Here is a 227,479-nt window from a genome sequence, read left to right as displayed (position 1 = left end):
TGCATCGCATCGATGATCTCGGCCGAGGCATAGCCCCAGCCGATGCGTTCGGCGGCGAGGCCGAAGATCTTGCTGAAGGTGCGCGTCACCAGCACGTTGGACTTGGTCTTGGCGAGTTCGAGCCCGTGATCATCGTCGGCGGCGTCGATATATTCGGCATAGGCCTGATCGATCACCAGCAGCACCCATTTGGGCAGGCCAGCATGGAGCCGTGCGATTTCCTCGCGGGCGATGAAGGTGCCGGTGGGGTTGTTGGGGTTGGCGACGAACACGACGCGCGTCTTGTCGGTGACCGCGGCGAGGATCGCGTCGACATCGGTCGCATAATCGCGATCGGGGGCGATCACCGGCAACGCGCCGACGCGCCGCGTCGCGATCTCGTACACCGCGAAACCGTACCGCACGAAGATCACTTCATCGCCCGGCCCGGCAAAGGCACCGGCGGCGAGATGGAGCACTTCGTCCGAGCCGGTGCCGTAGATGACGCGCGCGGGATCGAGGTCGCACGACGCGGCGATCGCCTCGCGCAGCTCAGCGGCGCCGGCATCGGGATAGCGCTCGAGGCTGCCATGCGCGGCGTCGAACGCGGCGCGCGCCTGCGGGGCGGTGCCGAGCGGGTTCTCGTTCGACGAAAGCTTGGCGACGACGCGGCCGTCGTCGGTCTTGGATCGGCCCGGGACATAAGGGGCGATGTCCATGATCCATGGCTTGGGGATAGGTGCGGTCATGCAAAAGGCGATGGCCGAGGCGCAGGCGAATGGCAAGCTGGCCCTCGCGCCGGCTTGATCCCCTGGCCCCCCGGCCCTACCGCGCTGCGCATGGAATCGGCCCTCGATCAGCGCTTTGGCCTCAACCGCCGCGTCACCCTGCCGGGGCCGCTCAAGCTCGACGGCGGGGTGCTGCTGTCGCCGCTCGATATCGGCTATGAGACCTATGGCACGCTCGCCGCCGATGGCGGCAACGCGATCCTGGTGTGCCATGCGCTGACCGGCGACCAGCATGTCGCCGCCAGCCACCCGATCACCGGCAAGCCCGGCTGGTGGACGCGGATGATCGGGCCGGGCAAGCCGATCGACCCGGCGCGGCATTTCGTGATCTGCGCCAATGTGCTGGGCAGCTGCATGGGATCGTCGGGGCCAGCAACGATCAACCCCGCTACGGACAAGCCGTGGGGGATGAGCTTCCCGGTCATCACGATCCGCGACATGGTCCGCGCGCAGGCGATGCTGCTCGACCATCTGGGGGTCGCGCGGCTGCAGGCGGTGGTCGGCGGATCGATGGGGGGGATGCAGGTGCTGTCGTGGGCGGCGACCTATCCCGAGCGCGTCGAGGCGGCGGTGGTGCTTGCCTCGACCGCGCGGCATTCGGCGCAGAACATCGCGTTCCACGAAGTCGGGCGGCAGGCGATCATGGCCGATCCGGCGTGGCGCGGCGGCGATTATTATGGCGCCACGCCGCCCGCCGCGGGCCTCGCGGTCGCGCGGATGGCGGCGCACATCACCTATCTGTCCGAAGCTGGCCTCACCGAGAAGTTCGGCCGGCGGCTGCAGGCGCGCGAGGCGAAATCGTTCGGCTTCGACGCCGATTTCCAGGTCGAGAGCTATCTGCGCCACCAGGGCCTCACCTTCAGCGACCGGTTCGACGCCAACGCCTATCTCTACATCACCCGCGCGCTCGATTATTTCGACCTGGCCGAGGAGCATGGCGGGGTGCTCGCCAACGCGTTTCGCGACAGCAAGGCGCGGTTCTGCGTGGTGAGCTTCGACACCGACTGGCTGTATCCGACGCGCGACAGCCGCGCGATCGTCCACGCGCTGAACGCCGCGGGGGCGCGCGCGAGCTTCGTCGAACTGTCCTCGCCGTTCGGGCATGACGCGTTCCTGCTCGAGAGCCCCGAGTTGAACCGGGTGATCGATGGCTTCTTGCGGGCGGGGGACCGGCGTTGACTGATTTGCCGTTCGTTTCGAGCGAAGTCGAGAAACCGACACCAGCGCCGACCCATGTTTCTCGACTTCGCTCGAAACGAACGGGTAGGAGCGGCGTGACATGACTGACCTTCGCTCCGATCTCGCGGTCATCGCGCGCAATGTCGCGCCGGGGACGCGCGTGCTCGATGTCGGCTGCGGCGACGGGGCGTTGATGGCGGCGCTGCGCGATAGCGCGGGCGTCGATGCGCGCGGGCTCGAGCTCGATCCGACCAATGTCGCCGCCGCGATGGAGCGCGGATTGTCGGTGGTCCAGGGCGACGCCGATATCGACCTGGCCGACTATCCCGACAACAGCTTCGACTATGCAATCCTCAGCCAGACGCTGCAGACGACGCGGCATCCCGATCGCGTGCTCGAGCATCTGCTGCGGATCGGCGGGCGGGCGTTCGTGTCGTTCCCCAATTTCGCGCATTGGCGGGTGCGCGCGTCGTTGCTGTGGGGCGGGCGGATGCCGGTGACGCAGCTGCTGCCGGTCGCCTGGTATGCGACGCCCAACATCCACCACGTCACGATCGACGATTTCCGGTCGTTCGTGCGCGAACGCGACATCGCGGTCGAGGGCAGCTGGTTCCTGTCGAAGGGCCGCCCGACGAGCGCGAGCGCCGCGAACTTCCGCGCCGAGCATGCAGTGTTCTTGCTGCGGCGGTGACGACTCCCCTCCCCGGAAGGGAGGGGTTGAGGGTGGGTCGAGTGTTCGCGATACGGTGCCTGGGGCTATTGCCGAGGCCGTAGCTTCAGGTCCCTACCCACCCCCGGCCCCTCCCTTTCAGGGAGGGGGGCAGGGTCAGAACGGTACGTCGTCGTCGAGGTCGTCGGGGAAGCCGCCGAAGTCGTTGTTCGACTTGGCCGGCGGGCTCGAGCGACCGCCGCTACCACCGCCGCGCGACGACTGGCCGGCGAACTCGTCACCACCGCCGCCGCCCCAATCGCCACCGTCGCGGCTGCCACCGCCCGCACCGCCACCGCCGCCGGCACCACCGCCCTGCGGTCCGTCGAGCATCGTCAGCACGCTGTTGAAGCCCTGCAGCACGATCTCGGTCGAATATTTATCCTGGCCCTGCGCGTCCTGCCATTTGCGCGTCTGCAACGCGCCTTCGATATACACCTTCGATCCCTTGCGCAGGAAACGCTCGGCGACGTTGGCGAGCCCTTCGTTGAAGATCGCGACCGAATGCCATTCGGTCTTCTCCTTGCGCTCGCCGGTATTCTTGTCCTTCCAGCTCTCCGACGTTGCGATGCGCAGGTTCACGACCTTGCCGCCGTTCGAGAAGGATTTGGATTCGGGATCGCGGCCCAGATTGCCGACGATGATTACCTTGTTGACGCTGCCGGCCATGATTCGCTCCGAAAGGTGGGGGCGCCCGATAGGCGGGCGCGCATCGCAGCGCTATAGCAAAGCGATGGCGCAAGTCACCAATCTCAACCGCTTCCGCAAGGCACGCGACAAAGCCGCGCGCGCCGCCGAAGCCGACGCCAATCGCGCGCGGTTCGGGCGTACCAAAGCGCAAAAGGCCGCCGAAACCGCCGACGCGGCGCGCCTGGCCACCGCGCTCGACGGGGCCAGGCGCGACGAATGAACGGCGCTCTAGGGAGCTTTAGTCCTCGGCGGCGATCCGCACGCGCATGCCGTCGAGCGCCTGGGTGAATTGCAGCTGGCACGACAGCCGCGACTGCGCGTCGCGCTCGAGCGAGCTATCGAGCAGGTCGTTCTCGTCGGGGCCGATCGGGGGGAGTTTGTCGACAAATTCCGGGTCGACATGGACGTGGCAGGTGGCGCACGAACAGCAACCGCCGCACAATGCCAGCAGCTCGTCGAAGCCGTTGTCGCGAATGACCTCCATCACCGAAAGGCCCACCTCGCCCATGACTTCGCGCTCTTCTCCACTCCGGGTCACGACGATCAGCTTGGGCATCGGGGTCTCCTGTACGATTCGCACCGTCCATGCCGCGCCGACGTGCGCTCCGCAAGGTGACCTTGGGTGGGCCTGAGCGGCGAGCGGCTGCGCGCCGACCTCGATTCGCTGGCGGCGATCGAGCCCGCGTTCGGCGCGGCGATCGCGCGCGCGGGCTACCCTGAGCCGCGCATCCGCGAGCGCGGGCACGAGACGCTGCTGCGCACGATCGTCGGCCAGCAGGTGAGCACCAAGGCGGCCGATTCGGTGTGGAAGAAGATCGAGGCGACGCTGGGGGGCGATGCCGGCGACACCGCCGCCTGGGCCGCGGCGAGCGACGAGATGCTGCGCGGCGCGGGGCTCTCGCGCCAGAAGATGGGCTATTCGCGCAGCCTGTGCGCGCTGGTGGCGAGCGGCGAGCTCGATTTGGCGAACCTGCCGGCGGACGACGAGGCGGCGATCGCGCAGCTGGTGAAGGTGAAGGGGATCGGGCGCTGGTCGGCCGAAATCTACCTGCTGTTCGCCGAGGGGCGACCCGACATCTGGCCCGCGGGCGACCTGGCGGTGCAGATCGAGGTCGGGCGGATATTGGGGATGGAAGCGCGGCCGAGCGAGCCGGTGACGCGCGAGGTTGCCGAGGCGTGGCGCCCGTATCGCGGAGCGGCGGCGATCTTCGCGTGGCACCATTATGGCAGCGACATGGTGGTGATTTGACTTAACTCCCCTCCCTGCAAGGGAGGGGCTGGGGGTGGGTGTGGTCCGGGGGATACTATCGTCCCCGAGAGATTAGGCGGGCCGTAGTCGAGCACTCGACCCACCCCCGACCCCTCCCTTTCAGGGAGGGGAGAATTGCGGCCCAACCCTCTCCCGCAGGCGGGGAGGACTTTTAGGAAGAAGTCGCCACCTTTGCCCGCCAACCCACCCCGGCCGCCGCCTTGCGCTGCCTGGCCGCATAGCTGTCGAGCGCGATCTGTAGGCCGAACCACATGTAGAAGAACGACTGGAACGCCAGGCTGAGGAACAGCGAGCCGACCAGGTAGATCACATGCGCCGCCTGCAGCGCCGCCGCGAGCTGCCAGATCCAGCGGTCCTCTGGCGGTGCCTTGGCGTAGCGCCAGCGCAGCATCTCCATCCGCACCAGCCCGATGAGGTTCAGCAGCGCCCACAGGATGAAGCCCGGCCAGCCGAGTTCGCCGAGCACCTCGAAATAGCTCGAATGCCAGGCGCGTCCGGCATCGACGGTCTTGAGCACTTCGACCGGCGCGGCGGCACCGGCTTCGGTCGGAACGCGGGTGTCGACCATCAGCCGGTTCTGGCGATACGCGCCGAAGCCGCCGCCGCTGGGATTGTCCTTCACGAACTCCCAGGTCCAGGCCCACACCATCACGCGGGTGTTGGCCGACTGGTCTTCCTCATAGCCCTGGATCGTGTCCATCCGCTTGGTGAAGCTGTCGGGCAGCAACGGCACCGCCGCCGCGCCCGCCGCCGCGAGCAGCCCGAGATACAGGATGCGCCGCTTGCTGTCGCGCAGCAGCAGCACCGCGAGCACCGCGATGCAGACCAGCCCGGTGCGCGCCTCGGTGCCGATCGGGATCAGCAGGCAGGCGAAGATCAGCGCCCAGCCAAAGGCCTTCACCTTCCAATCCTGGGGGAAGATCGTCTGATATTTCATCGTCCACAGGATCAGCGGGATCATCGCGATCGCGACGGCGCTGATCGTGCTGCCTTCGTACAGCCCGGCATTGTTGGTGACGCCAAGGTTGAGCACGCCATAGCCGCCGCCCGACCCCAGGGTCTTGATCCCGCCGGTGATGATGATCGATCCGGCGCCCAGGATCATGAAGATCAGCAGCGCCTCCATCCGCAATTTGGTGCGCAAGGTCAGCGGCAGGAAGATCGCGAAGACCAGCGTCTTCCACACCCAGTCCCATTTCTCGGCGGCATCGAGCGGGAAGTCCGAATCCTTGAGCGTCCACCCTGCCCAGCCGAGCAGCAGGGTCATCAGCAACTGGCGCACGCTGAAGCGCGTGCCGTCCTTGGGATCGACCGCGATCCAGGCGAGCAGTGCCGCGGCGAAGAAGATCAGCGAGATCGGGACGCTCGACAGCAAATGATAGGACAGCCGCTGCGGCGAGACGAGGTCGATATAGACATAGCCGAGCACGATGATGAACGGCCGCTTCAGCCCGAAGCCGAGCAACAGCGCGAGAAACCCGACAAAGGCGAGATCGCGCATCGCTCAGGCGATCGGAAGGGGGGCGGCGCGGCGCATCGCGGCGACGCTAGCGCGGCAGGCGTTGAGGGGGCGTTAAGCCTGTTGGCGCGACCTCACAGCCAGCGCACGCGCTTGAAGCGGACATAGAGCGCGGTGCAGATCACCGCGATCACCCCGAGCACGACGAAGTAGCCGTGGCGTGTCTTGAGCTCGGGCATATATTCGAAGTTCATGCCGTAGATGCCCGCGATCGCGGTCGGCACCGCCAGGATCGCCGCCCAGGCGGCGAGCTGGCGGGTGATCGCACCGGTGCGCTGCTGTTCGAGCAGGTTGCTGAATTCGAATACCGAGTTCAGCACTTCGCGCAGCCCGTCGACCATCGTCGCGACGCGTCGGATATGATCGAGCACGTCGCTGAAATAGGGCCGCGTCTCGGCATCGATGCACGGCAGGTCGAGCCGCACCAGCTTGCCCGCGACTTCGCTCATCGGCCCGAGCACGCGCTGGAAGCGGATCAGTTCGCGGCGCAGCGCGAAGATGCGGTTGATCTCGTGGCGCTCGAGGAAATGATCGACGGTGCGCTGTTCCATCGCCAGCACCTCGTCCTCGACCGATTCGACCACCGGCAGATAGCCGTCGACGATGAAGTCGAGCACCGCGTGCAGCACATAGTCGACGCCGTGCATCAACAGCGTCGGCGCCGCCTCGAGCTGGTCGCGCAGCGCGCTGTGCGCGCGCGCCGATCCGTGGCGGACGGTGATGATGTGGCTGTGCCCGACGAAGATCGCGGTCTCGCCATAAGCGATATCGCCGTCGATCAGGCTGGCGGTGCGCGCGACGACGAACAGCTGGTCCTCATAGATATCGACCTTGGGCAGCTGATCGGCCTTGATCGCATCCTCGACCGCGAGCGGATGCAGGCCGTAGCGATCCTGCAGGATGCGCAGCTCGTCATCGGTCGGGTCGGCAATGCCGATCCAGACGAATTCCGATTTCTCACGCGGGCTGTCGATCTTTTCTTCGATCGAGACCTCGCGGATGCGCTTGCCGTCGCGATAGAGATAGGCAGCAACGACGGTCATGGCGGGGTATCCCGGTTGGCGGACGGTGCGCTTTAATTGAATGGTGCGTCTGCCGCGATCCAAACCAAGCACCACGTGCCGCGCGCGTTAGCTGGGACCGGCGCCCGTACAGGTGCCCTGTCAGCGTTACATCGGTTGTGCCCGGGGGTCGTAGTTGCGATCGAGTCGGCTCCGCAAGCGCGACTGGACCCGGTTATTGATGCGGTTGTTGATACGGCCTATCGCCTGAATCCCGCCAATTTCTTGGTCGCGCGTTTGCCGACGCCCGGCCTCGCCGACCGCCGAACCCGCCACGGTACCCCGTGGCTGTCTCTGCGACAGAGATACGCTTGGTTGATACGGCGCGCTTGCCGCCTGCTCGGACATTTGCTCCTCAGCAACCGGAACGCGCTGGGCCACCGCCGGTCCCGGCAATACGATCCCGATTACGGCGGTCAACGCAACCCGTGCCTTGGAGTGGCTCATCGTGGTTTCAGCCTAACTTGATCGATCTGGCCCGATACGCCCCCGATAGCATCGGAAGGACGCGCCACCAGCATCAGCAATTGCGTCGAGCAATCGGTGGGCACCTGATAGTCACCGCCAAACCTGCCCTGGCGGTCCGCGGAGTTGGGAATTGTGACGCGGCCCAGTTCTCGTCCGCCGACACACGACAACTGCCAATATGGCAGGCTGTCGACCGCCAAGTCGATCCCGCTCGAAACGCCCTCCAATCGATATGCCCCGGGCGGCAAGAACTGCAGCTGCTGCAATAGCGGCCCGCCGACGCTGGTCGGCGCGCTGAACTGGAACGTGCCGAAACCATCCCCATCGCCGCGCTGCAGCGAGGTCACCACACCCCCTTCGTTCAACGTGACCCAGTCGAATGCTGTCGGCGACGAAAGCATCGCCGTGAAGCCCGGATCACGCGACGCCTGCCGATCGGTACCCGGCCGAAACGAAGTATAATAGGCCCAGGCAGCGGCGATGTCATTGGCGGCAAGCAGCCGCGCCAGCACGGTGGCCTGGTCCTGTTCGGATACCGGCACGCCTATACGCTGCGATCTCTCGAACAACTGCGCAGCCGCCCCCGGCGATCCGTTCTCCGCCACATAGTCGGCAAAGGCCGGGCTCCAACCAGGCTTGTCCACCAACCTTCGAAGCAACGCTTCACGCACCGTGGGATCATCAATGGCAGCGGCAAGAACCGGAAAAAGCAGCTCGGTAGCCGATCGCGACGCGCGTAGCGCTATGTCATAATGTCGCAACGCGCCCGCAACGTCGCCACGAGCGACCGCATCCTCGATTGCCCACAATTGGGTCATCAAATCGCGGCGGGAAAGCCGCTCAGCATAGGCAAACAGGCGGCGAGCACCCCGAGTGTCGCCCCGCACCTGTGCATTGATACCGAGCGCAGATACCGCCTGAACCGCTGTAGCGTCCTGCCGTAGCGCGGTACGCGCCAGCCTGTCGGCGCGGCTCCGATCGGCGGGCGTTGCTTCGCCGGCCGACAACGAAGAGGCAAGCAACGCGGCCCAGCGCCCATCGACGGGCGCCAGCCGATGCGCCTGCACAGGGTCCCGTTCCCGCACCGCCGCACCGATCGAGCCGGTCACCACGGCCAGACCCACCAATGCTGCGATGATGGCGCCCAGGCCGCGGATCGCCCACTCCATGGTCGATCGCCGCGCCATTGCGTCAATCCGCCTTGGACGCCTGGTCGTCCCGCCCATATCCATATCCATATTCGTAGCCGTAGCCGAAATGCGCCTTCTTGGCTTCGAACTTGGTCAGCACCCCGCCCAGAACGCGTGCATTGGCACTGGCCAATCGAGCAAGCGCCGTACGCACCATGCTTGAACGAATACCGTGCGATTCGACCGCATAGATCACGCCATCGACGCGGCTGGCGATGAGTGGCGCGTCGGCCAGCCCCATTACCGGTGGGCTGTCGATCACCACATGATCATATTCCTCGAGCAACCGATCGATCAGGAGCGAAAGTCGATTACCGGTCAACAGTTCCGCGGCATTGGGCGGGATTGGCCCGGCTGACATGGCAGTGAAGCCCAAGTCACTCATCTCGAACGTCAAGGGTGCGATATCCTCCTGTCCTGACAGGAAGTTGCTCAGCCCATGGTCGTGGCTCACGCCGCCCAAGTGATGCACCGAAGGCGAACGCATGTCGCCGTCGACCAGGATAACGCGACGCTTGGCCCGTGCCAGCGTGGTAGCGAGTGCTAGTGCGGTCGTCGACTTTCCTTCTGCAGGGCGCGTAGATGTGACCGAGAAAGAACGCGGGACGCCATGATCGGTGGTGAACGCAAGATTGGTCTGCACCGCCAAATAGGCATCGATGAGTTCCGACTTGCGATCGAGAAGCGCCTCTTTCGGCGTGCCGCTGGCGAGCTTGGGAACCGACCCGAGCAACGGCAAACCGAGCCGTCGCTCGACTTCGCCCGGATCGGCAATCGCCTCGTCGATCTGTTCGAGCCCGAAGGCCGCGAGCGCGCCGAGACCAAGCCCAGTCAACAATGCCACCGCTAGGTTGACCAGCAGCCGCGGACTGGACGGCCGTTGTGGGACGTCGGCAGGATCAACGACCGAGATATTGTTCACGCCAACCCCGCCAGCTACCCCGATTTCCTTAAATCGCTGCAACAAACCATCGTACAAGGCACGGTTGGTATCTACTTCTTGCTGATAGATATTATATTGAATGCTCCGGCGACGCAGGTCGAGATAGCTGCTCTTTAGTTGCTCTACCTTTGTCTGCAGCGCTTGTTCGCGCTCGCGTGCCTCGCGATAATCCGCCTCCAGTGACCCCGAGACCCGCCCTTCCTCTCGCACGATGGAACGGTCGAGTTGATCGATTTGTGACTGGACCGCCTGCGCTGCGGGATAACCCGGTTCAAACTGAACCATGAGGCGCTGATACTCAGCCGCAAGCTCGGCCCGTCGCTGGCGCAAATTGTTGATCGCGGGATTGCGCAACGCCTCGGTGGACGCACCGGCGCGGCCGGCCTGCTGGTAGCGCGCCTCGACCTGGATCCGGTCCGCCGTTGCCTGGCTCAACGCACTGTTCAGCGCTGCCAAATCGTCGGCCACGATAGATCGTTCGCTGGTCGTACGCCCGTCGCCGGTCGCCTGCGCTGGCAAATTGATAATCCTCTCTGCGGTGGCGTAATCGACCAACTGGCGCTGCGACGAGTCCAGCCGTTCCTTCAGCTGCCCGAGCTGGCGCTGCAGCAAGTCGCGACCGTAGGAAGTTGCCTGGACCTTCCGCTCCAAATTGGTTTGAATGAAATTATCGGCCCACGCATTCGTCACACGCGTCGACAGGATGGCATCGGGGCTGGTGAACCGGATATCGACCAAGCGCGACAGCCGAGTGGGAACGATCCCAAGATGTTCCACGAGTACCTCGCCCGCCTTGCGCTGGCGGGTCGCACGTCCGCTGACGGGATAGCGCCCGTTGACGAGCTGGAACGCGGGATCGCGATCGGACACGCCGAACATCTCGAAAAAGGACTTGTCGTCGACGAGCTTCAGTTGCGCCGCAACTCGCTCCGACAGCAACCGGGACTGCAAAAGACCATATTGAGTCTGGTAGAATTCCTGGTCCGCAACCCCGGCCTCACGATCGACACCCTGGAAATCCGTGATCTTGCTCGCTTCGCGCGAAATTTCGATCGTGGTCTGCGCGGTGTATTTCGGCGTCATCAGCAAGGTGGCGATAAGCCCCACCAATACAGAGGCTGCGACAAACCCGATGATGACATAGCGCCAGCGCAACGCGACACGCAGATATTGGCGAATGAGCGGCAGGCGCTCGGTGGTGATTACCGGCGTCGACACCGGCTGGCCCTCGCGCGGGTTGGACGTACCCAAGTTCATGTCGTTCATGGACCTTAATTCACGACGGCGATGAGCGGCGCCGCAAGCAGCGGAGAAACCGATACGAAGTCGCGGAACAGACGACGCTGTGGCGAATCGCCTACGATTATTACGTCATTCGCGAAAATCGGAGGGTCGTCATACACGCCCATCCGGATCGCCGCGATATTGTACAGGCCGGCCATGTGGCGGCCATCGACGGTGCGCAGGATCACCACATCATCCTGTCGAGCAAATTCCGCCAGTCCCTTTGCCGACGCAACGGCCCGCATCAGGGTCATTTGGTTGGTAACCGGGTAAAGACCTGGCTCCACCACCTGACCGTCCACGGTCACCACCTGGCTGACGGAACTCTTGATGTTGACCGTGACTTCCGGGTTGCGAATGTAGCGTCCCCGCAACGAAGCCTCTATCGCACTCGCCAGCTCCTCTGCCGTCTTCCCCCGCGCCTCGATCGTGCCGGCCAGCGGCATTGAAATGCGCCCGCTTGCATCGACCTGCATCTCGCGACCAAGGTCTGGTACATTGAAGACATCCACCAGGATGGTGTCGAGCGGCCCGATCAAGGACGGCCGGTCGGCGGCGGTCAGATCGGCACGACCCGGCGCCGGCAGAACAGCGCTTCCATCGATGACACTCAACCGCTCGGTCGACTGTATCGGGTTTCTGCTGGCACACCCAGACATCAGGGCAGCGCATGACAGGGCAAGGAAAACTCTACGCATTCGCTCGCAAATTCTTCCAAATTTCAGGGGAACGTCGCGGGCTATAGATGGCTGTCGTCCCGCCGTAAAGCCGTGCGCCGGCCACCGGCCAGCCAAACCGCCGCAAGAGTCACCCAGGCCATGATGATCGGCGTACGCGCGGGATAGTCGAAGGCGCTAGCGACGATCACCAACAGCAGCATCGCCCCGCCCAAACGTGCACGTGCGTAGCCTTCGCCCGCTCCGGCCCGCCAGGCGCGGACACTTGCCCACGCCCACCAGCCGAGCCCCCCCGCCAGCAGCAGGAGGCCGGGTAAACCCGCATCGAGAACAATCTCCAGCAAATCGTTATGGGCGTGATTAAAGTAGGTCGGCTTGAGCAGCCCAAAGGGCTCGGCGATCCGAAATATCGGATCGAAACTGCCTAAGCCTGACCCGAACGGAAAATACTCGCGGATCATCGCCAAAATGGTAGGCAGCGCGCGACCGCGCATGTCCTGCTGAATATCAATGGCAAAGCTGCGTTGGATACCGACCGCCCGATCGGCAGCGAAACTGATCAGCACCAATGCGATGAACAGGAGCGCGATGCAGGCGATAAGTAGGGGCAGAACCCAGCGCGGGGCATGCTGCAATTCGCGACGTACGCCGTTCCACGCCAACAATGTCGCCATCGCCAAAGCTAGAGCCCCTAACGCTATTCCCGCGCGCGAGCCGGTGCCGAGAATGGAGAGCGCAAACACCAACACCAAGCCAAGGCCGGCAACCCCACGCCACCGCGTTCGACGTCCATTTTGGAATACCCATGCCGGGACCAAGAGGCAGCCAAGCGCGAGCAGCAGGGCGAAGTGGTTGCGATTGGCAAAGGTACCGCTCATTACGCCGGGCGTTTCGTTGACGAACAGGTTGTTGACACCCGCGCCCGAGAACTGGAGCAGACCGAATAGCAATGACGCAACGACGAACGTCAGCAGGACCGCCGGCAGCCTGAGACGCTCTTCCGGTCGCAGCGCATTTACCAGAAGCAGCGTCAAAATAGGGACGATCAATGAAGCGGCCGCGTTCATTGTCGCGCCCGGAACAATCGACCAAGGACGCCAGGGCTGGACCTGTCCGCTAAGCTGCGCCGCCTGGGTAAAAAGCTCGCGACCCGGAAGCGCTTGCCACAGAGCGGGCGGCAACGGGACCAACTGGATCAATGCCAGTGCCAACGCCCCTACCAGCAGCAGCAATACCGGATGCGTGATCCCGACTTGCGGGCGTTTGCCAAACAGGATCATCACGATAAGGCAGACAAAAGCCGCCGTACGCACGAAAATTTGTCCTGCTGCGTCAGCACGCGATGCGCCGCCCGCGATCCAAAGCACGGCCAGAAATCCGGTCAGCAGAGCAAAGGGCAAGCTTGGCCGGAAGCGGACTAATGATGCGGCGGTGACAGACATCCGGCAGCCATTAGGAGATTTTTCGGGGGTGGGAAACCATCATGACGGCGCCATAGAGCTTCGAGGCCGCCCTGAAGCGGTGACTGGAGCAATTTAGCAGGGCATCGTAAGGAACGGTTGCGTATCTCCCAGCGGTTGCGCCAGCTGGTTTTGCAACACCGCATTCTGCGTTGCCACCCAATCAACGATCCCGCTCGATGGTGTAAATTCGCGGACCAGTTCGCACAGCAAGGTGCGTGCCCCCCCTACATCGCCGTTCTCGATCAGTCGCTCGAGCGCGTCCAATCGCGGCCGCAGATGCGCCCAAGGCAAATGGTGTTCAGAGGCCATCATGATGCGCGGGTGGGTCGTAGCACTCGGATTGTCGCCTATCAGCAACTCTTCATAGAGCTTCTCGCCTGGGCGCATGCCTACCGTAACGATTTCGATGTCGCCGTCAGGCGTGTCCGCCGATCGCACGGTCAGCCCGGATAACTCGATCATATTGCGCGCCAGATCGGCGATCCGCACCGGCTCCCCCATGTCGAGGACGAACACTTCGCCTCCCTGGGCCATCGCGCTGGCCTGCACCACCAGCTGCGCCGCTTCGGGAATGGTCATAAAATAGCGAGTGATATCGCGGTGGGTAATCGTCACCGGACCGCCCTGGCGGATTTGCTCGCGGAACAACGGAACCACCGATCCACTCGAGCCCAAAACATTGCCGAAACGGACCATCGAGAAGCGCGTTCTGGTCTGCTCCGCGGCCAGGCCCTGTAGAACCAGCTCGGCCAACCGCTTGGTTGCACCCATCGTATTGGTTGGGCGCACCGCTTTGTCCGTGCTGACAAGGACAAAATCCCTGACGCCCTGCTGCAACGACAATTCCGCGACTCGTAACGTGCCAATCACATTGTTGCGTAGCCCTTCCAACGGATTATGCTCGACAAGCGGAACATGCTTATAGGCCGCTGCATGGAAGACGATGTCCGGGTCCCAGGCGCTCAGGATTTTCGCCACGCGCTGGCCGTCGGTGACCGACCCGAGCAGCGGCACCACTTCGACATGCGATACCTCGATGAGGTTGCGATGCACCGCGTAAAGCGCGAACTCGCTTGATTCCAGCAGCAATATCCGCGCTGGCTCCATCGTTAGGATCTGACGGCACAACTCGCTGCCGATCGATCCGCCTGCCCCGGTTACCAGCACCGTGCGACCCGTGATCTTCTTGCGCACGGCATCCATTTCGGGTGAAACCGGATCGCGGCTGAGCAGGTCCTCGATCGTCAGTTCGCGCAGATCGCTGGCTTGGATCCGACCGTGCGCCAGGTCCATCAGGCCAGGGAGGGTGCGCACGCTTATCGGCAAGCCACGCAGCGCATGGATGATTTCGTTGCGACGCTGGCGGGGAGCCGAGGGGAGCGCCAACAACACGTCGGTGATCCCTCGACTCTGGATCAAATCGCGCAAGCTAGCGGGTGGATACACCTTAAGGCCGTTGACCCGCGTGCCATAGAGCGAACGATCGTCGTCGAGAAAACCGATTATATGGGATTCCCGACTGGTGCTCATCGCGGCGGCAAGCTGGCGGCCCGAGGAACCGGCACCATAGATCAGCATGCGCCCTTCCGGTCGCATTTCAATCATTCGCTGCATCTGCCCGCCCAGCACGTAACCCACAGCAAGCCGCACCGAACCAACCGCGAGAAAAAGCAGGATGGGCTGAATGATGCCGATCGTGCGCGGAATGTTATCAAACGCATACGCCGCTATGATCGTGACATAACACAGCCCATATACCACGCATGCCAAAGCCAAAGCTGGAAAGATTTCGCTGCCGGCGCGTCGGAATGCCATACGGTAAAGACCGACAACCTGGAATGCAGGCAAAGCAAGTCCGACCGATAGAGCAACGGCAAGGCTCGGCCGCCCGACCAGAGAAATAAAATATCCCAGCCGAAGATAATAGGCGATCCACACTGTTAAAGCACAGAGCGCGCCATCAATCGTCGCCGCCATAACTTGCTTGGAAACCCGTGGCAGTGCTAACAGCGGGCGCGCGACCTTACCGACGGGCATACAGAATCTCGATCAATACCGGCAATTGTGCCGGGTTGTTATTCACCAGGCGCTTCAATCCCCGCGACCAGGGCCTCGGCCACCCTTAATCGCGGTTGATTGCCCCGCGGCTAGCACGTACAGCACCGTCCGTCCACGCGCCGATCGCCACCACGGATCGCACGCTGTTCGATTAGGAATGTAGATGTTCGACAACAAAGTGTTATTGATCACCGGCGGAACGGGCTCGTTCGGATCGACCGTACTTGATCGGTTCATCGGCGAGCCTTTTCGCGAAATCCGTATCTTCTCACGCGACGAGAAGAAGCAGGAGGAGCAGCGGCTCCGTTATCGCGACCCGCGACTACGCTATTATATCGGCGACGTGCGCGATCTGCGCTCGATCTCCAGCGCCGTGCAGGGGGTGGACTACATCTTCCACGCCGCCGCCTTGAAGCAGGTACCATCGTGCGAATTCCATCCGATGGAGGCGGTGAAAACCAACGTCATCGGTACCGATAACCTGCTGGATGCAGCGATCGCGGCGGGGGTTGCGCGCGTCGTTTGCCTGTCGACCGACAAAGCGGTCTATCCGATCAACGCCATGGGCATCTCCAAGGCGCTGATGGAAAAGGTGATGGTGGCGAAATCGCGGTTAGCGTTGGGTACCCGAACGGTCATCACGGGCACCCGTTACGGCAACGTTCTGGCGTCGCGCGGCAGTGTCATTCCGCTTTTTATCGACCAGGTTCGCAAAGGCTTGCCGCTCACCATCACCGATCCGGCGATGACGCGCTTCGTGATGACGCTCGGCGAGGCGGTCGACCTGGTGCTTTATGCGTTCGAGCACGGCGAGAATGGTGATCTGTTCGTACAGAAAGCACCTGCAGCGACGATCGATGTGCTGGCCCGTTCGGTGCTCGAGGTGCTCGGCGCCGAAGACCACCCGATGAAGGTGATCGGCACGCGCCACGGCGAGAAGCTCTACGAAGCGCTGCTCAGCCGAGAGGAGATGGCCATTGCCGAGGATCGCGGCGACTATTTTCGCGTGCCGCCCGACAACCGCGACCTGAACTACGCGCAATTCGTCGAAGAAGGCGAGAAGGAGATCAGCGAAGCGCAGGACTTCAATTCGCACAACACCGCCCGGCTCGACCAGGCGGAGATGTGTGCGATATTGCGCGAGCTGGACTATATGCAGGCGGTTCTAGCGAGCCAGGATGGTGCAGCGAAATGATCGCAGGTCGAACGCCACGTCGCGTCGTGATAACCGGTGCGGACGGCTTCATCGGCCGCAACCTTGCGCTTCGGTTGGCTGAACTCGGTGACGTGGTGTTGCCGCTGACGCGTTCGAGTACGTCGGTAGCGTGGCATGCTGCGGTGGCAGAGGCAGACGCGGTGGTGCACCTGGCGGGCGCGAACCGTCCTGCTGATCCAGCCGACTTCGATGCCGTCAACGCCGGCACCGCCACCCTGCTGGTGACGGCTCTGGAAGCAGCCAATTGTGCGGTTCCGGTGCTGTACGCATCCTCGACCCGCGCCAGCGGCGATGACCATTATGGCCGCAGCAAACGGGCTGGGGAAAACGCGCTGCTCGATTATGGCAAACGCAGCGGCAACCCGGTATATGTTTTGCGCCTACCCAATGTGTTCGGGAAGTGGGCACGGCCGAACTATAATTCGGCGGTCGCGACTTTTTGCTACAATATTGCACGCGACCTGCCCATCACGGTCAACGATCCCGCCGCGCCATTGCGCTTGGTCTACATCGATGACGTCGTGACTACGCTGATTGCGGTGTTGGATGACAGACCTGCCGCGGGGTTCACCGAGGTCGCGCCGATTTACACCACTACCGTCGGCGCCGTTGCGGAGACGATCCGTGGCTTCCGAGCCGATCGAGCAGACAATTTCATTGACGCGGTGGGTGCCGGGCTTACTCGCGCGCTCTATGCCACCTATGTTGCCGCACTGCAACCGGCAGACTTTAGCTACGAGATCGCGAGCCACCGAGATCCGCGCGGCGCCTTTTCGGAAATGCTCAAGACGCGCAGCGCAGGACAGTTTTCTTATTTCACCGCACTGCCCGGCGTAACGCGCGGGGGCCATTACCACCATAGCAAGACCGAGAAGTTTCTGATCGTTCACGGAAAGGCACGCTTCGGCTTTCGCCACGTGCTGACCGGCGAAACGCATGAGATACTCGTCGAGGGCGAGACACCCACGATCGTGGAAACCGTGCCCGGCTGGGCGCATGACGTGACCAACATAGGCGATGGCGTCATGATCTCGTTGCTATGGGCAAACGAAATTTTTGACCGTACCCGCCCCGACACCATCGCCGCGAAGGTCTGACATGAATCGCTTGAAGGTAATGACGGTGCTCGGCACTCGGCCGGAGATCATCCGTCTATCGCGCGTGATGGCGCGGCTCGATGCATATACGGATCATTGTATCGTCCACACCGGGCAAAACTGGGACTATGAGCTTAACGAGCTGTTCTTCAGCGATCTCGGCGTTCGCAAACCGGACCATTTCTTGGGCGTCGACACGTCGAGCTTAGGCGAGGTGCTGGGCGGCATCCTGATCGGGACCGAACGGGTCATCCGGGCAGAACGGCCCGACGCCTTGCTGGTGCTGGGCGACACCAACAGCGCCATCGCGGCGATCATGGCCCGTCGGATGAAGGTGCCGATCTTCCACATGGAGGCGGGCAACCGCAGCTTCGACCGCAACGTGCCCGAGGAGACCAATCGCAGGCTGGTCGACCATATTAGCGATTTCAACCTAGTATATACCGAACACGCCCGGCGCCATCTGCTCTCGGAGGGGATGCAGCACCGCCGCGTGTATCTTACCGGATCGCCGATGCGCGAGGTGCTGGAACATTATCGATCACGGATCGATGCGTCGGATGTGCTTGCGCGGCTCGAGTTGGCCCGCGGAGGCTATTTCATCGTCTCGATGCACCGTGAGGAGAATGTCGACAGCAAACCACGGCTCTCTGCGCTTGTTACCACGCTCAACGACTTGGCAGCGCGGTACGATCTCCCGGTAATCGTCTCGACCCACCCACGTACCAAAAAGCGACTGGATGCGCTGACGAACGTGGAATTGGATGCACGGGTCCAGTATATGAAGCCGTTCGGGTTCCACGACTATAACCACCTTCAAATGCATGCGCTCTGCGCAATTTCCGATAGCGGTACGATCGCCGAGGAAAGTTCACTACTCGATTTCCCGGCGATTACCCCGCGGGATGCAATCGAGCGTCCCGAGGCGATGGATACGGGCAATATCATCGTAACGGGCATGGACCCCGACGCGATCCTGTCTGGCGTCGAGGCAGCCGTGGCGTTGCATGCCGAACGCATCGCAGCAGGCATCCCCGGCGTGGTTCCCGCCGACTATCAGATCGCCAATGTCAGCGAACGCGTCGTGAAGCTGATCCTGGGGACTGCGCGACTATCGAACGGATGGGACGGCATTCGATCGCACGATTATGTATAGGATCTTCCCCGGGCCGGACTGACGCCGGGCCGGCGACATATCGAGATGATCGAATGAAGATTAACCTGCTTGCGCGATGGCGGGCCGACGGGATCAACCTGGCCGCATTGACGTGTCTTCAGGCATCGAATGCGGTCATTCCGCTTGTGATCGTACCGTTCGCGATCGCACGCCTTGGCGCCGTTGCTTATGCCGATGTCGCGATCGCCGAAGCGGTATCGATGATTGCGGTTGCGGTGGTTCTTTACAGTTTCGAAGTCGACGGCGTGTCGCGGATAACGGGCCTGTCCCTGCATCGTGACCGGGAAGCGCTATCGGAAATCCTAAGTTCGATATTGTTCGCTAGGCTGATCATGTTCACGGGCGCGGCGATCGCGCTGCTACTGATAACGGCTGCGTTTACTTCGCTTCCGCTTGCGTTGGTGGCATGTTGGCTCCTTGTCCCGCTTGGGCACGTGTTTCATTCCTACTGGTTCTACCAAGGCGTGGAATTCAATATCCCCCCCGCCATTTTAACCCTGACAGCGCGGCTGACGAGCCTCGCTGCCGTCGTGATTTTCGTCCATTCGGCAGCCGACCGCCTTCTGGTCCCGCTCGCGGTCGGCGCACCATTCGCCGTCGCCGGGCTCGCTTCGACGATCTATAAAAGCCATATGCTTGGGGTGAAAATACGCTGGACAGGCGCGCGCAACGTACTGGCATATCTGGCGCACGGTCGTCGCATCTTTGTTGGAACCGCGGCGGTGATGCTATACCGGGAAATCAACGTCTTGCTCATGGGAGTGATCGGTGTCCCGGCTGCTGCGATCAGCAGCTACTCCTTGGTCGAAAAGAGCATCAAAATGATCCAAGCTGTCACCAGGCCACTCAACCAGATAGCCTTTCCAAAGGTACTACTGGCGCTCAAGCCTTATGATCGGCCAGACCGCGGCACACTTAAAATCGTCTTGCGATATACCGCCCCGCAGGTTGCGGTCGTCGCCATGGTAATCGTTGGACTGTGGGTGGGTTTCGATCGCCTCGCCGAATTGTCACCGTCGATTGCCCAGTTTCGAACGCTGCCGGACGTGACGACACTATTCATTATTGCTATCCCCGCCCCGCTATTTGGCTTGGCCAATTTCGTGTTGGGTTCAGCCGGGCTCAATTTTTTGAACGCCCAACGCTATTTCCTGGGTGCAATCTTGACCACCGGCGCCGTCAGCGTAACGGCTTGCCTCATCCTATCTCACTTTTTTGGAGCAGTAGGTGCCAGTATCGCTTTCGTAGGCGCCGAACTGACCCTGCTGCTCATGGTCCTTCACCGATATCGCGGCCACCCGGCCACCACCGTTTGCGGAGCCGAGTCGTGATTGATTGGCCCGAAAGAATAGTTTGCATCATCCTTAGCGTGGCAATTCTGTCCAACGCTTTGTTGGTTCGCAGGATGGTCAATGCATGGGCCTTTCCAGCGGTAATATTTTCGCTGGCATGGTTTTTGTACACCATCATTCCATTGGTGTGCTTCCCCAATGCTCATGTTTACCCGCTGGCGATGCTGTACATATTTGGAGCATCGCTAGCGGTTTCCATTGGTAGCATCTCCAATTGGCAATCGGCATTCAACCAGCGCCAAGGATTACGTGAGATAGACGGGAGCTATTCAAGCGGCAAGCTTTATCTATACTTCTATTTGGCTTATGCAGTTACGGTTGCCTGCCTGCTGCTAAACTCGATATCACAGGGCATTTCTATCGACCAGTTGGTAAACAACATCAACGACAGTGCGGCAGAATATGCCGGCCGTAGATATTCGTATGATATTGCCCCTAATGTCTATCAACAGTTGGGGAACGTTCTTGCTTATTCATGCGCCGGCTTGGGAGGTGTTTTGCTTCCGTCGCAGAATAAACGCTATATGAAGTTCGTTATCGTCTTCGTGTCTCTATCACCTGCGGTATTCGTCATGCTGTCGCAAAGCGCGAGAGGGATGCTATTTTTGTGCGCAGCAATTTTTTATGCCGGGGTGCTCGTGGCGGGATTGCTTCGCGGCAATACATATTTGTTGTCCAAGAAAGCGATCCCTACGCTTGTTGTCCTAGCGATCTTGGTAATTCCGCTGGTGACCATCTCCTTTGTCGCTCGCGGTGTGTCTTCTGGAGCCGGGCAAAGTTTTATCGATGCGGTTGCGCCGTTGTGGGCCTCATATACCTCTGGCCACCTTTTTGCGTTTTCTGATTGGTTTGGCAATTATATCGGCAGCGCGTCGATACAGCCTTATGATGATCCCGGGATGACAAACGGCTTCTACACTTTCATGTCCGTGTTCAAATTGTTCGGTGACGATCGCCCGGTCCCTATCGGCGTATACGGCGAGTATCTTACTATACCGCCCTATATTGGAACGAACATCTATACCGCATTCCGTGGAATGATACATGATTTTGGGATAGCTGGCTCCTTGGTTATGCTATCCATTCTCAGTTATCTTTCGCACATTGCGTTCCGAACGATGCTGCGATCGGCAAGTCCGGCGCTTTCGGTTTCCGCTTTCCTATTTACCGTATCCTTCATCTATCAAAGCTTTATTATCAGCGCGATCATGTGGAATACGTTGATGATAGGACTGGCATTTGTCGGCGTTGTCCTTGCCCTTTCACGGTCCAATCCGGCTCCCGACTATGCCGGCAACATGGTCGGCACGACGTCATCCAACTAGGCTAGCGTAATGAAATACGTATTCATCTGCACGAACTATAATAACTCTCACTATACCGAGGGGGCGGTAAACACGCTCATCGATGGGGAGAACCCGCCTGCGCTGATCGTGGTGGTAGACAACGATTCCAAAAAGGATCAACAGGATGAGCTCCGACGGCTTGTCGGCGGCAAGGCAGGCGTTCATCTGCTGTTTTCCGAGACAAATGTCGGCTATTTTGCCGGGCTGAATCTTGGACTGCATCGGGCGCTAGAGCTTGTTGCCGACGCCGATGCCTATATCGTCGGCAACAACGATCTCGAGTTCCCCGCCGATTTCGGAACGCAGCTTAGTCTTCGAAAGCAAACCATCGTCGCGCGATTGGTGGTTGCTCCCAATATCGTAACAGTCACAGGGCTGCAGCAAAACCCTCACGCGATCCGACCGATCAGCCGTTTCCGGGGCCTCATCCTGGATGGATACGCCGCCTCTTTCAACCTTGCGCGGCTATTGACGTGGGTTGCTAAAGTCACGCAAAACAAGACACGCCGAAAAGACGTTGACCAGTATCAAGCCGAAGGCTTCATTTTCATGGGTCTCGGCGCATGCTACATCCTCTCGAGAAGGTTTATCGACCAAATTGGCGAACTTCCGGCCGAGGTATTTCTGATGCACGAGGAGTTTTTTCTCAGCCGCAAGATCGCTGAGAAGGGAGAGGTGGTTTATTACGTTCCCCAAATCACGGTTATCCATCACGACCATGGATCGGTCGGCACCGTATCGTCGCGACTGATATGGCAATATTGGCGGGCTTCACACAAAGCTTACAGACGCTATGTCCCGCGGTTTGGGCGCCATCCAGTGGCAGACGTCCTAGACACGCTGCAAAAGCGTTAGAACGAGCGGGGCATGGTGCTTGACGCAAATAGCTTCACGATGGCTGCAGGCCGGTGGTGCCGCCTGCCTGCGATCGTTGACCGTGTGGACCGCGTGAAAGGTGCCGCATGTGGCGGAACCAGTATTGCCTGAGCCATCGCGCCGACTAGAGCTACCTCGGCGAGTCGTTCTCGGCGCCGCGTTGGGCTCGCCGGTGGCACTTGCCGTCTTCGCGGGAGCAAACGCCGCGCGGAGCGATTCGGCGGCTGGCACGATCAGCGTGTTCGATTTCATTCCCCGCGACTTACAGGCCGATATCCGCGCACGACGGATTGACGATACGCACGAGAAGGCGGCGACACTCGCCGGTCATATACAATGGGCGATCGACGCGGCGGCTGCCCAGCGTCTGCGCCTGACCGTACCGCCCGGACTTTACAACATCGCCCCTCGAGAATTCTTTGCGTCCGAGGCCGGGGCTTGCAAGCGGTGCTTTGCGATACGCAGCCATATGCAGATCGACGCAGAAGATGGGGCAACGTTCCGTATCGTCGATGACATAAGCACCGATGCTGCCGTAGTTTTCATGTGCATGTTCGGGTCCAACGAGCAGCTTGTCAGCCTGTCGTGGCGCAATCTTACGATGGACATGAACGGCCAGCGCAACCCGATAAGCCCGAGCCGCGGCAGCGGGGAATATAGCCTGCTTAATCAGGCACATATTTTCATCAGCGGAACGCCCGATGGGAATGCAGCACGAGTAGACAATGCTTATGTCGAAAAGTGCCGGTTTCTCAACGCACCAGGTGCCTCTTGCCTTGTATTGGCGCAGTCGAATACGCGAAACGTCAAACTAGGCCGAGGATGGCTGATATCCGAATGCGAATTTATCGATGGGGGACTCGATTCTCCCGATCATAGCGCGGTCTACGCATGGGCCACCGATGTAATCTGTAAAAGGTGCATATTCAGAAACACCTTGGCAAAGACACAAGTGGGCGGGCAGGTGGCGTTTGAGGTCCACGGGTCTCGACAATTATTTTCGGGCAATCGTGTCTACAACTATTATCAAGGTGTATGGGTCGATGGTAACTTTTCCGAGCCCGTTTCGCAAGATATAACAATCATTGAAAATGTATTTGAGGAAATACTTGCGTTTGGAATAATGTTTTATGGCATAGAGTGCCAAATGCGCCGAGTGCATATTGTATCAAACACCTTTTCTTTCAACGACAACATCTATGCGGGCTTAGACTTAAAGACGGCGATTGGTTGCCTGTCACCTGTTGGACAGCAACAGGTAGTAATCCGCGCAAACACCGTGTCGTCGGCTAGCGTCAGGACTGCGACCTCAGGCGTAACCTTGCAGTCCTCGTTGGTCAAAGGTGAGATGCACGACGATTTCGTCATTGATCAAAATAACTTTTATGGAACAACGTTCGGCGTCTACCTTATAACCAATGCTATTTGTGCTATTGGGACGGTGGTAATAGACGCCAATCGATCGTTCAATCTTTCCAAGGCCGGTGATTTTCGGTTACCTCAGGGTGTCGCGGTCGACTTTCAATCGGCCCCTTCACCAATCCGAAAGCTGAGTCTAACCCGGAACAGGTGTGTCGATACACGTGGCGCCGCCGCCGAATGTGCGTTCGGCATTCGTGTGCAAGGTAGGATAGACGAACTTGTCGTACGCGATAATTTCGCCGCCGGGATGTCCGTCGCGGATTATGCCGAGGGTAGTGTTACGATACGCTCGAGAGTGGGAACGTATGGATAGGCATTCGCTAGCGGACCGAACGGGTGTCCGGCGCGCGGGTAGCGCAAGCGTCGATTTGACCGCGCGCCACGCGATGGCAGAAGACACGTTCCTCGGCGCGCGCGGGAGTCAGCGAGGGACTTGGTGAAAGCCATTCGTCGCGCTGATGCCAACAGGCTGGAATGCGGGCCGGTTATATCCAGCAGCCTAGAAGGGCACGACATCTCCCGACCGCCGGCGACATATCGCGGACAATTTTGGCTACACGATAAGGTTAATACTGATCATCGCCGGGCGAAGATAATTTTTGACCGTAGACGGGCTGCCACGGCGATCGTCGGCATATTTAGTGCGTGCGCCAATCCGCTGTCGGCTGCTATTGGTCACCCTTTCCACCGTGCCAATCATCGTTCCGATCCATGCTTCCAACGCACTTTTGCAAGAGTTTGGGAAAAGCAGAGAGGCTAAAGGGTTGTCGCTTCTCGCAGCGGGACCTACTGGTGCGCGAAAATGCGCATCCTCTACCTCACCCAATGGTTCGAGCCGGAACCTGCGTTCAAGGGCATCGATTTTGCCAAGGCGCTTGCGGCAAAGGGACATGACGTCGAAGTCGCCACCGCGTTCCCCAACTATCCCGGCGGCAAGCTGTATCCGGGCTATCGGCTAAGGCCATACCGCCGCGATACGATGGGCGGATTGGCCATTCATCGGCTTTTCGTATGGCCGTCACATGATCGCTCATCCTTCGGCCGGGCGCTCAATTATATCAGCTTTTGGCTGAGTAGCTTGGTTTTCGGCCTAGTCCGTGGGTGGCGGTACGATGCGGTCTATGTCTATCATCCTCCGGTCACTCCTGCGTTGGCGGCGGCATTGTTTTGCGGGCTTTGGCGGCGCCCGTTCGTGGTCGAGATTCAAGATCTCTGGCCCGACAGCATCACATCGTCGGGAATGGCACCTGATCGCCTGGTAAACATCCTGGGCGCGCTGTGCCGGTTCACCTATCGCCGTGCGGCATTCGTCGTCGCCCAATCCGGTGGCATGAAGGCGCGTCTCGAGACTCGCGGCGTACCCGCCGCAAAGATGCGCTGCATTCGAAACTGGTCCACCTACACCCCTGCCCGACACCCAGCCGATCTGCCTGCGGAGGCTGTACGAACAGCATTCGCGGGTCGAATCAATGTCGTTTATGGCGGAAATCTGGGCCAGGCGCAGGGACTAGGCACGTTGATCGACGCGGTCGCCGCGGCTGTTCGCGACCATCCCAATTTGCCGCTGCATCTGCATGTGTTTGGGGGCGGCATCGAACGCGAGACGCTCATTGCGCGCATCCTCGCCCTGGGAATGGGGGCGCGGATAACCATGCATGACCCGGTATCCCGGCAGATGATGGACCGCGTTTTCGATCTTGCCGATATTCTGGTCCTGCACCTTAAGGCAGATCCGCTTTACGAAGTGACCATCCCTTCGAAGACACAGCACTATCTATCGTGCGGCAAGCCGATTGTGGCGGGCATATCGGGTGAGGCAGCCGAACTATTGCAGGCATCGGGCGCCGCAATCGTAACCGCGCCCGAGGATATCGCCGCGATGACCGCCGCCATTGTCTCGCTTGCCCAACTTGCTCCGAACGAACGCGACGTCCTAGGCAAAAACGGTCAACGCTATTACGACACGAATCTCTCCTTTACCCCTGCAATCGATCAGACGGTCGCCATTCTCGATCACGTCGCCAGCACTCGTCCGAGGTAATCATGCAAACCACCCCTTCCCGCTGGCCATGTTTTTCCGAGGAGGAGGCAAGCGCCGTCGCCGAGGTCATCCGGTCGAACAAAGTAAATTATTGGACGGGCGACACAGGCCGCCGATTTGAGACCGCCTTCGCCGATTGGGCTGGCTCTGCCCGAGCTATCGCGCTCGCGAACGGCACGCTGGCGCTTGATGTGGCGCTCAAGGTGCTTGGCATCGGCCCCGGCGACGAAGTGGTGGTCACGCCGCGCACCTTCATCGCTTCGGTTTCAAGCGTCGTCAGCGCTGGAGCGACACCGGTGTTCGCCGATGTTGACCGCGATAGCGGCAATATCAGCCCGGCAACGATCACTCCGGTGATAACCGCGCGCACCAAAGCGATCATACCGGTCCATCTTGCCGGTTGGCCGTGCGACATGGATGAAATCATGGCGCTGGCGAAGCAGCATGGCTTGGCAGTCGTCGAAGATTGCGCGCAGGCGCACGGTGCCAGGGTCGGCGATCGCGGCGTCGGCAGCATCGGTCATGTCGGTGCCTGGTCGTTCTGCCAGGACAAGATCATGACCACCGGCGGTGAAGGTGGGATGGTGACGACCAACGACGAGACCTTGTGGTCGCGCATGTGGTCATACAAGGATCATGGCAAGGATTGGGATGCGGTCTACAATCGCGCGCACGCGCCCGGATTTCGGTGGGTCCACGACAGTTTCGGCACGAACTGGCGGATGCTTGAGGTACAGTCAGCGATTGGGCTGATCCAGCTTGGACGAATGGCTGACTGGACCGCGCGTCGGACCGCAATTGCCCAGAGGCTGGGCGACGCGCTTGGCCCCTTCGCCAGCGCAGTACGTGTGCCTCGGCCGCGCGCGCAGGACACCCATGCCTATTATCGCCTTTATGCCTATGCTCGCCCTGAAGGTCTGCGCGACGGGTGGGACCGCGACCGGCTGGTTGCCGAATTGTCGGCGGACGGGGTAGCAGTGCTGCACGGGACCTGTCCCGAAGTCTATCGCGAGCGCGCTTTCGACGGCACGGCGTTCCGCCCTAAAGAACGCCTACCAGTCGCGCGCGAACTAGGCGAGACCAGCCTTATGTTCCTCACCCATCCGACGATGACCGACGGCGAAGTCGACTCCGCTTGCGCTGCGATGGCGAGGGTGTTCGCGGCTGCGACGCATTGAGGACAAGTTACGTCGACGACCCGGTGAACGGCGGCATGGTTGCCTCACCCGCAGACGAAATGCCTTCGCGCCGCACCACTTTGAGCATCGTTTGCCATAGAATACGAAGGTCAAGCAGGAAGCTGCGATGATCAACATACCACAAGTCTAGCGCGAACTTCTCGTCCCAGCTCAGCGCATTGCGGCCGTTGATCTGCGCCCAACCGGTTAAACCCGGGCGCACTTCGTGCCGCCGCGCCTGTTCCGGTGAGTAGAGCGGAAGGTAGCGCATCAGCAGGGGGCGCGGGCCCACCAAGCTCATATCGCCGCGCAAGATGTTCAGCAGCTCGGGCAGCTCGTCCAGGCTCGACGCGCGCAGCCAGCGACCAAATGGCGTCAGTCGCTGCGCGTCGGAGAGCGGCTGCCCATCGTCATCAACCGCTTCGATCATCGTCCGGAATTTCATCATGATGAAAGGCCGGCCGTTAAGTCCCGGGCGCTCCTGCCGGAACAGCACCGGGCTTCCCAGCTTCACACGCACCAGCAATGCCACGGCCAGCAGCGGCACCGAGAGCAATATAAGGGCGAATCCCGCCACCAAGCAGTCCAATATTCGCTTCACGGGCACCCTTTTATGCTGTCACTCATGCGCGGCGTTAATCGCTCAGGCAATGGGTGACAAATGCTTTGCTGCGCCGGTTTTGGGCGTCGGCTGAAGCACTCACCAGTGGCTACGGAGCTCCAAGCGGCGCGCCTCGAGCGACTTTCCTGCCGGCTATTCGCTGCGCTATGTTACCCAGCCCGGTTGCACGATCCGAGCGGTCCAAGGCTCCGGCGGGCGCCACGAGCAGGATGTCCTATGCCCGCTGGTCGCTGCGCGTTGCGACGCTTCGAGTGCTATCGCCGGGAGACCATTGGTCGCGCCGGATTGCCGATAACGGTATCTCCGGCTGCGACGTCCTTCGTGACGACCGCACCCATTCCAATGAACGCACCGCGTCCGATCCGCAGTGGCTTTTGGGGCGTGCCCTGCCTCAGGATCGCACCCGCTCCAATATAGGCATGATCTTCGATATGGACGTTGCCATTGCAACGCACGCTGGGTGCGAAGGTAACAAAATCGCCAATCACGCAATCGTGCGCAACATAGGAGTAGAAGTTTGCGTGGAAGTACCGGCCGATACGGATCTTCGAGGTTAGATGTGCGAACGATGCCAATATCGAACCTTCGCCAATTTCGACATCATCAAGCATCACGAAATTGGGTGCTTTGACATCCGCAACACCAAATCCAGCGTCAGCACACCGCAAGGCAATTTTTTCCCGAACTTTAGAGTCCGCAATCGCAATTGTTACCAACTTCTCATCATATGGTAAGGCCGCGAAAGAATCGAACGAAAAGATATGGTCACCATCAGCCATACCATCATCGATAAAAGTAATATTGGTTTGATCATCCCCATATTGAGCACGAACAAGAGGCAACACCTCTTTTCCAAATCCGCTCGCTCCGTAAACACCGATACAACGCATAATTCTACTTTCCCCGCCAACTGGCATACGCAGAAAATATTGCAACAAAGCAGTACCAGCCATCATGCTTGAAAGCGAAGCTACCCCTGTTGCAGCTGGGCGCATCTCACCTCAAGGGACTGTGGCATAGCGCATCAAGAAAGTGGATGCGGGGTCATATCTATCGACTACCGCTGATTGTGTCCGTCAAAGGCGCCAATTGGATATTCACCCCGGACAAAATCGAAATGCGTTGCCCCTGCGTCCACCGGGGCAACGGGCAAGCCGCAACGGCCCTCGCCCAGGACGCTTGTAGATGCCCGAGCCAAGAGCTAGCGAGACCATCATGGTCATCTCCCCCGTCCAACTTGTTCGTCCGCAGCGCTTCGGCGACACCCGCGGCTGGTTCACCGAGGTGTATTCCGAGCGGGCTTTTACCGCGCGGGGCATAGCTTGCCGGTTCGTGCAGGACAATCATTCGCTCTCCGTCCACCCCTTCACCCTGCGCGGGCTCCATTTTCAAACGCCACCGCATGGGCAGGACAAATTGGTGCGTTGCATTCGCGGGCGCATCTTCGACGTGGCGGTCGATGTCCGCAAGAGCTCGCCTACTTACGGCGATTGGGTCGGCGCCGAACTCAGCGCGGAGAATGGCCACCAGCTGTTCATCCCTATCGGCTTCGCGCACGGGTTCGTAACGCTCGAGCCAGATTGCGAAGTGACGTATAAATGCTCTGACACCTATGCGCCAAACGCCGACGGCGGCGTTCGCTGGGACAGCGCGGGTATCGATTGGCTGATGCCTGCCGGCACCATGCCCGAACTGAGTAGCAAGGATACCCTTCTTCCCCGCCTTGCTGATTTTGACAGCCCGTTCGTTTACGACGGCTGCCCGCTTGCCCCCCTAGCCTGAAGGACCGATCGCATGCGTATCTTCGTCACCGGCGGGGCCGGCTTCATCGGTTCGGCGCTTATCCGGCATTTGATCGAAAACACCGATCACGAGGTGCTGAATTTCGACAAGCTGACCTATGCGGGGACGCTGTCCACGGTCGAGCGTATCGCGCAGTCTAATCGCTACCGGTTCGTGAAAGGCGATATCTGCGACGCCGAAACGCTACGCCACGCGCTCACGGAATTTCGCCCGCAAATCATCACGCATCTCGCGGCAGAAAGCCATGTCGATCGTTCGATTGACGGCCCGGGTGCCTTCATCCAAACCAATGTTGTGGGCACCTATACGATGCTCGCCGAAGCGCGCAGCTACTGGCAGGGCCTCGAAAGGGAAGACGGGCAGGCCTTCCGTTTCCACCATATCTCGACAGACGAGGTGTATGGTTCGCTGGGCGACACCGGCCTGTTCACCGAAGACACACCCTATGATCCCCGCTCTCCCTATTCGGCATCCAAGGCTGGTAGCGACCATCTCGTTTCGGCGTGGGGGCATACCTTCGGTCTGCCGGTCCTGATCACGAACTGTTCGAACAATTACGGCCCCTATCATTTCCCCGAGAAGCTTGTCCCGTTGATGATCGCCAAGGCACTGGATGGGGAGCCTTTGCCGGTGTACGGCGCTGGCGACCAAGTCCGCGACTGGCTGTTTGTCGAGGATCATGTACGCGCGCTGCAAGCCGTGTTCGAGCGCGGCCAGCCCGGCAGAACCTATAATGTGGGCGGCAATAACGAGAAGCAAAACATCGAAGTAGTCGACACGATTTGTGCGATCCTCGACCGCCTGCAACCGCGGGCAGACGGCAACTCGTACGCAAGCCAAATCACATCCGTCGCCGACCGTCCCGGGCACGACAAGCGTTATGCGATCGACGCTAGCCGCATACGCGATGAGCTCGACTGGACGCCTGCAGAAACCTTCGAGACGGGAATCGAGAAGACCGTGCGCTGGTATTTGGACAATGAAGCGTGGTGGCGCCCGCTGGTGGCCGCCAAGGCGTCAGAGCGGCGTGGGGTAGTCGCATGAGAGCGATTCTCATCACCGGCGGTAATGGCCAGCTTGGCAACGAGCTACGACGCTGCTCCTGGCCCGAAGGCTATGAGATCGTCGCGATCGACCTGACCGACCTTGACCTGACAGACACGGGCGCCATCTTCGCCAAAATAGCCGAACGCGATTGGGCCGGCGTCATCAACGCGGCTGCATATACTGCAGTGGACAAGGCGGAGGAGGATGTAGTTACCGCTTGGGCCGTCAATGCCATGGCCCCCGCAGCCTTTGGCGAAGCCTGTGCCAAGGCCAACATCCCGCTGGTGCATGTATCGACCGATTATGTGTTCGATGGCGACAAGACCGGCGCATGGGAGGTCGGCGACCCTACCACCCCCCTCGGCGTTTACGGCGCGTCAAAGCTTGGTGGCGAATTGGCAGTACGCACAAGCGGCGCTCGCCACGTCATCGTACGGACGGCTTGGGTCGTTTCGGCACATGGTCATAACTTCGTAAAGACGATGCTGCGCGTCGGTGCCGATCGCGACACGCTGCGCGTTGTTGACGACCAACGAGGCGCACCGACCTGCGCCGCTGATCTCGCGCAGGCACTTATGACTATTACCGTCCAACTTGTCGGAGACGTCGCAGCCCCCACGGGAACCTATCATTTCAGCAACGCCGGCGAGACAAGCTGGGCAGGGTTCGCAACCGAGATCTTCCGCCAGTCCACTATGCGCGATGGGCCGACGGCGAACGTCATGCCGATCGCCACTTCGGACTACCCTACCTCCGCCACCCGTCCCGCCAATTCCGTGCTCAGCCACGCAACGATACGATCCGACTACGGCATTCAGCCGCGTCCTTGGCAGGACGCCTTAAGCGACATCCTCGACGAACTTATCGGAGCAAAAAAGTGAAGGGCATCATCTTAGCCGGCGGATCCGGCACTCGGCTCCATCCAGCCACCCTCGCAGTGAACAAACAATTGCTGCCGGTCTATGACAAACCAATGATCTACTACCCGCTGTCGGTGCTGATGCTGGCGGGCATTCGCGAGGTGTTGATCATCTCAAGCCCCGAATATCTTGGCAACTATCAGCGGCTGTTCGCAGATGGCGCGGCCCTAGGCATGGAAATTTGCTACGCCGAGCAGCCTAAGCCCGAGGGCTTGGCCCAAGCCTTTACGATCGGCGCAGATTTTATCGGCGACGATAACGTGGCGCTGGTACTGGGCGACAACATCTTCTTCGGGGCACATTTGACCGAGCTCCTCGCGAGTGCGGTCCAACGCACCAGCGGCGCCACGGTGTTTAGCTACCGCGTCGAGGACCCCGAACGCTATGGCGTCGTGGAACTTGCCGAAGACGGCCGCGCGTTGAACCTTGAGGAGAAGCCCGCGGTGCCGAAGTCGCACCACGCGGTTACCGGCCTCTACTTCTATGACAATCGGGTTGTCGAATACGCCCGCAACCTTAAACCTTCCCCACGAGGGGAACTCGAGATTACCGATCTTAACCGCCTCTATATGGAGGCTGGGGACCTTTACGTGGAACAGATGGGCCGTGGCTATGCCTGGCTCGACACCGGCACCCACGATAGCCTTTTGGAAGCTTCGGAGTTCGTTCGCACGCTTCAGCATCGACAAGGCATCCAGATTGCATGCCTTGAAGAGATTGCGTTTGAGAAGGGGCTTATCTCCGCCGAGCAGGCATGCGCGGCCGGCGAGCGCTTCAAGAAAACCGCATATGGACGTGCGATCCTAAAAGCAGTGAAGGGCCATTAGCCGCCAGTGGTCCACGACTGATGTGACCCGACCTTTCATCCAACAGAATCAACCGTCGAGTGGTTTGGTTCCGGAGGAGATCGCGGGAAGCAACTGGCTGGGTTAACCCCGCACGTTGCCTCTAGCGTTCGGCGGCAAGTGTTCCGCTTGTCGCTCAACCGTGCGGGCCGTGCAGACACTCGGGTTGTGGCTACCGTCCTAAGCTGCCACGCATATGGACTCGGCCGGTACGACACGACACCGCCGTGCGACGGCCGACGCCCCGGAGTTTCCCAGCGCCAATCTGTCAGATCAGCGTGTTGGGCATTGCTTGCCGGTAGCCGCGCCGAACGATTATTTTCGCCTTCGTCTGGGCGCCTCGCTACCCCGCTCAACCCCGCGCAAATAGACGATGCTCGCCGCTCCTAAACCGAAATAGGCCTTTCAAAGATTGAAAACGGGGGGAATACCTTCGACCGTTTTAATGACCGTAATGCTTGATACCCCGGCGACGAAGTTTTTCCCTTTTGCGCCGCTTCTGAACAACGAATGCCATTCCCCCACCGACCAGTAGCATGATCGACAGCAGGCCATAGGCAATCACTTCACGTGAAACATCGAGCACAGCACGCCTTTCTCCATATTGTAACAATCAGGTGATCTCGGTTCCCACCATCGTCAAGCCTTAACGTTGAGATATGGCGCTTCGTCGCGCCATCGCCTGCTCCGACCACTGACCGGCCAATAAAGCACAGCTTGACACAGGTTAGGGGGCGCCGATGGTACCAGTTTTCTACCCGAATGACGCCGAGAGCGAAGGCTCATGATGTGCGGGCCACACGGATTTCTAGCCCTATGGTCAAGGCTAGGCACGCCACACGCAAGCAGCGTGGGCACCCATTGTCCGGGGTACCGTTTCACGGCCCCCTGTTGTCTGTTGCCTGTTGCCTGTTGCCGCTCAATGCAAAACGCTGTTGGATGCGTTATAAGCTGCGGTACAGATCGGGCGCGCCGCCGATCATGGCGGCAGTGATGCTTCACTTAGGCTGGATCCGCACCTCGACTTTCACCGCTTCGCCGACCCATTCCACGAACCACGTGCGTATCGGGCACCAGTCTCGAACGCTCGTCCCAACGACGAGACAACACCAAATGCCGATGTAAAGCGCTACTGGCGAGCAGCAACGCCCGCTCTTGGTGACTTTACAAGATCCGGAAGGGATGGTGCCGCCTACAGGACTCGAACCTGTGACCCCCGCATTACGAATGCGATGCTCTACCAACTGAGCTAAGGCGGCGCGATGGCCAAGGCCGTCGTGTTGGCGGCGCTTAGCAGTCGCGGTTATGGCTGACAAGCGTTGCCAAAGCGTTGCCGCCGATCGCGCAGCGATCGCGCAGGCGGCTTTACGCATCGTTTACCACGCATGCTGCACAAGCAGCGCAACCGGCATTGCGAACGGGCCGCGTGGGGATACGACGACATGGACATGGCGCATAGCGGAGCGGGCCGGATCGAGGGCGATGGCGTCACCGAATCAGCAACCGATGGCGGCAGCGACCGGCCACCTGAGATCGGCACCGATGAGCGGCGGATGCATGTACGCGCCTATAATCACTGGGTCTCGCTGCTCGACGGGCGCGCCTATCCGTCGATCGAGGATCTCGATCCCGCGAACATCGCCGATTTCGGCCCCAACAGCGTGCTGCTCGATTTCTCGATGGGGATCGAGGATCCGGCGATCCAGTATCTGGGCCGCGCGCTGCGCGACGAGACGCTCGTCGATTCGTCGATCACGCATATCAGCCAGGTGCCCAGCCGATCGCTGCTGTCGCGGCTGACCGACCATTATCTGCAGATCATCGCCAACCGCGCGCCGATCGGCTTCGAGGCCGAGTTCGTCGGCCAGCGCGGGCACAACACGCTGTATCGCGGCATCCTGATGCCCTTCTCGTCCGACGACGACACGATCGACTTTATCTATGGCGTGATCAACTGGAAGGAACTGGTCGACGCCGAGACGCAGGAGCGGTTGAACGCCGAGCTCGACGCCGCGCGCCGCGAGACGCCGCGCGCGCCCGCCGCCGCGCCCGTCTGGGCCGACGGGCCGAGCGGCGGGTTCGAGCCGGCGGCGCAGGAGCCGCCGGCCAAGCATGACGACCCCGATCTCGACGGCGATCTAGACGCCGACGCCGAGCTCAGCGACTATCTGGCGCATGCGCGCGCCTGCGCCGAGGAATTGCGGGTATCGAGCAATCGATCGCGCGCGGCGCTGTATCGCACGCTCAACCACGCCTATGCCTTTGCCGCGGCCGCCGACAAGGACCCCGAGGGCTATGCCGGCCTGCTCGAGGATTGGGGACTGAAGCCGCAGGCGCGGGCGCCGATGACGCCGGTGATCAAGCTCGTGCTCGGCATCGAATATGACAAGACGCGGCTGACCGAATTCGCCTGCGTGCTGATGCATGCGCGGCGCAACGATGTCGCACCCGCCGACTTCGCTGCGTTCCTGGCGGGAGCGGCGGGGGGCATCAAGGGACTGGTCGCCGCCGAACGCGCGGCGCGGCGGCCGGCGGCCAAGCCCGACACGCTCGACAAGGCAGCCGCCACGCTGCGGACGCGTGCGCCGATCGCGCAGGTGGCGATCGCGGCGGGCGACGACGAGTTCGTGCTGCTGCTGGCGCGCGCGGGCAGCGACGGGATGCTCGACGTCGTCGCGCGGATCGACGATTCGGCTGGGCTTACGCAAAAGGCGATCCGCAGCACCGGCGGCTGATTTCCGGCCCTGCCGAGCAGGTCGGGGCTGCCACAACGCTTGAGTGCCGCGGAAACGGGGCGCATACGCAGGCCCATGTTGAAGCAAGCAAGCAAATCGCTGACCAAGGCGATCGACGCGCGACTGTTCGAACACGCGCTCCCAGGAGAACTCGAAGGCTTCGGCGCTGCCGACCGCGCCGATGCGGTGCGCTTCGTCGTCGAGACCGCGAGCCAGCGACCGCCCGGCACGCCGACGATCGCGATCGAGACCTTCAACCGCGGCGAGCTTCGCCGGATGCGGCTGGCGATCGTCAACGACGACATGCCCTTCCTGGTCGATTCGATCGCCGCGACGATCGCCGCGCACGACATCCCGATCGAGCGGATCATCCACCCCGTGCTGCCGGTCGTCCGCACCGAGGACGGCACGCTCGACAAGATCGACGCGGCGGGCGCGCGCGAATCGATGATCTATATCGAGACCGACCGGATCGACGCCAAGCCACGCCGCGAACTGATGGCCGAGCTCGAGCGCAACCTGCGCCATGTCCGCCAGGCGGTGAACGACTGGCCCGCGCTGCAGGCGGCGATCGCCGCCGATGCCGACCAGACCGCCGATGACGAAGGCGCGGCGCTGCTGCGCTGGTTCCTGTCGGGCAAGATGACGCTGCTCGGGAACGAGACCTGGTATCGCGACGGCCGCGCGACCACGCCGCTGGGGATTGCGTCGCAGCAGTTCGACGTGCCGCTGCTGGCGCAGGCCTCGCGGCTGTTGGCGATCGAATGGTTCGAGCGCGGCGGCGCGGCGCCCTTGTTGCTGAAGTCGAACTGCATCGCGACGGTGCATCGCCGCGTCCCGCTCGACCTGGTGCTGCTGCCGGTGCGGGAAGGTGACAAGATAGTCGGCCTGTCGATCCATGCCGGGCTCTGGACCAGCGCCGCGCTGCATGCGAGCGCCAACGAGGTGCCGCGGCTGCGCACGAACCTGCGCAGCCTGGTCGACCGGTTCGGCTTCGATCCGCGCGGGCATACCGGCAAGGCGATGGAGCACGCGCTGACCGCGCTGCCGCACGACCTGACCACCGCCTTCCCGGTCGAGGCGCTCGAGCAGCTCACCCTCACCTCGATGTCGGTCGCCGATCGCCCGCGCCCCAAGCTGGTGCTGGTCAAGAGCGCGCTCGGGCGGCATCTGTTCGCCTTCGTCTGGTTGCCGCGCGACGAATTGTCGACCGCGCGGCGCACCGCGATCGGGACGATGCTGACCGATGCCGCGAACGCCAGCCTGCTCAACTGGACGATCAGCGTCGACGATGGCGAGATCGCACTGATCCGCTACACGCTCGATCTGCGCGGCGAGGGGCGGATGCCCGACGTCGCGGCGCTCGACGAACGGCTGGTGCGGATGATGCGCGGCTGGAACGCCGCGGTCGAATCGGCGCTGACCGAGGTGGCGCCGAGCCGCGCAACGCGGCTAGCCCTGCGCTACGCCGCCACCTTCCCCGCAAACTACCGCACCACCACGACCGCCGAGCAGGCGGCGCAGGACGTGTTGCGGCTGGCTGAGCTTGGCGATCACGACGCGCGGCAGGTGCGGATCATCGGCGACGACGATCTCGACGACAATATCTTCCGCATCAAGATCTACCGCACCGGCGGCGCGCTGCCGCTGTCCGATGCGGTGCCGGTGCTCGAGAATTTCGGCTTCCGCGTGATCGAGGAGGTGCCGACCGATCTGATCGACGACAGCTCGCCGGTGATCCACGACTTCCTGGTCCAGATCCCGCGCGCGCCCGATGCCGAGCGCAATCTCGATGCCCCAGTGGTCGAGGCGGCGATCCGCGCGGTGCTCGAAAACCGCGCCGAGAACGACTGTTTCAACCGGCTGATCGTCGAGAGCGGCATGGCGCCGCAATCGGTGGTGCTGCTGCGCGCCTGGTTCCGCTATCTGCGCCAGACCGGGCTGCCTTATGGCCTGGCGACCGTCGTCGACGCGCTGCACCGCGCGCCCAAGGTGACGCGCGCGTTGATCGCGCGCTTTGCCGCCGCGCATGATCCGGCGGCGCGCAAGGGTGCCGAGGCCGCAATGGAAAAGGCGACCGCGGCGATCGACGCCGGGCTCGATCAGGTATCGGCGATCGACGACGATCGCATCCTGCGCACCTATCGCGGCGTGGTGATGGCAACGCTTCGTACCAACGCCTGGTCGCCCGCCGCCAATGAGGCGCTGGCGTTCAAGCTCGACAGCGCGCTGGTGCCCGGCCTGCCGCAACCGCTGCCGTGGCGCGAAATCTTTGTCTACAGCCCGCGTGTCGAGGGTATCCATCTGCGCGCCGGGCCGGTCGCGCGCGGCGGGCTTCGCTGGTCCGATCGGCGCGACGATTTCCGCACCGAAGTGCTGGGGCTGATGAAGGCACAGCGCGTGAAGAACGCGGTGATCGTGCCGACCGGGGCCAAGGGCGGATTCTATCCCAAGCAGCTGCCGTCGCCCGCGAACCGCGATGCCTGGCTGGCCGAGGGCACCGAAAGCTATCGCATCTTCATCCGTTCGCTGCTGTCGATCACCGACAATATCGTCGAGGGCGCGGTAGTGCATCCAGAGGGTGTCGTCATCCATGACGGCGAAGACCCCTATTTCGTCGTCGCCGCCGACAAGGGCACCGCGACCTTCAGCGACGTCGCCAACGCGCTGGCGCAGGAGCGCGGCTTCTGGCTGGGCGATGCCTTCGCCAGCGGCGGGTCGAAGGGCTATGACCACAAGGCGATGGGCATCACTGCAAAGGGCGCGTGGGTTTCGGTGCAGCGGCATTTCGCCGAAATGGGCGTCGATGTGCAGGCCGATCCGGTCACCGTCGTCGGCTGTGGCGACATGTCGGGCGACGTGTTCGGCAACGGCATGTTGCTGTCGAAGACGATCCGATTGCAGGCGGCGTTCGATCATCGCCACATCTTCCTCGATCCTGCCCCCGATGCGGCGGCATCGTGGGACGAGCGCGCGCGGCTGTTCGCGCTGCCACGGTCGAGCTGGGCCGATTATGATCCGGCGCTGATCTCAAAGGGCGGCGGCGTGTTCGCGCGGTCGGAAAAGAGCATCAAGCTGTCGAAGCAGGTGCGCGAGATGCTGGGGATCGAGGATGAGGCGCTCGATCCGACGACGCTGATCCAGGCGATCCTCAAGGCACCAGCCGACCTGATCTGGTTCGGCGGCATCGGCACCTATGTGAAGGCGGCGCATGAGAGCCACACCGATGTCGGCGATCCCGCCAATGATCGCACCCGCGTCAATGCCGAACATCTGCGCGCGCGGGCGATCGGCGAAGGCGCCAATCTGGGCGTCACCCAGGCGGCGCGGATCGCGTTTTCGGCCAAGGGCGGGCGGATCAACACCGACTTCATCGACAATTCGGCGGGCGTCGATTGTTCGGACAACGAGGTCAACATCAAGATCGCGCTCAACCGCGAAGTGACCGAGGGCCGGCTTAAGCTCGCCAAGCGCGACGATCTGCTGGTGTCGATGACCGACGAGGTCGCGCATCTGGTGCTCGAGGACAACCGGCTGCAGACGCTGGCGCTGTCGTTCATGGAAGCCGATGGCCCGGTGACGGTACCGAGCTATTTGCGGCTGATCGAAATCCTCGAGGCATCGGGCAAGCTCGACCGCGCGGTCGAGGGGCTGGGCAGCAACGAAGATCTGCTGCGGGTGGCGCAGGAAGGGCGCGGGCTGACGCGGCCCGAGCTCGCGGTGCTGCTCGCCACCGCCAAGCTGGCGCTGCAGGAAGCGATCGAGCAATCCGCGCTCGCGACCGATGCAGCGACCGAGCCCGATCTGATCGCCGCCTTCCCGTCGCAGATGCGCCGCAAGTTCGCGACCGCGATCCGCGAGCATCGGCTGCGCGGCGAGATCGTCGCGACCAAATTGGCCAACCGAATCGTCAACCGGCTGGGCGTGCTCCACCCCTTCGAGCTCGCCGAGGAAGAGGGGGCGGCGATGGCCGACATCGCCGCGACCTTCGTCGCCGCCGAACAGCTGTTCGGGCTGCCTGGGCTATGGGCCGAGATCGAGACCGCCGCGATGCCCGAGGCGGCGCGGCTCGCGCTGCTCGAGGAGGTCGCGGTGGCGGTGCGATCGCAGATGGCCGATCTGCTGCGCACCGCGCCGAGCGGCACCAGCCCCGCCGACCTGGTCGCACGGCTGAAGCCCGGCATCGCCGACCTCGACAAGAAGACGCGCGAGTTGCTGCTCGACGAGGCGAGTGCGCAGAGCAGCCGGATCGCCGGCCGGCTCGAGGGCGTCGGCGCGCCCAAGCCGCTGGTGCGCAAGGTGGTGCGGATCTTCGAGATGGACGGCGCGGTCGGTCTGGCCGACCTGAGCGCACGCCTCGGGATCGAGGAAGCGGTGCTGACGCGCGCCTTCACCCATTTGGGGCGCGCGCTGGGGCTCGATTGGGCGCAGGCTAATGCGGCGCGCGTCAGCTCGGGCGATCCGTGGGAGCGGTTGCTGATCGCGGGGCTTGCGCGCGATTTCCAGCAATTGCGGCTCGATTTCATCGGCCGATCGGGCGGCGCCGATCCGCAGGCGGCGGTCGATCGCTGGCTGCGCGCGAACAAGCCACGGGTCGAGCAATTCGCCGCGCTGGTGCAGCGCGCGCGGCGTGCGCCGGCACCGAGCGCGGCGATGCTGGCGCAGATCGCGGGTCAGGCCAGGGTGCTGCTGGGGCGGTGATCTTCTAAAGCCCTCTCCCCTTTGGGGAGAGGGTTGGGAGAGGGGCAGTGAGGAAGCGCTCCAACTGCCCCTCTCCCGGCCTCCCCCCGGCCTTCGCCGGGGTCAGCCACCCTCTCCCCAAAGGGGAGAGGGATAATGGGTCACACCTCGGCCCAGCGTCGCAGGAGGTTGTGGTACACCCCGGTGAGCTCGATCACCGAGCGGTCGCCCTGCCCCAGCTGGCCGCCCAGCCGCTGCACCGACTGGTCGAGATCGAACAACAGCCGCCGCGCGCCGTCGTCGCGGACCATCGATTGCAGCCAGAAGAACGACGCCACCCGCACACCGCGCGTGACCGGCTCGACGCGGTGGAGCGACGATGCCGGGTAGAGCACCATATGCCCCGCGGGCAGCTTGACGCGTTGTTCGCCGAAGCGATCCTCGATCACCAGCTCGCCGCCATCATAGTCGGCGGGATCGGCGAGGAAGAGCGTCGCCGACAGGTCCGAGCGGATGCGAAAGTCGCTGCCGCGCTGGATCCGGATCGCATTGTCGATATGCGCCCCGAACGCCTGGCCGCCGGCATAGCGGTTGAACAAGGGCGGGAAGACCTTTGCCGGGAGCGCGGCGGCGATGAACAGCGGCGAACGCCCCAGCGCATCGAGCACCAGCCCTCCGGCCTCGCGCGCCGCGACGCTGCCCTCGGCGAGCTGTTCGTTGCGTTTGGCGAGCGCCGATTGCGGGCCCGAGGTGGCGTTGCCGTCGATCCAGTCGCCTTGATCGATCAGGTTGCGCAGCCGCGCGACCCCGGCGGCGTCGAACAGGTCGGGGATCGCGATCAGCATGGGTATTCCTTAGCCGTCATAGCCTGAAGCATAACCGTTCGTCCTGAGTAGCCGCTGAGCTTGTCGAAGCGGCGTATCGAAGGAAGCCCGCTTGGGGCATGTCCTTCGATACGGGCCTTCGCCTTCGCTCAGTCCCTACTCAGGACGAACGGACGGGGGCTGTCTCAAAAGCTGTAGAATACGCTCAGCACCGCCGACCGCGCATCGCCCGGCGTCGCCCAGCCATTGTTGCGGATGCCGGTATAGTAACGCTCGTTGGTCAGGTTCTGGATGTTGACCTGCGCGGTCAGCCCGCCGGCAAAGGCGTAGGACAGGAAGGCGCGGTGGGTGAGGAAATCCTCGCCCTCGAGCTGGATCGGCGCGGCGAGCGACGACTGGTTGAGCGCGAAGCTACCCTGATAGGTCAGGCCATAGCCGAGCTGCAGCCCGAACGGCAGCGTGTAGGTGGTGAACAGGCTGCCCGAATGATCAGGGGTCTGGATCAGCACGTTGCCAGCCTGTGGATCGGGTAGGCCGGCCGAATTGCCGCAACCGGTCGCGCCGGGGTTGGCGAGGCAGAAGTCCGACACGCTCTGCAGGATTTCGCCGTCGAGGTAGGTGTAGTTGGCGAAGATGCTCCAGGCGGGGGTGATGTTGCCCGACGCACCCAGCGCGATGCCATCGACGCGCGAGCGGCCATCGAGCACTTGCACCGAGGGAGCGACCGGATCGTTCGTATTCACGCGGAAATTGGTGCGCTCGTTGCGGAACACCGCCGCGGTCAGCTGGAGCCGGCGCCCGAACAAATCGGCCTTGGCGCCGATCTCGTAGCTTTCGCCGGTTTCGGGAGCGACGTCGCAGGCGGTGGTGCAGCCCAGCCGCACCGTCGCCGAACTCGGCGTCTTCGAATTGCCGTAGCTTGCATAGAGGCTGGCATTGGGCACCGGCTTGAAGACGACACCGCCGCGATAGCTGAACAGGTTCTCGTCGCTGAGCTGGTCGACGCCGCGGGTGATCGCGCCACCGGTTGCCGGTGTGGCATAGGTGTCGGCGCGGAACACCGCGTCCATCTGCTCCCAGCGGACCCCGGCATTCACCTCGACCATCTCGCCGATCTCGAGCGTGTCGAAGGCGTAGACCGCGGTCGACCGGCTATCGCCCTGCGACCGGCCGGTGACGATCCGGTTGATCGGGCCGGTATAGTCGGTGTTGGGATCGCCGATCGCGATCGGCGGCAGCGCGGGATTGGGCAAAGCGCCGCCCGGATTGCGCAGCAGATTGGCGGTCACCAGCACATAATCTTCCTGCGCATAGGACGCGCCGACCACCAGGGTGTTGCGCAGCCGGCCCGCGGTGCCCGAGACCAAAGTCAGGTCGGTCTGGTTGTAGAGCAGGTCGTTCAGCTGATCGCGCACCAGCCCGCGCGGGCCGCTGGGATAATAGAAGCCCGGTGTGTTCTGCGCGGCAGTGGTCTGGGTGGCGGCAGGGCATGCGACGCCGAGCGGGGTGCGGCCGGTCGACAGGCAGAAGGTCCCCTGCGGCGCGCTGGTGACGGTGGGTTGCAACACCCGCTGGTAGCGCGTCAGATTGCGCACCGTCAGCGCGTCGCTCAGTTGGTGGGTGAAGGTGGCGGTGAGCCGATCGACCTCGCTTTGCTGCGAATCGAGGTTGGCGATGCCGAAATAGTCCGAATCGTCGATCCCCTCGGGCACCCCGCCCGCGGCGGCATAATAGGGGCTGCCGAAGATCGGCACATTGTCGTCCTGCTGGTGGACATAGGCGAGCGTCAGGCTGGTCGGCCCGTCGACGCCGATCGTGATCGACGGTGCGACGCCCCAGCGCTCGAACTTTTCGACGTCGCGGCCGGGCACGTCGTTGCGATGGACCATCGCGTTGAGCCGCACCGCGACCAGATCGTTGACGCGCACATTGCTGTCGACCGAGGCACGATAATATTGGTCGGTGCCGATGCCTGCCGACACGATCGTCAGGTCGCGCGCCTGCGGCACTTTCGACACCAGGTTGATCGTCCCGCCGACCGATCCCGATCCGTTGAAGACGGTATTGGCGCCGTTATACACTTCGATCTGCTGCAGGTTGAACGGATCGGTGCGGCTATATTGCGCGGTGTCGCGCACGCCGTCCTGGGTGATGTCGTTGTTCGCCGAATAGCCGCGCAGGTTGATGCTGTCGCCATAGCCGCCGCCGCCTTCGCCCGCACCGAAGGTGATGCCGGGGACGGTCTGCAGCGCGTCGCGCAGCGTCAGCAGGTTCTGCTTGCGCAGCGTCTGGTCGCTGATGACGGTGATCGTCTGCGGCGTATCGAGCAGCGGCGCGGTCGCCTTGGGGCTTTCGAGCGTGTCCTTTTCGTGGAGGCCCGTCACGACGATGTCGTCGCGCTGCGGATCGTCGCGGCGCTCCTGCCGCGTTTGCGGGCGATCGTCGGCGACGGGGTCGGCAGCATAAGCGGGACTGGAAACCAGTGCGCCGACACAGGACAGCGCGAGAAAGGCGGGCAATGCCGCGCCCGAGGAAGATGAAACCAAGACCGAAACCCCTTGTCGTTTCGGCGATGGTTATTGCGAGTCATTCTTACTGTCAATGCAAATGCGAATAGGTCGCAACGTTGTCGCGGTGGTTCGACGAATGTTTTCGATCGACGGCTTGGCGCACCGGCGCGGGCCTCGTATCGATCGCGCAACCCAACCGAAGCACGGACCCCTGCCCCATGACCGTCACCATCCGCAGCGCCGACCTGATCGAAAGCGTCGCCGACGCGCTGCAGTTCATCAGCTACTACCATCCGATGGATTACATCCGCGCGCTGGGCGAGGCCTATGCCGCCGAGCAATCGCCCGCCGCCAAGGATGCGATCGCACAGATTCTCACCAATTCGCGGATGTGTGCCGAGGGGCACCGGCCGATCTGCCAGGATACCGGCATCGTCAATGTGTTTGTCAAATGGGGCATGGACTGCCGGCTCGACGACACCTCGCGCAGCTTGCAGGAGGTCGTCGATGAAGGCGTGCGCCGCGCCTATCTCCACCCCGAAAACCGGCTGCGCGCCTCAATCCTCGCCGATCCCGCCTTCACCCGGCGCAATACCAAGGACAACACGCCAAGCGTCCTGCATGTCGAAATGGTGCCCGGCACCACCGTCTCGATCGACGTCGCGGCCAAGGGCGGCGGGTCGGAGAACAAGTCGAAGTTCAAGATGATGAACCCGTCGGATTCGATCGTCGACTGGGTGCTCGAAATGATCCCGCAGATGGGCGCCGGCTGGTGCCCGCCGGGGATGCTGGGCATCGGCATTGGCGGCACCGCCGAGCGCGCGGTGCTGCTGGCCAAGCAATCGCTGATGGAGCCGATCGACATGGGCCAGCTCAAGGCGCGCGGCCCGCAATCGGATATCGAGGCGCTGCGGATCGAGATTTTCGACAAGGTCAACGCGCTGGGGATCGGCGCGCAGGGGCTGGGCGGCCTCTCGACGATCCTTGACGTCAAGATTTATGACTTTCCCTGCCACGCGGCAGGCAAGCCGGTGGCGATGATCCCCAATTGCGCCGCGACCCGCCACGCGCACTTCACGCTCGACGGATCGGGGCCGGCCTATCTGGAGGCGCCCAAGCTCGACCAATGGCCCGACGTCAATTGGACGCCCGACAAGGCGGCGATCCGTGTCGATCTCGACACGCTGACGCCCGACGTCGTGCAGGGGTGGAAGCACGGCGACCGGCTGTTGCTCAATGGCAAGATGCTCACCGGGCGCGACGCCGCGCACAAGCGGATCAAGGACATGCTCGATGCCGGCGAGCCGCTGCCCGTCGATTTCAAGGGCCGCGTGATCTATTATGTCGGGCCGGTCGATCCGGTGGGCGAGGAAGTGGTCGGCCCCGCCGGCCCCACCACCGCGACGCGGATGGACAAGTTCACGCGGATGATGCTCGACCAGGGACTGCTGGCAATGGTCGGCAAGGCCGAGCGCGGGGTCGATACGACGCAGGCGATCGCCGAGGCCAAATCGGCTTATCTGATGGCGGTCGGCGGCGCGGCGTATTTGGTGGCGCGCGCGATCAAGGGGTCGAAGGTGGTTGGCTTTGCCGATCTCGGCATGGAGGCGATCTACGAGTTCGAGGTGCAGGACTTCCCGGTGACGGTGGCGGTCGATAGCGCAGGGCAGAATGTCCATCATCTGGCGCCGTTGGTGTGGCGCGAGAAGATCGCTCGGGAAGGGTTGCTGGCAGGGGTTTGAACGCGGGTCTGCCTCGGGCCGTTGCGCGTCACCCCGGACTTGTTCCGGGGTCCACGGCGCCCCAGGAGCGGCACCTTTGCCATTGCCGTCGGTTGAGGCCCAACCTTTCATGGCAGCAAGGTTTGTGATGGCGTTGGGTATGCGGTTGCTGCGCTGGGCGGGGGTCGTGCTGTTGTGGTTGGTGGTCGCCGCCTGCCTGGCGGTGACGATCGTGCCGCGCTTTCTCGACCGCATCTATTATCGCGGGCCAGCCAGCGGGCATTTCGATGGCGCGCGGTTCTTCAATCCCGATGGCGAAGACCCCGCGCCGCCGGGCGGCGGCAATCGCGGGCGGTTCCTGATGAAGCGGATCACCGGCGAAGGCGATGCGGCATGGCCGGCCAGCGTGCCGGTGCGACCGGCCAAGCCCGCGCCGCGCGTGGCGGGGCAGGCGATGGTCGCCACCTGGGTCGGCCATGCCACAGTGCTGGTGCAGACACAGGGGCTCAATATCCTGACCGATCCGGTGTGGAGCGACACCGCCGGCCCCTTGGGCTTCGGGCCGCGCCGAGTGACGGCACCGGGCATCGCCTTTGACGATTTGCCCAAGATCGACCTCGTGCTGGTCAGCCACAATCATTACGACCATCTCGATCAGGCGACCCTCGAGCGGCTGTGGCAGCGTGACCGGCCGGTGATCGTCACCAGCCTGGGCAATGACAGCGTCATCGGCCAGGTCGGGGTGCCCGCGCGGCGGCTCGACTGGGGGCAGCGGATCGCGTTGCGGCCCGGCATCGAGGTTGCGGTGACTCGCAACCATCATTGGGGCAGCCGCTGGTTCACCGACCGCAACCGCGCCTTGTGGTCGAGCTTCGTCGTCACGCTGCCCGGGGGGAATTTGTTCTTCGCCGGCGATACCGGCTTTGGCGACGGACGATGGCCGAGCGAGGCGGCGGCGCTGGGGCCGGTGCGCTTCGCGATCCTGCCGATCGGCGCGTTCCGCTTCGCGCCGGGGCAGATGGCGACCGACAATCATATCGGCCCGCCCCAGGCGATTCAGGTGCGCGATCGGCTGGGCCAGCCCTTTGCGCTGCCGATCCATTGGGGCACGTTCAAACTGTCGAGCGAGGCGCGCACCACCCCGCCGCGCATGCTGTCCGCGCTGATGCAGTGCAGCGGCCTCGACCCCGCGCGCTTCGCACCGGTGGCGGTGGGCAGCGCGGTTGCGGTGCCGCCGCTGACCCCAACGGCGGCGGCGCTCGACGAGGCGCGTTTGGCGCACTGTGCGACCACGGCGGCGGTAACGGCGCTCCCGTGAAGCCGCCCTCCGTGCTACCATCGCGGCTCGGGTCGGGGGAGCGGGCAGGATGTTTCACGGCAATGTCAGCCTGGAGATCGCCGAGGGGCTGAAGCTGCTGCGCAAGCGGATCGACGCCGCCGGCATCCCCCCGTCGAAGCTCGACGAAACACTCAACATCGCGACCTGGAACATCCGCGAGTTCGGCAAGAAGCGGCGCACCCAGGCGGCGATCCATTACATCGCCGAGATCATCGGCCAGTTCGACCTGGTCGGCATCGTCGAGACGCGCGACAATCTGCAGGATTTGCAGCGGATCCTGCCGATCTTGGGGCCGTATTGGGATGCGGTCTATTCGGACGCGATCGCCGATCCCGGCGGCAATCGCGAGCGCATCTGCTACGTCTTCGACAGCCGCGCCTGCATCTTCAACGGACTGGCGGCCGAGGCAAGTCCGCCCCGCACCAAGCGCGGTACTGAGTATCTGAGCGATGCCAGCTGGTGGCGGGCACCCTATTATGCCTCGTTCCGCGCGGGCAATTACGATTTCATCGCGCTGACGGTGCATGTCCGCTGGGGCGACGGCATCGCCGCGCGCGCCGCCGAAATCCAGGGGCTGGCGAACTGGATCGACGGCAAGATCAAGGACAAGACGCGCGAGGATATCGACTGGATCGTGATGGGCGACTTCAACATCCCCAGCCGGCAAAGCGCCGCCTTCGCCGCCCTGACCTCGACCGGCCTCACCATCCCCAAGGCGCTGCTGAAGGACGAGTTCGGATCGAATCTGGCGCGCGACAAACGCTATGACCAGATCATGCACTTCGCCCACCATGGCGATGATTTCACGCTCGCCGGTGGGGTGCTCGATTTCTACGCCAGCGATCACAAGCCGCTGTTCCCCGACCTGACCAAGGACCAGTTCACCTACCAGCTGTCGGACCACCTGCCCTTGTGGGTGCAGATCAATACCGACATCGACGGCGCGGTGCTCGACCAGCTGATCCAGCGCAAGCGGGGGGTGTGAGCCCCCGCCCGGCGCCGGTCGCTACGCCCCCGGCTTCATCAGGTCGAGCACTGCGGCGGTCATCGCGATCGTGCCGGTGACGATCGCGGGTTCGGGTTCTACCTTGAATTCGGGGCTGTGGTGCGAGCCGATCTTGGGGCCGCCCGCCTTGGCCGCGTCGAGCGCCGCTTGGGGGGTGCCGCCGACCGCGAAATAATAGCCCTTCACCCCGCTGTCGGGCTGGACGAAATAGGCGAAATCCTCGGCGCCCATGCCCTTTTGTTCGAACGGCTCGACATTCGCCTGCCCCAGCGCCTGGACCATCACCGCGTTGAGCCGCTCGGCGAGCGCCGAATCGTTGATCGTCGTCGGCGTGCCTTCGATCACCTTCACCACCGGCATCTTGTCCGCCGCCATCCCATTGAGTTCGCCGACCCCGCGCGCGACGCGGCGGATGCCGTCGAGCAGCCGCTTGCGCTCCTCCTCGCTATTGGCGCGCACCGTCACCTGGAGCTTGGCCTCGTCGGAGATGATGTTGTGCTTGAGCCCGGCGTTGAACGCGCCGACGGTGATGACGCCGGGCACCAAGGGCTGGCGCTCGCGGCTGATCAGCCCCTGGAGCGCGATCACCAGCTGCGACGCCATGTAGATCGGGTCCTTGCCCTGGTGCGGGCTGGCACCGTGCGCGCCGATGCCTGGGACGGTGATGTCGACCGAATCGGACGAGGAATATTGGATGCCGGTCGACGCCGTCACCTTGCCCGAGCCCAGTTCGGCGCCGACGTGGAGTGCGAGCGCATAATCGGGCTTGGGGAAGCGGGTGTAGAGCCCGTCGGCGACCATCGCGCGCGCGCCACCGACGCGCTCTTCGGCGGGCTGGACGACGAACACGACGGTGCCCTGCCAGCGATCCTTCATCGCCGCCAGCCGCCGCGCGGTGCCGACCATCGAGGTGATGTGGGTGTCGTGGCCGCAGGCGTGCATCACCGGCGCTTCGACCCCGTCGACCCCGACCTGGCGCACCTTCGATGCGTTCGCGAGCCCCGATTTCTCCTCGACCGGCAGCCCGTCCATATCGGCGCGGATCATCACCACCGGGCCGTTGCCGTTCTTCATGACGCCGACGACGCCGGTGCCGCCGACCTTCTCGGTCACGACGATGCCGGGGATCGCGCGCAATTCCTGCGCCATGCGCGCCGAGGTCTTGACCTCCTTGAACGACAATTCGGGGTTGCGGTGGAACCAGTCGAACAGGCTGGCGAGCTGCTTGTCATAATCGGCCTTCACCGCGGGGGCGTAATCGGGCTCGGCGAGCGCAGGCGTGGCGGCGAGCGCGAGAAAGGCGGTGGCGGCGAGCAGATGACGCATGTGGATTCCCCCGGTGGTTGTGGGCCGAGACTAGCGCGCGATCGCGGGCTGTCGAGGGGCGGCGATTCGGCGAGTCGCGGGAGTGGTGCGGGCTCGGAAGGCTACAAAAGCTACACTACGTCCCCCATGGATTGCCCCTCTCCGGGTGATTGCAACGCGATGCCGGTCGGGGATGAGGGCGCGTGGTCATTGGGGGGAGCGTATCAAGGCGGGGGCTTGTAGGACAGCGGGGGTTTGAGCGGTTGGGCGTCGCGCTTGGCCAAGGTGGTTACCGCCAGGTATACAGTAGAGGTTAATGCGGCGGCGGGCAGTGCCGCACCGATGCTGAAAACGAGTTTGCCCCATGGTGTATGAAGTCGGCGCGAGGGCGCGGCGCGAGATCGGGCCGTCGGTGGCGGACGATATGGCTGCCATATTGGGAACCGAAATTCAGGTAGCCCCGCAGGCGTCGGCAGCCGCCTTACCAGATGAGGCACGTGGAAGGTCGCATGGCTGGAAGGTCGCGATCGCCGCGACCCTATTGATCACCACCGTGGGTGCAGGGGTACTGGTCGGGAAAACCACGCTCGACGTACCCGAGCAGGTAGCGGCATCCGATCGGACGATCGCTCGCCAGCAAATCGGCCAGCTTGCGCGCAACAGGCCAGCCGATACCGCAGCGAGCGGGGATACTGGCGCGACGGCTACCCTGGTTGCGGATTCTTCGGGGGCCGAGTTGCCAGCGGATCCCGAAGCATCACCGCCGGCAGTCCAGCCTTCGGTCGCCGATCAGCCATTGGCGGTTGCCGACGCGCCCCCTGCCAAGCCACCCACCAGCGTGCGGCGTGCGCCCTACCGTTTGGCGCCGGACCTTGTAACGGCGCCGGCGGCGCCCCTGGCCGATCGTCCCGCGTGCGACGACCGCAATGGCGCCTGCATGGCATCGCGCGTCGCGGCTGCCGAGCAAGCGCTGGTCGAGGCGTTCGACCGGGCCGATGCGGCCGGTGTCCGACAGCGGACCCTTCGCGCGTACGGACGCGATTGGGATCGCGCGGCCGACGAAGCGGCTACCAGCCCCGACGATGCCTTGCGCTTGTACCGCGAGATCACGCTCGATGTGCGCAGGCTAGCCGACGACGCGGTAGCGCGCGATCGCGTGCGGCAGCGGTGATCGCGCTCGAGCGCGAGGTACACGCCGCGCCAGCGGGTGCGCGTACCGACGGGCAACCACTTTATGCCATTGGCGACGTTCATGGTTGCTACGCACTGTTGCGCGCGTTGCTCGAGGAAATCGTTCGTGATGCGGCAGCGCGATATCACGGCGTCACGCCCACCATTATCTTGTGTGGCGATTATATCGACCGGGGCCCCTGCTCGTCCAAGGTGATGACTGCCCTGGTTTTGCTCGAGCGGTCGGGCGCGGTGGATGCACGCTTCCTGGACGGCAACCACGAAGCGATGCTTCGGATGTTCATCGAACACCCCGAACGACATGGCAAATGGATCGATTTCGGAGGACGCGAAACCCTCGAATCCTACGGCATCGCGGTTCCCGCCGACTCCGCGAGCGATGCGACCTCGCTCGTCATGCTGCGAAACGCGCTGCTCGACGCCATGCCGGCAGCGCATCACCGGCTTTTGAACAATTTGGAGCCGATGGTTGAGATCGGAAGCTATGCCTTCGTCCATGCCGGGATTCGGCCCGGCATCGCGCTGAAGAAGCAGGTGCCGGACGATCTGCTATGGATAAGGGATGATTTCTTGGACCATCCGCGGCCCTCGCGGTCGGTGATCGTTCATGGCCACACCTGGATCGGCAATCGGCCAGAAATTCTCGGTCATCGTATCGGCATCGACACCGGGGCATATGAAACGGGCGTATTGACCGCCATCCGAATAGATGATCGCGAGATAGAGGTCATTCGCGCGAGCGACCACCGCGAGCAAGATGTCGCTTAGAATACGGCTGAACTGCTTGGCAGCGATATAGAGACTGTGCTGGCCAAGGTCGCATGCTAGATCAATCGGATAAGTAGCCTGCAAATCGCGAATTACGCTTCCGCTTTCGCGTGTTATAGGCCCAGATCGTCAGGCCCAGGCCCAGGGCCGGCCCCACCAACACGAAGGCAGCTTCAAACATGGGGTATGCCGACAAGACAACTGCCGACGAAAAAAGTGCCAAGATCGTGTAGATCGCGCATGCGAGGAACACCCGCATCCGCCCTTTTAGATCGTACGCTTTAAAGGGAGCTACGGCAGCAAGCGCGACTGCTCCCAGAAACGATGGTGCTAAAGCGCCGTTCGAAACGCCATTCGCGCGCAAAACAAACAGCAGGCCTAGAGTCAAAAGGGCAGTGATCAGGCAGCATATTCGCAGTCTTCCCATTCACTTACACCCTGTCTTGCCATCACCCGCCATAGATGGCTCGGCGTCCACTATTCCCCGAAGCACGTGATCTATCGCCAAAGCGGAAAGGGTAGCGCCTGCCTCCTTAACGCCAAAGCGTCCGATCGGAAAAGGGGTATTGGCCGGATGGACCTGAGGCGCGGTCGCTGGCTTCGGCAGGGGCGATCATCGGGGCGGGACCGATAGGCGGTGGGCCGGCACTCGCCGCGGCGCGCTTCGCTTGGCGGCACTATGCTCGTTGGCATTGGGCCGCGAATAACCACCGCTTCACGCAGGGCGCAACAACCCCGCCCCTCCATTGTCCTTGCCCGCCATCGCCCTCATATATCGGAACATATGGCGATCCAGATCCGTACCAATTTGGCCGAACCCGATACCGGGCAGAGCTTCGTCCCCCATCGTCCCGCGCGCCCGCCCAAGGCGGAAGGGGGGCGGCCCTTCAAGCTGGTCAGCGAATATGAGCCGGCGGGCGACCAGCCCGCGGCGATCGCCGAATTGGTCGCGGCCAATCGGGCGAACGAGCGCGATCAGGTGCTGCTGGGGGTCACGGGTTCGGGCAAGACCTTCACCATGGCCAAGATGATCGAGGAATTGCAGCGCCCGGCGCTGATCCTGGCGCCGAACAAGATCCTGGCCGCGCAGCTCTATGGCGAGTTCAAGTCGTTCTTCCCCGAGAACGCGGTCGAATATTTCGTCAGCTATTACGACTATTATCAGCCCGAGGCCTATGTGCCGCGGTCGGACACCTATATCGAGAAGGAAAGCTCGACCAACGAGGCGATCGACCGGATGCGCCATTCGGCCACGCGGTCGTTGCTCGAACGCGACGACGTGCTGATCGTCGCGTCGGTGTCGTGCATCTATGGCATCGGATCGGTCGAGACCTATTCGGCGATGATCTTCGATTTGAAGAAGGGCCAGGTCGTCGACCAGCGCGAGATCATCCGCAAGCTGGTGGCGCTGCAATATAAGCGCAACGACGCGGCGTTTTCGCGCGGGGCGTTTCGCGTGCGCGGCGACAGCCTGGAGGTGTTCCCGTCGCATTATGACGACACCGCGTGGCGGATCAGCTTCTTCGGCGACGATATCGAGGAGATCGTCGAGTTCGATCCCTTGACCGGGGCGAAGGTGGCGAGCCTCAATTCGATCCGCATCTATGCCAACAGCCATTATGTGACGCCGGGGCCGACGCTGAAACAGGCCACCTTCGCGATCAAGCACGAGCTCGAAGAGCGGCTGAAGGAACTGCATGCCGAGGGGCGGCTGCTCGAGGCGCAGCGGCTCGAGCAGCGGACGCATTTCGACCTCGAGATGATCGCGGCGACGGGGTCGTGCGCGGGGATCGAGAATTATTCGCGCTTCCTGACCGGGCGGATGCCCGGCGAGCCGCCGCCGACGCTGTTCGAATATCTGCCCGAGAACGCGCTGCTGTTCGTCGACGAGAGCCACCAGACGATCGGCCAGATCAACGCGATGGCGCGCGGCGATCACCGGCGCAAGATCACGCTCGCCGAATATGGCTTCCGCTTGCCATCGTGCATCGACAACCGCCCGCTGCGCTTCAACGAATGGGACGCGATGCGGCCGCAGACGGTGTGCGTGTCGGCGACGCCGGGCGGGTGGGAGATGGAGCAGACCGGCGGCGTCTTCGTCGAACAGGTCATCCGCCCCACCGGCCTCATCGACCCGCCGGTCGAGATCAAGCCGGTCGAGGAGCAGGTGCAGGACCTGATCGTCGAGGCCAAGAAGACGACCGAGGCGGGATATCGCACGCTGGTGACGGTGCTGACCAAGCGGATGGCCGAGGATCTGACCGAATATATGCACGAGGCGGGGCTCAAGGTCCGCTACATGCATTCGGACGTCGAGACGCTCGAGCGGATCGAGCTGATCCGCGATTTGCGGCTGGGGGTGTATGATGTGCTGGTGGGGATCAACCTGCTGCGCGAGGGATTGGACATCCCCGAATGCGGGTTGGTGGCGATCCTCGATGCCGACAAGGAAGGATTCCTGCGCAGCGAAACGTCGCTGATCCAGACGATCGGGCGCGCGGCGCGCAACGTCGACGGGCGGGTGATCCTCTATGCCGACCGGGTCACCGGCAGCATGGAGCGCGCGCTCAACGAAACCGATCGGCGGCGCGAGAAGCAGGTGCTGTACAACACCGCGCACGGCATCACCCCGACGACGATCAAGCGCAACATCGGCGACATCATCGCGCATGTCGCATCGAAGGACGGCGTGCTGATCGAGATCGACGAGGACCGCCCGCACATGGTGGGGCATAATCTGCGCGCCTATATCGAGGACCTCGAAAAACAGATGCGCAAGGCGGCGTCGGACCTCGAGTTCGAAACCGCGGGCCGGCTGCGCGACGAAATCCGCAGCCTCGAGGCCGAGGAGCTGGGGCTGCCCGATCACCAGAAGAAGGCGCCGGTGATGGGCCGATCGAACGAGGGCAAGCCGGGGACTCGCAAGACGCGCTATGGGAAGCAGGCGAAGACCAAGGCGGGGTTGCCGGGCCAGGGGCGGCGTTGACCTGCGAGCGATAATGCTCGCAAGCTTGCGCGAAGCATCCGGATCAACGACCAGTGGCGGATCAGCTTTCGCTGGCGGGACGGAGGCGCGGTCGATGCCGCGATCGACGCGCGGCTTACGCGCTATCTGCAGATGTCCGAGGGGTTCTTCCTGCGGTTGCAGAACCGCTATGACCTCGAGGAAGTGCGCCGCCGCGACGGCGCCGACATCGACCGGATCGTTCCCCGCGCCGCCTGAAGCCGCGACGCCTGATAATTCGCCTATTGCGGTGCGGTGCGGTAAGAACCGATCGGATCGCCGCTACGGCGTTCGGGTTTGTGATTGGGGGACGTCTTGCACGGCACCGCGCCTTTTGTCGATGAAGCGATCCGTCAGGCGACGATCGCCGCGCATGACTTGCATCGCTTCGATGGCGACGAGCGGTTCGATGCGATTACCGCGTTCGCCGCGGCGCTGATCGGTGCGCCGGTGGCGCTGGTGACCTTGCTCGATGCCGAGCGCCAGCGGCATTTGAGCCGCGTCGGCACCGACGTCGATGCGCTGCCGCGATCGGCGTCCTTCTGTGCGCATGCGATCGAATCGCCGGGGATCATGATCGTGCGCGACGCGACGCTCGATCCGCGCTTTGCCGACAATCCGGTGGTGACCGGCGACCTGCATGTCCGCTTCTATGCCGGCGCGCCGTTGCTGAGCGCCGAGGGGTTTCCGCTGGGGGCGCTGTGCGTGCTCGATACCGAGCCGCGCGACGGACTGACGCCACTCCAGGCGCAGGGGCTGACGACCTTGGCTGCCAGCGTCGCAGCGATCCTGCATGCGCGGCGCGAGAACAAGGCACTGCGCGACAGCGAAATGCGGCTGCGTTCGCTCGCCGATGCGCTGCCGCACCTGGTGTGGGCAGCCGACCCCGATGGCGTGCCGCTGTGGATCAACCAGCGCTGGGTCGAGGCGACCGGGGTCGCGATCGGGCTCGACAGCGCCGAAGCGTTCCTGCGCGTGATCCATCCCGACGATCATGCGTTGATCACCGAGCGCTGGCGCACCGCCAAGGCGAGCGGCGAGGCATTCGAATGCGAGCTGCGCATCCTCAACCCCGCGGGCGAACCGCGCTGGGCGATGATCCGGTCGGTGCCGTTCCGCGACGATCGCGGCGTGGTGACGCACTGGTTCGGTACCGCGACCGATACGCATGGCTATCGGCTGGCGATCGAGGAGCGCGAGCTGATCTCGAACGAGCTGAGCCACCGTATCAAGAACATCTTCGCGGTGGTGTCGGGGCTGATCCATGCGGCATCGCGCGGGGCCGACGATGCCGCGGCGCTGCCGACCAGCCTGATCGACCGGGTCGCCGCGCTGGGGCGCGCGCATGATTTCGTGCGACCGCGCGCCGCCGATGGCAGCGGCAAGCCGGTGACGCTGCACGGGCTATTGGGGACGCTGTTCGATCCGTATCGCGCGGGCGAGGTATCGCGGGTGCGGGTGGCGGGCGCCAATCCGCAGATCGACGATCGCGCGACCACGCCGCTGTCGCTGCTCTACCATGAGCTGGCCACCAACGCCGCCAAATATGGCGCGCTGTCGGGCACTAACGGCTGGGTGACGCTCGACTGCATCGCCGCCGACGATGGCGGGTTCGAACTGCTGTGGCGCGAACAGGGCGGGCCGCCAATCCATCCGGGCGATCGCCCCGCGGGGTTCGGATCGAAGCTGATCGAGAGCAGCGCGATCCGCCAGCTAGGGGGCACGCTCGAGCGGACCTGGCACGAAGGTGGGCTGGCGGTGCGGCTGGTGCTGCCCGCGGGGGCGCTGGCGCCGGCCTGAAACGCAAATAGCCGGCACCGCCCTGGGGGCGATGCCGGCCATTTGTGTTCAGCGGTGGGAGGCGATTAGGCCAGTTGCGCCTTCAGCGCGTCGATCAGGTCGGTGCGCTCCCAGCTGAAGAAATCGCCCTCGGCCTTGCGACCGAAATGGCCATAGGCCGCGGTCTTGCGATAGATCGGCTTGTTGAGCCCCAGATGCGTGCGGATGCCGCGCGGGGTGAGGCCGCCGAGCGCCTCGATCCGGCCGATCGCCGCTTCGAGCACGTCGTCGCCGACGGTGCCGGTGCCGTGGGTGTCGACATAGAGCGACAGCGGCTTGGCGACGCCGATCGCATAGGCGAGCTGGATGGTGCAGCGCTGCGCGAGGCCCGCGGCGACGATGTTCTTGGCGAGATAGCGGGTGATGTACGCCGCCGAGCGATCGACCTTGGTCGGATCCTTGCCGCTGAACGCGCCGCCGCCATGCGGGCTGGCGCCGCCATAGGTGTCGACGATGATCTTGCGCCCGGTCAGGCCAGCATCGCCGTCGGGGCCGCCGATCTCGAAGCTGCCGGTGGGGTTGATGTGATAGACGGTCTCGTCCGACAGCAATTCGGCGGGGATCACCTCGGCGATCACCGACTTCACATAGGCGTGGAGCTCGGCTTCCTTGGCGCCGGTGTCATAGCCCGGCGCGTGCTGGGTCGACACCACGATCGCGGTGCATGCGACGGGGGTGCTGCCCTCGTAGCGCAACGTCACCTGGCTCTTGGCGTCGGGCTCGAGGAAGGGCGCCTTCTTCGAATGGCGATCCGCGGCCATCTGCTCGAGGATCTTGTGGCTGTAATACAGCGTCGCGGGCATCAGATCGGGGGTGTCGTTGGCGGCATAGCCGAACATGATCCCCTGGTCGCCCGCGCCCTCGTCCTTGTTGCCGCTGGCATCGACGCCCTGCGCGATGTGCGCCGACTGGCCGTGCAGGTTGTTCTCGAAGCGAAGCGTTTCCCAGTGGAAGCCGTCCTGCTCGTAGCCGATTTCCTTGACGGTGTTGCGCACCGTGCGTTCGATCTCCTCGAGCGCACCATCGGCCCATTGGCCGTCCTCATACACGCCCTTGCAGCGGATCTCGCCCGCCAGCACGACGAGCTGGGTGGTCGTCAACGTCTCGCACGCGATCCGCGCCTCGGGATCCTTCGATAGAAACAGATCGACGATCGCGTCCGAAATCTGGTCGGCGACCTTGTCGGGATGGCCTTCGGAAACCGATTCTGACGTGAAGAGATAATTGGCGCGCATAGGGTTCCTCGATCGTCTGACCCGGCCCAAAGAGCCGGACTTCAAGATATAAAGCTATCGTTATATGAGTCCTTATCGCTCCCGCCGCCGGATGGCAATCGCGAGCAGCAGCAGCAGCGCGGCAACCAGCAGCGCCATCGCGTTGCCGACGCGCGAAAAGAGCGTGGGTGGCAGCGGGCGCGGCAGCGGGACTTCGGCGGCGCCCGCGGTCTGGTGCGGGACGCTGGCGAGCAGCCGGCCCTGCGCGTCGATCACCGCCGAGATGCCGGTGGGGGTCGAGCGCAGGATCGGCAGCCCCTCCTCGACCGCGCGCATCCGCGCCTGCGCCAGATGCTGTGGCGGCCCCCAGCGCCCGAACCACGAATCGTTCGAGGGGTTGAACAGGATGTCGGGGCGGTTGGCGCGATCGACGACCTGCCCCGAGAAGATGATCTCGTAGCAGATCTGCATCCCGACCTTGCCGAAGCCCGGCACCGCGAGGCTGCGCGGCCCCGGCCCGGGCAGATAATCGATCTCGCCCTGCACCAGCCGCGCGATGCCGAGCGGCGCGAGCAGATCGCGCAGCGGCAGATATTCGCCATACGGCACCAGATGCGCCTTGTCGTAGCGCTTGGGGCCGAGCGACCCGTCGGGGCCGACCGCGTAGATGGTGTTGCCGATATTGGCGAGCTCGCCGCGGGAATCGAATTCGAGCGCGGTCGAGCCGACCAGCGCCATGTCGCGCGGGCCGAGCACCGAGGCGATCGCGGCGCGGGTGTCGGCGGGTTGCCCCTTCCAATACCAGTCGCGCGGATAGCCGTCCTCGAGGAAATAGTTCACCGCGCCCTCGGGCCAGACGACCAGCCGCGGATAGGATTGTGGCTGGCCCGATTGCGCGATCATCGCCGCGAGCAGCTTGGGCTCGAAATCGCCGTCGCCCATCCGCTCCTGGCCGATATTGGGCTGGACGACGCGGACGCGCGGCGCGGCGGGGCCGTCGGGCGCGGGGGGCGGCTCCTGCCACGCGACCAATGCGGCGATAGCGATCGCCGCGACGGTGGCGGCGGGCATCCGCCAGCGGCGACCGCCAAGCAACACCAACGCGCCCGCAAGCACGACGGTGACCCCCGACAGCGCATAGGTGCCGATCAGCGCGGCGATCTGCGCGATGCCGAGCAAGGGCAGCCACACGACGCCGATCGGGTTCCAGGCATAGCCGGTGAACATCGTCGCGCGCAGCCATTCGGTGGCGATCCACGCCGCGCCGAACACCAGCACATAGCTGCCCCCCGGCGGGGTAGCGGCATCGCCCACCGCGCGCGGCGATGCCAGCCGCCAGGCGACCCCCGCCGCCATCATCGGATAGATGGCAAGGTACAGCGCGAGCACGACCACCGCGATATAGCCGAGCTGCGGCGGCATCTTGTCCTGGAAATCAAAGGCGTGCTGGATCCAGTTGCCGTTGACCGCGAAATGGCCGACGCCGAACATCCAGCCGCGCCACAGCGCCGCGCGGATCGTGCGCGCCTCGTGGACCAGCCAGAGCAGGATCGCGAGACCGAGCAGCGTCAGCGGGAAGAGGTCGAGCGGCGCGAAGCCGGTCGCGGCGATCGCGCCGGTGAGCAGGAGGATGAGGCCAGGGTAGCGGGCCACTATCCGCTTCATGCTGGCGGTTGGCCCCGGTTCCTTCGTCACCCCGGACTGGATCCGGGGTCCAGGCGCGGCATCAACCACAAGCGAAACCCCGGTGACGAAGCAATCGCATGGATGCCGGATCAAGTCCGGCATGACGAAGGAGAGCGGACGATCTTTGCGTCACGCCGCCTCCTCCACCCCCAGCTGCCACAGCACGAAGGCATTCTCCTCCGCCGCCTCGCGCAAGCTCTCCCAGCGGCCCGATTTGCCGCCATGGCCCGCGCCCATATTGGTCTTGAGCACCAGCACGTTGTCGTCGGTCTTGGTCGCGCGCAGCTTCGCGGCGAATTTGGCGGGCTCCCAATAGGTCACGCGCGGATCGTTGAGGCCGCCGCCGATCCACATCGGCGGATAGGCTTGGGGGCGGATATTGTCGTAAGGCGAATAGCTGCGGATCAGCTCGAACGCTGCCTTGTCCTCGATCGGATTGCCCCATTCGGGCCATTCGCCCGGCGTGAGCGGCAGGCTGGCGTCCATCATCGTGTTGAGCACGTCGACGAACGGCACGTCGGCGACGACCACGCCCCACAGATCGGGGTCCGAATTGGCGACCGCGCCCATCAGCTCGCCCCCCGCCGAACGCCCGGCGATCGCGATATTGCCAGGCGACGTGAAGCCCAGATCGATCAGCCCCTTGGCGACATCGACGAAGTCGTTGAAGGTGTTGGCGCGCTTTTCGAGCTTGCCGTCGAGATACCATTGCTGGCCCAGGTCATCGCCGCCGCGGATATGCGCGATGGCGAAGGCGACCCCGCGATCGAGGAACGACATCCGGCTGGTCGAAAAGCCCGGCGGCACGGCATAGCCATAGGCACCATAGGCATAGAGATAGAGCTTGCCGCTGCCGTCGCGCGGGAAATCGGCGGGATAGACGATCGAGCACGGCACCTGCGTCCCGTCGCGCGCGGTGATCTTGAGGCGTTCGGTGGCGTATTTCGCGGGATCATAGCCGCTGGGGATTTCCTGAACCTTGAGCGTGGTCAGGCTGCCGCTGGCGATGTCGTAATCATACACCGTCCCCGGCGTGACCATCGATTCATAGCCCAGGCGAAGCACCTGCACGTCATATTCGGGATTGTCGCCGACGCCCGCGACATAGCTTGCCTCGGGAAAGGGGATCCGCGTCGGTTCGCTGCCGTCGTAGCGGTGGATCTCGATCACATCGAGCCCGTCCTCGCGCCCCTCGACCACGAAGAAACCCGCGAAACATTCGATGCCGGTCATATAGAAATCGCGGCTGGGCGCGATCCGTTCGGTCCATTCGGCGGGTGCCTCGAGCGTGGCGGTGACCAGCCGGAAATTGGGATCGGTATCGTTGGTGTGGATGAACAGCGTGCCGTCATGCTCGTCGACATCATATTCGCGGCCGACCTGGCGCGGCGCGACCAGCAGCAGCGGCGCGGTGGGATCGGTGGCGGGGAGCAGATAGACTTCGCTGGTCACATGATCGCCGGTGGCGATGACGATGAAGCGGCGCGACTGGGTCTCGCCAACGCCGACGCGAAAGCCTTCATCGGCTTCGTGGAACAGCATCGTGTCTTCGGCCTCGCCCAGCCGGTGGAGCATCACGCGGTCGGTGCGCCACTGGTCGTTCGCCGGCGTGTAGAGGAAGGCCGAGGAGTCGGCGGTCCAGATCAGCTCGCCCAGCGTCCCCTCGATCACGTCGGGCAGATGCTCGCCGGTGGTGAGATCCTGCACCCGCGCGACGAAGCGTTCGGAGCCGTTGTCGTCGATCGCATAGGCCATCAGCCGCGCATCGGGGCTGATCGACAGCGCACCGAGACGGAAATATTCCTTGCCCGCCGCCAGCGCGGGTTCGTCGAGGAACAGGTGCGGCTCGCCGCCCGCGACAGGCTTGCGCCACCAGCGCCGATATTCGCCGCCTTCCTCATGATCGGTCCAATAGAGCCAGTCGCCGTCCTTTTGCGGCACGGTCGATTCGTCTTCCTTGATGCGCGCGCGCATCTCGGCGAACAGCGTGTCGGCGAGCGGCTTGAGGGGGGCCATCACCGCGTCGTGATAGGCGTTCTCAGCCTCGAGATAGGCGAGGACGTCCTTGTCGGTGACTTGCGGATAGCCGGGGTCTTTGAGCCAGGCGAAGCCGTCGTCGATGGTGTGGCCGTGGGCGGTGAAGCTGTGCGGGCGCTGCGGGGCGATAGGCGGCGTGGGGAGTTCGGTCATGCAAGCGGCCATAGCGCGGGCGGGGGAGAAGAAGAAAGGCCCTCACCCAACCCTCTCCCGCAAGCGGGAGAGGGCTTAGGAAGAAGAAGGGTGCGCGAGGCGGAGCGAGCGACAGAGCCCTCTCCCGCTTGCGGGAGAGGGTTGGGTGAGGGTCTGTCGTGCGGTATGCTGCGCCGATGCCCGCGATCCGCCCCACCAATCCGCACGCGCGGACGCTGCGGCTGAACGCCACCGATGCCGAGAAGCGTTTCTGGAACGCGGTGCGCAACCGGCAGCTCGGCGGGTTCAAGTTCAGGCGGCAGGTGACGATCGGACCATATATCGCCGATTTCGTCTGCGCCGAACGGCACCTGATCGTCGAACTCGATGGCGGGCAGCATGGCGATGCCGCCGATGCAACGCGCACTGCCTATCTTCGCGGATGCGGCTACGAAATCATCCGGTTCTGGAACAACGACGTGATCGGGAATATCGAGGGGGTTCTGGTTACGCTGTTATCGCATCTCGAAGCCGACGTGCCCGTTGACGGACCCTCACCCAACCCTCTCCCGCAGGCGGGAGAGGGCTAAAAAGAAGAAACCCCATGTCCAGCTATCCCCACCGCCTTGCCGCGCTGCGTGCGCAACTTGCCACCGATGCGCTCGACGGGTTCGTCGTGCCGCTGACCGACGAGCATCTGTCCGAATATGTCGGCGCCTATGCGCAGCGGCTCGCCTGGCTGACGGGGTTCGAGGGGTCGGCGGGGACCGCGGTGGTGTTGCCGCAGGAAGCCGCGATCTTTACCGATGGGCGCTATACGATTCAGGTGCGCGAGCAGGTTTCGGGCGAGCATTGGCACTATGTGCCGGTGCCGCAGGAGAGCGTCGCGGGCTGGCTCGCCGAGCATGCGAGCGGCGGCGCGCGGATCGGCTATGATCCGTGGCTGCACACCAGCGCCTGGGTGGCCGAAGCGTCCAAGGCGCTCGCGGCGCGCGGCGCGGCGCTGGTGCCGGTCGAGGCCAATCCGATCGACCGGGTGTGGGCCGAGCAGCCCGCGCCCTCGGACGCCAAGCTTACGCCCTATGCCGATGCGCTGGCGGGACGCTCCTCGGCCGACAAGCGTGGCGAGATCGCCGGCTGGCTCGAGGCGCGCGGGGCCGATGCGGTGGTGCTCTCGGCGCTCGATTCGATCGCGTGGACCTTCAACATTCGCGGCGGCGACGTCGACAATACGCCCGTGGCGCTGGCCTATGCGATCGTTCATGCCGATGCGACCGCCGACCTGTTCGTCGCGTCGGACAAGTTGACCGACGACGTCCGCCGCCACCTCGGCAACGCGGTGCGGCTGCACGAGCGCAGCGACTTTGCCGCCGCGCTGGCGGGGTTTGCGGGCAAGCGCGTGGTTGCCGATCCGGCGGGGTCGGTCGCGGCGATCTTCGATGCGCTCGCGGCGGGCGGTGCCAAGGTGATCGCGATGCGCGACCCGGTGCTGCTTGCCAAGGCCTGCAAGAACGCGGCGGAAGTCGCAGGCCATGAGGCGGCGCAATTGCGCGATGCCGGTGCGATGGTGCGCTTCCTGCGCTGGATAGAGGCCGAGGCACCCAAGGGCGGCCAGACCGAATTGTCGGCGGCGGCGAAGCTTCGCGAATACCGCGAAGCCACGGGTAAATTGATGGACCTGTCGTTCAACAGCATCTCGGCGACCGGCGCACATGGCGCGATCCCGCATTATCACGTCACCGAAGAATCGAACGCGCCGATCCTGCCGGGGCAATTATATCTGATCGATTCGGGTGGCCAATATCTCGACGGCACCACCGACATCACCCGCGTCGTGCCGGTGGGCGCGCCGACGCCCGAGATGCGCGACCGCTTCACCCGCGTGCTACGCGGGCATATCGCCATCGCCACCGCGATCTTCCCCGAAGGCACCGTCGGCGGCCAGCTCGATTCGTTCGCGCGGCGGCCATTATGGGAAGCAGGGCTCGATTTCTCGCATGGCACCGGCCACGGCGTCGGCGCGTATCTTGCGGTGCATGAGGGGCCGCAGCGGATCGCCGCGCCGAATTATCCCGGCGGCGGGCCGGCCGAGCCGTTGCTGGCGGGCATGCTGCTGTCGAACGAGCCGGGCTATTACAAGGCCGGTGAATACGGCATCCGAATCGAGAATCTGATCCTGACCGAGCAGCGCGAGGTGCCCGATGCCGATCGCGCGATGCTGGGGTTCCGCACGCTCACCTTCGTGCCGATCGAGCGCGAGCTGATCGAGCCCGCCTTGCTGTCGCCCGCCGAGCGCGAATGGATCGACAGCTATCATGCCGAGGTGCTGGCGAAGGTCGGCCCGACATTGGAGGGCAAGGATCGCGCGTGGCTGGCGGCGAAATGCGCGCCCTTGGGGTGAATTAGTCGGTAGGCTCGCGCGGCGGGGCGGACGGCACAGCGGCGGGCTCCGCGCCGCGCGCCTGCGCCTTGCGCCGCCGCAGATTGTCGCGCAGCGCCTGCGCCAGCCGCGCCTTCTTCTCGTCGTCGGTACCCATGGGCGTTGCTGTACGCCGGGCACGCCGCGCTTGACAATGACCCGCTCGCCTGCACATAGGCCCCTCCCCGCCCGCAAGGCCGCGGGGAATGGCTGCTGTAGCTCAGTGGTAGAGCGCGTCATTGGTAATGACGAGGTCGGGAGTTCAATCCTCCCCAGCAGCACCAGGTTCCACCAACTAGCGCCGGGCCGGTGCCCGTGGCGCCCGGGTTCCTGATCGGACCCGCCATTGGCTGCGATCATCCGCCCCGCGGTCGCGCCGGGTCGTCGCTATTCGTTAGCCATAGGTTAACTACGCCGCGTTAGCATCGTCGCCATGCGTATCCGTACCCTGCTTCTTGCCGCGACGCTGCCCGCTGCGCTCGCCGGCTGCGTCTTCGGTGGCGGCGGCGATCGCGCCGATCGTCGCAGCGCGCCGCCGCGCGCGCGTGCCAGTGCGCCGGCGGTATTGCCCACGCGGCCGAGCGCCGAGGCACTGCAGTGCCAGGCCGATCTCAATCGCGACCGCGTCGAATATCGCACCCTGCCCAACCAGGATTTCGGCGGCGGGTGCATGGTGGTCGGCGCGGTGCAGCTGCTCGACATCGGGGTGCCGGTGGCGGGGCTCAAATCGATGCGCTGCCCGCTGGCGCGCAATTTCTCGAACTGGGTGCGCTATGCGGTCGCGCCGGCGGCGCGCCAGATCCTCGACAGCGATGTCGTGCGGATCGAAAGCTATGGTACCTTCGCCTGCCGGCCGATCGCGGGGAGCGCGCGATTGTCCGAACATGGCCGCGCCAACGCGGTCGACGTCGCGGTGTTCGTGCTCGCCGACGGGCGGCGGGTGAGCGTGCTCGAAGGCTGGGACACCGGCGACGATCCCGAGCAGCGGTTCCTGCGCACGATCCACCAATCGGCGTGCAAGCGTTTCACCACGGTGCTCGGCCCCGACTATAATGCCGCGCACGCGAACCACTTCCACTTCGACATGGCGGGGCGCAATTTCTGTCGGTGAGCGCGCGAGCCTAGGGCTTCGCGTCGGTCAGCCGCGCCAGCCATGCCTGCGCCTGTTTGGGTTCGCCCACCGCCTGCGATGCGACCGGCCCGCGCGAGGCGAGGAATTCGCGGTGCAGGTCGAACGGCTCCAGCCCGAGCTGATCGCGCGCCGAGTCGATCGCGTCGGCAAGGTCGGTGAGATCCTCGACCACCGGCGCGGTGGCTGCGCGCGCATGGCGGTCGCCTTGATGGTCGAACAGCCCCCATTTGCCCGCCGCGGTGGTGCGCAGCGCCGCGATCAACGCCGCGGTATATTCCGCCTCGAGCTCGAGGCGCCGCGCGTCGAGACGCGCCAGTCGGTCAGCTTTTGCCATGACGTGGCCCTATCGCCCGGCCATCCCGCGGGCAATCGGTCGCGTGTTGATGACAAGCGCCGAACCCGCGGCTAAGGCCCCGCGCGTGCACCCCCTCCGCCGCCTCGTTTCGCGCCACCGCGCACTTGCCGCATTGCTGCTTGCAGCGGTGCTGGCGATGAAGATGCTGGTGCCCGCCGGCTACATGACCAATGTGTCGGGCACGACGATCACCGTCGCGGTGTGCAACGGCAGCGGGCCAATGACGATCACGATCCCGATGGAACAGGGGCATGACGAAGCCGATCGCGGCGACGATGCGATGCCCTGCGCCTTTGCCGGCGTCCCCGGCGCGATGCTCGCGGCGACCGATCCGGTGCTGCTGCTGGGCGCGATCCTGTTCGTGCTGGCGCTGGGGCTGTCGCGAAGCCGGATCGTGCTGCCGCGCGCCGCGCCGTATCTGCGGCCGCCCTTGCGCGGTCCCCCCGCCCCCACCTGAACCAGCGAAGCGCCGCCGGCACGCCCGGCGGCATCTGATCCGCGCGACACGAGCGCGCCGCTTTTCCAGGTAAATTCCCATGTCTAGCCGTTGCTGCGCGCCGATCGGCGCGCCCTTGCTGCTGCTCGCCGCCTTCCCGGCTCATGCCGATGACCGCGAGGACCAGAATCGCGACACGATCGTCGTTACCGGCCAGCGACTGGCCGACGAAGCCGAAGCCGCGCTTCAGCGCACCCCCGGCGGGGTCGATGTCGTTGCCGCCGAGGCGTTCGAAAACACGCTGGCGGTGTCGCTGCGCGATGCGCTCGCCTTTTCGCCGGGCGTCTATGCCCAGCCGCGCTATGGCCAGGAAATCCGGCTGTCGGTGCGTGGATCGGGGATCAGCCGGGGATTTCACATTCGCGGGCTGATGCTGTTCCAGGATGGCGTGCCGCTCAATCTGGCCGACAATAGCGGCGATTTCCAGGAGCTCGACCCGCAGGTGTTCGAGCGGATCGACGTGCTGCGCGGCGGCAATGCGCTTCGGCTAGGCGGATCGACGCTGGGCGGCGCGATCGATGCGATCACCCCGACCGGGCGGAGCGCGCCGGGGATCGAGGCCAGGATCGACGGCGGCAGCTTCGACACGCTGCGCGGCAAGGTCGCGGCGGGCTTTGCGACCGCGCGCGGCGATGCCTATCTGGCGCTGACGCAGGACAGCTCGGACGGCGACCGCGAGCATGCCACGCGCCGATCGACCCGGCTGAACGCCAATGTCGGCATCCGGCTGACCGATACGATCGAGACGCGCTTTTACGGCACGATCAGCGACATCGACCAGGATTTGCCCGGCACGCTCAATCGCACACAGGCCCTCACCGATCCGGGTCAGGCGCTGCCGGTGCTGATCCTGGGCGATCAGGCACGCGACGTGAATTCGATCCGGTTACAGAACCGCACCACCATTGATCTGGGGCGCGGCACCTTGTCGGGCGGCGTGTTCGCCAATGCCAAGCAGCTTTATCACCCGATTTTTCAGGTGCTCGACCAGAAATCCTTTGATTATGGCGCGTTCGTCCGTTTCGATCTGGCGAGCGAGATTGGCGGGATGCCACTCGATCTGGCGATCGGCAGCACCGCCCGGCTGGGATCGGTGAATGCGCGCCAATATATCAATATCGGCGGCAAGCGCGGGGCATTGACCGCGCGATCACGCCAGCAAGCGCAGACGATCGACAGCTATGGCGAGCTGCGCGTCCAGCCGCTGCCAGCGCTGTCGCTGATCGCGGGCGGGGTGCATTCGCATGGCCGCCGCGAGGTGACCAATTTCCTGAACGGCGCGCGTAGTGGCGAGGCGAGCTTCGATGCCTTTTCGCCCAAGCTGGGGCTGTTGTACGAGCCCAACGCCAGCATCCAGTTCTTCGCCAATGCCAGCCGGTCGATCGAGCTGCCGGGCTTTAGCGACCTAAATCAGACGCCGTTCGCCAGCGGCGGCGTAATCGCTCCCGGCTTCGTCGATCTCGACCTCCAGCGCGCCTGGACCTTCGAGGCAGGAACGCGCGACAGCGCGGGCATCGCCAAATGGGACGTCACCTTCTACCGCGCCGACATTCGCGGCGAGCTGTTGCAGTTCAACCAGGCGCCCGACATTCCCGCCGCCACCTTCAACGCCGATCGCACCCGCCACCAGGGGATCGAGGCGGGTATCGACCTCGATCTCGCGCGCTGGCTGCGGCTGCGGCAGGTGTACCAATATAGCGACTTCAGCTTTCGCGGCGACGCGCAGTTCGGCGAGAACCGGCTGCCGGTGGTGCCCGAGCATCTGTACCGCGCCGAACTGACGCTGGGCACCGAGCGTGCCAGCATCGCGCCGGTGGTCGAATGGGTCCCGCGCGGGGCGTTCGCCGATTATGCCAACACCATGCGAGTGCCGTCCTATACGCTGCTGAGCCTGCGCGCGCAGACGACGCTGCGCGACGGGCTGACGCTGTTCCTCGACGCGCGCAACCTGACCGGCGAGAGGGCGATCGGCGATATCTCGGCGGTGGTGGCGGCGACGCCGGCGTCGGTGATCTATTATCCGGTCGAGCGCCGCGCAGTCTATGGAGGCGCGCGTGTCCGCTTCTGATCGACGCGCCTCGCTGTATCGGTCGGTGTGGCGCTGGCATTTCTATGCCGGGTTGATGGTGCTGCCCTTCCTGGGCTGGCTGGCGATCACCGGCGGGCTGTATCTGTACAAGGCCGAGATCGAGCGGCTGGTCTATGCCGACTGGGTCGCGGTTGCGCCCGCCACGCCGCTGCCCGCCACGACATTGGTGGCGCGCGTGAGCGCACAGACCGGAGCGAAGGTGACGCAGATCGCGCGCCCCGCCGCGGCGGGCGAAAGCTGGCGGATGACGGTGCTGCAGGATGGCGAGCGCCGCACCGCCTTCGTCGATCCGGGGAGCGGGCGGGTGCTGGGCACCACCAGCCTCGGCGGGATCATGGCGACGGTGCGGTCGCTACACAGCCTGGCGATCACCGGGCCGATCGGCAACGCGCTGATCGAGATCGTCGCGGGGTGGACGATCCTGCTGGTGGCGACCGGCGTGTATCTGTGGTGGCCGCGCGGGCGCAGCCCCGGGCTGGCGCTGCGCGGTACGCCCAAGGGCCGGTTGTTCTGGCGCGACCTCCATGCCTCGACCGGGATCGTCGCGAGCGCGCTGATCCTGTTCCTCGCGCTCACCGGCATGCCTTGGAGCGGGGTGTGGGGGCAGGCGCTGGGGCGGATCGTAGCGGCGCAGGAGCTGGGCCGCCCGCAGCCGCCGGTGCCGAGCGACCATCATCCGCTGCCCTGGTCGCTCGACCATGCAGCGGTCCCGGCGTCGAGCGGCAGCGGCGATGTCGGGGTCGATCGGGTGCTGGCGATCGCCGCACGGCGCGGGATCGGCGCACCCTGGACGCTGTCGCTACCCGCCGCGCCGGGCGCACCCTATCTGGTGTCGCCGGTAGCGCGGCAGGCAGGCGACGCGCGCGCGCTCTATGTCGATGCCGGTACCGGCCATGTGCTGCAGGACGCGCGCTATGCGCAGTTCGGCGCGGGGGCGCAGGCGATCGAATGGGGGATCGCGGCGCATGAGGGCCGGCAATATGGCGAGCCCAACCGGCTGGTGATGCTGGGCGGCTGCATCGCGATCCTGCTGCTGGTGATCAGCACGCCGGTGATGTGGTGGAAGCGGCGGCCGTCGCGCGGGCTGGGCGCGCCGCCGGCGCCGGCGAACCGTGCGCGCGGGCTGGTGGGGCTGATGCTGGCGGCGGGGCTGGTGTTTCCGCTGACGGGGCTAACGATGCTGGTCGCGCTGGCGGGCGAGCGGCTGGTGCGGCGGCGGATGAGAAACGCCCCTCGCTGAAAGGGAGGGGTTGGGGGTGGGTCGCGTGGTCGTGGTGCGGGGGGCCCAGTGCGGTAGGCGTCCGTAGCTCCAGGCCTCGACCCACCCCCGGCCCCTCCCTTTCAGGGAGGGGGGAGGTTTTTGTTTAGGCGCGCTTGCCGATCAGCGGGAAGCTGCCGAAGGCGCCGGCGGTGACCTTGCCGTTGAGTTCCTCACCCTCGACCGTGGCTTCGCAGTCGAGCGTCATCGGCATCGGCACGGTGATGTCCATCTTCCACGTCAGCGTGTCGCCATCGACCGCGCCGGTGACGTCCGAGGTGCCCATCCCGCCGGCGAAATTGCCGGTGAAGCTGTCACCACCCGAGGTCACCAGCAAGGTCGCCTTCTGGTCGCCCATCGGCGACTTGACCACCACGTCCCAGTTTCCGTCCACATTCGCCATGTCGTCTCTCCAAGCCGGTTCGAAAGTCACTGGGCCGCGACGGGTGCGCCCGTCGGTGCCGCCGATATCACCTCGACAGGCAGGCCGAGACTGTCAAGCTGGCTGCGCACCTTGCTCGCGTCACCGACGACCACCCAGACGAAGCCCTTGGGGTCGATCGTCGCGCGTGCCGCAGCGTCAAGCTGGGCCGCGGTGAGCGCGCGATATTTTTGCGCGATGCCGTCATAATAATCGTCGGGACGACCGAAGAGGTCGTTGCCTTCCATCGCGCTGAGCACCTTGCCACTGGTTTCGAAATTGCCCGCGAGCTCGCGCGTCTCGCCGTCGATCGTGCGGCGGAACTCGACATCGGTGACCCCCTGCGTCGACAGGAAGCCCGCCACCTGCTCGCGCAGCGAGGCGAGCGCGGGGCCGGTCTTGTCGGCCTGGACCGGGGCGTTGATCACATAGGGCACCGCGCCTTCGAAGCGCGAATAGCCGCCGCGCGCGCCATAGGACCAGCCCTTGGCCTCGCGCAGGTCCATGTTGATCCGGCTGAGGAAGCCCGATCCGAGCACTTCGTTGGCGGTGAGCACCGGCAGCAATTCGGCCTTGGGGTCGAGATCGGTCAGCTGCCCGCCGGCGATGATCGACTGCGGCGAATCGGGGCGATCGACCAGCACGATCCGCTCGCCGCCAGCCAAAGGCTTGCTTTCGATCGCCTTGGTGCCCGCCGGCCCCTGCGCGCGCCAGTCGCCCAGCGCGGCTTCGAACGCCGCCCGGACTTCGGCGAGCGGGCGATCGCTGACGACGAAGATCTTGGCCTTGTCGGGGCGGATCCAGGCGCGGTGGAAGGCGACCAGATCGTCGCGCGTCGCCGCCTTCACCGTGCTCAGGTCGCCACTGCCTGCCGCGAGCTTGCGATACGACGAACCCTCGGCATAGAGCAGCGGCGGCAGCGTGCGCGCCGCGATCGCGCCGGGATCGTTGAGCTCGGCGGCGATCTGCGCCATCCGCTGGCCGCGTACCCGCTCGATCTCGCTCGCGCCGAAGGCGGGGTTGCGCACGACATCGCCGAGCAATGCCACCGCCGCGGCAAGGTTGGGGCTGGGCACGAACAGGCTAAGCCCGCTGCGATCGGCATCGTTGCCCGAACCGATCCGCGCGCCCAGCCGCTCCTGCGCTTCGGCCAGCGCGATCGAATCGAGCGTGGTGGTGCCTTCGTCGACGACCGCCATCGTGAAGCCCGCAATCCCCAGCTTGGCGGCGGGGTCAGCGACGATGCCCGCGTCAAAGCTGATGCTCGCCTGCGTCGTCGGCGCCGCGGCCTGGCGCGCATAGACCAATTCGATCCCGTTCGAGAGGCGCGTGCGCTCGACCTTGGGGAAGCTGATGTCGCGCACTTCGCCGATCGCGGGCAGCGCGCCGCGGTCGATCTTCGCGGGGCCTTGCGCCGCCGCGGGGGTTGGCGCGGCTTCGGCGCGCGCGGCGGTGGTCGCCTGCGCTGCGGCGGCGACCTTGGCGCCGCCGGCGGTCGCGGGGGTCGCCTCCTGATACGCCTCGCGCTTGCCGGGCTCGATCTTGAGCGCATAGACCGGGCGCGACAGCCATTTATTGGCCGATGCCTTCACCGCGGCGGGGGTCGCCGCCGCCAGCAGCGCGAGCTGCTTCTTGAAATAGAGCGGATCGTCGGCGAACAGCGCGCCCGAGGCGAGCGTGCCCGCCTTGCCGCCGCCGCCGCCGACCGCCTCTAACCCCGCGAGCCGGCCCGAGATCGCGGTGGTGGCGACGCGCTGGACCTCATCGGCGGTGGGGCCGGTGCGCAGGAAATCGGCGATCACCGCATCGAGCCGCGCTTCGGCCTGCGCGACATCGACCCCGGGGCGGACGTCCATCTGGACGCCGAAAAAGCCGACCTGCGTCAACGCCTGGCTGAACGCCGCGACGCCGACCGCCAGCCGCTCCTTGCGGACCAGGATATTGTCGAGCCGCGAGCTCGAAAGCCCGCCGAGCACGCGCGCGGCGACGTCGAGGTTCGCGGTTTCGGGATCGCGCAGGCCCGGCACTGCCCACAGGCGATAGATTCGCGTGGTGGCGACGCGATCCTGCATGGTCTCGCGCACCGGGGCGGGCAGCGTCGGCACCGGCGCGGGGGGCGCGACGCTCTCGGGGCCGCGCGGGATCGCGCCGAAATATTTCGCCATCAGCCGCTTGGCGGTGGGGACGTCGATATCGCCCGCCAGCGCGACGATCGCGTTGTTCGGGCCGTAATAGCTACGGAACCAGGTCTTCACATCCTCGAGGCTGGCGGCCTGGAGATCGGCCATCGAGCCGATCGTCGAGTGATGATAGGGATGCCCCTTGGGAAACAGCCCCTCGGTCAGCTTGTAGCGGAACAGGCCATAGGGCTGGTTGTCGCCCTGGCGCTTCTCGTTCTGGACGACGCCGCGCTGGTTATCGAGATTTTCCTGCGTCACCGCGCCGAGCAGATAGCCCATGCGATCGCTTTCTAAGAACAGCACGCGCTCGAGCCCGGCGGTCGGGACGGTCTCGAAATAATTGGTGCGATCCGAATTGGTGGTGCCGTTGAGATCGGTCGCGCCGAGCGTGCGCAGCGGTTCGAAATAGTCGCCGGGGGCGTTTTCCGACCCGTTGAACATCAAATGCTCGAACAGATGCGCGAAGCCGGTCTTGCCCTTGGGCTCGTGCTTCGACCCGACGTCGTACCACACCGACACGCCGACCACCGGCGCCTTGCGATCGGTGTGGACCAGCACGCGAAGCCCGTTGGGGAGGGTGAATTCCTCATACGGAATATCGACCCGCGCGATCAGCTCGGAAACCGGCGCGGGCGCCGGCGCGGTGGTTTGCGCGGCAGTCTGGGCGAGCGCCGAGGTGGCGAGCGCGGTAAGGGCGACACTGGCAAGAACGCGGGAGACGAGGCGCATAAGCGGGCTTTCCGAATGGTTTCAGGCGTTACGATAAGCATCGCCGCGCGCGGAGCAAGCCCCGTCCGGAGGCGGTAGGCGCCCCAGGCCGGTGCGGCGGTCTTGCGGCCAACCACGCTTGCGCTAGACCCTGCGCATTCTGTTCGGAGATCGGCTTTCCATGCGCACCCTGACTTTTGCTGCCATCTTGATGCTTTCTACCGCGGTCCAGGCGCAGACCGCGCCGACGCCGGCGATCACCCCCGAGGGGGTGCGCGCGCATGTCGAGTTCCTGGCCGACGACCTGCTCGAAGGCCGCGACGCGGGGACGCGCGGGCACGAGATCGCCGCGCGCTATGTCGCGACGCAGTTCGCAGCGCTGGGGCTCAAGCCCGCCAATGGCGACAACTGGTACCAGCAGGTGCCGCTCGAAATGCGCGCCTTGGGCGAGCCCGCGACCTCGTTCGTGACGATCGGCGGCACGCGCTACGCCAACGGGACGCAGGCGATCGTCCGCGCCAACGCGCCGGGGGCGCAAAAGGCGAGCGGCGAGGCGGTGTTCGTCGGCTATGGCATCGCCAGCCCCGAGAACCGGATCGACGATTATGCCGGGCTCGACGTGGCGGGCAAGACCGTGGTGATGCTGTACGGCGCGCCCAAATCGCTGCCGAGCGACGTCCGCGCGGCGCTGGGCCAGGACAAGGGCAAGGCAGCCAAGGCGCGCGGTGCGGCAGCGGTGATCACGCTGTTCGACAGCGAGATGGTGAAGCAATATCCGTGGGAGGTGGTGGTCGCCGAGGCCGGCGGCCCCGCCACCCGGCTGGCGGAGCCGAGCGACAAGCCGCAGGAACTAACCCCGGTATCGGCGCTGCTGAGCCCGGTCGCCGCCGAAGCGCTCTTCGCGGGCGCGCCGAGCAGCTACAAGCAAATACTCGCCGCCGCCGACAAGGGCCGGGCGCTCAAGGGCTTCGCGCTCAAGCCGGCGGTGGCGATCGAGGGGACGAGCAGCACCCGCGCCTTCACCAGCCCCAATGTCGTCGGCGTGATCCCCGGATCCGATCCGGCGCTCGCGGGCGAAGTGGTGCTGCTGATGGCGCATCTCGACCACAACGGCACGCGCCCCGACGCCAAGGGCGAGGACAAGGTCTTCAACGGCGCGATGGACAATGCCGCGGGCACCGCATCGATGATCGAGGTCGCGCGCGCCTTCGCCGCATCGGGCAGCCGCCCCAAGCGCACGGTGATGTTCGCCGCGGTCACCGCCGAGGAGGACGGGCTGCTCGGGTCGCAATATCTCGCCAAGCATCCGGTGGGTGCGGGGAAGGTGGTGTCGGTGGTCAATCTCGACATGCCGATCCTGCTGTACGACTTCACCGACGTCGTCGCGTTCGGGGCCGAACATTCGACGATGGGGCCGCTGGTCGCCGCGGCGGCGGCGAAGGACGGGGTGAAATTGTCGCCCGATCCGATGCCCGAGGAAAATCTGTTCACCCGCTCGGACCATTTCAGCTTCGTCCAGCAGGGGGTGCCCTCGGTATTCCTGGTTACCGGCCACGCCAATGGCGGGGCGGCGGCGTTCAAGACCTTCCTGGCGACGCATTATCACAAGCCGAGCGACGACCTGAAGCTGCCGTTCAACTGGGCGGCGGGGGCCAAGTTCGCGCGGGTGAACTACAATATCGCGCGCGACCTGGCCGACGCGGCACAGGCACCGCGCTGGTATGCCGACAGCCCGTTCGGGAAGCAGTTCGCGGCGGATGCGCCGAAGGCGGTGCGGGCGAAATAGGGGGCGAGGGATCCCATACCCCCGTTCGTCCTGAGTAGGGGCTGAGCGAAGGCGAAGACCCGTATCGAAGGACCTGCCCCAAGCGAGCCGGTGCTTCGATACGCCGCTTCGACAAGCTCAGCGGCTACTCAGCACGAACGGTGGGGTGCGAGGGGGAATGCCCCCACTCCGTTCGCACTGAGCTTGTCGAAGTGCCGTTCTTTCTTCGCCGCGGGCAGAAAGAGAAGAACGGTGCTTCGACAGGCTCAGCACGAACGGCGATGGATCAGTCCGCCTTTGCGGTAGCAGCCTTCTTCGCCGGGGCCTTCTTGGCCGCAGCCTTCTTGGCAGGCGCCTTCTTCGCCGCCGCCTTCTTCACCGGCGCCGCGTCCTTCGCCGCCGCAGCCTTGGCCGGCGCCTTCTTCTTCACCGCCGCCTTCTTCTTCCCCTTGGGCGGGCCGAGCGCCGCGCGCGCGTCGATCAGCGCGGTGGCTTCCTCGAGCGTCAGCGCGTCCTTGTCGGCGGTCTTGGGCAAGGTCGCGTTGGTGGTGCCGTCGGTGACATAGGGGCCATAGCGACCCTCCATCAGCTTGATCTCGCCGCCACTCGTGGGATGTTCGCCGAATACCTTGAGCGGCGCCTGCGCCCCGCGCGCCGCGCGCCCGCCGCCCGCCGCGGCCTCGGCCAGCTTCACCACCGCGGCGTTCATCCCCGTCTCGAACACATCGGCGGTCGTCGTCAGCCGGCCATATTTGCCGTTGTGCGCGAGATACGGCCCGTAGCGGCCGATCGAGGCGGTGATCGGCTCGCCGGTTTCGGGATGGATGCCGATGGTGCGCGGCAGGCTCAGCAGCTTGACCGCCCAGTCGAAGTCGAGATCGATGTCCTTGGGGATCGACGCGCGCGCAGCCTCCTTGCCCTCGCCCATCTGGATATACGGGCCGAAGCGCCCCGAACGCCGGACGATATCCTCGCCAGTATCGGGGTGCTTGCCGAGCGTCTCGGGGCCGGTGTCGTCGCCATCGCCGCCGCCGGGCTGCGCGAAGCGGCGGGTATATTTGCAGTCAGGATAGTTCGAACACGCCACAAACGCGCCGAACTTGCCGCCGCGCAGCGCCAGCTGCCCCGCGCCGCAATTGGGGCACAGCCGCGGATCGCTGCCATCGGCCTTGGGCGGGAACAGATAGGATTCGAGGAACTTGTCGAGCTCGGCGGTGACCTCGCTCGGCTTGAACTCCATCACTTCGGTGGTGCGCGGCTTGAAATCGCGCCAGAAGGCGTCGAGCACGGTCTGCCATTCGGCACGCCCGCCCGAGACGTCGTCGAGCTCTTCCTCAAGCCCGGCGGTGAAATCATAATTCACATATTTCTGAAAGAAACGCTCGAGGAAGGCGGTGAGCAGCCGTCCGCTTTCCTCGGCAAAGAAGCGGTTCTTTTCGACGCGCACATAGGCGCGATCCTTGATGACCTGGATGATCGAGGCATAGGTCGAGGGGCGGCCGATGCCGAGCTCTTCCATCCGCTTGACCAACGACGCTTCGGAAAAGCGCGGCGGCGGCTGGGTGAAATGCTGTTCGGCGGTGACGCCGTGCTTGGCCGGCGCATCGCCCGAGCGCAGCAATGGCAGGCGGCGCGAATCCTCATCCTCGCTGTCGTCGCGGCCTTCCTCGTAGAGCGCGAGATAGCCTGGGAAGAGCACGACTTGCCCGGTAGCGCGCAGCGCCACCGAACCGGTGCCGTCCTCCAGCTCGACCGCGGTGCGTTCCATCCGCGCCGATGCCATCTGACTGGCGAGCGCGCGCTTCCAGATCAAGTCGTACAACCGGCCATGATCGCCCGATCCGGCCCGATCCTTGGTGAAATCGGTCGGGCGGATCGCCTCATGCGCTTCCTGCGCGTTCTTGGCCTTGGCGACATAGTGGCGCGGCTTTTCGGGGATGTAGCCGCCGTCATAGCGGTTCACGATCGCCTTGCGCGCATCGTCGATCGCGCTGTGATCCATCTGAACGCCGTCGGTCCGCATATAGGTGATCGCGCCGTCTTCGTAGAGCGCCTGCGCGATCCGCATCGTGTGGCTCGCCGAAAAGCCCAGTTTGCGGGCTGCTTCCTGTTGCAAGGTCGAGGTGGTGAAGGGCGGCGGCGGATTGCGCGTCGCGGGCTTGGTCTCAACATTGGCGACGCTGAAGCGACCTGCCTCGACCGCTGCCTTGGCGCGCATCGCGGTGCCTTGTTCGCCGATCGTCAGCCGGTCGATCTTCTTGCCCTCGAACTTGGCCAGCCGCGCGGTGAAGCGCGTCGAATCATGCTCGAACTCGGCGGCGACCGACCAATATTCCTGGGGATCGAACCCCTCGATCTCGCGCTCGCGCTCGACGATCAGCCGAAGCGCGACCGACTGGACGCGGCCTGCCGACTTGGCCCCGGGCAGCTTGCGCCACAGCACCGGCGACAGCGTGAAGCCGACGAGATAATCGAGCGCGCGGCGCGCCCGATAAGCGTCGATAAGATCGGTATCGAGCTGGCGCGGCGCCTTCATCGCGGTGAGCACCGCCGCCTTGGTGATCGCGTTGAAGGTGACGCGCTCGACCTCCTTGGGCAGCGCCTTTTTCTTGGCGAGCACTTCCTGGACGTGCCAGCTGATCGCCTCGCCCTCGCGATCGGGATCGGTCGCGAGGATCAGGCGGTCGGCCTGTTTGGCGAGGTCGGTGATCGCCTTCAGCTGCTTGGCCTTGTCGGCGTAGTTTTCCCACTCCATCGCAAAGCCGTCATCGGGGTTCACCGATCCGTCCTTGGGCGGCAGATCGCGGACATGGCCGTAGCTTGCGAGGACGCGATAGTCGCTGCCGAGGTATTTCTCGATGGTCTTCGCCTTGGCGGGCGATTCTACGATGACGAGTTGCATAGGGTCTTGTCTGGCCTTGTTTCGCGTACACGCGCGAGGATGGAGAGGCGCACGCACTGCCGTCAAGCCGCGAACTGCGCTGCCGCCGGTGGCGGCTCAGGCCATCAGGCTCACCCGGCCGCCGGCGTGGCGCTCGAGCCGGCCCGCCAGTTCGAGTTCGAGCAGCACCGTCTGCACGACGGCGGGCGCCTCGCCCGATTGGCGGATGAGCTCGTCGACCGCCACCGGCACCGGCCCGAGCAGCGCGGTGATCGTGCGGCGTTCGGCATCGCTCGCGTCGGCAGGCGGCGGCGCTTGCCAGCCCTTGCCCGGCGAGCGCAGCACGCGCGGGTCGATCGGGCGGACCGCCTCGAGGATGTCGTCGGCGGACTGAACCAGCGTCGCGCCTTCGCGGATCAGCAGGTTGCACCCCTGCGCCCGAGGATCGAGCGGGCTGCCGGGTACCGCCATCACCTCACGCCCTGCCTCGGCCGCGATCCGCGCGGTGATCAGCGAGCCCGATCGCGGTGCCGCCTCGACCACCACGGTGCCGATCGCGCAGCCCGCGATGATCCGGTTGCGCGAGGGGAAGAAGCGCGCGAGCGGCTCGGTGCCCGGCGGCTGTTCGGCGATCAGCAAGCCCTGCTTGCCCACCCGCGCCTGGAGCTCGGCATTTTCGGGCGGAAAGGCGATGTCGATGCCGCTGGCGATCACCCCCACCGTCCCGCTTTCGATCGCGCCGTGATGCGCCGCGGTGTCGATCCCGCGCGCAAGCCCCGAAATGACGGTCACCCCCGCCTCGCCCAGCGCATGCGCCAGTTGCCGCGCGAAGCGGCACGCCGCCGCCGAGGCGTTGCGCGCGCCGACCATCGCGATGCAGTTGCGCGCGAGCAGCGCCAGCTCGCCGCGGACGATCAGCGCGGGGGGCGCGGTCTCGGTCGCCGCCAGCAGCGCGGGATAATCGGCGTCGCCGATCAGGCAATAGCGCGCGCCCAGCCGCTCGACGCGCGCGATCTCGTCGCGCACCGCGCGTTCGTCGGCGATCCGCGGCGCGCCGCCACCGCGCGCGGCGAGCATCGGCAGCGCGTCGAGCGCGGCGCTGGCGCTGCCGAAGCGCGCGAGCAACTGCGCGAAGCTGACCGGACCGATACGCGGCGAACGGATCAGGCGCAGATGCGCGAAGCGCTCGGCACCCGGTCCGGCGGCGTCAGCCATGCTTGCTCGCGCCGATCCGCGGCTCGGTGCCCGCGATCAGCCGCTCGATATTGAGGCGGTGCTTCCACAGCACGATCAGCGCGAGCGCGAGGAACAGCAGCACCAGATCGAACCGCCCCATTGCCGCCGCCCCCACGGGCGCGCTGAACGCCGCGGCGATCCCCGCGACCGACGATATCCGCAGCAAGGCGAGCAGGCCCAGCCAGACGATCGCGTAGATCAGCGCGCTGGGCCAGTGGAGCACAAGGACGATCCCCATCAGCGTCGCGACGCCCTTGCCGCCGCGAAACCCGAGCCAGACCGGGTAGCAATGACCGATGAACGCGCCTGCCGCTGCGAGCATTTCATTGCCCGGCGCGATCGCACCGACGATCAGGATCGCCACCGCGCCCTTGAGCGCATCGAGCAACAGGGTGGCCGCCGCGAGCCCCTTGCGCCCGGTGCGCAGCACGTTGGTGGCGCCGATATTGCCCGAGCCGATCGTCCGCAGGTCGCCCGCGCCGCCGAGCCGCGTCAGCAGCACACCGAAGGGGATACTGCCAAGCAGATAGCCGATCACCAACGCAGCGGCCGGCGCGACCCACAATATTTCGGTTTGCACGCCTCACCCCTTGTCGATGCCGCGAGATTAGGCGGGTTATCACCGTTCCGCAATGATTTCGGATAAGCCGCCGTCCCACGTTGGCAAGCGCGGGGCACGCGCCTAAGCGCGCTGATGATGACCGATACGCGCCCGATCCTGTTCTTCGATTCGGGGGTCGGCGGGCTGTCGGTGCTCGCGCCGACGCGCGCGCTGCTGCCGCAGGCATCCTATGTCTATGTCGCCGATTCGGCGGGCTATCCCTATGGCACGCGAAGCGAGGCCGAGATCGCGGCGCGGGTGCCGGCGTTGCTGGGAAGGCTCGCCGAGCGCTATCGCCCGCGGCTGATCGTAATCGCGTGCAACACCGCGTCGACGATCGCGCTGGCAGCGGTGCGCGCCGCGCTCGACCTGCCGATCGTCGGGACGGTGCCCGCGATCCGGCCCGCCGCGGCGCTGAGCGTCACGCGCTGCATCGGGGTGCTGGGGACGCAGGCGACGGTGCGCCAGCCCTATGTCGACGATCTCGCCACGCGCTTCGCCGCCGATTGCACCGTGATCCGCCACGGCTCGGCTGAATTGGTGGCGCTGGCCGAGGCCGAATTGCGCGGGATGCGCCAGCCCGATTCGGCGTATCGCGCGGTGCTGAACGGGCTATACGGCCAGCCGGGGGGCGAGCGGATCGACGTGATCGTCAACGCCTGCACGCATTTCCCTTTGGTCGCCGATCGGCTGGCCGCGGTCGCGCCGGGGCCGGTGCGCTTCGTCGATGGCGGCGAGGGGATCGCGCGGCGGGTGGCGCATCTGACGCAGGGGCAGGCCTGGCCCGAGGCGCCGGCGCCGGGGGTGGCGGTGTTCACGCGGATCGAGTCCGATACCGCGGCGCTCGCCCCCGCGCTGCTGGCGCGCGGGTTGGAGCGGATCGAATCGCTTTAGGCGGCGATCGTCTCGGCAGGGGCGACCATCGCCGATTGGATACATTCGCGATAGCGCTCCGCCATTTCGAGATGCACCCGGCGCGCGGCGACATCGCTGCAGGCCATGGCGCGCGCACGCTCTTCGGTTTCGCGGCGGGCGAAGTAGGCGGTGTCGCTTCGGCTGGTCATCGCAAGAAGCTCCTCGAAGGCTGGCAGGACGAATGCCGCTGCTGCGCGCCGGGCCCCCGAGTCGGGTGCGCGGCGCGATGGATATTCTCTATCACGATGATCGAGTGCGAAACTTGATGTAGAGCAGTGCCCGCTGGCTGCGGGGTTGGGACATCGCCTGGGCCTTGGCCGGTAGCGGGCTTTCGACTGGAAATCGGTGCGATCAGTCGCTAGGTAGCGGCACATGATACGAGAGGCCAAGCCCGCGATCGATTATTCGCGCGTGTTCGCGCAGGCGATCGATCGCCTGCATGCCGAAGGGCGCTATCGCGTCTTCATCGACATCCTACGCAACAAGGGCGCGTTCCCCAACGCGCGCTGCTTCGCCGGGCACAACGGCCCCAAGCCGATCACCGTCTGGTGCTCGAACGACTATCTCGCAATGGGACAGCACCCCAAAGTGATCGCGGCAATGGAAGAGGCATTGCACGATGTCGGCGCCGGTTCGGGCGGCACCCGCAACATCGGTGGCAACACGCATTACCATATCGATCTCGAGCATGAGCTGGCCGACCTGCACGGCAAGGAAGCCGCGTTGCTGTTCACCAGCGGCTATGTCTCGAACGAGGCGACGCTGTCGACGATCGCCAAGCTGCTGCCCGGCTGCATCATCTTTTCGGACGAGCTCAACCACGCGTCGATGATCGCGGGCATTCGCAATTCGGGCTGCGAAAAGCGCGTCTTCCGCCACAACGACCTGCAGCATCTCGAAGAATTGCTCGCCGCCGAGGACGAAGGCGTCCCCAAGCTGATCGCGTTCGAGAGCGTCTATTCGATGGATGGCGACATCGCGCCGATCCATGCGATCTGCGACCTGGCCGACAAGTATAACGCGCTGACCTATCTCGACGAAGTCCATGCGGTCGGCATGTACGGGACGCGCGGCGGCGGGATTTCGGAGCGCGACGAGTGCGCGAACCGGCTGACGATCGTCGAGGGAACGCTCGGCAAGGCGTTCGGCGTCATGGGCGGCTATATCGCCACCGATCGCACGATCGTCGACGTGATCCGCAGCTATGCGCCGGGGTTCATCTTCACCACCAGCCTGTCGCCGGTGCTGGTGGCAGGCGCGCTCGCGAGCGTTCGGCACCTCAAGGGATCGTGCGAAGAACGCGACGGCCAGCAGGCCGCCGCCGCGCGGCTCAAGGCGATGTTCGATGCGGCCGGGCTGCCGGTGATGGATTCGACCACGCATATCGTGCCGCTGATGGTGGGCGATCCGGTGAAGGCCAAGAAGATCAGCGACATCCTGCTCGCCGAATACGGCGTGTACGTCCAGCCGATCAATTACCCCACCGTCCCGCGCGGCACCGAGCGGCTGCGCTTCACCCCCGGCCCCGCGCACGACGAAGCGATGATGCGCGACCTCACTGCGGCCTTATGCGAAATCTGGGGCCGGCTCGAACTGCGCCTCGCCGCCTGAGCGCTCGGCCGGCGGCCACTTGGCAGCCGGTTATCGCACTGTTAATCCTGCGCAACTGGTGGTTGCGGGGGCAGGGCCGTGGAAGATGTCGGAGCATCGGGGCGTGCACGCCGGCCAAGTCGGCTGCCGCGCGTAGCGCGACGCTTTCGTCCGCTCGTATCGATCCTTTGGTGGGCCTGGCTCGGCGTCGCGCTGACCGCGATGTTGGGTGGCAGCTGGCTCGGCTGGGTCAATGCGCGTGACGTCGCGCCGGCGTTTTCGCGGGCGGGGCTGAGCTTCACGCAGGAAGACGCGGGCGTCGAAGTCAGCGCGATGACCCCCGAAGCGCGGCGCGCGGGCCCGACCTGGCCCGCGATCATCGTCGCGATCGAGGGCAAGTCGATGGCGGGCGAAGATGCGCGACGCGTCGCGCGCGCGCTCGATGGCCCGGCGGGGAAGGTGCGGCTGACGGTCGACGACGATGTCGTGGCACCGATGACGATCGCGCTCGAACGCGGTGCCGCGGTGCAGCGGCGCGCGGTGGGCAGCGAATCGCCCTTCGTGCTGTTCCTGCTCGAAACCGCGATCGGGCTGGTCGCGGTGATCGCGATGACCGTCTGCGCGGTGCTGCTGTTCCGGCGGCGGCGCGACGAGACGGTGGCGCTGCTGCTGTCGCTGGCGTTCCTCACCGCGACCGCGCTGATCTCGGGGTCGGAGGTGTGGCGCGCGCTGGGGCTGCCCGATCCCGACTTTGCGCTGGCGATGATCTTCCTCGGGCTGATGATGGTGGTGATCCCCGCCTTTCCCGATGGCGAGCTGCAGTCACGCTGGGGCGCGTGGATCGCTTACGCCGCCGCGCCGCTGACGCTGGTGCTGCTGCTCGAGCCGCTCGGCGCCGAACTATCGGTGCTGACCTCGTTGCTGATCGTCTTCGTGCTCGCGGTCGTGCCCTATCGCCGCTTCCGCCGCGCACCGCGCGGGATCGAGCGCCAGCAGCTCAAATGGGCGGCGTTCGGCTTTACCGGCGCGCTGGTGCTGCTGCTGCTCGCCACCTTCGTCACGATCGCGCTCGAGTTCAACACGCTGCCCGCCTCGTGGGAGTTCGGCGCCTTCCTGATCAGCCAGAGCCTGCTGGTGCTGGCGTTCGTCGCGCTGGCGATCGGGCCGACGATCTCAATCCTGCGGATCAGCCTGTGGGACGCCGATGCCGCGATCGGCAAGTCGGCGGGCGCGGGCGCGGTCACCGTCGCGCTGGGGGGCATCTGGACCGCGTCGACGATCCTGACCAACGACGTGACCGCGGCGCTGCTGGGGGGCGAGAACAAGGCGCTGGCGGCGGGTGCGAGCGCGGTGATCGCCGCGAGCGTGCTCGGCCCGGCGCAGCGCCGCGTCTCGGACTGGATCGACCGGCGGTTCAGCGCGCCGGTGCTGGCGCTGCGCGCGCTGCCCGACGAACTGCGCCGCTGGCAGGACAGCGACACCCCCGCCGATATCGGCCGGCGGGTGATCGCGGTCGTCGCCGAGGAAGTCGGCGCGGCGCATGTCGCGATGCTGTTGTGGCAGGGCGACGGGTTCGAAGCGGTGGCGAGCCGCGGCGTGACCGAGCCGCAGATCGATGCGTGGGTGGAGCATCGCGTCGGCGACGATGGCGACGTCAACGCGATCGCGCCGGGCGACGCGCTGTTCGCGCTGCGGATCGAGCTGACCGATGGCGAGCTGCCGATCGGGCTGTTGCTGATCGGTGGCCGCCCCGAGGGCGCGGGGCTGGCGAAGGACGTCCGCGCCGCGCTCGACGATCTGCGCGCGCCGGTCGCGGCGGCGCTACGCCGCGCCTATCGCGCTGAGCTTCGCGATACGACGCTGCTTGGGCACGTGCGCGCGCTCGATGATCGCCTGGCGCGGCTCGAACTAGGGCCGGCCAGAGCAGCCTGATTCTAGGGCCGCCTGACTTCGGCCGCCCAGGCATAGCCGCGATACAGCGGGGTGAAGCGCGCGCTGCCGCCCGCGGCCTGCGCCGCGACCTCGACGAAGCGCGCCAGATCGCCGCGCGGGGTGACGTCGAACTTGCGAAGCCAGGCGAACAGCCCGGTGCGGAACGGGCGCGGCAGCCGCTCCTGCTGGCCGAAATCGACGATGTGCAATTGCCCGCCCGGCGCCAGCGCGGCGGCGGCGGCAGCGATCGCACCCTGCCAATCGGGGATCATCGACAGCGTATAGCTCATGAACACGCGATCGAACGCGGGCACGCCGAACAGGGCGGCGGGCGCGAAATCGGTGGCGTCGCCCTGCGCCAGCGTGATCCGGTGCGCGAGGCCTGCCTTGGCGACATTGGCGCGCGCGGTCTCGAGCATCGCCTGCGAAATGTCGAAGCCATAGCAATGCGCCTGCGGCCAGGCCCGCGCGGCGACGATCAGATTGCGCCCGGTGCCGCAGCCGACTTCGAGCACCGTCCCCTGTGGCGGCGGCATCAGGTGGCGGATCAGCCGGTCGCGTCCGAGCAGATAATATTTGCGCGTCAGGTCATAGAAATGGCGCTGGGTGGCATAGATCGAATCCATCCGCCCGGCATGGCCCTGGACGTCGCTCATCCCTGGAACACGTACAGATGGACGCCGCCATAGATCGCCGACCGGTCGCGGCGGGTGTAATCGAGCGATTCCTCGGCGCGATACTCCCAGCGATCGAGGATCGCGTCGGGCACGCGGCCCGGCAGCAAGGTCGGCGCGGCGGCGGTGCGGAACAGCACGCGCGCGCCGGGGCGGGCGGTGCGGGTGATGCCGGTCCACAGCCGGGTCAGCACCTCGTCGGTCATCCAATCCTGCGCGTCGAGCAGGATGTAGCGATCGAGCGAGCCATCGGGCATCGATTCGAGATAGTCGCACATATTGGCGTGGCGCACCTCGACGCGATCGACGCGATCGACCACCGCCTGGTAATTGGCGGGCTTGAGATAGGGCGGCAGCGACGCCGCCGGGCCCTCGCCATAGCCGCGCCCGAACGCCTGCCAGGCGAAATAATTGTCGGCGAGCGCGAAGTCGCAGGCGAGCTTTTCGAGCCGCTGCTTGAGCACCGCCGAAATCCCCTCGGGATCGTCGCCCGCCAGCGCGACATATTGCGCAGGCGGGATGCCGAGACCGAACAGCGAGGCGGGCTGGTCGGTGAGCCAGCGGACGAACTTCTTGTCGAACACCGGCGCGAGCTTGGTCTCGAAAATCTCGCGCTGTTCCTCGATCGTCTTGGCCTGGAGGATAATTCGCGGATCGATGCCATAGAGCTTGGCGACCAGATGCGCCGCGCCGATGAAGCCGCCGAGCAGCCCGCGCTTGTAGAAGCCCTTGGAGAAACCCGAGATGCGGCGCTTGCCGATCAGCCCGCGCCCTTCCCAATAGCGCCGGCTGGTCTCGTCGAGATGCGGGGCGACGTATTTACGATAGGCGTCGATATTGTCGGGGCGGTTGGCCTCGCCGAAGAAACGGTGGAAGGCGGCGTGATCGGGCAGGTGGCGCGCGGCGGCGAGCTTCAATTTGCCGAGCGCGATGTGCGCGGTGTTGAGGTCGACCGCGGTGATCGCCGCCGGGTTCGCGGTCAGATAGCTCAGCACATTGCAACCGCCCGAGGCGATCGTCACGACATGGCAATCGGGGCTGATCGCCAGCGCCTCGAGATCGACTTCGGGGTCTTCCCATATCTGCGCATAAACCAGCCCGCGAAACGCGAAGGAAAAGGCGCGTTCGAGCAGCCCCTGCTTCGACAGATGCTCGTGACGATGCACCGCATCGCGGACCGCGCGGTTCTTGGGGGCTTTAGCGAGCGAGGCCATGGGCTATCCTTCAAGGAAGCGCGCGAACGGGTTCGCGCATCCGCCGCCGATACTGGCGCTGTGTGACGCTTCGATGTCAACTCCCTCGCCGCATCAATCGCGGCAATAGCCCTCGGCGTCCTTCACCGTCAGGCAGTCGGTCTTGCCGTCGAGATATTTGAGGCCCGTCGCGGCGCCGTCGGTGGCGCGCAGCAATTGCGGACCGTCGGGGCGGGTGAAGGCGATGCCGTCCTCGGTCGCGGTACCGTCGAAGCTGCCGCTGTCGTCGAGCGTATATTGCATCGTCAGCCGATAGTGGCCGGGCAGATCGCCCCTGGCGATGTCGAGGTTGAGCCCCTCGACCCCGCGCCATTGCCCGACCCAGCCATCGGCGGTCGCGATCGCTGCGGCCGAGGGTTCCTCGGCGGGCGCGGCATTCCCATCGCCCTCGCCGCCGGGCAATTCGACGATATCGCCGTCGAGCCCTGCCGCATTCTCGGCCGCGAGCACTTCGTTCTCGACCGCACTGGTGCCGCCGCCGCAGCCCGCCAGCGTCAGCAGGGCGATGATGGCGATCGGGGCATGGCGCATGCAATATCTCCTGTCGGGTGGTGGCGCTCGGGGTCGCTCGAAGCTAGATATGTCGGGCTTTCCCGTCCAGCCGAGAGAACCCGCCCGTGCCCCGCCCCATCGAGCAACGCCCCCCCGAGCAACGCCCTGTTGTCATCGCTTCGGACCATGCCGCGATCGAATTGAAGGCGGCACTGGTCGCGTGGCTACGCGAGGGCGGCCAAGCGGTCGACGACCTGGGGCCGCACGACGGCACGAGCGTCGACTATCCCGATTATGGCTATCGGCTGGCGCAGGCGGTGGCGGGCGGCGACGCGGTCGGCATTGCCTTGTGCGGATCGGGGATCGGCATCTCGATCGCGGTGAACCGCCACCCCGGCTGCCGCGCGGCCCTGGTCAACGAACCGCTGTCGGCGGCGCTGGCGCGCGAACATAACGACGCCAATGTGATCGCGCTCGGTGCGCGGCTGGTTGGGGTCGAGATGGCCAAGGCGTGCGTGGCGGCGTTCCTGGCGACGCCGTTCGGCGGCGAACGCCATGCCCGGCGGGTGGCCAAGCTGGGGGCACCGGTGCTGGGGGCGTAGGGTCCAAACCTGCACCGTTCGCCCTGAGCTTGTCGAAGGGTCGGCCCGCACTCGCCAATCTCGCGCGCGTGGAAAGTGCGGGCCGAGGCTTCGACAAGCTCAGCCCGAACGGGGTTTGGGGAACGGGTTTCGAGGAAAAGCCTAGCTCAGCACCCCGATCGCCAGCGTCAGCGCGCCCAGCCCCAGCGACAGCGGCACGCGCAGCGTCATCCACCACGGCGGCGCGATCCCTTCCGCCACCAGCCGGCGATCGACCGCGAGACTCGCGATGATCCCCAGCCCCAGCAGCAGCAGCGACGGCGCGGGCCACGTCATCCCGACCGCCCAGGGGATCGCGCTCGCCAGCGCCACCAGCGAGGGGAGCACGCTCACCCCGAACACCCATCCGCGCGCGACGGGCGATGCGGCGGCTAGCCCCCACCACAGGCCACCCAGAAAGCTGAAGATGATCGCGGCATAGGCGAACGCCAGCGCCTGCGCCGAAAACGCCCATTCGGGCTCGCCCGACAGGATCGCGCCGAGCGCGGCGACTTGCGGCAGCAGCCCGGCGAAGCCGAGCAACCGGGCGTTGGCGGGAATGGCGGCGAAGCGGGGCGCAGACGGTTGCATATGCCCTTAATGGTGGGTGGCGTTCGGCTTCGCCAGCATCTAAGGACACGGTCGACCGGTGCGCCGCTCCAGATGCGGGCGCCCATCCGAAAGGTACCGCCGCATGAGCACCAACCCGCAAGCCCTGCACGACGTCCAGCCCGACGGCTTCTTCACCCGCGACCTCGCCTCGAGCGATCCCGAGATTTTCGCGGGCATCGCGCACGAACTCGACCGCGAGCGCCATCAGATCGAGCTGATCGCGAGCGAGAACATCGTCTCCAAGGCGGTGCTCGAGGCGCAAGGGTCGGTGTTCACCAACAAATATGCCGAAGGCTATCCGGGCAAGCGCTATTACCAGGGCTGCGCGCCGTCGGACGAGGTCGAGACGCTGGCAATCGAGCGCGCCAAGGCGCTGTTCGGCTGCGGCTTCGCCAACGTCCAGCCGCATTCGGGCGCGCAGGCCAATGGCGCGGTGATGCTCGCGCTGACCAAGCCCGGCGACACGATCCTGGGCATGAGCCTCGACGCCGGCGGCCATCTGACGCACGGTGCCAAGGCGGCGCAGTCGGGCAAGTGGTTCAACGCGATCCAGTATGGCGTTCGCCGCGACGATCACCTGATCGACTTCGACCAGGTCGAGGCGCTGGCCAAGGAGCATCGCCCCAAGCTGATCATCGCGGGCGGTTCGGCCTATCCGCGCCAGATCGACTTCGCCAAGTTCCGCGCGATCGCCGATGAAGTCGGCGCCTATTTCATGGTCGACATGGCGCATTTCGCAGGCATCGTCGCGGCGGGCCACCACCCCTCGCCCTTCGCCCACGCGCATGTCGTGACGACGACGACGCACAAGACGCTGCGCGGCCCGCGCGGCGGCATGATCATGAGCAACGACGAGGCGCTGGCCAAGAAGTTCAACTCGGCGGTGTTTCCGGGGCTGCAGGGCGGGCCGCTGATGCATGTGATCGCCGCCAAGGCGGTGGCGTTCGGCGAGGCGCTGCGCCCCGAATATAAGAGCTACATCGCCGCCGTGGTCGAGAACGCCAAGGTGCTGGCGGCGACGCTCAAGGAGCGCGGATCGGACCTCGTCTCGGGCGGCACCGACACGCATCTGGCGCTGGTCGACCTCACCCCGCTCAAGGTGACGGGCAAGGACGCCGACGAGGCGCTCGAGCGCTCGGCGATCACCTGCAACAAGAACGGCGTGCCCTTCGATCCGCTGCCGCCGATGAAGACCAGCGGCATCCGCGTCGGCAGCCCCGCGGGCACCACGCGCGGCTTCGGCACCGCCGAGTTCCGCGAGATCGGCAACATGATCGCCGACGTGCTCGACGCGCTGGCGGCGAACGGCGAACATGGGGACCCTTCGGTCGAGGCCGACGTTCGGCTTCGTGTGCGCGCATTGTGCGAGCGCTTCCCGATCTATCCGGAGCTTTGAACATGAACCAGAACGACACCGGCATCGACAAGACGCTCGGCAAGAGCATGGCGAAATGGGGCGCCTTGGGCGCGGTCATCGCGATCCCGGTGCCGTTCATCGGCCCGATCATCGGTGCCGCCGCCGGCGCGGGCTATGCCTATTACAAGGGCAAGAAGCGGGTCTGAATGCGCTGTCCTTTCTGCGCCCATGAAGACAGCCAGGTAAAGGACAGCCGCCCGAGCGAGGACGGCGGCGCGATCCGCCGCCGCCGTCAATGCTCGGCCTGCGGCGCGCGCTTCACGACGTTCGAGCGGATCCAGCTGCGCGAACTGTCGGTGCTGAAGAGCGAGGACCGCCGCGAACCGTTCGACCGCGAGAAGCTGATCCGCTCGGTCTCGATCGCCTGCCGCAAACGCCCGATCGCCGCGCCGCAGATCGAGCAACTGGTATCGGGCATCCAACGCCAGCTCGAAACCTCGGGCGAGACCGAGGTGGGGACGAAGCGGATCGGCGAGATGGTGATGGAGGGGCTCAAGGGCCTCGATTCGGTGGCGTATATCCGCTTCGCCAGCGTGTATAAGGATTTCCGCGAGGCACGCGATTTCGAGGAATTCGCGGGCAGCGTGACCGAGGTTGCGCGGGGGTGATAGGCTTCATTCCTTAACCCCGTTCCTCCTGAGTAGGGGCTGAGCGAAGGCGAAGACCCGTATCGAAGGACATTGCCCCAAGCGACCCGGTCCTTCGATACGCCATTTCGACAAGCTCAATGGCTACTCAGGACGAACGGATAGGAAAAAAGCCGTCGTTGGCTTCTTTTCCGCAAGCCGCATACCGTTTAGCACCCCACCCAAACCGCGCATCGAAGGACCGCGAGTGGCATTCCACACCTATATTCTGCGCTGCTCCGACGGACATTATTATGTCGGCCACACCGATAATCTCGAACGGCGGATCGCGCAGCATCAGGCGGGCGAGATCCCCGGCTACACCCAGACCCGGCTGCCGGTGGCGTTCCTGTGGTCTGCCGATTTCCCTTCGCGCGCCGAGGCATTGCAAGTCGAACTGCAGCTCAAGGGCTGGGGGCGTCCCAAGAAGGAGGCGCTGATCCGCGGCGACTGGCAGGCGGTGCAGGCGCTTGCGAAAAAGTCCTTCGATACGGGTCTTCGACAAGCTCAGCCCCTACTCAGGACGAACGGGGAAGAGGATCATTCCGCACCCCAACTCGCCCCGCCCCCCGTCCTCGTCCTCGTCCGCCCGCAGCTCGGCGAAAATATCGGCAAGGCGGCGCGCGCGATGCTTAATTTCGGGCTGACCGAGCTGCGCTTGGTCGCGCCGCGTGACGGCTGGCCCAATCCCAGCGCCGGCCCGGCCGCCAGCGGCGCCGATCGCGTGCTCGCCGACGCGACGGTCTATGACAGCGTCGCCGATGCGGTCGCCGATTGCGCGCATGTGTTTGCGACAACGGTGCGGCGACGCGGGGTGGTCAAGCCGGTGATGAGCCCCGAACAGGCGGCGGTGGCGATCCATGGCGATCCCTCGCGCGCGGCGATACTCTTCGGGCCGGAACGCTCAGGCCTCGACAGCGATGACGTCGCGATTGCTCGGACGATCATCACGGTGCCGATCAACCCCGAATTCGCCTCGCTCAACCTGGCGCAGGCAGTGATGGTGGTCGCGTATGAATGGTCGAAGCATGTCGCGCTGGCGCAGCCATCGCGGGTCGAGCCCGATCCGCCCGCGTTGCAGGCCGATCTCGACGGGATGATCGGCCAATGGGAGATGATGCTAGAGGAAGCGGGCTATTTCTTCCCGCCCGATCGCACCCCGGTGACCAAGCGGATGATGCGGACGTTGCTCACCAAGCCCAACTGGAGCGCGCAGGAAGTGCGGACGGTGCGCGGGATGCTTACCGCGCTGGCGAAGCCGCAGAAGCGCTAAGGTTGGCGTCGAACGCCTCGAGCTCATAGGCGATCGAGGCCTCGACCAGCCGCTCCCACAGATCGCCGACCACCGCCTCGGGCACCCCGGCGGCGCGCGCATGGGCTTGCGCATTGGCGATTACCTGCGCCTTGCGCGCTTCGTCGCGGACCTGGCCGCGCTCGGGCTTGATCCGCGCGGCGGCGTCCATATAGCCAAAGCGCGTGGCGAGCAGCGCCACCAGTTGCGCGTCGAGCGCGTCGACGCCGGCGCGCACCTGGGCCATGCTGGTGCAGTCGGCGGGGGGAAGAATATCTGCCATGGCCGCCGCTTTCGCGCAGGCAGCGCAGCCTGTCCAGCTTGACTCGCGGCGCCCTCGCGGCTAACCGCCGGCGCTTCGCAATCGACCCCGCACCCCGGTGAAGCGGTGGTCCTGCCGATCCCAATGACTTCATGGTCAGGCCGATCCCAGCAGCGCGACGACCGGGATCGCATGGCATTCGGCCGTGCGGTCATACGCCATTGCAAGAAGGACTTATTATGTCGAAGCGCAACAGCGCCAAGTACAAGCTCGATCGGCGGATGGGCGAGAATATTTGGGGTCGTCCCAAATCGCCCGTCAACAAGCGCGAATATGGCCCCGGCCAGCACGGCCAGCGCCGCAAGGGCAAGGTGTCGGACTTCGGCATCCAGCTGCGCGCCAAGCAGAAGCTCAAGGGCTATTACGGCGAAGTCACCGAAAAGCAGTTCCACTCGACCTATGTCGAGGCGGCACGCCTGAAGGGCGATACCAGCCAGAAGCTGATCGGCCTGCTCGAGCAGCGGCTCGACATGGTGGTGTATCGCGCGAAGTTCGCCCCGACGATCTTCTCGGCACGCCAGATCGTCAACCATGGCCACATCCGCGTGAACGGCGTGAAGTGCAACATCGCTTCGCGCCGGATCAAGCCGGGCGACGAAATCTCGCTGGGCAGCAAGGCGCAGCAGATGGCGCTGATCATGGAAGCGCAGACGCTGGCCGAGCGCGACATCCCCGATTACATCGCGCCCGACGGCAACGCCAAGGTGACCTTCACTCGCGTGCCGACGCTCGACGAGGTGCCGTATCCGGTGAAGATGGAACCGAATCTGGTGGTCGAATTCTACTCGCGCTGATGCCAAGGATTTAGCGCAGCTAAATCCGGCACCACCTCAGCGCGAGCGGCCGGCGGTGCCAAGGCACCGACCGACGGCGCGGCTTTGCCGCGACGCAGTTTCAGGAAAAGGGCGGTACCGCAAGGTGCCGCCCTTTTTCGTGCGCCCGCCCCCCCGTCGTCACCCCGGGCTTGACCCGGGGTCCATGCGAGGCGCGTGCCGCAAACCAACCGCCGGTGGCACCGGCTGCCCTGGCTGCCGGGTCAAGCCCGGCATGACGAAGGGGATAGGTGGACAAGCCCCCCGCTGCGGCTACCATCCCCCGCATCCCCTCCCTACCGGAGTATCCGATGCGTATTCTTCCTCTCGCCTGCCTCCTCCTCGCCTCGACCGCCGCCAGCGCGCAGACGGTGCCGATCGACACCTTCCGCGACGCGGTGAAGACGCTGTCCTCCGACGAGTTCGAAGGCCGCGCGCCGGGCACCGCGGGCGAGGAAAAGGCGCTCGCCTATCTCGTCGCGCAATTCCAGGCGGCGGGGCTCAAGCCCGGCAACGACGGCAGCTGGTTCCAGGACGTCCCGCTGGTCGAGATCACCGCGCGCAACGTGTCGCCGCTCCGCTTCACCGGCGGCAAGGCGCCAATGAGCCTCGCCTATGGCCCGCAGATGGTGGTCGGCACCTATCAGGTCACCCCGCGCATCGACCTGAAGGATTCGGACGTCGTCTTCGTCGGCTATGGCGTCAACGCGCCCGAACGCGGGTGGAACGACTATGCCGGGATCGACGTGAAGGGAAAGACCGTCGTCATCCTGATCAACGATCCCGATTGGGCGAACAAGGACACGACCGGCGACTTCGGCGGCCGCGCGATGACCTATTACGGCCGCTGGACCTACAAATACGAAGAAGCCGCGCGCCAGGGCGCCGCCGCCGCGATCATCGTCCACCAGACCGCGCCCGCCGCCTATGGCTGGAACGTCGTCCAGTCGAGCTGGACCGGCGCGCAGCAATTGGCCGACAGCGCCGATGGCGGCGCGAGCGAGAGCAAGGCGATCGGCTGGATCCAGCTCGATCAGGCCAAGGCGCTGTTCGCGGGTGCGGGCAAGGATTTCGATCAGCTCGCCGCCGCCGCCGCGCGCAAGGGGTTCAAGCCGGTGCCGCTGACCGGGGTGAAGGCGTCGGTGAGCTTCGACAATCAGGTCCGCAAGCACGCCTCGAAGAACGTGATCGGCATCCTGCCGGGCACCGCCAAGCCCGACGAGGTCGTGCTCTATACCGGCCATTGGGACCATCTGGGCCGCTGCGAGGCGGCGCCCGATGGCGACGACATCTGCAACGGCGCGATCGACAATGCGACGGGCACCGCCGCGCTGGTCGCGCTCGCCAAGGCCAATGCGGCAGCGGGCGCGACGCCGCGCAGCCAGGTGTTCCTGGCGGTGACCGCCGAGGAATCGGGGCTGCTCGGCAGCGCTTATTATGGCGACAACCCGGTCTATCCGCACGCCAAGACCGTCGGCGGGGTCAACATGGACGCGCTGCAGATGGCGGGTCCGGCGAAGAACGTGACGGTGGTCGGCGCGGGCAAGTCCGAGCTCGACGGGTATCTGAACCGCGCGCTGGCGGCGCAAGGCCGCGTCGCCAGCCCCGAGCCGACGCCGGAGAAGGGCTATTATTACCGATCGGACCATTTCAGCCTCGCCAAGCACGGCGTGCCGATGCTGTATGTCGATGGCGGCAACGATCTGGTCGAAGGCGGCGTCGCGGCGGGCGAAGCCTATGCCGCTGCGTATGAGAAGAACGCCTATCACGGCCCGCAGGACGAGTTCGATCCCGCGTGGCGCTGGGACGGGGTGCAGCGCGACCTAGACCTGTACTACGCCGTCGGCCGCGCGCTGGCGACGAGCGATGCCTGGCCCAACTGGGTGGCCGGCGACGAATTCCGAGCGATCCGCGACAAGAGCCGGGCGGGGGAGTAACCTGCTCCCCTCCCTGAAAGGGAGGGGCTGGGGGTGGGTCGAGTGCTCGCGATACGGCGGGGTTGCGCGGTGCCGGCGCCGTATCGCCAGGCCCCTACCCACCCCCGACCCCTCCCTAAAAGGGAGGGGAGAAGACGCTTTGCCCGGATCGCGCGTCCGCGATACGGCGGGGCCGCGCGGTGCCGACGCCGTATCGCCAGGCCCCTACCCACCCCCTACCCCTCCCTAAAAGGGAGGGGAGAAGACGCTTTGCCAGGGTCGCGTGCTCGCGATACGGTCGGGCCACGCGGTGCCGGCGTCGTATCGCCAGGCCTCTACCCACCCCCTACCCCTCCCTGAAAGGGAGGGGGAAAGGTGCTTCCCTCAAACCGCTTCCCCCATTACATCGCGCGCCATGACTCTCCCCCCTCCCCCCGAATGGGCGCAGCATGATGCGGTGTGGATCGGCTTTCCCAGCCACCCCGAGATCTGGGGCCCGCCGCTCGAAGGCGCGCGCGCCGAGACCGCTGCCTTTGCCAATGCCATCGCCGCCAAGGGCCGCGGCGAGCGCGTGCTGCTGGTGGCCGCCGACGACGAAGCCGCCGCCGCCGCGCGCCCGCTGATCGACGCGCAGGTCGAGCTGATCGTCGAACCCTTTGGCGACGTCTGGCTGCGCGATACCGCGGCGATCGTCACCGGCGACGGCAGCGCGCGCGACTTCGGCTTCAACGGCTGGGGCGGCAAGTTCCACTTTCCCGGCGATGAGGATGTCGGCGCGCGGCTCGCGCAGCGGCAGGGCCTGCGCTTCGCGACCTGCGACTGGGTGGTCGAGGGCGGCGCGATCGACGGCGACGGCACCGGGCTGGTCGTCACGACCGAGCAATGCCTGCTCAACCGCAACCGCAACGCCGCGCTGTCGCAGCACGCAGCCGAAACGCGGCTGCTCGCCGATCTCGGCTATGACCGCGTGCTGTGGCTGGGCGACGGCTTGGTCAACGACCATACCGACGGCCATGTCGACAATCTGGCGCGCTTCGTCGGGGTCAACCGGCTGGCGATCCCCAGCCCGGAAGAAAACGACCCCAATTGGCTGATCTACCAGGACGCGGTCCGCCGCGCCGAGGCGTTCGGGGTCGAGGTGGTCCGCCTGCCGTCGCCCGGCCGGGTGATCGTCGACGACGAGGTGGTGCCGGCGAGCTATATGAATTTCTATATCGGCAATGCGGTGGTCGCGGTGCCGACCTATGGCATGCCCAACGACGCAGCCGCGGTCGCGGCGGTGCAGGCGCTGTTCCCGGATCGCGAGGCGGTGGGGCTGCGCGCCGACCATATCCTGACGGGTGGTGGGAGCTTCCACTGCATCAGCCAGCAATTGCCGCGGATTTAAGAACAGCCGTTCGTTTCGAGCGAAGTCGAGAAACGCTGATGGAGCGCGAACTTCGGTTTCTCGACTACGCTCGAAACGAACGGGGCAGGAGAAATAGATGACCACCATCACCGTCGCCGCGATGCAGCTGGCCTTCGGCCCCGACCTCGACGCCAATATCGCCGCGGTCACCGACCTCGTCCGCGAGGCACATGCCAAGGGCGCGCAGGTCGTCCTCCCCCCCGAACTATTCGAGGGCGAATATTTCTGCCGCACCGAGGAGGAGGAATGGTTCGCCACCGCGCGCCCCGTCACCGAGCACCCGGCGGTACTGGCGATGCAGCGCCTCGCCGACGAGCTGAACCTCTACATCCCCACCAGCTTCTTCGAGGCCGACGGGCCGCATCACTACAACTCGCTGGCGATGATCGGCCCCGATGGCGGCGTGCAAGGCGTCTATCGCAAGAGCCACATCCCCGACGGCCCGGGCTATGAGGAGAAATTCTATTTCCGCCCGGGCAATACCGGGTTCAAGGTGTGGGACGGCCCCGCCGCCCGCCTCGGCGTCGGGGTGTGCTGGGACCAATGGTATCCCGAAGTCGCGCGCGCGATGATGCTGATGGGCGCCGAAATCCTGTTCTACCCCACCGCGATCGGCGCCGAGCCGCACGACGCGACGCTCGACACGCGCCACATGTGGCGGCGCGCGATGCTCGGGCATGCGGTGTCGAACGTCGTGCCTATCGTCGCCTCGAACCGGATCGGGGTCGAGCATGGCCAGGCATTTTACGGCCACAGCTTCATCTGCGACGAGTTCGGCGAGATGCTCGCCGAGTTCGGCGCCGAGGAAACCGGGGTGCTGACCGCGACGCTCGATTTGGCGCGGGTGAAGAAGAACCGCGCGGGCATGGGCTTTTTCCGCGATCGCCGGCCCGATCTGTACCGTCGGCTGGTCGAGGACGTCTGATCCGCCGACGGTCGATCAACGATGGTGTTAAACCAACATATGTTGAATAGGACTCGACGCCCAAAATCGAGCGGTTAACGGTAGCTGAATGCGTCCTGCGGTGTAGGCGCTAAACCACCCGGCCCATTCAACAAACCGAGGTACGCATGCCCGCCGAACTACCCAAGGCGCATGAGTGGCAACCCGATCATTTCCGCCTGGCGGTCAACGCCGCGGGCGTCGCCTTATGGGCCTGGAACGTCGACACCGACCAGCTGACGATGGACAAGCGCGGCTTCGAGCTGTGGGGCGTGCCGTGGAGCGAGTTGGTTACCTTCACCGAGCTGTCGTCGCGGATCCACCCCGCTGATCGCGACCGCGTGCGATCGGCCTTTGCCGCGACGCGCGCGACGCTGGGCGCGTACGAGACCGATTTCCGCATCCTCATCGGCGACGAGGTCCGCTGGATCGCCGCACGCGGCCAGGGCGAGGATGTCGGCATCGTCGGCCGCACGATGTTCGGCATCTTCCTCGACGTCACCGGGCGCAAGCAGGCCGAAGAGGGGCATGAACTGCTCGCCGGCGAGATGAGCCACCGCGTCAAGAATCTGCTCGCGATCGCCAGCGGGCTGACCGCGATCACCTCGCGTTCGGCATCGAACACCGCCGAGATGGCGGGCGAACTCACCGGGCGACTGACCGCGCTCGGGCGTGCGCACGACCTGGTGCGACCATTGCCCAACGGCCAGGGGGGGGCGGCGCTGCTCGGCGACCTGATCTCGATCCTGCTTGCCCCCTATGACGATCTGGGCGCGTTCAAGGGCCGGATCCGTGTTGCGGTCGAGCGGCTCGGCGTCAGCGAGAACGCCGCGACGGGGATCGCGCTGATCATCCACGAACTCGCGACCAATTCGATGAAATATGGCGCGCTGTCGCAGCAGACGGGGACGCTCGACATCGCCAGCGTGTCCGAGGCCGATCATGTCGTCCTCACCTGGACCGAGCGCGGCGGCCCCCCGGTCGAGGCGCCGAGCCAGCCCGAGGGGTTCGGCAGCCAGCTGGTCCGGCGCAGCGTTACCAGCCAGCTCGGCGGGTCGATCGACTATGACTGGTCCGAAGGCGGGCTGATCGTAACATTACGTATCAAGCGCAATCGGCTGACCTGATAGGAATTGCGCGGCATTCATCGACTCGGTTCGGATCGATCGGTACATTGGCCGCGCGCCCCCAAGGAGTATCGTCGATGCACGTCGTTCTGGTCACCTATCCCAAGCGCGACGGCGCGCGGTTCGACGAAGCCTATTACACCGCGACGCACATGCCGTTGGTGCGCGATGGCTGGACGAAATATGGCCTGACCGACGCGCAGGCGCTGTACCCCAGCGCCGCGGGTGACAGCGGGTTCACTGCGGTGGCGGTGCTCAGCTTCCGCGACGACAAAGCGCTGCAGGCGGCGCTCGCTTCGCCCGAAGCGCCCGGGATCATGGGCGACGTTCCCAATTTCACCGATATCGAACCCGCCATGCACTTCCTGCAGCATGGCTGACGCGGGCCACCCCGCCGGCCGCTATGGCTCGGTCTCGCGCTTCCTCCACTGGAGCATGGCGGCGCTGATCCTGGTCAATCTGCCGCTGGGGCTGCTGAGCGATACGCTCGAGGATGCCGGCTACGAGACCGTCGGGCTGCACAAGTCGATCGGGCTGACGCTGCTGGCGCTGGCGCTCATCCGCATCGGCTGGCGGCTGATGAACCCGCCGCCGCCGCTTCCCGCGAGCGTTTCGCGCCGCGAGGCGCGGATCGCGGTGGCGGTGCATGTGCTGCTCTATGGACTGATGCTAGCACTGCCGCTCACCGGCTATGTCTTTTCTTCGGCGGGCAAATATCCGCTCACCTGGTTCGACCTGTTCGGCGTGCCCAAGCTGGCATTGACCCGCGACGATGCGATCGTCGGGCTGTCGCGCGAGGGGCACGAGATCCTCGGCTGGGTGATGATCGCCGCCGCACTCGGCCACATCGCCGCGGCGCTGCGCCACCATCTCGTGCTGCGCGACGGCGTACTGCGCCGGATGCTCGGCTAAACGGGGGCGGAGCATTTCCTCGTCACCCCGGACTTGTTCCGGGGTCTGCCGTGCCACGGATGATGCCGCCGATGAACGAGCGCCCCCCGCATCCGGTCAAACCGCTATAACCGCCCGCCATATTCGGGCCTGGCCGGCGTGGAAGGACCTTGCCGTCGGGCTTGGTCCTCCAACCATATCGGTAGCACCCTGCGGCTCGGTGGGCCCCGGACCAAGTCCGGGGTGACGATCGGGAAACCTCGTCCCACCCTAGTCAGTCGTTCGGCTCTTCCACCGAAACGGTCGTTGACGGGTGCCCGACCTCACGCGCGCCAAGATGGTTGACCGCGGCGCGCCGACGATGCACCCGCCGGCGCACCGCTACGGAGTTCCGGCATCTTGCGCACCCCCCTTCCGCTCGCCTTCCTGCTGCTCGCCGGCACCGCCGCCCCTGCGCTGGCGCAAACCGCGCAACCCGCGCCGGCATCGCCGCTGCCCGACATCGTCGTCACCGGGCGCGGGATCGCCGAGGTCGATCCGCGCTCCGACGCGATCGCGATCCTCGACCGCGATCGGCTCACGCGCACCGCGAGCAACCGGCTTGAGGATGCGCTGGCCGACATCGCGGGCATCCAGTCATTCCGCCGCGCCGATTCGCGATCGGCCAACCCCACCAGCCAGGGGATCACGCTGCGCGGCATCGGCGGCAACGCCTCGAGCCGTGCGCTGCTGATCCTCGACGGGGTGCCGCAGGCCGATCCGTTCGCGGGCTGGGTCGCCTTTCCCGCTTATGCGCCCTCGCGGCTCGGCCAGGTCCGCGTCCAGCGCGGCGGCGGCAGCGCGCTGTGGGGATCGGGCGCGCTGTCAGGCGTGATCGAAATGACCAGCGCGACCCCCGACCAGCTGTCGCCGCTGACCGCCGACATCTTCTATGGCGAGCGCAACGCGGTCGATGCGCAGGGCTCGGCGAGCCTGGTGCGCGACAACGGCTTTGCGAGCTTCACCGCGGGCTATGCGCGCGGCGACGGCTTCGTGCCGATCGTCGCCGAGGATCGCGGCGCCGCCGATCGGCCCGCGCCCTATGAACAGTTCAACGCCTCGGCGCGGACGGTGATCGCCATCGCCCCCAACACCGAATTGCAGGCGACGGTCCAGGGCTTCACCGACCGCCGCGAGCGCGGCCAAGCCTTCACCGGAATCGAAAGCGACGGCGCCGATGCCAGCGTCCGGCTGGTCGGGCGCGGGCGCTGGGGCTGGTCGGCGCTCGGCTATGTCCAGACGCGGCGCTTCGCCAGCAGCTTCGCCTCGATTGCCGCCGATCGCAGCGCCTCGACCCAAACGCTCGACCAGTACAACACCCCAGCCACCGGGCTTGGCGCGCGCTTCGAGATCGCCCCGCCGCTGGGCGAGCGACTCGCGGTGCGGCTGGGCGGCGATGTCCGCGAAACCTCGGGCGAGACGCGCGAGCGCTACACCTTCGTCAACGCGCTCCCCACCCGCCGCCGCGTCGCGGGGGGCACGACGCGCACGCTGGGCGGCTTCGTCGACCTCAAGGCCACGCTCGGCGACCTGCGGATCGATGCCAATGGCCGGCTCGACGGCTGGTGGATCGAGGATGGCCGGCTGTTCGAGGCGACGCTGGCGACCGGGGCGACGCTGACCGACACGCGCTTCGCCGATCGATCGGGCACCGAGCCGACCGGCCGCTTCGGGCTGGCCTATGCCGTCGCGGCGCCGTTGACGGTTCGCGCCGCGGTGTATCGCGGCTGGCGGCTGCCGACCCCCAACGAGCTGTACCGCCCCTTCCGCGCGGGCGCCGACGCGACCGCCGCCAATGCCGAGCTCGCGCCCGAAACGCTCGAGGGGGTCGAGGCGGGGATCGACTTCGCCTTCGACGACCGCTTCACGCTGGCGGCGACGGTGTTCGCCAACCGGCTGAACGACGCGATCGCCAACGTCACCGTCGCGGCGGGGCCCGGCACCTTCCCCGGGGTCGGCTTCGTCTCGGCGGCGGGCTTCTACCGCCGGCGCGACAATCTCGACTCGATCGAATCGCGCGGGGTCGAGATCGACGGGCGCGCGCGGCTGGGCGGCTTCACGCTGGGGCTGTCCTATGCCTATGCCGACGCGACCGTCACAGCCGGCCCGCTCGCCCCCGCGCTCGACGGGCTGCGCCCCGCGCAGGTGCCCGCGCACCAGGCGGCGGGAACGATCGGCTGGGCGAAGGACGGCTTCGTCGCCTCGACTGCGCTGCGCTATGTCAGCGAACAGTTCGAGGACGACCAGAACAGCCGCTCGCTCGGCGACGCGCTGACGCTCGACGCGGTGCTGGCGGTGCCCGTCGCGCAGGGCCTTGCGATCGAGGGGCGCGCCGAAAATCTGTTCGACGCGCGGGTCGAAACCGGGTTCAGCGGCACCGCACTCGAACGCGCGCGCCCGCGCCAATTGTGGATCGGCGTCCGCGCCGCGCTCGATTGAGCGAAGGGCTGCCGCCGGGGTCGGGCGCGAAACCGCGTACCCGCCCCATCGGCACCCTTGCCCTCATGCCCCCAAATGCCATATTTCAGGACGTGATGTTGACCCTGACCAATCCGCCGATGCTGATGGCCGAAGACGGCGACGAGCGCGACAATGACAATGGTCGCGATTCGCTGGGCGTCGCGACGCGGACGCGGACCAAGACTAAACAGCCCACCCCCTATCGCGTGCTGATGCTCAACGACGATTACACCCCGATGGAGTTCGTCGTGCTGTGCCTCCAGCGTTTCTTCCGCATGAGCATGGAAGAAGCGACGCAGGTGATGCTCCACGTCCACCAGAAGGGCGTCGGGGTGTGCGGGGTGTTCACCTACGAGGTCGCCGAGACCAAGGTGAGCCAGGTGATGGACCTGGCGCGCCAGAACCAGCACCCGCTGCAATGCACGCTCGAAAAGGCCTGAGCGCCCAGCCTCAACGCCCCTTGGGCAGCCAGCTGAGATCGAGTCCCTCGTAGCGATCGACATAGTTGCTTGCCGCGGTCAGCGCGATTTCGTCGCGGATCGTCACCCTGCCGCCGGTGCGCGCGATCATCCCCTCTTCCTCGAGCTGGCGCAGCATCCGGTTGACGTGGACCGCGGTCAGCCCGGTGGCGTCGCCAATCTCCTCCTGCGTCAGCCCGAGCACGAAGCCGTCGCCGATCTCGCGGTCGGCGGCGCGCAGCCGGTTGCGCAGCTCGAGCAGCAGCGACCCGACCCGCGCCTTGGCCGAGGTGCGCCCCAAGGCCGCGAGCCGGTCGGTCAGCGCCACGCGCTCGATCTGGCCATAGACCAGGATCATCGCCGCCAGCCGCGGATGCAATTCGACCAGTTCGCTCAAGCCCGATTTCTCGAACGGGCAGACCACGCATTCTGACAGCGCACAGATCGTCTCGGGGGCTTCCTGGTACAGGATCGACGACAGCCCCAGCATGTCGCCGGGAAAATGGAAGCGCAGGATCTGCCGCGCGCCGTCGCCCAGGATGACATAGGTCATGATGCAGCCCTTGCGCAGCACGAACAATTCGTTCCCCGCATCGTTCGATCGGCGCAGCACCGCCCCGCGCTTGAGCGTGCGGTTGCGCTCCTCGAGCCGCGCCAGCGCGTCGATCTCGTTCTGGGTGAGCGCGATATGGACGCTCAACACATCGGCGAAACAACTTCCATCCACGCGGTGCTTCCCCTTGTTGGTGCCGGCCACTCCAGCTTGTCCCGGATTGCGGCGATCTTGTCGATCGATGGTCCGTGAATGCGAAGCTTGCGCCGCGGTTCGGGTGCGATAGAAGCCGCGCATGGATCGTATCATCATTCGCGGCGGCAACCGCCTGCAAGGCCGCATCGCCATTTCGGGCGCCAAGAACGCCGCCCTCACGCTCATGCCCTGCGCCTTGCTCACCGACGAGCCGCTGACGCTGCGCAACCTGCCGCGGCTCGCCGATGTCGACGGGTTCGGCCATCTGCTCAACCAGCTCGGCGTCTCGACGATGGTCGAGGGTGCGCACCCCACCGATTTCGGGCGGGTGATGACGATGCGCGCGCAGCGGCTGACCTCGACGATTGCGCCCTATGACATCGTCCGCAAGATGCGCGCGTCGATCCTGGTGCTGGGGCCGCTGCTGGCGCGCGCGGGCGAGGCGACGGTGTCGCTGCCCGGCGGCTGCGCGATCGGCAACCGCCCGATCGACCTGCATCTCAAGGCGCTCGAGGCGCTGGGCGCCGAGATCGAGCTCGCGGCGGGCTATGTGAAGGCCACCGCTCCGGGCGGGCGTCTCCCGGGCGGCCGCGTCAGCTTCCCGATCGTGTCGGTCGGCGCGACCGAGAACGCGCTGATGGCCGCGGTGCTCGCCAAGGGCACCAGCGTGATCGAGAACGCCGCGCGCGAGCCCGAGATCGTCGATTTGTGCAACTGCCTGCTGGCGATGGGCGCATCGATCACCGGCATCGGCAGCGAGACGCTCACGATCGAGGGCCGCGACCGGCTGCACGGCGCGACCTATCGCGTGATGCCCGACCGGATCGAGGCGGGCAGCTATGCCTGCGCCGCGGCGATCACAGGCGGCGCGGTCGAGCTGGTCGGCGCGAGCGCGACCGACATGCGCGCGACGATCGCCGCCTTGGTCGAGGCGGGGGTCACCGTCGAGGAACGCCGCGATTCGCTGTTCATCGAAGCCGCGGGCGGCCTCAAGCCGCTGACGCTGTCGACCGCGCCCTTTCCCGGCTTCGCCACCGACATGCAGGCGCAGTTCATGGCGATGCTGACCCAGGCCGAGGGCGCGAGCCTGTTGACCGAGACGATCTTCGAGAACCGCTACATGCACGTTCCCGAGCTCGCGCGGATGGGCGCCGACATCCAGGTGACCGGGCGTTCGGCGGTGGTGCGCGGGCGTACCCCGCTGATCGGCGCGCCGGTGATGGCGACCGACCTTCGCGCCTCGATGAGCCTGATCATCGCCGGCCTGGCCGCCGAGGGCGAAACCCAGGTCAGCCGGATCTACCACCTCGACCGCGGCTATGAGCGGCTCGAGGAAAAGCTCCAGGGCGTCGGCGCCGACATCGAACGCCTGGGCGACGGCTAAGCCCTCAATCCTCCCCCGCAGGGGGAGGGGGACCATGCGAAGCATGGTGGAGGGGGCGGGCCACAAGCGGCATTGGTCGCGGAAAGCCCCCTCCACCGCTACGCGGTCCCCCTCCCCCCGCGGGGGAGGAAGTTGCGAGCCCCACCAGCGGGCGCAACCAGCGCACCCGCCGCCCGACCAGATAGAACCCCGTGCACACCGCCGCGGTCCCGCCGAGCAGGATCGCGAACTCGGCCCATGGCCCCAGCCCCCACCGCAGCGTCCCCCACGCGATCACCACGATCGCGACATGGTGGACGAGGTAGAAGGGGAACACCGCCTCGCCCAGCGTCCGGCGCCAGCGATGATCGCGGTTCCAGTGGCGGTCGGCGAGGTGGAACAGCGCCAGAATCATCGCCCAGCCCATCGCCACCCGCGCGAAGCGATCGGCCATCATCACCAGATGCGGCGGCACCGTCTCGCCCTGGTAGCGAAGCTCGGTCGCGACCACGACGATGCCCGCCAGCCCGGCGATCCCGAGCGCGGGCTTCCACAGCCGGTCGATCCCCGCCCATAGCCGCGGCTGCGCCGCCAGCGTGAAGCCGAACAGGAAGCTGGGGAAAAAGGTCGCGTGCCCCGGCCAGTCGCTGAACAGCCCCTGCTGCTCGGGCACGGTGAACAACAAGGCCAGCCGCACCGCGCCCATCGCCGCGATCGGCACCCACAACAGCCGCCATCCCTGGAGCAGCCAGCGCACCGCGCCGCCCCCGGGCACCGACCCGCGCGCGACGAGCGCTGCCGCGATCATCGTGTACGCCCAGAGATACACGACGAACCACAGATGCTCCCAGCTCGGGAAGGCCTCGCCCCAGAACGCCCCCACGCGCCAGTAATCGCGCGTCCAGAAGCGCCAATAGCTGCCGGGATAGCCATGATCGACGATCTGAATCCACATCTCGATCGGCACCAGCACGACCATGCCGAACGCCAGCGGCACCAGCAGCCGCAGGTTGCGCGACGCCACGAAGCCGCGGACGCCGCCCGATCGCAGCAGCAACATCCGCGAGGCATAGCCCGACACCGCGAACAGCAACGCCAGCCGCCAGGGGGTGAGCAGCGCCATCGGCGGGATCAGCGCGGGATAGCTGCGCTGGGTATCGATCACCCAGCTCCAGGGTGCGAAGACCATGCCGATATGATAGAGGATCAGCAGCCCGAACGCGGCGATGCGCAGCCAGTCGAGGCCGTAGTGGCGCTGGCCTGCCCGGTTGTCGATCCCGGCAATCGCCTCCATCTGCACTGGTCTGGCCTCGATACCGGGCGCGCGCTTTCGTGCGGCGCCCGTCGCCGCTATAGATGCCCCCAGGTAACCGAACCGTTAGCGAGATTTCTCATGTCGATCAGACCATGGCGTGACATCACCCGCCGCCGCAGCCGGCAGATCATGGTCGGCAACGTCCCCGTCGGCGGCGACGCGCCGGTGACCGTCCAGACGATGACCAACGCCCCGACCAGCGACCCTGCCGCGACGATCGCGCAGATCCGCCGCTGCGAGGATGCCGGCGTCGACATCATCCGCGTGTCGTGCCCCGATGTCGAAAGCACCGCGGCGCTCGGCCAGATCGTCCGTGCCGCGCGCGTGCCGATCGTCGCCGACATTCATTTCCACTATAAGCGCGCGCTCGAAGCCGCCGATGCGGGCGCCGCCTGCCTGCGGATCAATCCCGGCAATATCGGGTCGTCGGCACGCGTCGCCGAAGTCGTGCGCGCCGCCAAGGCTAATGGCTGCGCGATCCGGATCGGCGTCAATGGCGGCTCGCTCGAGCGCCACCTGCTCGAAAAATATGGCGAACCCTGTCCCGAGGCGCTGGTCGAATCGGCGCTCGACCATATCAAGCTACTGCAGGACCACGACTTCCACGAATTCAAGGTCGCGGTGAAGGCGTCGGACCTGTTCCTGGCGGTCGCCGCCTATCAGCAGCTTGCCGAAGTCGTCGATTGCCCGCTGCATTTGGGCATCACCGAGGCGGGCGGCTTCGTCGGCGGGACGGTCAAATCGGCGATCGGGATGGGCAGCCTGCTGTGGTACGGGATCGGCGACACGATCCGCGTCTCGCTCTCGGCCGAGCCCGAAGAGGAAGTCCGCGTCGGCTTCGAAATCCTCAAGGCTCTTGGCATCCGCAACCGCGGCGTCCGCGTCGTCTCGTGCCCGTCCTGCTCGCGCCAGGGCTTCGACGTGATCCGCACCGTCCAGAAGCTCGAGGAACGCCTCCAGCACATCCGCACCCCGATGAGCCTCTCGGTGCTCGGCTGCGTCGTCAACGGCCCCGGCGAAGCGCGCGAGACCGACATCGGCATCACCGGCGGCGGCAACGGCAAGCACATGGTGTACCTCTCGGGCGTCACCGACCACCACGTCCAGGACGAGGGCATGGTCGACCACATCGTCCGGCTGGTCGAAGCCAAGGCAGCCGAACTGGAGGCGAGCGAAGCGGCAAAGGCGGTGGTCGCGGCATAGGCGCGCCGACCGCCACCCTCCCCCGTCACCCCGGACTTGTTCCTGGGTCCAGCTTCCCTCAACCACCGGCCTCACCGCAAGCCGAATCGTGAACCCGGAACAGGCCCGGGGTGACGATGGGGCGGGGACGGGGACCACCAGCAGCGGAACGCCGCAGCGCCGCCCCGGCTTTAGCGGTCGCTCGCCTCGCCCGCCCCAGCCCACCGCGCGCGCTGCGCCAGCGCGGCGCGGTCATGCGCGGCGGTCATCGCCTCGGCACCGCGCCGCGACGCCCGCGCCGACTGTTCGCGCGCCGCCGCGCCGAACAGCGCCGGCGCACTCCCCGCCAGCGCCTCGAGCGCGAACTGGAGGCGAAGTTGCACCTCGACCAACACCGCGCCATCGCGCGCGATCGGGTTGAAGAACGCATCGAACAGGTCACTCACCTCGAGGTTCGGCCCGTGTAGTTTCGCGAAGCGATCGTCCGCGGGCTTCGCGCACGCTTCGCCATAGGCCAGCAAGGTGCGCAGCCCCGCGCCGATCACCTCGATCGCGGTCCCCGGGTCGTTCACCGCGGGCGACAGCGCGCGCGAGGCGATTTCGGACAGCACGATCAGCCCGAAGCGCGGATCCTGATCATATTCGCGATGCCGGCCGATCGAGAAACAGGCGGCGATGGCGGCGCGCGCCGTATCATCGGGGCGCCCCTCGATCTGCGCGATCGCGCGCTCGGCATGGACATAGGCGCCGGGCAGCGCGGCGATATGGATCGTCAGGTCATGGTCGTCGGCAAGCTTCGCCAATTTCTCCATGTCGATATGCTGGATGTGCCCCGTCGATTCCGCGGCAAGCGGCAGCGCCGATGCGGGTATCGCCACCGCAGGCCGCGCGCCCAGCCGGTGCGAGCGGCCCCATTCGCACATCGGCGGGGTCGCCGCGGCCTCGACCCGATCGATCGTGTCGCCGACGCGGCCGAATTTGCCGAGCTGCTCGATCCAGCGCAGCAATGCGGTGGTGATGACGAAGATGACCACCAATGTCGCGAAGAACAGGACGATCCGGCCGGTGTCCGAATACAGCCCCGCCGCCAGCCCGATGATGCCGACGATGCTGAACAGGAAGCTGCCGATGAAGGTGGCCAGCGTGTTCTGCGCCACCGAATCGCTCAGCAGCAGCTTGGTCGAATGCGGCGTCACGCTCGACGTGGCCGATGCATAGGCCGACACCATGATCGACAACGAGAAGGTCGTCACCGCCAACATGCTCGATGCCAGGATGTTGAGGATGTCGCCCACCGAATCGGCGGCGAGCTTTATCTGCAGATCGGCCTCGATATACGGCGCGACCATCGCCGCCAGCACCGCCGTCGCGATCGCGGCGATGCTGAACAGGCTGGCGCGCACCCAGATCTTGCGGCTCCATTTGCGCAACAGCCAGCTGCCGCGGCTGACCACCGATGTCGATGAGAAATCCAAATTGCCCTCCGCTTACATCGCCCAGGCCCTCTCTGGCAGATGTTCGCCCGCCTGACGCGCAGCTTTTGCGCAGCCCCCGCTCGCCCGCTGGCGCCGCCCCTGCCCCCCCGCTAAGCCCACGCCCATGCCCCGCCCGACCCCCGCCATCGCCGCCTTCCTCGTCGCGTGCCTGGGCGTCGCGACCTATTCGGTGATGGACGTCATCATGAAGGGGCTGGTGCTCGGCATCGGCGTCTATTCGGCGGTCGCGTGGCGCAATCTTGCCGGTGCGGTGATCGCCGGGACGGCGTGGGGGCTGTCGCGGCCGACGATGCCCGGGCGCGCGGCGCTGCGGCTGCACGCCTGGCGCGGGGTGGTCGTCACCTTCATGTCGCTGTTGTTCTTCTATTCGATCGGCGTGCTGCCGATCGCCGAGGCGATCGCGCTGTCGTTCATCGCACCGCTGATCGCGCTGTATTTGGCGGCGTTGCTGCTCGGCGAGACGGTCGGCCGCGCGGCGATCGTGTCGTCGGTGATCGCGCTGGCCGGGGTGGCGGTGATCCTCGCCGGGCGGCTGTCGGGCAGCTATGACCCTGAAGCCTTGTGGGGGGTGGGCGCGGTGCTGCTGTCGGCGGTGCTGTTTGCCTACAACCTCATCCTCGCGCGCAAGCAGGCGCTGATCGCGCGCCCGCTCGAGATCGGCTTCTTCCAGACGCTGACGGTGCTCACCGTGCTCGCGCTCGCGGCGCCCTGGCTGCTCGACGCGCCGCGCGCGACCGACTGGCCCGCGATCCTTGGCGCCGGCGTGCTGGCGGTGCTCTCGCTGATCGCGATGGGCTGGGCCTATGCGCGCGCCGAGGCGCAGTTGCTCATCCCGGTCGAATATACCGCCTTCGTCTGGGCGGCGATTTGCGGCTGGCTGTTCTTCGGCGAAGCGGTGACCTGGACCACGCTCGCCGGCACGCTGCTGATCGTCGCGGGCTGCATCCTCGCCGCCCGCGCGCGCCCGCCGATCGCCGAGCCCGTCGTCGAAAGCGCGATCGCCTGACGCCCCGAACGACAAACCCCGCCGACGCGTGTGCGCCGACGGGGTTTGTCGCAACCACAGGCGGGTCGGCTCAGCCCTCGCGGCCGGCCACGTCGTGGTTCATCGGCTCCTGGCCCTTGGCCTTGGCCGCTTCATAGCGTTCGATCGCCTCGACGGTGATGCGCTTGGCCTCGTCGGCATCGCCCCACACCCCGACGCGGACCCACTTCTTCTTTTCGAGGTCTTTGTAGTGGGTGAAGAAATGCTCGATCTGCTCGAACACGATCTCGGGCATGTCGGCGCGTTCGTTGACGTTCGAATAATAAGGGAAGGTCGAATCGACCGGGACGCAGACCAGCTTCTCGTCGCCGCCGGCCTCGTCCTCAAGGTTCAGCACCGCGATCGGCCGCGCGCGCACGACGCAGCCGGGGATGAAGGGCGAGCGCGCGATCACCAGCGCATCGAGCGGATCGCCATCGGGGCTCAGCGTATGCGGGACGAAGCCGTAATTCGCCGGATAGCGCATCGGCGTGTGCAGGATGCGGTCGACGAACAACGCGCCGCTGGCCTTGTCGAACTCATATTTCACCGGCTCGCCGCCGGTGGGAACCTCGATGATGACGTTCAGGTCGTCCGGTGGGTTCTTGCCGACCGGCACCATATCGATGCGCATGCATTGCTTCCTTGTTCAGTATCTCGGTTTTTCACCGGCGTGCGCCCAACCCCGCCTGCCGTTCCCATGCTGCGACAAGCGCGCGGTGGCAAGTGCCGACAATGGTCGCAGTCAGCGCGCCGCCAGCAGCCGATCGAGCCCGGCTTCGCCGCTGCCGATCTTTTCGAGCCGCGGATAGCGATGGCCACCACGATAATCGAGCACCGCCTCGCGGAAGCCGTCGCCGTCCTTGAGCGTCAGCTTGATCGGTGCCCTGCCGCCCTTGTTGGCGGTCACCGCCGCCTTGAGCCGCGCGGGGGTATAGGCCGCGCCATTGACCGCGACGATCTCGGTATCGACATCGATGTCGGCGCCGAACGCCGGGCCGTCCCACTTCACCCCCGAAACCTTGCCTTCCTTGCCGATCGCCATCCCCAGCGAATAGGTCAGGTCGAGCGTCCCGCCGGCTTCCTGCGTCTTGAGATACGCGGTCGGCTCCTCGGTATAGACGATGCGATAGCCATTGGCCTCGAACCCGGCCAAGGGCGCGCGTTCGCCGAGTTCGGTCAGCCGCGTGTTGAGGAAGCTCGCCCAGTCATAGGGCTGCACGCCGTTCAGCGTCGTGACCAGTTCCTCGAAGGTGTAGGGCAGCACCCCCCAGTCGCCGTCGTTCATCCCGAAGAATGCCTTGGCGAAATCGTCCATCGATTTGCGGCCGCCCGACTGCTTGCGAAGCATCGAATCGACCTCGAGCCAGATCAGCAGCCCTTCGTTGTAATAATCCTCGCTGCGCTGCCAGCTCACCCAGCCCTTGGGGCGGCGCGCCGAGATGATCGGGTCGTTGACGGTATCGCCCACCGGCCGCCATTCGCGCCCCGGCCGGTTGTCGAGCGACGCGCCGATCGACGCCAGCATGTCGAGCGTGTCCTGTTTCGAGACGATCCCCGAGCGCGCCTGGAGCATATAGCCCCAGAATTGGGTCTGGCCTTCATACACCCACAATAGCGAATTGCGCATCGGCGTCGCGAAATCGGGGGTGAACAGGTCGGCGCCGCGGCGATATTTGCCGTTCCAGCTGTGCACCATTTCGTGCGGCAACAGGTTGCGGCGGCCCGGCCCCTTGTCCCATTCGGTGAAATAGCCCGGCGTCACGCCGTTCTCCGAGCTGCGATGATGCTCGAGCCCGATCCCGCCCATCTTGTCGGTGATCGCCAGCAGGAACTCATAGCGATCGTAATGCTGCGCGCCGAACAGCTTTACCGCCTGCTCGGCGAGCCGACGATGCGATGCGATCTGCTCGGGCGTCGCCACCAGCTCCTCGGGCGTGTCGGCGAAGACGTTGAGGTCGACGCGATCGGTAAGCTTCCATTCCTTGTAATGCGCGCCCGCGAACACCGGCGAATCCTGCAGCGTCTCGTAGCTGGTCTGCTGGTAGGCATAGGTCGAGCCGCTCTTGGTCGAAGGCAGTCCCGACGCCGCCGACCAGCCGGCGGGATATTTCACCGTCGCCTGGATCGGGATCCGCCGGGTGAAATAGCCCGCGGGATAGAGGCTCACCGATTCCCATTGCAGGTTCAGCATCGCCGGGGTCATCACGATCCGCCCCTGGTCGGGCTTGGTCGCCGACAGGAACTCGAACTCGGCATCGATCTGCCGCGCACCCTGCGGCACGTCGATGTGGAAGGCATAGGGGTTCACCAGATCGCGCGTCCAGCGCACCACGCGCCCGCCCGCGGTGATCTTGAGCCCCGCAAGCTTCTCGATCTGCCCGCGCGGCGCATGGTTGCCCGGCAGCCACTCGGGCATCAGCAACGTCATCCGCCCCGCCTCGGCCACCGGGATCGTCTCCTTCACCCGGAAGATCGCGCGCTCGATATCGGTCGCATCGACCACCAGCTTGATGACGCCGGGATAATCGACGTCGCGCGCGGTGGGCACCGTCTGTTCGATCGGCAACGGCTGGGGCGCGGTGTTCTGCACCTGCGCCGAGGCGGCGGTGGTGGCGAGCAACAGGGCGGCGAACGCGAGGCTACGGGGCATAGATGCTTTCGGAAGTGGGGAACGGACTAAACGCCCAGTAAAGCGCCCCCGTGCCGCAACGTAAAGCCCTTTGATCCTCCCCCGCCAGGGGGAGGTGGCAGCCAAGGCTGACGGAGGGGGCGGAAAGCGACACGCTAGCGATGGCACCCCCAACCCATGCCCCCCCGCAACCCGAACCACCGCAAACCACCAACCGCCCCCATCCGCCCCCTCCGACGGCCGCTAGCGCGCCCGCCACCTCCCCCTGGCGGGGGAGGAATACGCCCCGACTTTCGCCCAACGATCCGCAAACCCATCCATCCTCCCCCGCCAGGGGGAGGTGGCAGCCGAAGGCTGACGGAGGGGGCGGAAAGCGACACGCTAGCAGTGGCACCCCCAACCCATGCCCCCCCGCAACCCGAACCACCGCAAACCACCAACCGCCCCCATCCGCCCCCTCCGACGGCCGCTAGCGCGACCGCCACCTCCCCCTGGCGGGGGAGGAAGACGCCCCGACTTTCGCCCAACGATCCGCAAACCCTCCCCATCCTCCCCCGCCAGGGGGAGGTGGCAGCCAAAGGCTGACGGAGGGGGCGGAAAGCGACACGCTAGCAAGGGCACCCCCAACCCATGCCCCCCGCAACCCGAACCACCGCAAACCACCAACCGCCCCCCATCCGCCCCCTCCGACGGCGGCTACGCGCCCGCCACCTCCCCCTGGCGGGGGAGGAAAGCATTGCTCGTTCTCCGCGCCAAAGGCGGGGAATCGGCACGCTGGGCAAGCGCAACGCGCGGCCTTCACCCGTTCCTTACCATTCCCCCGCTATCCCCGCGCGATGCACCAGGCCGCGACCCTCACCCCCCGCGCTGCCGCCGATCCGCGCCCGGCATCGGCGGTGTCGGCCGGCACCGGCATCGCCGGGCTGGTCGGCATGGCGCTGTGGCTGGGCTTTGCGCGCTGGCGCGGCCTCGACGGTCCCTATGGGGCGCTGGTGAACCTGCTCGCCTGTGGGGTCCCGATGATCCTGTGGTCGCTGCTGGTCGACAAGGTCCATCGCAACGCCTCGACCGGGCTCGACTGGGCCAATCCGCGGCCGTGGCGCGAAACGATCGACACCAGCCTCACCCGCCTCGCGGGGCTGTGGATCACCTTCGCGGGCATCGCGCTGATCTATTTCGTCGGCCGCTTCTACCATAGCGGCATCTACGTCTTCGCGATCGACTGTATCGAGACCGCAGCGCCCTGGCTGTTCCTCGCCTCGATCCCCTATGTCTTCCTCACCGACCGGATCGCCACCAACCCGCGCGACGGCACCTGGCAGCTCGGCGCCTGGGCGCTGGGGCTCAACGAGCCGATCGACCGCGAGGCGATTGCGAACCACCTGCGGTCGTGGGGGGTGAAGGCGTTCTTCCTGCCCTTCATGCTCGGCGTGCTGCCGGGCGGCTATGGCCAGCTCATCCGGCTCGACCTCGCCCAGGCGCTCGCCGACCCGGTCGCGCTGGCGATGGCGCTCATCACACTGATGTTCGTCGTCGATGTCGGCTTCGCGACCGTCGGCTATATCCTCACGCTCCGGCCGCTCGACGCGCATATCCGCACCGCCAACCCCTATGCCAGCGGCTGGGTGGCCGCGCTCATCTGCTACCCGCCCTTCATCCTGATGAGCGCGGGCGGCCCGCTCGATTATCACCCCGGCAGCGGCGAATGGACCGGCTGGTTCGCGGGGCATCCGCTATTGCTGAGCCTAGTCGGCGCCGCGCTCGTCGCGCTCACCCTGGTCTATGCCTGGGCGACGGTCGCGTTCGGGCTGCGCTTTTCCAACCTCACGCATCGCGGGATCATCACCCACGGCCCCTATCGCTGGACGCGCCATCCCGCCTATCTCAGCAAGAACTTATTCTGGTGGCTGTCGACGATCCCGATCCTCACCACCACCGACAGCCTGGGCGACGCCGCGCGCAACACCATCCTGCTGGGGCTCGTCAGCGGCGTCTATTATTGGCGCGGCAAGACCGAGGAGCGCCACCTCGGTGCCGACCCCGCCTATCGCGCCTATTCGGACTGGATGGAGCGCAACGCGCCGGTGCCGCGCTTCCTTGCCTTCGTCCGGGGGAAACAGGCCTCCTAAATCCTCCCCACCCAGTGGGGAGGGGGACCGCCAAAGGCGGTGGAGGGGAACGCGGCAAACGCACCGCTCGCGCCATGCCCCTCCACCGCTGCGCGGTCCCCCTCCCCATCCTCGATGGGGAGGAAAGAAGGATCAGAACCGATTCTCGCTGTAGATCGCACACGCATCGCCATCCCAAGCGGTGTTGTAGCGATCGAGCAGATGCTGCGCCGGCACCTTGCCGCTGCGAACGATCTCGCGCAGCGGATCGAGATACCCGGTCTCGTCATCCCCCGCGCCATTGCCGCGCGCGCGCGCCGCCAGCCCGGCATGCGCGATGTCGAGCACCTGCCCCGCGATGTCGCGCAACCGCCCGCCACCGGGCAGCGGCGCATCGAGCGCGAGCTTGGGCACCGCATTGCGCAGCGCCTCGCGGTCCTCCATCGACCAGCCCTTGACCAGGTCCCACGCCGCATCGAGCGCACCCTGATCGTACAGCAACCCCACCCACAACGCCGGCAGCGCGCAGATCCGCCCCCACGGCCCGCCATCGGCGCCGCGCATCTCGAGGAAGGTCTTGAGCCGCACTTCGGGGAAGGCGGTCGACAGATGATCGGCCCAATCGTCGATCGTCGGCTTCTCGCCCGGCAGCACCGACAATTCGCCGCGCAGGAAATCGCGAAAGCTCAGACCCGCCGCGTCGATATAGCTGCCGTCGCGATAGACGAAGTACATCGGCACATCGAGCGCATAGTCGGTGTAGCGCTCGTAACCGAAGCCGTCCTCGAACACGAAGGGCAGCATGCCGGTGCGATGCGGGTCGGTGTCCGACCAGATATGGCTGCGATACGACAGCATGCCGTTGGGCACGCCTTCGGTTAGCGGTGAATTGGCGAACAACGCGGTCGCCAGCGGCTGCAGCGCCAGCCCGACGCGGAATTTCTGCACCATGTCGGCTTCGGTCGCATAATCGAGATTCACCTGGATCGTGCAGGTGCGCAGCATCATGTCGAGCCCCATGCTGCCGACGCGCGGCATATGGTTGAGCATGATCTTGTAGCGGCCCTTGGGCATCACCGGCAGGTCGGCGCGCGCCTTGTCGGGCCACATGCCAAGCCCGAGGAATCCCAGGCCCAGCTTGTCGCCGACCGCCTTCACCTGCTGTAGATGGCGGCCGGTCTCGGCGCAGGTCTGGTGGAGATTTTCCAGCGGCGCGCCCGAAAGCTCCAACTGCCCCGCCGGCTCGAGGCTGACCGTCCCGTCGGGGCCGGCCAGCGCGATGACGACGCCCTTTTCCTCGACCGGGGTCCAGCCGAATTCGGTCAGCGCCATCAGCAGGTCGCGGATGCCGCCGGGCTCGTCATAGCTCGGCGCGCGGCAATCATCGGTGCGATACACGAATTTCTCGTGCTCGGTGCCGATGCGCCAGCTTGTCGCGGGCTTCTCGCCGCCGGCAAAATAATCGACCAGCTGCGAACGGTGTTCGATCAGCGGTGATTGGGTGACCGATACCGTCTTGGTGCTCATCGCCGCGCATTACGACGCCCGCGCGGCGAGCGCTAGGGGTGACGAAAGCCCGCGCAGGCAGCGGCTTCGTCTGGCCCGAACACAAAAAAGGGGAGGCCGGTTGCCCGACCTCCCCGATTTTCTGGTCGCTTCCCTGGAAACTCCAGGGAAACTGGCAATTACATGCCGGCGCCAGGACCGTACGTGACTTCCACGCGACGGTTCTGCAGCTCGCGCACACCATCGGCGGTGTCGACGCGGGGCTGTGCTTCACCGAATGCTTCGGTCGAGATCGCGGTATCTGCGATACCACGGCCCGACAGGTACGAACGGACCGCATCAGCGCGACGCTGCGACAGACCGACGTTGTACGAAGCGGCACCCGACTTATCGGCGTGACCGGCAAGCATGACCTGCGCGTTACCGCAGCTCTGATAGGCCGACACGGCGTTGTCGAGGATGCTCGACGCTTCCGGCGTGATGTCCGAGCGATCCCACTCGAAGAACACGATGTACGGCCCAGGGGTGCAGACCTGCTCGACCGGCGCTTCAGGCGGCGGCGGGGGAGGAGGCGGCGGGGGCGGCGGGGGAGGCGGCGGCGGCGGCGGGGTAGGCTCGCCGAAGTTGAAGATCAGACCGCCCAGGATGCTGTGCGAACGGAACCGCGTGTCGAGCGAAGCGCCCGTGTTTGCGATCACGTTGACGTTGTCTGCGTTGAAGAAACGATACTTCAGCGAGACATCGACATTTTCGCTCAGCGGAGCGCGGACGCCCGCCAGTGCCTGCCATGCGAACACGGTGTCGCTGTCGTCGAGCAGATTGACGGCACCGATGCCGTAATCTTCGAACTTCACGCGTGCCACACCGGCACCACCGCCGACGAAGCCCTGGATCCCGTCGTCGGGACCGAAGTCCAGAAGGCCGTTGACCATGAAGCTAAGCGCCGATGCGCGACCATTTGCGCCTGCGCCTTCGTAGTTACCAGCCGGGATACCCGCGAGCGGGACCGTCGTCTGGTGTGCGTCGGCATTTGCGCGACGATAGCCGACTTCGGTCTCGAGGCGGAACGCCCCGAAATCGTAACCGACAATCGCATCGACGTCCCAGCCATAGGACGAATCGGTGGTCAGTACGTTGGTGTCAGTGTCGGCGAGGTCGAACTCGAAGTCCTCGACGATCATTGCACCGCCCTCTACGCCCACATACCACGCACCATCGCGGGCCAGGACGGGAGTGCTCAGTGCGGTGGACGCAAGCGCCACTGCTACGGCAATCTTCCGCATAAAAAATCCCCTTTCTCGGTTGTCACTACGGACAGCGCAAACTCCCTATACTCGGGTTGGTTTCAGGGCAAGCGAAACAAAAGCTCAACTGTTGCTGGAACGACACAGTTTAAGCCGTTGCGATCAAACCATGTGCCCGCAGCGCCGCCAACATGCTCTCCACCGCAACCCGGGCTTGCAGGTCGATCGTTTCGCCGCCGACGGGGCTCTCGATCGCCGGTTGGCGGCCCCCGACCACCTGTTGCCCATCGATCCGCAAGGCAGCACCAGTCACCTCGCCGACCACCCAGATGCCGCCACGATAAACCACCTCGCTGGCGTCGGCGATCGACCATGCGCGCATCCCCTCGCGCGCCGCCGCGAAGCGCCATCCATTGATCGTCCAACCGGCGAGCGACCCGTCGTTCCCCGCCCATGCCCCGCTCGCGCCCGACCCGACGATCCAGCATTCGCCCGGCGCCGGATCGGCCGGCGGCACCTGCGTGCCGACCGCCACCACCGCCGCCGCGACGATTATGTCGAGCAGCACCACCGCCTCGTTATGCGTGATCTCCTTTTGCGCCTGCCCCGCATGGAGCAACGGCAGGCCCAGCCGGTCGGTCGAATCGTCGCTCATCGCATATCTCCTTGGCTGATTTCGCTGGGACTGGAGGCGCCGATGGTTCCCACCTGCGCGATCGTGGCGCGCCAGTCTTCACCCGGCACGGCGATCACCGCCTCGGGAACGCTCGTCGCAAGCTCGGCGCCCCCGATGCGCACGACATAGCGCTCGGCCTCCTCGGCGAGCGGCGCATCGACCCCGTCGATCCAGCGCCACCCCGCCCGGCTCCGCCGTGTCCAGCGCAGCGCGACGCCGGCTCCGGTCGCTTGGCGCCGCAGGTGCACCGGCGCGGGCGGCACGACCGATGCCCCCTACCGGCACGACGATCTCGACCGGGGCGGCATCGGCGATCCCCACCGCGCCCACCCGGATCGTCCCGCCGATCGCCGACAGCGGCAGGTCGATCGTCACCACGCTTTCGGGGGCCAGCAGCGCGAATCGCTTGCCCGCCCCATGCCCCGCGATCGCCGCCTCGGTTCCGAGCCGCCCGCGCCACAGCCGCGACAGCCGCCAGCGCCGCGCGCTTTCCTGCACCGCCGCACCGAACTGGATCAATTCATCCCCCACCAGCGCCAGATTGGCGCCGCGATCGAGCGCGGCACGATCGGCATGCCCCAGCAGCATCTCGCCATGCGCCAGCTCGACCAGAATCGTGTGCGCCCGATCCTCGATCGTCGCGCGCGCCGACCCCGGCGCGTCCACCACCGTGCCGATCACCCCCGGCGCACGCGTCACCCCCGCCACCGTCCAGCCGCCGCTCTCGCTCCCCAGCATCAGCGTCGCCGATCGCCACCCCGCCCCGGTGCCGCCCGCAACGATCGTCAGCCGCGGTTGCGTCAGCACCGCGCCATCGCCCGGCGGCAGTTCGGCGGCGGCCAGCACCGTCGCACCATGCACCCAGTCGGGCGCCGCCACCACCGCGCCCGACGACGCCGAAGCATGCGCGCTCGCCACCACGATCGGTGCCAGCTCGAGCATCACGCCATAGCCCTCGAGCGCCCATTCGGCGACGCGCCACAACCCGTCCTCGCCCGCGATCCGCACCCGGTCGCCCGGCGCGATGTCGATCGCGTCCCATCCCAGCGCCACCCGCCACCGCCTGCGCCCCGAATCGGCGCGCGCCAGCATCGCTGCTGCCACCCCCTTGGCAGTCACGGCATCGAGCACTGCGGGCAATTCCAGATGCAGCTCGCGATTCCCTGCCCCCGGCCGCGTCGCGCGCTGCAACCCCGCCTGATAATCGCGCGCCGCATCATAATGGCCGATCGTCAGCACGCGCGGTGCCTGGTCCGCCGCAGCGATGGATCGCGCCCCACGCGCGCCGCCCACGCCTTGATCGACCACTTCGCGCGCCGCCCCCATGCCGCCACGCATCGCAATCCGCTCGCCATTGGCGGCAAACCACGCCCCCGTCGCCTCGCCCAGCGTTTCGAGCACCGCGCGCGTCGACCCGCCATGCGCCGAAAACCCGCCCAGCACCGGCACCAGCGCCTCGCTGCCCACCCCGCCCAGCGCGCCCGCCACCGCCCCCGCGGTCACCGCCCCCGCGGTCACCGCCCCCATATCGGCCTCGACCTCGAAGGTCAGCGACGGAATCCGGTTGCCAAAATCGGCGAGCTGCAACTGCTCGAACACTGCATAGGCATGGCCGCGCCACGCCGGACATTGCGCCGCCCCCACCGCGCCCGCGATCAGCGGATCGACCGGCTGGTCGGCATCGCCCAGGTGCAGCCGAAACCCCGTCGCCGCCTTGAAATCCCCCGCCGCTCCGCGCAGCAATTTGCCATCGGCCCAGATCCGCTTCACCCCCGCCACGCGCCGCGCCGACAGCAGCACCGCGAACGACGCGGCATAGCTATATTGGACACTCCCCGGCCGCCCCTTGCCGCCCCCCTCGCTGGTGCGCGTCTCGATCAGTTCGGTCGACCAGATCACGCTGCCCGCCACCCGGATCGTGCCAAAGAGTCGCGGCACCTGCGCGCCATAGGAGGAGGTCTGCACCGCCAGCTCGCTGAGCCTTGGCCCCTCGCGCCGCCCCGGCCGCAGCAACACCCCATCGACCGCGCGCCCCGCCAGCGCCCCGATCGCGCCCCCCACCGGCCCGCCGATCAACCCGCCCACCGTCGTCAGCACCAACGTAGTCATAATCCCCCCCCCTCTTCCCTCGCCCCTGCAAGGGGAGAGGGTTGCGCAGACTTGGTCTCGCTTCTTCAGCGAGGCCTAGTCGGAGCTGGGTGAGGGGTCTGCGGCTTCGAAGAAGCCGCGAAACACCCCCACCACCGGCCAAGCCACCGCCCCCGGTCGCTCGACCACTCGCCGCAAATGCGAATCGGCATGCACCAGCCCCGCGCCGGTCCACACCCCCAGGTGCAATTGCCCCGGCCCGCTGCGCACCAGCACCACATCGCCCGCAGCCATGCTCTCGACCCGCACCAGCCCCGCGCGCGCAATCAGCATCGCCACCCGATCGGCATCGCCCGTCCGCATCGCATAACCCTGCGGCACCGTGACCTGCGCCCCAGCCCCCGCCCCAGCCCCCGCCCCCGCCAACGCCGCCGCCACCACCCCCACGCAATCAAGCCCCGTCGCCGGATCACGCCCGTGCAACCGAAACCGCGCGCCCACCAACTCACGCGCCGCCGCCGCCACCGCGCTCACGCGCCCGGATACCGCGTCAGCAAATCGACCCCCGGCAGGAACGGCTCGCCCTGGAAATTCGCGGCGTTGGCAAACCGCCCGGCGCAGGTCTCCAACCTTTTGTCACACCCCTCGATCAGCTCGACCAGATCGCCCGCCGCCACCGGCAATCGCGGCGCATGGCGAAGCGTCACGACCGTCCCTTCAGCGGTGTCGATCGCATCCTCCAGCCCGCTATTCTCGCCGCCGAACCAGCGCAGCAGCCCGCTCCCCAGCCCCTCGCCCGCCGCATCCAACGTCACCGCATTGCCAGCGCTCGCCACCACCCGCGCAAAGCTGCGCCGCCCCGCCATCGCCACCCGGCATCTTTTGTCACCCAGCTCGGCACGACATTCGGGCGAGGTCACCTCGCACACCGGCCCCTCAAGCGCCGCGCTCGCCCCGCGCAACTCCGCACTGAAGCTCCCATCCCCGGTCTCGATCGCGCCGATCATCCCCTCGCCCAGCGCCACCCGCCGGGCCGGATCGGTCCAATCGACCGCGAAAAGCGCCACCCGCGCGCCGTCCCATCGCCCGGCAAGCAAATCGACCTCGCCGATCGCGGCATGGTTCAGCACGCCGGCCGACTCCATGCTGTCGGCATCGAGCCCGTCGCTCCGCCGGATCGCCGACGGCACGATCCCCGGCGCGGCGCGATGCACCAGCCCCTCGACCAGCAAATCGCGGTCATGCGAGGTCAGCCCGATCGCCACCCCGTCGCGCCGCTCGACCCGCCAGCAAAAGGCGATCGTGGTGCAGCTCTCCTGCAGCCAGCTCATTCGCGGATCTCGACCAGCGGCACCGACGGCACCTCGCCCGCCAGGAACGTCGCACGATTGACGCGCAGCATATCCTCGGCGAACCGCACGGCCACGTCGAAGGCGAAATCGGCCACCACCGCGATCCCAGCCGCCGGCGCGGCATCGAGCGTCACATAGCCCCCCGGCTCGACGCTGAAGCCCTGCGTCGCCACCCCGCCGACGCGCAGCACCACGCTCCCCGCCACCGGCCGCGTGATCCGCCGCAGGTTCTCGCCGTAATGCTTGACCAACGCGAAGCGCACCGTCTGCCCGTCGCCAGTCCCGATCCGCTCCCCCACAGCCTCGGCATCGAACGGATCGCGCAGCCGAAACCCCCGCGCCGCGCCCATCCGCGCGCGGAAAAACGCCAGCAGCGCGGCAATATCCGCCTCGGATCGCACCCCCGGCCCCACGTCATAGCGGGTGCGCGGCTGCGCCCAGCCGACATTGCGCTGCTCATGCCCGCCCGCACTGGTCATCACCATCGTCGAGGTTTCGGGCGCGACCTCGCATTGCGCCCCCAGCGCCAGCGGAAACAGCACGTCGTCGAACGGCGTCATTGCATCCTCCCCTTGCCCGAAATGCAGATATCCATCGCGCAGCACCTGCGGCAGCGCCCACACGAAGGTCTCGGCCACCCCGCGCGCCTTGGCGACGTCGGCGGCGGCGTCGATCGCGTGCCATTGCCCCGCTTCCTCGGGCCGCAGCACGAAGCCGCTCAGATAATGTTGCTCGGCCACCGGATAGCCCAGCCGCGCCTGCGCCAATGCCACCCCGCGCGCACTCGCCCCCGCATTGCCAGTCGCCGCCCAGTCATAATCCTCAAGCTGCAACACATCGAACGCCGGCTTGGCCCAGCCGACCGGCAAGTTCGCGCGCTTGGCCTCGGGTGCTTGCGCGTCGAGCACCGTCGGCAGATACGCCAGCAGCAAGGTCTCGGCATCGGGCGCCACCGCCTTCACCGCCGCGCACAATGCCGCGGTCGAAGCCGCCAGCATTGCGCCTGCCCGATCGAGCAACGCCTTCTGCCCGGCATCGAGCGGCGAGCGCAGATCCTCGATCACCACCGCCCCGCCCTCCGCCTCGCCCAGCGCCGCCCTTGCAGCATCGTCATACAGGCACGGTCGCCGCTCGCCGGGCGTCACCCACCACCACGGCTCACCCACCTGGAACCGCACCCGCATCCCCACCGCCACCGCGATCCCTACGAACGCCTGCGCCACCTGCGCCAGATACCCCATCGCCCCGGCATTGGCGGGCGACAGCAGGGTCGAGGGCGGCACCCATCCGGTCAGCGCGGGCGCACCGGTGAAATCGCGCTGCTTCCAATCGTTCCAGCAATGCGCGTCGAACAATTCATAGCTCAGCGACCAGATGATGTCATAACCAAGCGCGTGCGCACGCTCGGCAAAGTCGCGATGCCATGCCAGCGTCGGCGTATTCAGCGCCCCGCCCACCAGGCTGACACACAGCCCCCCGCCTGCCGGCTCGAGCCGGAAATAATGGCTCATCCCGACATAATGGATCACCGGCCCGCGATAGCCCAGGTGCAACATATTGCGCAGCAATCGCGCCGGTGTCAGGTTATAGCTGTCATCATAGCCCCCCGACATTCGCAGGTCGTGCGCGGGCACCACGCAATCGCCGATCGCCAGCACGCTGCCCGATCCATCGCACGCAATGCCCGACAATTCGGCCCAGCCCTCGCTGGCGGCGATCAGCCCCTCATCCCCCTCGACGAACCCCGGCGGCACCAGCGATACGAACATCCGGTCGACATCGCCCGCGAACACCCGATCGGCGTCGTCGGGCAGCCGATAGCCGCCGACGACGCTGGCAAAGTCGATCGTCACCACCGCATCCTCGGCGCTGCCGACCGCATAATTCCACAACCGCACATACCAGGCGCGCGCCGCGCCCGCCGCGTCACGCCCCTCGATCGTCAGCGTCGGGCCATTGACCGCATCGAGCGCGATGACACCCCCCGACCGCCAGCGAAACCGCAACCGGCACCGCCGATAATCGCGATCGGTTTCGTATCGCAGCAGCGGATGATCGTGCGTGTCTTCGCTCTCCCAGATCAGCCCCGCCAGATCGCCGCGCCGATAAAAGACGCAATCGACGCGCAGCGCATCGGGCGCGGTAGTGACGACACTCGCCATCATCGGTCGCGGAAAATTGACGCTCCAATAGCGCGGATCGAACCGCGAAACCGTTCCCCCCGCCTGCACCCCCCGCGCAGCCGCCAGCCAATGTCCCATGATGTATCCTTCTTCTGCTCCCCTCCCTGAAAGGGAGGGGCCGGGGGTGGGTCGGGTCCAGGCAGCACGGCAGCCCAGCTCATGCGGCACCCGTGCCGCGAGCACGCCCGCTCGGTTCAGGTCCAAAAATCCCCGTTCGTTTCGAGCGAAGTCGAGAAACCGCCAAGCCGACCATCGCTGCTGGGTTTCTCGACTACGCTCGAAACGAACGGGGCGGGGGCACCCAGCGCCCCCCTAATCCACACCCCCCAGCGCCGCCTTCACCGCGCGCGCCACCTGCCGCCCCGATCGCGCCAGCGCGACGGGTGCCTCGCCCGCCCCGGCATGCACCGCGATCGACACCCGCACCTCGCGCACGCCCCCCGGCGCGCCGGTCTCGACCCGCCCGCTCGCCGTCGGCACGAACAATTCCGGCCCGCGCTCGCCCACGACATAGGCCCGCCCCGGGCTGACCGGCCCGCCGGTCGCGCGCCCCGGCGCCCCCGAAAGCAGCCCCGCCAGCGCCCCCACCAGCCCACCGATCCCGCCACCGCTGCCGCCCAGCGCCGCGCCGATCCCGCCGCGCACCGCGCTCGCGGCGATCTGGTCGAGCACCCCCAGCGCCACCTTGCCCAGATCGTCGAACCCCAATTTGCCCGATCGCACCGCGCGCAACAGCACTGTCTCGATCGCCCGCCCCGCGCGATCGACCCCCGCCTCGAACGGTCCCTCCAGGCTGCCGCGCATCTCGGCCACGTCGCGCGCAAACCCTTGCGTATCGGCGCGCACCCGCACCACCAGCCGCTCGATTTCCTCATCCATCGGGAAAAGCCTCCATCAACCGCAAGAGCGTCCCACGATCCGCCGCCGCCACCTCGTCGCCGGTGAGCGCAACAACCAGCGCCGCCAGTTCGGCAGGCGTGGCGTCCCAAAAAACCCCAGGCGTCCACCCAAACACCACCCCAGCCATCCCAGCCAACCGCGCAGCAAGCGCGCCAAACTCCCCTCCCTGAAAGGGAGGGGTTGGGGGTGGGTCGGTTGCGGCAGCACAATCGCTTTCCCCGAGCGTGATCATCACCGCCCCGCCAAAATCTGCCCAACCAGCACGCGCAGCACCGGCGTAGCCGCCGCCAGCCCCCCAGCCGCGACCCCTTCAGCGAAATCGTCCCGCGTCATCGGCGCCGGCTCGCGAAGGCAATGCCAGAACAACGCCACCATCTCGCCCAGCCCCAGCCGCCCCGCCGCCGCGCGCTCGACCAGCGCGAACAACGGCCCCACCTCACCCTCCGCCGCCACCAGCGCCGCAAACGAAGGCCGCAACACCAGCATCTCCCCCGCCACCCGCAAAGCCACCTCGCCCCGCACGGGGTTTGCGAGCGGGCTGCCAAGCCCCTCCCCTTCAGGGGAGGGGTTGGGGTGGGGCCTGTCCGCAAACACCCCGGCCTCGTCCGGCCCGAACCCCGCCATCACGCGCTCACCACCGGCCCCGAACTCTCCAGGCTCAGCGTATAGCTCCGCTCGCCATTCACATCCCCGGCATAGTCGAGCCGCGTCACCAGGAACCGCCCGGTCATCGTCTCGCCACTCTCAAAGCTCAGCCGATACTGGTCGATCACCCCGGCCAGCGCGTTGCCCTTGACGCGCACCTCGGCCGCCGACCCGGTAAAGATCCCCGCCGCCGCCACGCTCACCGATCGCACCCCCGCGCCCGACAGCAATTCGCGCCACCCGCCCGAATCCTTGCTGGTGATCGCCACCGCCTCGCCATTGATCGACAATTGCGTGGTCCGAAGCCCCGCGACCGTCGCAAACCCCACCGGCACCGCCCCGTCCCCGACCTTCAGCAGGAACGCACTACCCTTCTCCGCCGCCATATCCCGTCTCCTCGCTGATCCTTCTCCTCCCCTCCCTGACAAGGGAGGGGCCGGGGGTGGGTAGGCCCGAGAGGAAGCGCCCCGCTCCACCACCAGCCAACCTACCCCCAACCCCTCCCTGTCAGGGAGGGGAGCCACCCTCGTGCAACATCCGCACCCGCGCCTCGACCACCGCCACCCAGTCGCCCCCGCGCACCCGAACCACCCGAGTCCGCAGCGGCACCAAACTCGCCATCCGCCACCCCTCGCCAAGGTCACGCGGCATCGCCGCCAGCGCCGCCCCCGCCGCCTCGGCCAGCCCACGCAGCCGCCCCGGCACCTCGCCGCCGTCGTGCAGCTCGATCGCCACCCGCGCCTCGATGCCGGGCTGGTCCTTGGTGCTCCAGTCGGCGACGACGCTCTCGGTCACCAGCGCATAGGGCATCGCCGATCGCACCGGCGGCGCGGCGAACACCGCGGTCAGCCGCCACTTTAGCGGCGCATGCGCCTCGAGCGCCGCCACCAGCGCGCCATGCAGCACCGCGCTCATCGCAATCCCCCCGCTACCCAGCGCAAGGCCGGGTCGGTCGCCGCCCGCGCCAGTGCGCCGCGCGCCTCGATCACCACGCCGTCATCCTCGGTCGTCACCACCCCATCGGGCATCGCCTCGCGCAGCAACACCGCAACCGCATCGGCCACCACCCGCGCCCGCGCTGCCCCCAGCCGCTGCGCCACCGCCAGCGCCCGATTCACGCCGGCACCCGCACATCGTGCAACCGAATCCGCCGCCACGGCCGCCACAACGCCGCCACCGCCGCCGGCGGCACGCCGTCCTCCTCGCGCGCGCCGAAACGATGCGCCGCCAGCCGGACGATCCCGCCGGCAATCCCCGGCGGCAGCGCGCTCCAGTCGTCGGCGAGCCCGGCGGTGAGCGTCACCACCATCCGCGCGGCATTGGTGGTTCGTACCCGCACCCAACCGTCACCCGCCGCATCGATGTCGATCGCGTAGCGCTCGGGCGGCAGCATCGCGCCATCGGCATCGGCGACCCCCGTCACCGCGCGCACCGGCGTCGCGCGCAGCCGCTGCCAAGTCCCGTCGCCGCGCATCGCCTCGGTCACCGCGCGCGCGATCAGCACCTGCCCGGTGAACAATTCGGCGAGCGCAAAGCCCTCGTCGATCAGCCGCCCCAACAGCGCATCCTCGGCATCGCTGTCCGATCGCAGCAGCGCGCGCACCTGCGCCACCGCCGCCGCACGGTCGCCCTCGCTCAGCGCATGGCCCCCCGGCCCGCCCGTCCCCGTCATCGCATCCTCCCCCTGCCCCTCGGTCGCGCGAAACGCCGCCCGGTCCCCCGGGCGGCGCCCGCGATCAGGCGGCGGCGAAGCGCAGCAGCTTGATCGCTTCCGAATTGCTCACCGCGCCGCCGACCCGCTTGGTGGCGTAGAAATGGACGAACGGCTTGTTGCTATAGGGGTCGCGCAGCACCGCGGTTTCGCTGCGCTCGGCGATCAGATAGCCCGCGCGGAAATTGCCGAAGGCGATCGACAGGCTGTTCGCGGCGATGTCGGGCATGTCCTCGGCCTCGACCACCGGATAGCCGAGCAGGCTGTCGGGCTGCCCGCTCGCCAGCCCTGGCGTCCACAGGAACGCGCCGTCGGTCGTCTTGAACTTGCGGATTCGCGCCATCGTGCTGGCGTTCATCACCCAGGTCGCGCCCTGCCGGTACGGCGAGCGCAGCGCATGGACCAGGTCGATCAGCCGCTCGCCCGGATTGGCGCCGAAATCGCCCGCCGCGCCGCTCGCCAGATGCTGGATCGTCCCGAACGCCCGCGTCGCATCGCCCGCGGCCGAGGTCGCCCCGGTCAGGAAGCCGCGCGGCTTGTCGACCCCGTCGCCGTTGACGAACGCGCTGCCTTCGGCCTTGGCGAACTCCATCGCGATCTCGCCCGCCAGCCACGCCTCGACGTCGAAGCCCGCATCGTCGAGCATCGTCTGGCTCGCCGCCGGGTTGGCGAACAATTCGCCCATCGCCGGCGCGATCTCGTGGAACACCGGCGTCGCGGTCTCGCCGCGCGCCGCGGTCTCGCTAGCCCAGCCCGATGGCGTGCCACCGCTCGTCACCAGCTTGCGATAGCCGTTCGACCCCACCTGGACGACGTTGGCGATTCCCCGGATCGGGCTCGCCGCCTTGACCACCCGATCGATCATCGCGTCGAGCTCGCGCGGCACCGCATAGCCGCCCTCGGCCCCCGTCACCCCGGTAAACGCCTTCATCTCCAGCCCGCCCGCGCCGCTGCGCAGGAACCCGGCAAACGCCGCAGTCGCCGCCGGCGCCTGCGCCCCGCTCAGCATCGGCCGCGCGGTCGCCATCATCTCCAAATCGCTCATGTGCATTCCTTCCCTCGCCCAAAAGAAAGGCGTTATTATACATCGCGTACCCATATGGGTGCGAAGATGAATAGTCTAATTGGTTGCGGTCACCGCAAGGGCTTGCAGATCATGCAAGACTGTCTGCGCCTTATCTCGGAAAAGGTAGAGGGCGGAAAAAGCATCGATCGGCCCCACGGGCGTGGGAACATCAAGCAATACATGCATTACGACAACGTACTTACCCTCGCTCTGCATGCCGGAGAGCCGATATCGGGCAAGTATCATCTCATTTTTCACAGAATCCCACCGCGGCGAAAACTCTCGGAGATAATCGCCGGCGAACATTGGCCCTTGTCGGTTAGGGAATGTAATTTGGCTCGATGCGCAACCGATGGAGATTCCGACCGTGTGCTTGCCATTGGCGAGCCTAGCGAGGCTCCTAATCAGATCATTGCCGCCGGTATAACCATTCCCAGTTGGGTATGGGTGGTGCCGTCTGATTATATCCCCAACTTCCCTAGGGATCAGATCTTTACCCGTGTCCTTATGAACGAGTCTCCGCTTCAAGCTAGGGTCGGGATTGTCGGCCCAAGGGAAGTGTGCGTCCTTGACAGGCTTGTTGATGGAAGCGCAGCAGGCGAAAAGACTCTGGTCGAAGGAGTTTTTAAGATTGTTGAGAGCCTCAGTGCATTTCCGTCCTATGACAGAAGGGATCGGATTTTGCAGCACGATCTTAACAACTACATCTCCGGTCTTCGGATTTCTCTCCTCGACAATGGGCAGGTTCACGCTGTTGCCAAAATCTCTCCAGCAACCATAGGCTTCATCAATGGCTTCTGTAGACCAATTGATGAGCTGTTGAGGGCGCTCGAATGGGTCTGATGCCGTCACTCGTTTGTGGGTGCTTTGAGCGCCGATTTTTCCGTTAATCGGCTGAGTGCTTCATCGGCGTCTGTGGGGTTTAGTTCTCCAGCGTCGATTAGCCTTTGAGCCTCTCGCTTGAACGCTTCGCTCTGATCTTCCGGGGTCATCCCCGGCGCCTTTTTGGGCATCGCCCTTACGCTCCCCGATTAGCTGTTTGATAAGTGAGACGCTTGCCGACGATACCGGATAGCAAGGCGTCGGCGCGATCCGCGTCGTTACAGCCGAGCGCAATGCGGTTGTTGTAGCGGAACTCAAACTCCGCGAGGTAGCGGTGCAGATGCTGCTCGCCGCAGAATTGGTACACGCCCTTCATCCCGCGCTTGAAGATGCTGAAATAGCCCTCGACGGTGTTGCTGTGCACAGTGCGGTCCTCAAGGTTCACGTACTGCCCCTTGCCGTGGCTAGTGGTCCCGTGTGCGGCGAAATAATGCTTCATATCGCGGTAGCCGCTGTGCTCGTCGGTCATCACGCGTGCTTCGCGGGCAACGTTGTTGAGAACGATCGGCATAAGAGTTGAGGCGTTCACGTTGTCAATGACCATGGTGCGAGCCTTGCCGCTATCGCGGTCCACCAGCGCCAGAACCTTCATCTTATGATGAAAGGCGCGCTTTTTCTGGACGCCCTTAAGCTGACCAATGAAGGTTTCATCGACTTCGACTATGCCGCCGCCAGTGCCGAACATATCGCCATTGTCGGAGCGCATCGCTTCGCGGATACGGTGCGACATGAACCAAGCGGTCTTGAGGGTGACACCCAAAGTGCGGTGAAGCTGATTGCTCGAAATGCCTTTCTTGCTGCCAGCGATCAGATACATCGCCTGAAGCCAAAGGTGCATGGCGACCTTAGAGTCCTCAAAAATGGTCCCGATCTTGACGGTGAACGGCTTGCGGCACTGGTAGCACTTGTACGCACCAACGCGAGTGGACTTGCCCTGCATCTTGCTGATGCGCTCGACACCGCCACAGTGAGGGCACACCGGACCTTCTGGCCAGATGCGCGCCTCAACGTAGGTGTAGGCGGCTTCTTCGTTGTGGAAGTGCGGGGCGGAAAGGGCGCTGCTCATGCAGTCTGACTACTCGTTCCCACTGGGTACGTCAAGTACAATAACGCCAAAAGAAAAAGGGCGCGCCACCCAGCACGCCCTTCGCAAAACCCATCAAAAAAGCGCCGTCACCCAGCGCCACGTCGTCACCCCAGCGAAAGCTGGGGTCTCTCCGTTGTGGACCCCAACCTCACCGCCAGACCCCAGCCTCCGCTGGGGTGACGGATACGCAGCGGCCGTCCCCTCCCCGTTCGCACTGAGCTTGTCGAAGTGCCGTTCTTCATCTGCCTACGCCGGACAGAAAGGGCGGTGCTTCGACAAGCTCAGCACGAACGGATCAAGCGTCCACCCGCGCCAATCGCTGCATCGGCTGCGCGACCAAACTCACCTCGACCAGTTCGACCGCCAGCAACTCCCGATACACCCCGTGCCGCACCGCCCGCGCGCGATAGCCGAACGACAGCCCCGTCAGCGCCCCCGCCGCCACCAGCGCCGCCGCCCGCGCATCCTCGACCACCCCCGCCACCCGCAACCCGCGCCCATCCTCCGCCACCGCCTCGATCCGCCCGACAATGGCGCCATGCTCCCAAAGCAACGGCACCGCCCCCGCCCCGGCAAAAGCCCCCCGCCGAACCACATCCCCCCCGCGATCCGGACAATCGAACACCGCCGCATACCCCGAAAACCTGCAAGCCTCCCTCTCCCCTTCAGGGGAGAGGGCCGGGGAGAGGGGCAGTGATGCTACGCTGCCATCCCCAACCCTCACTTAACCCACCCCCCAAACCCCAACCGCACCGCCAACCCCACCAGCAGCACCGCGCACGCCATCCGCGCCACCCACCCGATCAACGCCTTCACCGCCGACCGCTTCGCATCGCGCCACGCCGCCAGCAGTTCGCGAAGCTCCGCCATATCCTTCGCCGCCCCCGCATCGCTCAGCCCCAGCCGGTCGAGCGCGCGCGCCGCGGCCACTTCGCCCGCCTCCTCGGCGATCCCGCGCAGCGTTGCCACCGACGCGCCTTCGTCCTGTGCCTGCCGCAACAGCTCGGCGAGCATCGCGCTCATCGCCCCACCCCCAGCATCTCGCGTTTCTCCTCGTCGGTCAGGAAGTCGGCGCCGCTCACCCGCGCCCACAGCGCCGAGCGATCTTCGCTCAGCGCCGGCACCTGCTCGAGGTCCACCGCCAGCGTTCCCCCTGCGAACCAGGGCCGCAGATCCTCGGCGATCGCGCCCAGGATCTTGCCCGCCAGCGGCAGCACCGCCTGGCGCCACAGCGCGCGATTGGCCTCGCGATAATTCGCGTACGCATTGTCCCCCGGCAGCCCCAGCAGCATCGGCGGCACGCCAAAGGCCAGCGCGATCTCGCGCGCCGCCGCCGCCTTCAGGCTCACGAAATCCATGTCGGCGGGCGTCATGCTCATCGCCTGCCAGGTCAGCCCGCCTTCGAGCAGCATCGGCCGCCCGGCATTGCTCGCCCCCTGGAACCCCGCGAGCATCTCGGTCTTGAGCCGCTCGAACTGGTCGGGGCTCAGCACCCCGCCGTCGCGGCTGTCGTGCACCAGCGCCCCCGAAGGCCGCGCGGCATTGTCGAGCAGCGCCTTGTTCCAGCGCGTCGCGGCATTGTGGATCGCCACCGCCCCCGCCGCCGCGCCCATGCACCCCAGGCCATAATGGTCGTCGAGCGGGTGGAAGCCGCGCACATGCACCACCCCCGGCCGCCCGGCGCCATCCTCGCCCAGCCGCACCGATCGCTCGCCGACGCGGTAGCGATAGGCCACCGGCCAGCCCAGCGCATCGGCCTCGATCGTCACCCGTTCGGGCCGCAGCGCGAACAATTCGATCACCCGCCCCTGCGGATCGCAGATCACCTGCGCGAAGCAATTGCCGTGCAGCAGCAGCTGCGCCGCCAGCGTCTCGAGCAACGGCTGCCCCGCCGATCGCTCGGCCACCAGCGCCCCCAGCGCCGGATCCGACGCCGCCACCGGCGCGCTCCCCACCGCCTCGGCGACCAGCCGCACCGCGCGTTGCGCCACCGGATTGGCGCAATAGCCCTCGCGCACCTGCGCCTCATAGCCGCTCGGCCATTCCCCCAACCGAAGCGAATGCGCACCTGCCAACACCGGACGCGATCCCTCGCGCCCGGCCTTCCTGCCGAACCATTTCATGTGAATCTCCGTTCGATCGTCGCTCAGTAGAGCGACAGCGCGCTCATGTCGGTCGCCGCACCCATCAGCCTCAGGATACTGACCTGGTCGTCATCGACGCGGTACAGGATCGAAATCCGCCGCTCGAACGTCAGCGACCGGATTCCTTCGCCCAATTCGGGACGCGGCGATCCCCGCCGCGGGAAATCGCACAGCCTTGCGCAATGCTCCTCGAGCCTCGCCTGATAATCGTCTGCAACAGCGATACTCGCCCGGGTCTCGACCCACAGGTGCAGCGCGATCATGTCGTCGATTGCTGGTTCGGCGAACCGAACGGGCAACGGCTTCATCGCCGCTGGGCAGCCGCCGCCCGCACCCGCGCGAACGCCTCTTCCATCGAAACATAGGGCCGCGGGTCGGCGTCGGCCTCGGCTACCTTCGCGCGCAGCCATGCGGTGAATTCGGGCGTCGCCATCGCGCGATCCTCGTCGTCGAGCGCGTCGAGCCCGGCGCGCAGCACCGCCTCGACCGTCTCGAACCGCCCGCTGTCGACATGCGGCTGTGCCCGCGCGCGCACCGCGTCGAGTTCCGCCGCCTGCTGGTCGATCGTCACCGGCTTGTTCATCGCGCTACTCCCCGAGTCCCCCAATCCTACGCCCGCCCCCGTGCCCCCGCAACTCACACCACCCGCACCGCCGCCGCCCCGCGCGCCTCGACCATCAGCGCGTTCAGCGCCCACACGCACGCATCGGCGCGGTCGGGCGATCGCCCCGGCCCCTCATAGCCGCCCCCCACCGACAGCCCGCACAATTCATCCTCGAGCGCCGCCAGCCCGCCGACATGGAATACCCGCCCGCTTTCATACAAGGCCGCCACCGGCTCGGCGCGCGCCACCTTGCCCTTCGATGCGTGCACCAGCCGCACCGGCAGCAGCGCATGCGCCGCCTTGAGCACGTCGCGCACCATGTCGCCGCCCATATTCGCCTCGGCCACCACAAGGTCGCCGCGATGGCGCTCGTAGCACCCCACCACCGCGCGCGCCCAGGCCTGCGGCGAGCACCCCGCGACGCTCGCATCCTCGATCACATAGCCGAGCCCATCGGTCCCCAGCCCCGCCGCGACGATCCCGCAGGCATCGCCCCCCGCGCTCGCCGGCGGATCGACCCCCACCACCACGCGCACCAGGTCGGGCGCGGCGCGCACCCGGCAGCGCTCGATCAGCGCGCGGGTCCACAATGCCCCCACCACATCGTCGAGCAATTCGCCGTCGAGCTCCTGCCGCCCCAGCCGCGAGCCGCCATATTCGGCGATCATCGCGCCGACGAAGCTCTTGGGCAGATGCGGATTGTCGCGCGTCCGCCCGCGCGTCTCGACCAGATCGGGCATCGCCAGCAGCCGCCGCATCAGCCTGGTCGGGCGCGGCGTCGTCGTCACCAATATCCGCGGCTGCTCGCTCGCGCGCATCCCCATCGCCAGATTGTCCCACGCCGCCTCGCCGCCCTTGCCCCATTTGCCCAGTTCGTCGCACCACGCGACGTCATGCTCGGGGCCGCGCAATTTCTCGGGCGACGCCGCCGAGAACACCTGCGCCAGCGCCCCCGATCCGAACTCGACCTGCCGCAGCGTCGGTCGCCACGTCACCGTCTCGCCCTCGCGCGCGACGCTGGTCAGCCCGCTAAGCCCCGTGATCATCACCTGCACCACTTCGTCGAAGGTCGCGCCCACCAGCGCGATCCGCCCGTGCGGATGGTGCCGCGCGAACTCGCTCACCCATTCGGCCCCCGCGCGCGTCTTGCCGAAGCCCCGCCCCGCGCGGATCATCCACACGCGCCAGTCGCCCGGCGGCGCCAGCTGCCCCGCATGCGCCCACATCCACCAGCGCTGGTTGATCTCGGCCTGCTGCGCCTGCGTCATCTCGCAGAGCAGCCGCTCGCGCACCGGCGCGGCGAGCCGCACCAGCCGGACGATCTCGGGATCGAGCCCCCCGATCACGTCCTCTTCACTCACGTCCCGCTCGATCACGTGACCGCCTTGATGCGCCGGTCGAGCGAATCGAGCTTGCGCTTGAGGACCGCGTTGGTTTCCTCGCGCGTCGCGCGATGCGCCCTCCCGCCGATATGCCGCAAGCCTTTGTGCCCGTCGGCATGGCGGGTCAGCAGGAACAGTATCAGCCGGATCTCATCGGCGGTCAGCGGTTGCGCGGGCGCTTCGTCTATCGGCTCGGCGGTTTCGTCGAACGATAAAGGTCCCTCGCGCGTCAGCCGTTCGGCGGCGGCCAACGCATTCTCGAGCAGCACCTCCTCCAGCCGCACGGCCCCCATCTGCATCGCCTCGCTCCAGGCTGCCGCGAACCCCGCGTCGCGCCCCCGCAGCGCGTACGCGCCGTTCTTGGTCATGCCGATGCTGCGTGCCGATTGTTGAACGTTGCAGCTCGTCGCCAGCGCATCCAGGAACCGCCGCCGCTTGGCCTCGGTCCAAGCAGAAGCGCGCACCCTGGTCACCTTCAGCGGGCAGTTGTTGCCGCTGGTGATCCGTTGTTCGGCCATCATCCCCCCGCCCAAAATGAAAAGGGCCGGAAAGCATCCCTGCCCCGGCCCGACTCGCAATTCTTCAGCGTTCCTGTTATGTGCCAGAACAGCGTGACGCTGTCAAGCGCAATTTGCCTATTTGGTTATCACAAGCCGGCGAATACGGTCCGGCATCCCCCCTCCCTGAAAGGGAGGGGTCGGGGGTGGGTGGAGGCCTGAAGCCACGGCCGCCCAGCCCCCCAACGCTGCCGTATCGCGGCACCCGACCGAACGACCGCTAACTGTACCACGTCCAAACGACCGGGAGTGGGGGAAGCGGACGTTCCCAGATCGTCACCCCGGACTTGTTCCGGGGTCCACCGAGCCGCCATCTGCTACGGATATGGGCGGAGGACCGAACCCGACGGGAAGGTCATTCCACGCCGATCACGCCCGAATATGGCGTGCGGTCATAGCGGGTCTACAGGTTGTCGACGCAAGGGGGGGCGCTCGTTCATCTGCGGCATTATCTGTGGCACGGCAGACCCCGGAACAAGTCCGGGGGACGAGGAAATGCCGGCCGCATCTGGGGCGGAAGCGGAATCCTTGCTATCGATGCGATATGCCTGATTTTGCCCAGATTGATGAGGTCGCGCCATCGCCGCAATTCGGCAACTGCGGTCCTGCGGGTTGGACGTTCAGCCTTTGGGGAAGCCCAAGGTGTGCGGCGGAAGTGCACCGCCAACTTATCGAGGCCGTTGCGGCGAAGTATCCTGACACATGCTTGAAACTGCCCGCGTGGCAAATGGGCGAGGACTGTATCGAGGGCGATATGAAATGGGCGACGGTGCCTATTTCGATTTGGTTCGAGACCACGCTCAATTTCACTTCGTTTTGGTCCGCCGACCAAGCAGCGATACTGGGACTAAGGGCAGCGGTCTTGCCCCTGGCCAAAAAGGCCTAACGCTGCGTCCACAATTGGGCGCACCTTGCCGCTTCGGAACTCGTCACCCCGGACTTGGTCCGGGGTCCACCGAGCCACCGCGTGCTGCCGCTAGTGGCGAAAGCCCGAACCCCACCGCGAGATCGTTCCACGCGGGGTTCTCCGCCTCGATCAGGTTCCGTTTCCACTCGCGTCGCCAGCGCTTGAGCTGCTTCTCGCGGTGGATCGCCGCTGCCATCGTCTCGGCGGTTTCGAAATAGACGAGCCGCACGATGCCGTATTGCTTGGTATGGCCGTCGAAGCGGCCCTCGCGATGCTGGATCATCCGGCCGATCAGGTTCGACGTGACACCGACATAGATCGCGCCGTTGTAGCGGTTCGACAGGATATAGACGCAGGGCGCGCGCTCGATCATCGGCGGCAATATTTGCCGCACCGCGGACCCCGGAACAAGTCCGGGGTGACGGGAAGTATTGCTGACCTGCGTGTTCCCCCGACCCGCAACCCCTAAATCGTCACCCGGACTTGGTCCGGGGTCCACCGGGCCGAAGCGTGCTACCGGTAGTGGTGGAAGACCGAACCCCACCGCAAGATCGTTCCACGCCGGGTTCTCCGCCTCTGTCCGGTTCCTAGACGCAGGGTTCGCGCTCGATCATCGGCGGCAATATTTGCCGCGCCGCAGACCCCGGAACAAGTCAGGGGTGATGGGAAGTATTGCCGACGTGCGTGTTCCCCCGACCCGCAACTCGCAAATCGTCACCCCGGACTTGGTCCGGGGTCCACCGGGCCGAAGCGTGCTACCAGCAGTGGTGGAAGATCGAACCCCACCGCAAGATCGTTCCAAGAAGGGGTTCTCCGCCTCTGTCCGGTTCCCAGACGCAGCGAGCGCGCCCGATCTTCGGCGGCAGTAGCCGCCGCACCGCAGACCCCGGACCAAATCCGGGGTGACGGGGAACCTCCCGTCCCCGGCCGGCAGCAACCGCAATGCTTGCGCCTCGCCCCACCCCCACCCTATCGCTGCATCCACAAATCTCGAGGAACCCCAATGCATTGGATGCTGTTGCCGCTGCGGCGCTACGCCGATTTCAAGGGTCGCTCGCGCCGCCGCGAATATTGGATGTTCGTGCTGCTGGTCATGGCTGTAGTCGCCGCCGCTGGGCTGGCGATGATCGCGACCGCGGGCAGCTTCGCCTCGGAGCGCGAAATGCAGACGCGCTTCACCGTCTGGGCAGGCTTCGCGCTGCTGCCGCTGATCGTCCCGCTGATCGCGGTCACGGTCCGCCGGCTGCATGACCTGGGCCTCAGCGGCTGGTGGCTACTCGCCTTCTTCGTCGCGGGCGCGATCCCGATGATCGACACGCTGGCGGCGCTCGCGCAGATCATCGTCATGGCGCTCCCCGGCCGCAAGGCCGACAACCGCTTCGGCACCGATCCCAAGGCCCCGCCAGCCTAAGCCGCGCTCACACCCCGCCGGGCAACGGCGCCGCCGGGTTCACGAAGCCTTGCGCGCGCAACTCGGCCCACACGTCGCCCGGCACCGTCTCATCGAGCGCCGCGCGATCCTCGGCGATCCGGCTCGGCCGGCTCGCCCCCGGGATCACCGCCGCCACCGCCGGATTGGCGAGCGCGAACTGGATCCCCAGCGCCTTCATGCTCGCGCCATGCCGGTCGGCGATCGCCTTGATCGCCGCCACCTTCGCCAGGATCGCGGGCGAGGCAGGCGCATATTCGAAGTTCGGCCCGCCCACCAGCGCGCCCGAGCTATACGGTCCGCCGACGACGATCCCCAGGCCACGCTCGGCGACCATCGGCATCAGCCGCTCGAGCGCCTTGTCATGGTCGAGCAGCGTATAGCGCCCCGCCAGCAGGAACCCGTCGGGGCGCGGTTCGTCGAGCCCCAGCAGCAATTCGATCGCCTCGACGCGGTTCACCCCCAGGCCCCAGCCCTTGATGACGCCTTCGTCGCGCAGCCGGTCGAGCGCGCGGAACGCGCCGGTGCGCGCCTCCTCGAACTTGCCGATCCATTGGTCGCCATAGAAATCCTGCGCCACGTCGTGGACCCAGGCGATGTCGATATGGTCGGTCTTGAGCCGCTTCAGGCTGTCCTCGATCGATCGCAGCGTGGCGTCTGCCAAATAGTCGTTCACCACCCGGTTGGCGCGGCCATGTTCGAACAGCCCGCCCTTCTCGCCCTGGTCGCGCGCGCTGACGTCTTCGACCTCGTCGAGGATGACGCGCCCCACCTTGGTGCTGATGACGTATTCGCCGCGCGGCTTGCCCGCCAGCGCCTCGCCCATCCGAATTTCGGCAAGGCCGGCACCATAGAAGGGCGCGTTGTCGAAATAGCGGATGCCGTCGTCCCACGCCGCCTGCACCGTCGCCAGCGCCTCGTCCTCGGGGATGTCGCGGAACATGTTGCCGAGCGGCGCCGCGCCGAAGCCGAGCTTGCCCGGCAGGATGTCCTTGATCGCCATGCTATCGTTCCTCGCTATGCATTGGTCGGGGGGAGGTGGCGCGGGTGGCCTACCAGGCGACCCCGATCTTGCCGAAATGCCCCGCGCTCATCTCATAGGCGAAGGCATCGCCCAGCTGCTCGATGCCGAAACGGCGGTCGATCACCGGCTTGATCCCCGTCGCCTCGAGCGCGCGGACGAAGTCCTGCTGCTCGCGCCGGCTGCCGACGATCAGCCCCTGCAGCCGCGCCTGCTTCGACATGAGCGCCGCGGTCGGCACCTCGCCCGCGCCGCCGGTCAGCACCCCGATCAGCGAGATATGCCCGCCGACGCGCACCGCCGCGATCGACTGCGCCAGCGTGCCCGGCCCGCCGACCTCGACGACATGATCGACCCCGCCGCCGCTCCATTCGGCCACCTGCGCACCCCAATCGGCCTGCTCGCGATAGTTCAGCGTGAAATCGGCGCCCAGCGCCTTGGCGCGTTCGAGCTTCTCGTCCGACGACGAGGTGATCGCCACCCGCGCGCCCATCGCCTTGGCGATCTGCAGCGCCCAGATCGAGACCCCGCCGGTGCCGAGCAGCAGCACGGTATCGCCCGCCTTCAGCTTGCCGTCGACCACCAAAGCGCGCCAGGCGGTCAGCCCCGCCGTCGTGATCGTCGCCGCCTCGACCGCGTCATAGCCGCGAGGGCTTTGGGTGAAGGCGGTCGCGGGCAGCACCACGACATCCTGCGCGAAACCGTCGATCCCGTCGCCCGGCGTCCGGCTGAAATCGCCGATCGTCGGCGTCCCGTCCTGCCAGTCGGGGAAGAAGCACGACACCACATGGTCGCCGACCGCGAACTCGTGCACGCCCTCGCCCACCGCCTCGACCACGCCCGCGCCATCGGCCAGCGGGATGCGCCCGTCATCGCTCGGCATCCGCCCCAGCACCACGCCCAGGTCGTGGAAGTTCAGCGAACTCCCCTGCACCGCCACCCGGATCTCGCCCGGTCCCGGCTGCCCCGGATCGGCGCGATCCTCCAGCTTCAGATTCTCCAACCCCGCCGGGGCGCGTACCGTCATTGCTCGCATGGGTAACTCCTTTTGCCCGCTACAACGCCGCAGCCGCCAAAGTATCCAGCAAACTCGCCTATCTTCCCGCCAAGCATTGCTTATCCGCGCCGGGTTGAAGCCGCCCCGCTCAGCCCCCACGCGCTCCGCGCACGGTATAATCGATGCGGATGCTCACCCACGCCCCGACCATCTCGCGCCCGCCTACCCTGGGCGGTCGCACGCGAAACTGCCACGCCGCCTGCCGCACCGCGCCCGCCAGTCGCGATCCGCGCGGCGAATCGGCGAGCTCGCGGCAATCCTCGACGCGATAGCCCGGCGCGGTCCGGCACGCGATCAGCCCCCAGCCCTCCTGCTGCCGCTCGGGCATGTAGGTCGACAATTGCGCGTTGGTCGGCCGGGTATGCCATTCGGCGGCATAGAGCGGCTCGCCATTAGGACCGCTCCCCTCGGCCAGCGCGCTGTCGCCCGGTCGCGCGCCGCCACCCCCGCCGGCGGTCAGCGACGGCGTCCCCGCCGGCGCCTCGGCCACGCGCTTCTCGCCCTTGGGCAGCGCGCTGCTGGTATATTGCTCGCGCGTCAGCCAGATCACGTTCGAGGGCAATTTCACCTCGGGCGGCGGCGCGGGCGGGGTCGGCGGCGGCTCATCGCGCGGCACCACCGGCTCGGGCGGCTGCACGCTCGCCACCTCGCCAGCGCTCGCCTCGTCGCTATCCTCGCTTTCGACCGCGGTCGGCGCGTCCTCGGTCCCGTCGGCCACGTCGAAGGTCGTCAGCGACGATGTCGGCACCAGCTCGGGCGCGAAGCGCGGCGCCAGCGCCAGGAACAGCAGCACCAGCAGCGCCTCGGCCGCCAGCGCCAGCAGCAACGGCGGCCCGCGCCGGCGCAGCGCCTCGCGCCACCGCGTCGCCAGGGAAGGATCGGTCGTCGAACGCATCGCGGAACCCAGGGATCATGCCGCGAAGGACGGCACGTCGTCACCGCCCCCTATAGGCGATTCCGGCCCCCGCGATAGCGCCCGCGCGGCCTCAGCGACCGTGGGTGAATACCGGCTCGAACCCGCCCCACATCATCCGCATCCCGTCGAACGGCATCTCGCCATCGGGCTTCATCCGCTCGTCTTCCATCATCTTCTGCCCCGCGGCGTCGCAGGTCGCCTTGTCGGGCCAGACGATCCACGAAAACACCACCGTCTCGCCGGGCTCGGCCTTCACCGCCATCTTGAAGTCGGTCACCTTGCCGTCGGGAATGTCGACCCCCCACGCCTCGACCAATTCGGTCGCGCCATATTCGATGAACAGCGGACAGGCCTTGGCCGCCATCGCGACATAGGCGTCCTTCTTGTCGATCGGCACCGGGATCAGGAAACCCTGGATATAGCTCATGACGTCGCTCCTCTCTCTTGTGATGTCAGGTGACTTGAGGGTGTCAGGCAAAGGGCCCGGTGCCCGCCGACAGGCTGCACGAAAGGATCGCCAGGATCGTGGTCAGGAACGACAATGCGCCAAGCGCGATCGGACGACGGTGCAACATCGGCAACCTCCCGGGATGATTTGCGTTGCATGCCCGCAGCGGTTATGAAAAGCAACCATGAAGTTATCTAAAGTTACCAACAGCCCCGAAATCGCGACGAAGCGCTGGTATGACGACGCCTGCGGCACCGCGCTCGCGCTCGAACTGGTCGGCGAACGCTGGTCGCTGCTCATCGTGCGCGAACTGATGTTCGGCCCGCGTCGCTTCAGCGAGCTGCGCGCGGGGCTGCCCGGGATCAGCGCCAACATCCTCACCCAGCGATTGACCGGCCTGGTCGCCGCGCGGATCGTCCAGCGCGAACAGCTCCCGCCGCCCGCCAACGCGCAGGTCTATGGCCTCACCCCCTGGGGCTATGAGGCCGAGCGCGCGATCCAGGAGCTCGGCCGCTGGGCGGCGCGCTCGCCCGATCACGATCCCACGCTGCCGCTATCGGCCGCCTCGATCATGCTGTCGTTCCGGACGATGTATGGCGGCGGCTTCACCGGCCGTATCGGCTTCGCCTTCGGCCCCGACCGCTTCGTCGCCGACGTGACCCCCCAGGCGATCCCGATCGTCCGCGACGATCCCGCGCGCGCCGCCGCGGTCTTCACCACCGATCCCATGACGCTCGCCGGGATCGTCTATGGCGCGCGCCCGATCGCCGATGCCGAAGCCACAGGCGCGCTCACCCTCACCGGCGATCGCGCCCTCGCCGAAGCATTTGTCGGCTGCTTCACTTTGCCGCCCAAGGCAGGCTGAACGCCCACCGTTCGTTTCGAGCGGAGTCGAGAAACCCGCGCCCGCCCCCGCCTCACCCGTTCGTTTCGAGCGACGTCGAGAAACCGCGCCCGGCGCTACCGCACCAGCAGGTACAGCATCCGCGCCGCGGCGATCGGCTTGTCGCGCGAATCCTGCCACGCCACCGCCTCGACATTGGCGATCCGCGTCCCCAGCCGCGTGACCGTGCCCGCCGCGCGCGTCGGCTTCTCGCGCCCGCCGCGCATGAAATCGACCGTCACATTGATCGGCTTCACCCGCGCGGCATCCTCGCCCAGCGCCTCGGTCAGCGCGACGATCGCCGCCATTTCGAGCAATCCGCCCAGCGCCCCGCCATGGACGAACCCCGGCCGCCCGAGCACCTCGGGGGTAAAGGGCATCACCAATTCGGTCGGCGCGCCGGCATCGCGCTCGGCGACGATCCCCAGCAATTGCGCATAAGGCGGCAGCGTCACTTCGCCACCTCGGTGGACGTGCCCACGCCGGTAGACATGCCCGCCTCGGTAGACATGCCCACTTCGGTAAACATAAACGTCCCCGCCACATGCGCCAGCGGATCACCGGGGTCCCCGTCATGCGCCTGCCCGCGCACGAACGCGATGCTGCGCGTCAGCCGATAGCATTCGCCGCGCCCGATCACCGTCCGCCCCGGCGTCGCCGGCCGCAGATAGTCGATCCGCAGGTCGAGCGTCGCCTGCGGCACGAACTGCCCGCGCTTCAGCCAGATCGCGACGCTGGTCGCCATGTCCATCAGCGTCAGGATCGGCCCCGACGCGATCACCCCGGTCGCGACGTCGCCGATCAGCCGTTCGTCATAGGGCAGCGTCAGCTCGGCCCAATCGTCGCCATGCGCCTGGTATCCGATGCCCACCACCGCGCCATGGCCGCCGGTCCGCGCCTCGAAAAAGCGTGCAGGATCGAAGCGAAAGGTCGGTTGGGTACTCATCCCCGCCCCATAGCGCGCGATACGCGCAGCGCCAACCGCCGCGATTGCGCGCCTTTTGGCATACCCTCGATCCGAAAGCCCCTCGCGCAACCTCGTTTATGCCGTCATACACCCGTACCAAAAGATGGAGGCGAGGATGAGCGACCAGCGCGTAACCACCACGATCGAAGCTGGGATCGCCGATGTCCGGCTGTCGCGGCCCGAAAAGATGAACGCGCTCGACCCGCAGATGTTCGCCGCGATCGCCGGCACCATCCTGCGGCTGGGCGAGACGCCGGGGCTGCGCTGCATCGTGCTGTCGGGCGAAGGCCGCGCTTTTTGCGCCGGGCTCGACATGGCCAGCATGGCGACAGGCGGCTCGGGCGCCACGCTCGAGGGGCGCACCTATGGCGACGCCAATCTCTATCAGCACGTCGCCTGGGGCTGGCGCAACCTGCCCGTCCCCGTCATCGCCGCGGTCCACGGCATCGCGTTCGGCGGCGGCTTCCAGATCATGGGCGGCGCCGACATCCGCATCTGCGCCCCTGCCACCCGGCTGTCGATCATGGAGCTCAAATGGGGGATCGTCCCCGACATGGCGGGGTTCGCGTTGTGGCGGACGATCGTTCGCGACGACGTGCTGCGCGAGCTTGCCTATACCGCGCGCGAATTCGACGCCGCCGAAGCGCTCGCGCACGGCTTCGTCACCCGCCTCGCCGACGATCCGCACGCCGCGGCGATGGACCTGGCGCAGCAGATCGCCGGCCGCCACCCCCAGGCGGTGCGCGCCGCCAAGCGCCTCGCCAACCTCGCCGCCGACGCCGATTCCGCAGCCATCCTGCAGGCCGAAAGCGACGAACAGGCGCAGCTCATGCGCACCCCGAACCAGCTCGAGGCCGTCCGCGCCAACATCGAACGGCGCAGCCCCGTCTTCGCAGACTGACCCCCGACAAAAGGATTTTCCATGCGCGAAGCCGTCATCGTCTCGACCGCGCGCACCGGCATCGGCAAGGCCGGGCGCGGCTATTTCAACGCCACCGAAGCGCCGGTGCTCGGCGGCCATGTCATGCGCGCCGCGATCGAGCGCGCCGGGATCGACCCCGCCCGGATCGACGATGTCTTTTTCGGCGCGGGCAACCAATGGGGGACGCAGGGCGCGAACCTTGCGCGCATGTCGCTATTCGCCGCCGGCCTGCCGCAGAGCATCCCCGCCTTCTCGCTCGATCGCAAATGCGGCTCGGGGCTGACCGCGGTCGCGCTCGCCGCGCGTTCGATCATCGCCGGCGACCTCGATGTCGCGCTTGCCGGGGGCATGGAATCGATCAGCCTGACGATGAAGGACGCGCCGCGCTATCCCAATCGCTCGGTGCTCGATCAGGTGCCGCACGCCTATATGCCGATGATCGAAACCGCTGAGATCGTCGCCGATCGCTACGGCATCAGCCGCGAGCGCCAAGACGCCTATGCCGCGCAAAGCCAGCAGCGCGCCGCCGCCGGCCTCGCCAGCGGCGCGTTCGATGCCGAGATCGCACCGATCACCGTCGAAAAGGCGCTGATCGACAAACAGGGCGTCCACACCGGCACCGAGCAGGTCACCGTCACCCAGGACGAGGGCATCCGCGCGGGCACCACCGCCGAAGGGCTCGCCGCGCTCAAGCCCGTGTGGCAGGGCGGCGAGGTTGTTGCCGAAGGGCGCTTCGTCACCGCGGGCAATGCCAGCCAGCTTTCCGACGGCGCCGCCGCGCAGATCGTGATGGACCGTGCCACCGCACAGGCCGAAAACCTGCCCATCCTCGGCATCTATCGCGGCTTCCAGGTCGCGGGCTGCGCGCCGGAGGAAATGGGCATCGGCCCGGTCTTCGCGATCCCCAAATTGCTCGACCGCGCGGGGCTTACCGTCGCCGATATCGGCCTGTGGGAGCTCAACGAAGCCTTTGCCAGCCAATGCCTTTATTGCCGCGACGCGCTCGGCATCGACCCTGAACGCTACAACGTCAATGGCGGCGCGATCGCGATCGGCCACCCCTTCGGCATGACCGGCAGCCGCATGGTCGGCCACGCCCTGATCGAAGGCCGCCGCCGCGGGGTGCGCTATGTCGTGGTATCGATGTGCACCGCCGGCGGCATGGGCGCAGCCGGCCTGTTCGAAATCGTCTGACCCGCAATCGTTGCCGCACCCAAACCCGTTCGTTTCGAGCGAAGTCGAGAAACCTTGGAGTACCGCGTCAGTGCATAATGCCCTGGCGCTGTCCCCCCCCCCGTCATTCCCGCGAAAGCGGGAACCCAGAGTCCCGCGCGCTGGCCATGAACCAACGCCTTTGCAGGAATGACGAAGAGGCAATCGACGGGTCACGATAAACGCATCCCGCTCACCCCCCCAGAATATCCCGGTACAGCGCCTCATATTTCGCCGCCATCGCCTCGACCGAAAACCGCGCCTCGACGCTGCGCCGGCACGCCGCCCGGTCGATTTCGCCCACCCGCTCGACCGCCGCGATCGCTTCGTCGAGGCTGTCGACCAGAAACCCGTTCACCCCATGCTCGATCAGTTCGGCCATGCTGCCGCGCCGCATCGCGATCACCGGGGTGCCGCACGCCATCGCCTCGATCACCGACAGCCCGAACGGCTCGTCGAAATTGATGAGGTGCAGCAGCGCGCGCGCCTGCCCCAGCGCCGCGATCCGCTCCGCCCCACCCACCGCGCCGGGATGGCGGATGCGGTCGCTCAGCCACGGCACCACCTCGCGCTCGTAATAGCCCTGGTCCTGCACGATCCCGTACATCGCCAGCTCGCGCCCCGTCGCCTGCGCCACCGCAATCGCCTCGGCCGCGCCCTTGTCGGGGTGCATCCGCCCGAAGAACAACAGGTCGTCGCTGCCCTGCGCATCGAAGCGGAAGTCGCCCAGCGGAATCCCGTGATGGATCGTCGCTGCGTAGCGAAGCGAAGGATGCCGGTCGGCATCGCTGATCGCGACGAAATGCACGCGATCCTCGTACGGCTTGTACATCGGCAGGATCCGGTCGCTCGAAAAGCCGTGGATCGTCGTCACCATCGGCGTGGGCACCAGATTGGCAAAGGCGTGCGCGGGGAAATCGGCCTGGTTGTGGATCAGGTCGAACTCGCCCGCCCGCTCGAACACATGCGCCAGATGGGCATGTTCCCACACCTTCGCGTCGATCGCCGGGTCTTCGCTATAGGCGGCGGGCACCACCCCTGCGAGCGTCGCGGCGGTGATCGAATCCTGCGTCGCAAACAGGGTAACGTCGATCCCGCGCGCCACCAAGGCCTCGGTCAGCAGGCTCGTCACCAGCTCCCACGGCCCATAATGCCGCGGCGGGGTGCGCCACGCGATCGGCGCGATCATCGCGATCTTCATGCCAGGATCAGTCCTTCATTGGGGCCGAGCAATCGCGGATCGGCATCGCCCTCGGCACTCGATAGCACCACCGACAGCTCCGCCGCCCACTCGGGCAGTGCGAACGGGGCGTATGCGGTGCCAAGGTTCAGCACCACCAGCACGCGCGCGTCGCCCAGCCGCCGTTCATAGGCAAGCACCTCGCCGACGCTCGCCACCGCCGCCCAATCGCCCAGCGCCAGCGCCGGCGTCGCCCGCCGCAGCGCCAGCAGGTCACGATACAGCCGCCACATCGACCCCGCCTCGTCGCGCTGCACGCCCATGTTGCGCCTGGGCCAGTCGGCATGCAGCGGCAACCACGGCTCGCCGCTGGTGAAGCCACCGTTCGCGCTGTCGTCCCACGCCATCGGCGTCCGCACCGGATCGCGCCCCAGCCCCTTGCCCGGCTCGCGCAATTCGCGCGGGTCCTGCACCCGCTCGGCCGGAATCGCGACGTCGGCCATGCCGATCTCGTCGCCATAATAGATTGTCGGCGTGCCGCGCAGCGTCAGCAGCAACATCGCCGCCACCCGCGCCTGCTCGGGGCCAAAGCGAGTCGCCGCGCGCGGCCGATCATGATTGCCCAGCACCCAATTGGGCCAGCCGCCCTCGGGCAGCGCCGCCTCATACCCCTCGATCAGCGCCAGCAACGACGGCGCATGCCACGCCGCCCCGATCAGCTGGAAGTTCAGCGGCAGATGCACCCCGCCATAATAAGCCATCAGCCGCTCGACCGGCAGATAGATCTCCCCCACCAGCAACCGCTCGCCCGCCGCATCGGCGATCGCGCGCATCGCGCGGGCGATTTCGTGTACCTCGGGCTGGTCGGTCGAATGCGTCTGATGCACCCGGTCCATCTCTGCCATGCCGCCATGCCAATCGGGGTTCACCGGATTGTCGATGAAATCGGCATGCTTGATCATGTGCCAAAGCACGTCGATCCGAAACCCGTCGATCCCGCGATCGAACCAGAAACGAAGCACGTCCAACATCGCCGCACGAAGCTCGGGGTTGCGCCAGTTGAGATCGGGCTGCTGCGCCAGAAACGCATGCGCGTAATATTGCCCGGTCGCGGCGTCCCATTCCCAGGCCGGCCCGCCGAAATCGCTGATCCAGTTGTTGGGCGGCCCGCCATCGGGCGCAGCGTCGCGCCAGATATACCAGTCGCGCTTGGGATCATCGCGCGACGACCGGCTCGCGGTGAACCACGGATGCTGGTCCGACGAATGATTGGGCACGTAATCGAGCAGTATCTTCAGCCCGCGCGCATGCGCCTCGGTCACCAGCCGGTCCATCTCGGCCAGCGTCCCGAAGCGCGGATCGATGTCGCAATAATCGGCCACGTCATAGCCGAAATCGGCCATTGGCGAGGGAAACACCGGCGAAATCCACAGCGCATCCACGCCCAGCGCCACCAGATCGTCGAGCCGCGCGGTGATCCCCGCCAGGTCGCCGATGCCGTCGCCGTTCGAATCCTGAAACGATCGCGGATAGACCTGATACAGCACCGCGCTCTGCCACCAGGGCGCGCTCACCCGAACACCCCCTTGGCCACCCGCGTGATCCGGCACGCCAGATCGGCCTCGCCCGACGCAACGATCCAGTCATCGCCGCCATCGACCATGCCGGTCGAGAACACGACGGGGCTCGGCAGATACATCTGATGCGCCAGATGCGCGGTCAGCGCGGCATTAGCCTCGATCAGCGGCACCCGATCCTCGACCGCCAATATCCGCGTCGGATCGTCGCGGTCGAACAGCGCCCAGAACGTCCGATACACCCCCACCGACGCCTGCTGCTCGACCCCGTGATATAGCGTCAGCCACCCGGCATCGGTCAGCACCGGCGGCGTCCCCCCGCCAACTTTCAGCGCCGAGGTCGATCCGGCGCGCGCGCGGATTCCCGGTGCCTCGATCGGTTTCCAGTGCAGCGCATCGGGCGATTGCGCGAAGTTGATCGACGGCCCGCCCGCCCATTCGCTTGTCCCCGGATAGGCGAAATAACATTCGCCCAGCGGCCGCGTCAGCGCCATGAACCGCCCGCCGACCAGCCCCTCGAACAACAGCATGTCCTTGTTCTGGTGATCGAGCACCATCCCCTCGCACTGCCAGTCGAGTGCATTGTCGGAAGTATAGAGCGCGGTCGAATGCCGCTCGGCGGAAACGGCACACACCGTCATATACCAGCGCGCACCGATCCGGCTGATCCGCGCATCCTCGATGCCATAATCCTGCCAGCTCGCCTGCGGCGCGATCGCGCGGTCATAATGCACCGCCACCACCCGCTCGCCCTCGGAATCGAGCTCGACCGGCAACAGCCACGACAGCGAGGTCAGCCCCAGTAGCCGGTTGCGCCGCCCCTTCAATTCGAACTGGCGCGGATCGGCCATGTCGATCGCGTCCACCGCGAAGCGATCGAGCACATAGCCCTGCGCCGTCCAGCGGATCGTCCGCGCATGGCCATCGACCACCGGCTCCACCAGCGCCTCGGCGACGCGCACCATCAGCAGCAAATTGCCGCTTTCCAGCCGCGTGAAGCCGGGATTGAACGCCCCCAGCACGAAGGTGGGCTCATCGAGCGAACGCCGAAGCGGCGAGCGCGTCAGGTCGACATCGTCGGGGGTGAAGATCAGATGGTCGGTCATGGCGTCCCGGCTTGGGCGTCGGTACCGCGACTGTCCAGCTTCAACCAGCCCCAGCTTCAGCCCTGCAGCCGCTCGTGATGGCGGATCACCTCGTCGATGATGAAGCGCAGGAATTTCTCGCTGAACTCGGGATCGAGATCGGCATCCTTCGCCAGCCCGCGCAGCCGCGCGATCTGCGCTTCCTCGCGCCCCGGATCGGCGGGCGGCAGCCCGGCCTGCGCCTTGTACTCGCCCACCGCCTGCGTCACCTTGAAGCGCTCGGCGAGCAGGCACACCAGCGCCATGTCGATATTGTCGATGCTCTGGCGATACCGCGCAAGCCTGTCGTCTGCCATGGTCGGCCCCTCTTCCGGTCGCAAAACCCCTAGGCCGCCGCAGCGCATTTGCGCAAGCAGGTTGCGTTTGCCGCCCCGAACGCCCAAGTCGCCGGGTGATGACTGCAACCGTGCATCGCCTCGCCGGCCGCCCCGCCCCGTCGCTCGATCCGATGATCGGCATCACCGCGCATGACATGAACCGCGTCAACGCGGTCATCATCGATCGCATGCAATCGGATATCCCGCTGATCCCCGAGCTTGCCGGGCATCTGATCGCCGGCGGCGGCAAAAGATTGCGGCCGATGCTGACGCTCGCGAGCGCCGCGGTGCTCGATTATGCCGGCACCCGCCACCACCGCCTCGCCGCCGCGGTCGAATTCATCCATACCGCCACCCTGCTCCACGACGATGTCGTCGATGGCTCCGATCTGCGCCGCGGCCGCCGCACCGCCAACGTCATCTGGGGCAATCCGGCCAGCGTCCTGGTCGGCGATTTCCTCTTCAGCCGCTCGTTCGAGCTGATGGTCGAGGACGGCAGCCTCAAGGTGCTCAAGATCCTCTCGAACGCATCGGCGGTGATCGCCGAGGGCGAGGTCAACCAGCTCACGGCCGCGCGCCGGATCGAGATCGGCGAGGAACGCTATCTCGAGATCATCGGCGCCAAGACCGCCGCCTTGTTCGCCGCCGCCTGCCGGATCGCCGCGGTCGTCGCCGAACGCCCCGAGCGCGAGGAAATGGCGCTCGACGCCTATGGCCGCAATCTCGGCATCGCCTTCCAGCTGGTCGACGACGCGATCGACTATGTCTCGGACGCGGGCACGATGGGCAAGGACGCCGGCGACGATTTCCGCGAGGGCAAGATGACGCTTCCGGTCATCCTCGCGCACGCCCGCGGCGACACCGAAACGCGCAAATTCTGGAAGGACGCGGTCGAGGGTCGTCGCAACGGCGATGCCGAATTCGAACGCGCGATCGAACTGGTCCGCGAAACCCGCGCGGTCGACGACACCCTCGCCCGCGCCCGCCACTACGGCCAGCGCGCGGTCGACGCCCTCGGCATGTTCCCCGCCAGCTCGGCAAAGGACGCGATGGTAGAAGCCGTCGAATTCGCGGTCGCTCGAGCCTACTAACGAACCCAAAAAATCCTCCCCAGCCAGGGGGAGGTGGCAGCCCAAAGGGCTGACGGAGGGGGAGGACACGCGCGCGCCGTGGGGAGTCCTCCCCCTCCACCGCTGCGCGGTCCCCCTCCCCCTTGCGGGGGAGGATAACAGCAGAGCGCCCCCGACATCGGGCGCCTCACCGCTTCGCCAACATACCCAAAAATCCTCCCCCGCCAGGGACAGGTGGCAGCCCGAAGGGCTGACGGAGGGGGCGGGACACGCGCGCCGTGGGGAGTCCTCCCCCTCCACCGCTGCGCGGTCCCCCTCCCCCTGGCGGGGGAGGATAAGCGCAGAGCCCCCCCCGACATCGGGCGCCTCACCGCTTTGCCAACAAACCCAACACTCCTCCCCCGCCAGGGGGAGGTGGCAGCCCGAAGGGCTGACGGAGGGGGCGGACACGCGTGCGCCGTGGGGAGTCCTCCCCCACCACCGCTCCGCGGCGGTCCCCTCCCCCTGGTGGGGGAGGATAAGGGCAGCAACCCACCGCACCACACCCTCGCATCACCGCACGCCGCTCCCGCCGATCCCCCGCTACCCGCCGGTAATCGCGGCGAAACCCGGCCAACCTTCACCAACCTGAACGGCGCGTAGCCGCGCGTTCATGCAACCTGCGCTATCGTTGTTTGGTTAGGAAATTCGGCCGGCACGACCGGTCAGCCCGCAGGAGAAGATGTATGCGTACTCCCATGCTTTTTGCCGCCCTCGCCGCGATGGTGATGCCCGCCTTTGCGGTTACCGCAGCCCCCGCCGCTGCTGCCGCCGTGTCGCTCGACGACGATGATCGACGCAGCTGGCGCGGCCGCAACGATGACCGGCGCGACTATCGCCGCGATCGCAAGGAAGATCGCCGCGACTTCCGCCGCGACCGCAAGGACGATCGTCGTGACTTCCGCCAGGATCGCAAGGGCGACCGCCGAGATCTTCGCCGCGGCAACGTCAATCGCCGTCAGTTTCTCAACGAGCGCCGCGACGACCGCAGCGATTTCCGCGGCGAACGCCGGGGGGATCGGCGCGACTATCGCGTCGAGCGGCGCGAGGACCGGCGCGACCGCGACTAAGCGCGCTCGATCGCCGGCATGAAGGGGCGGGCCGCAAGGCTCGCCCCTTTTCGCGTCATTCCTCGTCTTCGACGCCCAGCACGTCCTCTTCGTCGCCGTTCAGTTGCTGGTCGACCGCTTCGGCGAGCAGGTCGAGCTGCTCGAAGGTCGCAGTCATCTCGATCGTGTCGCCGTCTTCGTCCTCGATCATCAGCAGATACCCGTCGCCGGTCGGGCTGATCGCGAAGCTTGCCAGTGCCTTTGCCATGTTCGTCTCCATTCGCAGGGGTGCCCATTCGATACGCACGACCCCATACGCACCAATTGTGCCTTGGCTCCCGCGCGGGTAGCGAGAATCGTGATGAGCACCTTGCCGATCCTCGCCATATTGCCCGAATTGCTCAAGGCATTGCGCGCCGGCAGCAACGCGGTGGTCGTCGCGCCGCCTGGCGCGGGCAAGACCACCGCGATCGCCCCCGCATTGCTCGACCAGCCCTGGTGCGACGGCGAAGTGCTGCTGCTCTCGCCGCGCCGCCTCGCCGCGCGCGCCGCTGCCGAGCGGATGGCGGCGCTGGCGGGCGAGCCGGTGGGCCGCAGCTTTGGCTATGCGACGCGGATGGACAGCAAGCGATCGGGCGCGACTCGAGTCACCGTCCTCACCGAAGGCATTTTCGTCAATCGCATCCAGGCCGATCCCGAGCTTGCCGGCGTGTCGGCGGTGCTGTTCGATGAAGTCCATGAACGCAGCCTCGACAGCGATTTCGGGCTGGCGCTCGCGCTCGATGCACAGGCGGCGCTTCGCCCCGATCTTCGCATCCTCGCGATGTCGGCGACGCTCGACGGCGCGCGCTTTGGCACCTTGCTTGGGGATTCGCCGGTGGTCGAAAGCGAAGGCCGCGGCCACCCGCTCGACATCGTCCATCTCGGTCGCCGCGCCGAGGGGCGGATCGAGGATTCGATGGCCCCAGCGATCCGCCAGGCGTTGCGGGAAGCAGAAGGAGGGTTGCTCGCCTTCCTGCCCGGCGTTGCCGAGATCGAGCGCACCGCCGATCGCCTCGGCGATCTCGGCCCCGGCTGCGTCCTCCATCGCCTCCACGGCAGCCTCGATCCCGCCGCCCAGCGCGCAGCGATCGCCGCCGATCCGCAGGTACGTCGCAAGGTGGTGCTCGCCACCTCGATCGCCGAAACCTCGCTGACGCTAGACGGCATCCGAATCGTCGTCGATTCAGGGCTCGCGCGCCGCCCGCGCTACGATCGCGCCGCCGGCATGACCCGGCTGGTGACCGAACGCGCCAGCCAGGCCTCGGCGGCGCAGCGCGCGGGCCGCGCGGGGCGGCAGGCGCCCGGCATCGCCTATCGCCTGTGGGAAGCCGCCGCCACCGCCGGGCTGCCGCGCTTCGATCCCCCCGAAATCCTCGAGGCCGATCTGTCGGCGCTGACGCTCGATTGCGCGCTGTGGGGCGTCAGCGACCCGCGCAGCTTGCGTTGGCTCGATCCGCCCCCCGCCGCCGCGATCGACGAGGCGCATGCCCGGCTCCGCGTCCTAGAAGCAATCGACCAGGATCGCCGCCCGACCGCGCACGGCAAGGCGGTCGCCGCGCTGCCGCTGCCGCCGCGCCTTGGCCATATGCTGGTGCGCGCGGGCGAAATCGGCCTTGCGCGCGTCGCCGCCGAGGTCGCGGTGCTGCTCGGCGAACGCGGTCTTGGCGGCACCGACCCCGACCTCGAACTGCGCATGCGCCGCTGGCGAACCGAACGCGGCCCCCGCGCCGAATCGGGCCGCAAACTAGCCGAACGCTGGGCACGGCTGGCAAAACCGTTCGTTTCGAGCGAAGTCGAGAAACCGGGCACAGCGCTCCGGTCGGGTTTCTCGACTGCGCTCGAAACGAACCGAATCGCGGTCGCCATCGCCCTCGCCTTCCCCGATCGAATCGCCCGCCGCCGCGACCCGACCGGCGCACGCTGGGCCTCGGTCGGCGGGCGCGGTTTCCAGCTCGACCCCGCCTCCTCGCTCAGCGGTGCCGAATGGCTCGCGGTCGCCGAGACGCAGGGCATGGCCTCGGGCGCGCGCATCCTCTCCGCCGCCGCGATCGACCTCGCCACCGTCGAGGCGCTGTTCGGCGATCGAATCGAAACCCGCCGCAGCGTCCGCTTCATGCCCGACACCGGCGGGATCGAGGCGCTGCGCGAACGCCGCTTGGGTGCGATCCGCCTGTCGAGCGGCCCCGACACCGCCGCCACCGCGCCCGAGATCGAAGCCGCCCTGCTCGAAGGCGTCCGCACCCACGGCCTCGCGCTGCTGCCTTTCAGCGACACTGCCACCGCCTTTCGCGCGCGCGCCGCCTTTGCCGGCCACTCGCTCGATGACGCCACGTTGCTGGCCGACCTCGACCAATGGCTCCCCCCGCTGCTGTCGGGCAAACGCCGCCTCGATTCGATCGACCCCGGCGCCCTCACCCAGGCGCTCCAGCACCTGCTACCCTGGGACGCGCTGCAAACCGTCGAGCGCCTCGCCCCGCCGCGCTTCGACAGCCCCGCCGGTTCTTCCCACGCGATCGACTATGCCGCCGAAGCCGGCCCGCTGGTCGAGCTTCGCCCCCAGGCGCTGTTCGGCCTAGCCGAGCACCCGACGATCGGTCGCGACCGCGTGCCGCTGGTGCTCAGCCTCACCTCGCCCGCCGGTCGCCCGATCCAGACCACGCGCGACCTGCCGGGCTTTTGGGCGGGCAGCTGGGCCGATGTCGCGCGCGAAATGCGCGGCCGCTATCCGCGCCACCCCTGGCCCGACGACCCCGCCGCCGCCGCGCCGACGCTGCGGACGAAAAATGCGGATGCACGCCGCGCCGGTTCGCGATAAGGAAGCCCATGCCCAACGCCCGTATCTATCAGCGCCCCAAGAATGCGATGTCTTCGGGCCGCGCCAACACCGACCGCTGGATGCTCGAATTCGAGCAGGCCGAGCCCAAGCGCCCCGATCCGCTCACCGGCTGGGCGGGTTCGGGCGACGTCCGCGACCAGGTGAAGCTCGGCTTCCCGACGCTCGAGGCGGCCACCGCCTATGCCACGCGCGAAGGCATTGATTTCCACGTCGTCCCCGCCCCCGCGCGCAAACTCAAGCTCCAGGCCTACGCCGACAATTTCAAATAACTCTCGCCGAGCAACACCGGCGACAGCAGCATCAGCATCTTGACGTCGATCGCGCATCCCTCGCCGCGCTTGGCCTCGACGAACGCCGGAACCTTGCCGAGCGCCACGCGGTGCACGGTGATGTCCTCGCCCGGCACCCCGCCGCCGTCGCTCACCCGAACGAGGTCGCGCGCGCGCACCAAGGTGAAGCTCTCCGAGACCATCCCCGGCGACGAGAAATACTCGCCCAGCGATTCGATCGCGCCGGCGCGATACCCCGTTTCCTCCTCGAGCTCGCGCGCCGCCGCGACGGCCATATCCTCGCCCTCGGTCTCGTCGCCGATCAGCCCCGCGGGCAGCTCGATGCACCGCCGCCCCAGCGCCACGCGATATTGCTCGACCAGCAGCACGTGGCCCGCATCGATCGCGACGATCACCGCCGCACGGATGCCGCGCGCGCGCGCAACATATTCCCACCGCCCCTTGCGCTTGGCGGTGATGAAGCGGCCCTCCCACATCGTCTCGACAGGGGCATCATGGTCGAAATGGTCCATCGGCGTTCCTTTCGCCCGCTCGCCTAGCGCGCGCCGCCGCGCTATGAAATGGCCAGGGCAAGGCGATCCGGGGGAAACGACATGCTGGGCGAATTCAAGACCTTCATCGCGCGCGGCAACGTGCTCGATCTCGCGGTCGGGGTGATCATCGGCGCTGCCTTCGGCACGATCACCAAATCGCTCACCGACGACGTCATCATGCCGATCATCGGCGCAATCTTCGGCGGGTTCGATTTCACCAGCTATTTCGTCCGGCTGGGGCCGGTGCCCGCGGGCTATGCCGGCTCGCTCAGCGACTATGCCGCGCTCAAGGCCGCCGGCGTCCCGCTGTTCGGCTATGGTGCGTTCGCGACGGTCGTGATCAACTTCGTGATCCTCGCCTTCATCGTCTTCCTGCTGGTGCGCAGCGTCAACCGGATGCTCGCGCGGATGGAAAAGGAAAAGGTCGAAGGCACCGCGCCGCCCGCCGCCGACCCCGCCGACATCGTCCTGCTGCGCGAGATCCGCGACGAACTGAAGAGCCGGGCGCCCGTTTGAAAACCCTCTCCCGCTTGCGGGAGAGGGGGCGAGACTTGGGGTCGCCCTTGCGGCCCCTAGTCGCAGCGGTGAGGGTCTTTTGGGCGGGCGGAACGGCAGAAGAAGAAGACCCTCACCCAACCCTCTCCCGCGCGCGGGAGAGGGCTCAAGAAAGAATCCCCCTACGCCGCCAACGCTTCCGCCTGCGTATCCGCCAAGCTCGTCCCGTCCAGGATCCGCGCGGTCTCGTCGCGCACCCGCGCCATCGCGATCCGGATCGCGCAGCTCGCCTCGTCGCTGCAATCGGCGCAGGGGCGATACGCGGTGCGGCTCACGCACGGCACCAGCGCCAGCGGCCCCTCGATCACCCGGATGATCTCGCCCAGCGAGATCAGATGCGGCAACCGCGCCATGCGATAGCCGCCCGCCTTGCCGCGAGTCGACACGATGAACCCCGCCTCGCGCAGATCGGCGAGGATCAGCTCGAGGAACTTGCGGGGTACATTCGCTTGCGCGGCGATACGATTCATCGGTGTCGGCGCACCCGCAATCGGCTGGCCGGCAAGGAAGATCATCGCGCGAAGGGCGTATCGGGAACGCTGCGTCAACATGATCGGTCGTCTCTTGGCATCGCTTTGTGGCGTTGGAAAGGCTTGGATGCCATTTTGTCACTGAACCGCAGCTTAGCAGCGGCGCGACATCTTCCCTTTATCGCGCGATCGCCTATATCGGTCGTGCCGGGTTCGCCCGGCTATAGCGATAAAATGTTGCGTGTCATAGACGCAGCGGACCCGGGGGCAGTACCCGGCGGCTCCACCAAAACCGGTTGCCCTTTCAGGGCGCGACCGGTCCTGACGGGGCCGAACTAGGATCGACGTGTGTTCAACGACGCAGCTTTCGCTCGGCATGGGTCCACCGCAACGGCCCATAACATAAATGCCAACGATAACGAGGCATTCGCGATTGCTGCCTAACTGATACCCTCACGGGTGGACGTTAAGTAGGCCAAAAGCGCGGTTGGACGCACCGGGCAACAGAAGCGTTACGGCGGTACGGGGAGCACCGAGCAACAGAAGCTCCCCACCCGATTTCGGCTTGGCACATGCCCGCGGCGCCGGTTCGCGCCGCGCCGCCTCGCGCGGTTCGTTTCGCGCCCCTCAACCCCGTTCGTTTCGAGCGCTGTCGAGAAACCGCCACAAGCGCGAACATCCAAGTTTCTCGACTGCGCTCGAAACGAACGGAAGGTTTGGTGCTCGGGTCGCGTCATGGGTGGCCAGTAAGTATGTGACGCCGCCCCACCCGGTGCCGGCGGCCTCGAGCGGCAGTCCTAGTTCCACCGCCCACCCCATTCGTTTCGAGCGAAGTCGAGAAACCATCCCGGGCGCCAACCCCAAGCTCCCCGACCCCGCCCAACCGAGCGCCTAAGCCGCCTCGCCCGTCGCCACCAACGGCGGCGTCTGCTGGTGCTGCACCACCCGCCACACCTCATGCTCGATCCGCCGATAGGTCGAGGTGCAGTGCGCAGTATAAGGCTCCTCGCCCTCGCGCTCGGCCTCGACGCCATAGGCGACGACGATCAGCCCTTCCTGCGGGCGCGCGATCCTCTGGTCGCTGAAAGCTACCTTGTCCCAGCGCGGCGTGTCGGCCACCGCCTCGATCGCCTGCGCACCGCTCATCACGAAGGGCGGCGTCGGCAGCACCATCAGGCATTCACCGTCGATCGCCTCGCGATAATGCTCGGCATCGCCGGTCCACAGGCTTTCCTCGAAACGCCAGACCCGATCGTCTTCCATATTAGCACTCCTGTTGGTTCAGCCGCTCAGCGGTCGAACCCAGGCGATCGTTCCCCCGATAGGCAGCGGTCTTAAGCCGGTATCAGCAACCGCGCCGTAGCGCCGGTGCCGCGCACCAGCTCGAAGCTGCCGTCGAGCTGCCCCGCCAGCGTCCGTGCGATCCGCAGCCCCAGGCTGTCGCTGGCATCGATGTCGAACCCCTCGGGCAGGCCATGGCCATCGTCGCGAATCTCGATCCGCACCTGCGACCCGCCGTCGCGCGACAGCTCGACATCGATCACGCCATGGTCGCGGCCGGCAAAGCCGTGCTCGATCGCGTTCGCCATCGCCTCGGCGACGATGAGCGCCAGCGGGATCGCGGCATCGGCCGACAGCAACGCGTCGTCATCGACGATCACGTTGCAGCTGATGCCCGGCCTTCCGCTCGCCTCGATCACGTCGTTGCACAGCGGCTCTAGAAAATCGCGCATCCGCCGTGCGCTGCCGCCGGCGTCGTATAATTGCCGGCTGATCCGCCCGATCAGCCCCAGCCGCCGCGCCGCCTCGTCGAGCGCCGCGCGTGCATCCTCGTCGCGCACCTGGCGCTTCTGCAGCGAGATCAGCCCCGCCGCCACCTGCAAATTGTTCGACACGCGATGCTGGAGCTCGTGGAACAGCAATTGCCGCGTCCCGGCGAGCGTGCGGCTCAGCTCGCGCTCATGCGCCAGCTTGCGGTTGGCGCGCTGCATCCAATGGATGATCGCGACATCGGTGGTGACCACCGCGGTATAGAACGCCATCGCGACGATCCCGCTCCAGCCCAGATCGAAGCTGTAGCGGTCGCCGATAAAGCAATACCAGGCGAGCAGCCCGCACACGACGCTCGCCAGCACCCCCATTCGCGACCCGAACAGCGCCGAGGCGAGGATCACCGCGGGGAAGAAGGTGACGAAGGGAAAGCCCGGCGGCAGTACCGGATCGGCGATCAGCCGCAGCACGAAAGCGACCGCGATCAGCAGAGTCGTCGATGCTACCGCCAGCAACGGCCGGTCGGGCAAGAGCGGCAACCGCTCGATCAGGTGCGTTTTCGCACCCTCTTTGTTCACTATTGCACGCAACGCTGCCGTAACAACATCAAACCGCCGCCATGTCTTTGATCTCGAGCAAGTTTGCCCATCGGCAGGCGGCAGCGGCAAGAAAAAAGGGAGCCGCAAGCGGCTCCCTTTCCTCGTCGTCGCCGATCGCGCGGATCAGTTTTCGGTGATGAACGAAGGCAGGCCGATATCGCCGCCATCGTCCTTCGATCCTTCAGCGCGCGGGCCGCGGCCTTCGCCGCCGCCTGCACCGCGATCGCGCCGCGGACCACGGCTCTCGTCGCGACCGCCACGCTCACCGCCGCCGCCGCCACGACCGCCACGGCCGCCGTCACCGTCGCGCCGCGGGCCGCGCGGACCACGATCGCCACCTTCACGCGGCTCGCGCGCCGGGCGGGTGTCTTCCAGCTCGGCGCCGGTTTCCTGATCGACGACTCGCATCGACAGGCGAACCTTGCCGCGCGGATCGACTTCGAGGACCTTGACCTTCACTGCCTGGCCTTCGCTCAGCACGTCGGCCACCTTCTCGACCCGCTCGTTGCGGATTTCCGAGACGTGAACCAGGCCGTCCTTGCCGCCCATGAAGTTCACGAACGCCCCGAAATCGACGAGGTTGACGACCTTGCCGTCATAGACCTTGCCGACTTCGGCTTCCTCGGTGATCCCGCGGATCCACGCCATCGCGGCCTCGATCTGCGACACGTCGGACGACGACACCTTGATCAGGCCCTCGTCGTCGATGTCGACCTTGGCGCCGGTGGTGGCGACGATCTCGCGGATCACCTTGCCGCCGGTGCCGATCACTTCACGGATCTTGGCCTTGTCGATCTGCATCGTCTCGATCCGCGGCGCGTGCGCCGACAGCTCGGTACGAGTCGAATCGAGCGCCTTGGCCATTTCGCCCAGGATGTGCGCGCGGCCTTCCTTGGCCTGTGCCAGCGCCTTGCGCATGATCTCTTCGGTGATGCCGGCGATCTTGATGTCCATCTGCATCGTGGTGATGCCCTCGGACGTGCCCGCGACCTTGAAGTCCATGTCGCCCAGATGATCCTCGTCACCCAGGATGTCGCTGATGACCGCGAAATCCTTGCCTTCCAGGATCAGGCCCATCGCGATGCCCGAAACCGGGCGCTTCAGCGGCACGCCGGCATCCATCATCGACAGCGAACCGCCGCACACCGTCGCCATCGACGACGAACCGTTCGACTCGGTGATGTCCGATAACACGCGGATCGTGTACGGGAACTCGTCCTTGCTCGGCAGCACCGGGTGCAGCGCGCGCCAGGCCAGCTTGCCATGGCCGACTTCGCGGCGGCCCGGCGCACCGAAGCGACCGACTTCACCGACCGAATAGGGCGGGAAGTTATAGTGCAGCATGAAGTTCGAATAGCTCAGGCCATCCAGGCCGTCGATCATCTGCTCGGCGTCCTTGGTGCCCAGCGTCGTGGTGCAGATCGCCTGCGTCTCGCCGCGAGTGAACAGCGCCGAACCGTGCGCGCGCGGCAGGAAATGCACCATCGCCTCGATCGGACGGATCTGCGTCGTGGTGCGACCGTCGATCCGCGTGCCGTCCTTCAGGATGGCGGTGCGGACGATGTCGGCTTCCAGCTTCTTCATCAGCTTGCCCGCGGCCATCTGGTCCTGCGGCGCTGCATCGGCGAACGCCGCCTTGCCCTTGGCACGCGCTTCGTTGAGCAGGTTCGAACGCTTGGACTTGTCGGTCACCTTATAGGCGGCGGCGATGTCCTTGCCGATCAGCTTCTTCAGCTTGTCCTTGGCCTTTGAAAGATCGGCCTGCTCGGCCATTTCCCAAGGATCCTTGGCAGCCTGCTCGGCCAGATCGATCACCGCGTTCACCGCCTGGCGGCACGCCTTGTGCGCGAACTGCACCGCGCCCAGCATGATCTCCTCCGACAGCTCCTTGGCTTCGGATTCGACCATCATCACCGCGTTGCCGGTGGCGGCGACGACCAGGTCGAGCTCGCCGTCACGCGCCTGCGCGGTGGTGGGGTTCAGCACATATTCGCCATCGACATAGCCGACGCGCGCCGCGCCGATCGGCCCCATGAAGGGAACGCCCGAAATCGTCAGCGCCGCCGACGCCGCGACCATCGCCAGGATGTCGGGCTCGTTCTCGCCGTCATACGACAGCACTTGGCAGATCACGTTGATCTCGTTGTAAAACCCCTCGGGGAACAACGGGCGGATCGGACGGTCGATCAGGCGGCTGGTCAGCGTTTCCTTTTCGGTCGCGCCGCGCTCACGCTTGAAAAAGCCGCCGGGGATACGGCCGGCAGCCGAGAATTTTTCCTGGTAATGGACGGTCAGCGGAAAGAAATCCTGGCCTTCCTTTACCGATTTGGCGGCGGTGACGGCGCACAGCACCACGGTCTCGCCCAGCGTCGCCATCACGGCGCCATCGGCCTGCCGCGCAACGCGGCCGGTTTCGAGCGTCAGGGTCTGTCCGCCCCACTCGATTTCCACTTTCTTCATGTCGAACATTGATTTTCCTTCATCCGGCAGCCCGATGCCGCCGGGGCCTGTATGCGGGCCGATGGTGGCCCGACTTGTCTCCACCGCCGCCCGTGAAACGGGGCTTTAGAGCGATGGAACCCAGGGCCAAAACCGAATTGCTCCGGCCCCGATAGCAAAACGGCCCCCGCTAGGGAGGCCGTTGAGATTATTTGCGAAGACCCAGCTTGCCGATCAGCGACTGATACCGCTCGACATCCTTCTTCTTGAGATAGTCGAGCAAGGTGCGGCGCTTGTTGACCATCATCAGCAGCCCGCGGCGCGAATGATTGTCCTTGGCGTGCGTCTTGAAATGGTCGGTCAGCGTGACGATCCGGTCGGTCAAGATTGCGACCTGGACCTCGGGGCTGCCGGTGTCGCCGCTGGCGCGGCCATGTTCCTTGATGAGCGCATCCTTGCGCTCGGGCGTGATCGACATCGTCATCCTTTCGATTAGAGGTTGAAGCCGCGAACGACACGAGCCTCTCGGCCCGAAACCTCCACCAGCGCTACCGGCACATCGTCCAGCATCGCAAAATATTGGCCATCGTCTACGACAATCCCGACCATCACCCGCCCCTGTCGGAGCGCACCTGCCTGATCGGGGGAGAGGGGTAGAGCCGGGATGTCGTCCAGCCCCGCCCTCAATGGCAGGATGATGTCTTCAAGCGCGCGTCCATTGGCCATTTCGTCCAATTTGTCCAGCGAAATCGCCGTATCGAGCCCGAACGGCCCCGCCCGCGTCCGCCGCAGCATCGTCACATGCCCGACGGTGCCCAGCGCCCGCGCGATGTCGCGCGCCAGGCTGCGGATATAGGTTCCCTTCGAAACATGCGCGGCAAGCGTAACCTCAGAAATCTCCTCCCCCGCCAGGGGGAGGTGGCTGCCGAAGGCAGACGGAGGGGGCGGAAACGCACAGGTCAGAGTATCCTCCCCCTCCGTCACGCCTTCGGCGCGCCACCTCCCCCTGGCGGGGGAGGAACAAAGACTGTGCACCGTCACCGATCGCGTCGCCAGCACCAGCTCCTCGCCCGCCCGCGCCAGGTCGTAAGCGCGCTCACCCCCCACCTTCAGCGCCGAATAGGCCGGCGGCACCTGCTCGATCGGCCCGGTGAAGCGCGCCAGCACCGCCTCGAGCGCCGCCATCGTCGGCCGCACGTCGCTCGAGGCGATCTCCTTGCCCTCGAGGTCGAGCGTATCCGTCTGCACCCCGAAGCGAATCGTGAATACATACTCCTTGCTTGCGTCGAGCATCCGCCCGGCCAGCTTCGTCGCCTCGCCCACCGCGATCGGCAGCACGCCGGTCGCCAGCGGGTCGAGCGTGCCGCCATGCCCGACCTTGGCCTTGGCATAGCCCCCGGCGCGAAGCGCGCGCTTGACCGCGCTCACCCCCTGCGTCGATCCGAGCCCCAAAGGTTTGTCGAGAATGATCCAGCCATGCATCGCCGCGGCTTAGCCGCTGCCGGGCTCAAACCCCAGCCCGTTCAGCCTTCCGAAAGCCGCGCCGCGCGAGCATCGCGCCGACATGCAGCGAGGGCGATATGGCGTGGGTAGCGACATGGCTGGCATTGGCGGCGGGTAGCCAGATCTGGGACGGCGGTCGCACCGCCTTCGACCTGCCGAGTCCCCCGATCGCGATCCGCCCCGCCGACGGCACCCGCGATATCACCGAATCGATCCGCGACGGCCGCCGGTCGGGACAGCTAGACCGCCGCGAAGCGCGATCGCTCCGGCGCGACGTGCGGATCATCGGCGCACTCGGGGATCGCTTCGATCAGGACGGCCTGTCGCGCTCCGAAGCGCAGGAGCTGGCGGTCCGCACCGAAGCGCTCCGCGGCTTGGCAGGCGCCAAACGGCTGGGCGGCGGCAAGCGCTAACCCACCGTTCGTTTCGAGCGAAGTCGAGAAACCGACAAGTAGCGCCAAGACCGGTTTCTCGACTTCGCTCGAAACGAACGGGAATAGTCGGCAGCCTATCCTGCCATCGCCTCGCAAAAATGCCGGCGGCACAGCGCGACATAGCGATCATTCCCGCCGATTTCGGTCTGCCGCCCCTCGCGCACCGCCTTGCCCTCACCATCGATCCGCAGGTTCATCGTCGCCTTGCGCCCGCACGCGCACACCGACTTCAGCTCGATCAACGCATCGGCGATCGCCAGCAACCGCGCCGATCCGGGAAACAGCTCGCCCTGAAAGTCGGTCCGCAATCCATAGGCAAGCACCGGCACCCCGGCATCGTCGGCGAGCCGCGCCAGTTGATCGACCTGCGCGGGCGTCAGGAACTGCGCCTCGTCGACCAGCACGCAATCGACCGCCCCGCGCGCGCCGACACAGCCGAACAAATCGGTCGCCGCATCAAACGGCGTCGCCACCGCTGACAGCCCGATCCGCGACGCGATCCGCCCCTCGCCCACCCGGTCATCAATCGCCGCGGTAAACAACATCGTCGAAAGCCCGCGCTCGCGATAATTGAAATCGGCCTGCAACAGCGTGGTCGATTTACCCGCATTCATGCTGGCATAATAGAAATAGAGCTTGGCCATTCAGGCTATCAGCAGATCGCGGCGATCAGCTCGCCGGACCCGGATCGCCGTCCTCGCCGGCGTCGCCCAGGTCGCGCGCGACATTGGGCGCGCGCAGCAACGTGTCGATCCGGCTGCCCTCGTCGAAGCTCTCATCCGAGATGAACTTGATCTTGGCCGCGTATTTCAGCCGGGTGCGATTGGCCACTTCGCGCTGGAAGAACGCGGTATTGGTCCGCAGCGCCTTGAGCACCGCTTCCTCGTCCTTGCCCAGCAGCGGCTTCACGAACACCGTCGCATGCCGCATGTCGGGCGACATCCGCACTTCAGTGACCGACACCATATGTTTGGCGAGCGTCTCGTCATGCACGTCGCCGCGCATCAAGATGTCCGACAGGATATGCCGCACCTGCTCGCCGACGCGAAGCAGCCGGACGCTGCGGGTTTCACTGGTTTCGTTGGACAAGTGCTTCTCCCTCTCCCCTCAGGGGAGAGGGCCGGGGAGAGGGGCAGTGCATATTGCCACTGCCCGTTACTGCCCCTCTCCCGCCTTCGCTTCACTCGGCTGCCCTCTCCCCGGCGGGGAGAGGGCCATGCATATTACAGCGTGCGTTCGCGCATCTCGACTTCGAAGGTCTCGAGATAATCGCCCGCCTTGATGTCGACGAAGTTCTGCGTGAACGTGACACCGCACTCCAGCCCGGCACGCACTTCAGCCACATCGTCCTTGAACCGCCGCAGCGATGCGATCTCGCCCTGATAGATGATGACGTCGTCGCGGGTGATGCGGGCCTTGAGCGCCTTGCGGATAACGCCTTCGGTGACGAGCAGACCCGCCGCCTTGCCGTGCTTGCCCGCCGAAAAGACGTCGCGGATTTCCGCACGGCCGACCACCGTTTCGAACGCCTCGGGGCCAAGCTCGCCCGCCATGCCGGCGCGGATCTCGTCGGTCAGGTCGTAGATGACGTCGTAATATTTGAACGCCACCTTGCTCCGCTCGGCGATCTCGCGCGCCTTGGCGTTGGGTCGCACGTTGAAGCCGATGATCGGCGCCCCCGATGCTGCCGCCAGCGTCACGTCGCTCTCGGTGATGCCGCCAACCCCCGAATGCAGCACCCGCGCACGGATGTCTGCGGTCGAGATCTTGTTGATCGACGCCACGATCGCCTCGACCGACCCTTGCGTGTCGGCCTTGACCACCAGCGGATATTCGATCGCCTGCTTTTCCTTGAGCGCCGAGAACATCGTCTCGAGGCTGGCCGGTGCCGTCGTCGTGCGTTTGTTCTGGATGACGCTGGCGCGATACGCGGCGACTTCGCGCGCCCGTGCCTCGGTCTCGACCACCTGCAGCGGATCGCCCGCCATCGGCACGCCCGAAAGCCCCAGCACCTCCACCGGCACCGACGGGCCGGCTTCCTTCACTTGGCGCCCCTTGTCGTCGATCAGCGCGCGCACCTTGCCGCTTTCGGCACCGCACACGAAGATGTCGCCGACGCGAAGCGTACCGCGGCTGACCAGCACCGTCGCGACCGGGCCGCGGCCCTTGTCGAGCTTGGCCTCGATCACCGTGCCTTCGGCGGCACGATCGGGGTTGGCGCGCAGTTCGAGCAATTCGGCCTGCAGCTGAATCTTCTCGATCAAATCGTCGAGCCCGAGCTTCTTGAGCGCCGACACTTCGACGTCCTGCGTCTCGCCGCCCATTTCCTCGACCTGGATGTCGTGCTCGAGCAGCCGCTCGCGCACCTTCTGCGCATTGGCGTCATGCTTGTCGATCTTGTTGATCGCCACGATCATCGGCACGCCGGCGGCCTTGGTGTGGCTGATCGCCTCGATCGTCTGCGGCATCAGCCCGTCGTCGGCGGCGACCACCAGAATCACGATGTCGGTCACATTGGCGCCGCGCTGGCGCATTTCGGTGAACGCTTCATGGCCCGGCGTGTCGAGGAAGGTGATCTTCGACTTGTCCTTCTGCGTCACCTGATACGCGCCGATATGCTGGGTGATGCCACCGGCTTCCCCGGCAACGACATCGGTGCCGCGCAGCGCGTCGAGCAAGGACGTCTTGCCGTGATCGACATGGCCCATGATCGTCACCACCGGCGGACGCGGCAGCAGCGATTCGACCGCATCGTCGGTCGTGTCGAGCTGGATGTCGATGTCGCTATCGGACACGCGGACGATGTTGTGGCCGAATTCGGTCACCATCAGCTCGGCGGTGTCCTGGTCGATCGTCTGGGTCACCGTTACCGGCATGCCCATCTTGAACAGCGACTTCACCAGATCGGCGCCCTTTTCGGCCATCCGGTTGGCGAGTTCCTGCACCGTGATCGTCTCGGGTACTTTGACATCGCGGACCTGCTTGATCTGCGGCTCGCGCGGGCCGCCCGATCCGCGGCGCTCCTTCTCGCGGGCTCGCTTGAGCGCGGCGAGCGAGCGTGCACGCGCGCCGCCGTCGTCGGACAGCGCACGGTTGACGGTGAGCTTGCCCGACTGGCGACGATCGTCCCCTTGGCGACCGCGCGCAGGACGCGCGGCGGGCTGGTCGGGACGCTTGGCACCCGGGGCACTCGGCGCGCCACCGGCGCGCTGCGCACCGGCATCGCCCGTGACCGTCGTGGCTTCGGGTTCGGCGGCAACCGGCTCGGGCTTGGGCTGCGGACGCGGGATTTCGGGACGCGGCACCGGGGTAAAGCGACGCGGCGCAGGACGGCTCGGGTCGAGCCCGAAACCGATCGGCGCGGGTGCAGGCGCCGGAACAGGTGCGGGCGTCGGCGCTGCCACCGGCGCTGGCGCGGCGGCGACGGGCGCCTCGGCCTTTGCCGGTTCGGCCTTCGCGGGCTCGGCCTTTGCAGGTTCGGCAGCCGCTACCGGCGCTGGTGCGGCAACCGGCTCGGGCTTTGGCGCAACGACAGGTGCTGCGGCGACCGGTGCTGGCGGCGGTGCCACCGGCTCGGGCGCGGCTGGCGCAGCGGCGGGCTTTGCCGCTTCGCGCTGCTTTTCCTCGGCGCGCTGGCGCTCGGCTTCGGCAGCTTCGCGCGCGATCCGCTCGTCGCGGCGACGTGCGTCCTCCTGCGCAGCCATGCGGGCTTCGTCGGCTTCGCGCAGCAGCTTGGCCTGCATCTCCTGGCGCGACAGCAAGGTGCTGGGCGGCGCCTGGCGCTGCGGCGCGGCGGGCGCAGGCGCCGGACGCACAGGCTCGGCGACAGGCGTCGGCGTTGCCGCGACTTCTGCCTGCTGGGGCTGTTCCTCGCCCGGACGGCCGATGACGCGGCGGCGCTTCACCTCGACTACCACGGTATTCGAGCGGCCATGGCTGAAGCTCTGCTTCACCTGACCGGTCTCGACCGTGCGCTTGAGGCCCAGCGGCGCGCGCGCGCCCAATTTCGGCTTTTCGTTGTCCGTGTCGCTCATCCGGTTACTCAAGGTCCTTCATTCGTGCCGGCGGGTCCGCGCGCATCGGCTGCCGAGGCAGCCGATGCGCCCTGCGAGCCGGTTTCGCAAGGCAAGGGGGCGGGGTCTGGTCCGATAAAATGCAGCCAGCGTGTTAGCGCTTCGCTAACCCGCTTGGCCGCCTTGGGATCGGTCACCGCGGCATGTACCACATTTTCGCGGCCAAGCGCCAACGACAATATGGTGCGGTCGATCGGCAATGTCATCCCCTTGAGATCGCTGCCTTCACGGTCACTGCCCACGCGCCAGGCCTGGGCCAGCTTGCGGCTGCCATCCTCGCTCGCATCGGCGGCGTGCAATAGTACCCGCAGCTTGCCCGATCGGGCGGCTTCGCCGATCCGGTCGCCGCCGACGATCAGGAAACCCGCCTTGGATTCGAGCCCCAGCCGGTCGAGCGCGTTGCGCCGCAACTGATCCTCGATCCGCTGCGGCAGATCGGGGGCGATCGTGAAATCGCCGGTCTTGAACGCACGCGCCAGCCCGCCGCGCAGCTTGCCCTTGGCAAGCGCGGCTTCGAGTTCGACGCGAGTCACCCCGATCCAGCCGCCACGGCCTGGGGCCTTGGCGCGCACATCGGGGTGCACCTGGTTATCCGGCCCGAGCACCAACCGCACGAGCCCCTCGCGCGGCGCCTCCTCGCGCGAAAGCACGCAGGTGCGGGGATTCTTTTCCCCCTCCAGCTTGCGAGTTTCGGGTGAACGATGCCCCGCATCGTTCGGGTCAGGCTGGGAGCCTGACCGACCCGAAGCTGGGTTAGGGGAGGGCGTGTCCGCAAGGGACGCGTCCTTAGCGACAGCCCCTCCCCCGACCCGTCCCGCAGGCGGGAGGGGAGAAGAAGCAGTCAGACTAGCGTCCGCCCGATCATTGCTCGGATTCCGCAACAGCGTCCTCCCCGGCATCGTTGGTTGCGGGCGCGTCGGCTTCGGCCACCTCGGCTTCGCCCGCATCGCTCTCGGCCGCGGCAGGCGCCTCGTCCTCGAACCAGTGCGCGCGCGCCGCCATGATGATCTCGTTGCCCTGCTCGTCGCTCAGCGAATAATCGGCCAGGATGCCGCCCTTGGGCTCGGGACGCTTGGGCGCGTCGTCGTTGCGGCGGCGCGGTTCGGCGCGCTTCTTCTCGACCAGCTCGTCGGTCGCCAGATCGGCGAGATCGTCGAGCGTCTTGATCCCCGCCTTGCCCAGCGTCACCAGCATCGCCTCGGTCAGATACGGCATCGTCGTCAGGTCGTCCTCGACCCCCAGCGAACGCCGCAATTCGCGGTTCGATTCCTCGCGGCGATCGAGCGCTTCCTGCGCGCGGTTCTGCAGCTCGCCCGCCAGATCCTCGTCGAAGCCCTCGATCGTCGCCAGCTCGGCGATCTCGACATAGGCGACTTCCTCGAGCTCGCCGAACCCTTCGGCGACCAACAGCTGCGCCAGCGTCTCGTCGACGTCGAGTTCCTTCTCGAACATCGCCGAACGCTCGACGAATTCCTTCTGCCGCTTCTCGCTGGCATCGGCTTCGGTGAGGATGTCGATCGCCTTGCCCGTCAGCTGGCTCGCCAGCCGGACGTTCTGGCCGCGACGGCCGATCGCCAGCGAAAGCTGGTCGTCGGGCACCACCACTTCGATGCGGTCGTCTTCCTCGTCGATCACGACGCGCGCGACATTCGCCGGCTGCAGCGCGTTGACGACGAAGGTCGCGATGTCGGGCGACCAGGGGATGATGTCGATCTTCTCGCCCTGCATCTCCTGCACGACTGCCTGGACGCGGCTGCCCTTCATGCCGACGCACGCGCCGACCGGGTCGATCCCCGAATCATGGCTGATCACGCCGATCTTGGCGCGGCTGCCCGGGTCGCGCGCGGCCGCCTTGATCTCGATGATGCCGTCATAGATTTCGGGCACTTCCTGCGCGAACAGCTTCTTCATGAAGTCGGGATGCGCGCGGCTGAGGAAAATCTGCGGCCCGCGATTTTCGCGGCGAACGCTGAAGATCAGGCTGCGGATCCGGTCGTTGACGCGCACCACTTCGCGCGGGATCTGCTGGTCGCGGCGGATGACGCCCTCGGCGCGGCCCAGGTCGACCACGACATGGCCGAACTCGACGCGCTTGACGACGCCGGTGATGATCTCGCCGACGCGGTCCTTGAATTCTTCATGCTGGCGCTCGCGCTCGGCGTCGCGGACCTTCTGGAAGATGATCTGCTTCGATGCCTGCGCCTGGATGCGCCCGAATTCGATCGGCGGCAGCGGATCGACGATATAATCGCCGACGACCGCGCCCTTTTGCAGCTTCTCGGCCTGCGCGACATCGACCTGCTTGAAGAAATCGTCGACCGCCTCGACCACTTCGACGACGCGCCACAAGCGCAGGTCACCGGTCACCGGATCGAGCTTGGCGCGGATGTCGTTCTCGGCGCCATAGCGGTTCTTGGCGGCGCGCTGGATCGCGTCCTCCATCGCCTCGATGACGATCGCCTTGTCGATCAACTTTTCCTTGGCGACCGAATCGGCGATCGCGATCAGCTCGGCGCGGTTGGCGGTAACGGCGGTGGCCATCAGTCCTGTTCCTCTGCTTCGGTTTCGTCGACGCCTTCGATCGGCGCTTCGATGATTTCGTCTGCGCCCGCCAGCGACAAGGGCTGGGTGGCGGCGATCAACTTGTCGGTCAGCAGCAGCTTCGCCTCGGCGACCTGCGCGAACCCGATCGTCATTTCCTTGTGCTTGCGGACGTCGATCGTGATCTGGTCGCCGTCGATGCCCGCAAGGATGCCCGTCAGCTGCTTGCGGTTGTCGACCGGCTCGACCAGGTGGATCCGCGCCTCATGCCCCGCCCAGTCGCCGAAATCGGCGAGCCGGGTCAGCGGGCGATCGATCCCCGGCGACGATACCTCCAGTCGATACGCCTCGACGATCGGGTCGCGCCCTTGCGCCTCGAGCGCGTCGAGCACGTCCGAGATCCGCCGCGACAGCGCCGCGCAATCGTCGATCGTCAGCTGGCGGGTGTCGGGGCGCTCAGCCATCACCTGCAGCGTCGGGTCCGAGGTGCCGCCGAACATCTTGACGCGTACCAGCGCCAGCCCGAGCGCGGTCGCTTCGGGTTCGATCAGGGCAGCCAGGGCGGCGATATCGGCCATGCGGTCTTTCGTTGTACAGGCAAGCAGCCTGGGTTTTGCGCAAACGGTCTGGGCGCCGGAGCCTTTCGGTCCCGACCTCGTCAATGTCACCAATGTCGAGCAGGCCTTCCATATACGCGCCGATTCCAGGATCGGCAAGCGTCTCTGGCGGAACCGCACCGCTTGGTGCAGGTTGGAGCTCGAAACGTAACGTCCTCGGGAGAGACCATGTCCACGCGCACCATTTTATTTACCACTATCGCCTCGGCTTCGCTGCTGGCTTGCAGCGCCGCCGATCAGGGCAACGCGACCGTTCCTGCCAATGCCACGACCGCAGCCGCCAGCCCCGCCGGTGCCGCGCAGGCCGGCCTTCCCTTCGCCGTCACCCCCGTTGCCGCGTTCGACGCGCCCTGGGCGATGACCTTCCTGCCCGATGGCCGGATGCTGGTGACGCAGAAGGCGGGCCAGCTGATGCTCGTTTCGGCCGACGGCAAGACCAAGACACCGCTCACGGGCATCCCCGCGGTCGACAGCGAAGGCCAGGGCGGCCTGATGGACGTCGTGCTGCATCCGCAATTCGCGCAGAACCGGATGGTCTATTTCAGCTTCTCCGAAGCCGGCCCCGGCGGCAAGGGCGTCGCGCTGGCGCGCGGCGTGTTGCAGGATGGCGACAAGCCCGCGCTGCAGGACGTGTCGGTGATCTTCCGCGCCTCGCCCTATGTCGAGGGTGACGGCCATTATTCGGGCCGGATCGCTTTCGCGCCCGACGGCCAGCACCTGTTCTTCACCAATGGCGAGCGCCAGAAGTTCGATCCCGCGCAGGATCCCAAGGCGACGCTCGGCAAGGTGCTTCGCCTGACCCTCGACGGCGAGCCTGCGGGCGACCCCGCGCTCGCCGCCAAGGGCTTCAATCCCGCGGTCTGGTCCTATGGCCATCGCAACCTGCTCGGGATCGCCTTCGATGGCGCGGGCAATTTGTGGGAGCAGGAAATGGGGCCGATGGGCGGCGACGAGATCAACCTGATCCAGGCGGGCAAGAATTACGGCTATCCGATCGTCTCCGACGGCGATCATTATGACGGCCGCGACATCCCCAACCACGACACCCGCCCCGAGTTCGAAAAGTACAAGGTCAACTGGACCCCGGTGATCGCGCCCGCCGGCCTGATCGTCTATTCGGGCGCGATGTTCCCCGAATGGCAGGGCGACCTGTTCGTCGGCGGCCTGGCGTCCGAAGCGCTGGTGCGGATCGACGTCAACGGCACCGAAGCCACCAAAGGTGACCAATGGGGCATGAACGCCCGCATCCGCGAGGTCGAGCAGGGCCCCGACGGCGCGCTCTACGTGCTCGAGGATGGCGAGGGCGGTCGCCTCCTTAAGCTGACCAAGCCCGCATGACCCCGCGCGCCCGTCTCGCCGCGCTCTGCGCTCTGCTGGCGTTGCTGGCGGGGTGCGATGGCGGCGGGACGGGCGCGATCACGCCCGCTCCCACCCCGACACCGACCCCCTCGCCTACCCCCGCCCCGACGCCGACTCCTACGCCCACCCCAGCACCGCCCACCACGACGGTGCGCAGCGCCCCGGTCGCCAGCTTCGATTCGCCCTGGGCGATGACCTTCCTTCCCGATGGCCTGCTGCTCGTCACCGAACGCGGCGGCGCGCTGCGCATCGTCACCCAGGCGGGCGAGAAGTCGCCGCCGATCGCAGGCGTTCCGGTCGTCGCCGCCGCCGGCCAGGGCGGGCTCCACGACGTCGTCCTCCACCCCCAATTCGCCAGCAATCGGCTCGTCTATCTCAGCTTCGCCGAAGCGGGCAGCAGCGGCAAAGGCCTCGCGGTCGCGCGCGGCACCTTGTCGGCCGACGCATCGCGGATCGACGATCTCGCCATCGTCTGGCGCCAGGCGCCCAAAGTCGCGGGCGACGGCCATTTCGGCGGCCGCATCGCCTTCGCCGCCGACGGGCGGATGTTCGTCACCGCGGGCGAGCGCCAGCAGGGCACCCCCGCGCAGGACCGGTCGCAGACACTGGGCGTCGTCGTCCGCCTCACCGACACCGGCGGCGTGCCGACCGACAACCCCTTTGTCGGCCAGGCGGGCTTCCGCCCCGAAATCTGGAGCTTCGGCCACCGCAACCCCTATGGCTTGGCCTTCGATTCGTCGGGCCGATTGTGGGAGCATGAACACGGCCCCGAGGGTGGCGACGAGCTCAACGTCATCGAACGCGGCGGCAATTATGGCTGGCCGCGCGCCTCGAACGGCAGCGACTATGGCGGCGGTGACATCCCCGATCACCGCCCCGGCGACGGCTATGTCGGCCCCGCGGCGTTCTGGACCCCGGTGATCGCGCCTGCCGGCATGATCATCTATTCGGGAACGCTGTTCAGCGGCTGGCAGGGCCAGGCGCTGATCGGCGGGCTGGTGCAACAGGGGCTGGTGCGCGTCGCGCTCACCGGCGCCACCGCAAGCGAAGTCCAGCGCATCCCGCTCGGCCGCCGCATCCGCGAGGTCGAACAAGGCCCCGACGGCGCGATCTGGGTGCTCGAAGACGGCGCCGGGGGCCGGCTGCTGAAGCTGACCCCCGGCTGAAATACCCGCGGCTAGTTCGCGGTTACCGGCACGGTATCGTACACCTGCACCCGGTCCCACAGCGCCGCATTCTCTTCGACGAACTTCAGGTGGATCGGGTCGTCCTGATACGAATCCTGGTCGACCTTGCTGTCGAAGAACAGCGTCCACGACACCGAATACGAACTGTCGATCACCTCGCGCCGCGTCGGGGCGGGTTCGCCGATCTGATAGCTGCGGATCGTCTTCACCGCCGACAGCTTTTCCAGCGCGGCGATCAATTTGGCCCGATCGGCCGCGCTGTCGGCATTTTTGAGCCAGAAGAAGACGTGATGCACGAACCGCCCTTCGCGCGGTGTCTGCGCACGCGCGGGCGAAGCCACCAGCAGCGACGACAGCACGATCCCGGCGATCGCCCAGCCCAGTTTCGATCGGCCCAGTTTCGATCGGCCCGATTTCGACGCATTCATGCAGCTTCTCCCTTGGTGTTCCGCCGCGCGGCCAGGACATCGGCAAGCCGCGTCCATTTGGCGTCGCCGGCGCTGTTTTCGATCATCGCCTCGACAAAGGTCATCGTGCGCAGCCCGTCGTCGATCCCCGGAAACCAGTCGGCGGTGCCGATCGCGGGCACCGCCGTGCCCGCCTTCACCGTCTTGGCGAAGCTGCGATACAGGTTCGCGAACGCCTCGATATAGCCCTCGGGATGCCCCGACGGCGTCCGCAGCCGCGCGGTGGTCAGCGCATCGAGCCCCGGTCCCGCTGCCCGCACGATCTCGGCAGGGCGGTCGAGCCAGCGCAGCGTCAGCGTATTGGGCTCCTGCTGCGACCAGTCGAGCCCGCCCTTCTCGCCATGCACCCGCAGCCGCAACCCATTCTCGTCGCCCGCGGCGACCTGGCTCGCCTTGAGCGTGCCGCGCGCGCCGCCTTCAAAGCGCAGCAGCGCCGAGACATCGTCGTCGAGCCGCCGCCCGGGAACATGGATCGTCAGGTCGGCGCTCAATTCCTCGACGCTCAGGCCCGAGACATGCTCGGCGAGCTGGAACGCATGCGTGCCGATGTCGCCCAGGCAGCCGCCCAGCCCCGCGCGCGCCGGATCGGTGCGCCATTCGGCCTGCTTGTTGCCGCCCGCATCGATTGGCTGGCTCAGCCAGCCTTGCGAATATTCGACCTGCACCAGCCGGATCGCGCCCAGATCGCCGCGCGCGACGCGCACCCGCGCCTCCTCGACCAGGGGATAGCCGCTATAGGTGAACGCAAGCCCGTACAGCCGGCCCGAGCGCTCGACCGCCTCGGCGATCGCCAGCGCCTCGTCGAGGTTCAGCGCCATCGGCTTTTCGGACATCACGTCGAACCCGGCGTCGAGCGCGGCGATCGCCATCGGCGCGTGCAGGTGGTTGGGCGTGACGATCGCCAACGCCTGCATCCGCTCGCTTGTCGGCAACGCCGCCTCGCCCGCCAGCAGCGCCTCGAGCGAGCCATAAGCGCGCGCAGGCTCTATCCCGAGCGCGGCAGCGCTGCGCGCATTGCGCTCGCCGTCGCTGCTGAACGCCCCGCAAACCAGCGCGCATTCGCCGTCGAGCGCAGCCGCCATCCGATGCACCGCACCGATGAACGCGCCCTCGCCGCCGCCAACCATCCCGTATCGCAGCCTCGATGCCGATGCCGTCATTCGCAACCTCTCCCATATTCGCGGGCTCGCCGATCGCCATGCCGCGAGCCCATTGCCGTAGCGACGCTATTAAGCGTTCAGTCAGGCACGATGCCGTTACTGCATTCGAATGCAAGCCCTTGCGATGGCTTGCGCATGCTGCGTTGAACCGGTTACAGGCCGGCAACCGATCATAATAAGACCGGAGAGGTTCATGAAATTATTGTTTACGGCGATGCTGGTTCCAGCCGCCCTGTCGATTGCCCCCACGCCCGCCGCGGCGCAAAATGCCGATGCCGGCGCGCAGGTCTTCAACACCTGCCGTGCGTGTCACACGCTCAACAAGGGCGGCCGCAACGGTGCCGGCCCCAATCTGCACGGGCTGTTCGGGCGCCAGGCGGCCGCCGCGACCGGCTTCAGCTACAGTCCTGCGCTCAAGGCATCGAAGATCCGCTGGGACGACAAGACGCTCAGCGAATATCTCGAAGCGCCCACCAAGCGGGTTCCGGGGACGCGGATGATGGTCAAAGTTCCCGACGCTGCCAAGCGCGCCGCGTTGATCGCCTATCTGAAGCGCGAAACTACCAAATAACTGATTTCAGGAGATTTTGCCGATGAAGGGACCAGCGGTTTTCCTTGCGCAGTTCATGGGCGACAGCGCGCCGTTCGACACACTTGGCACGGCTGCGCGCTGGATGGCCGATGCCGGCTATGTCGGGGTGCAGATTCCGACCTGGGATAGCCGCTGCATCGACCTCGCCAAGGCCGCCGAAAGCCAGGATTATTGCGACGAGCTGGCCGGCACCTGCCGCGAGGCAGGCGTCGAGATCACCGAGCTGTCGACGCATCTGCAGGGCCAGCTGGTCGCGGTGCATCCCGCCTATGACGTCGCCTTCGACGCCTTCGCGCCGCCCGAACTCCACGGCAAGCCGGTCGAGCGCCAAGCCTGGGCGGTCGAGCAGGTCAAGCTCGCCGCGCGCGCCAGCCGCCGGCTGGGGCTGAACGCCGCCGCCACCTTCTCGGGCGCGCTCGCCTGGCCCTATCTCTACCCTTGGCCGCCGCGCCCCGCCGGGCTAGTCGAGGAGGCCTTTGCCGAACTCGCCAAGCGCTGGCGCCCGATCCTCGACGTGTACGAGGAGGAAGGGATCGACCTCGCCTATGAGATCCATCCGGGCGAGGATCTGCACGACGGCGTCACCTTCGAACGCTTCCTGGCGGGCGTCGACAACCACCCGCGCGCCAACATCCTCTACGACCCCAGCCATTATGTGCTGCAGTCGCTCGACTATCTGCAGTTCATCGATTTCTATCACGAGCGAATCCGGATGTTCCACGTCAAGGATGCCGAGCTCAATCCCAATGGTCGCTCGGGGGTCTATGGCGGCTTCCAGGACTGGGTCGATCGTCCCGGTCGCTTCCGCTCCTTGGGCGACGGGCAGGTCGATTTCGGGGGGATCTTCTCGAAGCTCACCCAATATGGCTATGCCGGCTGGGCGGTGCTCGAATGGGAATGCTGCCTCAAGCATCCCGAGGACGGCGCGCGCGAAGGCGCGCCCTTCATCGAGGCGCACATGATCCGCAAGGCCGAGGGCGCATTCGACGATTTCGCCGGTGGCGGCGATCCGGCGCTCAATCGTGCGATGTTGGGCTTGACCTGAGCCGCGGCGCCGCTCAGCTTGTAAGACAATAACAATAATCAGGGGGTGGGTGCGTGAGTAGCAAAGCGAGCGCCGCAATGCCGGGCGTCCAGGGCGTCAACAAGAGCCGGCTGTTCTGGCTGGGGGTGCTGGCGCTGTTCACCGCGGCATCAAGCCTCGGCATCCGCGGCGCGATCGCCAGCGGGCTCAAGGCCGAATGGATCGATCCGATCGCGCCGTTGCAGGCGGGCGAACTGCTCGCCGCCGCGCTCGGCGCGGCGTTCCTGAGCTTCGCGATCACGGTGTTCGTCGCCTCCACCCTCCTTGACCAGATCGGGATGAAGCGCTGCCTGCTCGGCGCGGGGCTTTGCTTCGTCCTCGGCCCGCTCGCGATCGTGTTCGCGGGCGATCTCGCCACGGGCATGAACATCTATCATTTCGTGTGGTTCGGCATGCTGGTCAGCGGGATCGGCTGGGGGCTCACCGAAGCCGCGATCAACCCGCTCACCGCGCAGCTCTATCCCGAGGACACGACGCACCGATTGAACGTGCTCCACGCCTGGTTCCCCGGCGGCATCATCGTCGGCGGGCTCGCGGGCTTCTTCCTCGCCGATACGCTGCCCTGGCAGGGGATCATGGCGCTGGTACTGATCCCCGCGATCGCGACGATCGTGATCGCCGCCACCACCACCTTCCCGCCGGCGCTGCGCGAGGAAACCGGCGTCGGCTTCGGCGAGATGCTGGGCGAGGTGTTCCGCCGCCCCAGCTTCTTCATCTGGTTCGGCGCGATGTTCCTGACCGCCGCGTCCGAGCTCGCGCCCGGCCAGTGGATCGACGTCGCGCTCAGCAACCGCGTCGGCATGCGCGGCATCCTGCTGCTGGTCTATGTCAACGCGCTGATGTTCGTCTTCCGCCACTTCGCCGGCCGGCTCGCGAACAAGATCTCGAACCCCGGCCTGTTGTGGGTATCGAGCCTGCTCGCCGCGGTCGGGCTGTTCATGCTCAGCCAGGCGCAGTCGCCGATCGCGGCGATCATCGCCTCGACGGTCTGGGGCTTGGGCGTCTGCGTGATGTGGCCGACGATGCTCGCCTCGGTCGCCGAGCGCTATCCGCGCGGCGGATCCTGGGCGATGGGGCTGGTTGGATCGGCGGGCGCGATGGCGAGCTTCTTCGTGCTGCCGCAGCTCGGCGCGATGTTCGATGAGGCCAAGATCGAGTTCGCCGGCGGCCCCGCCGCCTTCGCCTCGCTCACCGGCGCGGCCAAGCTCGCGGTCGAGGATGCCGCCGCGTCGCTGTCGTTCCAGCGGCTGGCGATCCTGCCGCTGATCCTGCTCGCGGTGTTCGGCGTCATTTGGCTGCGCGAACGCGGCAAGTCTCGCGCGCAGCTGGCGGGCGAGGCTGCATGAAGCTGTCGCGCCGATCGGTGCTGGCGGCGGGCGCGATCGGCGCGGCGGGCGCCGGCGCTGCCGCGGTCGGTAGCGGGATCAGTGGCGGTGGCGGCCAGAACCGCGCGACCTTCTCGCTGAAATATGCGCCGCACGAAGGCAGCTTCAGGAGCCGCGGCAACCGGCTCGAACAGATCGCCTATGCCGCCGACCAAGGCTTCACCGCCTGGGAAGACAATGAAGTCGCCGGCCGCAGAGTCGCCGACCAGAATGCGATGGCGCGCGCGCTCCAGCAGCGCGGGATGACGATGGGGGTGTTCGTCGCCAGCATGCCGCGCTGGGCCGATTTCCGCCCGGTGCTCGGCGGCAACGACGATGCCGATCGCGATCGCTTCCTTGCCGACATCCGCGCGTCGGTCGACGTCGCCAAGCGGCTGAATGCCCGGCATGCGACGATCGTCACCGGCTTCGTCGATCGCAGGCTGCCGATCGAGCTCCAGACCGCGCGCGTGATCGACGTGCTGCGCCGCGCCGCCGACATCTATGCCCCGCACGACATCACCATGGTGATGGAGCCGCTCAACACGCTGGTGGATCATCCCGGCGTCTTCATGACGACGATCCCGCAGGGCTTCGCGGTCGCGCGCGCGATCGACAGCCCCGCGATCAAGGTACTCGCCGACCTGTATCACGAGCAGATCCAGGCGGGGAATCTCATCAATACGCTCGATGCCTGCTGGAGCGAGATCGGCTATATCCAGTTCGGCGACAATCCGGGGCGCAACGAGCCGGGATCGGGCGAGATCAACTACCAAAATGTCGTGCGCTGGCTGCGCGCCAAGCGCTTCGGCGGGGTGATCGGCATGGAACATGGCAATTCGGTCGAGGGCCGCGCGGGCGAGGACCGGCTGATCGCCGCCTATCGCGCGATCGACGCTGCATGAGGGGAAGAAGCGTGAAACGGACCATCTTGACGATCGGCGCACTGGCGTCGCTTGGGGGCATCGGCGTGGCGCAGGACAAGACACCGGACAAGCCCGGCTTTCGCGACACCCCGATGCTGCCCGGCGGCCAGTGGCACGTCCATGATTCGGAGCGCCCCGCGCCCACCGTCGTGACCCCCGCCCCCGCGCCGGGCGCTGCGCCTTCGGACGCGATCGTCCTGTTCGACGGGTCCTCGCTCGATGCCTGGACCGCGCAAGGCACGCCGTGGAAGGTCGAGGGCGGCATTTTCACCGTCCCCGCGCGCGTCGGCGGCAAGGACAGTTCGCTCAGCACCAAGCAGAGCTTCGGCGACGTCCAGCTCCATCTCGAATTCCGCAGCCCGACCCCGCCGACCAAGAGCTCGCAGGATCGCGGCAACAGCGGCATCTGGTTCATGCAGCGCTACGAGATCCAGATCCTCGACGGCTATCAGAACCCCACCTATGCCGACGGCACCGTCGGCGCGATCTATGCCTGGAAGCCGCCGCTGGTGAACGCCTCGCGCAAGCCCGGCGAATGGCAGAGCTACGATGTGGTGTTCGAACGCCCGCGCTTCGGCGACGACGGCAAGCTGCTGCGCCCCGCCTACATCACCGCCTTCCTCAACGGCGTGCTGGTCCAGCATCGCCAACCCTGGCTCGGCACCACCGCCTGGCGCCAGGTCGGCAAATACGAAGCGCATGGCGATGCCGCGCCGATCCAGCTGCAGGACCATGATTCGCCTGTTTCTTTCCGCAACATCTGGGTGCGCCCGCTGCCCGAGGCAGCGCTCAGCCATGACTTTCAAGGAGCCGTGAAATGATCGACCGCAGAAATGCGCTCGCCGGAATGGCGGCGATGTTCGGTACCGCGCTGTTCGCCCCGATCGCGCGCGCCGCGGCGGGGCAGGTGGTGCCGATCAGCGATGGCGCGGCGACGACTGCGGTCTTCACCGCCGAACAGCGCGCGCTGATGACCGCGCTCAGCGAACGCATCATGCCGACCACCGACACCCCCGGCGCGATCGCCGCCGAGGTGCCGCAGTTCATCGAAAAGCTGCTCGCCGACTGGGCGTTGCCCGAGGATCGCGTGCCGATCGTCGCCGGTCTCGACGCGATCGGCGCACGCAGCGTTAGCGACTACAAGCTGCCGGGATCGAAGGCGAGCGCGGCGCAGCACGACGCGCTGCTGACGCTGGCGATGAACGACCAGCTGCCGGGCGGAAAGGATTTCTTCGAAAAATTCCGCCAGCTCGTCGTCACCGGCTATTTCACCTCGGAAATCGGCATCATGCAGGAACGCGAATATCTGCCGGTGCCCGGCCGCTATGACGGCGCCCACCGCTACACCAATGGCACAAAGGTCTTTTCGGCATGAACCTGAACCGCCGCCAGATCCTCGGCACCGGCGCCGCGCTCACCGCGCTCGCCGCCGCCGGCCCCGCCTTCGCGCAGCCCAAGCGTGCGATCGGCATCCAGCTCTACACCGTGCGCGAATTGTTCGGGCCCGATCCGATGGGGACGCTCGAGAAGATCGCCAAGATCGGCTATCGCGAGGTCGAATTCGGCGGTGGCGGCTATGACAAGATGGACCATGCCGCGCTTCGCCGGAGGATGGACCGGCTGGGGCTCAAATCGCCTTCGATCCACGTGCCCTATGAAATGCTGCTCGCCGATTTCGACGGCGCGGTGAAGATGGCCAAGACGCTCGGTGCCGACACCATCATCCTACCGTACATGACCGAGCCCAATCGCACGCTCCCGGTCTTCACCAAGGCGATCGCCGATTTCAGCCGCTTCGCCGAGCGGCTCAAGAAGCTGGGTCTCGATTTCGCCTATCACAACCATGATTTCGAATTCACGCTCAAGCCCGAAGGGCGCAGCCTGTACGAGCGGCTGATCGCCGATACCGATCCGGCGCTGGTGAAGATCGAGCTCGACCTGTTCTGGACGATCGCCGCAGGGGTCGATCCCAAGGCGCTGATCCGCAGCATGCCCGGCCGCATCTATGCCTATCACGTCAAGGATCGCACCGCCGATGGCAAGATGACCAGCGTCGGCAAGGGGACGATCGACTTCGCCGACATCTTCACGCTCAACGACATCGCCGGCGTGCGGCACTTCTATGTCGAGAACGACCAGTCGCCCGCGCCCTATCTGCCCGACATCACCACCAGCTTCCAGACGCTCAGCCGCCTGCGCGCCTGACCTGTGTATTCGAGGATTTCCACCATGCAAGCGACCGACAAGTTCGACGCGATCGTCATCGGCTCCGGGGTGAGCGGCGGTTGGGCGGCGAAGGAACTGACCGAAAAGGGGCTGCGCGTCCTGATGCTCGACCGCGGCGTCATGGTCGAGCACGGCGAGGATTACGACTATGACGGCAAGCCCGCCTTCGAGATCCCCGCGCGCGACGCGATGCCCGCCAAGCTGATCCAGAGCGACTATTTCATCGCCAAGCACGGCTATGTCGCGCCGAGCACCCAGAAATATTACAACAACGACCGGCTGAACCCCTATGCCTATGACGAGGGGGACAAATTCTACTGGATTCGGCCCGGCGCGGTCGGCGGCAAGTCGCTGATCTGGGGCCGCTGGAGCTTCCGCTGGAGTCCCGAGGACTTCGAGGCCAACAAGCGCGAGAATGTCGCGATCGACTGGCCGATCCGCTACGACGACGTCGCCCCCTGGTACGACTATGTCGAGAAATATATCGGCGTCTCGGGTTCGCGCGAGAATCTGCCCCAGCTCGCCGACAGCGTGTTCCAGCCGCCGATGCAGATGAACGTCGCCGAGAAATGGCTCAAGCAGCGGCTCGAGACGACGTCGCCGGGGCGCAAGCTCATCAACACCCGGCTGTCGAACATGACCGAGGACAAGCCCGAGCAGGGACGCACAAAGTGCCAGTATCGCAACCAATGCGGTCGCGGCTGTTCGTTCGGCGCCTATTTCTCGACCCAGGCGGTCACGCTGCCCGCCGCGCGCGCGACCGGCCGGCTGACGCTGCGCGCCAATGCCATGGTCACCAACCTCGAATATGATGCCAAGCGCAAGCGCGTCACCGGGGTTCGCGTGGTCGATACCCAGACCAACCAGGCCGAGATCATCCCCGCCGGCCTCGTCTTCATGTGCGCCTCGGCGATGGCGTCGACGCAGATCATGCTGAACACCCGCGCTGCCGGTTCGACCAAGAGCGTGTTCGACACCAGCGGCACGCTCGGCCGCTATGTGATGGACCACATCTTCCGCGTCGGCGTCAGCGGCAATATCCCCGGCATGACCGAGTTCATCGAATATGGCCGTCGCCCCGGCGGCGTCTATATCCCGCGCTTCCGCAATGTCGGCGGCGAAGAGGGCGTCGGCTTCAAGCGCGGCTATGGCTATCAGGGGAGCGCGCAGCGCAGCCCGATGTATCCGGTCGGCTTCGGCGAATCGATGAAAAAGGGGATGCGCGGCTATGCGCCGTGGAGCTTCGGCATGACCGCGTTCGGCGAATGCCTGCCCTATGAGGACAACCGCATCAGCCTGCACCCCGACAAGGTCGACCGCTTCGGCATGCCGCTGGTGCGCTTCGACGTCACCTTCCGCGACAATGAAATGAAGATGATGACCGACGCGCGCGAACAGGGCGAGGAGATGCTGCGCAAGGCGGGCCTCACCGACGTCCATAGCTGGCGCGGCGAGCATGTGCCGGGGGATGCGATCCACGAAATGGGCGGCGCGCGCATGGGCGCCGATCCGCGCCAGTCGGTGGTCAACAAATGGGGCCAGGCACACGACGCGGCGAACCTGTTCATCACCGACGGCGCGGTGATGACCTCGGTATCGTGCGTGAACCCCTCGCTGACCTTCATGGCGCTCACCGCGCGCGCGGTGGACCATGCGGTGAAGCTGAAGAAAGCCGGCACGATCTGACATGCCACCCCTCGCGAGAGCGAGGGGGCGGTTGGATGACGGTCAAACCGGGGATCGGCCTGCGCGTATGGATCAGTCTTTGGCATCCCGGCTGATCGCCCTTGCCGCCCATGATCGGGCGACAAGGGCGCGCCTGGCAAGCCATGGCAGCCTGTTCGAAGGCTATCATCCCGAGATGCAGGCCGTCCACGAAGCCAATGCGCAGGCGCTGGAAACCATTATCGACGCGATCGGCTGGCCCATAGCGGATCGGGTGGGAGAAAGCGGGGCCGAAGCCACGTGGCTGATCGCCCAGCATGCCATCGGCCTGCCGCCTTTTCAGCGCCGCTGCCTCGGGTTGCTCGAAGCGGCGGTCGCGCAAGGACAGGCGCCGGCTTGGCAAATGGCGATGATGTTCGACCGCATCTGCGTCTTCGAAGGACGCGCTCAGCGCTACGGCTCGCAATTCGATTGGGGCGACGATGGGCAGTTCAGCCCCTTGCCGATCGACGATCCCGATGGCGTCGACCGACGGCGAGCCGAAGTCGGGCTGGAGCCGTTAGCGGCCGCGATCGCGAACCATCGGGAGCAAACGGAGGCCGGGGCCAAACCCGCCGACCTGGCCAGCCGCCGGAAGCGAATAGAGGAATGGGCGCAGCGCGTCGGATGGCGGTGAGGTGAACCAGCACCTCTACCCCCGCGGCAGCCGCCGCTCGACCACCAGCACCCCGACCGCCGCGGCGAACAGGCACGCCGCCAGGAACAGCATCGGCGCCAGGTCGCTGCCGGTCTCGTCGCGGATACGCGGCACTACCGTCTGCGCGACGAAGCCGCCCAGATTGCCCACCGAATTGATGATCGCCAGCCCCGCCGCCGCGCTCGCGCCGGTCAGGAAGCGCGGGGGCAGCGTCCAGAATACCGGCTGGCCCGAGAAGATCGCGGGCGCGGCGATGCACAGCAAGGCGAACTTCGCGACCGCGCCGGGCACCACCACGCTGCCGATCAGGCAGATGCCGCCGAGGATCGCGGGCACCACGATATGCCAGCGCTGGTCGGCGTAGCGCGCGGCGTGGCGCGGCACCGCCCACAGCGCCAGCCCCACCAGCACCCAGGGGATGACGTTGAGGAACCCGTTGACGGTATTCGACACCCCGAACCCCTGGACGATCGTCGGCAGCCAGTAGCTGAGGCCATAGGCCGCCAGTGGAAACCCGACATAGGCGGCGCTCAGCATCAGCACGCGGGCATCGAGCAGCGCGCGCAGCGGATTGCCATGCGCCTCGCGCCCGCCGGCGATCCGCTCGGCCTCTAGCACCTCGGCAAGCCAGGTCTTCTGCGCCGGGGTCAGCCAGCGCGCCTCGCCCGGCCCGCTCGGCAGATAACGCAGCACCACCGGCACCAGCAGCAGCGCGGGCGCGCCGGTCGCCAGGAACACCCATTGCCAGCCGCGAAGGCCGCCCAGCCCGTCGAGGTCGAGCAGCAGCCCGCCCAGCGCCGCGCCCACCGCATTGGCGACCGCGCTCGCCAGCATGAACAGGCCGATCGCGCGCGCACGATGCGCCTGCGGGAACCACAAAGTCAGCGCATAGAGCACGCCGGGAAAGAACCCCGCTTCGGCCACCCCCAGCAGGAAGCGCAGGATGTAGAACATCGTCGGGCTCTGGGTGAAGCCCAGCAGCAGCGTGACGATCCCCCAGCTCGCCATGATCCGCGCGAACCAACGCCGCGCACCGACGCGCTCGAGGATCAGGTTGCTCGGCACCTCGAACAGGCAATAGCCGACGAAGAACAACCCCGCGCCCAGCCCATAGGCCGCCTCGCTGATGCCGAGGTCGCCGACCATCTGCAGCTTGGCATAGGACACGTTCTGCCGGTCGATATAGGCGACCATGTACAGCAGCCCGAGCAGCGGGATCAGCCGCCACGTCACGCGGCGCACCGTGCTGCGTCCAAGCTCGTCCATCATCGCTCCCCCGTCGTGCCGCCCGCCACCGTCCGGGAAATGCCCGCCCCGTGCAAGCGCGGGCGATTCCTCCCCATGAATCTTTTTGCCCGCCGCGCATCGCCCTATTGCTTTTGGGGAACGCCAGCTTGGTCCACGCGTCGCGGCCGATCGGCGGCCATCGGGGCACGCGGATATTCGACGAACCGCGCCGCGGTGCCGATTTACCGGCTTGTGCCTCGCCCGATTTGAGCACAATCTATAGTGGTAGCAACGGGGATACGGCCCAAGCGATGGTATCCGACGCGCGATAGACCGATATCGTGGCACGGCTCGCTTCCGCTCTCCGGCGCAACATGATCACTTTTTGTTCTCGCGCAGCCGCGCTGGATGATAGCATCGGTATCCGCCCGCGAATCGAGGGTGCATGCCGCACGAACGAGGGACGGGCCAGTCATGGATTTCAGGGACGATCAGCACGTGAGCGATACCGCGACCGACACCATCAGCGAAACCGCCGCCGACGCCCCCAAGGCGCGCACCTCGCACACGATCGACAAGCAGCTCTATGCGGTCGAGGTCGATCATTCGCGCGACGCGCTGCTGACCGATTTCGGCAAGGAAACGCTCAAGGACCGCTATCTGCTGCCGGGCGAAAGCTATCAGGACCTCTTCGTCCGCGTCGCCTCGGCCTATGCCGATGACGCCGCGCATGCACAGCGGCTGTACGACTATATCTCGAAGCTGTGGTTCATGCCCGCAACGCCCGTTCTGTCGAACGGCGGCACCGGGCGCGGGCTGCCGATCAGCTGCTACCTCAACTCGGTCCCCGACAGCCTCGAGGGCATCGTCCAGACCTGGAACGAGAATGTCTGGCTCGCCTCGCGCGGCGGCGGCATCGGCACCTATTGGGGCAATGTCCGCGGCATCGGCGAGCCGGTGGGCCTCAACGGCAAGACCAGCGGCATCATTCCGTTCGTGCGCGTGATGGATTCGCTGACGCTGGCGATCAGCCAGGGCTCGCTGCGCCGCGGCTCGGCGGCCTGCTATCTCGATGTGTCGCACCCCGAGATCGAGGAATTCCTCGAAATCCGCAAACCCAGCGGCGACTTCAACCGCAAGGCGCTCAACCTGCACCACGGCGTGCTGATCCCCGACGCCTTCATGGAAGCCGTCCGCGCCGGCGACGAATGGCAGCTCAAGAGCCCCAAGGACGGCAGCGTCCGCGCGACGGTCGATGCGCGCTCGCTGTTCCAGAAGCTGGTCGAGACGCGCCTCGCGACCGGCGAGCCCTATATCGTCTTCAGCGACCACGTGAATTCGACGATGCCCAAGCATCATCGCGACCTGGGGCTCAAGGTCTCGACCTCGAACCTGTGCAGCGAGATCACTTTGCCCACCGGGCGCGATCACCTGGGCAACGACCGCACCGCGGTCTGCTGCCTCTCGTCGCTCAACATCGAAACCTGGGACGAGTGGAACGGCGACAAGCGTTTCATCGAGGACGTGATGCGCTTCCTCGACAATGTGCTGCAGGACTATATCGACCGCGCCGAGCCCGGCATGGAACGCGCCGCCTATTCGGCGATGCGCGAGCGTTCGGTCGGCCTTGGCGTCATGGGCTTCCATTCGTTCCTGCAGGCGCGCTGCCTGCCGTTTGAAGGCGCGATGGCCAAGTCGTGGAACCTGCGCATCTTCCGCCACGTCTCGGCGCAGGTGAACGAAGCATCGATGCAACTCGCGATCGAGCGCGGCCCCTGCCCCGATGCCGCCGACATGGGTGTCATGGAGCGGTTCAGCTGCAAGATGGCGATCGCGCCGACCGCGTCGATCAGCATCATCTGCGGCGGCACCAGCGCGTGCATCGAGCCGATCCCGGGCAATATCTACACCCACAAAACGCTCTCGGGCAGCTTCGTGGTACGCAACCCGCATCTCGAAAAGCTACTGTCGACCAAGTCGAAGAACTCCGACGCGATCTGGAATTCGATCCTCGAAAAGGGCGGCAGCGTCCAGCATCTCGATTTCCTGAATCAGGACGAGAAGGACGCGTTTAAGACCAGCTTCGAGATCGACCAGCGCTGGCTGCTCGAACTCGCGGGCGATCGCACCCCCTATATCGACCAGGCGCAGTCGCTGAACCTGTTCATCCCCGCCGATGTCGAGAAGTGGGACCTGCTGATGCTCCACTTCCGCGCGTGGGAATTGGGCATCAAGTCGCTCTATTATCTCCGCTCGAAGTCCATGCAGCGCGCCGGGTTCGCGGGCAGCGGCGGGGTCGAGGCCGACAACACGATCGACAAGCCGACCTTCGATCTGGGCGAATCGACCGACTATGACGAGTGCCTCGCCTGCCAGTGAGGCACCGCACCGAGTAGGGCAGAAACCCCGGCGTCTCCCCCGAGACGCCGGGGTTTTCTTTGCGCCGCCACGCCCCCACCGCCCCCCGCCCGCGATGTTGACAAACCCGCCCCGGCATCGCACTAGATGCGAATTGTTTGCATTAGCGGGTTAGGGGTTCAATGCCGCACGCGGGCTTCTCGATCACCGACCGTCGGCTGCGCCATTGCGCGCAGGCGCCCCTGCGCGACGCCTGACCCGAATGCATCAACTAACCACGATCCCGGCGCGTCCGCGCAAGCCCGCGCGCAAGGCGTTCTGGCTGAAACAGGCCTATCTCTGGCATTGGATCAGCTCGGCGGTCAGCCTGGTCGGGCTGTTGCTGTTCGCGATCACCGGCATCACGCTCAACCATGCGGGCGAGGTCGAATCGTCGCCCAAGGTCAGCACCGCCGCCGCCACCTTGCCCGCGCCTTTGCTGGCGCAGCTCTCCTCGTCTGACCAGACCGCGCGGCCGATCCCCAGCCCCGTCGCGCGCTGGATCGAGGACGAGATCGGCCTCGCCCCCAGCGCCAATGCCGAATGGAGCGACGGCGAAGTCTATGTCGCGCTGCCGCGTCCCGGCGGCGACGGCTGGGTGGCGATCGACAAGACGACCGGCGCGATCACCGCCGAAGTCACCGATCGCGGCTGGGTCTCGTGGCTCAACGACCTCCACAAGGGCCGCAACACCGGCGGCGCGTGGAAATGGTTCCTCGACATCTTCTCGGGCGCTTGCGTCGTCTTCGCGCTCACCGGCTTCGTGCTGCTCCAGATCCACGCCAAGAAACGCCCCAGCACCTGGCCGCTGGTCGTGCTCGGCCTCGCCATCCCCGCGATTCTCGCGCTTTTCTTCATCCATTGAGGACAATAATCATGCAGGTCCGCCACCAATTGCTGCTCACCGGCCTGCCGATGCTCGCGGTCGCCACCCCCGCGATCGCGCAGACCGCGCAGGTCCAGCTGACGCTGCCGCGGCTCAAGGTCGCCGAATATAACCGCCCCTATGTCGCGATCTGGCTCGAAAAGCCCGGCATGCCCGCGCGCACGCTGCAGATCTGGTATGATTTCGACATGGCCAAGAACGAGGGCACGAAGTGGCTCGGCGATGTCCGCAGCTGGTGGCGCGCCTCGGGCCGGACGATGCGCTTTCCCGCCGATGGCGTGACCGGCGCGACGCGCGCGCCGGGCAAGCACATGGTTCGCGTGCCCACCGGCCAGCTGGCGCCCGGCCAATATGTGCTGGCGATCGAGGCGGCGCGCGAGGTCGGCGGGCGCGAGGTCGTCCGCGTGCCCTTCAGCTGGCCGCCCAAGCCCGGCCAGACCTTTGCCGCATCGGGCAAGTCCGAACTGGGCGCGGTCGCGCTCGCCTTCACGCGCTGAACCTTACCGCGCCAATCAGGGGAAATATCGCCATGCTTCGCACCGCCATCGCCGTCACCGCGCTCGCGCTCGCCGCGGTTCCCGCCACGCTGCAGGCGCATCGCCTGTGGATGATGCCCTCGACCACGGTGATCTCGAGCGCCGACGGCTGGGTGACCTTCGACGCCGCCGCCTCGAACGACGTGTTCCACGCCGATCACCAACCGCTGCGCGTCGAACCCGCCGCCTTCGCCCCCGATGGCAGCGCGGCCAAGATCGAGAATTTCGCCACCGGGCGCTTCCGCAGCACCTTCGACCTGCATTTGACCCAGCCGGGCACCTGGAAGATCGCGATGCTGAACGACGGCGTCGGCGGCAGCTACAAGCTGGGCGGCGAGGAAAAGCGGCTGCCGCGCGGGACCACCGCCGACAAGCTGCCGGGCATCATCCCGGCGGGCGCGACCGACGTCAAGCTGATGCAGATCGAGGGGCGCAACGAAGTGTTCGTCACCTCGGGCGCGCCGACCGACGCCGTGCTGCGCCCAACCGGCAAGGGGCTCGAGCTGGTCGCCGACACGCATCCCAACGATGTGGTGAGCGGCGAGGATGCGGTGTTCGGCTTCACCGTCGACGGCAAGCCCGCCGCTGGGCTAGAAGTGCTCGTGGTCCGCGGCGGCAAGCGCTATCGCGACACGGTCGACGAACAGACGCTCAAGACCGACGCCGCGGGCAAGGTCCGCGTGTCGTTCGCCGAGCCCGGCATGTATTGGCTCAACGCCAGCGCGAGCGGCCAGAGCGCCACGATTCCGGGCGCCGCACGCCGGATGAGCTACACCACCACGCTGGAAGTGCTCGGCGCCTGACGATGCACGTCGCGCTGCCCGCGCTCGTCGCGCCCGAGGCGTTCGCCCGGCGCGACGCGGCGGCGCAGATCGCGCGGTTCGGCGGCGAGGCGATGGGGACGAGCTGGTCGGCGCGCGTCGTGGCACCGCCGCCGGGGCTCGAAGCCGCGCTGTGGCGCGCGATCGATACGGTGATCGAGTCGATGAGCCAGTGGCGGCCCGATTCGGCGCTCTCGGCGTTCAACCGCGCGCCGGTCGGCGAATGGTGTGCGCTGCCCGCCGATCTCGCCGAGGTGTTGGCTACCGCCGTCGCAATCGGGGACGCGAGCGATGGCGCGTTCGATCCGGCGTGCGGCGCGCTCGCCGACCTCTGGGGCTTCGGCCCACCGGGACCGCGCACCGGTCTCCCCACTCCGCGCGAGGTCGCCGATGCGCTGGCGCGTAGCGGCGCTCGGCATCTCGAGCTCGATGCGCACCGCGCGCGCCGCCATGCCCGAATCGCCCTCGACCTGTCGGGAATCGCCAAGGGCCATGCGGTCGACCGACTGGCGGCGGCGTGCCGCGCCGCGGGCGCGCACGACTTCCTGGTCGAGATCGGCGGCGAATGCGTCGGTGGCGGTATCCGCCCCGATGGCCAGCCCTGGTGGGTCGCGGTCGAAGCCCCGCCGGGCCTGCCCGCCAATCTGCGCATCGGGCTGCACGAGCTGGCTGTCGCAACCTCGGGCGATTATCGCCGCTTCATCGCGCAGGACGGCAGCCGCTTTGGCCACAGCATCGACCCGCGCACCGGCTGGCCGATCGACAACGGCATCGTCTCGGCGACGGTGATCGCCGCCGACTGCATGACTGCCGATGGCTGGGCGACCGCGCTGACAGTGCTGGGCGGCGAGGCCGCGATGGCGACGGCCGAGCGCCACGGCGTGGCAGCGCAACTGCGCGCGGGCGATGGCCGCGAATGGATCACCCCCGCCATGGCGGCGATGCTGTCCTGAACCACCGTTCGTGCTGAGTAGCTGTTGAGCCCGTCGAAGCAGCGTATCGAAGCACCCGCCCGCTTGAGGCACGTCCTTCGATACGGGTCTTCGCCTTCGCTCAGTCCCTACTCAGGACGAACGGAGCGCGAAAACTCACCCCACGAACGCCCGCTCGATCACGAAGTCCGCCGGCCGCGCGTTCGAGCCTTCCTCGAACCCCGCTTCCTCGAGCAGCTTGGCGAAGTCGGCGATCATCGCGGTGCTGCCGCACATCATCACCCGATCGGTTGCGCGATCGAACGCCGGCGGCCCCTCGATCGGCGCGGCGAACAGCGTGCCGTCCTCGATCAGCCCCTGGATTCGCTTGCTCGTGTGGAACGGCTCGCGCGTCACCGTCGGGATATAATGCAACTGCGTCTGCGCCTGTTCGCCCACCAGCGGATCGTCGGCCAGCTTGCCCGACAATTCCTCGTGGAACGCCAGATCGCTCACGCGGCGCACCGAATGGACCAGCACGATCTGTTCGAACCGCTCATAGGTGTCGGGGTCGCGCAGCAGGCTGAGGAACGGCGCGAGGCCGGTGCCGGTCGACAGCAGGAACAGCCGCTTGCCCGGGGTCAGCGCATCGGTGACCAGCGTGCCGGTCGGCTTGCGCCCCATATACAATTCATCGCCCGCGACGACATTCTGCAGCCGCGAGGTCAGCGGGCCGTCCTCGACCTTGATCGACAGGAACTCGATCTCGTCATGATAGGCGGCGCTCGAAATCGAATAGGCGCGCATCAGCGGCTTGCCGTCGCCCATCAGCCCAAGCATCACGAACTCGCCCGAACGGAAGCGGAAGCTCGGCGGGCGATCGACCGCCAGGCTGAACAGATGCTCGTTCCAGTGGCGCACCCATTTCACCTCGACGGTGTCGAAGGCGGCGTGCGGCGGCTGGGTCAGCTTCGGGCGGGGGGCGTGCAAGGGACAGTCTCCGGTAGCGCCAGGCGGCGCGGCTTGTCGGCGGTCGTTACCGACCTGCGGCGAATCGATCAACGCCGACGCGTGAAGGGTGTGATGGTGGCGGTGGCATAGCCGGCGCGCGCGCGCGCGTCGCGCCAGCTAATCTATGGCGCAGCCAAGCAGCCGTTGAGGCCGCGGCTGGAAAGCCGGGTCAGTGCGCGGGGGTTTCGAGCCCGGTGACGATCATCTCGGCATAGGTGCGGCCGATCTGTTCGGCGCTCGCCGCGCTCTGGTCGGGGCGGTACCAGCGATGCGTCCACCCGAGCACCCCGAGCACGCCATAGGCGACGATGTCCGACGGGCCGACATTGCGGAAGCTGCCATCGGCATAGCCTTCCTCGATGATCGCGATCACCATGTCGGTAGTCTTGCGGTTCACCCGGCCCATGTCCTTCGCCCATTGCGCGCGCTGGTGCCCGACATCGCTCATATTCTCGCGGATGAAGATGTAGAATAAAGGGTAATGCTCGCCATAGGATGCCATCAACAGCATCACCAGGTCGCGAAGCTTGGCGCGCGGCGCGAGCGCGCTCTGCTCGATCTGCTGCGCGATCTCGTAATTGCGCTCGACCGCGGCGCGCACGACGTCGTCGAACAGCGCTTCCTTCGACGAGACGTAATAATAGAGCGAGGCGCGATCGACCCCCATTTCGTCGGCGACCGCGGTCATGCTCGCGCGATCATAGCCCAGCCGATGGAAGACGCGTATCGCCGCCTGGCCGATCTCCTCACGCTTCGCCTTGTAACCGGCACTCGATTCCTCGCTCGCCGCCAATCTGCGCCGGCCGATTCCGCTATAGGCTGTCATCGGACGCGCACCCCCATGCCACAGATATCCAGGACAATATTCAAGGCTCTTCTTGGAGAGGGGTCAAGGTAATCAATTACGTGATTGCTGTCTATTTGCGCCAATCTGGCGCGATGGAGCGTGATGTTTCGGATTGGTGACGACCGGTTCATGTCGATTGCAACGGTCGAGCACGCCACCGGACCTCGCAAGCTATCGAAATTTAAGTGTTGTGCGATAGGCACGTGCGATGGCCGGCCTGTACCTCACCCGCAATGCACAGCACGGCGCCGCCGCGACGAGGCTCGATGCCGCGCGCACGCAATATGCGCGGCACGGTTTCGATGCGCCGACCGCGCTGGCGGTGCCCGGCTGGGACATCCTCCATTTCGATTACATCGTCGGCGGCCCGGCGACTCTGCATGTCGAGAGCGACGATTTCATCGCGGTTGCGGGTACGCTCACCTTCGATTCGGCGATCGGCGCGCCGGCGCTCAAGGCCCTGCTCGCCAGCTTCGACACCACCCCCGATTGGCAGCGAATTGGCGGCCAGTTCACCGCATTGGTCCACAAAAGCGGCCGCAGCGTCGTCTTCGGCGACTGGTTCGCCGCGCACCAGCTACATCACGATACCGACCGCAGCTTCTTTTCGACCTCGCTGCTCGCCGCCGCGCGCTCGATGCCCGGGCTGCGCTTCGATCCTCAGGGCGTCTATGAATTCGCCTTCAACGTCGTGCCGGTCGGCGACGACACCGTATTCGAAGGGCTCAAGACACTCGGCGCGCGCGAGATGGTCGAACTGACGCGCGAGGGCACCCACACCCACCCGCTCGAGAAGCGCCTGCCCGATACCGCCAGCGACCTGCCGTTGCCCGACCGAATCGCGTCGCACCGCCAGCGGCTTGCCCAAGTGGTCACCGCGCACGCCCAACCCTTTGGCGATCGCATCTTTTGCCCGCTGTCGGGGGGGCTCGATTCGCGGCTGCTGCTGGCGGCGCTGCGCGAGGCGGGCCACGCCCCGCACGTCTATGTCTATGGCGACCGCGACGAGGACGACGTCGTCTTCGCCCAAGCGATCGGCGACGCGATGGGGTTCGCGGTCGACTGGGTCGACAAGGACGGCGCGCTATCGGTGACCCCCGATGGCTTTACCGAGCAGGTGGCGCGCAACTTCGACCAGTTCGATGCGCTGCCGACCTTCGGCAATATCTTCGACAATGGCGGCGCGGCCTGGGCGCGCGACAAGCGCCATGCCGGCGGCGCGCTGGCGGCATCGGGCGGCTGCGGCGAGATCTGGCGCGACTTCTTCTTCCTCGCCGACCGCCCCGCCTCGGCCCGCACTGTCGCGCGTACCTTCTTCGCGCGCTTCGACGCCCGCGACGCGACCGCGCGGTTCGATCCGCGCGCCTTCATGGGCGCGATCGAGCGCAAGATCGCCGACGCGCTCGGCGTCGCCAGCCCCACCGCGCTGCTGTCGCGCCAATGGATTGAGCAAGCCTATCCGCGGGTGCGCTGCCGGTCGCTGTTCGGGCGCGAGATCAGCCTCGAATCGCGTTACGGCGCGTACATGATGCCGTTCCTCGATCACCAATTGGTCGCCGAAGCGATGGCGCTGCCGATGGCGCTCAAACAAGCTGGCCGGTTCGAGGCGCAGTTGCTCGCCGCGATCGATCCCGCGCTTGCCGCCCAACCCTCGGCCTATGGCCACCGCTTCACCGAGCCGCCCGGGCGCAGCCACCGCTTCAGCGAATGGTCGTCGCGCATCCGCCCCACCTGGGTGCGCCAGCACAGCTATGCGCTGCAACGCCGGCTGCGGCCGATGGGCGACGAACATGGCGGGCTGCTGACCCCCGATTACATGGCGCGGGTGATCGACCTCGACTTCCCCGCGATGCGCGCCTTCTTCAACATCGACCGGGTGACCGACACCGCGCTATGGCGCAGGATCGCGGCGCTGGAATATCTGGCGGCAGCGCTCGGGGTGGCGACCGACGCCGCCTAGCCGCCAGCGGGTCGCGCATGCGTGGCCAGAAAGCGAGTCACCGCCGCCCGCGCCGCAGGATCGTCCAGCGCGCTGCCATGCCCGCCGGGTACGCTGACAAAGGTCACATCGACCTTTTTTGCGCGCAGGTCTGCGGCAAAATCGCGCATGATCGGGGCGGCGACGATCCTGTCATCGGCGGACGACACCAGCAGGATCGGCGCGCCACTCGCGATCGCATATTCGGCATATTCGAACCGGGCGAGGACGGGATCGACGCGCAGCCGCACAAAGGGCCGGACAAGTGCAGGCACGAAACCGCGACCGATGCGCGGAATGTCGGCTGCGCTCCCTTCGATGATCAGCCCGTCAAAGCCGCCATTGCGGACCATCGCCGCCGCCTGCGATCCGCCAAAGGACAGGCCATAGGCGAACAGCCCCGCCCGCCCGATCCAGCCGCGTGCGCGCAGCGCCTCGAGCAACGCCGGACCGGTCGCCAGCGAAGCGTCGATCGTCGGCGGCACGGTGGTGCCACCACGGCCGGGATAGTCATACAGGATGATGTCGGTCTTGGCCGCGTCGGCCAGCGCCGCCGCCATCTGGCTCTGCCCGGCCACGAAACTGCCATTGCCGCCGCTATAGATCAGCGTCGCCTCGCTCGCGGGGTTGTCCAGCCGGACGACATGCACCGTCCCCACCGATGGCAGGACGATCATCGCTTCTTCCATCGTATAGCCCGGCGGCGCGGTGAGCGCGGCAGCGGGGGCTGGCATGGTTTGGGGGAAGAAACTGTCCTGGTTGATCGCCACGGTACAGCCGCCCAGCGCGAACGACAGGGCAAACAGCGTTGGCATGGGACCCTTCACTCGATTGCCCCCTTATTGCCGCGCATATTCGGTCATCCGACCGCTCAGCATATTACCGCGCAACACCAGCTTGTCGCCCGACCAGTTGCGCACCAGCACCGTATCGTTCCGGAACCCCGGCACCGTCGATGCGCGGTTATTCTCCACCACCAGCCCTGCCGAGGCGTTGTCCGCCCCCTCGGGCGCGACGGTGATCATCGTCGTCCAATTGTCCTTGCCAGTGCCTTGCACGAAGCTGTTGTCGGCGATCCGCCCGGTCGCGCCGTTCGACAGGTCGATCATGTAGTTGGTCGCCTGCCCCTTGCTGTCGTCGAAGCTGTTGTCGACGATCTCCACGCGCGGGGCGCGGTTCTTCACATAATGGCCGCCGGTGCCCTGTTCGAAGCGCGATCGCGTCACCTTCAGCGCGCCATAGTCGCCGATATACAGCGCGTGCGCACCCGAACCGTCGGGATGCTTGCCCAGCCGCGCGAAGGTCGATTTGTCGATGCTGATCGTCGATTGCGGATCGCTCGCCGAGAGGATGCCGCACTGGCCGTCGACGAACATCGAATTGACGACCTCGAGGTCGCCCTTCTCGATGCGGATGCCAGCGCCATTGCCGTCGTCGACGAAGGTGCGGGTGAAGACGATGCCGTCGACCTTGCTGCCGCGCCCGCGCAGCACGAAGGTCGCCTTATCCTCGCAGATCGCCGAATCGAACACCACGCTGCCCGGCGTCGTCGCGACGAAGCTGATCCGCCCCGCCTCCTGCACCGCGCAGTCGCGATAGCGCCCCGGCGCGATCCGGATCGTGCCGGTGCCGTCGCCGATCGCCTGCACCGCATCATATAGATTGCCGAAGCTCCGGCCCTGTTCGACGACGGTGAACGGCCCCTCGCCCTGCGGAAAGGCGGGCGCGGCGAGCAAGCTGGTGGCGGCTAGGAATGCGAGGATGCGCATCATCGGCCCTTTCGTGAATGCGGATGCTCCGACCTGCCACGCACGAAAAACCGCGGCCATGCCTTACCTCTCGGGCGTTTCGACCCATATCGGGATTCATGTCGTTGCGTATCGCTCTCCTCTCGCTGCCGCTGGTAGCCTGTTCGCCCGCCCCTTCGGCCCCTGCCGAGCAGGAGGCCCCCGCCACCACCGCCGCGGCGCCGTCGCCGCGCACCACCGGGCTCGACCCGGCGTTGCTGGCGCAGACCGTCGCCGCCGCGCAGCGGCTGCCGCGAATCCGATCGCTGCTGGTGCTGCGCGATGGCGAGACGCTTGCCGAGCACCGCTTCAACGGCGGCCCGCCGCTCGATCGCGCGGTGAACATCAAATCGGCGTCGAAGACCATCCTGTCGGCGCTCGCCGGGATCGCGATCGACAAGGGGGTGCTCAAGGGCGCCGACCAGCCGATCCTGCCGCTGCTGCGCGCCGATGCCCCCGCCAATCCCGATTCGCGGCTGGCGCAAGTGACGGTCGATCATTTGCTGTCGATGCGCGCAGGGCTCGATCGCACCTCGGGACCGAATTACGGGGCTTGGGTCGCGAGCCCCAATTGGGTCCGCTACGCGCTCGGGCGCCGCTTCGTCGACGAGCCCGGCGGCGGCATGCTCTATTCGACCGGCAGCTCGCATCTGCTGTCGGCCGCGCTCACGCGCGCCTCGGGCCGGAGCACGCACCAGCTCGCGACGCAATGGCTCGGCGAGCCGCTCGGCATCGCCATCCCGCAATGGCCGCGCGACGCGCAAGGGGTGTATTTCGGCGGCAACGACATGCTGCTCAGCCCGCGCGCATTGGCGCGCTTCGGCGAGATGTACCGCAATGGCGGCCGCGTCGGCGCGACGCAAGTGGTGCCCGCCGCCTGGATCGACGCCAGTTGGCAGCCGCGCGCGACCTCGCCCTGGAGCGGCAACGGCTATGGCTATGGCTGGTTCGTCGAGGAGGTGCGCGGCCATCCGGTGCGCTTCGCCTGGGGCTATGGCGGGCAGATGCTGTACGTGCTGCCCAGCCTAGGTCTCACCGTGGTGATGACCTCGGATCCGTCCCCGCAGCCGCGCGACGATCATGTCGATTCGCTCCACGGCCTGCTTGCAGAGGGGATCATCCCCGCGGCGATACGCGGCGCGGGCTAGGCCTCAGGCCGCCGCGCGAACCAGATGACATGGCGCGCCCCCTTGCCGTTGCTGCGCGCGCGCACGACGACCTCGTCGACCGCCAGATCGCCCTCGCGCAGCCGCCGCGCGAACGGCGCATCGGGCGCCGCCGACCACACCGCCAGCACCCCGCCAGGCTTCAGCGCCCGCCGCGCCGCCGCGATCCCGCGCGACGAATAGAGCCGGTCATTGCCCAGCCGGGTGAGCCCGTCGGGGCCGTTGTCGACGTCGAGCAGGATCGCGTCATACTCCGCGCGCGCCTTGTCGATCGATACCGCGACATCCTCGAACACTACCGACACACGCGCGTCGTCGAGGCAGCCGGCGGTCAGCGCGGCCATCGGGCCCTTCGCCCATGCGACGATCTCGGGCACCAGTTCGGCGACGACCAGCTCGGCATCGCCCGGCAGCACCGCGAGCGCCGATCGCAGCGTGAACCCCATGCCATAGCCGCCGATCAGGATGCGCAGCGTTTTGCGCTCCGCCAGCCGCTCGCAGGTCATCGTCGCCAGCGCTTCCTCCGAGCCGCTCATCCGGCTGTTCATCAGCTCGTTGCGCTGCAGGACGATCATGAAATCGTCGCCGCGCCGGAACAGCTTGAGTTCTTCGCCGTCTGGCACCTGCGCGGTGCCGATCAATTCGCGGGGGATCAAATCGGGGTGGCTTCCACTATTGGGGGCGGGATCGCGTGGGGGCCGCATAAGCGAAAAGCCCGCGACGCGACAAGCCGGGCGTCACGGCTTGGGCAACGGTCGCCATTTGCCCTTGGTCCGGCTGGTCAGATGGAAAAGGTCGCACCGATCGCAGCGATAGGGCAACAGCGGCAATCCGATCGCCAGCGCGTGATCGGCAGCCTCGCGCGCCGAACCGAACCGCCTCTTGCCGGCGCAGACGCTGGCCTTCGTCCGCACCGGCGGACCCTGCGGCTAAAGCCCCGCTTCGACCGCGACGCGCACCATTTCGGCGGTGCGGTGGATGCCCAGCCGCTCCATCACGATCGCGCGGTGCATCTTCACCGTCTTTTCCGACAGCCCCAGGATACCGGCAATCTGCTTGTTGAGCAGACCCTTGGCGACCATTTCGAGCACCTGCCGCTGGCGTTCGGACAGGGCCTTGACCGTTTCGGCGGCCTTGATCCGGCGGCTGTTCGACGGCCCCGTCGCCCCTTCGGGGATTTCGACCTGCGAGCCGAGGAAATACAACAGCTCGTCGGTCTCGTCATAGATTGGCGCGACCAGCACGGCGTTGCGAAACGGCGTGCCATCGGCCTTATAGTTCAGGATCTCGACCAATGTGGGGCGATGCTCGCGCACCCCGTTGCGGATTTCATCGCTCAGCCAGGGTTCGGTCCCCGGTCCCGACAGAAAACGGCAGTTGCGGCCGACGACTTGTTCGCGCGGATAGCCGGTGAGGTGGCAAAAGGCATCGTTGCACGCGACGATCGGATTGTCGGGCAACCGCGGGTTGCTGATGACCGACGCGATCGGACTATTTTCGATCAAGCCTTCGAAACTAGCTTCGAGCCGGGGAGCATTCGGAGAGATCGTAGCCATTAGCATCAACATAGTGTGCAAGGGCGCTTCGATCCAGCCCAACCAGCGTACCGAGGCTTCTTTCCGGCAATATTGTATCGTTCGGGGCTGCGTCTCGGGCGTTTGCATCGCGGTTATAATCGGTTAGCAGACCGCCATGGCCCTGATCGACCGCTTCCTGACGCGTGCCATTCAGCGTGGCGAGCTGACCGTAACCTTTCCCGGGGGCCGAACCGCCACCTACGGCACCCCCGATCCGGCGATGAAGCCGGTGTCGATCCGCTTCAGCGATGGCCGTGCGCTGCGCCAGCTACTCGCCGACCCGTCGCTGGGTTCGGCCGAAGCGTTCATGGACGGGCGGTTGCTGATCGAGCACGGCGACATCCGCGATTTCCTCGCGATCGCGACCGCCAACAATCGCTGGGAGGAAGGCCGCGGGACGCTCGACGCCAGCGCGTTCCGCCGCCATTTCGACAATGTCCGGTTCCGGATCGATCGCGTGAACATGGCCCGGCGATCGAAGCGCAACGTCGCGCATCACTATGATCTTAGTGACAAATTATACGATTTGTTCCTTGATGCCGACCGGCAATATAGCTGCGCTTATTATACCGATCGGTCGAATACCCTTGAACAGGCGCAGGACGACAAGAAGGCGCATATCGCCGCCAAGCTCGCGATCGAGCCCGGGATGCGCGTGCTCGACATCGGCTGCGGCTGGGGCGGCATGGCGCTGTATCTCCACGCCAAGACCGGGGCCGAGGTGCTGGGCGTCACCCTCTCCGAGGAGCAGCTCAAGGTCGCGCGCCGGCGCGCCGAGGAAGCAGGCGTTTCGGCGAAGGTGAAGTTCGAGCTGATCGACTATCGCGACGTCACCGGCCAATTCGACCGGATCGTCTCGGTCGGCATGTTCGAACATGTCGGCCCCGCGCATTACCGCGTCTTCATGCGCAAATGCCGCGAATTGCTCACCCCCACCGGCGTGATGCTGCTCCACACGATCGGCCGCGCGGGCGGCCCCGGCGTCACCGACGCCTTCACCGCCAAATATATCTTCCCCGGCGGCTATATCCCCGCGCTGTCCGAGATCGTCCGCGCCAATGAAGGTCTTCGGATGTTCGTCACCGATGTCGAGGTGCTGCGCCGCCATTATGGCTACACGCTGGCGGAGTGGTATGACCGCGTCACCGCCGCCAAGGACGCGATCGTCGCAATGTACGACGAGCGCTTCTACCGCATGTGGACCTATTATCTCGCGGGCAGCCAGGTGAGCTTCGACCATGGCGGCTTGGTCAATTACCAGCTCCAGTTCGCGCGCGACCGCGATGCGCTGCCGCTCACCCGCGATTACATCGGCGAGCGCGAACAGGCGCTGCGCGCGCTTTAATCGGGCCAGCGCGCCGCGGTCGCCGCGAGCGACGCGCGCAGCAGCGCATCGAGCACCGCCCGATCGAGGTCGTCCAACCGCTTCACATAGATGCACGCCTTGCCCGATCGGTGCCGGCCAAGCCGCGCCAGCAACGCCTCGCGCTCGGGAAAATCCTCGGCGAGGTAGAGCACCGTCTCGGTCTTGCGCGGTGCGAAGCCGATCCGGCAGCTTTCGCCTTCGCGCCCGCTGTCATAACGATAATGATACCGCCCGAAGCCGATGATCGACCCGGTGAGCACCGCCGCTGGCTCGCCCGACGCCTGCGTCATCGCCTCGCACAGCGCCAGCGCATCGGCGCGCCGCCCCGGATCGGCCACCGCCGCAATCACCGCCTCGACCGCTGAGTCCATCACTGCGCTCCTTCGCCGCATGAGATGTGCAGCATCTCATGCCATTGCCCCGTCTCCAACCCCCCGCTAGGAACGAGCGCTTCCCTGAACCGGTGGATCGAATATGGCGCAAGCACCCCTTGTCGGGATCATCATGGGCAGCACTTCGGACTGGGAGACGATGCGCGCCGCCGCCGACATGCTCGATAGGCTCGGCGTGCCCTATGAGACGCGTGTCGTGTCGGCGCACCGGACCCCGCAGCGGCTCCACGATTATGCCGAAAGCGCCGCGACCCGCGGGCTCAAGGTCGTCGTCGCGGGCGCGGGCGGCGCGGCGCATTTGCCCGGCATGGTTGCGGCGATGACGCATCTGCCGGTGCTCGGCGTGCCGGTGCAGTCGAAGGCGCTGAGCGGCATGGATAGCCTGCTCTCGATCGTCCAGATGCCCGCGGGCGTCCCCGTCGGCACGCTCGCGATCGGCGCGGCTGGCGCGACCAATGCCGGGCTGATGGCCGCATCGATCCTCGCGCTGGAGGACGCCGAATTGCGCAACCGCCTGGTCGCCTGGCGAGCCGAGCAAACCGACCGCGTTCCCGAGGTACCAGCATGAACGACACCCCCGCCGCCCTGCCCCCCGGCTCGACGATCGGCATCCTCGGCAGCGGCCAGCTCGGGCGGATGCTCGCGATCGCCGCGGCGCAGCTCGGCTATCGCTGCCACATCTACGCCCCCGTCACCGGCCCCGCCAACGACGTCGCCGCCGCCTTCACCCGCGGCGCCTATGACGATGCCGCCGCGCTTGGTGCGTTCGCGAGCGTGGTCGATGTCGTCACCTATGAATTCGAGAATGTCACCGCCGACGCGCTCGCCGACCTCGCCGATCGCGTCGCGGTGCGTCCCTCGATCGCGGCATTGGTGACCGCGCAAGATCGGGTCGCCGAAAAGCGCTTCGTCGAGCAGCTCGGCGGTCGCCCCGCCCCCTGGGCCCCCGTCGCCGATCGCGACGCACTCGATGCCGCGATCGCGCAGGTCGGCACGCCGGCGGTGCTCAAGACGACGCGCTTCGGCTATGACGGCAAGGGACAGGCGCGGATCGCCACCCCCGAAGATGCCGATGCCGCCTGGGAAGCGATCGGCGGCGGGCCGGCCGTGCTCGAGGCGTTCGTCGATTTCACCCACGAATTCTCGATCCTGCTCGTCCGCGGTCTCGACGGCGAGACCACCAGCTACGCGCCGCCGCACAATGTCCACCACGACGGGATCCTTGCCACCTCGACGCTCCCCGCCCCGCCCGAAGTCGCCGCGCAATGGACCGAAGCCGCCGCGCTTGCCGGCCGCGTGGCCGAAGCGCTCGATCATGTCGGCGTGCTCGCGATCGAATTCTTCGTCGGCGCCGATGGCCCGGTGTTCAACGAAATGGCGCCGCGCGTCCACAACAGCGGCCATTGGACGATCGAAGGCGCCGAAACCTCGCAATTCGAAAACCATATCCGCGCGATCTGCGGCTTGCCCTTGGGGCCGACGGTCCTGACGGGCACCAGCGTCGAAATGCTCAACCTGATCGGCGACGACGCCGCCGGCGCCGCGCGCTTCCTGTCGGTTCCCGGCGCGCATGTGCATCTCTATGGCAAGCATGAGAGCCGCCCCGGTCGCAAGATGGGGCATGTCACGCGGGTGATCCGCTAGACCAGCAAGGCTAGATCAGCAGCCAGTCGCTCGCGTCACGCCGGCCCACCGACCCGCCTTCGCTGCGCCGGGCAAGCTCGGTCTCGGCGGTGAAGCGGACATCCTCGTCGCGGTCGCCGAGGAATTTCTGGAGCGATTCATCCTCGATCTCGGACCATTCCTTGCCGCGATCGGGGCCATAGCGCACCCGCGGCAACAGCCCCGGCAGCCGCGACCATTCGAGCAACTGCGCCAGCGACGCCTCGTTGAGCATGTCGCGCAGATGGAACGCGGTGACATAGGCGTCGGGAAAGGCGCGGTGGATCGGCAGCCCGCGCGCATGGTCGATCCCCACCGGCTTGCGCCAATAGCGCAGCACCTGGTTCGAAAAGCTCGGCGAATCGGGCCATAGCCGCATCGCGCATTTCCAGGTGCAGATCCAATCGGCCGATCGGGTGAGCGGCGGGGTACAATATTGCTCCTCGAAGCTCGCGCGATGCGCCGCCAGCGCCACCCGGCGCGGCCAGGGATCGAGCGCCTGGCGCGCGACATCGTGCCAATAGGGCGCATCGGCGACCTGTTCGTCGAGGATGTGGTGGATCGCCTGGGTGATCGGCGGGATCGGCCGGCCGGGGTTCACCAGCGTCGATCCACCCTCGCCATACAGCTCCCAGCGACCATCGGCGCCGAGCGCGACGTCCTGCCAGCCGATCTCGCACACCGCGTGCGCGGGCGGCGCATTGCCGGTGGTCTCTAGGTCGATGACTCGAATGATCTGCGGCTTGGGGGGCGGAGGCATGAGCGACATGTGGGGGCAAGCCGCGGCGAAGGCCAGCCCCCCTTTGGCTCCCCTGGCCCGCCGCGGACTATCCGCTGTTGCGCAGCGCGGTTGCGATCGCATTGATCGACAACAAAATTCCCTCGCCGATCCGCGGATCCTCCTCGCCCGCGCGATAGCGCTTGAGCAGTTCGATCTGCAGCAGGTTGAGCGGCTCGATATAGGGGGTGCGCAGCCGGATCGAGGTTTCGAGCGCGGGATGTTTTTCGAGCAGGCGCGTCTGGCGGGTGATCGTCAGCAACCCGTCATGCGTCGCCTGCCAGCCGTCGCGGATCTGGCCGAAGATGCGATCGGCCATCGCCCGATCCTCGACCAAGGCGGCGTAGCGCGCGGCGACCCCCATGTCGGACTTCGCCAGCACCATCTCCATATTCGCCAGCGTCGCGGCGAAGAACGGCCAGCCCGCCGCCATTTCGCGCAGCAATCCCTTGTCGGGGAACGCCTGCAGCGCCGCGCCGACGCCGTACCAGCCAGGTAGCATCACCCGCGCCTGCGACCAGCTGAACACCCAGGGGATCGCGCGCAGATCCTCGATCGCGTCGGACTTTTTGCGCGACGCCGGGCGCGACCCGATCTTCAGCCCTGAGATTTCGGCGATCGGCGTCATCTGGCGGAAGAAGGTGCGAAACCCGTCGGTCTCGTACACCAGTCCGCGATACGCCTTGAACGCGGTCGCCGACAATTCGTCCATCGCGGTGCAGAAGCGCTCCGAATCGGCCGCCGCCAGCCGCACGGGTTCCAAGCTGGCGCGCAAAGTCGCCGCGGTCATCGCCTCGAGATTCACCATCGCGCTTGCCCGCGTGCCATATTTCGCCGCGATCACCTCACCCTGTTCGGTGATCCGGATACGGCCCTGCACCGTCCCCGGCGGCTGCGCCTGGATCGCCGCGAACGCCGAACCACCGCCGCGCCCCACCGCGCCGCCGCGCCCATGGAACAGCTGGATCGCGACGCCGGCTTTCTCGAACACCGGCGCCAGCGCGGTCGATCCGCGCGACAATTGCCAGGTCGAGGTGAGGTAGCCGCCATCCTTGTTCGAATCCGAATAGCCGATCATCACTTCCTGGTGCCCCCGCGCGCGCGCCACCGCCGCGACCTCGGGCAGCGCGAACCAGTCGGCCATGATCGCCGGCGCCGCCTCGAGATCGGCGACGGTCTCGAACAGCGGCACCACCATGATATGCGCCTGGGGCTGCTCGCCGGGCACGTACAGCCCGGCTTCCTTGAGCATCAGATGGACTTCGAGCAGGTCCGACACCGACTGCGCCATCGAGATCACATAGTTACGAATGCACTCGCGGCCATAAGTCGCATGCGCGCGCGCCGCCGCATGCAGGATCGCCAGCTCGCCGGCAGTCTCTTCGGAATATTCGGCATAGGGGCTGGTCAGCGGCCGCGGGCTTTCGAGTTCGCGGCGCAGCAGCGCAACGCGCGCATCCTCGTCGAGCGACAGATAATCGGCCTCGACGCCAGCGCCTTTCAGCAATTCGGCGACCACGCGCTCATGCACCGCCGAATTCTGCCGCAGGTCGAGCGTCGCGAGGTGAAACCCGAACACCTCGACCGCGCGGATCAGCCGTCCCAGCGCGCCGCCCGATGCCAACGTGCCCGATCCATTCGCCGCCAACGCACGCGCGATCGACGCCAGGTCGTCGCGCAACTCCTGCGGGGTGTCATAGGCCTCGCCGGTCAGCGGGCCCGGCAAGGGCGGACGCTTGCCGACCAGTTTCTGGTGCGTCGCCGCCAGTCGCGCGTAGATCCCCGACAGCGCCCGGCGATAGGGCTCGTCGGCGCGGCTCAGCGCATGATCGCCGCTCGACTCGGCCAGCCGCCCGACCTCGCCATTGACGTGCGAAATCTCGGTCGAGATCGACAGCTCGGCCCCCAGCGCGTTCACCGCATCGAGATAATGGCCGATCGCGGTCTCCGCCGCGCGCTGCATCGCGTGCTCGAGCGAAGCGGCGGTGACGTAAGGATTGCCGTCGCGATCGCCGCCGATCCAGCTGCCGGGCTTGAGGAAGCTTGGGCAACGCTCGCCCAGCGCGCGGTCCCAGCGCGCGTACAAGGCGGGCAGCGTCGGCAGGAACACGTCGCGAAGATACGCAAGCGCGGTCTCGACCTCGTCGGTGACGTACAGCCGCTCGCGGCGCAGCACCCGCGTCTGCCACAGCAACGCGATCTGGCGCAGGATCGCCTCGTCGACCTGGTCGCCATCCTCGGTCTCGTCGATCCCGCGATCCTTGAGCGCCATCAGGTCGGCGATCCGGTTGCGGTGATCGATCATCGATTTGCGCCGCACCTCGGTCGGGTGCGCGGTCAGCACCGGCGCGATCAGCGCGTTCTGCATCAGCGCCATCACCTGCGCGCGATGGATGCCGTCCTCGGCGAGTCGGGTCAGCGTGTGTGCGACATCGGCGCCCTCGTCAGTGGTGATCCCCTGCCGATCCTCGGCGAGGTTCGCCAGCATCGAAAACAGCATAAACCCGCGCACGAAATCGAGCGTCTCGTCCAGGCTCAGCCGGTCGAGCCCCTGGTCGATCGCGTCCGCCCCCGCGACGCCGCGATGGCGGTCGACCGAAGTCGATCGGATATATTCGGTGCGCTTGAACAATTCCTCGCCGCCATAGGCGCGGATGACGTCGCCGAGCAGGCGACCGAGGAATCGGATGTCGGGGTTGTTGGTGATCGAAGGGAGGCTGGCCATAGGTTCTTGCTGCATTGCGACAGCGAAGAGGTCAACCGTCATGATGTTGCGCAATTTGCGCACCGGACATCACAATCGTGCGCGCTAGCGCTACAATCCCAGCGCGCGTGCGCTCCAATAGGTGATTCCTGCCGCGACATAGGCGAGCGCGAACAGATAGCCGAGCATGAACATCGGCCATTTCCAGCCATTGGTCTCGCGCCGCGTCACCGCGATCGTCGAGATGCACTGCGGCGCAAAGACGAACCAGGCGAGGAAGGCGAGCGCGGTCGGCAGGCTCCAGCGCGCCTGCAATTGCTCGCGGATCGTCGCCTGCCCGCTTTCGCCCTCCGAATCCTCGACCGCATAGACGGTACCGATCGCCGCGACCGCGACCTCGCGCGCTGCCATCGCCGGGATCAGCGCCAGCGCGATATCGTGGTTGAAGCCGATCGGCGCGACCACGACCTCGATCCCGCTCGCGATCCGCCCGGCGACCGAATATTCGACCTGGCTCTGGCCGGCGGGTGCCTGCGGAAAGGTCAGCAGCGCCCACAGCGCGACCGTCGTCACCAGGATGATCGTGCCCGCGCGCTTCAGGAATGCCTCGGCACGCTGCCACAGCCCGATCGCGAAATCGCGCGGCTGCGGCATCTGGTAGCGCGGCATTTCGAGCATGAAGCCCGACGACGCGCCCTTGGCCACCGTCCGCCGCAGCACCAATGCCACCACGAACGCGCCGACGATCCCCAGGATATACAGCGCGAACAGCACCAGCCCCTGCAGCCCGATCCCCGGCCCCACCACGCGATCGGGAATGAACGCGCCGATGATGATCGTATAAACCGGCAGCCGCGCCGAGCAGGTCATCAGCGGCGCGATCAGGATCGTCGTCAGCCGGTCCTTCTCGTCGTCGATCGTTCGCGTCGCCATGATGCCCGGGATCGCGCAGGCGAAGCTCGACAGCAACGGAATGAACGCCCGCCCCGACAGCCCGACGCTCGCCATCAGCCGGTCCATCAGGAACGCCGCGCGCACCATATAGCCCGACGCTTCGAGCAGCAGGATGAAGGCGAACAGGATCAGGATCTGCGGCAGGAACACCACCACCGCGCCGACGCCCGCGATCACCCCGTCGACGATCAACGATTGCGCGAACCCGTCGGGCATCACCCCCGCCACCGCATCGCCAAGCGCCGCCATCCCGCCCTCGATCCAGCCGATCGGGGCCTCGGACCAGGCGAACACCGCCTGGAACATCGTGAACAGCAACGCGAGCAGGATCGCGGTGCCCCACACCGGGTGAAGTGCGACGTGATCGATCCGGTGCGTCCAGCGGCGCACGCTGGTTTCGCTCACCGTGGCGGCGCGCGCGATGTCGCGCGCCTCGCGCTGGAGCGTGTGGAGTTCGGGAACCGCGGCGGGCGACGACGCCAGCGGCGAAGCGCGCAGCAGATCGGCGAGCGCCTCGCGCAATTCATCGAGCCCGCGCCGCCGCACCGCGACGGTGGCGATCACCGGCAGGCCAATCGCTTTGGCCAGCGCCTGCGGATCGAGCACCAGCCCGTCGCGCTCGGCGAGATCGACCATGTTGAGCGCCAGCACGATCGGCAGCCCAAGCGTCTTGAGCTGGAGCACGAAGCGCAGATGATTGTCGAGATTGCTCGCATCGACCACCACTACCAGCGCATCGGGGCGGCGCTCGCCCGCCAGCGCGCCGGTGACGACGTCGCGCGTCACGCGCTCGTCGGGGCTTGCGGGGTCGAGACTGTAGGTGCCGGGCAGGTCGAGCAGCTCGACCGGCCGGCCATCGGCCAGCGCCAGCCGCCCCGAATGCCGCTCGACGGTGACGCCGGGATAATTGCCGACCTTCTGCCGCGCACCGGTGAGCGCATTGAACAACGCACTCTTGCCGGCATTGGGATTGCCGACCAGCGCGACCAGCGGAGCTTGGTTCATAACCGGGGAAAAGCCTTGGTCAGGCTGCCTCAACCTGCGGGAACGACATGGATCGCCTGCGCGACGTGGCGGCGAAGCGCCACCGTCATCCGCCCGATCCGGCACGCCAGCGGCCCGCCGCCGATCGTCGCGCGATGCACCATCTCGACCGAGACGCCCTCGTCGAGCCCGAGTTCGCGCAACCGCTTCGCCTCGGGCGCGGCAAGCCGCGTCCAGTCGACCGATTCGACCACGGCACGAAAAGCGTGCGGCAGCTGGGCGAGGCTCATGACGGGCGAAAGCATTGCGAGGCGTTATCAATAACCCGGAGGAAACGCCAGCAGTTTATCGTCGGCGCCGGCCGGCCGCCTCAGACCACCGGATACCGCAACCGCCCGACGAACCGTGTCAGGCTCAACCGATGCGTCTTGGGCGTGAGCAGCTTCGCCTTGGCCTTTTCGAAGCGCATGATCCCGTCGATCCGGCGGCCCAGGAACGCGCGCGTCTCGACATGGCCCTCGCTGTCGTCGTTCAGGAATACGCTGATCGTCGCAGCATAGACCCCGCCCAGGATCGCGCGCTTGGTATAATGGTTGTAGTCGGTCGCGGTATCGCCCGCCAACCGCCACATCAGGTCGGTCGATCGCCAGCCGAGCCGCGCGGCGCGTGCGACATTCTGCGGCATCGCCAGGATCGCCACCGCGCGGCGCAGCGCCTCGCGATCGGGCGCCAGCGCATCGAGCCGCGCCTCGACCAACGCCGCGATCCGCTGGCGGATCTTCATCGCTGCCAGCCGATCGGCGGGCACCGCCTCGAGCATCATGCGGTCGATCTGCGCGAACCAGGCATCGATCATGTCGACCGCGCCTTCGCGAAACGCCAGTCGCGCGATATCGGGATCGACGCCGATCTGCGCCGCGGTCGCGTCGACCGCGGCCTGCGTCCAGCCGTCGAACGCGGCATTGGGGGCGATACGCGCGGCGAGTGCGGCGCGAATTTCCTCGAGCGTTGCGTCTTCGGGCAGATCGGCCACGGGCATTCTCCTATCGGCTCATGATCTAGGGCCGACGCCTTCGCCGGGCAACGGGTCTTGCGCCACCGGCTTTGGGGCACCGCGCCGCACCAGCACCAGCGCGATCCCGACCAGCACCGCGCCGACCAGGTCGAGCGCGCCCAGCCGCTCGTCGAACATCACCCAGCCGATCGTCGCCGACACCACCGGCTGGATCAGCAGCGCCAGCCCCACCACCAATGGCGAGAGATGCCCCAGCGCGTAGATCATCAGCCCCTGGCCGAACACCTGGCTCACCAGCGCGAGCAGGACCAGCGGCGTCCACTGGCTCGGCAAGATCTGCTCGCCCAGCAGCAGCGCGAAGAGCAGCAACGGCGCGATCGACGCGACCGACGACAGCGCCAGCGCCGACACCGGCAGCATCGTCGTGCGCGCGCGCGCCATCAGGATGAAATAGACCGCGTAGAGCACGCCTGCGAGCAGGCAGAACAAGTCGCCCGCCAGGTTGCGCGGCGACAATTCGGCCGATCGCCCCAGCAACAGCGCCGCGCCGAGCCCGGCGAGCAGCAGCGCCACCGTCTGCATCCGCGTCGGCCACATCCGCGCGATCAGGAAGCCATAGATCGGGTAGATGAAAGTCGCCGAATTGCCGAACAGCGTCGAATTGGCGAGCGTCGTGCGCATGATCCCGAAATGCCAGCTCGCCAGATCGGCGGCGAAGGCGAGGCCCGAGAACAGCAGCAACCCCCACAATCCCCGCGCCGAAGCGATCGGCCGCTCCTTCAGCGCGAAGGCGGCGACCAGCAGGATCGGCACCGCCAGCGCAATCCGCCAAAAGGCGGCGGCGACCGGGCCGGTATCGGCCATCCGCACGAACAATGGCCCAAAGGCCAGCGCGATATTCGCCACGATCACCGCGACGATCGGCCCGATCCCGGCAGTCGGGCTTGGGGGAAGCGAAGTTTTGATTGGGGGGCTGGCGGGATGCATAGCGCCCCCTAGCGCCCCATCTGCGTTCCGTCTTGAAACTTTCCAAAGGAGCCCTGCATGGCTGGCCTATTCGATCCGATTACCCTTGGCGCGGTCAACGCCCCCAACCGCATCCTGATGGCACCGCTGACGCGCGGCCGCGCGACGCAGGAGAGCGTGCCGACGCCGATGATGGGCGAATATTATGCGCAGCGCGCCTCGGCCGGCCTCATCATCAGCGAAGCCACCGGCATCAGCCGCGAAGGGCTTGGCTGGGCCTATGCCCCCGGCCTCTGGACCGATGCGCAGGTCGAAGGCTGGAAGCCGGTGCTCGAAAAGGTCCACAAGGCGGGCGGCCGGATCGTCGCGCAGCTCTGGCACATGGGCCGGCTGGTCCACCCCGATTTCCTCGGCGGCGAAGCCCCCTTGTCGTCCTCGGCCACCCAGGCGCCCGGATCGGTGCGCACCTATCTGTCGAGCGGTGAGAAGCGCAACTACGGCATGGCGCGCGCGGCGACGCTCGACGACATCAAGCGCGTGCTCGACGATTACGCGCGCGCGACGCAGAACGCGCTCGACGCCGGCTTTGACGGGGTCCAGCTCCACGCCGCCAATGGCTATCTGATCGACCAGTTCCTGCGCGACAACAGCAACCTGCGCGAAGACGAATATGGCGGCAGCCCCGAAAACCGCGCGCGGCTGCTGCGCGAGGCGATCGATCGGATCGTCGACGTCGCCGGCGGCGACCGCACCTCGGTGCGCTTCTCGCCCAACGGCGACACCCAGGGCGTGGTCGACAGCAACCCCGAGGCGCTGTTCCTGCCGATCGCGCAGTATCTGTCGGGCAAGAAGTTGGCGTTCGTCGAACTGCGCGAACCCGGCCCCGACGGCACCTTCGGCTCGACCGAGCAGCCGCCGATCTCGCCCGCCTTCCGCAAGGCCTATAACGGCGTGCTGGTGCTCAACCAGGATTTCGACGGCGCCCGTGCGCGCGAGGTCGTCGAATCGGGTGCAGCCGATGCCGTCGCCTTCGGTCGTCCGTTCCTCGCCAATCCCGACCTGCCCGCGCGGCTGGAAAAGGACGCGCCGCTGAACAAGGACGACATGCCGACCTGGTACTCGCGCGGCCCCGAGGGCTATACCGACTATCCGACGCTACAGACCAAAGCCGCGTAACCACTACTCCCCTCCCTGGTCAGGGGAGGGGAGCCTACCCGTCGGGCCGGCTCCAGATCCACGCCCCGCTCACCAGCGCGATCGTCATCGGCGCGACGCTCCACGGCCACGGCAGGAACACCAGCCCCAGCACGCCGCTGCCGCTCAGCCCGATCGTCGCTGCCCATTTCCCCTTGCGCGAGATCGCGCCGCTGCGTCGCCATGCATGGATCGGCGGCCCCAGATGCGGATGGTCGAGCAGCCACGCCTCGAACCGCGGACTCCCGCGCGTGAAGCAGAACGCCGCCAGGATCACGAACGGCACCGTCGGCACCAGCGGCAGGAAGACGCCGATGAACCCCAGCCCCAGCGCGATGAATCCCGCGACGAAGTATAGATAGCGGATCACGCCGCGCCCGCGCACGCACGCCGGCGCCGATCGCCGTCCTCGCCGGGCGCGGGCTGGCTCAGCCGAAGCGTTCCTTCAGCGCCAGCATCGCCAGTGCCGCCTTCGCCGCTTCGCCGCCCTTGTCCTTCTGCGCGGGATCGGCGCGCACCAGCGCCTGCGCTTCGTTTTCGACCGTCAGGATACCGTTGCCGATCGCCAGCCCGTCCATCGCCAGCGCCATCAGCCCGCGCGCGCTTTCGCCCGCGACGATCTCGAAATGATAGGTCTCGCCGCGGATCACGACGCCAAGGCCGACGAACGCATCGTACAGCCCGCTCTGGTCGGCCAGCGCCAGCGCGCCGGGGATTTCGAGCGCGCCTGGGACGGTCACTGTCTCATGGGTGTGGCCCGCCGCCTCGATCGCCGCGCGCGCGCCATTCAGCAGCATGTCGTTCAGCTGCGCATAGAAGCGCGCCTCGACGATCAGGACCTTCGCCATCAAATCTCTCCGTTCACGTCGATTGCGCGCTCGCCGACGATCGACAGCCCATAGCCGTCGAGCCCGACCAAGGTGTGGTGGGTGTTGGTGAGCAGCACCATGTCGCGCACCCCCAATTCGGTCAGGATCGTCGCGCCGACGCCATAGTCGCGCAGTTCGTCCATGTCCTTGGGCGCGAGCGTGCCGGTGCGCGCCTGCAACGCCATCGTATAGGCATCGAGCCGGGTGGGATTGATCACCACCACGACGCCCGCGCCCTCTTCGCCGATGATTTCCATCGATCGCTGGAGCAATTTGCCGCGCGGCCCCGCCTCGCCGAAGATATCACCGAACGGGGTCAGCGCGTGCATCCGCACCAGCACCGGCTTGGCCGGATCGATCCGCCCCTTCACCAGCGCGACCTGTTCGGTGCCCGCCGCCTTGTTCCAGAAGGTCATGACCGTCCAGTCGCCGCCCCAGGCGCTGGCGAAGCGCGCCTCGGCACGCTTCTCGACCAGATGGTCGTAGCGGCGCCGATAGGCGATCAGGTCGCGGATCGTGCCGATCTTGAGGTTGTGGAACTGCGCGAAGGTGACGAGGTCGTCCATCCGCGCCATTTCGCCATCGTCCTTCATGATCTCGCAGATCACGCCCGATGGATTGAGCCCCGCCAGCCTGGCGACATCGACCGCCGCCTCGGTATGGCCGGCGCGCACCAGCACGCCGCCGTCGCGCGCGACCAGCGGGAAGACATGCCCCGGCGTCACGATCTCGTCGCGCCCCTTCGACGCGTCGACCGCGACCGCGATCGTCCGCGCGCGATCCGCCGCCGAAATGCCGGTAGTCACGCCGTCGCGCGCCTCGATCGACACGGTGAAGGCGGTTTCGTGGCGCGTGCCGTTGTTGCGCGCCATCAGGTCGAGCCCCAATTGCTCGGTCCGCTCCTTGGTCATCGCCAGGCAGATCAGCCCGCGGCCATAGCGCGCCATGAAGTTGATCGCGTCGGGGGTCGCCATCTGCGCGGGGATCACCAGATCGCCCTCGTTCTCGCGGTCCTCGTCGTCGACCAGGATGAACATCCGGCCGTTGCGCGCCTCGTCGATGATCTCTTCGGGGGTCGACAGGAATGCGTGGCGCAGATGCGCGATTTCAGGCCTTGCCACGTACTTGCTCCATGCGCTGCAGATAGCGGGCGAGGACGTCGATCTCGAGATTGACCGACTGCCTCTCGCGAAGATCGGCGAAGGTCGTCACCCCCCAGGTATGCGGGATGATGTTGAGCCCGAAGCGGACGCCATCCGCGACATCCTCGACCGAATTGACCGTCAGCGACACGCCGTCGACGGTAATCGATCCCTTGGCCGCGACATAGGGCGCGATCTCGGCGCCGGCGTGAATCGTCACGCGGTGCGATCCACCCTCGGGCACCACCGACACGACTTCGCCCAGCCCATCGACGTGGCCGGTGACGATATGCCCGCCCAGTTCATCGCCCAGCCGCAGCGCGCGCTCGAGGTTCAGCCGGCGCCCCGCCTGCCACATCGCGGCGGCGGTGCGCGACACCGTCTCGCCCGAGACGTCGAACGCCAGCCATCCGGCGCCCGATTCGTGAACGCCCTTGTCGACGACGGTCAGGCACACGCCCGAACAGGCGACCGACGCGCCCATGTCGATCGCGGCGGTGTCATAGGCGGTGGCGACTCGCACCCGCCGGTCGCCGCGATCGGCGACGTCCTCGATCCGCCCGACGTCGGTGATGATTCCGGTGAACATATCAGCTCCTCGCGCGCTCGTAGACTTCGAGCCGGTCGCTGCCAAGCGGTCGCTGGTCGATCAGCCGCCAGCGGCCATGCGCCGGATCGACGATGTTCAGGAACAGGTCGCCCACCGCCTGCCGCCCGCCGAGCAGGATCGGCGCACGGTACAGCAGCAGCCGGTCGACCAGATCGTCGCGCAGGAACGCCGCCGCGGTCTGCGCGCCGCCCTCGACCAGCAGATGATCGACGCCCTCGATCTCGCGGATCGCCGCGGGCCCGCGCACCGCTTCCCAGCCCTGGGGCGCATCCATCCGCGTCATCAGCAGCCGACGCGGGCTGCGCCTTTCCAGCCCCGCCAGCCGGACATCGAGCTTGGGCGCGTCGGCGTCATAGGTCGCGCGCCCGACCAGGATCGCCTCGTGCCGCGCCCGCTCCAGATGGCCGTGCGCGCGCGCCGCCGGCCCGGTGATCCATTTGCTCGCCCCCGAATGCAGCGCGATGCAGCCATCGAGCGAGGTCGCGAGCTTGAGCGTCACATGCGGCCGCCCCGAAGCGCGCCGCGTCAGGAACCCCGCCATCGCGCGCCGCGCTTCGTCGGGCATGACGTCGTCGATCACCGCGATCCCTGCCGCGGCGATCCGCGCATGCCCCTCGCCATCGGTGCGCGGATCGGGATCGCGCAGCGCAGTCACCACGCGCGCGATCCCCGCCGCGACCAGCAGGTCGCTGCACGCCGGACCGCGTGCCGACTGATGCGCGCAGGGCTCGAGCGTGGTGTAGAGCGTCGCCCCCACCGCCGCCGCTCCCGCCTGGTCGAGCGCCATCGCCTCGGCATGCGGCCGCCCGCCCGGCTGAGTCCAGCCGCGCCCGATCACCCGCCCGTCGCGCACGATCACGCACCCGACATTGGGGTTGGGCGCGCTCAGCCCACGCCCGCGCGCGGCGAGCACCAAAGCCGCCGCCATCCAGCGTCGATCCTGGGTCAGAGTCCCCACCGCTCCATCGCATCGTCGACCTTCTTGAACTCGGCCCGACGCTTTTCGACGCGCGCCTGATAATCGGCGCGCTTCTTGTCGCGGATCACCTTGTCGACCTGCTGCTGCGCGATGATTTCCTCGTCGGTGCGCGACAGCGCCCAGCTGTCGAAATAGATGATCTCGCGCTTGATCGGCCGGTCGAACTTCGAATCCTTCATGAACACCAGCATCAGCGTCGTCGTGATGACGATCGACAGCAGCAGGAACCACAATTCATAGGGCTGCCGGTGCGACAGGAACACGCGCAGGTCGCGCAGCGCCCGCAACGGCGAAAAACGGCGGAGATAGTTCACGCCGCGCAACATAGGGTGGTCGGGCGCGCCAGACCACCCCGGCAAATCGGCCGCCGCGCGCTCAGCCGACCGACAACTCGAACCTGAGCGTCATCGTCTTCCAGCTTTCGACCGGCACACCGCCGCGCGTCGCGGGCTTGAAGCGCCAGCGTGCCAGCGCGTGCCGCCGCGTCGCCTCGAACAGTCCGGGCGAAACCGCGCTGACCTGCTCGACCGCCTGCACCCGCCCGTCGATGCCGATCAGCACGCGCACCACGACGCGACCCTCGCGCTCGGCGCGGCGTTCGGCGGCGGGGTAGTCGGGCTGGAACGCACCGGCGAAGCGCGGGTCGATCGACGCGCCGACCAGCGCCGGCGGCGTGGGTTCGGCGGCCGCCGCCCCTCCGCCGCTACCCATCCCTGTACCGCTAGACGGCATTGGCAAGGGCGGCAGCGGCGGCAGGATCACCGTGGTGGTCATGTCGGGCGCGGGCATCGGCAGATCGACCACCGGCTCGGGGGTGAAGGGCAACGGTGCCGGGCTTGGCTCGACGCGATCGACCCGCGGCTGCTCGATCGGTTCGGGCGGCGGCGTGAGGTCGAGCGGGATGTGTTCGGTAATCAACGGCTTGTCGGGCTGGATGATCGTCGGGACGACGCCGGTGGTCATCAGCAGCGCAAGCAGCCCGGCATTGACCGCTATCGCCGCGCCCAGTCCCACCGATTTTCCCTTGCCGCCCCCGTCATAGCGTTGTGCGTACATGGCCTTCTCCTACCCGCCACCATGGCCGGTAGGGATGTTACATCATAACTTTACGGCAGGGTCGAATCGTTTCGATCGGCTACCCACCCGCCGCCTCGAGCCGCCGCACCGCCTCTTCCCTAGCGATCAGCGGCAGCAACGTCGCCATGTCGGGGCCATGCGGCTGGCCGGTCAGCGCGAGCCGAAGCGGCAGGAACAGTGCGCGACCCTTGCGCCCTGTAGCCTCCTTCAGCGCGCCGGTCAGCGCGTGCCATGGGTCGCCCGCCCAATCGATTCGGTTCGCCAGCGCCGCCGCCTCGCGCAGATAGCCGCGATCCTCCTCGGCGATCGCGACCGCCTCGATCGGCCCCTCGATCACCCGCCACCAGTCTGCGGCATCGGCGACCTTGGTCAGATTGGGCCGAACCGCTTCCCACGCCGGCCGCGCCATGCCTTCGGGCAGGCGCTCGCGCACCGCTTCATAGTCGAGCTGGTGGACGATCTTGGCGTTGAGCCCAGCCAGTTCCTCCTCGTCGAAGCGCGCCGGCGCGCGCCCGAAACGGCCGAAGTCGAACGCCTCGACCAGCGGCGAAGGATCGACGAACGGCTCGACCGGATCGCTGGTGCCGATCCGCGCGAGCAGCGCGACGATCGTCTGCGGCTCGATCCCCGCCGTGCGGAAATGCTCGACGCCGAGCGACCCCAGCCGCTTCGACAACTTCCCCTCGGCACCGGTCAGCAGCGCGGCATGCGCGAAGGCGGGCGGCACCGCGCCCAGCGCCTCGAACATCTGCACCTGCGCCGCGGTGTTCGACACATGATCCTCGCCGCGCACCACATCGGTGACGCCCATGTCGATATCGTCGATGACGCTGGGCAGTAGATACAGCCAGCTGCCATCGGCGCGGCGCACCACCGGGTCGCTCATCGTCGCCGGGTCGAAGCGCTGCGCCCCGCGGATCCGATCGTCCCATTCGATTGCCGCGCCATGCTCGAGCCGGAAGCGCCAGTGCGGCGCGACGCCCTGCTCGGCGAACCGGTCGTGATCGGCCTGCGTCAGCTTGAGCGCCGCGCGATCATAGACCGGCGGCAGCCCGCGCCCCAGCAGCACCTTGCGCCGCAGATCGAGCTCGGCCGGGGTTTCGTAACAGGGATAGAGCCGGCCGCTCGCGCGCAAGGCGTCGAACCGCGCTTCATATGCCGCCAGATGCGCCGACTGGCGTTCCTCGCCATCGGGCGCCAGCCCCAGCCAGCCCAGGTCGGCGCGGACCGCATCGACGAAGCGCTCCTCCGATCGCGCGGCATCGGTGTCGTCGATCCGCAGCAGGAAGCGCCCACCCTGCCGCCGCGCCCATAGCCAGCACAGGATCGCGGTGCGCAGATTGCCGACGTGCAGCGCGCCGGTCGGGCTGGGGGCGAAGCGGGTGACGGTGGTTGCGGTCATCATGCGCGCCGTCCTAGTCCGATCGGCGCGGCGATTGAAGCCCGTCCGCCCGCTGCCCTTTCCACCTGCGGTCCTTGCGACTAGGACGACGACGATCGGGTACAAGTGGAGACGATCTGGTGAAGTTACTCGCGGGCAATTCCAACCTTCCGTTGGCCAAGGCGATCGCCGCGTATCTCGAAACCCCGCTGACCGAGGCGATGGTACGGCGCTTCGCCGACGAGGAAATCTTTGTCGAAATCATGGAGAATGTCCGCGGCGAGGACGTGTTCGTGCTCCAGTCGACGTCGTTCCCGGTCAACGACAACCTTATGGAAATGCTGATCATGATCGATGCGCTCAAGCGCGCATCGGCCAAGCGCATCACCGCGGTCGTCCCTTATTTCGGCTATGCCCGCCAGGACCGGAAGCCGGGGCCCCGCACGCCGATCTCGGCCAAGCTCGTCGCCAACCTCATCACCACCGCGGGCGCCGATCGCGTGCTCTCGGTCGATCTTCATGCCGGGCAGATCCAGGGCTTCTTCGATATCCCCACCGACAATCTTTATGGTGCGCCGGTGATGTCGGCGGATATCAAGACGCGCTTCGGCGATCGTAATTTGATGGTCGTTTCGCCCGACGTCGGCGGCGTGGTGCGCGCGCGCGCGCTCGCCAAGCGGCTCGACAACGCGCCGCTGTCGATCGTCGACAAGCGCCGCGAGCGTCCCGGCGAATCCGAGGTCATGAACATCATCGGCGATGTCGAAGGGCGCTTCTGCATCCTGATCGACGACATCGTCGATTCGGCGGGCACGCTTTGCAACGCTGCCGCAGCGCTCAAGGCGGCGGGCGCTGCGGGCGTCGTTGCTTATTGCACGCACGGCGTGCTGTCGGGCGGTGCGGTCGCGCGCGTCGAAAATTCGGCGCTCGAGGAGCTCGTCATCACCGATTCGATCGGCAACCACGAAGTGATCCAGGGCGCGCGCCGCATCCGCCACCTGACGATCGCGCCTTTGCTCGCCGAAGCGGTAAAGCGGATCGCCGAGGAAGCCTCGGTCTCGAGCCTGTTCGACTGAGGCTGAGACTTCCTCCCCTCCCTGACAAGGGAGGGGCCGGGGGTGGGTAGGCCCGTTGGCTACCGCGCCCTTCCCTCGCGAACCGACCCACCCCCAACCCCTCCCTTCCAGGGAGGGGAGTCAGAAGTGCGCGATCACGCCACCCCGTCCCACAGCAATTTCGCGCCCACCAGCATCATCAGCACATAGATCGCGGTGTAGAATCGCTCGGCCGCCACGCGGCGGACCAGCCAGACGCCCGCCAGCGTCGATGCGATCGCCACCGGCAGCAGCACGCCGGCGGTCGCCATATTCTCCGCCGTGAACTGCCCCAGCGCCCAATACGCCGGCACCTTCGCCCAATTGACCACCGCGAAGAAGATCGCGGTCGTCCCCACCAGCACGTCGCGGTCGAGCCGGCGCGGCAGCACCCACAGCTGGAACGGCGGCTGGCCGGCATGCGCGACCTGGCTGGTGAAGCCCGACGCCACCCCCGCCACCAGCCCCATATATCCCGGCGACCGGCTCGCCACCGGCACCGCGCCGCGCCGCTCGATCCACAACCGATACGCCCCGAACCCCAGCGAGATCGCCCCCACCGCCGCGAGCACCGCGCTAGGTGCGACGCTCGCCGCGAACCCCCAGCCGAGCAATATCCCCAGCCCCGCCCCCGGCAGCGTCCAAGCAAGCACATAGCGGTCCCAGGTCCGGCGAAACGCCCAGACGCCGACCACGTCCTGGACGATCAGGATCGGCAACAGGATCGCCGCCGCCTGCACCGGCGACACGACGAACGCCATCGCGGGCAGCGACAGCGCGCCCACGCCCGAAAACCCGCCCTTGGCGAGCCCCACCATCACCACCGCGGGCACCGCAACCGCGTAGAACACCGGATCGGTGATCAACGATCGGCAATCCGTGAAAGCGTAGCGGTCAACCGCAACAGCACGACGACCCCGGCTGCGGCGAACAGCGCCAGCGCGGTGACGGCATAGGTCAGCGCCTCGGCCCAGCGCAGCAGCTCGCGCTGGTCCTGCGGGTTGGCTGGCGCAGGCGCGGGCAAGCGAGCCGGTGCTTGCGGCGGCCCCGGTCGCGGCGGCGCGGCGTCGACCGGCCCTGCTTGCGGCGAGGCCATCACCCGCTCCCCCGGCGGCGGCCCTGGCGTACCGGTGTTCGACACCTGCACCATCGCGCCGATCAGGAACAAGGTCGCAAAGCTGCTGAGGCCGAGCAGCAACAGCCGCCCGAACCAGTCGATGGTTTTCATGGGGGCAAGCTATAGGCGAGCCGGCGCCGGCGCGGAACCGTCCCCGCCGCCAGTCATTCAGACAGCATGAAAGCCCTCCTCATCGCCGCGACCGCGCTGACGCTTTCCGCCTGCACACAAATCGCCGAGCCGCGCGTCCGTTCGGCGCTGACCGATGCCGGATTGTCCGAGCGCAATGCCGATTGCATGGCGGGGCGGATGGTCGATCGGCTGACGATCGCGCAACTCCGCAAGCTCGAGGCGCTGTCGGGACAGAACCGCCAGACGCTCGGCCAATTGTCGCTGGCCGACTATATCGGACTGGTCCGGCGGATCGACGATCCCGAGGTGGTCGCGGTCACCACCAGTTCGGCGGCGCTGTGCGCCACCGGTCTTGCAACTTAGACGCAACAACGATTAGCCCGCCCGAAAGCCATGACGGTCGCGCCAGCAGGGGTGGATTCACCCGCCCGCCTGTGCTTAAGCCGTCTGCAAAATCCCGAGCCCTCGATCAAAGGACGGCGCACCTATGAACATCCATGAATATCAGGCCAAGGAGCTTCTCGCGAAGTTCGGCGTCCCCGTTCCCGCCGGCTTCGCCGCGCTGACCGTCGAGGAAGCCGTCGAGGCGACCAAGAAGCTCCCCGGACCGCTCTATGTCGTCAAGGCGCAGATCCATGCCGGCGGCCGTGGCAAGGGCAAGTTCGTCGAGCTCGGGCCCGATGCCAAGGGCGGCGTCCGCCTCGCCAAGACCGAGGATGAGGTTCGCGCCGCGGCGACCGACATGCTCGGCAACACGCTGGTGACGATCCAGACCGGCGACGCCGGCAAGCAGGTCAACCGCCTGTACGTCACCGACGGCGTCGACATCGCCAAGGAATTCTACCTCGCATTGCTCGTCAACCGCGCCACCGGCCGCGTGTCGATGGTCGCGTCGACCGAGGGCGGGATGGACATCGAAACCGTCGCGCACGACACGCCGGAGAAGATCCACTCGATCGACATCGACACCGCGACCGGCTTCATGCCGCACCACGGCCGTGCGATCGCCGGCGCGCTCGAACTCAAGGGCGACCTCGCCAAGCAGGCCGCGAACACCGCGTCGAAGTTGTACGACGCCTTCATCGGCACCGATGCCGAGCAGATCGAGATCAACCCGCTCGCGGTCACCGAAGACGGCAAGCTGATGGTGCTCGACGCCAAGGTCGCCTTCGACGGCAACGCGCTGTTCCGCCACAAGGACCTGCTCGAACTGCGCGACGAGACCGAAGAGGACGCGATGGAGCTCGAGGCGTCGAAATACGACCTCGCTTACATCAAGCTCGACGGCGACATCGGCTGCATGGTCAATGGCGCGGGCCTCGCCATGGCGACGATGGACATCATCAAGCTCAACGGCATGTTCCCCGCCAACTTCCTCGACGTCGGCGGCGGCGCGAACAAGGAGAAGGTGACCGCGGCGTTCAAGATCATCCTGAGCGATCCTGCGGTCAAGGGCATCCTGGTCAACATCTTCGGCGGCATCATGAAGTGCGACATCATCGCCGAGGGTATCGTTGCCGCGGCGAAGGAAGTGAACCTTTCGGTACCGCTGGTCGTTCGGCTCGAGGGTACCAATGTCGACAAGGGCAAGGAAATCCTCGCCAATTCGGGGCTCGCGATCGTACCGGCCAACGACCTGGGCGACGCGGCCCGCAAGATCGTGGCAGAGGTGCAAAAGGCCGCCTGATCGGGCGCTCGGTCGATTCGACAGGGGCTCGGGCGGCAACGTCCGGGCCCCTTTGCGTTTCGCCGTTACGGAACGCGGGCAAAACCATACCGGACTTGCGAAAGTTCGGTACAAACGCCTAAAAGCTGCGGATATCGCGGCAGTGACAAGAAACTGGTTCGTGGAAAGGAGCCTTTTGTGAAGGTAGTCGTCCCGGTCAAGCGCGTGCTTGACTATAACGTGAAGCCCCGGGTGAAAGCCGATGGCACCGGCGTCGACCTGGCCAACGTCAAGATGTCGATGAATCCGTTCGACGAGATCGCGGTCGAGGAAGCATTGCGGCTGCGCGAAAAGGGTGCCGCGACTGAGGTGATCGTCGTTTCGATCGGCGAGCCAAAATCGCAGGACACGCTGCGTACCGCGCTGGCGATGGGCGCCGACCGCGCGATCCTGATCACGCACGAGGGCGGCGTCGAGCCGCTGGGCGTGGCCAAGCTGCTCGCCAAGGTGGTCGAGCAGGAACAGCCCGGGCTGGTGATCCTGGGCAAGCAGGCGATCGACGACGACAACAACCAGACCGGCCAGATGCTGGCGGCGCTGCTCGGCTGGGCACAGGGCACGTTCGCATCCAAGGTCGAGATCGACGGCGAGCGCGTGAAGGTGACGCGCGAAGTCGATGGCGGGCTAGAGACGCTCGACCTGAAAATGCCGGCGATCGTCACCACCGATCTTCGCCTCAACGAACCGCGCTATGCGTCGCTGCCCAACATCATGAAGGCGAAGTCAAAGCCGCTCGCGACCAAGACCCCCGCCGATTACGGCGTCGACGTCACCGCGCGGCTGAGCGTCGTGTCGGTCGAGGAACCGCCCAAGCGCCAGGCGGGCGCGAAGGTCGCCGATGTCGACGAACTGGTCATGAAGCTCAAGGCGATGGGAGTGGCGAAGTAAGCCATTTCCCCGCCGTTCGTCCTGAGTAGGGGCTGAGCGAAGCCGAAGACCCGTATCGAAGGACCGCCCCCAGCGCAGATCCTTCGATACCCGCTTCGACAGGCTCAGAGGCCCTCAGGACAAGCGGTTCTTTTTCACCCGAAACGGGAGCTCGATATGAAGACGTTGGTCTGGGTCGAACACGACAACACGAACATGAAGGACGCGACGCTCGCGGCCGTCACCGCCGCCTCGAAGCTCGGCGAAGTCCACCTGCTCGTCGCCGGCGAAGGCTGCGCGGCGGTGGGCGAACAGGCGGCCAAAATCGCCGGCGTCGCCAAGGTGCACGTCGCCGATGACGCGGCGTACGGCCACGGCCTCGCCGAAAACGTCGCGCCGCTGATCGTCGACCTGATGGGGCACCACGACGCCTTCATCGCTTCGGCCACCACCACCGGCAAGAACATCGCCCCGCGCGTCGCGGCGTTGCTCGACGTGATGCAGATCAGCGAAGTCCTCTCGGTGATCGACGAGAACACCTTCACCCGGCCGATCTATGCCGGCGCGGCGATCGCCACGGTCAAGACGTCGGACGCCAAGAAGGTGCTGACGATCCGCGGCACCGCGTTCGAAAAGGCAGAAGCCGTGGGTGGCAGTGCCGAGATCGAGGCGATCGGATCGAGCGGCGACAAGGGGCTGTCGTCCTTCGTCGGCGCCGAGATCGCGACTTCGGCGCGGCCCGAACTCACCAGCGCCAAGATCATCGTCTCGGGTGGACGCGCGCTCGCCAATGGCGAGAATTTCCATGCGCTGATCGAACCGCTCGCCGATAAGCTTGGCGCGGCGGTGGGCGCCTCGCGCGCCGCGGTCGATGCGGGCTATGCTCCCAACGACTATCAGGTCGGCCAGACCGGCAAGATCGTTGCGCCTGAAGTCTATATCGCGGTCGGCATCTCGGGCGCGATCCAGCATCTGGCGGGGATGAAGGATTCGAAGGTGATCGTCGCGATCAACAAGGACGAGGACGCGCCGATTTTCCAAGTGGCCGACATCGGCCTGGTCGGCGATCTGTTCAAAGTCGTGCCAGAGCTGACCGAAAAGCTCTGATGCGCCGGCGCGGGGGTGGCTACGAGCCACCCCCGCATCGCGCTGATGCTGGTTCAGCCGGCCTTGCTGGTCTTGGCCTGCGCCATGCGCTGCCCATTGGTATGGCACGCGGCGCTGACCACCGGGAACGACAGGTCCGAATTGCGCAGCAGCGCATCGCCCATCGCCGCCTGGCATTGCGCTGCGCTTTCGTAGCGTGCCGGTTCGACGCGTGCTTCCTGGCAGCTATTGCCGACATCGCCGCAGCCCATGATCGCGATTACGTAAAAAAGCGGGTCCATTCGATTTCTCCAGGTCAAGACTGAAATCGACGAACCGCCAAGAAGTTGCAGAAAATGCGACGAACCGTCGTCGGCGTTGCATCGCCGGCGCTCTGGCCCCAATTAGGCAGCACCCATGCCACCCACCGATTTCACCAGCTCGAGCGCCGAACGCCCGCTGATCCCGACGATGCGGCGTTTCCTGCCCTATCTGTGGCCCAAGGACGCGCCGGGGCTGAAGCTGCGCATCATCATCGCCATGGTCTTCGTGCTCTGCTCGAAGATCGTCCAAGTCTATGGCGCACCCTTTGCGCTGCAAGGCGCGGTTGACGGCATGGCGACCGGTCCGCGCAGCGGGATCACGCTGATCGTGCTGCTGGTGATCGGCTATGCCGCCGCGCGCTTCGGCACCGTGGTGTTCGACAATTTGCGCAACGCGGTCTTCGAAAAGGTCGGGCAGGAAGCAACGCGTCGCCTCGCCGCCACCGTCTTTCGCCACCTCCACCAATTGTCGCTGCGCTTCCACCTCCAGCGGCGCACCGGCGCGGTCACCAAGGTGGTCGAGCGCGGCACCAAGAGCATCGACACGATGCTCTATTTCCTGCTGTTCAACATCGCGCCGACGATTCTCGAACTCGGCATGGTGCTGCAGATCTTCGGTTCGCGCTTCGGTGCGTGGCTGGTGATCTCCACGCTGGTAATGGTGTTCGTCTACATCGCCTTCACGCGGATCGTCACCGATTGGCGGCAGAAACTGCGCGAGAAGATGAACGACCTCGATACCGGCGCGGTCGCGCACGCGGTCGATTCGTTGCTCAATTTCGAGACGGTGAAGTACTTCAACGCGGAAGCGCGCGAATCGCAGCGTTATGACCGTGCGATCCACGCCTATGCCGCCGCCGCGACCAAGAGCGAGAACAGCCTCGCCTGGCTTAACGTTGGCCAGTCGCTCATCACCAACGCGATGCTGGGCCTGGGCATGGCGGTGGTCGCCTGGGGCTGGTCGACCGGGCGCTTCTCGGCGGGCGATGTCGTGCTGGTGTCGACCTTGCTCAGCCAGCTTTTCCGGCCGCTCGACATGCTCGGCTGGGTCTATCGCACGATCCGCCAGGGGGTGATCGACATGGGCGCGATGTTCGACCTGATCGACACCGACGCCGAGATCGTCGACGTGCCCGGCGCGCCGCCACTCGCGGTCACCCAAGGCGCGGTGCGCTTCGAGAATGTCCGCTTTGGCTACGAAGACGATCGCAAGATCCTCAAGGGGATCGACATCGACGTGCCCGCCGGCGCCACCGTCGCGGTCGTCGGCCCCTCGGGCGCGGGCAAATCGACGCTCGCGCGGCTGCTGTTCCGCTTCTACGACCTCAAATCGGGGCGGATCACGATCGATGGCCAGGACATCGCGCAGGTCACGCAGGACAGCCTGCGCGCCGCGATCGGTATCGTGCCGCAGGATACCGTGCTGTTCAACGACACGATCGGCTACAACATCGCTTATGGCCGCGAGGGTTCGACCCACGACGACATCCGCGCCGCCGCGCAGGGCGCAGCGATCGGCGATTTCATCGAAAGCCTCCCCGACGGCTATGAAACCCGCGTCGGCGAACGCGGCCTGAAATTGTCGGGCGGTGAGAAGCAGCGGGTTGCGATTGCGCGCACCTTGCTCAAGAACCCGCCGATCCTGATCCTCGACGAAGCCACCTCGGCGCTCGACAGCCGGACCGAAAGCGAGATCCAAGCAACGCTGGAGCAGATCGAGCGCGGCCGCACCACGATCGTCATCGCGCACCGGCTGTCGACCGTGGTCAATGCCGACCAGATCATCGTGCTCGAAGCCGGCGAAGTCGCCGAACGCGGCACCCATGCCGAATTGCTGCGTAAGAACGGGCTGTACGCCGAAATGTGGACGCGCCAGGCGAGCGAGGCCGAAGAAGCCCTCGCCGCCGAATGAGGAGAGAGACGATGGAACCCAAACACGCCAATTGGATCGGCGGATCGGTCGCCGCGGCGGGCGCGGTCGGTGGCGGGCTGGCCTTGTGGTCGGCACTCGCCGCGCGATCGGCCGAGCGGATGGTACCGCCCGAGGGCAGCTTCATCGAGGTCGAGGGCGCGCGGCTGCATTATGTCGATCGCGGATCGGGGCCGGTGCTGCTGCTGGTCCACGGCCTGCTCGGCAATCTGCGCCACTTCACCTACGCGATCGTCGATGAACTCGCGAAGGACTTCCGCGTCATCGCGGTCGATCGCCCCGGCTCGGGCTATTCGGTCGCGCGCGGCAACCCCAAGCCTGATATCGTCGAGCAAGCCACGATCATGGTCGCATTCGCCGACGCGCTCGGGCTGGAGAATCCCTTGCTGGTCGGCCATTCGCTCGGCGGCGCGGTCGCGTTGGCGGCGGGGCTTGCCCGGCCCGACCGCTTCGCCGGCCTCGCGCTCATCGCGCCGCTCACCCAGCCGATGGACCAGGTACCGCCGGTATTCGCTGGGCTGATGGCGCCCCCGGGGGTCCGCGAACTGCTGTCGTGGACGCTGGCGGTGCCGATGGGCATCCTCAACGGCCCCGCCGCCGCACGCGCGGTCTTCGCCCCCGATCCGGTCCCCGCCGATTTCCCCGTCCGCGGCGGCGGCGCGCTGTCGCTACGCCCAGCGACCTTCCGCGCCGCCTCGGCCGATCTGCGCGCCGCGGGTGCCAACATGGCGTCGCTCGCGCCGCGCTATGCCGCACTCACGCTCCCGGTCTCGATCCTCTATGGGCGTGGCGACAATATCCTCGACCCCGCGTTGCAGGGCGAAGCCACCGCCGCGATCATCCCCGGCGCGCATCTCGAACAGATCAAAGGCGGCCACATGCTGCCGCTGGTCCACCCGCAGGCCACCATCGCCTTCCTCCGCGCGGCGCACGCACGGTCGCGCTAGGCCAGTCCCCCTCGCACAGGCCGGAGGGGGGAAACGCACCCTTGCCCCCGGCGCCCCCACCGCCGATAGATGCGGCAATGCCGCCCGCCGTCCTCGACGCCCTCCGCACCACCTTCGGCTTCCCCGCGTTTCGCGGCGTCCAGGCCGATGTCGTCGCGCGCGTGCTCGCGGGCGAGCGGACGCTCGCGGTCATGCCGACGGGGGCGGGCAAGTCGTTGACGTACCAGCTGCCGAGCGTGATGCTCGACGGCACCTGCCTGGTCGTCTCGCCGCTGATCGCGCTGATGCACGATCAGCTGCGCGCCGCCGAGGCCGTCGGCATCCGCGCCGCGACGCTCACGTCCGCCGATGATAACCGTGAAGAGACGATCGCGCGCTTCCGCGCCGGCGCGCTCGACCTGCTCTATGTCGCCCCCGAGCGCGCCTCGTCCGAAGGCTTTCGCAACCTGCTGGGCCAAGCGCCGCTCAGCCTGTTCGCGATCGACGAAGCGCATTGCGTCAGCGAATGGGGGCATGACTTCCGCCCCGATTACCGTCTGCTGCGCCCGCTGCTCGATCGCTTCCCGCAAGTGCCGCGGCTCGCACTCACCGCCACCGCCGATGCACATACCCGCGCCGACATCCTCGAACAGCTTGGCATCCCGCAGGACGGGATGATCGTCGCGGGCTTCGATCGCCCCAATATCCGCTACCACATCGCCCCGCGCGCCAGCACGACGCAGCAGATCGCCGATGTCGTCGCCGATAATCCGGGGGCGGGCATCGTCTATGTCCAGTCGCGCGCGGGCACCGAACGCCTGGCCGAATCGCTGCAAAAGACTGGCCGCCCAGTGCGGGCCTATCATGCCGGGCTGGACCCGGCGATCCGCCGCGCCAACCAGGCCGCCTTCGTCGCATCCGAAGACATGGTAATGTGTGCGACCGTTGCGTTCGGGATGGGGATCGACAAGCCCGATGTCCGCTTCGTCGCGCATGCCGGGCTGCCCAAGTCGATCGAGGGCTATTATCAGGAAACCGGGCGCGCCGGGCGCGACGGCGATCCGGCGGTCGCGCATCTGTTCTGGGGTGCCGACGATTTCGCCAAGGCGCGCCAGCGGATCGGCGAGGTCGAGCCTGCGCGTCAGCAGGGCGAGCGAGTCCGCCTCAACGCGCTGGGGGCATTGGTCGAAACCGCAGGCTGCCGCCGCGCGATCCTGCTTCGCCATTTCGGCGAGAACCCGGCCGACAAATGCGGCAATTGCGACAACTGCCTCAACCCGCCCGCCGCCACCGATGCGACCGAGGTAGCGCGCAAATTCCTCTCGGCGGTGTTTCGTACCGGCCAGATGTTCGGCACCGGCTATGTCGAACAGGTGCTGCTCGGCCAGTCGACCGAGCGCAGCATGACCAACGGGCACGAGAATCTCTCGGTCTGGGGGATCGTCGAGGGCGAGGAGGCGGCGTTGCTCAAGCCCGTCGCGCGCGCGCTGCTGCTGCGCGATGCGCTGCGCGCCAACGCGCATGGCGGGTTGGAATTCGGCCCCGGCGCGCGCGCGCTGCTCAAGGGCGAAGCGACGCTGTCGATGATCGTCCCCCCCAAGCGCGAACGCCGCCGCCGCGGCGACGCATCGGGCGGCAGCGAAGCCAACCCGGTCGGCGATCCGCTGTTCGAGGCGCTGCGCGTGAAACGCCGCGAGCTCGCACAGGCGGCGCAGGTGCCGCCCTATGTGATCTTCCACGATTCGGTGCTGCGCGAAATGGCGAGCAACCGCCCCGCGACTTTGGCCGCGCTCGGCCGGGTGGCGGGGGTCGGATCGAAGAAGCTCGACGCCTACGGCCAAGCGTTCCTCGCAGTAATCAAAGACCACTAATCCTCCCCCGCCAGGGGGAGGGGGACCATGCGAAGCATGGTGGAGGGGGAGGAAGCGAGCGGCTCGACGGTGCGAAGCTCCCGCCACCGCTTCGCGCTCCCCCTCCCCATCTGCGATGGGGAGGAATAGAAGGCGCTCAGCAACAGCCGAAGGACACCCCATGCACCTGCGCCACATCGACGACAGCATCGCGGTCGCCCCGCAAATCACCCCCGACGACATCGCCGCGCTCGCCGCGCAGGGCTTCGTCGCGGTGGTCAACAACCGCCCCGATGACGAGGAACCCGGCCAGCCGAACGACGCCGAGATGCACGCCGCCGCCACCGCCGCGGGTCTTGCCTATACCGCGATCCCGATCACCCATGCGGGTTTCAGTCATCCGCAGATCGACGCGATGGCGCAGGCGATCGCCGCCGCCGATGGCCCGCTGGTCGCCTATTGCCGCTCGGGCACGCGCTCGTGCAACCTATGGGCGCTCGCCGCTGCCAAGTCCGGCGGCGACCCCGCCGACCTCACCGCCAAGGCCGCGCAAGCCGGCTATGACCTGTCGGGCCTGCGCCCTTTGCTCGACGCGCTATCGGGCCGCGGCTGACCACCCCGCCTGCGCACAAAAAATGGCCGGTGTGTTGCCACACCGGCCTAAGGCGTCCGCAGGAGGAACCCCGTGACGGGATCGGCGGGGGATTGGCGCCGATCCCGAAGCTCATGAAAACTCAGTAATTATAGGCGCGCTCGCCATGTTCGTTGATGTCGAGACCCTCGACTTCGACGTCGGCCGAGGGACGCAAGCCCATGGTGTATTTCAGCCCCAGGAACAGCACCGCCGAGACGATGCCCGTCCACAGCACGGTGGTGCCGACCGCCCAGAGCTGGGTGATCACCTGCGCGCTCATGACATATTCGCCGGCCTTGGCGACGGGCGCGGTGTAATCGATCCAGCCCTGGCCCCCCAGCGCGGGGTCGGCGACGATCCCGGTGCCGATCGCGCCGACGATGCCACCGACGCAGTGGATGCCGAACACGTCGAGCGTGTCGTCATAGTTGAGCGCGTTCTTCACCTTGGTCACGAACACGAAGCAGATCGCCGATGCGACCGCGCCCAGGATGATCGCGGTGCCCGGATGGGCGAAGCCCGCCGCCGGGGTGATCGCCACCAGCCCGGCGACGACGCCCGAAGCGGCGCCCAGCAGCGACGGCTTCTTGTGGACGAACTGCTCGATCACCGCCCAGGTCACGCCCGCCGCCGCCGTCGCGGTAAAGGTGTTGATGAACGCCAGCGCGCCGAACGCATTGGCTTCCAGCCCCGATCCGGCGTTGAATCCGAACCAACCGATCCACAGCAGCGACGCACCGATCATGGTCATCACCAGGCTGTGCGGCGGCATCGGCTCGCTCTTGAAGCCGATCCGCGGCCCCATCACCAGGCAGCCGACCAGACCGGCGATGCCCGCATTGATGTGCACCACGGTGCCACCGGCAAAGTCGAGCGCGCCCCAGCCCCACAACAGCCCCGAATCATCGGGCGCGGCGTGCAGGAAGTCCGGGCCGGCGAAGTACCAGACCATGTGCGCGATCGGGAAATAGGCGAGCGTCAGCCACAACACCGTGAAGATGATCAGCGGCGTGAACTTCACCCGCTCGGCGAACGCGCCGACGATCAGCGCCGGGGTGATGCAAGCGAACGTCATCTGGAAGATCACGAACACATATTCGGGCAGATAGACGCCGTTGGAAAAGGTAGCGGCGAAGGTCGAGGGCGACACGCCCGCCAGAAACGCCTTGTCCAGTCCGCCGAACAGCTTGGGGAAGGGCGTGCCGGTCGAGGTGAAGGCGATCGAATAGCCCCAGCAGAACCACACGAGCGCGGCGACGCAGACGATCGTCAGCACCTGCATCAGCACCGACAGCATGTTCTTGGTACGCACCAGGCCGCCATAGAACAGCGCAAGCGCCGGCACCGACATCATCAATACGAGTGCCGAGGAGATCAGCATCCAGGCGACGTCGCCCTTGTTGACCATTTCGGCGGTCGGCACGAACGCCGCGGGTGCCGCCTCGGCTGCTTCCTGTGCCCAGGCGGGCATCGCCGCAAACAGGCCTGCCCCGGCGGCTGCCAGTGGCATCGTCAATCGCTTCATCCCATCCCCCATCACAGCCCCCTTCACAGCGCGGTCACGTCGGTTTCGCCGGTGCGGATCCGCACCGCCTGGCCGACATCGAGCACGAAGATCTTGCCATCGCCGATCGCGCCGGTGTTCGCCGCGGCCTGCACCGCCTCGACCACGCGCGGCGCAAGCCCGGTGTCGCACACGACCTCGATCTTGATCTTGGGCACCATGTTCGTGCTGTATTCGGCCCCGCGATAGATTTCGGTCTGGCCCTTTTGCCGGCCGAAACCCTTGACCTCGCTGACCGTCATCCCCGTGACGCCGACTTCGGTGAGCGCTTCGCGGACCTCGTCGAGCTTGAACGGTTTGATGATGGCGATGATTAGCTTCATGTCGCCCCCTCGGCTGTTTCCCGAGGACTGCTTCGCAAGCCGCGTGCCAATCCGCGAACCGCGCCAAAGCGCGCGGTTCGGCGGCGTTAATCGTTACGGGCGGGTAAATATTTGTGCAGTTGCGAAGAACTGCCGCTTTTTAAGGCAGTTCAGCGGCGCTTGGGCGATCCCTCGAGCGCGCAGCGCGCCCATGCCATGATCGGGCGGTCGGCGGCAGCACCGCCGCATTCGACATCTTTGGCAAGGATCGCAGCGAACGCGGCAAGCGCGTCGCGGTCGGGCACGGTCGCATCGCGAACGCACGCGACCAGGATCGGATGAACCATGGTACGCATTTTCTATTTACTCCGGGGCCTCTCCACCCGGTCTTATGAACGCGCAACGTGAAGCGCATGTTGCAACGCTCTATCGCAAAGCCGATTCAGTCGAAACTCGCCTGCGCCGCGGCGACGATTGCCCGCGCTTCGGCCAGGTCGTCCTCGTCGACCATCACCCGCACCGGAATTAGGAGCGCGCTTCCCTCGCCTAGACTCATCTCGCCGTCGAAGCTGATGGCGGGAATGCCTTCCGATTCGAGCCGCCCGATCAGGATATGCGCTTCGATCCGGTTGAAGCGTCCAACTTCGGCAAGTGCCATGAACTATTCCCTACGATTGACCGATATAGAAATCACGCATATCTTATGCGCATGAAACATGAGCGCATCGCAACTGGCAAGCGAAAGCCGGTCAATCTTTCGATCGACGAGCTGGTGCTTGCCGACGCGAGAGCGCTCGGCATCAACCTGTCACAAGCATGCGAGACCGCGCTGAAACAATCGGTCGCTAGCGAGCGCAAGCGGCGATGGGTCGAGGAAAACTTCGAGGCGCTGCAATCCTCGAACGAATGGGTCGAGAAGCACGGGCTTCCGCTCGCGAAATACCGCATGTTCTGATGGCGCGTCTCGATGTTTTCGAGCTGAGCGACGGCCTGCGCGTCTTGGATTGCCAGTCCGAGGAACTCGATTATCTCACCACGCGGTTCATCGTACCGCTCGTCCCGCTGGCGGACGCGCCAAAACCGGCTGCCCGGTTGAACCCGGTATTTGACATCGCTGGCGAGCCGCACATGATGGTCACCCAGTTCGCAGCAACGATGCCAACCCGCGACCTTACCAATTTGGTCGGATCGCTGGGAAACGAGCATTTTGTCGTCATCGCCGCGCTCGATATGTTGATCTCGGGCTACTAAGCCCTCAAACCGCGGTCCCGCCCACCGTCAGCGCATCGACCAGCAGCGACGGCTGCCCCACGCCCGCGGGCACGCTTTGCCCGCCCTTGCCGCACATGCCGACGCCCTCGTCGAGCGCGAAGTCGTTGCCGATCCCGCTCACCCGCGTCAGCACGCTCGGACCGTCGCCGATCAGCGTCGCGCCCTTGATCGGCGCGCCCAATTTGCCGTCCTCGATCATATACGCCTCGGTGCAGCTGAACACGAACTTACCCGATACGATGTCGACCTGCCCGCCGCCGAAGCTCTTGGCATAGATGCCGCGCTTCACCCGCGTCATCATCTCGGCGGGGTCGTCGCGCCCGCCGCGCATGAAGGTGTTGGTCATCCGCGGCATCGGCGCATGCGCGAAGCTTTCGCGGCGGCCATTGCCCGTCGGCGCGACCCCCATCAGCCGCGCGTTCAGCC

The 227,479-nt window shown here is 66.5% G+C and carries 219 protein-coding genes, 2 tRNA genes and 1 other RNA gene (2 of these 222 cut by a window edge); 101 read left to right on the top strand and 121 right to left on the bottom strand.

Features of this window, described 5'->3' with window-relative positions:
* Nucleotides 1-728, bottom strand: partial view of a histidinol-phosphate transaminase gene (gene hisC / locus OKW76_RS12010; RefSeq protein ID WP_265549117.1) — the 5' portion only. Its footprint begins 367 nt before the window's first position; the window shows 728 of its 1,095 coding nt (coding positions 1-728); the start codon lies at nt 726-728; its stop codon lies beyond the left edge, outside the window.
* 90 nt (nt 729-818) lie between these two features.
* Here hisC and metX point away from each other — a divergent pair, with 90 nt between their 5' ends.
* Nucleotides 819-1,946: a homoserine O-acetyltransferase MetX gene (gene metX / locus OKW76_RS12005; RefSeq protein ID WP_265549116.1), complete on the top strand. Its 1,128-nt coding sequence runs from the start codon at nt 819-821 to the stop codon at nt 1,944-1,946.
* A gap of 100 nt (nt 1,947-2,046) precedes the next feature.
* Entirely contained in the window at nt 2,047-2,637 is a 591-nt protein-coding gene (gene metW / locus OKW76_RS12000; RefSeq protein WP_265549115.1) for a methionine biosynthesis protein MetW, read from the top strand.
* A gap of 135 nt (nt 2,638-2,772) precedes the next feature.
* On the opposite strand, the gene ssb is transcribed toward metW, so the two are convergent.
* Entirely contained in the window at nt 2,773-3,324 is a 552-nt protein-coding gene (ssb, locus tag OKW76_RS11995; RefSeq protein ID WP_265549114.1) for a single-stranded DNA-binding protein, read from the bottom strand.
* 64 nt (nt 3,325-3,388) lie between these two features.
* On the opposite strand from ssb, the gene OKW76_RS11990 reads away from it, so the two are divergent.
* Entirely contained in the window at nt 3,389-3,565 is a 177-nt protein-coding gene (locus OKW76_RS11990) for a DUF4169 family protein (protein WP_265549113.1), read from the top strand.
* Nucleotides 3,566-3,583: 18 nt separating this feature from the next.
* On the opposite strand, the gene OKW76_RS11985 is transcribed toward OKW76_RS11990, so the two are convergent.
* Nucleotides 3,584-3,901 (bottom strand): 2Fe-2S iron-sulfur cluster-binding protein, encoded by a 318-nt coding sequence (locus OKW76_RS11985; RefSeq protein ID WP_256505997.1) that lies wholly within the window; start codon nt 3,899-3,901, stop codon nt 3,584-3,586.
* A 66-nt stretch (nt 3,902-3,967) separates the two neighbouring features.
* Here OKW76_RS11985 and OKW76_RS11980 point away from each other — a divergent pair, with 66 nt between their 5' ends.
* On the top strand, nt 3,968-4,594 hold the full coding sequence (locus OKW76_RS11980; protein ID WP_265549112.1) for a DNA-3-methyladenine glycosylase family protein: 627 nt from the start codon (nt 3,968-3,970) through the stop codon (nt 4,592-4,594).
* 172 nt (nt 4,595-4,766) lie between these two features.
* Here the strand turns inward: OKW76_RS11980 and OKW76_RS11975 are convergent, their stop codons facing one another.
* From OKW76_RS11975 to OKW76_RS11940, 8 genes are all read right to left on the bottom strand, one after another.
* Nucleotides 4,767-6,116: a DUF5935 domain-containing protein gene (locus OKW76_RS11975; RefSeq protein ID WP_265549111.1), complete on the bottom strand. Its 1,350-nt coding sequence runs from the start codon at nt 6,114-6,116 to the stop codon at nt 4,767-4,769.
* A gap of 92 nt (nt 6,117-6,208) precedes the next feature.
* Nucleotides 6,209-7,177, bottom strand: coding sequence for a magnesium/cobalt transporter CorA (corA, locus tag OKW76_RS11970; RefSeq protein ID WP_265549110.1), 969 nt, complete (start codon nt 7,175-7,177; stop codon nt 6,209-6,211).
* 126 nt (nt 7,178-7,303) lie between these two features.
* Nucleotides 7,304-7,615 carry a hypothetical protein gene (locus OKW76_RS11965; protein ID WP_265549109.1) on the bottom strand — a complete coding sequence of 104 codons (312 nt, stop codon included), beginning with the start codon at nt 7,613-7,615 and terminating at the stop codon, nt 7,304-7,306.
* Between the two features lie 23 nt (nt 7,616-7,638).
* Nucleotides 7,639-8,850 carry a tetratricopeptide repeat protein gene (locus tag OKW76_RS11960; protein ID WP_265549108.1) on the bottom strand — a complete coding sequence of 404 codons (1,212 nt, stop codon included), beginning with the start codon at nt 8,848-8,850 and terminating at the stop codon, nt 7,639-7,641.
* 4 nt (nt 8,851-8,854) lie between these two features.
* The gene (locus OKW76_RS11955) at nt 8,855-11,062 is read right to left on the bottom strand and encodes a GumC family protein (protein WP_265549107.1); all 2,208 of its coding nucleotides are present in this window, start codon (nt 11,060-11,062) and stop codon (nt 8,855-8,857) included.
* Nucleotides 11,063-11,067: 5 nt separating this feature from the next.
* The gene (locus OKW76_RS11950; RefSeq protein WP_265549106.1) at nt 11,068-11,694 is read right to left on the bottom strand and encodes a polysaccharide biosynthesis/export family protein; all 627 of its coding nucleotides are present in this window, start codon (nt 11,692-11,694) and stop codon (nt 11,068-11,070) included.
* Nucleotides 11,695-11,819: 125 nt separating this feature from the next.
* Nucleotides 11,820-13,199: an O-antigen ligase family protein gene (locus OKW76_RS11945; protein ID WP_265549105.1), complete on the bottom strand. Its 1,380-nt coding sequence runs from the start codon at nt 13,197-13,199 to the stop codon at nt 11,820-11,822.
* Nucleotides 13,200-13,292: 93 nt separating this feature from the next.
* Nucleotides 13,293-15,257 carry a polysaccharide biosynthesis protein gene (locus tag OKW76_RS11940; RefSeq protein ID WP_265549104.1) on the bottom strand — a complete coding sequence of 655 codons (1,965 nt, stop codon included), beginning with the start codon at nt 15,255-15,257 and terminating at the stop codon, nt 13,293-13,295.
* Between the two features lie 184 nt (nt 15,258-15,441).
* Between OKW76_RS11940 and OKW76_RS11935 the strand changes: the two genes are divergently transcribed.
* The 9 genes from OKW76_RS11935 (at nt 15,442) to OKW76_RS11895 (ending at nt 26,983) form a co-directional block, all read left to right on the top strand.
* Nucleotides 15,442-16,473, top strand: coding sequence for a polysaccharide biosynthesis protein (locus OKW76_RS11935; RefSeq protein ID WP_265549103.1), 1,032 nt, complete (start codon nt 15,442-15,444; stop codon nt 16,471-16,473).
* Nucleotides 16,470-17,591, top strand: coding sequence for a UDP-2-acetamido-2,6-beta-L-arabino-hexul-4-ose reductase (gene wbjC, locus OKW76_RS11930; RefSeq protein ID WP_265549102.1), 1,122 nt, complete (start codon nt 16,470-16,472; stop codon nt 17,589-17,591). The genes OKW76_RS11935 and wbjC overlap by 4 nt, the downstream gene beginning before the upstream one ends.
* Nucleotide 17,592: 1 nt before the next feature.
* Complete coding sequence (gene wecB / locus OKW76_RS11925; protein WP_265549101.1) at nt 17,593-18,747, top strand: non-hydrolyzing UDP-N-acetylglucosamine 2-epimerase; 1,155 nt, start codon at nt 17,593-17,595, stop codon at nt 18,745-18,747.
* Nucleotides 18,748-18,800: 53 nt separating this feature from the next.
* Nucleotides 18,801-20,099: an oligosaccharide flippase family protein gene (locus OKW76_RS11920; protein WP_265549100.1), complete on the top strand. Its 1,299-nt coding sequence runs from the start codon at nt 18,801-18,803 to the stop codon at nt 20,097-20,099.
* Nucleotides 20,096-21,445, top strand: a complete 1,350-nt coding sequence (locus OKW76_RS11915) for an O-antigen polymerase (protein ID WP_265549099.1) — start codon at nt 20,096-20,098, stop codon at nt 21,443-21,445. Before OKW76_RS11920 ends, OKW76_RS11915 begins: the two co-directional genes overlap by 4 nt.
* 9 nt (nt 21,446-21,454) lie before the next feature.
* Nucleotides 21,455-22,321, top strand: a complete 867-nt coding sequence (locus OKW76_RS11910) for a glycosyltransferase family 2 protein (RefSeq protein ID WP_265549098.1) — start codon at nt 21,455-21,457, stop codon at nt 22,319-22,321.
* Nucleotides 22,322-22,514: 193 nt separating this feature from the next.
* Nucleotides 22,515-24,077 carry a right-handed parallel beta-helix repeat-containing protein gene (locus tag OKW76_RS11905; protein WP_265549097.1) on the top strand — a complete coding sequence of 521 codons (1,563 nt, stop codon included), beginning with the start codon at nt 22,515-22,517 and terminating at the stop codon, nt 24,075-24,077.
* Between the two features lie 489 nt (nt 24,078-24,566).
* The gene (locus OKW76_RS11900; RefSeq protein ID WP_265549096.1) at nt 24,567-25,805 is read left to right on the top strand and encodes a glycosyltransferase family 4 protein; all 1,239 of its coding nucleotides are present in this window, start codon (nt 24,567-24,569) and stop codon (nt 25,803-25,805) included.
* Between the two features lie 2 nt (nt 25,806-25,807).
* A complete protein-coding gene (locus tag OKW76_RS11895) occupies nt 25,808-26,983 on the top strand; it encodes a DegT/DnrJ/EryC1/StrS family aminotransferase (RefSeq protein WP_265549095.1) in 1,176 nt (391 codons plus the stop codon).
* A gap of 7 nt (nt 26,984-26,990) precedes the next feature.
* Here OKW76_RS11895 and OKW76_RS11890 read toward each other — a convergent pair whose 3' ends face one another.
* Complete coding sequence (locus OKW76_RS11890) at nt 26,991-27,584, bottom strand: sugar transferase (protein WP_322740087.1); 594 nt, start codon at nt 27,582-27,584, stop codon at nt 26,991-26,993.
* A 275-nt stretch (nt 27,585-27,859) separates the two neighbouring features.
* Nucleotides 27,860-28,561 (bottom strand): acetyltransferase, encoded by a 702-nt coding sequence (locus tag OKW76_RS11885; RefSeq protein WP_265549093.1) that lies wholly within the window; start codon nt 28,559-28,561, stop codon nt 27,860-27,862.
* A gap of 259 nt (nt 28,562-28,820) precedes the next feature.
* On the opposite strand from OKW76_RS11885, the gene rfbC reads away from it, so the two are divergent.
* From rfbC to rfbA, 4 genes are read left to right on the top strand one after another with little or no spacing between them, the layout of a single operon-like run.
* Entirely contained in the window at nt 28,821-29,387 is a 567-nt protein-coding gene (rfbC, locus tag OKW76_RS11880) for a dTDP-4-dehydrorhamnose 3,5-epimerase (RefSeq protein ID WP_265549092.1), read from the top strand.
* Between the two features lie 12 nt (nt 29,388-29,399).
* Nucleotides 29,400-30,452: a dTDP-glucose 4,6-dehydratase gene (rfbB, locus tag OKW76_RS11875; protein WP_265549091.1), complete on the top strand. Its 1,053-nt coding sequence runs from the start codon at nt 29,400-29,402 to the stop codon at nt 30,450-30,452.
* Nucleotides 30,449-31,336: a dTDP-4-dehydrorhamnose reductase gene (rfbD, locus tag OKW76_RS11870; RefSeq protein WP_265549090.1), complete on the top strand. Its 888-nt coding sequence runs from the start codon at nt 30,449-30,451 to the stop codon at nt 31,334-31,336. Before rfbB ends, rfbD begins: the two co-directional genes overlap by 4 nt.
* The gene (gene rfbA, locus OKW76_RS11865; RefSeq protein WP_265549089.1) at nt 31,333-32,202 is read left to right on the top strand and encodes a glucose-1-phosphate thymidylyltransferase RfbA; all 870 of its coding nucleotides are present in this window, start codon (nt 31,333-31,335) and stop codon (nt 32,200-32,202) included. The genes rfbD and rfbA overlap by 4 nt, the downstream gene beginning before the upstream one ends.
* A gap of 460 nt (nt 32,203-32,662) precedes the next feature.
* Here rfbA and OKW76_RS11860 read toward each other — a convergent pair whose 3' ends face one another.
* The gene (locus OKW76_RS11860; protein WP_265549088.1) at nt 32,663-32,806 is read right to left on the bottom strand and encodes a hypothetical protein; all 144 of its coding nucleotides are present in this window, start codon (nt 32,804-32,806) and stop codon (nt 32,663-32,665) included.
* 597 nt (nt 32,807-33,403) lie between these two features.
* Nucleotides 33,404-33,479, bottom strand: a tRNA-Thr gene (locus OKW76_RS11855).
* Nucleotides 33,480-33,662: 183 nt separating this feature from the next.
* Between OKW76_RS11855 and OKW76_RS11850 the strand changes: the two genes are divergently transcribed.
* Together OKW76_RS11850 and OKW76_RS11845 are read left to right on the top strand one after the other, a co-directional pair.
* Nucleotides 33,663-34,955: a hypothetical protein gene (locus OKW76_RS11850; RefSeq protein WP_416221863.1), complete on the top strand. Its 1,293-nt coding sequence runs from the start codon at nt 33,663-33,665 to the stop codon at nt 34,953-34,955.
* A 75-nt stretch (nt 34,956-35,030) separates the two neighbouring features.
* A complete protein-coding gene (locus OKW76_RS11845) occupies nt 35,031-39,656 on the top strand; it encodes an NAD-glutamate dehydrogenase (protein ID WP_265549086.1) in 4,626 nt (1,541 codons plus the stop codon).
* 140 nt (nt 39,657-39,796) lie between these two features.
* Here OKW76_RS11845 and OKW76_RS11840 read toward each other — a convergent pair whose 3' ends face one another.
* Both OKW76_RS11840 and OKW76_RS11835 read right to left on the bottom strand, forming a co-directional pair.
* Nucleotides 39,797-40,480 carry a Fe2+-dependent dioxygenase gene (locus OKW76_RS11840; protein ID WP_265549085.1) on the bottom strand — a complete coding sequence of 228 codons (684 nt, stop codon included), beginning with the start codon at nt 40,478-40,480 and terminating at the stop codon, nt 39,797-39,799.
* A gap of 164 nt (nt 40,481-40,644) precedes the next feature.
* The gene (locus OKW76_RS11835; RefSeq protein WP_265549084.1) at nt 40,645-43,005 is read right to left on the bottom strand and encodes a TonB-dependent receptor; all 2,361 of its coding nucleotides are present in this window, start codon (nt 43,003-43,005) and stop codon (nt 40,645-40,647) included.
* Between the two features lie 182 nt (nt 43,006-43,187).
* Between OKW76_RS11835 and OKW76_RS11830 the strand changes: the two genes are divergently transcribed.
* The 3 genes from OKW76_RS11830 (at nt 43,188) to OKW76_RS11820 (ending at nt 47,014) form a co-directional block, all read left to right on the top strand.
* Entirely contained in the window at nt 43,188-44,711 is a 1,524-nt protein-coding gene (locus OKW76_RS11830; protein ID WP_265549083.1) for a fumarate hydratase, read from the top strand.
* 127 nt (nt 44,712-44,838) lie between these two features.
* Nucleotides 44,839-46,008, top strand: a complete 1,170-nt coding sequence (locus tag OKW76_RS11825; protein WP_265549082.1) for an MBL fold metallo-hydrolase — start codon at nt 44,839-44,841, stop codon at nt 46,006-46,008.
* A 49-nt stretch (nt 46,009-46,057) separates the two neighbouring features.
* Complete coding sequence (locus tag OKW76_RS11820) at nt 46,058-47,014, top strand: endonuclease/exonuclease/phosphatase family protein (RefSeq protein ID WP_265549081.1); 957 nt, start codon at nt 46,058-46,060, stop codon at nt 47,012-47,014.
* 21 nt (nt 47,015-47,035) lie between these two features.
* Here OKW76_RS11820 and OKW76_RS11815 read toward each other — a convergent pair whose 3' ends face one another.
* A complete protein-coding gene (locus tag OKW76_RS11815; RefSeq protein WP_265549080.1) occupies nt 47,036-48,361 on the bottom strand; it encodes an amidohydrolase in 1,326 nt (441 codons plus the stop codon).
* A gap of 343 nt (nt 48,362-48,704) precedes the next feature.
* Here OKW76_RS11815 and OKW76_RS11810 point away from each other — a divergent pair, with 343 nt between their 5' ends.
* Together OKW76_RS11810 and OKW76_RS11805 are read left to right on the top strand one after the other, a co-directional pair.
* Complete coding sequence (locus OKW76_RS11810; RefSeq protein ID WP_265549079.1) at nt 48,705-49,511, top strand: hypothetical protein; 807 nt, start codon at nt 48,705-48,707, stop codon at nt 49,509-49,511.
* Nucleotides 49,508-50,299 carry a metallophosphoesterase gene (locus tag OKW76_RS11805; protein ID WP_265549078.1) on the top strand — a complete coding sequence of 264 codons (792 nt, stop codon included), beginning with the start codon at nt 49,508-49,510 and terminating at the stop codon, nt 50,297-50,299. The genes OKW76_RS11810 and OKW76_RS11805 overlap by 4 nt, the downstream gene beginning before the upstream one ends.
* Nucleotides 50,300-50,360: 61 nt before the next feature.
* On the opposite strand, the gene OKW76_RS11800 is transcribed toward OKW76_RS11805, so the two are convergent.
* Nucleotides 50,361-50,687, bottom strand: a complete 327-nt coding sequence (locus OKW76_RS11800; RefSeq protein ID WP_265549077.1) for a hypothetical protein — start codon at nt 50,685-50,687, stop codon at nt 50,361-50,363.
* A gap of 396 nt (nt 50,688-51,083) precedes the next feature.
* On the opposite strand from OKW76_RS11800, the gene uvrB reads away from it, so the two are divergent.
* Together uvrB and OKW76_RS11790 are read left to right on the top strand one after the other, a co-directional pair.
* Nucleotides 51,084-53,285 (top strand): excinuclease ABC subunit UvrB, encoded by a 2,202-nt coding sequence (gene uvrB / locus OKW76_RS11795; RefSeq protein WP_265549076.1) that lies wholly within the window; start codon nt 51,084-51,086, stop codon nt 53,283-53,285.
* A gap of 333 nt (nt 53,286-53,618) precedes the next feature.
* Nucleotides 53,619-55,103: an HWE histidine kinase domain-containing protein gene (locus tag OKW76_RS11790; protein ID WP_265549075.1), complete on the top strand. Its 1,485-nt coding sequence runs from the start codon at nt 53,619-53,621 to the stop codon at nt 55,101-55,103.
* A gap of 65 nt (nt 55,104-55,168) precedes the next feature.
* Here OKW76_RS11790 and metK read toward each other — a convergent pair whose 3' ends face one another.
* From metK to OKW76_RS11775, 3 genes are all read right to left on the bottom strand, one after another.
* Nucleotides 55,169-56,377: a methionine adenosyltransferase gene (gene metK, locus OKW76_RS11785; protein WP_265549074.1), complete on the bottom strand. Its 1,209-nt coding sequence runs from the start codon at nt 56,375-56,377 to the stop codon at nt 55,169-55,171.
* A 72-nt stretch (nt 56,378-56,449) separates the two neighbouring features.
* Nucleotides 56,450-58,009, bottom strand: a complete 1,560-nt coding sequence (gene lnt / locus OKW76_RS11780; RefSeq protein ID WP_416221810.1) for an apolipoprotein N-acyltransferase — start codon at nt 58,007-58,009, stop codon at nt 56,450-56,452.
* Between the two features lie 162 nt (nt 58,010-58,171).
* The gene (locus OKW76_RS11775) at nt 58,172-60,232 is read right to left on the bottom strand and encodes a S9 family peptidase (RefSeq protein ID WP_265549072.1); all 2,061 of its coding nucleotides are present in this window, start codon (nt 60,230-60,232) and stop codon (nt 58,172-58,174) included.
* Between the two features lie 176 nt (nt 60,233-60,408).
* On the opposite strand from OKW76_RS11775, the gene OKW76_RS11770 reads away from it, so the two are divergent.
* Entirely contained in the window at nt 60,409-60,801 is a 393-nt protein-coding gene (locus OKW76_RS11770) for an endonuclease domain-containing protein (protein WP_265549071.1), read from the top strand.
* A 14-nt stretch (nt 60,802-60,815) separates the two neighbouring features.
* Nucleotides 60,816-62,612, top strand: a complete 1,797-nt coding sequence (locus OKW76_RS11765) for an aminopeptidase P family protein (protein WP_265549070.1) — start codon at nt 60,816-60,818, stop codon at nt 62,610-62,612.
* A gap of 1 nt (nt 62,613) precedes the next feature.
* Here OKW76_RS11765 and OKW76_RS11760 read toward each other — a convergent pair whose 3' ends face one another.
* The gene (locus OKW76_RS11760) at nt 62,614-62,748 is read right to left on the bottom strand and encodes a hypothetical protein (RefSeq protein ID WP_265549069.1); all 135 of its coding nucleotides are present in this window, start codon (nt 62,746-62,748) and stop codon (nt 62,614-62,616) included.
* Between the two features lie 91 nt (nt 62,749-62,839).
* Here OKW76_RS11760 and OKW76_RS11755 point away from each other — a divergent pair.
* Nucleotides 62,840-62,914, top strand: a tRNA-Thr gene (locus OKW76_RS11755).
* Between the two features lie 149 nt (nt 62,915-63,063).
* Nucleotides 63,064-63,741, top strand: coding sequence for an extensin family protein (locus OKW76_RS11750; RefSeq protein ID WP_265549068.1), 678 nt, complete (start codon nt 63,064-63,066; stop codon nt 63,739-63,741).
* 10 nt (nt 63,742-63,751) lie between these two features.
* Here the strand turns inward: OKW76_RS11750 and OKW76_RS11745 are convergent, their stop codons facing one another.
* Entirely contained in the window at nt 63,752-64,096 is a 345-nt protein-coding gene (locus tag OKW76_RS11745) for a hypothetical protein (RefSeq protein WP_265549067.1), read from the bottom strand.
* Between the two features lie 85 nt (nt 64,097-64,181).
* Between OKW76_RS11745 and OKW76_RS11740 the strand changes: the two genes are divergently transcribed.
* The 3 genes from OKW76_RS11740 (at nt 64,182) to OKW76_RS11730 (ending at nt 67,942) form a co-directional block, all read left to right on the top strand.
* The gene (locus tag OKW76_RS11740) at nt 64,182-64,574 is read left to right on the top strand and encodes a hypothetical protein (protein WP_265549066.1); all 393 of its coding nucleotides are present in this window, start codon (nt 64,182-64,184) and stop codon (nt 64,572-64,574) included.
* Nucleotides 64,575-64,653: 79 nt separating this feature from the next.
* Nucleotides 64,654-66,681 (top strand): TonB-dependent receptor family protein, encoded by a 2,028-nt coding sequence (locus tag OKW76_RS11735; RefSeq protein WP_265549065.1) that lies wholly within the window; start codon nt 64,654-64,656, stop codon nt 66,679-66,681.
* The gene (locus OKW76_RS11730) at nt 66,668-67,942 is read left to right on the top strand and encodes a PepSY-associated TM helix domain-containing protein (RefSeq protein WP_265549064.1); all 1,275 of its coding nucleotides are present in this window, start codon (nt 66,668-66,670) and stop codon (nt 67,940-67,942) included. The genes OKW76_RS11735 and OKW76_RS11730 overlap by 14 nt, the downstream gene beginning before the upstream one ends.
* Before the next feature lie 124 nt (nt 67,943-68,066).
* On the opposite strand, the gene OKW76_RS11725 is transcribed toward OKW76_RS11730, so the two are convergent.
* Both OKW76_RS11725 and OKW76_RS11720 read right to left on the bottom strand, forming a co-directional pair.
* Nucleotides 68,067-68,363 carry a hypothetical protein gene (locus tag OKW76_RS11725; RefSeq protein ID WP_265549063.1) on the bottom strand — a complete coding sequence of 99 codons (297 nt, stop codon included), beginning with the start codon at nt 68,361-68,363 and terminating at the stop codon, nt 68,067-68,069.
* 26 nt (nt 68,364-68,389) lie between these two features.
* A complete protein-coding gene (locus OKW76_RS11720) occupies nt 68,390-71,290 on the bottom strand; it encodes a M16 family metallopeptidase (RefSeq protein ID WP_265549062.1) in 2,901 nt (966 codons plus the stop codon).
* A gap of 190 nt (nt 71,291-71,480) precedes the next feature.
* On the opposite strand from OKW76_RS11720, the gene OKW76_RS11715 reads away from it, so the two are divergent.
* Nucleotides 71,481-73,055 (top strand): M20/M25/M40 family metallo-hydrolase, encoded by a 1,575-nt coding sequence (locus OKW76_RS11715; RefSeq protein ID WP_265552948.1) that lies wholly within the window; start codon nt 71,481-71,483, stop codon nt 73,053-73,055.
* A gap of 265 nt (nt 73,056-73,320) precedes the next feature.
* Here the strand turns inward: OKW76_RS11715 and topA are convergent, their stop codons facing one another.
* From topA to plsY, 3 genes are all read right to left on the bottom strand, one after another.
* A complete protein-coding gene (gene topA / locus OKW76_RS11710; RefSeq protein ID WP_265549061.1) occupies nt 73,321-75,936 on the bottom strand; it encodes a type I DNA topoisomerase in 2,616 nt (871 codons plus the stop codon).
* A gap of 96 nt (nt 75,937-76,032) precedes the next feature.
* On the bottom strand, nt 76,033-77,130 hold the full coding sequence (dprA, locus tag OKW76_RS11705; protein ID WP_265549060.1) for a DNA-processing protein DprA: 1,098 nt from the start codon (nt 77,128-77,130) through the stop codon (nt 76,033-76,035).
* A complete protein-coding gene (gene plsY / locus OKW76_RS11700; RefSeq protein ID WP_265549059.1) occupies nt 77,123-77,731 on the bottom strand; it encodes a glycerol-3-phosphate 1-O-acyltransferase PlsY in 609 nt (202 codons plus the stop codon). Before plsY ends, dprA begins: the two co-directional genes overlap by 8 nt.
* A 117-nt stretch (nt 77,732-77,848) precedes the next feature.
* On the opposite strand from plsY, the gene murI reads away from it, so the two are divergent.
* Nucleotides 77,849-78,646 carry a glutamate racemase gene (gene murI, locus OKW76_RS11695; protein ID WP_265552946.1) on the top strand — a complete coding sequence of 266 codons (798 nt, stop codon included), beginning with the start codon at nt 77,849-77,851 and terminating at the stop codon, nt 78,644-78,646.
* Here the strand turns inward: murI and OKW76_RS11690 are convergent.
* Nucleotides 78,643-78,816 carry a hypothetical protein gene (locus tag OKW76_RS11690; protein WP_265549058.1) on the bottom strand — a complete coding sequence of 58 codons (174 nt, stop codon included), beginning with the start codon at nt 78,814-78,816 and terminating at the stop codon, nt 78,643-78,645. The two genes, murI and OKW76_RS11690, sit on opposite strands and share 4 nt — an antisense overlap.
* Before the next feature lie 223 nt (nt 78,817-79,039).
* Between OKW76_RS11690 and hemA the strand changes: the two genes are divergently transcribed.
* Nucleotides 79,040-80,278 carry a 5-aminolevulinate synthase gene (hemA, locus tag OKW76_RS11685; protein ID WP_406697797.1) on the top strand — a complete coding sequence of 413 codons (1,239 nt, stop codon included), beginning with the start codon at nt 79,040-79,042 and terminating at the stop codon, nt 80,276-80,278.
* 78 nt (nt 80,279-80,356) lie between these two features.
* Nucleotides 80,357-82,189: a hypothetical protein gene (locus OKW76_RS11680; protein ID WP_265549057.1), complete on the top strand. Its 1,833-nt coding sequence runs from the start codon at nt 80,357-80,359 to the stop codon at nt 82,187-82,189.
* Between the two features lie 2 nt (nt 82,190-82,191).
* Here the strand turns inward: OKW76_RS11680 and OKW76_RS11675 are convergent, their stop codons facing one another.
* The 3 genes from OKW76_RS11675 to OKW76_RS11665 form a co-directional block, all read right to left on the bottom strand.
* Nucleotides 82,192-82,845 (bottom strand): class I SAM-dependent methyltransferase, encoded by a 654-nt coding sequence (locus tag OKW76_RS11675; protein ID WP_265549056.1) that lies wholly within the window; start codon nt 82,843-82,845, stop codon nt 82,192-82,194.
* The gene (locus OKW76_RS11670; protein ID WP_265549055.1) at nt 82,842-84,077 is read right to left on the bottom strand and encodes a DUF3419 family protein; all 1,236 of its coding nucleotides are present in this window, start codon (nt 84,075-84,077) and stop codon (nt 82,842-82,844) included. The genes OKW76_RS11675 and OKW76_RS11670 overlap by 4 nt, the downstream gene beginning before the upstream one ends.
* Nucleotides 84,078-84,170: 93 nt before the next feature.
* Complete coding sequence (locus OKW76_RS11665; RefSeq protein WP_265549054.1) at nt 84,171-84,647, bottom strand: hypothetical protein; 477 nt, start codon at nt 84,645-84,647, stop codon at nt 84,171-84,173.
* Between the two features lie 86 nt (nt 84,648-84,733).
* Between OKW76_RS11665 and rpiB the strand changes: the two genes are divergently transcribed.
* Nucleotides 84,734-85,210, top strand: coding sequence for a ribose 5-phosphate isomerase B (rpiB, locus tag OKW76_RS11660; protein WP_265549053.1), 477 nt, complete (start codon nt 84,734-84,736; stop codon nt 85,208-85,210).
* A 141-nt stretch (nt 85,211-85,351) separates the two neighbouring features.
* Here the strand turns inward: rpiB and OKW76_RS11655 are convergent, their stop codons facing one another.
* Nucleotides 85,352-85,819: a DUF3429 domain-containing protein gene (locus OKW76_RS11655; RefSeq protein WP_265549052.1), complete on the bottom strand. Its 468-nt coding sequence runs from the start codon at nt 85,817-85,819 to the stop codon at nt 85,352-85,354.
* A gap of 103 nt (nt 85,820-85,922) precedes the next feature.
* Here OKW76_RS11655 and glyA point away from each other — a divergent pair, with 103 nt between their 5' ends.
* From glyA to OKW76_RS11635, 4 genes are all read left to right on the top strand, one after another.
* Nucleotides 85,923-87,236, top strand: coding sequence for a serine hydroxymethyltransferase (gene glyA, locus OKW76_RS11650; protein WP_265549051.1), 1,314 nt, complete (start codon nt 85,923-85,925; stop codon nt 87,234-87,236).
* Between the two features lie 2 nt (nt 87,237-87,238).
* Nucleotides 87,239-87,403: a hypothetical protein gene (locus OKW76_RS11645; protein ID WP_197054203.1), complete on the top strand. Its 165-nt coding sequence runs from the start codon at nt 87,239-87,241 to the stop codon at nt 87,401-87,403.
* Nucleotides 87,404-87,865, top strand: coding sequence for a transcriptional regulator NrdR (gene nrdR / locus OKW76_RS11640; RefSeq protein WP_265549050.1), 462 nt, complete (start codon nt 87,404-87,406; stop codon nt 87,863-87,865).
* A gap of 226 nt (nt 87,866-88,091) precedes the next feature.
* Entirely contained in the window at nt 88,092-89,156 is a 1,065-nt protein-coding gene (locus OKW76_RS11635) for a TrmH family RNA methyltransferase (RefSeq protein WP_265549049.1), read from the top strand.
* On the opposite strand, the gene OKW76_RS11630 is transcribed toward OKW76_RS11635, so the two are convergent.
* Nucleotides 89,125-89,457 carry a chorismate mutase gene (locus tag OKW76_RS11630; protein WP_256505923.1) on the bottom strand — a complete coding sequence of 111 codons (333 nt, stop codon included), beginning with the start codon at nt 89,455-89,457 and terminating at the stop codon, nt 89,125-89,127. The genes OKW76_RS11635 and OKW76_RS11630 overlap by 32 nt on opposite strands.
* 218 nt (nt 89,458-89,675) lie before the next feature.
* On the opposite strand from OKW76_RS11630, the gene rpsD reads away from it, so the two are divergent.
* The 9 genes from rpsD to clpS all read left to right on the top strand — a co-directional run bounded on the left by rpsD (nt 89,676) and on the right by clpS (nt 99,532).
* Entirely contained in the window at nt 89,676-90,290 is a 615-nt protein-coding gene (gene rpsD / locus OKW76_RS11625) for a 30S ribosomal protein S4 (protein ID WP_265549048.1), read from the top strand.
* A 329-nt stretch (nt 90,291-90,619) separates the two neighbouring features.
* Nucleotides 90,620-92,245 carry a M28 family metallopeptidase gene (locus OKW76_RS11620; protein ID WP_265549047.1) on the top strand — a complete coding sequence of 542 codons (1,626 nt, stop codon included), beginning with the start codon at nt 90,620-90,622 and terminating at the stop codon, nt 92,243-92,245.
* 394 nt (nt 92,246-92,639) lie between these two features.
* The gene (locus OKW76_RS11615; RefSeq protein ID WP_265549046.1) at nt 92,640-93,611 is read left to right on the top strand and encodes an agmatine deiminase family protein; all 972 of its coding nucleotides are present in this window, start codon (nt 92,640-92,642) and stop codon (nt 93,609-93,611) included.
* 97 nt (nt 93,612-93,708) lie between these two features.
* Nucleotides 93,709-94,557: an N-carbamoylputrescine amidase gene (aguB, locus tag OKW76_RS11610; RefSeq protein ID WP_265549045.1), complete on the top strand. Its 849-nt coding sequence runs from the start codon at nt 93,709-93,711 to the stop codon at nt 94,555-94,557.
* Nucleotides 94,558-94,703: 146 nt separating this feature from the next.
* Complete coding sequence (locus OKW76_RS11605) at nt 94,704-95,702, top strand: sensor histidine kinase (RefSeq protein WP_265549044.1); 999 nt, start codon at nt 94,704-94,706, stop codon at nt 95,700-95,702.
* A 77-nt stretch (nt 95,703-95,779) separates the two neighbouring features.
* Entirely contained in the window at nt 95,780-96,082 is a 303-nt protein-coding gene (locus OKW76_RS11600) for an EthD family reductase (RefSeq protein WP_265549043.1), read from the top strand.
* Nucleotides 96,075-96,614 carry a cytochrome b gene (locus OKW76_RS11595; RefSeq protein ID WP_265549042.1) on the top strand — a complete coding sequence of 180 codons (540 nt, stop codon included), beginning with the start codon at nt 96,075-96,077 and terminating at the stop codon, nt 96,612-96,614. Before OKW76_RS11600 ends, OKW76_RS11595 begins: the two co-directional genes overlap by 8 nt.
* 378 nt (nt 96,615-96,992) lie before the next feature.
* A complete protein-coding gene (locus OKW76_RS11590; RefSeq protein ID WP_322740086.1) occupies nt 96,993-99,071 on the top strand; it encodes a TonB-dependent receptor in 2,079 nt (692 codons plus the stop codon).
* A gap of 125 nt (nt 99,072-99,196) precedes the next feature.
* The gene (gene clpS, locus OKW76_RS11585; RefSeq protein ID WP_265552941.1) at nt 99,197-99,532 is read left to right on the top strand and encodes an ATP-dependent Clp protease adapter ClpS; all 336 of its coding nucleotides are present in this window, start codon (nt 99,197-99,199) and stop codon (nt 99,530-99,532) included.
* Between the two features lie 10 nt (nt 99,533-99,542).
* Here the strand turns inward: clpS and OKW76_RS11580 are convergent, their stop codons facing one another.
* Nucleotides 99,543-100,277 (bottom strand): Crp/Fnr family transcriptional regulator, encoded by a 735-nt coding sequence (locus OKW76_RS11580; RefSeq protein ID WP_265549041.1) that lies wholly within the window; start codon nt 100,275-100,277, stop codon nt 99,543-99,545.
* 121 nt (nt 100,278-100,398) lie between these two features.
* Here OKW76_RS11580 and murA point away from each other — a divergent pair, with 121 nt between their 5' ends.
* Complete coding sequence (murA, locus tag OKW76_RS11575; protein ID WP_265549040.1) at nt 100,399-101,682, top strand: UDP-N-acetylglucosamine 1-carboxyvinyltransferase; 1,284 nt, start codon at nt 100,399-100,401, stop codon at nt 101,680-101,682.
* Between the two features lie 4 nt (nt 101,683-101,686).
* On the opposite strand, the gene OKW76_RS11570 is transcribed toward murA, so the two are convergent.
* Nucleotides 101,687-102,955: an acyltransferase family protein gene (locus OKW76_RS11570; protein ID WP_265549039.1), complete on the bottom strand. Its 1,269-nt coding sequence runs from the start codon at nt 102,953-102,955 to the stop codon at nt 101,687-101,689.
* 99 nt (nt 102,956-103,054) lie between these two features.
* Here OKW76_RS11570 and ispG point away from each other — a divergent pair, with 99 nt between their 5' ends.
* Nucleotides 103,055-104,179, top strand: coding sequence for a flavodoxin-dependent (E)-4-hydroxy-3-methylbut-2-enyl-diphosphate synthase (gene ispG, locus OKW76_RS11565; protein ID WP_265549038.1), 1,125 nt, complete (start codon nt 103,055-103,057; stop codon nt 104,177-104,179).
* A gap of 170 nt (nt 104,180-104,349) precedes the next feature.
* Here ispG and OKW76_RS11560 read toward each other — a convergent pair whose 3' ends face one another.
* Nucleotides 104,350-105,633 carry a DUF2254 domain-containing protein gene (locus OKW76_RS11560; protein WP_265549037.1) on the bottom strand — a complete coding sequence of 428 codons (1,284 nt, stop codon included), beginning with the start codon at nt 105,631-105,633 and terminating at the stop codon, nt 104,350-104,352.
* Between the two features lie 124 nt (nt 105,634-105,757).
* Here OKW76_RS11560 and OKW76_RS11555 point away from each other — a divergent pair, with 124 nt between their 5' ends.
* Nucleotides 105,758-106,660 (top strand): DMT family transporter, encoded by a 903-nt coding sequence (locus tag OKW76_RS11555; RefSeq protein WP_265549036.1) that lies wholly within the window; start codon nt 105,758-105,760, stop codon nt 106,658-106,660.
* A gap of 70 nt (nt 106,661-106,730) precedes the next feature.
* Here OKW76_RS11555 and ppa read toward each other — a convergent pair whose 3' ends face one another.
* Both ppa and OKW76_RS11545 read right to left on the bottom strand, forming a co-directional pair.
* Entirely contained in the window at nt 106,731-107,312 is a 582-nt protein-coding gene (gene ppa / locus OKW76_RS11550) for an inorganic diphosphatase (RefSeq protein ID WP_265549035.1), read from the bottom strand.
* Nucleotides 107,313-107,423: 111 nt separating this feature from the next.
* Nucleotides 107,424-109,331: a M61 family metallopeptidase gene (locus tag OKW76_RS11545; RefSeq protein ID WP_265549034.1), complete on the bottom strand. Its 1,908-nt coding sequence runs from the start codon at nt 109,329-109,331 to the stop codon at nt 107,424-107,426.
* A gap of 815 nt (nt 109,332-110,146) precedes the next feature.
* Here OKW76_RS11545 and OKW76_RS11540 point away from each other — a divergent pair.
* Nucleotides 110,147-111,439: a methyltransferase family protein gene (locus OKW76_RS11540; protein WP_265549033.1), complete on the top strand. Its 1,293-nt coding sequence runs from the start codon at nt 110,147-110,149 to the stop codon at nt 111,437-111,439.
* A 132-nt stretch (nt 111,440-111,571) separates the two neighbouring features.
* Here OKW76_RS11540 and OKW76_RS11535 read toward each other — a convergent pair whose 3' ends face one another.
* The 15 genes from OKW76_RS11535 to OKW76_RS11465 form a co-directional block, all read right to left on the bottom strand.
* Nucleotides 111,572-112,945, bottom strand: a complete 1,374-nt coding sequence (locus tag OKW76_RS11535) for a glutamate--cysteine ligase (RefSeq protein ID WP_265549032.1) — start codon at nt 112,943-112,945, stop codon at nt 111,572-111,574.
* A gap of 158 nt (nt 112,946-113,103) precedes the next feature.
* Nucleotides 113,104-114,207, bottom strand: a complete 1,104-nt coding sequence (locus OKW76_RS11530; protein WP_265549031.1) for an OmpA family protein — start codon at nt 114,205-114,207, stop codon at nt 113,104-113,106.
* A 109-nt stretch (nt 114,208-114,316) separates the two neighbouring features.
* Nucleotides 114,317-114,823: a DUF2793 domain-containing protein gene (locus OKW76_RS11525; protein ID WP_265549030.1), complete on the bottom strand. Its 507-nt coding sequence runs from the start codon at nt 114,821-114,823 to the stop codon at nt 114,317-114,319.
* A gap of 78 nt (nt 114,824-114,901) precedes the next feature.
* Nucleotides 114,902-116,953, bottom strand: coding sequence for a phage tail protein (locus OKW76_RS11520; protein WP_265549029.1), 2,052 nt, complete (start codon nt 116,951-116,953; stop codon nt 114,902-114,904).
* A 75-nt stretch (nt 116,954-117,028) separates the two neighbouring features.
* Complete coding sequence (locus OKW76_RS11515) at nt 117,029-117,466, bottom strand: peptidoglycan endopeptidase (RefSeq protein ID WP_265549028.1); 438 nt, start codon at nt 117,464-117,466, stop codon at nt 117,029-117,031.
* On the bottom strand, nt 117,463-118,263 hold the full coding sequence (locus OKW76_RS11510) for a DUF2163 domain-containing protein (protein WP_265549027.1): 801 nt from the start codon (nt 118,261-118,263) through the stop codon (nt 117,463-117,465). The genes OKW76_RS11515 and OKW76_RS11510 overlap by 4 nt, the downstream gene beginning before the upstream one ends.
* Nucleotides 118,260-120,545, bottom strand: a complete 2,286-nt coding sequence (locus OKW76_RS11505) for a DUF2460 domain-containing protein (protein ID WP_265549026.1) — start codon at nt 120,543-120,545, stop codon at nt 118,260-118,262. The genes OKW76_RS11510 and OKW76_RS11505 overlap by 4 nt, the downstream gene beginning before the upstream one ends.
* Before the next feature lie 234 nt (nt 120,546-120,779).
* On the bottom strand, nt 120,780-121,346 hold the full coding sequence (locus OKW76_RS11500; RefSeq protein ID WP_265549025.1) for a tail tape measure protein: 567 nt from the start codon (nt 121,344-121,346) through the stop codon (nt 120,780-120,782).
* Nucleotides 121,339-121,494, bottom strand: a complete 156-nt coding sequence (locus OKW76_RS11495) for a phage tail assembly chaperone (protein WP_265552939.1) — start codon at nt 121,492-121,494, stop codon at nt 121,339-121,341. Before OKW76_RS11495 ends, OKW76_RS11500 begins: the two co-directional genes overlap by 8 nt.
* Before the next feature lie 104 nt (nt 121,495-121,598).
* Nucleotides 121,599-121,889: a gene transfer agent family protein gene (locus OKW76_RS11490; RefSeq protein ID WP_265549024.1), complete on the bottom strand. Its 291-nt coding sequence runs from the start codon at nt 121,887-121,889 to the stop codon at nt 121,599-121,601.
* 101 nt (nt 121,890-121,990) lie between these two features.
* Entirely contained in the window at nt 121,991-122,398 is a 408-nt protein-coding gene (locus tag OKW76_RS11485) for a phage major tail protein, TP901-1 family (protein ID WP_265549023.1), read from the bottom strand.
* Nucleotides 122,399-122,519: 121 nt separating this feature from the next.
* Nucleotides 122,520-122,927: a tail completion protein gp17 gene (gene gp17 / locus OKW76_RS11480; protein WP_265549022.1), complete on the bottom strand. Its 408-nt coding sequence runs from the start codon at nt 122,925-122,927 to the stop codon at nt 122,520-122,522.
* Nucleotides 122,924-123,130 (bottom strand): hypothetical protein, encoded by a 207-nt coding sequence (locus OKW76_RS11475; protein ID WP_265549021.1) that lies wholly within the window; start codon nt 123,128-123,130, stop codon nt 122,924-122,926. The genes gp17 and OKW76_RS11475 overlap by 4 nt, the downstream gene beginning before the upstream one ends.
* Complete coding sequence (locus OKW76_RS11470; RefSeq protein WP_265549020.1) at nt 123,127-123,684, bottom strand: head-tail connector protein; 558 nt, start codon at nt 123,682-123,684, stop codon at nt 123,127-123,129. Before OKW76_RS11470 ends, OKW76_RS11475 begins: the two co-directional genes overlap by 4 nt.
* A 64-nt stretch (nt 123,685-123,748) precedes the next feature.
* A complete protein-coding gene (locus OKW76_RS11465) occupies nt 123,749-124,768 on the bottom strand; it encodes a phage major capsid protein (RefSeq protein ID WP_265549019.1) in 1,020 nt (339 codons plus the stop codon).
* 54 nt (nt 124,769-124,822) lie between these two features.
* Here OKW76_RS11465 and OKW76_RS11460 point away from each other — a divergent pair, with 54 nt between their 5' ends.
* Nucleotides 124,823-125,632, top strand: a complete 810-nt coding sequence (locus OKW76_RS11460; protein ID WP_265549018.1) for a hypothetical protein — start codon at nt 124,823-124,825, stop codon at nt 125,630-125,632.
* A 175-nt stretch (nt 125,633-125,807) separates the two neighbouring features.
* Here OKW76_RS11460 and OKW76_RS11455 read toward each other — a convergent pair whose 3' ends face one another.
* From OKW76_RS11455 to OKW76_RS11420, 8 genes are all read right to left on the bottom strand, one after another.
* Nucleotides 125,808-126,737 carry an IS1595 family transposase gene (locus OKW76_RS11455; RefSeq protein ID WP_265549017.1) on the bottom strand — a complete coding sequence of 310 codons (930 nt, stop codon included), beginning with the start codon at nt 126,735-126,737 and terminating at the stop codon, nt 125,808-125,810.
* Between the two features lie 316 nt (nt 126,738-127,053).
* A complete protein-coding gene (locus OKW76_RS11450; RefSeq protein ID WP_265552937.1) occupies nt 127,054-127,452 on the bottom strand; it encodes an HK97 family phage prohead protease in 399 nt (132 codons plus the stop codon).
* A gap of 26 nt (nt 127,453-127,478) precedes the next feature.
* On the bottom strand, nt 127,479-127,772 hold the full coding sequence (locus tag OKW76_RS11445; protein WP_416221862.1) for a DUF6127 family protein: 294 nt from the start codon (nt 127,770-127,772) through the stop codon (nt 127,479-127,481).
* Between the two features lie 5 nt (nt 127,773-127,777).
* Nucleotides 127,778-128,881 (bottom strand): phage portal protein, encoded by a 1,104-nt coding sequence (locus OKW76_RS11440; protein ID WP_265549015.1) that lies wholly within the window; start codon nt 128,879-128,881, stop codon nt 127,778-127,780.
* A gap of 23 nt (nt 128,882-128,904) precedes the next feature.
* Nucleotides 128,905-129,210, bottom strand: a complete 306-nt coding sequence (locus tag OKW76_RS11435; RefSeq protein WP_265549014.1) for a type II toxin-antitoxin system RelE/ParE family toxin — start codon at nt 129,208-129,210, stop codon at nt 128,905-128,907.
* The gene (locus tag OKW76_RS11430) at nt 129,207-129,485 is read right to left on the bottom strand and encodes a type II toxin-antitoxin system ParD family antitoxin (protein ID WP_265549013.1); all 279 of its coding nucleotides are present in this window, start codon (nt 129,483-129,485) and stop codon (nt 129,207-129,209) included. The genes OKW76_RS11435 and OKW76_RS11430 overlap by 4 nt, the downstream gene beginning before the upstream one ends.
* Before the next feature lie 53 nt (nt 129,486-129,538).
* Complete coding sequence (locus OKW76_RS11425; RefSeq protein ID WP_265552935.1) at nt 129,539-130,774, bottom strand: DNA-packaging protein; 1,236 nt, start codon at nt 130,772-130,774, stop codon at nt 129,539-129,541.
* A gap of 104 nt (nt 130,775-130,878) precedes the next feature.
* A complete protein-coding gene (locus tag OKW76_RS11420; RefSeq protein WP_265549012.1) occupies nt 130,879-131,409 on the bottom strand; it encodes a hypothetical protein in 531 nt (176 codons plus the stop codon).
* A gap of 580 nt (nt 131,410-131,989) precedes the next feature.
* Between OKW76_RS11420 and OKW76_RS11415 the strand changes: the two genes are divergently transcribed.
* Nucleotides 131,990-132,331, top strand: coding sequence for a hypothetical protein (locus OKW76_RS11415; protein ID WP_265549011.1), 342 nt, complete (start codon nt 131,990-131,992; stop codon nt 132,329-132,331).
* 43 nt (nt 132,332-132,374) lie between these two features.
* Here OKW76_RS11415 and OKW76_RS11410 read toward each other — a convergent pair whose 3' ends face one another.
* Nucleotides 132,375-132,725, bottom strand: coding sequence for a GIY-YIG nuclease family protein (locus OKW76_RS11410; protein WP_265552934.1), 351 nt, complete (start codon nt 132,723-132,725; stop codon nt 132,375-132,377).
* Nucleotides 132,726-133,355: 630 nt separating this feature from the next.
* Between OKW76_RS11410 and OKW76_RS11405 the strand changes: the two genes are divergently transcribed.
* Complete coding sequence (locus OKW76_RS11405) at nt 133,356-133,763, top strand: DUF805 domain-containing protein (RefSeq protein WP_265549010.1); 408 nt, start codon at nt 133,356-133,358, stop codon at nt 133,761-133,763.
* Nucleotides 133,764-133,770: 7 nt separating this feature from the next.
* Here OKW76_RS11405 and OKW76_RS11400 read toward each other — a convergent pair whose 3' ends face one another.
* The 4 genes from OKW76_RS11400 to OKW76_RS11385 form a co-directional block, all read right to left on the bottom strand.
* Nucleotides 133,771-134,784: an aldo/keto reductase gene (locus tag OKW76_RS11400; protein WP_265549009.1), complete on the bottom strand. Its 1,014-nt coding sequence runs from the start codon at nt 134,782-134,784 to the stop codon at nt 133,771-133,773.
* A 49-nt stretch (nt 134,785-134,833) separates the two neighbouring features.
* On the bottom strand, nt 134,834-135,838 hold the full coding sequence (locus OKW76_RS11395; protein ID WP_265549008.1) for a zinc-dependent alcohol dehydrogenase family protein: 1,005 nt from the start codon (nt 135,836-135,838) through the stop codon (nt 134,834-134,836).
* A 109-nt stretch (nt 135,839-135,947) separates the two neighbouring features.
* Complete coding sequence (locus tag OKW76_RS11390) at nt 135,948-136,754, bottom strand: hypothetical protein (protein ID WP_265549007.1); 807 nt, start codon at nt 136,752-136,754, stop codon at nt 135,948-135,950.
* Between the two features lie 91 nt (nt 136,755-136,845).
* Nucleotides 136,846-137,202, bottom strand: a complete 357-nt coding sequence (locus OKW76_RS11385) for a DUF1428 domain-containing protein (RefSeq protein WP_265549006.1) — start codon at nt 137,200-137,202, stop codon at nt 136,846-136,848.
* A gap of 205 nt (nt 137,203-137,407) precedes the next feature.
* Here OKW76_RS11385 and OKW76_RS11380 point away from each other — a divergent pair, with 205 nt between their 5' ends.
* Entirely contained in the window at nt 137,408-138,088 is a 681-nt protein-coding gene (locus OKW76_RS11380) for a winged helix-turn-helix transcriptional regulator (RefSeq protein ID WP_265549005.1), read from the top strand.
* A 95-nt stretch (nt 138,089-138,183) separates the two neighbouring features.
* On the opposite strand, the gene OKW76_RS11375 is transcribed toward OKW76_RS11380, so the two are convergent.
* Both OKW76_RS11375 and OKW76_RS11370 read right to left on the bottom strand, forming a co-directional pair.
* Nucleotides 138,184-138,561: a PaaI family thioesterase gene (locus tag OKW76_RS11375; protein WP_265549004.1), complete on the bottom strand. Its 378-nt coding sequence runs from the start codon at nt 138,559-138,561 to the stop codon at nt 138,184-138,186.
* On the bottom strand, nt 138,558-139,052 hold the full coding sequence (locus OKW76_RS11370) for a PaaI family thioesterase (protein WP_265549003.1): 495 nt from the start codon (nt 139,050-139,052) through the stop codon (nt 138,558-138,560). The genes OKW76_RS11375 and OKW76_RS11370 overlap by 4 nt, the downstream gene beginning before the upstream one ends.
* Nucleotides 139,053-139,188: 136 nt before the next feature.
* Between OKW76_RS11370 and OKW76_RS11365 the strand changes: the two genes are divergently transcribed.
* Entirely contained in the window at nt 139,189-139,974 is a 786-nt protein-coding gene (locus OKW76_RS11365; RefSeq protein WP_265549002.1) for a crotonase/enoyl-CoA hydratase family protein, read from the top strand.
* Nucleotides 139,975-139,995: 21 nt separating this feature from the next.
* The gene (locus OKW76_RS11360) at nt 139,996-141,189 is read left to right on the top strand and encodes an acetyl-CoA C-acyltransferase (RefSeq protein ID WP_265549001.1); all 1,194 of its coding nucleotides are present in this window, start codon (nt 139,996-139,998) and stop codon (nt 141,187-141,189) included.
* A gap of 211 nt (nt 141,190-141,400) precedes the next feature.
* Here OKW76_RS11360 and OKW76_RS11355 read toward each other — a convergent pair whose 3' ends face one another.
* From OKW76_RS11355 to OKW76_RS11340, 4 genes are read right to left on the bottom strand one after another with little or no spacing between them, the layout of a single operon-like run.
* Nucleotides 141,401-142,408: a glycosyltransferase family 4 protein gene (locus OKW76_RS11355; protein ID WP_265549000.1), complete on the bottom strand. Its 1,008-nt coding sequence runs from the start codon at nt 142,406-142,408 to the stop codon at nt 141,401-141,403.
* A complete protein-coding gene (locus OKW76_RS11350; RefSeq protein WP_265548999.1) occupies nt 142,405-143,961 on the bottom strand; it encodes an alpha-amylase family glycosyl hydrolase in 1,557 nt (518 codons plus the stop codon). The genes OKW76_RS11355 and OKW76_RS11350 overlap by 4 nt, the downstream gene beginning before the upstream one ends.
* A complete protein-coding gene (locus OKW76_RS11345) occupies nt 143,958-145,070 on the bottom strand; it encodes a glycosidase (protein WP_265548998.1) in 1,113 nt (370 codons plus the stop codon). Before OKW76_RS11345 ends, OKW76_RS11350 begins: the two co-directional genes overlap by 4 nt.
* 56 nt (nt 145,071-145,126) lie before the next feature.
* Nucleotides 145,127-145,405, bottom strand: a complete 279-nt coding sequence (locus OKW76_RS11340; protein ID WP_265548997.1) for a chorismate mutase — start codon at nt 145,403-145,405, stop codon at nt 145,127-145,129.
* A 98-nt stretch (nt 145,406-145,503) separates the two neighbouring features.
* On the opposite strand from OKW76_RS11340, the gene OKW76_RS11335 reads away from it, so the two are divergent.
* On the top strand, nt 145,504-146,517 hold the full coding sequence (locus OKW76_RS11335; protein ID WP_256505870.1) for a polyprenyl synthetase family protein: 1,014 nt from the start codon (nt 145,504-145,506) through the stop codon (nt 146,515-146,517).
* Nucleotides 146,518-147,233: 716 nt separating this feature from the next.
* Nucleotides 147,234-147,605 (top strand): hypothetical protein, encoded by a 372-nt coding sequence (locus tag OKW76_RS11330; protein ID WP_265548996.1) that lies wholly within the window; start codon nt 147,234-147,236, stop codon nt 147,603-147,605.
* A 55-nt stretch (nt 147,606-147,660) separates the two neighbouring features.
* On the opposite strand, the gene OKW76_RS11325 is transcribed toward OKW76_RS11330, so the two are convergent.
* The gene (locus OKW76_RS11325; protein WP_265548995.1) at nt 147,661-147,852 is read right to left on the bottom strand and encodes a hypothetical protein; all 192 of its coding nucleotides are present in this window, start codon (nt 147,850-147,852) and stop codon (nt 147,661-147,663) included.
* A gap of 93 nt (nt 147,853-147,945) precedes the next feature.
* Between OKW76_RS11325 and hrpB the strand changes: the two genes are divergently transcribed.
* Both hrpB and OKW76_RS11315 read left to right on the top strand, forming a co-directional pair.
* Nucleotides 147,946-150,441, top strand: coding sequence for an ATP-dependent helicase HrpB (gene hrpB, locus OKW76_RS11320; RefSeq protein ID WP_265548993.1), 2,496 nt, complete (start codon nt 147,946-147,948; stop codon nt 150,439-150,441).
* An 8-nt stretch (nt 150,442-150,449) separates the two neighbouring features.
* Nucleotides 150,450-150,731, top strand: a complete 282-nt coding sequence (locus OKW76_RS11315) for an ETC complex I subunit (protein WP_265548991.1) — start codon at nt 150,450-150,452, stop codon at nt 150,729-150,731.
* Here the strand turns inward: OKW76_RS11315 and OKW76_RS11310 are convergent.
* On the bottom strand, nt 150,710-151,264 hold the full coding sequence (locus OKW76_RS11310; RefSeq protein WP_265548990.1) for an NUDIX hydrolase: 555 nt from the start codon (nt 151,262-151,264) through the stop codon (nt 150,710-150,712). The genes OKW76_RS11315 and OKW76_RS11310 overlap by 22 nt on opposite strands.
* An 81-nt stretch (nt 151,265-151,345) precedes the next feature.
* Between OKW76_RS11310 and mscL the strand changes: the two genes are divergently transcribed.
* Nucleotides 151,346-151,801: a large conductance mechanosensitive channel protein MscL gene (mscL, locus tag OKW76_RS11305; protein WP_265548989.1), complete on the top strand. Its 456-nt coding sequence runs from the start codon at nt 151,346-151,348 to the stop codon at nt 151,799-151,801.
* A gap of 161 nt (nt 151,802-151,962) precedes the next feature.
* Here mscL and OKW76_RS11300 read toward each other — a convergent pair whose 3' ends face one another.
* The gene (locus OKW76_RS11300) at nt 151,963-152,391 is read right to left on the bottom strand and encodes an RrF2 family transcriptional regulator (RefSeq protein ID WP_256505863.1); all 429 of its coding nucleotides are present in this window, start codon (nt 152,389-152,391) and stop codon (nt 151,963-151,965) included.
* Between the two features lie 87 nt (nt 152,392-152,478).
* Between OKW76_RS11300 and ssrA the strand changes: the two genes are divergently transcribed.
* Nucleotides 152,479-152,827: a transfer-messenger RNA gene (gene ssrA, locus OKW76_RS11295) on the top strand.
* Nucleotides 152,828-153,201: 374 nt separating this feature from the next.
* On the opposite strand, the gene OKW76_RS11290 is transcribed toward ssrA, so the two are convergent.
* The 5 genes from OKW76_RS11290 to truB form a co-directional block, all read right to left on the bottom strand.
* The gene (locus OKW76_RS11290; protein ID WP_265548988.1) at nt 153,202-153,573 is read right to left on the bottom strand and encodes a DUF4440 domain-containing protein; all 372 of its coding nucleotides are present in this window, start codon (nt 153,571-153,573) and stop codon (nt 153,202-153,204) included.
* 71 nt (nt 153,574-153,644) lie between these two features.
* A complete protein-coding gene (locus tag OKW76_RS11285) occupies nt 153,645-154,619 on the bottom strand; it encodes a sensor histidine kinase (protein ID WP_265548987.1) in 975 nt (324 codons plus the stop codon).
* A 183-nt stretch (nt 154,620-154,802) separates the two neighbouring features.
* Nucleotides 154,803-157,148, bottom strand: coding sequence for a polyribonucleotide nucleotidyltransferase (pnp, locus tag OKW76_RS11280; protein ID WP_265548986.1), 2,346 nt, complete (start codon nt 157,146-157,148; stop codon nt 154,803-154,805).
* 178 nt (nt 157,149-157,326) lie between these two features.
* Complete coding sequence (gene rpsO, locus OKW76_RS11275) at nt 157,327-157,596, bottom strand: 30S ribosomal protein S15 (RefSeq protein ID WP_033919583.1); 270 nt, start codon at nt 157,594-157,596, stop codon at nt 157,327-157,329.
* A gap of 14 nt (nt 157,597-157,610) precedes the next feature.
* Entirely contained in the window at nt 157,611-158,600 is a 990-nt protein-coding gene (gene truB, locus OKW76_RS11270; protein ID WP_265548985.1) for a tRNA pseudouridine(55) synthase TruB, read from the bottom strand.
* Between the two features lie 98 nt (nt 158,601-158,698).
* Between truB and OKW76_RS11265 the strand changes: the two genes are divergently transcribed.
* A complete protein-coding gene (locus OKW76_RS11265) occupies nt 158,699-159,034 on the top strand; it encodes a hypothetical protein (RefSeq protein ID WP_265548984.1) in 336 nt (111 codons plus the stop codon).
* 95 nt (nt 159,035-159,129) lie between these two features.
* Here OKW76_RS11265 and OKW76_RS11260 read toward each other — a convergent pair whose 3' ends face one another.
* The 6 genes from OKW76_RS11260 to rimP all read right to left on the bottom strand — a co-directional run bounded on the left by OKW76_RS11260 (nt 159,130) and on the right by rimP (nt 166,247).
* On the bottom strand, nt 159,130-159,699 hold the full coding sequence (locus tag OKW76_RS11260) for a thymidine kinase (protein WP_265548983.1): 570 nt from the start codon (nt 159,697-159,699) through the stop codon (nt 159,130-159,132).
* Nucleotides 159,700-159,724: 25 nt separating this feature from the next.
* On the bottom strand, nt 159,725-160,144 hold the full coding sequence (rbfA, locus tag OKW76_RS11255; RefSeq protein WP_265548982.1) for a 30S ribosome-binding factor RbfA: 420 nt from the start codon (nt 160,142-160,144) through the stop codon (nt 159,725-159,727).
* A 134-nt stretch (nt 160,145-160,278) separates the two neighbouring features.
* Nucleotides 160,279-163,089, bottom strand: coding sequence for a translation initiation factor IF-2 (gene infB, locus OKW76_RS11250; RefSeq protein WP_265548981.1), 2,811 nt, complete (start codon nt 163,087-163,089; stop codon nt 160,279-160,281).
* 8 nt (nt 163,090-163,097) lie between these two features.
* Nucleotides 163,098-163,808, bottom strand: a complete 711-nt coding sequence (locus tag OKW76_RS11245; RefSeq protein WP_265552931.1) for a DUF448 domain-containing protein — start codon at nt 163,806-163,808, stop codon at nt 163,098-163,100.
* A gap of 181 nt (nt 163,809-163,989) precedes the next feature.
* A complete protein-coding gene (gene nusA / locus OKW76_RS11240) occupies nt 163,990-165,669 on the bottom strand; it encodes a transcription termination factor NusA (protein ID WP_265548980.1) in 1,680 nt (559 codons plus the stop codon).
* Nucleotides 165,669-166,247 carry a ribosome maturation protein RimP gene (gene rimP / locus OKW76_RS11235; protein ID WP_265548979.1) on the bottom strand — a complete coding sequence of 193 codons (579 nt, stop codon included), beginning with the start codon at nt 166,245-166,247 and terminating at the stop codon, nt 165,669-165,671. Before rimP ends, nusA begins: the two co-directional genes overlap by 1 nt.
* Before the next feature lie 207 nt (nt 166,248-166,454).
* Between rimP and OKW76_RS11230 the strand changes: the two genes are divergently transcribed.
* On the top strand, nt 166,455-167,624 hold the full coding sequence (locus tag OKW76_RS11230; RefSeq protein ID WP_265548978.1) for a PQQ-dependent sugar dehydrogenase: 1,170 nt from the start codon (nt 166,455-166,457) through the stop codon (nt 167,622-167,624).
* Nucleotides 167,621-168,811, top strand: a complete 1,191-nt coding sequence (locus tag OKW76_RS11225) for a PQQ-dependent sugar dehydrogenase (RefSeq protein WP_265548977.1) — start codon at nt 167,621-167,623, stop codon at nt 168,809-168,811. Before OKW76_RS11230 ends, OKW76_RS11225 begins: the two co-directional genes overlap by 4 nt.
* Nucleotides 168,812-168,822: 11 nt before the next feature.
* Here OKW76_RS11225 and OKW76_RS11220 read toward each other — a convergent pair whose 3' ends face one another.
* Together OKW76_RS11220 and OKW76_RS11215 are read right to left on the bottom strand one after the other, a co-directional pair.
* Nucleotides 168,823-169,260 (bottom strand): Dabb family protein, encoded by a 438-nt coding sequence (locus tag OKW76_RS11220; protein ID WP_265548976.1) that lies wholly within the window; start codon nt 169,258-169,260, stop codon nt 168,823-168,825.
* Nucleotides 169,257-170,459, bottom strand: coding sequence for a Gfo/Idh/MocA family protein (locus OKW76_RS11215; protein WP_265548975.1), 1,203 nt, complete (start codon nt 170,457-170,459; stop codon nt 169,257-169,259). Before OKW76_RS11215 ends, OKW76_RS11220 begins: the two co-directional genes overlap by 4 nt.
* Nucleotides 170,460-170,652: 193 nt before the next feature.
* On the opposite strand from OKW76_RS11215, the gene OKW76_RS11210 reads away from it, so the two are divergent.
* The 9 genes from OKW76_RS11210 to OKW76_RS11170 all read left to right on the top strand — a co-directional run bounded on the left by OKW76_RS11210 (nt 170,653) and on the right by OKW76_RS11170 (nt 178,992).
* Nucleotides 170,653-171,030: a c-type cytochrome gene (locus tag OKW76_RS11210; protein ID WP_265548974.1), complete on the top strand. Its 378-nt coding sequence runs from the start codon at nt 170,653-170,655 to the stop codon at nt 171,028-171,030.
* Nucleotides 171,031-171,052: 22 nt separating this feature from the next.
* Nucleotides 171,053-172,096: a sugar phosphate isomerase/epimerase family protein gene (locus tag OKW76_RS11205; RefSeq protein ID WP_256505842.1), complete on the top strand. Its 1,044-nt coding sequence runs from the start codon at nt 171,053-171,055 to the stop codon at nt 172,094-172,096.
* 53 nt (nt 172,097-172,149) lie between these two features.
* Nucleotides 172,150-173,481: an MFS transporter gene (locus OKW76_RS11200; RefSeq protein ID WP_256505840.1), complete on the top strand. Its 1,332-nt coding sequence runs from the start codon at nt 172,150-172,152 to the stop codon at nt 173,479-173,481.
* The gene (locus OKW76_RS11195; RefSeq protein WP_265548973.1) at nt 173,478-174,404 is read left to right on the top strand and encodes a hydroxypyruvate isomerase family protein; all 927 of its coding nucleotides are present in this window, start codon (nt 173,478-173,480) and stop codon (nt 174,402-174,404) included. Before OKW76_RS11200 ends, OKW76_RS11195 begins: the two co-directional genes overlap by 4 nt.
* Nucleotides 174,405-174,415: 11 nt before the next feature.
* A complete protein-coding gene (locus OKW76_RS11190; RefSeq protein ID WP_265548972.1) occupies nt 174,416-175,246 on the top strand; it encodes a 3-keto-disaccharide hydrolase in 831 nt (276 codons plus the stop codon).
* Entirely contained in the window at nt 175,243-175,800 is a 558-nt protein-coding gene (locus tag OKW76_RS11185) for a gluconate 2-dehydrogenase subunit 3 family protein (protein WP_265548971.1), read from the top strand. The genes OKW76_RS11190 and OKW76_RS11185 overlap by 4 nt, the downstream gene beginning before the upstream one ends.
* Nucleotides 175,797-176,630 carry a sugar phosphate isomerase/epimerase family protein gene (locus OKW76_RS11180; RefSeq protein WP_265548969.1) on the top strand — a complete coding sequence of 278 codons (834 nt, stop codon included), beginning with the start codon at nt 175,797-175,799 and terminating at the stop codon, nt 176,628-176,630. Before OKW76_RS11185 ends, OKW76_RS11180 begins: the two co-directional genes overlap by 4 nt.
* 24 nt (nt 176,631-176,654) lie before the next feature.
* The gene (locus tag OKW76_RS11175) at nt 176,655-178,337 is read left to right on the top strand and encodes a GMC family oxidoreductase (RefSeq protein ID WP_265548968.1); all 1,683 of its coding nucleotides are present in this window, start codon (nt 176,655-176,657) and stop codon (nt 178,335-178,337) included.
* 67 nt (nt 178,338-178,404) lie between these two features.
* Nucleotides 178,405-178,992, top strand: coding sequence for a DUF6624 domain-containing protein (locus tag OKW76_RS11170; protein ID WP_265548967.1), 588 nt, complete (start codon nt 178,405-178,407; stop codon nt 178,990-178,992).
* Nucleotides 178,993-179,007: 15 nt separating this feature from the next.
* Here the strand turns inward: OKW76_RS11170 and OKW76_RS11165 are convergent, their stop codons facing one another.
* Entirely contained in the window at nt 179,008-180,282 is a 1,275-nt protein-coding gene (locus OKW76_RS11165) for an MFS transporter (RefSeq protein WP_265548966.1), read from the bottom strand.
* Nucleotides 180,283-180,714: 432 nt separating this feature from the next.
* On the opposite strand from OKW76_RS11165, the gene OKW76_RS11160 reads away from it, so the two are divergent.
* The 5 genes from OKW76_RS11160 to OKW76_RS11140 all read left to right on the top strand — a co-directional run bounded on the left by OKW76_RS11160 (nt 180,715) and on the right by OKW76_RS11140 (nt 185,833).
* Nucleotides 180,715-182,619 carry a ribonucleoside-diphosphate reductase subunit alpha gene (locus OKW76_RS11160; protein WP_265548965.1) on the top strand — a complete coding sequence of 635 codons (1,905 nt, stop codon included), beginning with the start codon at nt 180,715-180,717 and terminating at the stop codon, nt 182,617-182,619.
* 241 nt (nt 182,620-182,860) lie between these two features.
* Nucleotides 182,861-183,502 carry a PepSY-associated TM helix domain-containing protein gene (locus OKW76_RS11155; RefSeq protein ID WP_265548964.1) on the top strand — a complete coding sequence of 214 codons (642 nt, stop codon included), beginning with the start codon at nt 182,861-182,863 and terminating at the stop codon, nt 183,500-183,502.
* Between the two features lie 11 nt (nt 183,503-183,513).
* Nucleotides 183,514-184,020, top strand: coding sequence for a DUF2271 domain-containing protein (locus OKW76_RS11150; RefSeq protein ID WP_265548963.1), 507 nt, complete (start codon nt 183,514-183,516; stop codon nt 184,018-184,020).
* A 32-nt stretch (nt 184,021-184,052) separates the two neighbouring features.
* Nucleotides 184,053-184,862 (top strand): DUF4198 domain-containing protein, encoded by an 810-nt coding sequence (locus tag OKW76_RS11145; protein WP_265548962.1) that lies wholly within the window; start codon nt 184,053-184,055, stop codon nt 184,860-184,862.
* Between the two features lie 2 nt (nt 184,863-184,864).
* A complete protein-coding gene (locus OKW76_RS11140) occupies nt 184,865-185,833 on the top strand; it encodes an FAD:protein FMN transferase (RefSeq protein ID WP_265548961.1) in 969 nt (322 codons plus the stop codon).
* A 135-nt stretch (nt 185,834-185,968) separates the two neighbouring features.
* Here the strand turns inward: OKW76_RS11140 and OKW76_RS11135 are convergent, their stop codons facing one another.
* On the bottom strand, nt 185,969-186,781 hold the full coding sequence (locus tag OKW76_RS11135; RefSeq protein WP_322740085.1) for a ferredoxin--NADP reductase: 813 nt from the start codon (nt 186,779-186,781) through the stop codon (nt 185,969-185,971).
* Between the two features lie 190 nt (nt 186,782-186,971).
* On the bottom strand, nt 186,972-187,628 hold the full coding sequence (locus OKW76_RS11130) for a TetR/AcrR family transcriptional regulator (RefSeq protein WP_265548960.1): 657 nt from the start codon (nt 187,626-187,628) through the stop codon (nt 186,972-186,974).
* A 229-nt stretch (nt 187,629-187,857) separates the two neighbouring features.
* On the opposite strand from OKW76_RS11130, the gene OKW76_RS11125 reads away from it, so the two are divergent.
* Nucleotides 187,858-189,609, top strand: coding sequence for a hypothetical protein (locus OKW76_RS11125; RefSeq protein WP_265548959.1), 1,752 nt, complete (start codon nt 187,858-187,860; stop codon nt 189,607-189,609).
* Here OKW76_RS11125 and OKW76_RS11120 read toward each other — a convergent pair.
* Nucleotides 189,606-190,442, bottom strand: a complete 837-nt coding sequence (locus OKW76_RS11120) for an alpha/beta hydrolase family protein (RefSeq protein ID WP_265548958.1) — start codon at nt 190,440-190,442, stop codon at nt 189,606-189,608. The genes OKW76_RS11125 and OKW76_RS11120 overlap by 4 nt on opposite strands.
* Before the next feature lie 24 nt (nt 190,443-190,466).
* On the bottom strand, nt 190,467-191,399 hold the full coding sequence (locus tag OKW76_RS11115; RefSeq protein ID WP_265548957.1) for a right-handed parallel beta-helix repeat-containing protein: 933 nt from the start codon (nt 191,397-191,399) through the stop codon (nt 190,467-190,469).
* Nucleotides 191,400-191,494: 95 nt separating this feature from the next.
* On the opposite strand from OKW76_RS11115, the gene OKW76_RS11110 reads away from it, so the two are divergent.
* Nucleotides 191,495-192,562, top strand: coding sequence for a serine hydrolase domain-containing protein (locus OKW76_RS11110; protein ID WP_265548956.1), 1,068 nt, complete (start codon nt 191,495-191,497; stop codon nt 192,560-192,562).
* Here the strand turns inward: OKW76_RS11110 and OKW76_RS11105 are convergent.
* The 3 genes from OKW76_RS11105 to OKW76_RS11095 form a co-directional block, all read right to left on the bottom strand.
* Nucleotides 192,559-193,236 (bottom strand): spermidine synthase, encoded by a 678-nt coding sequence (locus OKW76_RS11105; RefSeq protein ID WP_265548955.1) that lies wholly within the window; start codon nt 193,234-193,236, stop codon nt 192,559-192,561. The genes OKW76_RS11110 and OKW76_RS11105 overlap by 4 nt on opposite strands.
* Before the next feature lie 81 nt (nt 193,237-193,317).
* Nucleotides 193,318-193,494, bottom strand: coding sequence for a hypothetical protein (locus OKW76_RS11100; protein ID WP_265548954.1), 177 nt, complete (start codon nt 193,492-193,494; stop codon nt 193,318-193,320).
* Between the two features lie 15 nt (nt 193,495-193,509).
* Nucleotides 193,510-194,136: a LuxR C-terminal-related transcriptional regulator gene (locus tag OKW76_RS11095; RefSeq protein WP_265548953.1), complete on the bottom strand. Its 627-nt coding sequence runs from the start codon at nt 194,134-194,136 to the stop codon at nt 193,510-193,512.
* Between the two features lie 136 nt (nt 194,137-194,272).
* On the opposite strand from OKW76_RS11095, the gene OKW76_RS11090 reads away from it, so the two are divergent.
* A complete protein-coding gene (locus OKW76_RS11090; protein WP_265548952.1) occupies nt 194,273-195,502 on the top strand; it encodes an SAM-dependent methyltransferase in 1,230 nt (409 codons plus the stop codon).
* Here the strand turns inward: OKW76_RS11090 and OKW76_RS11085 are convergent.
* The gene (locus OKW76_RS11085; RefSeq protein ID WP_265548951.1) at nt 195,499-195,894 is read right to left on the bottom strand and encodes a DUF1801 domain-containing protein; all 396 of its coding nucleotides are present in this window, start codon (nt 195,892-195,894) and stop codon (nt 195,499-195,501) included. The genes OKW76_RS11090 and OKW76_RS11085 overlap by 4 nt on opposite strands.
* A 103-nt stretch (nt 195,895-195,997) precedes the next feature.
* Between OKW76_RS11085 and purE the strand changes: the two genes are divergently transcribed.
* Both purE and OKW76_RS11075 read left to right on the top strand, forming a co-directional pair.
* On the top strand, nt 195,998-196,483 hold the full coding sequence (purE, locus tag OKW76_RS11080) for a 5-(carboxyamino)imidazole ribonucleotide mutase (protein WP_265548950.1): 486 nt from the start codon (nt 195,998-196,000) through the stop codon (nt 196,481-196,483).
* Nucleotides 196,480-197,559: a 5-(carboxyamino)imidazole ribonucleotide synthase gene (locus OKW76_RS11075; protein WP_265548949.1), complete on the top strand. Its 1,080-nt coding sequence runs from the start codon at nt 196,480-196,482 to the stop codon at nt 197,557-197,559. The genes purE and OKW76_RS11075 overlap by 4 nt, the downstream gene beginning before the upstream one ends.
* 10 nt (nt 197,560-197,569) lie before the next feature.
* Here the strand turns inward: OKW76_RS11075 and OKW76_RS11070 are convergent, their stop codons facing one another.
* The 6 genes from OKW76_RS11070 to OKW76_RS11045 all read right to left on the bottom strand — a co-directional run bounded on the left by OKW76_RS11070 (nt 197,570) and on the right by OKW76_RS11045 (nt 204,999).
* A complete protein-coding gene (locus OKW76_RS11070) occupies nt 197,570-198,337 on the bottom strand; it encodes an exonuclease domain-containing protein (protein ID WP_265548948.1) in 768 nt (255 codons plus the stop codon).
* A 67-nt stretch (nt 198,338-198,404) separates the two neighbouring features.
* Nucleotides 198,405-201,080 carry a phosphoenolpyruvate carboxylase gene (ppc, locus tag OKW76_RS11065; protein ID WP_265552927.1) on the bottom strand — a complete coding sequence of 892 codons (2,676 nt, stop codon included), beginning with the start codon at nt 201,078-201,080 and terminating at the stop codon, nt 198,405-198,407.
* Between the two features lie 90 nt (nt 201,081-201,170).
* Nucleotides 201,171-203,018 carry a ferrous iron transporter B gene (gene feoB, locus OKW76_RS11060; protein ID WP_265548947.1) on the bottom strand — a complete coding sequence of 616 codons (1,848 nt, stop codon included), beginning with the start codon at nt 203,016-203,018 and terminating at the stop codon, nt 201,171-201,173.
* Between the two features lie 29 nt (nt 203,019-203,047).
* Nucleotides 203,048-203,302, bottom strand: a complete 255-nt coding sequence (locus OKW76_RS11055; protein WP_416221809.1) for a FeoA family protein — start codon at nt 203,300-203,302, stop codon at nt 203,048-203,050.
* Between the two features lie 65 nt (nt 203,303-203,367).
* Nucleotides 203,368-204,036: a COQ9 family protein gene (locus OKW76_RS11050; protein ID WP_265548946.1), complete on the bottom strand. Its 669-nt coding sequence runs from the start codon at nt 204,034-204,036 to the stop codon at nt 203,368-203,370.
* A gap of 12 nt (nt 204,037-204,048) precedes the next feature.
* On the bottom strand, nt 204,049-204,999 hold the full coding sequence (locus OKW76_RS11045) for a DMT family transporter (protein ID WP_322740084.1): 951 nt from the start codon (nt 204,997-204,999) through the stop codon (nt 204,049-204,051).
* 57 nt (nt 205,000-205,056) lie between these two features.
* Between OKW76_RS11045 and OKW76_RS11040 the strand changes: the two genes are divergently transcribed.
* Nucleotides 205,057-206,154, top strand: coding sequence for an alkene reductase (locus tag OKW76_RS11040; protein ID WP_265548944.1), 1,098 nt, complete (start codon nt 205,057-205,059; stop codon nt 206,152-206,154).
* 34 nt (nt 206,155-206,188) lie between these two features.
* Here the strand turns inward: OKW76_RS11040 and OKW76_RS11035 are convergent, their stop codons facing one another.
* From OKW76_RS11035 to OKW76_RS11000, 8 genes are all read right to left on the bottom strand, one after another.
* Complete coding sequence (locus OKW76_RS11035; protein ID WP_265552924.1) at nt 206,189-206,542, bottom strand: YbaN family protein; 354 nt, start codon at nt 206,540-206,542, stop codon at nt 206,189-206,191.
* 58 nt (nt 206,543-206,600) lie between these two features.
* Nucleotides 206,601-207,020: a 6,7-dimethyl-8-ribityllumazine synthase gene (gene ribH / locus OKW76_RS11030; protein ID WP_265548943.1), complete on the bottom strand. Its 420-nt coding sequence runs from the start codon at nt 207,018-207,020 to the stop codon at nt 206,601-206,603.
* Nucleotides 207,020-208,162, bottom strand: coding sequence for a 3,4-dihydroxy-2-butanone-4-phosphate synthase (gene ribB, locus OKW76_RS11025; protein ID WP_256505800.1), 1,143 nt, complete (start codon nt 208,160-208,162; stop codon nt 207,020-207,022). The genes ribH and ribB overlap by 1 nt, the downstream gene beginning before the upstream one ends.
* On the bottom strand, nt 208,149-208,772 hold the full coding sequence (locus tag OKW76_RS11020) for a riboflavin synthase (RefSeq protein WP_265548942.1): 624 nt from the start codon (nt 208,770-208,772) through the stop codon (nt 208,149-208,151). Before OKW76_RS11020 ends, ribB begins: the two co-directional genes overlap by 14 nt.
* A gap of 1 nt (nt 208,773) precedes the next feature.
* Nucleotides 208,774-209,742 (bottom strand): bifunctional diaminohydroxyphosphoribosylaminopyrimidine deaminase/5-amino-6-(5-phosphoribosylamino)uracil reductase RibD, encoded by a 969-nt coding sequence (gene ribD / locus OKW76_RS11015; protein WP_416221861.1) that lies wholly within the window; start codon nt 209,740-209,742, stop codon nt 208,774-208,776.
* Nucleotides 209,739-210,086 carry a hypothetical protein gene (locus OKW76_RS11010; RefSeq protein WP_265548941.1) on the bottom strand — a complete coding sequence of 116 codons (348 nt, stop codon included), beginning with the start codon at nt 210,084-210,086 and terminating at the stop codon, nt 209,739-209,741. The genes ribD and OKW76_RS11010 overlap by 4 nt, the downstream gene beginning before the upstream one ends.
* A gap of 61 nt (nt 210,087-210,147) precedes the next feature.
* Nucleotides 210,148-210,828: an energy transducer TonB gene (locus OKW76_RS11005; RefSeq protein WP_265548940.1), complete on the bottom strand. Its 681-nt coding sequence runs from the start codon at nt 210,826-210,828 to the stop codon at nt 210,148-210,150.
* Between the two features lie 79 nt (nt 210,829-210,907).
* On the bottom strand, nt 210,908-212,254 hold the full coding sequence (locus OKW76_RS11000; RefSeq protein ID WP_265548939.1) for a glutamate--tRNA ligase: 1,347 nt from the start codon (nt 212,252-212,254) through the stop codon (nt 210,908-210,910).
* Nucleotides 212,255-212,370: 116 nt separating this feature from the next.
* On the opposite strand from OKW76_RS11000, the gene OKW76_RS10995 reads away from it, so the two are divergent.
* Complete coding sequence (locus OKW76_RS10995; protein WP_256505793.1) at nt 212,371-213,306, top strand: ribose-phosphate pyrophosphokinase; 936 nt, start codon at nt 212,371-212,373, stop codon at nt 213,304-213,306.
* Between the two features lie 134 nt (nt 213,307-213,440).
* Here OKW76_RS10995 and OKW76_RS10990 read toward each other — a convergent pair whose 3' ends face one another.
* Nucleotides 213,441-214,190, bottom strand: a complete 750-nt coding sequence (locus OKW76_RS10990; RefSeq protein WP_265548938.1) for a sulfite exporter TauE/SafE family protein — start codon at nt 214,188-214,190, stop codon at nt 213,441-213,443.
* Nucleotides 214,187-214,552, bottom strand: a complete 366-nt coding sequence (locus OKW76_RS10985; protein WP_265548937.1) for a hypothetical protein — start codon at nt 214,550-214,552, stop codon at nt 214,187-214,189. The genes OKW76_RS10990 and OKW76_RS10985 overlap by 4 nt, the downstream gene beginning before the upstream one ends.
* A 66-nt stretch (nt 214,553-214,618) precedes the next feature.
* Between OKW76_RS10985 and OKW76_RS10980 the strand changes: the two genes are divergently transcribed.
* The 4 genes from OKW76_RS10980 (at nt 214,619) to OKW76_RS10965 (ending at nt 218,273) form a co-directional block, all read left to right on the top strand.
* Nucleotides 214,619-214,936: a hypothetical protein gene (locus OKW76_RS10980; protein ID WP_265548936.1), complete on the top strand. Its 318-nt coding sequence runs from the start codon at nt 214,619-214,621 to the stop codon at nt 214,934-214,936.
* 124 nt (nt 214,937-215,060) lie between these two features.
* Nucleotides 215,061-216,260: an ADP-forming succinate--CoA ligase subunit beta gene (sucC, locus tag OKW76_RS10975; RefSeq protein WP_265548935.1), complete on the top strand. Its 1,200-nt coding sequence runs from the start codon at nt 215,061-215,063 to the stop codon at nt 216,258-216,260.
* Nucleotides 216,261-216,437: 177 nt separating this feature from the next.
* Nucleotides 216,438-217,187, top strand: coding sequence for an electron transfer flavoprotein subunit beta/FixA family protein (locus OKW76_RS10970; RefSeq protein ID WP_265548934.1), 750 nt, complete (start codon nt 216,438-216,440; stop codon nt 217,185-217,187).
* 156 nt (nt 217,188-217,343) lie between these two features.
* Nucleotides 217,344-218,273: an electron transfer flavoprotein subunit alpha/FixB family protein gene (locus OKW76_RS10965; protein ID WP_265548933.1), complete on the top strand. Its 930-nt coding sequence runs from the start codon at nt 217,344-217,346 to the stop codon at nt 218,271-218,273.
* A 53-nt stretch (nt 218,274-218,326) separates the two neighbouring features.
* On the opposite strand, the gene OKW76_RS10960 is transcribed toward OKW76_RS10965, so the two are convergent.
* Nucleotides 218,327-218,554: a hypothetical protein gene (locus OKW76_RS10960; protein WP_265548931.1), complete on the bottom strand. Its 228-nt coding sequence runs from the start codon at nt 218,552-218,554 to the stop codon at nt 218,327-218,329.
* Nucleotides 218,555-218,669: 115 nt separating this feature from the next.
* Here OKW76_RS10960 and OKW76_RS10955 point away from each other — a divergent pair, with 115 nt between their 5' ends.
* The 4 genes from OKW76_RS10955 to OKW76_RS10940 all read left to right on the top strand — a co-directional run bounded on the left by OKW76_RS10955 (nt 218,670) and on the right by OKW76_RS10940 (nt 223,894).
* Nucleotides 218,670-220,487, top strand: coding sequence for an ABCB family ABC transporter ATP-binding protein/permease (locus OKW76_RS10955; protein WP_265548930.1), 1,818 nt, complete (start codon nt 218,670-218,672; stop codon nt 220,485-220,487).
* 11 nt (nt 220,488-220,498) lie between these two features.
* Nucleotides 220,499-221,452: an alpha/beta fold hydrolase gene (locus OKW76_RS10950; RefSeq protein WP_265548929.1), complete on the top strand. Its 954-nt coding sequence runs from the start codon at nt 220,499-220,501 to the stop codon at nt 221,450-221,452.
* Between the two features lie 77 nt (nt 221,453-221,529).
* Complete coding sequence (gene recQ, locus OKW76_RS10945; RefSeq protein ID WP_265548927.1) at nt 221,530-223,302, top strand: DNA helicase RecQ; 1,773 nt, start codon at nt 221,530-221,532, stop codon at nt 223,300-223,302.
* Nucleotides 223,303-223,462: 160 nt separating this feature from the next.
* The gene (locus OKW76_RS10940) at nt 223,463-223,894 is read left to right on the top strand and encodes a TIGR01244 family sulfur transferase (protein ID WP_265548926.1); all 432 of its coding nucleotides are present in this window, start codon (nt 223,463-223,465) and stop codon (nt 223,892-223,894) included.
* Between the two features lie 121 nt (nt 223,895-224,015).
* Here the strand turns inward: OKW76_RS10940 and OKW76_RS10935 are convergent, their stop codons facing one another.
* The 4 genes from OKW76_RS10935 to OKW76_RS10920 form a co-directional block, all read right to left on the bottom strand.
* Nucleotides 224,016-225,440 (bottom strand): ammonium transporter, encoded by a 1,425-nt coding sequence (locus OKW76_RS10935; protein WP_265548925.1) that lies wholly within the window; start codon nt 225,438-225,440, stop codon nt 224,016-224,018.
* 23 nt (nt 225,441-225,463) lie between these two features.
* On the bottom strand, nt 225,464-225,802 hold the full coding sequence (locus tag OKW76_RS10930; RefSeq protein WP_265548924.1) for a P-II family nitrogen regulator: 339 nt from the start codon (nt 225,800-225,802) through the stop codon (nt 225,464-225,466).
* 149 nt (nt 225,803-225,951) lie between these two features.
* Nucleotides 225,952-226,137, bottom strand: a complete 186-nt coding sequence (locus tag OKW76_RS10925; RefSeq protein WP_265548923.1) for a hypothetical protein — start codon at nt 226,135-226,137, stop codon at nt 225,952-225,954.
* An 86-nt stretch (nt 226,138-226,223) separates the two neighbouring features.
* Nucleotides 226,224-226,439, bottom strand: a complete 216-nt coding sequence (locus OKW76_RS10920) for a DUF2007 domain-containing protein (RefSeq protein WP_265548922.1) — start codon at nt 226,437-226,439, stop codon at nt 226,224-226,226.
* 51 nt (nt 226,440-226,490) lie between these two features.
* On the opposite strand from OKW76_RS10920, the gene OKW76_RS10915 reads away from it, so the two are divergent.
* Together OKW76_RS10915 and OKW76_RS10910 are read left to right on the top strand one after the other, a co-directional pair.
* Nucleotides 226,491-226,736, top strand: coding sequence for a type II toxin-antitoxin system CcdA family antitoxin (locus OKW76_RS10915; protein ID WP_265548921.1), 246 nt, complete (start codon nt 226,491-226,493; stop codon nt 226,734-226,736).
* The gene (locus OKW76_RS10910) at nt 226,736-227,032 is read left to right on the top strand and encodes a CcdB family protein (RefSeq protein ID WP_265548920.1); all 297 of its coding nucleotides are present in this window, start codon (nt 226,736-226,738) and stop codon (nt 227,030-227,032) included. The genes OKW76_RS10915 and OKW76_RS10910 overlap by 1 nt, the downstream gene beginning before the upstream one ends.
* A 4-nt stretch (nt 227,033-227,036) precedes the next feature.
* On the opposite strand, the gene tldD is transcribed toward OKW76_RS10910, so the two are convergent.
* A protein-coding gene (gene tldD, locus OKW76_RS10905) for a metalloprotease TldD (RefSeq protein ID WP_265548919.1) crosses the window boundary here: on the bottom strand, nt 227,037-227,479 show its end. It continues 985 nt past the right edge of the window; the window shows 443 of its 1,428 coding nt (coding positions 986-1,428); its start codon lies beyond the right edge, outside the window; it ends in the stop codon at nt 227,037-227,039.

It is taken from the genome of Sphingomonas sp. S1-29 (genome assembly GCF_026167545.1).
In the GTDB taxonomy this organism is placed as follows: Bacteria; Pseudomonadota; Alphaproteobacteria; order Sphingomonadales; family Sphingomonadaceae; genus Sphingomonas.
Note: the sequence above shows the minus strand (reverse complement) of the source record. Positions and strands in the feature narration are given on the sequence as shown.

Bases quoted from the DNA above. Each gene is read 5' to 3' on its own strand.
- metX (WP_265549116.1), top strand. From the start codon at position 819: ATGGAATCGGCCCTCGATCAGCGCTTTGGCCTCAACCGCCGCGTCACC.
- metW (WP_265549115.1), top strand. From the start codon at position 2,047: ATGACTGACCTTCGCTCCGATCTCGCGGTCATCGCGCGCAATGTCGCG.
- ssb (WP_265549114.1), bottom strand. From the start codon at position 3,324: ATGGCCGGCAGCGTCAACAAGGTAATCATCGTCGGCAATCTGGGCCGC.
- OKW76_RS11990 (WP_265549113.1), top strand. From the start codon at position 3,389: ATGGCGCAAGTCACCAATCTCAACCGCTTCCGCAAGGCACGCGACAAA.
- OKW76_RS11985 (WP_256505997.1), bottom strand. From the start codon at position 3,901: ATGCCCAAGCTGATCGTCGTGACCCGGAGTGGAGAAGAGCGCGAAGTC.
- OKW76_RS11975 (WP_265549111.1), bottom strand. From the start codon at position 6,116: ATGCGCGATCTCGCCTTTGTCGGGTTTCTCGCGCTGTTGCTCGGCTTC.
- corA (WP_265549110.1), bottom strand. From the start codon at position 7,177: ATGACCGTCGTTGCTGCCTATCTCTATCGCGACGGCAAGCGCATCCGC.
- OKW76_RS11960 (WP_265549108.1), bottom strand. From the start codon at position 8,850: ATGGCGCGGCGATCGACCATGGAGTGGGCGATCCGCGGCCTGGGCGCC.
- OKW76_RS11955 (WP_265549107.1), bottom strand. From the start codon at position 11,062: ATGAACGACATGAACTTGGGTACGTCCAACCCGCGCGAGGGCCAGCCG.
- OKW76_RS11945 (WP_265549105.1), bottom strand. From the start codon at position 13,199: ATGTCTGTCACCGCCGCATCATTAGTCCGCTTCCGGCCAAGCTTGCCC.
- OKW76_RS11940 (WP_265549104.1), bottom strand. From the start codon at position 15,257: ATGCCCGTCGGTAAGGTCGCGCGCCCGCTGTTAGCACTGCCACGGGTT.
- OKW76_RS11935 (WP_265549103.1), top strand. From the start codon at position 15,442: ATGTTCGACAACAAAGTGTTATTGATCACCGGCGGAACGGGCTCGTTC.
- wbjC (WP_265549102.1), top strand. From the start codon at position 16,470: ATGATCGCAGGTCGAACGCCACGTCGCGTCGTGATAACCGGTGCGGAC.
- wecB (WP_265549101.1), top strand. From the start codon at position 17,593: ATGAATCGCTTGAAGGTAATGACGGTGCTCGGCACTCGGCCGGAGATC.
- OKW76_RS11920 (WP_265549100.1), top strand. From the start codon at position 18,801: ATGAAGATTAACCTGCTTGCGCGATGGCGGGCCGACGGGATCAACCTG.
- OKW76_RS11910 (WP_265549098.1), top strand. From the start codon at position 21,455: ATGAAATACGTATTCATCTGCACGAACTATAATAACTCTCACTATACC.
- OKW76_RS11900 (WP_265549096.1), top strand. From the start codon at position 24,567: ATGCGCATCCTCTACCTCACCCAATGGTTCGAGCCGGAACCTGCGTTC.
- OKW76_RS11895 (WP_265549095.1), top strand. From the start codon at position 25,808: ATGCAAACCACCCCTTCCCGCTGGCCATGTTTTTCCGAGGAGGAGGCA.
- OKW76_RS11885 (WP_265549093.1), bottom strand. From the start codon at position 28,561: ATGATGGCTGGTACTGCTTTGTTGCAATATTTTCTGCGTATGCCAGTT.
- rfbC (WP_265549092.1), top strand. From the start codon at position 28,821: ATGGTCATCTCCCCCGTCCAACTTGTTCGTCCGCAGCGCTTCGGCGAC.
- rfbB (WP_265549091.1), top strand. From the start codon at position 29,400: ATGCGTATCTTCGTCACCGGCGGGGCCGGCTTCATCGGTTCGGCGCTT.
- rfbD (WP_265549090.1), top strand. From the start codon at position 30,449: ATGAGAGCGATTCTCATCACCGGCGGTAATGGCCAGCTTGGCAACGAG.
- OKW76_RS11850 (WP_416221863.1), top strand. From the start codon at position 33,663: ATGGACATGGCGCATAGCGGAGCGGGCCGGATCGAGGGCGATGGCGTC.
- OKW76_RS11845 (WP_265549086.1), top strand. From the start codon at position 35,031: ATGTTGAAGCAAGCAAGCAAATCGCTGACCAAGGCGATCGACGCGCGA.
- OKW76_RS11840 (WP_265549085.1), bottom strand. From the start codon at position 40,480: ATGCTGATCGCGATCCCCGACCTGTTCGACGCCGCCGGGGTCGCGCGG.
- OKW76_RS11830 (WP_265549083.1), top strand. From the start codon at position 43,188: ATGACCGTCACCATCCGCAGCGCCGACCTGATCGAAAGCGTCGCCGAC.
- OKW76_RS11825 (WP_265549082.1), top strand. From the start codon at position 44,839: ATGGCGTTGGGTATGCGGTTGCTGCGCTGGGCGGGGGTCGTGCTGTTG.
- OKW76_RS11820 (WP_265549081.1), top strand. From the start codon at position 46,058: ATGTTTCACGGCAATGTCAGCCTGGAGATCGCCGAGGGGCTGAAGCTG.
- OKW76_RS11815 (WP_265549080.1), bottom strand. From the start codon at position 48,361: ATGCGTCATCTGCTCGCCGCCACCGCCTTTCTCGCGCTCGCCGCCACG.
- OKW76_RS11810 (WP_265549079.1), top strand. From the start codon at position 48,705: ATGGTGTATGAAGTCGGCGCGAGGGCGCGGCGCGAGATCGGGCCGTCG.
- uvrB (WP_265549076.1), top strand. From the start codon at position 51,084: ATGGCGATCCAGATCCGTACCAATTTGGCCGAACCCGATACCGGGCAG.
- metK (WP_265549074.1), bottom strand. From the start codon at position 56,377: ATGCGCGCCAATTATCTCTTCACGTCAGAATCGGTTTCCGAAGGCCAT.
- OKW76_RS11775 (WP_265549072.1), bottom strand. From the start codon at position 60,232: ATGACCGAACTCCCCACGCCGCCTATCGCCCCGCAGCGCCCGCACAGC.
- OKW76_RS11770 (WP_265549071.1), top strand. From the start codon at position 60,409: ATGCCCGCGATCCGCCCCACCAATCCGCACGCGCGGACGCTGCGGCTG.
- OKW76_RS11765 (WP_265549070.1), top strand. From the start codon at position 60,816: ATGTCCAGCTATCCCCACCGCCTTGCCGCGCTGCGTGCGCAACTTGCC.
- OKW76_RS11760 (WP_265549069.1), bottom strand. From the start codon at position 62,748: ATGGGTACCGACGACGAGAAGAAGGCGCGGCTGGCGCAGGCGCTGCGC.
- OKW76_RS11750 (WP_265549068.1), top strand. From the start codon at position 63,064: ATGCGTATCCGTACCCTGCTTCTTGCCGCGACGCTGCCCGCTGCGCTC.
- OKW76_RS11745 (WP_265549067.1), bottom strand. From the start codon at position 64,096: ATGGCAAAAGCTGACCGACTGGCGCGTCTCGACGCGCGGCGCCTCGAG.
- OKW76_RS11735 (WP_265549065.1), top strand. From the start codon at position 64,654: ATGTCTAGCCGTTGCTGCGCGCCGATCGGCGCGCCCTTGCTGCTGCTC.
- OKW76_RS11725 (WP_265549063.1), bottom strand. From the start codon at position 68,363: ATGGCGAATGTGGACGGAAACTGGGACGTGGTGGTCAAGTCGCCGATG.
- OKW76_RS11720 (WP_265549062.1), bottom strand. From the start codon at position 71,290: ATGCGCCTCGTCTCCCGCGTTCTTGCCAGTGTCGCCCTTACCGCGCTC.
- OKW76_RS11715 (WP_265552948.1), top strand. From the start codon at position 71,481: ATGCTTTCTACCGCGGTCCAGGCGCAGACCGCGCCGACGCCGGCGATC.
- topA (WP_265549061.1), bottom strand. From the start codon at position 75,936: ATGCAACTCGTCATCGTAGAATCGCCCGCCAAGGCGAAGACCATCGAG.
- dprA (WP_265549060.1), bottom strand. From the start codon at position 77,130: ATGGCTGACGCCGCCGGACCGGGTGCCGAGCGCTTCGCGCATCTGCGC.
- murI (WP_265552946.1), top strand. From the start codon at position 77,849: ATGACCGATACGCGCCCGATCCTGTTCTTCGATTCGGGGGTCGGCGGG.
- OKW76_RS11690 (WP_265549058.1), bottom strand. From the start codon at position 78,816: ATGACCAGCCGAAGCGACACCGCCTACTTCGCCCGCCGCGAAACCGAA.
- hemA (WP_406697797.1), top strand. From the start codon at position 79,040: ATGATACGAGAGGCCAAGCCCGCGATCGATTATTCGCGCGTGTTCGCG.
- OKW76_RS11675 (WP_265549056.1), bottom strand. From the start codon at position 82,845: ATGAGCGACGTCCAGGGCCATGCCGGGCGGATGGATTCGATCTATGCC.
- OKW76_RS11670 (WP_265549055.1), bottom strand. From the start codon at position 84,077: ATGGCCTCGCTCGCTAAAGCCCCCAAGAACCGCGCGGTCCGCGATGCG.
- OKW76_RS11665 (WP_265549054.1), bottom strand. From the start codon at position 84,647: ATGCGCCATGCCCCGATCGCCATCATCGCCCTGCTGACGCTGGCGGGC.
- OKW76_RS11655 (WP_265549052.1), bottom strand. From the start codon at position 85,819: ATGCAACCGTCTGCGCCCCGCTTCGCCGCCATTCCCGCCAACGCCCGG.
- glyA (WP_265549051.1), top strand. From the start codon at position 85,923: ATGAGCACCAACCCGCAAGCCCTGCACGACGTCCAGCCCGACGGCTTC.
- OKW76_RS11645 (WP_197054203.1), top strand. From the start codon at position 87,239: ATGAACCAGAACGACACCGGCATCGACAAGACGCTCGGCAAGAGCATG.
- nrdR (WP_265549050.1), top strand. From the start codon at position 87,404: ATGCGCTGTCCTTTCTGCGCCCATGAAGACAGCCAGGTAAAGGACAGC.
- OKW76_RS11630 (WP_256505923.1), bottom strand. From the start codon at position 89,457: ATGGCAGATATTCTTCCCCCCGCCGACTGCACCAGCATGGCCCAGGTG.
- rpsD (WP_265549048.1), top strand. From the start codon at position 89,676: ATGTCGAAGCGCAACAGCGCCAAGTACAAGCTCGATCGGCGGATGGGC.
- OKW76_RS11620 (WP_265549047.1), top strand. From the start codon at position 90,620: ATGCGTATTCTTCCTCTCGCCTGCCTCCTCCTCGCCTCGACCGCCGCC.
- OKW76_RS11615 (WP_265549046.1), top strand. From the start codon at position 92,640: ATGACTCTCCCCCCTCCCCCCGAATGGGCGCAGCATGATGCGGTGTGG.
- aguB (WP_265549045.1), top strand. From the start codon at position 93,709: ATGACCACCATCACCGTCGCCGCGATGCAGCTGGCCTTCGGCCCCGAC.
- OKW76_RS11605 (WP_265549044.1), top strand. From the start codon at position 94,704: ATGCCCGCCGAACTACCCAAGGCGCATGAGTGGCAACCCGATCATTTC.
- OKW76_RS11600 (WP_265549043.1), top strand. From the start codon at position 95,780: ATGCACGTCGTTCTGGTCACCTATCCCAAGCGCGACGGCGCGCGGTTC.
- OKW76_RS11595 (WP_265549042.1), top strand. From the start codon at position 96,075: ATGGCTGACGCGGGCCACCCCGCCGGCCGCTATGGCTCGGTCTCGCGC.
- clpS (WP_265552941.1), top strand. From the start codon at position 99,197: ATGGCCGAAGACGGCGACGAGCGCGACAATGACAATGGTCGCGATTCG.
- murA (WP_265549040.1), top strand. From the start codon at position 100,399: ATGGATCGTATCATCATTCGCGGCGGCAACCGCCTGCAAGGCCGCATC.
- OKW76_RS11570 (WP_265549039.1), bottom strand. From the start codon at position 102,955: ATGGAGGCGATTGCCGGGATCGACAACCGGGCAGGCCAGCGCCACTAC.
- ispG (WP_265549038.1), top strand. From the start codon at position 103,055: ATGTCGATCAGACCATGGCGTGACATCACCCGCCGCCGCAGCCGGCAG.
- OKW76_RS11555 (WP_265549036.1), top strand. From the start codon at position 105,758: ATGCCCCGCCCGACCCCCGCCATCGCCGCCTTCCTCGTCGCGTGCCTG.
- ppa (WP_265549035.1), bottom strand. From the start codon at position 107,312: ATGCGCATCGATATGGTGCCGGTCGGCAAGAACCCACCGGACGACCTG.
- OKW76_RS11545 (WP_265549034.1), bottom strand. From the start codon at position 109,331: ATGCCCCGTAGCCTCGCGTTCGCCGCCCTGTTGCTCGCCACCACCGCC.
- OKW76_RS11540 (WP_265549033.1), top strand. From the start codon at position 110,147: ATGCACCAGGCCGCGACCCTCACCCCCCGCGCTGCCGCCGATCCGCGC.
- OKW76_RS11535 (WP_265549032.1), bottom strand. From the start codon at position 112,945: ATGAGCACCAAGACGGTATCGGTCACCCAATCACCGCTGATCGAACAC.
- OKW76_RS11530 (WP_265549031.1), bottom strand. From the start codon at position 114,207: ATGCGGAAGATTGCCGTAGCAGTGGCGCTTGCGTCCACCGCACTGAGC.
- OKW76_RS11525 (WP_265549030.1), bottom strand. From the start codon at position 114,823: ATGAGCGACGATTCGACCGACCGGCTGGGCCTGCCGTTGCTCCATGCG.
- OKW76_RS11520 (WP_265549029.1), bottom strand. From the start codon at position 116,953: ATGACTACGTTGGTGCTGACGACGGTGGGCGGGTTGATCGGCGGGCCG.
- OKW76_RS11510 (WP_265549027.1), bottom strand. From the start codon at position 118,263: ATGAGCTGGCTGCAGGAGAGCTGCACCACGATCGCCTTTTGCTGGCGG.
- OKW76_RS11505 (WP_265549026.1), bottom strand. From the start codon at position 120,545: ATGGGACATTGGCTGGCGGCTGCGCGGGGGGTGCAGGCGGGGGGAACG.
- OKW76_RS11500 (WP_265549025.1), bottom strand. From the start codon at position 121,346: ATGGATGAGGAAATCGAGCGGCTGGTGGTGCGGGTGCGCGCCGATACG.
- OKW76_RS11495 (WP_265552939.1), bottom strand. From the start codon at position 121,494: ATGGCTGGGGTGGTGTTTGGGTGGACGCCTGGGGTTTTTTGGGACGCC.
- OKW76_RS11485 (WP_265549023.1), bottom strand. From the start codon at position 122,398: ATGGCGGCGGAGAAGGGTAGTGCGTTCCTGCTGAAGGTCGGGGACGGG.
- gp17 (WP_265549022.1), bottom strand. From the start codon at position 122,927: ATGAGCGCGGTGCTGCATGGCGCGCTGGTGGCGGCGCTCGAGGCGCAT.
- OKW76_RS11470 (WP_265549020.1), bottom strand. From the start codon at position 123,684: ATGACGGGGACGGGCGGGCCGGGGGGCCATGCGCTGAGCGAGGGCGAC.
- OKW76_RS11465 (WP_265549019.1), bottom strand. From the start codon at position 124,768: ATGAGCGATTTGGAGATGATGGCGACCGCGCGGCCGATGCTGAGCGGG.
- OKW76_RS11460 (WP_265549018.1), top strand. From the start codon at position 124,823: ATGGGTGCGAAGATGAATAGTCTAATTGGTTGCGGTCACCGCAAGGGC.
- OKW76_RS11455 (WP_265549017.1), bottom strand. From the start codon at position 126,737: ATGAGCAGCGCCCTTTCCGCCCCGCACTTCCACAACGAAGAAGCCGCC.
- OKW76_RS11445 (WP_416221862.1), bottom strand. From the start codon at position 127,772: ATGCTCGCCGAGCTGTTGCGGCAGGCACAGGACGAAGGCGCGTCGGTG.
- OKW76_RS11440 (WP_265549015.1), bottom strand. From the start codon at position 128,881: ATGAAATGGTTCGGCAGGAAGGCCGGGCGCGAGGGATCGCGTCCGGTG.
- OKW76_RS11435 (WP_265549014.1), bottom strand. From the start codon at position 129,210: ATGAAGCCGTTGCCCGTTCGGTTCGCCGAACCAGCAATCGACGACATG.
- OKW76_RS11430 (WP_265549013.1), bottom strand. From the start codon at position 129,485: ATGAACAAGCCGGTGACGATCGACCAGCAGGCGGCGGAACTCGACGCG.
- OKW76_RS11425 (WP_265552935.1), bottom strand. From the start codon at position 130,774: ATGACGCAGGCGCAGCAGGCCGAGATCAACCAGCGCTGGTGGATGTGG.
- OKW76_RS11420 (WP_265549012.1), bottom strand. From the start codon at position 131,409: ATGATGGCCGAACAACGGATCACCAGCGGCAACAACTGCCCGCTGAAG.
- OKW76_RS11415 (WP_265549011.1), top strand. From the start codon at position 131,990: ATGCCTGATTTTGCCCAGATTGATGAGGTCGCGCCATCGCCGCAATTC.
- OKW76_RS11410 (WP_265552934.1), bottom strand. From the start codon at position 132,725: ATGATCGAGCGCGCGCCCTGCGTCTATATCCTGTCGAACCGCTACAAC.
- OKW76_RS11405 (WP_265549010.1), top strand. From the start codon at position 133,356: ATGCATTGGATGCTGTTGCCGCTGCGGCGCTACGCCGATTTCAAGGGT.
- OKW76_RS11400 (WP_265549009.1), bottom strand. From the start codon at position 134,784: ATGGCGATCAAGGACATCCTGCCGGGCAAGCTCGGCTTCGGCGCGGCG.
- OKW76_RS11395 (WP_265549008.1), bottom strand. From the start codon at position 135,838: ATGCGAGCAATGACGGTACGCGCCCCGGCGGGGTTGGAGAATCTGAAG.
- OKW76_RS11390 (WP_265549007.1), bottom strand. From the start codon at position 136,754: ATGCGTTCGACGACCGATCCTTCCCTGGCGACGCGGTGGCGCGAGGCG.
- OKW76_RS11385 (WP_265549006.1), bottom strand. From the start codon at position 137,202: ATGAGCTATATCCAGGGTTTCCTGATCCCGGTGCCGATCGACAAGAAG.
- OKW76_RS11380 (WP_265549005.1), top strand. From the start codon at position 137,408: ATGAAGTTATCTAAAGTTACCAACAGCCCCGAAATCGCGACGAAGCGC.
- OKW76_RS11370 (WP_265549003.1), bottom strand. From the start codon at position 139,052: ATGAGTACCCAACCGACCTTTCGCTTCGATCCTGCACGCTTTTTCGAG.
- OKW76_RS11365 (WP_265549002.1), top strand. From the start codon at position 139,189: ATGAGCGACCAGCGCGTAACCACCACGATCGAAGCTGGGATCGCCGAT.
- OKW76_RS11360 (WP_265549001.1), top strand. From the start codon at position 139,996: ATGCGCGAAGCCGTCATCGTCTCGACCGCGCGCACCGGCATCGGCAAG.
- OKW76_RS11355 (WP_265549000.1), bottom strand. From the start codon at position 142,408: ATGAAGATCGCGATGATCGCGCCGATCGCGTGGCGCACCCCGCCGCGG.
- OKW76_RS11345 (WP_265548998.1), bottom strand. From the start codon at position 145,070: ATGACCGACCATCTGATCTTCACCCCCGACGATGTCGACCTGACGCGC.
- OKW76_RS11340 (WP_265548997.1), bottom strand. From the start codon at position 145,405: ATGGCAGACGACAGGCTTGCGCGGTATCGCCAGAGCATCGACAATATC.
- OKW76_RS11335 (WP_256505870.1), top strand. From the start codon at position 145,504: ATGACTGCAACCGTGCATCGCCTCGCCGGCCGCCCCGCCCCGTCGCTC.
- OKW76_RS11330 (WP_265548996.1), top strand. From the start codon at position 147,234: ATGCTTTTTGCCGCCCTCGCCGCGATGGTGATGCCCGCCTTTGCGGTT.
- OKW76_RS11325 (WP_265548995.1), bottom strand. From the start codon at position 147,852: ATGGCAAAGGCACTGGCAAGCTTCGCGATCAGCCCGACCGGCGACGGG.
- hrpB (WP_265548993.1), top strand. From the start codon at position 147,946: ATGAGCACCTTGCCGATCCTCGCCATATTGCCCGAATTGCTCAAGGCA.
- OKW76_RS11315 (WP_265548991.1), top strand. From the start codon at position 150,450: ATGCCCAACGCCCGTATCTATCAGCGCCCCAAGAATGCGATGTCTTCG.
- OKW76_RS11310 (WP_265548990.1), bottom strand. From the start codon at position 151,264: ATGGACCATTTCGACCATGATGCCCCTGTCGAGACGATGTGGGAGGGC.
- mscL (WP_265548989.1), top strand. From the start codon at position 151,346: ATGCTGGGCGAATTCAAGACCTTCATCGCGCGCGGCAACGTGCTCGAT.
- OKW76_RS11300 (WP_256505863.1), bottom strand. From the start codon at position 152,391: ATGTTGACGCAGCGTTCCCGATACGCCCTTCGCGCGATGATCTTCCTT.
- OKW76_RS11290 (WP_265548988.1), bottom strand. From the start codon at position 153,573: ATGGAAGACGATCGGGTCTGGCGTTTCGAGGAAAGCCTGTGGACCGGC.
- pnp (WP_265548986.1), bottom strand. From the start codon at position 157,148: ATGTTCGACATGAAGAAAGTGGAAATCGAGTGGGGCGGACAGACCCTG.
- rpsO (WP_033919583.1), bottom strand. From the start codon at position 157,596: ATGTCGATCACGCCCGAGCGCAAGGATGCGCTCATCAAGGAACATGGC.
- truB (WP_265548985.1), bottom strand. From the start codon at position 158,600: ATGCATGGCTGGATCATTCTCGACAAACCTTTGGGGCTCGGATCGACG.
- OKW76_RS11265 (WP_265548984.1), top strand. From the start codon at position 158,699: ATGGCGTGGGTAGCGACATGGCTGGCATTGGCGGCGGGTAGCCAGATC.
- OKW76_RS11260 (WP_265548983.1), bottom strand. From the start codon at position 159,699: ATGGCCAAGCTCTATTTCTATTATGCCAGCATGAATGCGGGTAAATCG.
- infB (WP_265548981.1), bottom strand. From the start codon at position 163,089: ATGAGCGACACGGACAACGAAAAGCCGAAATTGGGCGCGCGCGCGCCG.
- nusA (WP_265548980.1), bottom strand. From the start codon at position 165,669: ATGGCCACCGCCGTTACCGCCAACCGCGCCGAGCTGATCGCGATCGCC.
- rimP (WP_265548979.1), bottom strand. From the start codon at position 166,247: ATGGCCGATATCGCCGCCCTGGCTGCCCTGATCGAACCCGAAGCGACC.
- OKW76_RS11230 (WP_265548978.1), top strand. From the start codon at position 166,455: ATGTCCACGCGCACCATTTTATTTACCACTATCGCCTCGGCTTCGCTG.
- OKW76_RS11225 (WP_265548977.1), top strand. From the start codon at position 167,621: ATGACCCCGCGCGCCCGTCTCGCCGCGCTCTGCGCTCTGCTGGCGTTG.
- OKW76_RS11220 (WP_265548976.1), bottom strand. From the start codon at position 169,260: ATGAATGCGTCGAAATCGGGCCGATCGAAACTGGGCCGATCGAAACTG.
- OKW76_RS11215 (WP_265548975.1), bottom strand. From the start codon at position 170,459: ATGACGGCATCGGCATCGAGGCTGCGATACGGGATGGTTGGCGGCGGC.
- OKW76_RS11210 (WP_265548974.1), top strand. From the start codon at position 170,653: ATGAAATTATTGTTTACGGCGATGCTGGTTCCAGCCGCCCTGTCGATT.
- OKW76_RS11205 (WP_256505842.1), top strand. From the start codon at position 171,053: ATGAAGGGACCAGCGGTTTTCCTTGCGCAGTTCATGGGCGACAGCGCG.
- OKW76_RS11195 (WP_265548973.1), top strand. From the start codon at position 173,478: ATGAAGCTGTCGCGCCGATCGGTGCTGGCGGCGGGCGCGATCGGCGCG.
- OKW76_RS11185 (WP_265548971.1), top strand. From the start codon at position 175,243: ATGATCGACCGCAGAAATGCGCTCGCCGGAATGGCGGCGATGTTCGGT.
- OKW76_RS11180 (WP_265548969.1), top strand. From the start codon at position 175,797: ATGAACCTGAACCGCCGCCAGATCCTCGGCACCGGCGCCGCGCTCACC.
- OKW76_RS11175 (WP_265548968.1), top strand. From the start codon at position 176,655: ATGCAAGCGACCGACAAGTTCGACGCGATCGTCATCGGCTCCGGGGTG.
- OKW76_RS11170 (WP_265548967.1), top strand. From the start codon at position 178,405: ATGGATCAGTCTTTGGCATCCCGGCTGATCGCCCTTGCCGCCCATGAT.
- OKW76_RS11165 (WP_265548966.1), bottom strand. From the start codon at position 180,282: ATGATGGACGAGCTTGGACGCAGCACGGTGCGCCGCGTGACGTGGCGG.
- OKW76_RS11160 (WP_265548965.1), top strand. From the start codon at position 180,715: ATGGATTTCAGGGACGATCAGCACGTGAGCGATACCGCGACCGACACC.
- OKW76_RS11155 (WP_265548964.1), top strand. From the start codon at position 182,861: ATGCATCAACTAACCACGATCCCGGCGCGTCCGCGCAAGCCCGCGCGC.
- OKW76_RS11150 (WP_265548963.1), top strand. From the start codon at position 183,514: ATGCAGGTCCGCCACCAATTGCTGCTCACCGGCCTGCCGATGCTCGCG.
- OKW76_RS11145 (WP_265548962.1), top strand. From the start codon at position 184,053: ATGCTTCGCACCGCCATCGCCGTCACCGCGCTCGCGCTCGCCGCGGTT.
- OKW76_RS11140 (WP_265548961.1), top strand. From the start codon at position 184,865: ATGCACGTCGCGCTGCCCGCGCTCGTCGCGCCCGAGGCGTTCGCCCGG.
- OKW76_RS11130 (WP_265548960.1), bottom strand. From the start codon at position 187,628: ATGACAGCCTATAGCGGAATCGGCCGGCGCAGATTGGCGGCGAGCGAG.
- OKW76_RS11125 (WP_265548959.1), top strand. From the start codon at position 187,858: ATGGCCGGCCTGTACCTCACCCGCAATGCACAGCACGGCGCCGCCGCG.
- OKW76_RS11120 (WP_265548958.1), bottom strand. From the start codon at position 190,442: ATGCCAACGCTGTTTGCCCTGTCGTTCGCGCTGGGCGGCTGTACCGTG.
- OKW76_RS11115 (WP_265548957.1), bottom strand. From the start codon at position 191,399: ATGATGCGCATCCTCGCATTCCTAGCCGCCACCAGCTTGCTCGCCGCG.
- OKW76_RS11110 (WP_265548956.1), top strand. From the start codon at position 191,495: ATGTCGTTGCGTATCGCTCTCCTCTCGCTGCCGCTGGTAGCCTGTTCG.
- OKW76_RS11095 (WP_265548953.1), bottom strand. From the start codon at position 194,136: ATGGCTACGATCTCTCCGAATGCTCCCCGGCTCGAAGCTAGTTTCGAA.
- OKW76_RS11090 (WP_265548952.1), top strand. From the start codon at position 194,273: ATGGCCCTGATCGACCGCTTCCTGACGCGTGCCATTCAGCGTGGCGAG.
- OKW76_RS11085 (WP_265548951.1), bottom strand. From the start codon at position 195,894: ATGGACTCAGCGGTCGAGGCGGTGATTGCGGCGGTGGCCGATCCGGGG.
- purE (WP_265548950.1), top strand. From the start codon at position 195,998: ATGGCGCAAGCACCCCTTGTCGGGATCATCATGGGCAGCACTTCGGAC.
- OKW76_RS11075 (WP_265548949.1), top strand. From the start codon at position 196,480: ATGAACGACACCCCCGCCGCCCTGCCCCCCGGCTCGACGATCGGCATC.
- OKW76_RS11070 (WP_265548948.1), bottom strand. From the start codon at position 198,337: ATGCCTCCGCCCCCCAAGCCGCAGATCATTCGAGTCATCGACCTAGAG.
- ppc (WP_265552927.1), bottom strand. From the start codon at position 201,080: ATGGCCAGCCTCCCTTCGATCACCAACAACCCCGACATCCGATTCCTC.
- feoB (WP_265548947.1), bottom strand. From the start codon at position 203,018: ATGAACCAAGCTCCGCTGGTCGCGCTGGTCGGCAATCCCAATGCCGGC.
- OKW76_RS11055 (WP_416221809.1), bottom strand. From the start codon at position 203,302: ATGCTTTCGCCCGTCATGAGCCTCGCCCAGCTGCCGCACGCTTTTCGT.
- OKW76_RS11050 (WP_265548946.1), bottom strand. From the start codon at position 204,036: ATGCCCGTGGCCGATCTGCCCGAAGACGCAACGCTCGAGGAAATTCGC.
- OKW76_RS11045 (WP_322740084.1), bottom strand. From the start codon at position 204,999: ATGCATCCCGCCAGCCCCCCAATCAAAACTTCGCTTCCCCCAAGCCCG.
- OKW76_RS11040 (WP_265548944.1), top strand. From the start codon at position 205,057: ATGGCTGGCCTATTCGATCCGATTACCCTTGGCGCGGTCAACGCCCCC.
- ribH (WP_265548943.1), bottom strand. From the start codon at position 207,020: ATGGCGAAGGTCCTGATCGTCGAGGCGCGCTTCTATGCGCAGCTGAAC.
- OKW76_RS11020 (WP_265548942.1), bottom strand. From the start codon at position 208,772: ATGTTCACCGGAATCATCACCGACGTCGGGCGGATCGAGGACGTCGCC.
- OKW76_RS11005 (WP_265548940.1), bottom strand. From the start codon at position 210,828: ATGTACGCACAACGCTATGACGGGGGCGGCAAGGGAAAATCGGTGGGA.
- OKW76_RS11000 (WP_265548939.1), bottom strand. From the start codon at position 212,254: ATGATGACCGCAACCACCGTCACCCGCTTCGCCCCCAGCCCGACCGGC.
- OKW76_RS10985 (WP_265548937.1), bottom strand. From the start codon at position 214,552: ATGAAAACCATCGACTGGTTCGGGCGGCTGTTGCTGCTCGGCCTCAGC.
- OKW76_RS10980 (WP_265548936.1), top strand. From the start codon at position 214,619: ATGAAAGCCCTCCTCATCGCCGCGACCGCGCTGACGCTTTCCGCCTGC.
- sucC (WP_265548935.1), top strand. From the start codon at position 215,061: ATGAACATCCATGAATATCAGGCCAAGGAGCTTCTCGCGAAGTTCGGC.
- OKW76_RS10965 (WP_265548933.1), top strand. From the start codon at position 217,344: ATGAAGACGTTGGTCTGGGTCGAACACGACAACACGAACATGAAGGAC.
- OKW76_RS10960 (WP_265548931.1), bottom strand. From the start codon at position 218,554: ATGGACCCGCTTTTTTACGTAATCGCGATCATGGGCTGCGGCGATGTC.
- OKW76_RS10955 (WP_265548930.1), top strand. From the start codon at position 218,670: ATGCCACCCACCGATTTCACCAGCTCGAGCGCCGAACGCCCGCTGATC.
- OKW76_RS10950 (WP_265548929.1), top strand. From the start codon at position 220,499: ATGGAACCCAAACACGCCAATTGGATCGGCGGATCGGTCGCCGCGGCG.
- recQ (WP_265548927.1), top strand. From the start codon at position 221,530: ATGCCGCCCGCCGTCCTCGACGCCCTCCGCACCACCTTCGGCTTCCCC.
- OKW76_RS10940 (WP_265548926.1), top strand. From the start codon at position 223,463: ATGCACCTGCGCCACATCGACGACAGCATCGCGGTCGCCCCGCAAATC.
- OKW76_RS10935 (WP_265548925.1), bottom strand. From the start codon at position 225,440: ATGAAGCGATTGACGATGCCACTGGCAGCCGCCGGGGCAGGCCTGTTT.
- OKW76_RS10930 (WP_265548924.1), bottom strand. From the start codon at position 225,802: ATGAAGCTAATCATCGCCATCATCAAACCGTTCAAGCTCGACGAGGTC.
- OKW76_RS10925 (WP_265548923.1), bottom strand. From the start codon at position 226,137: ATGCGTACCATGGTTCATCCGATCCTGGTCGCGTGCGTTCGCGATGCG.
- OKW76_RS10920 (WP_265548922.1), bottom strand. From the start codon at position 226,439: ATGGCACTTGCCGAAGTTGGACGCTTCAACCGGATCGAAGCGCATATC.
- OKW76_RS10915 (WP_265548921.1), top strand. From the start codon at position 226,491: ATGAAACATGAGCGCATCGCAACTGGCAAGCGAAAGCCGGTCAATCTT.
- OKW76_RS10910 (WP_265548920.1), top strand. From the start codon at position 226,736: ATGGCGCGTCTCGATGTTTTCGAGCTGAGCGACGGCCTGCGCGTCTTG.